Raw genomic sequence first — 230,686 nt, forward strand, 5'->3', positions numbered from 1 at the left:
GTAAGCGATCAATCATCCACGTCCCTTGCGGCATAAATTGATTTATGCCGGTGCCTGGTTCTTCAGCTGCAGATTCCAGGGCAACAGCGCTTCGTAGTCATCGACAGTATTGGCATAAGGCAGTGCCGTGAACATTTCGGTGAGATATTGGTAAGCGTCAATATTTCCCGCCTTGCACGTTTCAATCAATGAGTACAGATTGGCACTGGCTTTTGCGCCACCAACGGTATCGGCAAATAGCCAATTCTTGCGCCCGATCACGAACGGCCGAATCGCGTTCTCGGCCACATTATTATCGATCGGCCAGGTGCCGTTCTCGACATAGCGCGTGAGTTTGGGCCATTGCCCTGCCAGATACTGCAAGGCTTTGCCCAGCAATCCGCTCGGCGCAGTCGTTGCCAGATGATGGTCGAGCAAGACTTTGATCGCTGCCAACACCGCTTTGCTGTATTTCATGCGCAAACGTTGTCGTTGCAGCGCCGTCAATGTGCTGGCACGAGATTCTGCCGCGTACAGTTTACCGATCAGAGTAATGAATTGCGTGGCTGGCTGCTGCGCACTGCGCGCTTCCCTGGGCAGTACGGCTTCGGCTTCAATAAAATACCTTCTCACATGCGCCCAGCACGCTAAATGGACAAGTCCATTGACGGCCGATATCGCGTTATACGGCGCATAGCCGTCGGTCATTAACGCAGCGCCCGTGCGCACGCCGGCCCAGAGATCGGCCCCATGTTGGGTACTGCGTCCTGGCGCATAGCCGAATAGCCGTACCGGCGGACCGACGCCGCCGTTCATCTGAATCCACATATAACTCCTGGTTTGGGCTGCGCGCCCGGGCTCCTTGAGTACCTGCACCACCGTTTCATCGCCAAATACGACCTCACTGTCGAGCAAATGATCGCGCAGTAAATTAATCAGCGGTTGAACAGCAATCCCGATGCGCACCACACTGGCGGCCAGGGTATTGCGCGAGATATCGCCGCCAAAGCGTTTGATTAACGCCGCAATCCGGTACAGCGGCAAGCCGTCGATGAATTTGGCGGTAATGAACCAGGCCAGCGCGGCTTCGGTGAACAATCCCTTGGGAATAATGCGCAAGCGAGTCGGGGTAACTTTGATGCTTTGATCGCAGCAGGGACAGGCATATTTCACCCGCTCATGCCGGATCACGCGTACTTGCTGCGGAATAATATCGAGTTGTTCGCTGACTTCCACGCCGATTTTCACCAGTATCGCGCCATCATGCGCGCAGATACGGGCCGATTTTGGCAACGTGGTGCGAATGACTTCACGTGGCAATGCCGGGTCCAGTGGCTTGCGGCCCGGTTTCTTGCGCTGATGACCTGAAACGGGAATGTCTACTTCGCTCTCTTGCGATGGCAGGGCAGCGTGTGCGGCGAGCGCCTCCGCCTCATTGAGAAACAGGTCGCGTTGATCGGCGCTGCGCGCTTCGCTCTTTGCGCCGAATAATCGGCGCTGAAAGGCTTTGAGCTGTTCCTTGAGCAGATCGCGCTCGACTTGCATGACACGCAATTCACCGCGCACGATATCCCGTTCGCCCAGCACAGCATCGCGTTGCGCCAACGCAGCGTCGCGCTCGGCGATGAGCGTCTGAAATGCATCAGCGGTAAGCGAGGAGTGGAGCTGTGTAGGTGCCATGACTGACAACATACCGGAATGTCGCGCTAAATAGGTTTACGTCATTTCAACATAAGGGCGTTACCCGTTGTTTACCGACAACAATCGAATGAAACTGCACTATTTGTCTTAGCTCGCCCGCGCATAGCTGCGCAGCGGATGTTTGTGCATGGCGCTGAGGTCAATGCCATCGAGCAGCCAGTGTAATTGTTCGACGCTCAGTTCCAGCAGCGCGGCTTCACGCGGCCAGGCGAAGCGGTCTGCCTCAAGCCGCTTGAACATTAACCAGAATCCGTTGCGATCCCAGAGCAAGAGTTTGATACGGTCGCGCCGCCGGTTACAAAAGACATACACGGCCCGGGCAAACGGATCGAGTCCTAGCGCCTGCTCGACGATGGCCGCCAGTCCGTTAATGCTCTTGCGACCATCGACCGCATCCCGGTGCACATGCACCTTCAGTCCCGGGTCAAGGCGGAACATGGCAACTGGCAAAGCATCTCAAGGAGCGACAATATCTCGTCGCGGGTCGTGCAATTGGCATCGATATCAATGCCGTTGGGCAATCTCGCACGCAGCGTGGGCATCGTCACGGGCGTTGCAGTGTTAACTGTCACCACAGGAATAAATGCAGAAAGCAGTGCCGGGACACGCGTCACCTTCATCGGGGCCGCACCGCTTTTGCGTTGATATTGGACAATCCACTTACGTAACAAATTGGCATTGAGCGTATGCTGGTACGCCAGTTTGGCCACCGATACCCCAGGCTGAAAACTGGCTTCCACTAATTCGCGTTTGGCCCGTGGGTCATACTGACAACGACCATTCCGTAAGCGCTTGACAATCAAAGTACACGATAAGCCGAAGTGATTCTCTTCCATAGCTGTCCCCTTATTGTGGACACCATCATCACGATTCTCGGTACGATTTACCAGACGTACTCAAATGATCGCTTACGATACTACAGATTGCGAGAGCAACTCTGTTGTACTATAATTTTCCGCTTTGGTCGAGCGCCAGCGCTGACGACGGCAGGTGAATTTTTCGGATGGCAAGCGTCCAGCGTAGACTATAGAAAAAGAGGGCTCTGCCCTCCCAGTGAGGCAGGCGTCCAGCCTGACCACGCGAGGTGAATTGGCGTCCTGCCCTGCGTTCAGCAGAGCAACAAGCCAAGAGGATGGCTTCCTCTAAGCAAACGCGCCCTAGCGCGATTGCTTGCCAATGACGCAGTCATAGATAACGGAGTTGGGTAAGTATGATCGGAAAGCTTCATTTCTGATCATACTTATCCAACGCAGTGATCGTTTCATTTAGCATTGTATGGCCAGTTTTCCAAAGCGAAGACTGGAAATCTGGCCAGATGTCGATCTGTGATCGGTACTCGCTCTCCTGCTACTGGCACGGACTTAATCAATCCAAATATACGTGACAAACGCGGCGCGAATTCTGGATGCGGGCAAACGTAGTGCACCATCGCATAGTCGCCTCGCTTAATCGATTGCAAGTAAATCGCCATGATTACTTCATAACGTTTCAGAGTTTTGATGGAACGTTCGACCTCGATTGCAATGGTGCGGCCTTGAGGATCGGTTGCCACGGCGTCCGGGCGTTTCTTGATATTCATCGGCAAACAATGACCTGGTATCCAATTTGACCATCCAGCGCGTTCGGCTGCCAGCCGTGCACGTTGGACATCCAGATAGTGGTGGATGGTCATGATCGATACCTTACTGGGCTCAAAATATTGGCGCACTTCCATCGCCTCCGCCTCATCCCAGGAGAATGCCAAGCCTTGAGACGTGATCCCCCATAGGCTTAATCGTAGTTCTGGCACCTTATGCCGAAAGATCATTTGATCCCGCTCCATCTGCTGAAGTGTCTTGAAGGTGGCGGGTTCGGATAATTTGGTGATCGACGTAAGGTTTGCAAAATTGCTCCATGTTTCATCACGCAGAAAATGCAAAATCGCTGATCGCTTGACCTGAGAGCGGGTGCGCCGCTCCTCGAATGAATTAATCAACATCGAGCATCGACTGGGCAAGTGTTTGTGTGTTTCGGGGCAAAAGCTTAGATGCCTCAACTCCCCCACCCAATTTATTTGACATAAATTGGATCGGCTGGGTTGCTAATACACTTTTAACAACGGGGATAGGAGAGGTAAAGAAAAATTGTGCCAATCCGGCACCAAACAAGACAGCGCAACGATCAGGCAATGCTTGCAACATGTTGGTATCTACCAAATTGCGCTCAGCCTGCCGGAGAGACCGCCCATTTTCGCGCACCTCAGTTAGCCCGGTATTCGTTTTAACCTGGCGGATTTCATCGTCAACCAAGATACTGCCACTCATCCTTGCCAGCCAATCCGCTGTATCGGGATCTTTGACTGCGTAAGAAATTTTAATTGCACAGTTTTCATTGATCGACGATACCACCGACTCAGGGTCAAGGTCGGCAGGGCAATCACGCAAGTCTCCAAGCGATTGGTGCGCGATAATGACGTGCGCACCTTTGTCACGGATAGCACCTAGCGCTTCCAACGAGGGACGTGAAATCAAATATTTAAATTCGTCCATGAAAATGCACACATGCCTTGCTTTCTCACGGGCTCTAGACTCTATATGCTGCATGACCGACAAAACAAAAATACGTTGTAACTTCAAAATTCTTGGATTGCGCATAGAACCGCGCACATAGATCACAGCCCCTTTTTGAATCAGTCCAGCAAGATCAACCCCTATTTCTATATTAGTGGCTTGGATTAAACTGATCTCTTCTAAGTCGGCAACAAATTTCTTACCGGCCTCCGCTATTACCGATTGCGTTTCCAATAGTTTTAGATACGCTTGCGTTAAGGTAGCGCAATTTGATTGTGTAAGGCCGGCGGTTATTCGTGCAGCACGCCGATCATCCAACCGATAAAAATCGGCATCGGTACCTTTTTCGCCCAATGAGAAACCTGCGGTAAACAGCTCCTCAATTTCATGAGAGGTTTTGTTATGTAGTGGGTTCCATTGAGGAACGTTCGCCATTAGATCAATGTAGACGTATGGGACGCGTGCGTCTTGCGCTGCATTCAGCATGACATGCGGAAGAAATTCGTCGTTCTTTGGGTCCAGGATAACAATCGATTCTCCCGCGTAAAGCGCTTGAGTCAGTAAAACTGCCGCTGCTACACCTTTACCGCTACCGGTGGTTCCCACCACATCGAGGTGTGATTTTCTCCACTTCTCCAACGGAATATACACGGGGCGCTTCTGTTCATCTAACCCAAAGAAAATTCCCTTCTTAATGTTGAAATAATCGCGAGGAACATACTTCTTTTGTGCATTAGGCAGATGCACCGCAATTTGCCGGATATCTGTCTTCCGATTTCGTTCCAGGCTACTGGTCTTAGTCAGCCGATTTGAAATCCGTTCAAATTTTGGTGAGCTATATCTGATTAAAAGAACGATTGCAGCAACCCCGATTACAGCGCCAGAACAAAAGGCCAACAGATGATAATTATCTAGGCGCACTTCTTGACCACTCAGTTGGATACTCAGATAGGGCAATGCAAAATAAAAACCTGGTTGAAAGATGAATAGCAAAAATGCTATTCCGCCAAAAAACCCAGCAACGGAATTTTTACGAAATAACCAAGTGAGTATCAAACAAATGCCAAAAGCGACGCCAACCACAAGCCATAATTTTTCGACATAATCAATCCAAACATTGACGAACCTGATCATTAAAATATTTATTCGCAACATGTTAAATCCTTTGATAAGTAAAACGTTTTTTTAATAATTTTATGCAAGCTTCTCACCTCGTAAAAAATTATTTTTCAAAGATTTTCATTAAACTGAATTCTTATCGATAAATTTTTCTTGCAATGCCGCTCTTTTTTCTTTTAGGTGATCAACAAAACTGGCAGGAAAATGACAAAAATTTTGATCAAATTGGACGCTATCCATATTTGCCAGCTCTTTTTCAACCTTGTGATTCATTTCCTTTTCATGATTGAGCGCATTTAAACTATGTTGTAAATTAATGGACTTAGCTACCCGGTCGGTTTTTACAGAAACACCATCTGCGATTACAAACCGTTCAATGTTTTCAACAAAATGTCGGCATAACGGTACGACACCATTTTTCAATTTTCCTTTCCTTCTTTTACCTTCAATTTCGTCTAAAACATCCTGTCTTTGAAGTTCGGAAATTCTTTCTATGAGTTTTTTAATTTCTGATATTTCATTTTCAGATAATTTTGGATAGTCGAGTTCAGCCAATACGACGGTAGTGTTTGTTGTATCGATAAAGTTATTTGTATTGTTATCGTTACCGGCTCCTCTATCCCTAGCGTATGGATAGGGTATCGATACGGTATCTAAATAATCCATGATTTCAAAAGAAATGGATTGTCTTAAACTATCTTTTGCAGGAATACGTACCAAGAAATCGTCTATAAAATCAGTTCTCCAAATAATAGGAATTTGTTCAATCTGTTCAAAAGTCCGTTGGCGTAATGTGGTGGCGATTGCCATCTTTGCCGAATTATGATCCCACCAAATTTTTACCCATATAAACCCGCTTTCCTCCTCAAATTTAATAACATTTGCATTGTTTAGACGTGTCAATACGGGGACAAGTTGATCGGCAGTCCAGCCCATTTCAGCGGCGGCAATTTTTAAGACCACTTTATAAACACCTACGATGTTTGAAAATGGGGAGGTTAAAAGGTAAAAAAGCGTGGCTTTATCTTCCTGTGTTTTATCCGCAATTTTGGTTGAGCGCCAAAATTCAGCATCATTAATCGTTCGTTGTCTTCCCATGATTTCCTCATGAATTTATCTTTGTAAATAGATTTTCAGGTTGCGAATTTAATCTAAAAATGTGGTTTTACTTTTTTTATTTTGATTATGCTTTTAGACCGATAGAACCTCAGTACTGCGAGGTCGACCTCTTCTGTGCACATCTGTTTGCGCATTTTTCACACCATTCACTCGTCGCTTGTTTGCAATCTCGCTAAGCCATTGTCTAATATCTTCAACAAACCAACATGCACGTCGTTTTCCCGGAAAGGCTGTTGATGGGAGCTCGCCGCGATATGCCATTTGAGATATGGCACCTTCGGATGTACTTAGAAGTGCCGCAAGCTCTGAGCGTGAAATGATTGCCTCAGGTGCCATTTTTCCGAATGCTTCCCTGAAGTCGGTTGAAATTTTTACCATTTGAGATCACCATTGATTTACAGTTATAGTGTTATTAAGATAGGATCATTTAGAAGTTTAAAAAAGGGCCAGTTTTTGCTGATGAGGGTTTCTACGTGAATAAAAAAGGACAGAAAAACATGGGGAGGCGCTTAAAGCCAGCGTTGAACCGCTTTTCTTCAATGCTCATCGAAGAAGCACTCGAATTGAGTTCACTGACAATCGAACAATTGGATGAGGTTTTGGACTTTACACCTGGCATAGCAGGAAGCTATTTGCACCAAAAAAAAGATAGAGGTCCGCAAGCCGGTTCAATACAAGAATTGGAAAATCGTGTCGCTAAGTTAGTTAAACGAACTGCACACACCATAGTCGTAGAAAATACCTATAAAGTTATTTTCGAAAATTATCGATTTCCGGATAGCATTGAGGGGAAGCCCGCTGACAATCTTAATCTACGAAAGTACGCACCCTTTTGTTATGAACTTCGTTATGAGGACAACTGGCCTACGTTTAACGACTTGAAGCATAAAAATGGAAATTTCCCCATTTTTATTACCCCTGATAGGTCGATCCGTAGCATATTAAAATATGGCGCATACGATGAGTTGCCAATAGATTTTTGTCATTTTTCGTTTCAATGGGGCGTGCTTTGGGATACAGGAATTCCATGGCTAAAACGCGAATCGTTTGGCATTAGTCCCAATGCCCATATCGACTCATTCCTGCCAAAGCTGACGGAAAAAAGAATAAGGTACAAAAAATCTGAGTGTTTTCTATCCCGTACGATAGAAGGACGTGAATTATTATCTGAATTGAAAAAAACGACGGAAATGGGTTGTGATAGTTCGAAAATTAAATCAATTTATGAGAGGATTTTAACTGCTGGAGAAATCGCAGAAAAATCCTATATAAAATTGTCAAGCCCCACCCAAGACGATGAAAGTACTGAATATGTTGTCAGTAAGCAGTTTCTCATAAGGTAATGTCCAACTTAGGCAAGTCTGCCGGAAATTTGCCGGAGTGACGCAGTAGTGGTCAGCAATTTCAAGTCATCAGGAATGATGAAATCTCTTGTTATATGGAGAGAGCACTGGTAATCTTACCGTAGCTTGGTTTGACTGTTAATCCGCAGGTCCCTGGTTCGAGTCCAGGTCGGGGAGCCAGAATACATAAGGGCCTGCAAGCAATTGCAGGCCCTTTTCGTTTGTCCTTTTAGACTGTTTGTTAGACAGTGTCTAATACTCCTTCCAAATACAGCCCCTCAAACTTGTTCCGCAATACCCATTTTGCGTTCATAGAAACATCTGTAGATGAAACTAATAATGGCTTTACTCGCAAAGCGGATTATTAAACATCATGCCGTGGATGGGGTGGACGAATCGAGTTCCAGACTATCACGCTCAAAGTTGAGAGTTGGTGGTAACTGGGTCAGTAAATCTTGTGACCGCTCCAGTTGCAAACAACAGCGCTGTTAATTTGCTCCAGCGCTACTGGCTGCCGCTGCTCAAGCGCCCTACCAAGATCACAATTATCCACAACGAACTGAGTTCTGGCCAAGTCAAGTTCACGCGGGAACCCAATGAGGGCACGATGAGCAATTTGTCCCTCAATGTGCTCACGCAGCACCTCATAGACCTCAGACACCATTGACCATACATTACGATTGATTTGCTGGTGTAGTGGAAAGGAAAGTACTAATAAGCCTTCAGTCATAGTGGCACGAACATCAACTTCATCCGCTGGCAATATTTTATTATTCCTCTTATCAAAAACATCAAGCACCCAGCGACGAAACTCTGCCGCTATAGCGTAACGTCGAAAAGCTAAAAATATTTTTTGGAAAAATGGCGCCGCTGGGAATAGAGCCAAAACATATTGCGCAGTACCTTGATCTTGGTGCCGAAAATGATCGTCCAGTTCACGCCAATAGAGAAAAGGCATGCGTGTTTTACGTGGTTAATTCGCACGGGCGAAGGCGGTGTTAAATTAAATCCCTGTTCTGGTGTGCGTCGAAACAAAGAAACGCCACGAGAGCGCTATGTGGAGCACGGCGAATTTCAAGCGGCACGCAAATTAGCAGTTCGTCAAATTCGTGGTTTGATGGACCTCATATGATCAATCTTAATCGCAACCGTAGGTTAACAAATCATTTTTAATAACATATATGTTATAATGCAGAACATGAGTTACACGATCACCTACTATAGTCAAGAAGTTGAACTCAACATCCTGGAACTACCCGAAACCCTGTTAGCTCGGTATTTTAGTCTGACTGATCGTATGGAGACCTATGGCTCTAACTTAGGTGAACCCCATACTAAAGCCTTCGGTGATGGTCTCTTTGAGTTGCGCTTGAAAGGCGCTGAAGGTATCGCTCGCGTCTTCTACTGTACTGTAATTGGCCGCGAAATTGTTATGTTGCATAGCTTCGTAAAAAAGACACAAAAAACACCCCTGAAAGAAAAACGTATTGCAGAAAATCGCATGAAGGAGTTTAAAAATGGCATCTAATCATTCACTATCACCTATGACTCACGCACAACTCAAAGCCAAAGCCCTTGAGAACCCTGCCGTTCGTGCGGAATACGAACGGCTGAATCGAGAAGAATTCGCTATCTTGGATGAGATTCTCGCTGCCCGCAAAGCGGCAGGACTGACCCAAGCACAGATCGCTGAGCGCATGGGAACCAAAGCACCCGCGGTCGCCAGATTAGAAAGTGCACTGGCGTCAGGAAAACACTCCCCGAGCCTCAGTACCTTACGTAAATACGCCACGGCGCTAGGCAAACGTCTGGAAGTACATCTCGTGTAAAACTCATCGCAATACACAAAACATAAAGCATAAATCCGACTATAACGTCGGATTTATGTTGTGCGAACTGCTAGCTCAAAATTGATTAACATAATTTATAAGGCGAAATATATTTCGAGTCGTCCAATGAGCAACCGAAATCGACCATACATAGCCATCGAAAGTGATATAACGATTAAAACTTGCTTTAGACGTTTACCTCCCCTACCAGATTGTCATATGGACAACGGCTACTACAAGAGGTATCGTTCACTTGCCATGGTGATACGCCATCATGTAACGCCGTTTAGAAGGATGTAAAGTGCACATCGAAGACATGGTGAGCCCTTATCAAAGCGAGGTATTTCCAGAACGGATCACAGGCACCTCGTTCACTGAGAATTCCCTGTCGCCCTTCCTCGATCCTTGCTGCTGCGGCTTGTAAATGCTCAGTTGCCAGTTTCGCGTTCCGATCCACCATCACACGCGATTTCCGGCTTCCCAAATACTCCAGTTCCTCACAAGACGTTACCGGCTGACGATGCCATGATGCCCATGTATTCCGGGGATCATGAAACCTGAAATCTTCTATCTCTACTCTCTTTAGCGCGTTATGCCATGCGGTGTTGGTCACATCCCGTCGGATAGGTTTGCCACGATACGTAAAGCAGGACTGCGGATACTGACCAATTTGTTTCTGTAACACGGCCACTGCATCGTGATTCAGTGGCACCCCTTGCGACGTGCCATTTTTTGTGAGATTCAACTACGCGGTATGCCGAATCAAACCCACGTACAACACACTGGCAGAAGACGCGGGCACGCGGGTGCTGTAATGCGCTGAGGTTGCATTCGATTGCTTCCTTCGTACAAACGTTGGCGTTGGCGTTAGTGAAGTGCATGCAGGTGGAAATTTCATCCTAATCTTCACCAAATAGGCTGACGAGTGTCCTACCGTCCTCACGCAAGCGCTGGCTAAACTTGTCCATCAAATGGGCAATGCATTCAATATCGATCAGGGCTTCTTTTTGCGCGTATTTTGGCTTCCATTTTTCGACCGGATAGGTTGCATCGAAACGGATGGCACTTTCCAGCATGTCGGTTTTAAACTGCGCGTACATACCTTTTGATAATGACCACGCATGGCGATTGATACGGCTTCTTAATTCGACATTCGAAGGCGCGAGTGGATGAGGGGGCGATGCCAGCCCCGCCTCCATGCGATTGAATGCGTCGATGTAGGCCCGTTTACATTGCAGCGCTTTTTTGCCGGTGAAGCCCATCGTCAATAAAGTAAAGCCGTCTCTGGCGATCTGAAATGCACGCTCTTTGCGAGTGGCACCATGACCGATTGCGACCTCAATTAACCTCTCCTCAAAGTTGAGGTCATGCCAATCTTGGGGGCAATCTTCTTTTAAAAACGCAATGGCGCTGAGTACCTTGTCGTGACGTTGACGAAAATGTTTCGCAACTTGCGTACTAGTTGCGGTGACTTTGCCGCGGATGACCGTTAAGTTGGGGACGAACGGAATGGCGGCGAAATTAGCCATGAAGTGCTCCTCTTTGAGACTTATGAAAGTCCAGCAATTCTTTTCTAAGAGAATTGGTGGGCGCGAGTGTTAGAAACTTGTAAAGAGCCAAGCGAGCAGTATTCCCCTTGCGGGTCTTGTATTTCTGCTCCACCGCGCCCATAGAAGCTATAGACGTAAAAAATGCCACTGACTGACGGGGTGACATTCCGCTCTTTATTCGTGTTTCTACGCACTTAACTGAAATATACGCCGGGTCTTTGCTGCTTGTCAAATGCAGTTCACATTTGGTGATGGAAATGGATTCACCTTCCTGAAAGCTGTGATCATTCAAAAATGACGATGGCTGCTGCGCGAGAAATGCCTGTGATCCTGCAACGCTTATTAGCAGCGAAATGCACCAGGTTAGTCGTTGTATCTACCGCCTAGCGCACGGATGCCATTCTCCCGCATGAGCCTCTCTATCCGCTCTTTACCAGCAGTGAAACCGCGCGGCCGCAATTCCTCAGAAGCTATTTAACAAACAAGGGAAATTAATAGTGAAAGTTGTTAGCTTTGATATTTCTGATCGTCAAAACAATGCGTTGGAACGCTTGGAAGCTTTGAAGTTTTGACTGGTATCCCAGTATTGGGTTTATAACCCCATGACCGTAATGTGATTTTTATCCTTCCAATAGCTGCGCCACCAAACAAGCATTCCGCGTCAGTTAAGTTGGCTTTCGGGAGACGCGCACGCAAGGACAATAAACTCACCATTACGGGCACCACATTCGCACTGCAACAGTGCGACTGCAGTATTTTCGCGTCATCTTGGGGTGACCAGCATCACCCTGTACCCATCGCGTTGAGACTCGATTGCATCATGCAACGCAGAATAAATTTATTATGAATCAATGACTTACGAGCTGTAGTGATCAATTGGGCGGCTAGTCACAGGACGATGGCATGATGATTGCTAGCATAAGCTGTTATAACAAGTTATGTCAGTTATCGGGTTTCCCTTTATATTCACTGAAAGGAACATATATCGTGCGTATTTTTCTATTCATTCTGGCCTTCCTCACAATGCTCTCCTCGTCAGCATCGGCACAGCAAAATCAATTACGCGTCGGCTATCAAACAGGCGAAGTAAATGTGCTCTTGACCTATGCAGCCAAAGCCGGGCTGTTCGAGAAGCAGAAGCTTGACGTCAAATTGATCCCCTTCCCGGCAGGCCCCGCGATGCTACCCGCGTTGGCGTCCAAGGAAATCGATCTGGCATGGATGGGCGAATTCCCGAGCGTCACGGGATATTCCAATGGCATGCCAATCGAGATTTTGTCGATGGAACGGCTCGACTATACAAATATACGCGTGGTCGGCAATCCGGCTGCCGGTATCAAGAGCGTCGCTGATCTCAAAGGGAAAAAAGTTGGCGTCTCAGTCGGTTCTTCGAGCCACTATCATTTGGTGCAGGCACTTACCCAAGCGGGCCTGAAGCAGTCAGATGTCACGATAGTCAACCTTTCTCCAGCAAACATGCCGCCTGCCTACATCGCGGGGCAAATAGATGCGGCAGTCACTTGGGAGCCGAGCGTCGGCGTCATGGAAAAAGCCGGCGCGCATACAATTGCCACGACACGCTCACTGGGCATGATCACCGGCGGTGTCTGGGTCGGGCAAAAGGACCTGAGCCGCAAGAATGCTGAAGTATTGCAGGCCTTCCTCCGCGCATGGCGGCAAGCGCAACGTGATTATGTCGCCAACCCCAAGGCAGTGCGCCAATACGAAGCCAAGCGGATCGGACAAACTCCCGAAGAATTTGACGCCCTCATTGCGCGACAGTCGGTTAGCAATCCAAGTTTCGAAGAACTTCTCACAGCTGACTTCATGGGAGCGCCGGGTAAGGAACTCGATTCAAGATTGATGAAGCACTTGCAGGGCATCGGTGCATTCCTGGTATCGGAACATCGTATCAAGGAAGAGCCAAAAGACTGGGCATCGCTGTTCAACACCGCACCGATCCAGAAAATCATCGCATCGGAAAAAGCCAAGTAACACTGCGTCCGATTCGCAAAATAATCCTGGCCACAATCGCTTTACTTACAGCAATCAACCTGACGAGCATCCAATATGAATGACATGACCAATATTAAACAGCTCACCATGAGCGACCTTGAACAAAAGATCGTCAATGCCATTCACTACGAAGACTGGCTAGCGTTGACGTCGGATCTGGTGACGACCGGGCAACCGGATTCCGAAAATCCACTGGATCCTGACCTGCCATCCGGCTCGGAGGAAAAAATCGCCCTATGCGTGGCGGCCAAACTGCGCGCCCTGGGCCTGGATGTCGAACTGCATGAGAAAGTGCCGGGCCGCCCCAATGTAATCGGCACCTGGGTCGGCAAGGGCGACGGCCCGACCTTGATCCTCAATGACCACCTCGACGTCTATCCGGCGGGTGACCCAAGCGCATGGCATATGACGAACGGCAATCCGTATAACCCAACCGTATCGGGCGACAAATTGTACTCAAGAGGCACGTCCGATACCCGGGGAAACCTAGCCTGCACGCTGCTGGCAGTCAAGGCGCTGCGTGACAGTGGGGCACAGTTCAAGGGCACGTTGAAGTGCATCTATACCGTCGACGAAGAGAAGCACGGCCCGAATGGAGCGATGTATCTGCTCGATGAATTGGGCATTCGGGCGGATTACGAGATTACGGCGGAACCGTCCGGCTGGACGCGCGGCCCCAACGACTGGGGCATCGGCATTGCAGTCGCGCACTCGGGTAACTGCATCCTGGAAATTAAGACGGAGGGTACGAAATCGCATCTCTGGCGTCCGGACACCGGCATCAATGCGATCACCAAGATGAGCAAGCTTCTCGCTGCCCTTGAATCGATCCAATTTAAACACCAGGCACCCACCTACTACGGTGGCACCATGCCGATGATTTGCCCAACCAGAATCGCTGCCGGCGTGCCGCGCGAGATGCAATTTACGCCGGCGGAATGCAAAGCCGTCATCGCCGTCGTCGGCATCGTTCCCGGTATGACGCTGGATTCGGTCATGGTGGATATTCAATCCGTTATCGATCGGCTGGCAAAGGAAGACCCATCATTTACTGCGTCGGTCCGCCAGTTCCCCAATTCGCTGTTTGTGCCCGCCACGGAAGAAGTGCCGGAAAAGTCCGAACCTGTCGCCGCACTCACGGATGCCTATCAAAAAATCCTGGGAGAGGCACCGGTCTACTATCGAAAAAATGCGTATTGCGACACGATCCGTTTTTCTCATGCAGGCATTCCCTCGGTGACCTTCGGTCCCGGTGAGGATGGATGGCCACCGGTCAACGAATATATCCACACGCCCAAGGCGGTCCCAGCCACGCAGATTCTTGCAATCGCGATGCTGCGCATCCTCGGCGAAGCTGAATAACCAAAGCAGATAGGTCACAAATGGACATGTCCAGTTCCCTTGCGCTCTCTCCACAATCGCTTTCGCAAAAGGCAGCAGATGTTGCACGATCTGCCAAGCCGATTCTGCGGTTCGATCAGGTCGGACTTGAGTATGACGGTCGCGACGTATTAAAAGATTTGAGCTTTTCCGTCAATCGCGGAGAAGTCATTACCATATTGGGGCCATCCGGATGCGGGAAGACGACGATGCTCAATATCGTCGCTGGCTTCCTGCAGCCAAGCAGCGGTCTCGCACTGGTGAACGACCGTGAAATTGCCGGACCAGGTCCTGACCGAGGCGTGGTCTTCCAGTCTTATGCATTGTTTGACTGGATGAGCGTAGAAGATAACATCGCATTCAGCCTGCGGTGCGGGGGCAAGAGCAAGCAGGAACAATTAGCGGTGGCCACGGAAATGGCGGCGCTTGTCGGCCTGCAGGGATTTGAAAAAAGCTTCCCGTATCAACTGTCCGGCGGCATGCGCCAGCGTTGTGGACTGGCCAGGGTATTGGCCGCCCACCCCAGCGTGATGCTCATGGACGAGCCATTTGCTGCGGTCGACGTGCAAACCCGCGAAACGCTGCAGGAAGAGATCCTGCGCATCAAGACGGAAACCAAATGCACGATCATCTTCATCACGCACAGTATCGATGAAGCGGTCTTCTTGGCGGATCGCGTATTCCTGATGCGCAAAGGGCGACTGGGCGCATTCGACGAATTTGTGGTCGATCTGCCGGAACCGCGCGGTTCCGCGGACAACAGGCTGCATCCGGAATTCCTGTCGATCCGTGAAAAAATTTATCGCACAATGCGTGCGGATGCATCCTGAAGCCTGCTAGGAGAATATGTTGAAAGCCAAGGAAAGTTTCAAATCAAAACGGCAATACTGGATGCTCGTGATCGCTTCGCCGTTGTTGATCTTCATATTGTGGTTGGTAGTATCGAAAGCCGGATGGGTGCGTCCGATCCTGTTGCCTACACCTGCTGAAGTTGCAACCAGCTTTTATGACATGGTGGTGAATGGTTATTCCGGCGTGAGCCTTTTCATTCATTTGATGGCAAGCCTGACTAGAGTGGGAACAGCATTCTTGCTCGGATCGGTATCGGGCATTGCCATCGGCATGCTGCGCGGACGAATCAATAACGTCGACGCGGTATTTCTGGTACCGAGCGAGATGCTGCGGCCCATACCGCCGCTCGGCTTGATTCCCTTGTTCATCCTGTGGTTCGGTATCGGTGAACTGTCGAAAGTGCTGCTCATTTTAATCTCCGTATTCCTGATCATGATGGTCAGCGCGCAAGCCGGGACAAGAAGCTGCCAGGCGGATGCCATTCGGGCCGCGCAAACCTGCGGCGCCAGCCGCTATCAAGTCTTTCGGTTCGTCGTGTTTCCGTCGGCGCTACCGCAGATCATGACCGGATTGCGGGTCGCGTTGGGAACGGCATTGTCGATTCTAGTCGCGTCGGAATTGTTGGGGGGTGATCGCGGTCTCGGCTTCATCGTGCTGGATGCCGCGAACTTTTTCCGTACCACTTATGTTTTTGCCGGAATTATCGTGATCGGAATTGTCGGGTTTATATTCGATCGCATCCTGGCGTATGCCGGTCGTCGCGTTGTCCATTGGGAAGGTCGTCGATGAAAACTATTCGAAACGGGAGTCGTCATGCCGTCGCATCTTAAAAAACTTGAAACCAAAAAATTGATTGATCTGAAGACCTCGCCGATTCCGTTTTATGCACAGGTGCGGGATGCGCTGCGACAGAAAATTCTGGACGGCGCACTGAAGCCGCATCAGAAAATGGCGTCGGAAAGCCAGATGATTGAAACCTTCGGCGTGAGCCGCATCACTATTCGCCGGGCGCTGCATGAACTCGAAAATGAGGGCTTGATATTTGGCGTGAGTGGAAAGGGGACGTTCGTTTCAAAGCCCAAGGCATTTCAGAACCTCACGCACCTGCAAAGCTTTGGCGAGGCGATGCAGGCCCATGGATACGAGACATTTTCCAAGGTCATCAGTCTGAAAGAATTGCGTGCTAGCGATCATGTCGCAGAAAAGCTAAAGGTGGCAAAGAACGCGAAGGTGAGTGAGATCAAGCGAGTACGCTATTTGAACCGCGACCCGGTTTCTATCGAGACAAGCTACTTTCCGGAGGCAATCGGGCGCCGTTTGATCAAGGAAGACCTGACCTCAAAAGACATTTTTCTGATTCTTGAAAATGATTACGGCATTGTCCTTGGGGACGCCGAGCTGGTGGTCGGCGCGTACTTGGCGGATGACTTGCAAGCCCGCCTGCTGGGCATGGAAAGCGGGTTCCCGATGTTGCACATCGAGCGATTGACCTCTGCGGCAAATGGTCAACCAGTTAGCTATGAGCATCTTTACCATCACGGGGATTCCTTTAAATACAAGGTCAGGGTCGAACGTAGCCCAAGCAAAGTCAAAAAATAATCTCCTGTCTCGCGCTGTTCTTGTTGTTCTCGTTGTAAATAGCGCTGTTTGAATGAATGATGAATGAATTAAGGCACATCAAAGTGGACATGAAGCGTATTGATCTTGGATTTTCGTCGTTGCAAAACGGTTATAAGGAGCACTTGTTCACGCCTATGGACGTGGTGCGCGAAGTATTTCGCCGCATTCGCGAACGCGGCAACGACCATGTATGGACCGAGCTTGTCAGTGAGCAGGCAGCGATCAGCGAAGCAGAACGCATGTTTGCCGACGTGCGTTTCGGCAAAGCGCCACCGCTATTCGGCATTCCATTTTCTGTAAAGGACAATCTGGATGTGGCTGGCATGCGCACCACTTGCGGTTGTGACGGATTTGATCGTTTTCCTGAGATAACGGCAACCAGCGTCTCGAAGGCAATAGCAGCAGGCGCCATCCTGATCGGCAAGAATACGCTTGATCAGTTTGCCACCGGATTGAACGGCACGCGGACGATGGGCGGCTACTGTCGCAACGTATTTGACGAGCGCTATATTCCGGGCGGTTCGAGTTCAGGTTCCGGTGTCGCGGTTGCGGCGGCCTTGGTGTCGTTTTCACTCGGGTCCGATACCGGTGGTTCAGGGAGGGTGCCTGCCGCGATGAATAATATTGTCGGCGTCAAGCCGACTTTGGGCTTGGTCAGTAGTACAGGGCTAGTCTATAACAATCGCTTCTTCGATTGTGTGCCGGTGTTTGCCCGCACGGTTGAGGATGGATACGCAGTTTTGGAAACGATCCGCGGTTTCGATGAAACAGATGACTTCAGCCGCAGCGATGCCGATGCCTTTTCGCTGAAAGTCGAATTGTCCGACAACTTCAACTTTGCGATACCCGATGCGAAGCAGCTGGAATTTTTCGGAGATTCTCACGCTGAGGCAGCGTTTGCAATGGCGATTGAAACAATGAAGATGATCGGTGGTCGGCCGGTCGAGATTGATTTCTCGCTATTCATCGAGGCTGCACACTTGCCCTTTGACAGCGGATTGTTGGCTGAACGTGCGGTAAGTTATGGAGACGTCGTGGCTGCAAGACCGGAAACGGTACATCCGGCAGTCGCCGCGATGATACGCACGGGTCTGGCGTACTCCGGTACCGAGACCGTGCGGGCCATCTACAAGATGAACAGCTTGCGCGGCAAGGCCAGAAAATTGTTCCAGGAATTCGATGTGCTGATGACGCCTACGGTTGGCCGCGCATACACTTGCATAGAGCTTGAGGCTGATCCGATCGGGCTCAACAATAACATCGGCTATTACACCTACTCAGTCAGCCCGCTAGATCTTTGTGCGCTTGCGCTGCCAGCCAGCATACGGGATGACGGCATTCCGTTTGGTATTTCACTGTTGGCAACGGCGGGCAGAGATGGGGTCTTGCGCACCCTTGGCGAGCGGTTTCAAAGGCAGGTGGGTCTGAAGCCCGGCGTCGACCAGAAGAGCTGGCCGGTTGTCGGGATGGACAGGCAGGCCCGATGAATGCGTTTTTCTTTGTGGCAAACCTGGGACAATTTTCTTACTGTTTGGTAGTTCTGGCGATCGCAGGCTTCGCCCAGGGTACGTTCGGTCTTGGATTTGCCATGATTGCGACACCGTTGCTGGCGCTGACGCTTGATTATCGCGGTGCGGTTTTTCTGGCAGCGGTTCCGCTGTTGTTCGTTGCGGTTTCATATCTGATCGTGCAGTGGCGGCAGGTCATATCAGAGCCGCTTACAAGAGGCATTACCCCGGGCCTGATATGTGGAAGTGTTCTAGGGGTATGGGTTCAAACCTCGCTTCCCCAGTACGCTGCCCTCGCATTGCTGGCGATATTGCTGGCAGGAAGTGCTGCGCTTCCGACCATTTTGCAACGTTCGCTGGCGCTGCGGCGAAAGAGCGCCAACACGTCACCAATGCTGTTCGGTGCCTTCGCAGGTTTGACCGATACGGCACTGAACGTAGGCGCTCCCTTTATTGTTCTCTATGGCGGGTTGAATAAGCTCAATCGCTTGCAGCAACTGCTGGCATTGAATTTGTGTTTCGCAATTGGAAAAACAATCCAGGTGACGTTGACCACTGCCGCAACGCCGATGCCGATCACAATCGCGTACCTGAGTTGGGGGATATTGGCTTCACTTGTCGCCTATCTTGCGGGCGCACGGATGGCGGGGCGATTTTCTGAAGCCGGATTCAGATGCGCCCTTAATTTGTTTCTGTACGTGATGGCATGTGTCATTGGATATAGAGCGATAGCACAAGCGATCATCCACTAATTGATGTCGAGGATAGCCAATAAGCCGTCGGCAAAATTATTCACAATAAATAATTATCAGCTATTCAAAAGTCGCCATTTTCACTACTCATCACCCAAGACGGATTTGATGGCCGTCACAAAAAGACGGCGGAAACAATTTATTTCGAGCTCATTTTTGATACTGCCGTCCGTATTGATACGAAGCCCTTTTTGCGCAAGCCAGGTGCTGTCAATGCCCTTCTTGAGCGCTCGAAGCAGCCGAGGTGACAATGCCCTGCCGACGTCGATCGGGATGACGGCTGACGTCTGGTGAGTAGCGACTGGCGGCGAAGTAGTTCGCCCGCCCAGTGAAGCCCCAACTTGGATGTTCTTAAATGCTGCGTGCAAGTTGTCATTTACCACCTTGAGCCACTTACCTTCCTCCAGCGCCATGCGCAATGTCGCCCGAATACCCGGATCGGTAATCATATCCAGAGCTTGCTCCACATTGGACTTTGTTTTTGCCACATAACGCGTCGAGCCACTTGCTGCATTGGCATATGCCGTGATGATTTCCCGAAAGTGGACGCCCTGAGCATTGCGGAGACTTTGCGTCTTTGGGCCGCCAATCACTTCAAGGCGCCGCTCAACCTCTGCCATAAGACGCGGGTACGTAGCTGCTGTAATGCGCTGAGGTTTGATCCTGCGCATATTGACTCACTCCACTGGCTTTGGTGACCTAGGCAGAACAACTCCAACTTTCCAACTCCACGGACAATGCAAAATCCACGAACAGATCGATTCTGCTGACCTTGGGCGGACTGACGTCACCACCATTACGATTGATCTCACGGCTAATAGTCGACGGTGCTCTCCCAAGAGAACGTGTCATCGAGCGGCGCGTTTCTCCTGCTACTAATGCTCGTGATATTTCTTCGCGTTCAGCCAGACTCAGCGCCAGCCTGGATCGACTGCGTATTGCCGGACTTCTTCCGCCCGTCGGTGCCAGTACATTAATTACGGACGAATGGTTTCGTTTAAATAGCTCACCAATACTCTGGAGTAGTGTAACCTTCCAGACAGCGCTTCCACATCAATTCTTTTTGACTTTCTGAATAACAGATTCGCGGTCTTTGCTTCATTTGCAACTTCTAAAGTGTTGTATCGACCGGTTGAATCCGCCGCCAAAAGCGGACATCTACCCCACGTCAAGGTTGCTGTTCGAAATCCACGATTTCGACATCGTGATCTGGAACAAGTGGTTTCCCGAATGCTTAGCGCCAAAGTTAGCCTGCAACACCTGCTGTCAGCGACGCGAGGGAGATTGCCATCTTTAATGAAGTGACAAGTTCTGGTTGTCCGACGAACGCAAGGTTCGTAAGGAAGACAGGCATCGTAAATCCAATCCCACCGAGCAGACCCGCTCCGAAAATATGATGCCAACTCCCATCTAGCGGCAATTTTCAAATACCCAGAGCAAAGGCTGTGAAGCACATCAAGGTAATGCCTTATCACTTGACTATTAATAGTCCCGCAGCGATGCCGATGCTATTTATCGGAGCAAGCTCTGACCCGCCTGCCGATGCTAACCAATAGCCGCATCGGGGAATTGCTGCCGCACCACTGGATATCGGCCGACTATTCTTTGCCATCATGGCCAGGTCAAGTCCAAACCAAGCATCCTGCTAAGGACGAAGGTGACGAAGCCCAGGCCAAGGAGCGATAGCACGAAGACTGCGGCTACCTTGCCGCCCGCACGTAGCACTGCGGGTATGTCCCTCTCCTTCGTCCCTTGATCGTAATGCCACTTGATGGCGAAGAACATGCCCGCGCCCAACACGAGAACCTTGAACGCAACTAAGACTATAGGGATCCAATCCATGATTTTCAGTATTTCCAGGCTATTACTTGACACTATCTATCGTGAGGAGTACTACCTCAAAACGCTGCTTCCGCAGCTTCATTTTTGGGCAAAGGGAAAGTCATGACGAACGAGGTCAAAACCAAGTCCCGTTATGTGTATGGCGTAGGTGCAGACGCGCTTTATCAGACCAATATCGTCGAGTGCCATCACGCGTTCCAGATCAGCCGGTAGGGCAAAGCTCCCAAGCATCCTGTTTGAATCTTTCATACCATCTACCTTTCAAATAACAATGGCATCCAGCGGGGTGATTTGCCGAATGCAGATGAGTGAGGAGAAAACGTCAGCGACTGCCATGCAAGGATGGTCTTACTACCATTCTAAGGTATTCTACTTGAAAGTAATTTCCATACATTGAGACAAAATGTCCCAGTTGATAACCATGCAAGATGAAAATTTGCCAATCTTGTTGCCGCGATTGGCCGTGCGGCGTTCACATTTTTTGCACATTGCGGATGCGTTGAAGGCTGCGGTGGTAAACAGATCGCTGAAACCGGGCGACCGTCCAGCTCCGCAGCGCTTGTTGGCAGCACAGCTGGACATCTACCTGACGACGATTACGCCCGCATACGAAGCCAGATGCCGCAACTTGTTGAAGGGCCGCGGCGCTCGAGGCACTTATGTCGCCGCGCCGAAAGTCGAATTGACCTCGAACCTCGACCTGAGCATGAATAGCCGTGTAGCACAACGTCGGCTATCGGTCGTTTCTGGACGAAGTTTCATAAATAGAATGACAGGTTCAAGTCGTAACTACCTTATATAAACATCACTATTTCCAGAAGATATTTTTAAAAAAATTGTCTAAGTAAAGGTCGAACTCCCATTGATTACGGGGCTAATAATAAAATCAAAAATGCATTTTTATTGGACAGCGATCACCCGTTAATCCGCAGGTCCCCGATGCGAGTACAGGTCGGGGAGCCAGAACATTAGTAGCAGAAAAAAAGAGTTACCAGCTTAGGCTGGTAACTCTTTTTTTCGTGCGTACTCCGCAATTAGCGCATTGCACGACAATGCCTACGGTGCCATCCCGCATAAGTTCGTGCGACAAAATAATGGTTCTGGAAGCGGGAATATCTTTAGAGCGTGCGCTGTTCCCGCTACTGGTTTTGGTGGACCGACTCGGCGTCATCGGCGTCGTTGATCTGCCCGCTCGTATGGGACGCAACTACACCACGGTCAGCCGAAAGGTTGCGAAGCGGGAAAGTCTCGATAAGTTAAGTTGCTGAATGCGTAGTAAGGAACCGTTGTAAAGCCGTATTAAAAGGGGCACCGGTCCTTTGTGGCATGTGCCCTCCTCCCGAGATAATAAGACGCTCCCCGCCCAATCTCTGAGCGAGACGATCGGTAATGGCTTCGTACGCGGCACTGTGACCACCGGAAATATGAAGCATTGGAAACAGGGCTTTTTTCAAAAGAAGCTCAGGGACGATAGCCTCGGCAGGAAAGCGAAAATTCTTTAAGTGACTGGCAAATACTTTTAGCGGCGGCGGCAAGGGATCGGGTAATAGTTGATTTGGTTGAATGATGCGAAAAAGAGACCGCAGCGCGTTCTCATCGTCATCAGGCAGATGGGCTGCGAGACCTAAAACCGCATAATGGAAAGCCGTTACATCAGGATGATCGATGGCGATGCTACTAGTGCCGGACTCAATGATGGTCAAAGAGGCGATCTTTGCAGGATGTTTAACCACTGCTAACATGGCAACTGCGGCACCATATGAGTGCGCCACAATATGATCACCCTCCTCAATAAGTTCTGCGATATAAATGCTGTCACGCTCGAAATCCTCGCTGCCGAGCCAGGGACTTCCACCATACCCAGGACGCGCTGGCATAACCAGACGCCAGTTGTCTGACATAGGCCATTGCGCCTCCCAAGCCATTGCTCCACCGGCTCCACCGCCGTGAACAAAAATGATGCGGGGACCTTTGCCGCGCTCTTCTACGATCATTCCTCCTGGACCCACATATCGCATTTCATCCATTCTATATTCCTCTTATTCACCAATTATGTTTTACATAAGCGTTGGAAAACGCCATCGATATAAGCGATTTAAATTACCTGTAATACTTAACCCGGAACCACCTCGCACCACATGTGAGCGTATTTTAAGTCTATGTAAAACGCATTGTAGTGAATATCCAGCCACTCGCTTGCGCACCTTTATATCGCCCGTAAACGTGGAAACAATGCCAAGGCATTTTTACGGGCGATGGCTTCATGCTCTACATTTTTTAAGCTGCTGAGAGTACGAAACGCTTCGACATTGGCATTAATGCCCTCCTCCGGCGTGAAAGGATAATCGCTGCCGAAAAGTATATGCGTGAGCGACGTCAGGTGGCGCAGACCGTCGATCATGCTGTCTCTGGCCGATCCTGCAAGATCGTAATAAAGTGAAGCAAGTACCTTACGCACCTCTGCGGCACCACCAGCAGGTCGCTGCGCCAGAAACGGTAACGAAGAGAATGACGCTATTCTGTCTGCTACTGCAGTTAATGCGCCACCTGCATGTGGAATGATCATGCGAATATCCGGGTAACGCGTAAGCGTGCCAGCAAATATCAGATCGGTAACGGTGCGCGCCGTATCCATCGGAAATTCCAAAATCGGTGCTGGCCTTCCTAATCCCACTGCCTCAAAGCACGCTGGCGAGGTGGGATGCAAGAATAACGTTGCCTTGCGCCGATTGAGTTCAGAGAAAATAGGATCAAGGCGCTGGTCGCCGAGATAAATCCCATGGACATTGGTTTCCATGACAACGCCGTCGAGGCGCAAATGGTCAAGTGCATAAGCAATTTCTGCAAGAGATGACTGAATATCAGGAAGAGGTAATGTCCCAAAGACGCCAAAACGTTGTGGATTACGTTGTGTCAGATCCGCCGCAAATACGTTCACCTCGCGCGCCAGCCTTTGCCGCGCTGGCGCATCGTTAAGAAACCCCACACTTGGCGATGATATCGATAATATTGACGTGTCAATATTATGTTTATCCATATGCGCAATCGCCCCCGCTTCGGACCAGGATGGCACCGGAAATCCGCCATCAAGTGTGATAAGACCGGCATCACTTAATGCATGCGCGTAACATGGAGGTAAGTAATGAGAGTGCACATCGATTAACCCACACTCGCACCGCTCTGCACACCCCGATGCAAGACGCATGATCGCACCCTCGTTGGGCTTATCATTCGACCCTGCCGGCCCGTTTTTGTGAATATCAAGACCACTCTCCATGCTCTTCATATTTTTTCCTTTATGCGGCTGCGTTCAGCTATGCCTAAATGGTAAGCCTCCATCCAATATAAATATATATAATTAAGTTCATACTAATCATGAATATGGCGCATACATGAACGTCCCTGATTTAAATTTCTTGTACGTTGTACAAGCGTTATTCGAAGAAAAGACAGTGTCTCGGGCTGCGGAGCGCTTGGGGTTAACCCAGCCCGCAGTCAGTCACGCCCTTGCGCGACTGCGAACTCTATTTCAGGATGATCTATTTGTGCGAGCAGGATCGGTCATGGCACCGACACCAACTGGCGAACGCGTGGCTATGGGCGCCATACGGGTGCTCACACTAATCAAGCAAGACATCTGGGACGCACGCGCATTTGATCCGCTTACCACGACCCGAACCTTCTCTGTCTGCCTGAGTGATATGGGGATGATCGTCTTATTGCCACGTCTGCTCGGGGCACTCCGGCAACATGCACCCGAGGCAACCTTAAAACCGATTCAAGTACCCTCTCTGGAATTGGCTTCGGTGCTGCAAGACGGTGCTATCGACTTAGCCATCGGCTATCTAGGGAAGATGGGAGACACTCTTTATCAACAAGCGTTATTTCGTCGGTCGTTAGTAGGTATTATCCGTAACCGCAGAAGAAGAAAAAAGGCAATTACCTTAGAACAATTTATTAATAGCAAACATGTTTTAGCAGGAACGCTGGCGCTCACCAATCAACTACTCGCGGAAGAATTACGTCAGCATGGTGCCCGTCTGCTGATTGCGGTCGAAGTACCTTATTTACTCACCGTCCCCAGTATTGTTGCCACGTCCGATTTCATCGCGTGCGTGCCTAGTGAACTGGCCGAATTGTTTTCTCACATTGCCGATATCGAAGTGTTTGAGCTGCCAGTCGAATTACCGGATTTAACCGTGAAGCAGTTTTGGCACGCGCGCTTTCACGACGATATAGCGCACAAATGGTTTCGTAATCTGGTGGCCGATACCCTAGGCAACGAATAGTCAAACAGGATCAATATTTACCCGAAGCACTGGCTTGCCCTGTTAAAAAAATAGCAAATTGATCTATTGATCTATAAGATATCCCTACTCCGTGGGTTTTATTATAAAAAAAGGAAAAGAGATGAATGGCTTGATGATGTCCGGAAAATTGCTCATTTCCTCGTTAATTGTGCATGCTGACCGCCACCATGGCGATACTGAAATTGTGTCACGTCGGGTCGAAGGAGATATTCATCGCTACACCTATCGAGACTGTCACCGCCGTGCGCGGCAACTGGCCAACGTACTCACCGAACTAGGTGTCAAAGACGGAGAACGCGTGGCGACGCTGGCGTGGAACGGGTATCGGCATCTGGAGCTTTACTATGCGATTTCCGGCATGGGCGCGGTCATGCACACCATCAATCCGCGCCTGCATCCCGAGCAGGTGGCCTATATTGCCAATCACGCCGAAGATCAGTATCTCTTCTTCGACCTCACATTCTTGCCGACAATTAAATTGATGGCGGCCCACTGTAACACCACCAAGGCCTTCATCGCCATGACCGACCGCGCGCACATGCCGCAAGACACGGGTATTGATAACCTGTTGTGTTATGAAGATTTGATGGATGCCGCTTCTGATGACTATTCATGGCCCACTTTTGATGAGGAAACTGCATCTGCCTTGTGTTATACCTCGGGTACGACAGGCAATCCAAAGGGCGTCCTCTACAGTCATCGCTCAACGCTCCTGCACACATATGCAGCTGCCCTGCCCGACACGTTAAACTGCTCCGCACGCGACGTCATTTTGCCGGTTGTGCCAATGTTTCACGTGAACGCGTGGGGACTTCCCTACGTTGCCTGCATGGTCGGCGCCAAGCTCGTTTTTCCCGGAGCGGGAATGGATGGCAAATCAATCCATGAACTACTCGAAACGGAACAGGTCACGCTCGCCGCAGGCGTGCCGACAATCTGGCAAGGTTTACTAAACTACATGGAAACCAACGACTTAAAATTTTCGACGATGACGCGCACGGTGATCGGTGGATCTGCCTGTCCGCCCGCCATGTTGCGCAAGTTCCAGGAAGTATTCGGCGTGCATGTTTTACACGCCTGGGGCATGACCGAACTGAGTCCGCTCGGCACCGTATGTGCATTTAAATCCAAACTATTAAAAAACAGTCCGGAGGAACGCTACGCAGTACAGGCGAAACAGGGGCGCGCCGTGTTTGGCGTGGACATGAAGATTGTCGACGAGGATGGCCACGAACTGCCTTGGGATGGCAAATCCTCCGGGAAATTAATGGTGCGCGGCCCTTGGGTCGTCAGTCATTATTACAGGAGTGAAAACGAGGCTGAACTTGAAATGGACGCCGATGGCCATGGTTGGTTTCCGACTGGTGATATTGCTAATATTGATGCCGATGGCTATCTGCAAATTACCGACCGCGACAAAGATGTCATCAAGTCCGGTGGCGAATGGATCGGCTCAATCGATCTCGAAAACATCGCGATGGCACATCCCGCTGTTTTCATGGCGGCATGCATCGCCGTCAAGCATCCCAAATGGGACGAGCGTCCGCTGTTGGTGGTCGTCAAGAAGCCCGATACTGACCTGGATCGCGATGCATTGCTCACCTTTTACGAAGGTAAGATCGCCAAGTGGTGGACGCCGGACGATGTGGTATTCGTCGACGCGCTTCCGATGGGCGCAACTGGAAAGATCCTCAAAAAGAAATTGCGCGAAGAATTTGCAGATTACGTACTACCGACGATATAAGAATCGATTAAAGACGCGCTCTATTTTTTTAAAAATAAGGGTGAAGAATCCGTTCAAAGGATGAGCTTAGCGCTTAATCACTTCCAAAGATAAGTTGAATGTTGCGTTCGTTAATACATACGCGACCGAAAATCATACTCGGTTCGATTCAAATCATCGAATTCAACCATCAAAAGCCTTACCACAATGTAAGGCTTTTTCTATTCAGCCCTTACCGCGTCTGCATCCCTGCTCAGACCGAGAGAGTCCCACGCAAAACAATAGATGACATAACGGCAATTTTCATGCAATCTCAAAAAATTATTGAATTTATTACATTCACCCACATTGGGTCTTCATCTGCCAGCCAATAAGGGTTTGTTGTTCAAGCTAATAGCTTGAGTTCTCCGCATTCATAGGATCTAAGTGAAGAATCCACACAAGCGTCGGTTGCAAATCGCCCGTTTGGAACTTCTCAGTTAACCCGCCTACATCAAGCAATCTAATGAACACCGATCAGCATAAAGAGCAAAAAAAAGAACAAAAACCGTCGATCCAGACGCAAAGAGTTTAGCAACTATTTGCCCATTAGTAGTCGATTTCGATGGAACATTGACGCCAACCGATACGCTCGTTGAAGTGCTCATCCAACTGATAAAACGATCGCCGCTGACTTTACTGCCCTTGCCGCTTTGGCTTCTGAAAGGGCGCGCCGTTTTTAAGTACAGGATCGCCTTACAAACAACCATCTCCGCAGCGCAGTTATGGTACGCCAGACAGATCCCACGTCAGCTTGGCTGGACGCTTGCCACAGCGGCAAGTGCTTCACTGTTCCTGTGTACATCATCGGTAAACCAATTGCATTGACGCCGAAATAAACTTGTAAATGATTGATAATTGGAATCTCAATTTTTTACGGTGTCATTCCTATTTGATCAATGTTGCGCTTCGTTCGTATTTATATAAAAATAAGTCATTGGCCGAGTCTCACAATAAAAGCAAAAAAGCCCGCATAAGGCGGGCTAAAATTAAGCGTAAAAAACGTTTATGCGTTGTTATTAGCTGATTTGCGACGTGCTGAAGCAAAACCGAGAAGTCCGAAGCCGAGTAGCGCGATAGTTGCTGGTTCTGGGACTGCCGTTGTGGTGAAGTTTGCTGCTTCAAAAGAACGATAAGCCTGAGAGTCGAACGTCAGCGACGTAATAGCCGATCCGGTATCCACAAAGTTGACGTAGGTTTCGCCGTTAATGCCTAAATTTGCAGTCGTGAAATTGGTTGTCGCTCCATTTGCCTCTTTGACTATCAGCGTGTTATACCCGTCAGGTGTTCCCCATTCAAAGCTCACATCAGATACGCCGATGCCAAATGAAACGATCGCAGAGCCCAAATATTGATTTGGTTCACCTGCCAACCATTGCCCAATGGTATTGGACGGTCTAGAAGCATCTGCCGAGAGACCAGCTGTCAATAGACCGCCAGTGACGTTGCCGCTTGTTAGCACAAAAGCGCTGCCGCCCTGATTGCTACCTAAAGTGCCAATGACAGATGCATGTGCAACAACGCTCGACAATGCCGCAACGGTAACAGCAGCCAAAGCCAATGATTTAATAATGCTCATTCTTTCCCCTAAAAAATGGAATCAAATTAATAAAAAATAATTAATTATTCAACCTAGAGAGAAGCAATTTATATGCCATTAATTTTATGTCTTTTGTAAACAAACACTTAACGAAAACGTAAAAAATTTTGGTTGTGATATGTAAAATAATGCGACAGTGCCATTGTGAAATAATGGTCACATGAGCAATTGATTGCCAGATTAATCAAAGGCTCATGAACAGTTGATTTTTCATCAGATCGTCTTGAAAGTCACTATTGAAGGACTAAGTGACCGTGACAACGAACGACTTGAGTAACGACGTCTCCACAGCTGAAAATATAGCTTGTCGTATCGATGGTCGCTATCACAATAACTGAAAAAATCTACGCACCGTAGAAGCGCAATTAAAAAATTTTTCCCTTTTTAAGTTTGACTTTTTAGGTTACTTATCAGCTAATTCATCACCATCATTCCCGACAATGTCATACATGCCTGAGACTAGCTTGGAAAGCTCAGTATCGACACCACCAGCCCGTATATTTCAATAAAGTAACTCCCTTAAATTGCCATTGACTTGTGTCGGAACGCGCACTAAAACTCAATACGCAACGCCCTGCACTTCAAAGAAGTGTTGTCCGTAAGCAGTGCGTTGTTTACTTAAAGGAGATCACAATGAGCAGCCAGGAAAACAAGCAATTAGTGATGCGAGGCTATCAGTTATTCAAAAATAATGACATCAACGGATTACTCGAACTGTATACCGATGACATAGAATGGAAAGGAGCCGATTCTGAATATGTTCCGTTCTTTGGCACTTATAAGGGTAAGAATCAGGTAGCACAATTTTTCACTAAAATGGATCAGGCACAGGAAGCCATTCAGTTTGAACCACAAGCTTTTATCGCTGAAAATGACAAAGTCATCGTGACAGGCCAATCCATATGGTTAGTAAAATCAACTGGTCAACGATATGAAAATCCTTGGGTCCATATCTTTACACTTCGGGATGGAAAAGTGGCCAAATTCCAGCAATATAATGATACGGCCGCGGTAGAGGCCGCTTATAGACCGTCACAGACTTCTACGCAGCAAAAGAAAACACAAAACATCACTAAACACAATTAGTGTGACTTAAAAAACACCGGTCAACAATGTCATAAAGATTGGTATGCGCCAAGACGCAATCGGCATGACGGTAATATCAATCGAGGCACCCAAGCCGCGGCTTTGTGACTGGGCCAGTCTTCCGGCTTAGGTGTAGCGTTAATATTTTGCTGCTTGATGATAACTACCGACTTATCGGCGTGGTCCGAAGATTTAGACCGCGCCACTCAAAGCTACGGCGTCAGCGCCAGCCGCAATCCGAATCGGACACGATGGATCATTAGCCGCACGCCACACCGCTTCAGCTACATCAGAAGCTAGAGTAACCTCAGTGGATTGCTGCCATCCGGCGAAGACACTTTGCGCCAAATCTGCATAAGCCTCAGGGATGCCATACTGTATCCGAGGCTGTGCATTTTGACCGAAGCGGGTCTCGGGTGCGCGTCCCGGCAAGACCAGATTGACTCGCACATTAAATTGCTGAAGTTCCAGCGCAAGAGATTCGGTGTACGCGTTGATCGCGGCTTTGCTCGCGGTGTACACGGAGAGCAAAGGGAGCGCCCTCAATGTCACACTTGAAGTGACGTTCACGATGACGCCAGCCTTGTTTTGCCTAAACTGGGGCATCACAGCTTGGGTCATTGCTATTGTGCCAAGCGTATTGGTTTCGAAGATCTCGCGGGCTGTTTCCATCGAGGTACCTTCAGCAGCGCCCAGCATGCCGATCCCGGCGTTGTTGACCAGAACATCGATCGGCCCCGCGGCCTCTACTGCCTGACGGACGCTTTCGGGATCAGTGATATCGAGGCCAATTACCCGAAGATGCTCAGAACGCGGCAAAACGTCCGCGCGCGGCGTGCGCATGGTGGCGATGACCTTCCAATCGCGATCCAGAAAGTATTGGGCGGTGGCGAGGCCGAAACCGGATGAACATCCGGTAATGAGGACGGTTTTCATAAGAACTCCTGTAATGGGTTAGCAGAGACTAGACTATATCGCTCCGAAACAAGACTTCCTATAATCGATAGTCCACATTTCATTTGCAAGAGTCCAATCATGACCGATCCACTCACGGAAGTTGTCACACTACTACAACCGCAAGCGGCATTCTCAAAAGTCGTCAGCGGCGCAGGCCCTTGGCGTGTGCGCCGCTCGGAAGACGGTCAACCCTTCTACAGCGTGATCCTCAACGGTTCATGCCACCTCGCAGTCGACGGACACGCGATGATTAACCTTGAGGAAGGTGACTTTGTTCTGATTCCAGCGGCGTACGGCTTCACTATGTCCAGCCTCGATCCGACGACAACGGACGACCTCAATACCGTGCCTGTCGCGCTGCTCCATGGCGAGTTCAGACTTGGCGCTCAAAGCGGGCCGCCCGACGTTTTATTGCTGGTGGGTCACTGCGCGTTTGGCTCGCCGGACGCGGCCTTGCTGGTGTCGCTCCTCCCACAACTCGTGCACGTTCGCGGCGAGAAGAGGCTGGCCACTATCGTGCAGCTTGTCAGTGACGAATCGCGCGCGCAACGTCCCGGGCGCGATGTCATCCTTACCCGCCTTTTGGAGGTTCTTCTCATCGAAGCCCTTCGATCCACGGCTGGGACTGCAGCGTCACCGGGCCTCTTGCGCGGGCTTGCCGACGAGCGCCTCGCTATCGCAATACGACGAATGCACGAAAACATGACGCAGTCCTGGACGGTCGGACAATTGGCGAAAGAGGCCGCCCTCTCCCGCTCGGCATTCTTCGAGCGGTTCAGCCGCGCAATGGGCGTCGCCCCGATGGAGTATCTGCTCCGTTGGCGCATGGCTATGGCGAAGAAGCTGCTGCGGCAAAAAGAGACCGGCGTCGCCGAAGTTGCCGAACGCGTCGGCTACGGTTCCGCAAGCGCGTTCAGCGTTGCATTCACCCGCCATGTCGGCTTGCCGCCTACCCGTTACGCGCGCGAGAAAATGGCAGCGTAACAAGCATAACGCGGGCGTTTTTTCTTTTTCTAAGACGTCACCAGATTGCGCAGTTCATCCATTCTCAAGCAACGATGAACAACGCAGAATACTAAAGCCCCGCAGCCAACTCCCGCGTAAGATCGGCGGCCGATATTTCCTTGCAACCACTGGCATTCTGCCCAGACCATAAGGGTGAAAAATCACTGCTTCCCTGACTTTCAGCCTTAGCACGCAAAGGAGCGATTGCAGCAGTGGCAAGCGGGAACGCAGGCGGTGCGGTGCTGATGGGGCCGAGCTCCGTCATGAGCCGGTTAATGATGCCGCGTGCAGGTCGCCCGCTAAAAAGATTGGTGAGCGCGGTATGACGCGCAGCCACGCTTTTGAGTGCAGCCCGATGTAACGCGCTGGTAGTGGCTTCGGGACATAGCATGTACGCTGTACCAATTTGCACCCCCGCAGCGCCAAGTGCCATCGCAGCGGCAACACCTTTGGCATCCACAATACCACCGGCCGCAATGACGGGAACCTTCACTGCACGCACGATTTGCGGCAACAAAGCGAACGTACCGATCTGTGTATTGAGGTCATCCGATAAAAACATCCCGCGATGACCACCCGCTTCAAGACCTTGTGCAATGATGGCATCGGCTCCGTGCGCCTCAAGCCAAAGCGCCTCCTCAACAGTCGTCGCCGAAGACAGTATTCTGCCGCCCCAGGACCGCACCCGTGCCAGCAATTCGGCCGAGGGCAAACCAAAATGAAAGCTCACAACAGCGGGCTTGAATTCGCTCAATACGTCGGCAGCTTCGGCACTGAAGGGCAACCGTCCCGGGCCGGCCTGAATAGCATTCGGGTCAAGTCCAAGCTCTTGGTAATAAGAAGAAAGCGTCGCCCTCCACAGCGCCTCTCTCTCCGCAATCGGCGCGGTGGGCGTATGGCAAAAGAAGTTTACATTGTATGGCTTGGTGGTTTGCGCCCGGATCTCTGTCAGTTCCTTGCGTAGCGCGTCGGGGCTTAACATGGCGCACGGGAGCGAACCCAAACCGCCTGCATTGGATACGGCAATCGTTAGTTTGTGATCTTGCACTCCCGCCATTGGCGCCTGGATTATTGGTAGCGTGACCCCCAATAGCGTTTGTAAGGTTCCCATCTTCTCTCCGATATTGTTCTAATGCGTTTGTTAGCGTGCGCTGTACACGATGTTTGATATTAGTTTAGCGTAAAGCAATGCCACCTCAATCCAGCGCGTTCATGACTTTAATGACCACAATTTTCATGTTGGATCATGCCTTGATCCAAAACGTATTGCAACATCGACATATCGCGATTTAACATCCCTGATGCAATCGACTCCGCTCCTAATTCTTAGCTAATTATTTTTCGTTAAGCTGCTTCTCTAATAAGTTAAGGAAAGCAAGGTATTCACGATGATGCTAGGCCGCGCCAAGAAAAAAATCCATTCAAACTTGATTTTATTGCTAGTAATAGCACCCATTGTGTTCAATTTGGGAGGCTGTGCCAGTTATCAAGCATTGCCGTTAAACGATCAGTCCAGTTTACTCACGCATCTCCCTGCGCTGAACATTGACGCTAAACAGCTGTCCTTGCCGGAATTGGCCACGCACTCTTTTGCGTCAGCGCCTGACGGCCTGGATATGACCGACGTTGCGATATTAGCTGTACTTAACAACCCCGATCTTAAGTTAGCACGCAATGATGCCCATATTGCGCACGCCCAGGCCTTTTCCGCTTCCTTATTACCTAACCCTCAGCTAGCGATGTCGGGTGATTTTATGCGCAATCCTATATCGGGCTCGACGCCGGCTTACGGTATCGGGCCTACCTATGATTTCGGCGCGCTTTTGACCCATTCGGCATTGCGCAAAGCGGCCGATGCCGACGCGAGTAAAACGGATTTGAGTCTGCTATGGCAAGAGTGGCAAGTGATTGCACAAGCCCGCATGCTGTTTATTAAGCTGACACAGGGTCAGAAGTTGATGCATATATTACAACAGCAACGGGATGATTTTGCGCAACGTTCACAACGGTATCAGCTGGCCTTGCAGCGTGGTTTGATCACTATCGAGACGGCGACCATCGCATTGACCTCGCTGCAGGATGTCCAGCGTCAAATCAACGAGGGACAACGCCAACAGAACCAAGCCAGACACGATTTAAATGCGTTGCTGGGATTGGCTCCCGATGTGCCGGTGCCATTGCAGGGCTCCGCGCAGCTACCGCCTCTGGACCGTGCTCAGATAGCTGCCACCTTGCCCCATCTGGCGCAACGCCGCCCTGATCTGATCGCGCTGAAGTATGGATACGCTGCGCAGGACCAACGTTATCGGGCAGCGATTATCGCGCAGTTTCCATCGCTGGTAATCGGGTTGACGCGATCACGCGACAACAGCAACGTCTCATCGCAAGGTTTCAATATTTCTGTATCACTCCCCATTTTCAATCAAAACCAGGGAAATATCGCGATCGAACAGTCGACCCGGCAAAAGCTGCATGATGAATATCAACAGCGCATCAATGTTGCTAACAGCGATATCGACCGAATTTTGACCGAGCAGACGATCAATACGCAACAAATGCGCGAAATAAACAGCACTCTGCAACAACTGTCGGCGCAACGAAAAAAGGTTCAGGGGGCATTGGCAGCGGGTAACGTCGATGCGTTGGTGCTCTCCAATATTGATACTGCGTGGCTGGCCAAACAAACCGAGCAAGTCACTTTAGAGCAAGCCATGCTGGAGCAACGCGTCGCTTTGCAAACGCTGATTGGTGGCGAATTGCCTACCCGGTTGCCGCCCGAACTCCAAGAAAGTCGTAAACCATGAAAAAGAAAATAATCTACGCGTCGGTCGCGAGCACGCTCTTTTTGATAGCAGGATTGACCTACGTTATCTATAGCAGCCGCTCGCCAGCTAATGCAGCGGATGCAGAAACACCCATCTCGGCGCAGGTGGTGACGCAGCCACTTAAGCAAGGCATGTTGACTAGTATGCTAAGCGCCTACGGCGACGTTACACCGGAACATACGGTTGCTGTCAGTAGCGCTTATCCAGTTCAAATTACGAAATTATTTGTCGTGCAGGGACAAAGTGTCAGCAAAGGTACGCCATTGGCGGTAGTGCAGAGTGATCCGTCAGCTGTCTTGAGCTATCAACAAGCGCAGAGCGCCAACATTCTGGCGCAGGCCGAATTAAAGCGCACCAAAGAACTACTGGGATTGCAAATGGCAACGCAATCACAACTGGATACGGCGCAAAAAAATTGGCAAGATGCGCAAGCAACTTTGATGGCCCAACAAAAACTTGGAGGCGGCAATCCCAGCAACACGTTGTTGGCGCCCAGCAGTGGTGTGGTGTTGACGTTAACCGCAGCACAGGGTGATCGTCTGGCGGCAGGTGCATCGATGATGCAATTTGGCAATACTGATAGTCTGAAAGTATTGCTAGGGATTGATCCTTCCCATCGCGCAACAATCCATAAAGGTAGCCGTGTAACGCTGGCACCGTTATCGAATCCAGCCCAAACCGAACAGGCCAGCGTGAGCGAGATACAAAATCTGCTCGATCCTAAGACCCAACTGATTAACGTTGTGGTGACGTTGAGCGATACCGCTGCTAAACGATTTATTCCAGGTATGCGTGTTCATGCCGAGATTGCTACGGGACAGCAACAGGTGTATGAAGTGCCGCGTCAGGCGGTGCTCAGCGACGATCAGGGTAGCTATTTGTTTCAGGTCAAACAAGGTAAAGCGGTGCGAGTTGAGGTCCGTAATTTGATCGATAACGGCGCAACGCTGGGCGTAAGCGGAAACCTCGACCCTGCTGCACCGTTAGTGGTGTTGGGAAACTATGAATTAAAAAATCAGATGCTGGTGCGGGAGACCAAGCCATGATCGGTCTCTGGACACAAAATCATCGTCGATCGATCTTATTTTTACTTGCTATTCTGGCGTTGGGTGGAATGCTGGCTGCATTCAAGCTGCCGATTTCACTATTCCCTACTGTCGATTTTCCGCGCGTCGTGATTTCACTTGATGCGGGCGATCAGCCACCTGAACAAATGGAGATGTTGGTGACACGGCCCGTCGAAGAAGCCGTGCGGCGGGTGCCAGGTGTGCGCACCGTACGCTCTACGACGGCGCGTGGCACGGCGGAAGTATCCATCAATTTTGATTGGGGTTTAGACATGGCGTCGGCGACATTACAAGTCAACGCTGCCACTGCACAAATCATGTCGCAACTACCGGCTGGAACGGTCATGCAAACGCGGCGCATGGATCCGACGGTATTTCCTATCATTGCTTACAGCCTGACCTCCAAAACAATCTCACCTACGCAATTGCGTGACCTGGCCGAATATCAGTTAAGACCTTTGCTCACTGGTGTAAATGGCGTGGCGCAGGTGCAAGCCACCGGCGGTGCAATGGAGGAATACCATGTCAATATTGACCCGCAAAAATTACTTGCGCGCGGTCTGTCACAGGATGATGTATCACGCGCCCTGGCCTCGAACAATGTCATCAATGTCGTCGGTCGGCTAGAAGATCACTATAAATTATTTCTGGTGATGGCTGATTCCAGACTTGTCAACATAGAGCAAATAGGTCAAACGATTGTTTCCAGCGGCAGCAACGGTGTCGTGAGAGTTGCTGATGTCGCGGACATCCGTCATGCAGCCGTTCCCCAATGGATACGGGTAACTGCAGACGGCAAGGATGCAGTATTGTTGTCGGTGTATCAGCAGCCCGGCAGCAACAGCGTGCAAATTGCCAACGATATCAAGAGCAAGCTGGCAGACTATAAATTGCCAGCGGGCGTCCACCTGGCTAATTGGTATGACCAAAGTGAATTGGTTACCGCTTCCGCCACCAGCGTACGAGATGCCATCCTGATTGGCATCGGGCTGGCGGCAATGGTGTTGTTTATCTTCCTGCGTAACGTCAAGATTACGCTTATCGCCATTATCGTCGTGCCAGCCGTATTAGCCACCACTGTCGTCCTGTTATGGCTATTAGACATGAGCTTTAACATCATGACGCTCGGTGGCATGGCGGCGGCGGTTGGCCTGATCATTGATGATGCGATCGTCATGATCGAGCATATCGTGCGTCGCTTGCATGCGAAGGCCAACCTTCCCGATAGTATAGAAAAAACGGTCACGGACGCAGCGCTAGAGTTTTTCAGGCCTTTGTTAGGTTCCAGTGCATCCACACTGGTCATTTTTATACCGCTGGCATTTTTAAGCGGCGTCACTGGTGCTTTTTTTAAAGCCTTATCATTGACCATGGCTGCGGGATTATTTATTTCGTTTCTCATTACATGGTTGGCGGTGCCAATATTAGCAGCCCATTTTCTAAGCGAAAAAGATATCAATCAGGAGCACGACGGCCGCCTTACTTTATGGATACATAAAAAATACGAACGCCTGATGATGCGGTTACTCAACCGACCAGCGTTAATATTGCTGCTGATACTGCCTTTAATCGGAATCGGTTTTCTCGGCTACCAGCATGTTGGCTCAGGCTTTATGCCAGCCATGGATGAAGGCGGCTTTGTGCTCGATTATTATAGCGAACCGGGCACCGCCGTGACGGAGACGGACCGACTTGTCCGTCAAGTCGAAACCATCATCCAGGCCAATCCAAATGTACTCACCTATTCTCGTCGCACCGGAACTGGTTTAGGCGGTGGCTTGGGTGAACCTAATCATGGTGATTTTTTTGTAAAATTGAAGAGTGGTCAGCGACAGCCAGTTGACCTGGTAATGGATCAGGTACGAACCCACGTAGAACATGAAGTACCGGGTCTACATATAGAAATGGCGCAGTTGATGGAGGACTTGATCGGCGACTTAACCGCAGTTCCGCAACCGGTAGAAATTAAAATATTTTCCGCCAATCCCAAAAATTTAAGTGACATTGCAAAAAAAATAGCTGCACGTATCAGCAAGATCAATGGGTTAGTGGACGTCAAAAATGGCATCAATCCATCTGGTGATGCGCTACGCGTTCACGTCGATCCAGCAAAGGCGATCCAGGAAGGTCTTGATCCCGCAGCCGTCTCCAAGATGTTATCCGATAGCCTGAGCGGCAACGTCGCTACGCAGATGTTATCCGGTGTGAAAGCCGTCGGGGTAAGGGTCTGGCTGCCGCAAAGTCTACGCAATAACGACAAGGATTTGCGCTTACTCACAGTCCGTGCGCCGGATGGTCATCTGGTACCGTTAGAAAAAATTGCCACCATCACGCCATTGACCGGACAAGCAGAAATCAGCCGTGAAAACCTGAAGCCGATGATCGCCGTGACCGGACGTATTAGCGGACGTGACCTGGGCTCGGTGATCGCTGATGTCAAGCTTGCGCTGGCGAAACCCGGCCTGTTTCCGCAAGGTGCTTATTTTGAATTGGGCGGTTTATACGAGCAGCAGCGAATTGCATTTCAAGGGTTGATGACTGTATTTGCTGCTGCATCGGTGTTGGTATTTTTGCTGCTGCTCTTTATGTACGAAAGTTTTCGACTTGCCGGGGTAATTCTCTTTACGTCGCTGACATCGGTTTCTGCCGTGTTTGTCGGTTTATCGTTAACTGGCATTGACCTGAATATCTCTGCAATGATGGGTATGACAATGATCATCGGGATTGTCACGGAGGTAGCAATTTTCTACTTTTCTGAACAGCAAGAGTTGCTTGATGCGGAACCGCCATTGACCTGGCACAGCGCATTAATACAAGCTGGTAAAAATCGCATGCGCCCCATCGTGATGACCACCATAACGGCCATTCTAACCTTGTTGCCGCTGGCCTTCGCATTAGGAAAAGGATCTGAAATGCAACAGCCGTTAGCCATCGCCATTATTTCAGGATTAATCGTGCAATTGCCGCTGGTGCTCTTGGTGATGCCGGTTTTATATAGCGTCATTGGCCGTAAAAAATGACGCCGCATGCTGCACCCCGCCATCAAACTACACGTGAGGGCTAGCGCGCCTGAGCCATCGGCGATAAAGAAAAAAATGGCGCACCGAAATGCGCCATAAACCTTAAGCAACACCAATTTAGAAAGCTGCAGGGCGCCATTTAAGCAAGCGCTTTTCCACACGAAGCAAAAGATAATCTGCCGCCAGTGCAACCACTGCCAATACGATCATCGCAGCAAATACGCCACTGGCATTGAATGCGCCCTGAGCGGTGGAGATTAACAAACCAATTCCCTGCTTGGAGCCAAGGAACTCGCCCACCACAGCCCCGACCAACGCAAAACCAAAACTGACATGCAGACTCGCCAGAATCCAGCTAAGTGCAGATGGGATCACAACCGACATCGTCACCTGACGGGACGAGGCACCTAAAATCTGTGCATTAGCAATCATATAACGGTCCGCTTCCCTCACACCCTGGAAGGCATTTGCAAATACGACGAAGAACACCATGACGACCGCCAACGCCACCTTGGAAGCCATACCCAAACCTAAAGAAATCACAAAAATTGATCCCAGTACTACCCGGGGAATTGAATTTGCAATTTGAATATAGATGCTAAACACATCGGACAATAGTTTGTTACGTCCCAACAGAATGCCGCAAATTACGCCAGCTACTGCACCAATCAAAAAACCCAATACTGTTTCTTCCAAGGTCACCAACACCTGCACCCATAAAGGACCCTGTGATGTTCCTTCCACTATCCAGTCATAAATCTGGATGACGATCAATGACGGTTGCGAGAAGAAAAACGGGTCTATCCAATGTAACGTTGCGCCCAACTCCCAGCCACCGAGCACAATGACTAGTATGGCGATCCGTAAAGAAATTACCAACCAATAGCGCATCTTTATTTTTCGCTTGGCCGCTTGTTCGACAATCGCCAGGCTGGCCACGCTTAGCTGATCGAGTGAATGTGCTTGAGTCATTTCAATACCTTGTAAATAATTGCTACTTGTAACGATCAATGACCGCCAAAGAAAAAGGGAAATGCTGATGGCTGCTCCTCTTTATGGCTCTTGACTATCGGTTCGGATATAAGATTTAAAAATGACAATCAGTATTCCGGCCATAAGGCGCAGCATTGACATAAAATCAGGCGAAAATCAGATCAGAAGTTCGCATCAGCTAATATTTACTTCTTCCCTTAAATCGGACCATATCTTGCGTGAAATATCGATAAAGCGCTGTTCATAGCGGACCTCTGACATCACGCGAGGACGTGGCAAATCGATTGCGTAGACACTCTTCAATGTTGCTGGACGCGCAGTCAACACGTAGACCTTATCGGCCAGGGCAATTGCCTCTTCCAGATCATGCGTAACAAAAACAACCGACCCAGACTGAGAGGACCAAAGTTGCAGCAACTCATCCTGCATTAAGGTTCTGGTCTGCATGTCCAGCGCGCTAAAAGGCTCGTCCATTAATAGAATTTCCGGGCTATTAATAAACGTTTGTGCCAGCGCAACGCGCTTTCGCATACCGCCGGAAAGTTGGTGCGGATAATGATTACTGAACTTATTGAGTCCAACTCTCCGTATCCATTCTTCGGCCAGCGCGTAAGCTGCTTCTTTTGGCTTACCGCGGAACAACGGCCCGGCGGCCACATTATGTAGCACGCTGCGCCATGGGAACACCGCGTCGCTCTGGAATACAAAACCGATGCGAGGATCGATACCCGTCACGCGTTCGCCCATGATCCTCACCTCGCCAACCGTCGGTTTCAGAAGCCCCGTGATTAAGCTCAGCGTCGTGGACTTGCCGCAACCCGTAGGACCGACGATCGCACAAAACTCGCCACGGGCAACACTCATGCTAAAGTCGCGCAACGCCACCGTCGCCTTGCCATCCGGCGAAATAAAGCGGCAAGAGACATTTCGGATGTCAATCGCCGGGGTGTCGCGCGTCAACGTCTCTGCCGCTTGCACCAGTACCGGAGCAGGTGCATTTGAGGATAAATTCATTTCCATTTCTTTCGTTTAAGGCAGGTTGTGTGCACGTGAAAAAGGTGACGGCCCTCACCCTCTGCCACCGTGACCTATTTTTCTACGCTCGGCTTCACCAGCATTGACAGGCTCGCAGGTAATAAAAAGCGCGGACAAAAATGGTAATCTGATCTTCAACCAGAAAACATCACGATCATGGCGTGCTTGCGAGTAAGCTGGATGCATCCGAGATGCTCCCCATTGGCGTGATGCTCCCGGTGACTATTTATTTGCTTGGTGGGATAAATTCATTGGTATAGGTCTTAGATAAATCGATGTGTTTACCTTTGACGTTCGGATTAAATCCCGAGAGCACTTGCAGCACGGTTTCGGGGCCGCCAACAGGCATCCGACCATCCGCTGAAAACATCGGCAGCGAATTTTGCATGGCTTGCAAATAGACTGCCTTATCCTTGCCTTGATAATCCTTCGGCATCTTGCTGGCGATCTCCGCAGCATCATGTGTTTTGATGTATTTAAGCGTTTTACTAAACGCGCGGGCTAATTTGGTTGCTTCTGCTTTATGCGTATTCAGCCATGAGCGCTGGACGTATAAACTTGAAGCTGGGTAAAGACCGCCAAGCGCTTTTACGGTTCCCTCCACCGTACGCATATCCACCAGTACAGATGCTTCGCCGGTTTTCAGCAACTGAGAAATCGTTGGTTCAGTGGTCATGCCGGCATCAATCCTGCCCTGCTTGATAGCAGCAATAAAAGTATTGTCAGCACCAACCGGCAGCACAGAATATTGATTAGAGCTAATGCCCTGTTTTGCGGCCAGATATTGGGTAAGGAAGTTGGTTGACGAGCCCAATCCAGTGACGCCCAGTGTTTTGCCCTTCACGTCGGCCATGCTCTTAATGGTTCCTGCTGATTTGGTCGCAACCATTTCAGCTTCGCCCGGCACCTGACCAAACACGACGATGGCGGTTACTTCTTTCCCCTTGCTTTGCAGGTCGATTGAGTGATCATAAAATCCCACAACAGCCTGCACTGCGCCTGCCAATAGCTCGTTTTCTGCATCGACCCCGGCTGGTTGCGATTGCAATTCAACATCCAGTCCCTCGTCCTTAAAATAACCTAACTGCTCGGTCAGTTTTGCGGGCAAATAGATCATCTTGGTAATGCCGCCAACCATGATAATTATTTTGGACGACTCGGCCGCCATCACCGTAGTCGGCAGCGCCAGTGTCACACTTGCCGACATCAGCACTACTGCTGTTGAAATTTTTGTCAAATACATCGCGCCGCTAACAAACTTACGCATTATTATGTCTCCATTATTTTTGGGATTAGATCTACCGCAAATTATATAATCGCTGTGAGCTTCCTTTATTAGACTTCTTTCAGAAGCAAACGTATTCTAGGTGTCCTAAACTTTCATCCAGCTTACCAATTCCACGTTTTTTATTTTGCAGTGCAGCAAAAAAAATTAAAATAGGACACAGTTCCATGAAACTCCTGCTAATCGAAGATAACCCGCCTTTAGCGCTATGGCTAACCAAAATACTCAGAGAAGAAAAATTCACCATTGACGTAGCCGTCGACGGCGTCGAGGCAGATCAGGTGCTGCAAAATGAAAACTATGATGCTGTGCTACTCGATCTGATGCTACCTAAAATGACGGGAAAAAACGTACTACGTCGATTACGCGAACGCCATAACAACGTGCCGGTGATGATTTTGACAGCAAGCGGTTCAATCGACGAGAAGGTCGATTGTCTTGGTATCGGTGCCGATGATTATCTAGTTAAGCCATTTGAAATACGCGAACTGGTGGCGCGGATTAAGGCGCTTATTCGACGGCAAAGCCCGGACAAATCAACGGAAATACACTGTGGTAATTTGATATACAACAGCAACACGCGTCAATTTTCAATTAACGATAAAAATCTTCTACTACCGGCGCGCGAGCATGATGTGCTGGAAATTTTAATGCTCAAACAAGGGAAAACAGTGTCTAAGAATGCGCTGGTCAATGGCATTTTTTCTCTAGCAGACGATCCTAGCCCAGATGCAATAGAAATCTATGTGCATCGATTACGCAAAAAGTTGGAAAATTCTCAGGCCAGCATCATGACGTTGCGGGGATTAGGTTACTTACTTAAAAAGAATGATGATAATTAGTCTACGTTTTCGTCTATTGCTGTGGCTACTTATTCCACTGGCGATATTCATCATCCTGAGTGCAAGTTTGTCTTACCGCAGTGCTCAGCAGACGGCCGACCTGATCCAGGACCGAGCATTGCTGACGTCGGCCCAGGTGATCGCCAGCGATATTGTTTGGCTCGATGGGATACCCCAAGTGAGCGTCGACCCGGCAGCCCTTGAGTTATTTTCTTCACCCCAACAGGATCATGTCTACTATCAGGTTATTACCAATCAAGGTTTGCTCATGGCAGGCCATCCGGATTTACCAGGGCCGGTCGATTTTAACGGCACCGGTCCGCAATTTAGCACGCAGCAATATGACCAGCAAACCATTCGCGTTGCCACGCAAATTCGCCCATTGTATGACGCTGGCACCCAACTAAATGTTGCGGTTCGGGTTGCTCAAACGATGCAAGGCCACGACCTGATGGTAGCCGACTTGTGGCGGCCGTCTTTGCATCGTCAGATCACGATGTTAATTCTGGCTATCGCACTAGTGGTAGTCGGCCTGACCATTGAACTGCGCCCGATTATGCGGTTGAAAGACGACCTCGCGGGCCGTGACCCCATGTCTTTGTCACCGATCAAAGTCGGACAACTCCAAGGAGAGTTGCGTCCCATTGCCACCGCCTTTAACCAGTACATCCAACGCCATAATACTCAGGTTGCCGCCCAAAGACGTTTTATTGCAGATGCCGCGCATCAACTTCGTACACCATTGACATTGATCGATTCTCAAATCCAGTTCGCTCGCAAGATAACCGATCCGGCCCGTCGTAGCGAAGTGCTGGAAGCGATGCAGGAAAGCAGTCGCAGCATGGGGGCTCTTACGGATAAACTACTTTTGTTATCGCAAGCAGAAAGCGCCGCTAGCCACGCTGTGCTGCGACAACCGGTTGATTTGGTAAAACTCATCACCGCAGTGCTGGAAGATATCGTACCGTTAGCGCAACGGAAAAATATTGATCTTGGCATGGAAAGTCAATGTGCGGAAGTACATGTGGTCGGCAACGAAGCGCTGTTCTCCGCGATGATCATGAATTTGGTGGATAACGCCATCCGCTATACACCGCAGAATGGTAAGGTCACCGTCACCGTCGGCGTCAGCCCCCCCACAACGACGCATACGGCAATAAAAATACCAATGGCACAATTGGTCGTGGCGGATAACGGCCCCGGCATTCCTGCCGAAATACGCGACCGCGTATTTGAACGATTTTATCGCAATGCAGCGCCCGGACAACAAGGTACAGGACTTGGGCTAGCCATCGTTAAAGAGATTGTGCTGGCAGCGCACGGCGCAGTCACGCTTGAGACAGGACTAATGAATAAAGGGTTGGCAGTACTGGTGCAATTGCCACTTGGAACGCCTCAAACACTGCGTTGAGATCCGTTTTGCAAAAGAGTTATCTTCAGGAAAAAAATACTTTTCACACATACCACGCCCCTCTTCCAGAATGTCTGCCAGACAGATAGTCCGCCATTGCCGAATACCACACAACACGGCGCCGTTTATAAAAAGAGAATCACCGATACGTGTTGCAATCGCGCACAAACCACCATAAAACGCAGGTTTCGAAAGCTAGAAGAAAGCTTGGCGCTTTTATACTCGGCATCGCGGTGTATTGATATTGAGCGACTCAAGAGACCTACTTGAGAGATCAATTTAAATCATCTGCAAAACAAGCAAAAAAAACTTTAGCCATCAGGAGACAATTTTGAAAAAAACAGTATTTGCACTAGCTGCCCTAGCCGCACTAGGATGTTCTGGCACTGTACTTGCACAGTCCAATGTCACTATTTATGGTTTGATTGACGCCACCATCAGCACCACCAATAACGCCGATAGCAAAGGCGATCGCCTGACGCAAATTCCCGTCGCATGGTTCAGTGGGAACCGTATCGGATTTAGAGGTCAGGAAGACTTGGGCAGTGGCCTCAAAGCACTATTTAAATTAGAGGCAGAATATGTTGTCGGTACCGGTGCAATGGATACCCCTGGTGTCTTGTTCAACCGCGACGCTTGGGTCGGTATGCAAAGTGACGCCTTGGGCCGCATAACGCTCGGTCGTCAAAATACACTTGCACGTGATTTTGCTCAAGTTTATGGCGACGCATACGGCTCCGACAAACTTGGCCTGGAAGAAGGGGGCTTCACCAATAATAATAACTTCAAGCAAATGATTTTTTATGCAGGTAGCGCAACCGGAACGCGCTACGATAATGGCCTCGTGTGGAAAAAGGTATTCGACAATGGACTCGTCGCAGGCTTAGGCTATCAATTTGGCGAAGTGGCGGGATCATTCGCGAACAACAGCACAAAATCTGTCGCACTCGGATACAACGGCAGCAATTTTGTATTGTCCAGTTTTTACAATGAAGCCACTGTCGGCAACTCACTTGACCGCTCAACGGAACAACACAAATCGTATTCCCTCGGTGGCAGTTATTTCGTGAATAGCCTAATTCGCTTGAATACCGGTTACTTCCATTACACGGCAGAACAAGGCGCACTGGGAAAGCGTAAGGATGATGCTTACACCGTATCTGCCAAGTTGACACCACAAGGCCCGTTCGACTATGAAGTCGGCTACCAGTCAATGAAGGCTCACAACGCTGCCTATAATGTGTCAGGGACAGGTACCTTAAACGCCTATTCCAACGCAAGCTTTTCTACTACGGCAGGAAGCGGGAAAAAATCTACCGTCTTCGGCTCCGCTTTCTATCATTTGTCCAAGCGCACTGAATTGTACTTAGCTGCGGATTACATGAAGCTCACAGATGGCTATCGGGTAGCCTCTGCAAATGGGTTCAAAAATCAAACTGAACTCGCTGTCGGTATGCGTACCCGTTTCTAATTCATACAACGATGTAGTCAACATTATCGATGTCTGATATGCCTGTTCGATGCGGCAAAACCCTGCCGCATCGAACCTGGTTAAGCGTCTAAAACCCGGCAAGTTGACGTGCACAGACTAAAAGTGCGTTCCGATAATAATCTTTAATACCCATCGATCTGCAATCTGCATCAGACCGCGCCCTCCTCCCGCGTTGATATCTATACCACCCATCTCTTGATCCAACATTGCATAGTATGTTTTGCAATTTTTGCTGAGCGCCTGAGGGTCTGTCACCGATTCCACTTCATTGTATATCTCATTCAACTTGCGCCAGTTCTTGTTCTTCTGATTTTTTTCGATTCGCTGTGCGATCAACAGGATCGACTTCTTCCTTAAGAAAAAAGCCGCGATGTCCTGTTGATAACCTATTTACTTGCGTTGACGCGTACGCAAAGTTAATCCCATCAGTACCAAACCGGTCAGCAATAGCGGATAGGTTTCTGGTTCCGGCACAGCAGTTGGCGTCACTGAAACATTATCTAGCGTAGCGTCAATGGAATTGCCGTTCGCAATATTTGCATCAGCGAAATTGATAACCGTTTCGTTTGAGATTGCTGTGAAGTCAAATGCGTACGCGGTCATTAACTGCGCGAGGCTTCCAGTACCATATGCGGTGTATTGCGAAGCGAAGATCGATGGTCCCGATATATCATTTACGCTTACGTTCAAATTTTGAGGTCTCCCACCTCCAGTGATTGCTCCATAATCAAAACTTAGCGCATACGTTTGTCCAGCTACCGTAATGAGATCTTGTTTGATCGACCCGCCAGCCATATCGCCGGCACCAAATAAAGCGACGTTTCCGTTAGGATAGTTAGCATCGGTCCAGCCATACTGCGCATAAACATTCCCAGAGGTTACCTTTACATTTCCATTGAAATTCCAACCAGATTGCCCATTTTCGAAACCGCCGTTAGTAACCAGTTGTGCCGTAGCGTTCGCACTTCCTGCTGCTGCAAGTAGCACCAGCGCAGAAATTTTTATCAAAAGACCCGTTTTCATCGCATTCCTCTAAAAAATATAAATCGTCATGTAATTGCTCATGGTGCTTCGACGGCTATTAGGCATTTTTCGTGCCAAGAACTTTTAGCTATAAAAAACAATGTGTTACAAGGCAAACTAATTTTTTATAAACATAACTGTAAAAAAAGTCGACAAATAGCGAGAGACTATTGACGAACGGCTTCTTGATCCCAACGACCAATGAATCTTTAACGGCAGCTTTCGTCCGTCGGCTTTACCTATCGATCCGATTGAAAATATTACGTATGTAAATTGGGATCAACGGTCTACACTCCCTCAGGTACCAAACTGCTAATAAACTCAGGAGAAAACCTTGTCAACTGAACCACAATGCCCTTTCACGAGCGGTCCCAGCAAATCCCCAATGGCTGGCGCTAGAACAAACGCTGACTGGTGGCCAAATCAACTGAACCTCAAGACTCTGCATCACAATTCGCCCGTCTCCGACCCGATGGGCAAGGCGTTCAATTACGCTGAGGAATTCAAAAGTCTCGACCTGAAGGCGGTGGTCAACGACCTGCATGCGTTGATGACAGACTCACAAGACTGGTGGCCTGCGGATTACGGTCACTACGGACCGCTCTTTGTCCGTATGGCGTGGCACAGCGCAGGCACATACCGCATCGCCGATGGTCGTGGCGGCTCTGGCTTTGGCACGCAGCGATTTGCGCCCCTCAATAGTTGGCCGGATAACGCCAGCCTCGACAAAGCACGACGTTTGCTGTGGCCGATCAAGCAAAAGTATGGCAAAAAAATCTCATGGGCCGACCTGATAGTTCTCACGGGAAATGTCGCCATGGAGTCGATGGGATTCAAGACCTTCGGTTTCGCCGGTGGGCGCGAGGACGTATGGGAACCACAAGAAGACATTAATTGGGGTTCTGAAGATACGTGGCTTGGCGACAAACGTTATAGCGGCGACCGCGAACTCGAACAGCCTCTTGGTGCGGTGCAGATGGGCCTGATTTACGTCAACCCGCAAGGGCCAAATGGCAACCCCGACCCACTCTTGGCCGCACGCGATATCCGCGAAACATTCGCCCGCATGGCCATGAATGACGAAGAAACAGTCGCGCTCTGCGCGGGCGGTCACACCTTCGGCAAATGCCATGGCGCAGCGTCAGAGGACCACGTCGGCCGCGAACCCGAAGGCGCCGAAATCGAAGAGCAAGGCTTAGGCTGGAAAAATTCCTTCGGTAGCGGCAAAGGCGTCGACACGTTCACCAGCGGTCTCGAAGGCGCATGGACTGCCACACCAACTACGTGGGACAACAGCTACTTTGACACTCTGTTCGGTTATGAATGGGAGCTGACCAAGAGCCCCGCCGGTGCCCACCAGTGGACTCCCAAGAATGGTGCGGGAGCCGGGACTGTACCGGATGCCCACGATTCAACGAAGCGGAATGCGCCATTTATGTTGACCACCGACCTCTCGTTGCGGATCGACCCTGCCTATGAAAAGATTTCTCGCCGCTTTCACCAGAATCCACAAGAATTCGCAGAAGTGTTTGCCAAGGCCTGGTACAAGCTGACCCATCGCGACATGGGCCCGGTCGCGCGTTACCTTGGTGCGCTTGTTCCGAAGGGACAGTTGCTGTGGCAAGACCCGCTTCCGTCAGTCGATCATGAATTGGTCGGTGAGCAGGACATTGCGGCACTGAAAGCTGCGGTCCTCGCATCAGGACTGTCCATCTCTCAACTGGTCACGACTGCCTGGGCGTCGGCGGCAACGTTCCGCGGAAGTGACAAGCGCGGCGGTGCCAACGGTGCGCGCATTCGCCTTGCGCCGCAGAAGGACTGGGAGGTGAATCAACCGGTTGAATTGGCCAAGGTGCTTCAGGCCCTGGAAGTAATCCAGAAGAATTTCAATGGCGCGCAATCGGGCGGCAAAAAGATTTCTCTCGCGGATTTAATCGTTCTGGGCGGCAGCGCTGCCGTTGAGGCAGCGGCAAAAAAGGGCGGCCACGACATCACGGTTCCCTTCTCGCCAGGGCGCACAGATGCTTCACAAGAGCAGACCGATGCGCACTCATTCGCGCCACTGGAACCAGTAGCAGATGGGTTTCGCAACTACCTCCGCAAGGGACTTGAAGGATCAGCGGCTGAACTACTGGTGGATCGGGCTAACTTGATGACGCTCAGTGCTCCCGAGATGACAGTACTGATCGGTGGCATGCGCGCGTTGAATACAAACTTCGGACAAACCAAGCACGGGGTGTTGACCAAACAGTCCGAAACATTGACCAATGATTTCTTCGTGAACTTGCTCGACATGAGCACGAAGTGGCAGAAGTCAACTACGTCTGAAGGCGTATTGGAAGGGCTTGATCGGGCAACAGGCGAACCCAAATGGACAGGTACGGTGGCTGATCTCGTGTTCGGCTCCAACTCCCAACTGCGCGCTATCGCCGAAGTGTATGCCAGCAGCGACGCGCAGCAAGCAATGGTGCATGACTTTGTTGCAGCCTGGACTAAGGTGATGAACCTGGATCGTTACGATCTTGCTTGATTGCAGATAAAAGTCCTGCGATTTCACTGACTAATCGCGCGATAGTTGGCTATGCAGCTATGATTAAAAAGCCCCGAAATTCGGGGCTTTTTTTGTGCGGTGGGAACAGAAAATTATACCGACTGTCGCTGAAAGAAGAGTAAAAGGACTCAACCGGTTGTGCTGAATCCTTTCATCTAAATTGCAAATTGCAAATTGCAATCGACTATACTTTACGACGACGGACAAATACTAAACCTGCTAACGCAACACCAAAAAGTGCGATCGAGCCTGGCTCGGGAACAGCGGTTCTTTCAGTGCCAAGCCACGAAACTATATTGTTAGCGAACGCTGCATCGTCTGCGCCGCTAGTACCGTCTGCACCAATAGAACCATTCTGCCAGTTAGTATCACCAATGAACAGAAGCTGTCCAAGGCCAACGTTATAAACGGCCGCCATACCATTTGCCGTTAGCAACGTCGGGCTCGCTTTCGTTGGATCGACAGCTGACCAGGTATTGAACTTTATATTTGTGACACCGGCCACCAATGCGTTGCTCCCTATAGTTGCATAAGTTCCGTTATCACCGCCGGTATGGATATCTGCAGCGCCAAATAATCCCAGAATGGAGGCTGTCGACACTGACCACGGCCCAGAATCAGAACGATCAGTCACATACACGGCACGCCCACCAGAGTTCAAAAAACTGAGCAGGTTGCTTTGTTCCGTGCCATTTAAAACATTTGTACCGCCATTCATCCATAGCCCAGTCGCAGAACTCACAGCGCTTGCACTGTTGAAATCTGTTAAAGCAACCGTGTCACCAGCTGCTGCAAAAAGGGCGTCAAAGCCCGAACCACCACCGAGGCCACCAAAACCACCAACACCCGAGCGATATCCAATAACGGATGCGCTGGCAGTGCCAACTAGCAGGACACTCATTAACGCCGCAGCTCCGAGTACTTCAAGCGTTCTTTTCAAAAAAATTTTCACTTTTCATTCCCTCAAAATATAAACTCAACTCCGAATAAATCCACGTCTTATCTTATTCAACGAGGATATTGGCTTCACATGCCGATATTCAGAAAAATAGCAAGAACTGTGCCAAAACTCTGAGTACGGAGCGTTTTTTGGGTGATTCTCTTTAAGAATCATCTACTTATCTATAACCTCTACATCAGCGCGATTGAGATGTCTGGACAAGCCTGACGCCGAATGTAAAAAATTCCGACACGTTGTTCGTAGCGCCCTGCACGCCCTTCCCCGCTAAGTGATTGATCAATATATCAATGTCTTTAATCACCAGAACTGTCGATGACGCGCAACTAAGACGAATCCAAATACAACACGTCGTCATTTTTGCGAGATAAACACAGGATTGATTAAAGTCATGCCATCAAAATATAAGACATCGCAGCCAAAGCTTTACCGAAATTGTCAGGCCTTATAAAGACGCCATTGGATAAATAAGTCGATCAACGTACCGCCCTGCCGCCAAACAATCAAATCTTCGCAAAATCACACCAATGCTCTATACTGTTTTCGTCCTTACAAAAAAGGGAACGGGTTTAGCAGCCTGACTTATCCAAAGTGCACAAAAAAACGGCGCACTGCCGTTTTTTTGTGCACTCACCTTTGTTGCGCCTTTTTGGGGGGCAATGGTGGGGAGGCTTCGGCCTGCCGGTTGCTTTGGATACTGGTCTGCTAACCCTGCCATTTGCCGCCCACCCCGTTTAGCAGCGGGGCGCGGTTTCATCCTATCCAAGGAGTCCGCAATGTCTCGCACCACCACGTCTAACCTCGCCCACCCGCAATTCGTCACGGCGGCACAATCATGAGCAAGCCGCCAATCACGCCATCCGACGAAGCGGAATTTCCGGAGGCTCATCACAAGCCATTTTCATGGCTGCCTTCTCACCATCAAACAAATCCGCACGCGCAGTTTTTTGCCATGACGGTGGACGTCTGCGAAGGTATCTCGACCTGTATTGATTTGGCGCATTCAAGCAATTCGGATAGAGATACCGATACGGCACCGACGCTCGATATCATTGCCACGGAGCGCTTGTTGCGGCTCGCGTTGATGTCATCGCAGATGCTGGCCGAGATGGCTGCGCGTCGGATTGATGGAATGAGCGATCGTGCTATCGTGCCAGCGGCATCACGCTCTCCCTTAGCTTCTTGATTTGACGCTCCGATCATAGTTGTGATCGGGGCGTTTTATTTACTGGCCATCACGCGATGGCGCTGACGTTTAGGCCGTGGGGTGCCTGCGCGTCCAGCACAGCCAGATCAAGTTAGTCTGAGCTTCAGAAATCATTCTGTACACAAACAAAAGGTCAGCAATGTCGCCGACCTTTTGCGCAGCCATCAAACAATTCTGCGGTGACCTCGTGGGTTAAACCCAAGGGATATATCTCAGAATATTAAACTTGTTGTTTAGGGTGTGGTATCGCTACTAGTTTCAAACAATTCACGTACCAGAAGTTTTGTGACTCGAGCATTCATATCGTCAGGTGAAGCGTCGCGCTTATGTCTCAATTCTGCTTGTTCAGCACCTGTTTTGGGTAAAGCTTTTGACATATGCTGAAGCCATGCGACAAATAGATCTGGCATCATAAATGCTTTAATTTTTTCATCAGCCGGCCCTTCGAACACTTTTTTTATAAAGCCCCTAAAGCGCTCATGACTAATATGCGTATTGACACCCTCAGGTAAATACTGACTGAAGCTGGATGGCAATACTTTCTGGAAATGCCTCAGAAAACTCCTTTTTGCGTGAGATAGTCCTTTCACATATCTCAGAAATGCGGCCGGCGAACTGAGTAACACGTCTGCTTGCCGACGTAGCCCGTTTTCTGAGCAGTACCCATATTTTGATCTGTCGCCAGTTAGATAAATTTCCTGTTTACCGTCGGGTATTGCTAAATGTGATATCTCATGTTGTAAGGTTTCCTGTAAGGCAGTGGGGTGATTGATTGGTGATAAAAATGTTGTAGTCGTTAGATAAAGCTCACCCCGTTTCAGGCCATTTTCGTGCGTGTAGGCTAAAACCTCGTCGGCAAAGAGTGCCGTTTCTTGAGGAATGCCTTCTATGTGTTTTTGCATGTTATATCGATACCGTATCCCCTCTGGGCTGACCAACGGCGAGATAATGCGTAATTTATCGATACGCACTGGGGCAGCGTAACCCTTAAATTTTGAGAGTATTCGTATGATTTCATCTTTGTACCCTGACGTTATCTTTTCCGGGGCAACGTGAAAATACGCAGCAACTTGCTCCCAAAATGATTCAGGCGCAATCTCTGACCAGTCCAGCAACTGTCCCGTAAGTTCATGGCTGTTGGCATATGCGGCGCTAATATCATCGGCAAAGTATGGTCCAAAAGTATGACGTATTTCGGACAAACCTTTCGCGCGTATCTCGAATGTCCAGCCCGCAGCCCTGGTAACCTCTGAGGTTAAAGGAGGACCAAATACCCTTTTCCATAAGCGCGTTGTGATTCTTTGTTGCGGTTTGACATAATTGATTTCGTATTCGTCACTTAACTGATTCAACGTGTTTACTTTTGTGTTGTAAATATCTTTCAGTTCACTAAAGGTCCGCTGGTTATTGCAAAGTCTTAGGCTCGACTCACAGATATCTTGCAACACCGCGGCCTGCCCTCCAAAATCATCATTGGGCTCACGTGCGAGCCGTAACTTCATTTCGCCCCAAAAATTCGTTAGGCTTAGTAACCGATCTTTTGGTATGCCGTCACCTCCCCATTTAAACGTCTTCATTTCGTTGATTACCCTCGGCGACATTAATTTTTCCCCTTTATTCATTCTCGTGGTTAAAATGAAAAAAAGTTGTGTAATGTGCGGATTATTGTGAAACAATTTTCGAATTTTTTCAACGTCGCGACTCATTTCCAGTCGCAGTAACGGACGCTCATAATAAGGACGCGTTTCAACATCCATTGCAACAAGCTGGTTTATTGCCTTTGTACGCGCGGACTCTCGCGGTAGGGGGGCGATCTTAAAGTTTAGCGCACTGCAACTTGCTTTGGGACCTTCGGGTGGCGCTCGCCTCGCCCTGCATTGTTTTTCTTCAAATTCACCAGCAGAAAGTTCTTCGAATGCATTTTTTCTGTCTGGGCCATAACGATATTGGGTCTTACCGCTCTTATCCTGAAAGCTGAGGACAAATTGATCAGGGTTAGAGTTATCAATGTACATCGTCGATGTTGACCAACCTTCTGGTAAGTTGAATCCTTGTTCCAAGGCTTCGTTAAAAGAGACAATAGTCTCAGGAAGACTGGTGACAGGGGTAATCAAATGATTATTTGTTACGTGCCAGTTAACGCCGTCATATTTCATATCAAGGCGTAAGTCTTTTGGAATACCTTCTCCCATAATACGACGCTCCCCGTCGGCTTTGATTTCCTTCTCCAGCAAATAGAATTCGCCTTTAAGCTGTATATACTCGCGGTCTCCTATGCTGTAGACACCGCGCTCTACCTGCTCCGGCGTATGATCAAAAAAACTCTGATACTCAACTTTGCGTACCCCGTTGAGACGTTTGTTGTCATACAGCATCTCAGCTATGCCTGCCGAAGATACGCGTTTTGGAAAGTTTTTTATGAACATCCACAAAATTTGTGGATCTTCATCGATCAAATGTCCATATCCCTGAAGCCATTGCTCAGTCTGCAATTCCAATTTTTCTTCCGATTCATTCCAGAGGTAACTCACTCTTTTTCCTGAATGATCTAACGCCATAACCAGATATATCGGCCCACCATCAGACTTCTGGATGAGCCCTTTGGGAGATAAGTTGTGCGGCACATTGAGGGTATTTCCCTGAACTGAAATTTTGTTCGGGAGCGCCTCGACTATGACGGGCGCGGTATCGAAAAATTCGGAAATACCAGTTCTAAAGTGTAAATCTTCAGGCTTTGTAGCGACGTGCGCGCGCTCCCCCGGTTTGATTTTTTCATCCGCCAGATCGGCCATTGGGCCTGTTTTTGGCATTTGCTCTGATAAATGCTTTTCGACCTGAGATGTCGCAAATTCGTCTGCACTTCCGTAGTTAAAAGCAGCTCGAACAGACGGTATAAGGTACTGCGCCTCGTTTATTTTAATCAATCCGGTGAAACAAAATAGTGCATCTGTTCCTATCGCCATTCCTTGTTCCGCTCGTCCCTCATCGGTTTTTGCGGGCAGTGCGATCATTTCAGCTGTATCAAGGATGGCGATCACGCAATTACCCTCTGGAATCAATCCAATAATGAATTTTCCAAGCGCATAAATATTAGAATGAAAGATTTCTTCAGTCCAGGTCTGAGGATGCGGTTGCGAGGGCGACGTCTGTGGAATTCTTTTATGAATTGCTGCAGGAAATATCTGTAATTCACTCACCACGAAGGCGATTTCGTCTAGATTTGTTGCAAAACCAAAGATCGAGGGAGCCTCGAAGGTGGTGTGATCGGACGGAGGGAACCGAATGCCGCTTGTGAAGCTGGCATGATGCTTGTTCACATACTCCGTGACCCCACCAGCTTGCTGTATTTGCTCCGTAATTTTGGAAACAACGGGTGCCCCCCATGAGCGCTCTTCGGAAAACAAATAATAGTCGGAAGATACCGCGTCGTTTATCGATCCGGTTCGTATGATCAAGCCAGATGTTGCAGTAAATGCAGCTTTATAAGAGATATCAGCGTGTTGCGCGTCATATAAAATTACTCTTGGTAAAAACACTTCCAAATGAGCAACCTTACCTGAACGAATTAAATTATTACGATCGGTTATTGGCAATTGCGCCAAGCCAAAATTATATAAATTATATTTACTGAGTAAAAGTTCTTCTAACGCATTCTTCGATTGCTGTTTGTGAAGCACATTTTCAGTACTCCGATCATTAATAATCCACGAGAAATGCTCCCCCTTTTCCTGGACTGCCTGCATGAGCCGGATCTTTGGAAGTAAGGGTGTCATCAGAGAAGCTAGTCCGGATTTCATCCGCTCAACATGACTTCCAAGACGTTCATTTGGCGTATTTTTTGTAAGCGAATTACAGAAACGTATCAGTGCAGGCGCTGTTGTCAAAGGCCATGCCGCAGGAGACAAATCGATCAAACTATGCAGTCCCGCTTCACGCAGAGCGGCGGGAGTAAGAGCTGACCTGAATTTTGGTGGGAATTGATTAATAAAACCCGCGCCTATGCTCATTAATGTGCCATCGTAACTTAAGTAGGTCGTGTCACGAAAGTCCGGGTCATCAATATTAAGTTGCGCGCTGAGCAAAGGATCAATCGCACGCAATGCCGCCTCGACAAACCACTTTGAGAGCGTGTTCAACCAGTGACGATCGGCGGTATTGAGTAAGGGTACGTGCAGCTCTAGCCGCTTACGAATCGCTGCTTCGGTACGCACAGTAAGCTTGGACAATGTATCCAGCGTTGGGTTAGTTGCCAGTTCGGTGGTCACGCTACTGTGTATGAAATTTTCTAAGGCCTGATCGCCTGATGGCCCATTTATCTGCGCTAAAGCATTGAAGAATAACTGCGCAACCTCGTTCCGCAATTCTGCTTGCGGTCTGGCCGCCTGGGGTTCCGCGGGATCATACGCAGAAACATGATTATCATCCTTGGGATGCTGGGCTTGCATCGCGTATTGCAACACCGTGTACTCGTATTGGTCCACAATTGCATCGCCCCCCCATGTGCGTGATATTAATGGTGCGAACGCGTCCAGGAGTTGATAAATATCTGATTTGTAATTCTGGCGTTCAAGTGCCAGTCCCTTCAATCGTTCGTCCTGCGGAATATTCGCAGGCCAGCGGTGGTAAGCGTTTATCCCGCTCACGATTGCTCCCGTGTCGATCAAAAAATAAGCATCACTTATGTTAAAAGAAGGTTTTGCAGTGTTGGTGATAACGGAACCAGAGGAAGATTCGACAGTTATGTTGGATAGTGCGGTAGAAGTACTTTCATTCCCATAAGGAAGCTCTATTTTGTGCTTTTCGTTACTGGGCCTCCAATAGGCTTCATTAAAATCGTCAAGTCTAGCGCAATCAACACCCGTCATCCGAGGCTTCGGCCACGTCGGCAGGCTGTCGTATACATACTTTCCATACGTTAGCAGGCCGTTTCCGATTTCTCCCAATGAGGGGAGATGTGAGGTCGCGACCGCAGCCGTACCATTGTTCGGGCCTTTAACAGGCGTAGGCAGATTAGGGTCTATAGTGGTATTCGGAAAGCCAGAAAAACGCGTTCCCGTCTGCGCACAATACACTTTTAATAATTGCGCTGGTTTACATGCATTTATCGCTAATAGGACTGCAAACGCGAATCCTGTTTTGTTGATCGGTTCTGTGGTGGCCCGTGCTTCAACACCAGAAACCAATTCAGGAACATCATAAAACTCAGAGTAACCAGCTCGCAATGCATTCATTTCAATTTCTATCTTTTTTTTATTTATTTCTTCGCTTTTAATTTCCATATCAATGCGTTGCCTGCGCGTTTGCCTTGGCGCTTTTGCATAATGGGATGCCTTCACTTTATGCGGTGATGCGTCAAAACCGTTACACCTTGTGACGCGAGCGCTAAATTCGGAAGCAGTACCGTGACGTGTCGTGGAACTCCCGAGAGAAGTTGAAGGCGTTCGGGTAGGAGTGATACGAAACATGAGCATCCTTTGATGAATTTAATGACAGTTAACGACAAACAACTTAGAGGCTGTGAACACTGACTTTTCTACACCTATTACGGCAAATTAATGGTGCATTTTGTGAAGCCATGTCGGTAAAAACTGTTTGGTAATAGCTGAACGAAGATATAAAAATGAAGCTGATGCAGGCTGCTTGTCTCTCGCAAGGAAAAAACCGCAACTACATCCTGCTAGACACAAACGACAACAGCTCAAAGCTACGGTAGGGTAATCATTTAATGCGTTTGCTTCTCTAAATTATCACCGCGCCCTTTATCTGTCGCTAGGACAAGAACGAAAGTTTGATTTGTCATATCCTAGAGCGTTCTGACACACAAAAAACTGCAAGCCTTTCCTAAAAAAATAAGACAATAAGAGAAACAAAAAGGATTTCGCCACAGATAGGTGCAGGCCATCCCGTTGCGTTGGTCGCTTCCGTGAGCCAAGTCCGCTTCCAAACCATTTAAATCCTTCGGTCATTGCATTGCCAGAACTCAATTGAGTGCGGGTGTGCACAAGTGCACCTCAACGTGAATACAATCTGCGTGTTTGTTGAGCCATTTGGCGACATGCCGATAAAGCGCGAAAGCATTATCAATTTAAACATAACTGTTTTACGATAAAGAAACTTGGCTGAGAGCGAGTCGGGACGATGGTATCTTTAACGTGTGGACTATAAAAAATTCTTCGAGATTGAGAGACAGCACATGAAATTACGAAGTAGCCAATCTTTTGCACGACTATTAACGTTAGCTGCGATGACAAGTCTGGGCGTCGCAGGATGCGCTGGAGGTCATATTGACCGCCCTTCCTCACCCGCTAAGGTTACCTTGGCCTGCGCACAGTTAAACGGCATGAACATTCCCGCTACGTCAATCGGCTTGCCAACCACGGGCGCGCTGGTTACCAGCAGCGTAACCGTTCCCGCATCTGGAGCCGGGCCTGCCGCAGTCGGAGAGTATTGCAAAGTGCTTGGCGCTATCCATCCTTTGGACGCGCACGCGCCCAACATTCAGTTTCAGATTAACCTCCCGACCAACTGGAACAGCAAAGCAATGATGTTTGGAGGCGGGGGATATAACGGTACCATCGCGCAAGGAACCGGCAACGTTCCGGCAGGCCCTGTAGACCAACAAATACCACTTGGACGCGGCTACGCAACCTTTGGCAGCGATTCGGGGCATCAGGCGAATGCGAATGGCAGCCGCGATGGGACTTTTGGCATGAACGATGAGGCGCTGAAAAACTTTTCCAGTGATGCATTGAAGAAAACCCATGACACAGCGATCGCCATCATTAAAGCCCGCTATGCAACCCCTATTCAAAAGACTTATTTTGCGGGTGGATCAACCGGCGGACGTGAGGCCTTGATCGCAGTGCAAAACTGGCCAGCGGACTTTGATGGCGCGATCGTTCTTTATCCCGCATGGAACGCTGCCAGTCTGGATCTGCAATTCGGACGGATCACCCGGCAACTCTCTCAACCGGGCGCTTATCCTAACCGCGCCAAGCGCAAAGTTTTGTACGACGCCGCTATCGCTGCATGCGACATGCTCGACGGCGTCAGCGACGGTCTGATCAGTAACGAGCGAGCCTGCAACGCCATTTTTAATCCATCGACAGCGACGCTAAACGGCACGCCGATAAGGTGCGAAGGCGGTGCCGATACAGGCGATACCTGTCTTTCCGATGCGCAGATTACCTCTTTCAATGTGATCAATACGCCACTTGATCTGCACTACACGTTGGCCAGCGGAGAAACAACGTATCCCGGTTTTAATACATGGGGTACGGATTTTGGGATTCCGGGCACGGCAGGCACTAAGGCGCTTCAGCCCACGGTGCTCACCCTTTCCCTTGGCATCGAACAACCAGCGAACCCGATGCCGCCGATCACGGCGACTTCCAGTCCTCCTTACAACGGCACTTTTTGGGATCAATGGGTCAAATATTTTGTGACGCGTGATCCTCAATTCAATTCACTAACGCTTGATCCCCAGAACCCCGGAGCATTACAGGCGCGCATTGTGGAACTGACCGAAATTCAGGATCTGAATAAAACTGATCTGTCTGCGTTCCAAAGCAAGGGCGGGAAAATTTTGATGGCGCACGGATTACATGATGCGTTGGTGAGCACAAGGGCCACCGAACAATACTTTTCCCGCGTGCGCAAGACGATGGGTGCAGTGAAGGTCGATAGTTTTATGCGGTTTTACGAAATTCCGGGCTATGGTCATGCAGCAAGCAGCGTGTTTAATGCGGCGTGGGATTCGCTCACAACGCTTGAAAACTGGGTAGAAAAAGGCACCGTCCCAACCATGCAGATGGTCGCCGATACCGCTGGTGTACCAGGCCGCACCAGGCCTTTGTGTGAATATCCCGAGTGGCCAAAATATAAAGGCGCCGGCGATGTTAACACCGCGCAAAGCTTTGTCTGCGCTTCTCAATAGCAAAAATAACGGTGCGATGCGGTCGCAATTTTAGTGCGACCGCATCCGATTGGATTCCGGCGCATTGATCGTTTAACGATATAGCTGCGCAAACGCTTTCACTGACGTTGAACCGATACTGACTTTACTTAGTATTTGTAGCAACCAGTGCGTTGACGACCTCGCACTCCAAGATGCATGGTAAGTTCTGAAATCACTACTGCCATGACACAACAAAGAAACTAAAAATTCGGCTTTAAAAACCCACACAACAGAGTCAGTAATCGATATAGCGCAAATGGGTCAGCTACCATGTCGACAATGTCCGGTCGGCCATCAGGCAATACTCTACCTAACGGCATACTACGGCAGTAAAAAGACAGCGAATATATCGATAAATTTTACACTTTTGCAGTGCACAAAATTTATTTTTCTTTAAGCTCATGATTTATAAAGTAATTTTATCAGGCATAAAAAATGCTTATTCCTATATTAGATACAGATCTATTGAACCTCATTTAGGAATAACATGAAAAAAATTTTTGGATTTATCGCTGCCATATTGTTGGCATCGCCATTGGTACACGCAAGCCAGATCAGCGGTGTTGATGGATTTGGAAATCCTGTTGTTCCAGGTGCTACATCAACGATTACATTTGATGATCAATCGGATGCCACTTTCTCGTCCCTATCCACGGGTGGCGTAACCTTTTCAGGGGTGGGCGGGTCACTTCGCACTAATAACGACTACCACAGCAACTATAACGGAAGGGGTACCCGTTATCTGGATAACAACGCTGGTGCAACATCCAGCATCAAATTTGCATTTGCCGCACCCGTAAGTGCGTTTGCATTTAACTGGGGTGCATCCGATGATGTATGGACCCTTACTGCGTTTAATTCACTCAATGCGGCAATTGAATCTTTCGTCCTTCCGATTACCCACGGCTCGAATGCTGGAGACTATGTGGGATTGGCTGACGCCGACATCTCATATGCAACCTTAATCACGTCAACATCCTATGACTTCATATTCATAGACAACTTTACCGTTGCCGCCGGCGCTACAAATGTGCCAGAACCAACGTCGATCGCCCTGCTGGGACTTGGCCTGATGGGCTTCGCTGCAGCACGCCGCAAATCAGCAAAAAAATAATTTAATAGACCTTACTACATCATCAAAGCCCGCATCGAGCGGGCTTTTTTCATGATAAGCGGACCCGATAGTCAAGACAGTTTTTCAACGAATTCAAGCTGCGCCCGCTTCTTCCTCTGATGCAGAAAGCTGCTGCGTATTTATCCTCCCGAAGTAGTTGAACAATCAGTACAGAACAAACAAGCGGATGTACGAATTGTCACGTCGATCACACAAGATGTTGATTCTATTGAACGCTGGAAACTTTCAGCGAGGCCGGTAACTTTCAGACATAGAAAAGCAAAAACGCAACATCTGATAGCGGATTAAGAGATACAATTTGCGCCGCTATGTTAGAGAAGTAATCAGCTTCATCGAGAACAACTACAGCCTCTCAAACCTTCTTCCTCGTTTTCACTTTTTCACGGATTTTCATGAACGCCTCCCATTGGTTGCCTAGTATGGCGCATGCGTTAATGTTGCCTCCGTTCAGCTTATTTCTTCTGATGGCAACTGGGCTTCTAATAGCACGATGGCAACCGCGCTTTGGGCGCTGGATTACCGCAGGAGCGGTCATAGCGTTGTTCTTTTTATGTACCGAAATCGGTGCAAATTTTTTGGTACTTCCACTGGAAAAGTTGACGACCCCGCTCGTATCGACTCAAACCAAAGCGCAAGCAATTGTAGTGCTCGCAGCTGGACGGCTTGAGCACGCAGAGGAATACGGACGCGCTGATATTCCCGACTATATTACACTCGCCCGATTACGCTATGCAGCCAGATTGCAGCATCAGACCAACTTGCCGATTCTGGTATCGGGGGGCAACGTGACCGCTTATAGTTCAGGAAAAGCAGATGCTATGGCAATCGCCTTGCGCGAAGATTTTCGCACTCCGGTTAAATGGATCGAGGGAATATCCAATACGACTGCCGAAAACGCGCTGTTTTCGGCCAAAATTCTGCGCCAGGATGGTGTTCAGCGAATATTGCTAGTGACCGATGCAATGCACATGCCGCGGGCGAAAATGATGTTTGAGCAAGCTGGTCTGGTAGTTGTCGCCGCACCCACTATGTTTTTCGGCCGAAGTAAATTTGACCGACTGTCTCTGCCCTCTTTGCTGCCCAGCGCCGAAGGCCTACGTCGTTCGTACTACGCAACTTACGAATGGCTTGGGCTGGTCTGGTATCTCAACTCGATGTGAACTAAATGATGACACTGCGCTGGAACTCGAAATGGTCGAAACGATTTTGTTGGGCGTTGGTGTACGCGACCCTGACAACGGCCATCGTAGTGATATTTTTCCTTGAAAAATTAAACGTCCCACCCCGAGAATTGTCTCCTTACATCACACATCGGGCATCCGGTCACAATCCCTTGATTACAAATGTGGGAAATTGGTTGGCCCAAACGTTGCTCGCAGCGGATCGAGGCAATCCCTTGCCGCCAATTCCAATCATGTGGCGAATTGGTGCGCAACATCGTGCACTACAACCTCTACCCTCGTCAGATTCAAACGCCGATAAGCTGGTCTCCACGCCAGCAGAATTTGTCGAAGCTCTCAAGCAGGCGCATGCCGGAGAGGTGATAACCCTGCTGCCGGGGCGATACCACTTCGACCATACGATCGCAATTAACCAGGTCGGTTCATCGACGGCACGAATCACAGTGCGCGCCGTGCGTCCGGATACGGTCTTTCTAGATTTTAAGATGGTTGAAGGCTTTAAGGTATCCGAACCATATTGGACATTTGAAAATCTGAATATTCGCGGTGTCTGCACACCCCAGACAGACTGTGAACATGCCTTCCATATCGTTGGGAATGCCACCTATTTTATTGCGCGTAACAATACGATTGTGGATTTCAACGCGCATTTTAAAATCAACGGCGAGGACCACCACTTTCCGGACAACGGACTCATTGACGGTAATACGCTAACGAATACAAGCGTGCGTCAGACCGATAATCCCGTGACACTGGTCGATCTGGTTGCCGCTAGTCATTGGCGCATTTCACACAACCTGATCACCGATTTCATGAAGGCTGACGGCAATCAGGTTAGCTATGGCGCTTTCGTTAAGGGCGGCGGCTCGGATAATCGTATCGAGCAAAATATTATAGTGTGCGAATATCTGCTACCCAGCTCGCCTGGTCAACGTGTCGGACTCTCTCTCGGTGGCGGCGGTACCGGACCACAATATTGCCGTGACGAGAGGTGTATTACGGAGCAGGATGGCAGCATTATTCAATCAAATCTGATTGCTTCATGTTCAGACGATGGTATCTATTTGAACCGTGCCGCAACGAGCAAAATACTTCACAACACCCTGATCGATACCGGTGGCATTTCGGTACATTTTGCTGAGAGCACCGCCGATATTCAAGGCAATCTGGTCGATGGTCTGATACGGACGCGAGATGGCGGGTTAATGCGCGCCACCGAAAATCTCACAACCAGTGCGACCAGTTTGTATCTTGGAAAACATCCTGCGCGCGATTTATTTTTGAATCCCATGGCCATGAATTTTTTATGGAAGGAAGAACTACCGGCGCGCCTGGTCTCTGATAAGACGATCAATGACCTGTGCGATGCACCCCAAACGGGTGGCCAGCGCTACGGCGCTTTTGAAAATTTTTCAGCATGTTTAACGCAATAAATATGGTTCACCAAAGCTTCATTATTTCTTGAGTTACACCAATGTGCCCAATTTTGTAGAATAAAAAATATGGCATAAAAATAAATAGAAACATGCTAAATTGATCCTCAGAAAGAAAATTTTCTCTCACCCGAATTAAACAAACAATAAGACGGTCGATTACTTTGAAAAACCTGTTTATCTGTGTTTCACAGGCAATTTTCGAGCGCAATAATGCTGCAACATTTCCCTCTGGAAAAATGATTTCCTGCATGACAGCAGATAGTTCAAATAAATTTTAATGTGGAGTTGGCTATGAGCGTAGTTGCAGTGGTTGGTCTGGGATATGTGGGACTACCATTGGCGGTAGAATTCGGTAAAAAACGGAAGACCATCGGATTTGATCTCTCCAGCCGCAAGATCACAAGTTATGCACGTTGCATTGATCCAACCGGTGAAGTCTCGACGGAGGAATTACGCGCAGCGAGACACTTAAGTGTGACAGTCGATTCATCTCAATTGTCGGAAGCAGATTTCATTATTATTTCAGTACCGACACCAGTTGATATTGCGCATAATCCCGACTTCACGCCGCTCAAAGCCGCTAGTCAAACAGTTGGGCGCCACATGAAGCGTGGTGTGATCGTTGTCTATGAATCCACCGTCTATCCCGGTGCCACAGAGGAGGTCTGTGTTCCCATTCTGGAAAAGTATTCGGGGCTGAAATGGAAGCAAGACTTTCACGTCGGTTTTTCACCGGAACGAATTAACCCCGGCGACAAAGAACATACGCTGACCACCATTTTAAAAGTGGTATCGGGGGATGATCTCGATACGCTGGAACAGGTTGCAGAACTTTACGAATCAATCATCACCGCAGGGGTCCATCGCGCCTCTAGTATCAAAGTCGCCGAAGCGGCAAAGGTGATCGAAAATACCCAGCGCGATCTGAATATTGCACTGATGAATGAACTTGCCATCATATTTGACAAAATCGGCATCGACACGCTGGAAGTACTGGAGGCGGCAGGAACAAAATGGAATTTCTTACCCTTCCGACCAGGCCTTGTCGGTGGGCATTGCATCGGCGTCGATCCCTATTATCTGACACACAAGGCAGAGATGATTGGTTATCACCCTCAAGTAATATTAGCGGGTCGGCGGATCAATGATGGGATGGCAAAATTCGTTGCAGAGAAAACGGTGAAATCGATGATTGCGGCCGGCTTCCATATCAAGGGCTCAAAGGTCAACGTATTAGGACTGACGTTTAAAGAAAACTGCCCGGACATTCGTAACTCCAAGGTGGTTGATATCATTTTGGAGTTGCAGTCGTACGGGGTGGAAGTGCATGTTCACGATCCTGCTGCGTTAGCCGAAGATGCGCAACACGAATACGGCATCACATTGGAAACCTGGGAAAACCTACCGCCTGCCGATGCGATTGTAGCCGCTGTGTCACACAGGGAACTTTTATCCAAGTCGCTTACCGACATTCAATCCAAACTGAATGACAAAGGCTGTTTTATTGATGTGAAATCGCACTTCGATCACGTCGGATTGCGAGAGGCTGGCTTTACTGTCTGGCGATTGTAATAATTACCACTAAAAAAATGAAAAAATTTCAGGAAGTTAAGCAACATCTGGCAGCCCATCAATACCACTGGTTAATTACAGGCGTCGCAGGGTTTATCGGCTCCAATCTGCTGGAGGCATTGCTACGACTTAATCAGAAGGTCACTGGACTAGACAATTTTTCGACCGGTCATCAACATAATCTGGACCAGGTACGAGAGGCGGTCGGCGCAGATAAATGGCAGAATTTTGCATTCATGGAAGGGGACATACGCAAATTAGAGGACTGTGCGATTGCTTGCAAGGAGGTCGATTATGTTCTCCATCACGCCGCATTGGGTTCTGTCTCGCGCTCGATCGAAGACCCCATTTTGACTAACGCCAACAACGTCACCGGCTTCCTCAATATATTGGTTGCCTCTCGCGATGCATTGGTGAAACGCTTTGTCTATGCTGCGTCAAGCTCCACCTATGGTGATCACGCTGCTTTACCGAAGGTAGAGTCAGTCATCGGCAATCCTCTTTCGCCTTACGCTGCCACCAAATATGTCAATGAGTTGTACGCTAATGTCTTTGCCCGCTGCTATGGCATCGAAACAATCGGGTTACGCTACTTCAACATCTTTGGTCCAAGACAAGATCCGAACGGCGCTTATGCAGCCGTGATCCCACAGTGGATCGCTGCACTTATTAACAATCAGCCCCTGTATATCAACGGCGATGGCGAAACCAGTCGAGACTTCTGCTTTATCGAGAATGTGATTCAAGCCAATCTGCTTGCTGCGACAGCAGATAAGGACGCGGCCAATCAGGTGTACAACGTCGCCCTAAATGACCGTACCAGTCTGAATCAACTTCACGAAATGATGCGTTTACTACTACTGGAGAAATTTCCGCATCTGCACGAACATCGGCCTCAGTATGTCGGTTTTCGAGCAGGCGACATCAGAAACTCTCAGGCGGACATCACCAAGGCGAGAACGTTGCTCGGCTTTGAGCCAACACATCGCATAGGTGAAGGTCTCAAACAGGCAATGGCGTGGTACGTCCGTCACCTTGCGCCGACTATATAGCGTGACCGATATCGCCTCAACAGACAGGTGCACTTTGACAACGCATGCGCGCTTTGAAGATATGCCTTTGCCTTATCGAGATTTATTTGCCAAGGTACAGAGTGGCGTCGACGGCATTGACTTCTTCTCGACGTTGCCCTGGTTTGAGCATCTTGCGGAGACGGCGTTAAGTCATCGGCATCGCCTGCGACTTTATTGCATCGAGTCAGGCGTAGAACGTCTGCTGCTTCCGATGTGTCACAAGGTGAATCGAAATAGGTTTTTTGGCACGCGTCGACTGACCGCATTGGCCAATTACTATACCCCGCTATTTGGACCCGTGGGCATGCCATCTGACACGCAAACTGCCGAAATGCTAACCGCCCTCCTTCGCGCAGCGGCAAACGACAAGCCGCAGTGGGATACCATCGATCTGCATCCTCTCGATGTTGATGGCAAGACATTCGCCTGCCTTCTAGCCGGATTTCAGGCTGCAAGCATGCCAATACAGCGCTATTTTTGTTTTGGCAATTGGTATCTGGACGTTAATGGACGTGACTATCAGGCATATTTCAATGGCTTGTCATCCAAACTGCGCAACACCATAACGCGCAGATCAAGACGACTGGTGGATGCGAAGCGCTTGCGTATCGAAATTGTTTGCGACGACAAAGACATCGAAAAGAGCATCACTGATTATGAAGAAATTTACCGCTCCAGTTGGAAAGAGAATGAAGTTTTTCCTACATTTATTCCCGGTCTGATACGTTCATGCGCCAAACAAGGCGCGTTACGATTGGGGATCGCTTATGTCGACGATCAGCCAGCGGCAGCACAAATCTGGATCGTTCATCATCGCGTCGCATCAATTTATAAACTCGCCTATAACGAACGTTTTACCAAATTATCCATCGGCACAATATTGACAAGCAGGCTGATGCAACAGGTGATCGACATTGATAAGGTGCGGGAAGTAGACTATCTGACCGGAGATGATGCCTATAAGAAAGACTGGATGTCGCATCGACGAGAACGGTGGGGCATCATTGCTTTTAATCTACGGACTTTGCGAGGTGCCATGTCGGCCGCAGATCATTTTGGCCGGCGACGCATCAAGCAACTTTATAACGGAATAATTCACTGAATATCTACATGACGGCATGCGACCTTTTTCTTCCCCACTTCAAATACGCGTTTTCAGTTCAGCCTGATCAACGAAGAAGCGGGTGCAAAGTCGCTATTGAAGCGCGACCATTATGGAAAACCACAATTTGAAATAAACATACATCGCGCTAGCAGTGATATCTGCATTAATTCATCAGAATTTAATTCCCTCGATTATAAAAAATCCATATTTAACATAAACTCAGACTACAATATTCACACATTACTCTCCTCGAAAAACTGTGTTTCTCAAGTTCAATTATTTTCAACTATTACTTTTTCGATTCAGGACAAACATTGAGGACGAGTCTCATCAAACATCGAAGGCTGGATGACTATCTGACGCTTCAAATGCCCTGTATTCCTCCACTCGACAATCTCCGTTACTACGGGAAGTGTTTATTTGCGATTCCGGTCGTGCTGTCGATCCAGCAAACGAATACGTTCTCGGACTTATCTTCGGTGGTATTGAGGTTAACGAATTTCGTTAAGTACGTTTTTATGACGATGGTTTGCTTCGGGCTCTCGGATCTTCCGTTTCTCATAAAATGAAATCTCTTCGTAAAACAATCGCCATTCAGTTTTTTGCGTCAAACGGGGCGAATGTCATTAATTTTTTTCTAATCATCGTCCTGGCACGCGTCCTCACGCCGGCAGAAATCGGAATATTTTCAATGACATCAGTCGTTGTTAACTTCTCGCACGTTTTTCGCGATTTTGGCGTCACATCCTACATACGGCGAGCAAAGGTACTGACTCCCGAGATAATACGTTCTGCCACCGGCGTCTTAGTGACCTCATCATGGATGATTGCTACTTTGCTATATTTTGTCAGCAACTATGTCGCAGAATTTTTCAAACAACCTGGCGTCGGCGAGGTCATGCGGGTTCTCGCCATCGGATTTTACTTTATCCCCTTGGGGGCAATACCGCAAGCTGTTCTGGGACGCGAGTTCCAAGCTGAAAAATCAGCCCTTGTCTCATTGATCAGCACCCCTGTATACGTGTCGACCTCTCTGATTCTGGCCTATCACGGATTCAGCTACATGACTATGGCCTGGGCAAATCTGGCGAATATCATTGTCACCGGTTTGGTTTTCACCGTATTGCGTCCGAAAGGATTGCCATGGCTACCATCCTTTCGTGGCTGGCGTGCTGTTGCGCATTTTGGCATGGGAGCGATGCTTAGCTCCACGATCAGAGCCATAGACAATGCCGTTCCCGATATCGTGCTGGGAAGAATGAGCGGCCCCAAAAATGTTGGACTATTTAGCCGATCAAACTCAGTCGTCAACATCTTCAACACTATTGCCGGTCCGACGATTAATTACATGGCCCTGCCATATCTGGCCAAGACCCATCATGAGGGCCGCGACCTGGCGGTCGAGGTTGCCCGTGCGATAACCTTGCTAACCGGCCTCATATGGTCGGCGCTCGCGATAACTGCCTCACTGGCACCAGACCTCATTGCATTTTTGTACGGACCGGCCTGGGTGGAATGCGCACCGATCGTACCAATGCTCTGCATCGCGTGTGCTGTGCAGGCTACATTCGCTTTCATGCAACCGGCGCTAACAGGTATAGGGCGTCCTTACTGGAGCGCTTTTCCGATGGCAAGCAGTCTGATTGTCAAAATCATCTTGGTTCTGCTGATTTTTAAGAATGATCTGATTTCTTTTTCCTGGATCATCGTTGTTGCTGAGTTTTTTTCGATTCCCGGCTACCTTTATCTGGCCCGTCGCTACATCAACCTTTCCCCATCCGTCATCCTCAAATCAACTCGCGGCAGTTTGGCGATCTCCATCATCATGGTTCTGTGCGCAACATTAGCGGTACGATTGCTGAATGGTTATCAAACACCATTCGTTCGTCTGGTCATTACTTTGGCTTTCCTTACGCCTGCGTGGATCGGGGCAGTATTCTTTTTTAGGCATCCTTTGTCGGGTGAAATAAAAACGGCATATCACACCTTTTTCACCAAAATTAAAACGGTGCAAATTCGATAGAGTCAAATGAACTGCGTAGCTTCAAAGCACTTCGCCTATAAAAGCCACTCTTTGACAATCCCACTAGTCAATTCCCAGGCCGACAGTGGAGGCCGATCTACTAATATAAACGTGAGGTGCAGGTATCGATCTTGCCTCTCTTGGAGCTACTAAAAATGCAGCCGCTGATTCCTTCTTTTCAACTGCCGTCGGTGTCAGTTATTATTCCTGTTCGAAATGGCAAAGACTATATTCAGGAAGCGATCGATAGCGTGACCTGCCAAGTTTGGGGCGATGTCGAAATTCTGGTGATTGACGATGGCTCGGACGATTTCGCTTATGAAACGCTATGCGATCAGGATCCCCGCATTCGTGTCATTCGTCTGGATGGTCAAGGGGTGTCGAGTGCGCGGAATGCCGGGATGAAACTTGCAAAAGGAAAGTATTTTGCATTTCTCGATGCTGACGATATTTGGTTTCCTGGCAAGTTGGCAGCACAAATCAACCACTTCGAGCGTCACCCCGAAGTCGGTGTTGTCTTTGGCGAATTCATCCGCTGGCAGTGTGATCAAAGCGGCGTATTTACTCCAGCAGAAACACTTTCTTCAAATTGTTCAACGTTGAGGGGCATCGACCCGGTACGGTCAGGCTGGCTGTATACCCGACTATTAGGCGGCTTGCTTGTGGGAATGAATACAGCGGTAATTCGCCAAGATATTTACCGCCAGATTGGTGGCTTTAACGAGACCATGCGCATCGGAGAAGATTATGAATTCTGGCTGCGTGCTTCTCAAGTTGCCGAGATGCATTCTCTTGCCGGACCGGTGGCCTTGTACCGCATACATTCTGCAAGCGCCATGGGTCGGCTTGTCCCAGACAACCATTTGGCTAGCCTTTTGGAAACGGCGCGCGCACGTTGGGGCCTGTCCAATCCTGACGGCTCGCAACTATCCAAGCGGGAATTTAATCTGCGAGTCGCCATGACGCATTTTAGCCACGGCTATTCCCATTATTGGCGTGGCGACCCGGACATCGCTCGCACATCGTTCCTGAAAGCGTTTACCGGTGGTGCGCACAGGACCAAATCTCTCGTGTATTGCGCGCTTGCTGGCTTCAAATCCATAAAGAGCGGGAACGCTGACAAACAGCGTCCAGCGCCCCTACAACAGTCCAGTCTCTCGGGGATAGAAGCAAGTCCAATCAAAAGTATTTCCACCAAATCAGCGGCCAAAGCCAAGGCTCAAACTGAAAAGCCCGATAACCGCAACGGCGAGATGCCAATAGCGATGGGGACGCCTCTTTGGGCACGCATGGTATCTACCATAATATGCGGTGGACTAACCGGAAGCCCTGATCACGCCTTAACGATTTTCACCTTCCACAAGGTACCAGGCGAATCCGATACCGGATACCAGGGTGAATTTTCACTGCGTGACTTTCAAAGCCTGATCGCTATTCTGTTAGAAAATTTCAACATACTGCCCTTGGCCGAGGGCATCGAACGTCTCCAGCGCAAAGATCTCCCGCGCTTTGCTGCAGCAATCACCTTCGATGACGGTTATCCAAACTGGCTATCCGGCGTGGTCCCTGTTTTAGAAAAAAGCGCCATTCCGGCGACCTTCTTTATATCGACTTGCCAACTAGAGGGTCGGGCGCTCTGGTTCGAGCGGCTTTATAGTATTTTGAGATTAACCGAAACAGATCGCACCCCATTAATTGCACCTTTAATGGCACACGGCTTATATTTGGATCATAAAATGATCCAGGACGCCGATAATATCCTTAAGGCAATCAAATACCTACCAACTATCCAACGCGATAACGTCATTTCCTCCTGCGAGGCCGCGCTAAACCTCAAGCCAAATTATCCGCTGTTTACTACTCATGATTTGAAAGCACTGCAATCAAAGGGATTTGCCATCGGCGCCCACACCGTCAACCATCCCATTCTTGCATGTTGCACCGATGCAGACGCCCGCATCGAAATCGTACGCTCAAAGGAGATGCTGGAGGACGTCCTACGAGAACCGGTCAATCTTTTCTCATATCCGAATGGCGTTCCCGGTCGTGATATCAAGCCGAGCCATGTGCGCTTAGTGCAAGCGGCGAGATTTAAAGGTGCGGTGACGACGGCCTTAGGTGCAGCTTCGAATCACACCCCCATATTCCAGCTACCAAGATTTGACCCTTGGGCCAGAACGCCGCGTCGATTACTTATTCAGTATTTGATGACGTTGAATAGGCCATTCCCAATCATTGAGGAGACTCAGGATGCGCTGATGGTCGAATAAATAATCCCGCTCAGGATGGTTAAATGAAGTAGCCGTCGAAATATCGCAATACATCCGTTAGCAGTAAAAACAATTTTACCAAGTGAGATTTGTGATTACCAACAAGCAGTACGAAGTAACCGGTTTTCACAATAAAAGAGTGTCGATTCCAGGAGGACCTGTGGCGGTTAGCAATATTAAAAAATTACAAATCCATTTGCATGTAGCAATACCTACTAGCAAGGAAAACATGGATTTTCCGATTACCGCCCAAAGAAAAATAAAACGTGTGATTCGTAAAGCCTTTGACTGGACTGTATGGGCGGTCAGCAAAAAATTTCTATTCAAAGGTTATAACTATGCATCCCGAATCTATTGCAATCGGGGAGATATCGCGATCAAGCTCGCAATCAAAGAATTGTTGCAAGCACGTTTCCATGATTTTCAACTTGAGTTTGTAGAAAGCGAATGGGGACAACTCAGCGACGATGCGATCGAGAGAATCAATAGTTGTGCCTCTCTTTTTGTAATAGCAGGTGGCGGTTATTGGGTATTCAATAAAGAGAAGAAGTTAAGCCCTTCGTTCCTATCGGACGTTGATTATTTTCAAAAAATAACATGCCCGTTAGTTGTCTTCGGATCGGGGGTGAATTTCAATAACCCATCAGAACAATTTGATTTCGATATTAACAATACGCTCAGAGATGCTTTCACCAAGCTAGATGATCGGGTGGATTTGCTTGCAGTAAGATGTGAATTAACCTTCAATTTTCTACGCTCACTTGGCTTGAAAAAACCACGATTATTATGTGATCCTGCAGTTTTTTTGAAGGCTAACGATTCTCCATACCGGACTACGTCTGAGCATATTTCGATAGGTGTTAATCTCGCTTTTCATGGCCCCTTCGTGGAGGCGATTCTTAAAAAAAATCTACACATATATGTAGCGCTCCTTCAGTCTATTCAAAACAAATTCAAAGTGAAATTTTATTACCTTATTCATTCTGATGAAGAATTTTTGATCGTGAAATTACTCAAATTTTCAGGTATTAAAATTGACGTTATCGATGAGCATGGTGGCGACCTCGTGGACGCGTATGGAAATTTAGACGTTGTTTTATGTCAAATGATGCACTCTAATATTCTCAGTTTTAATGCTGGAGTGCCGACTCTGAATATCGCCTACGATTCTAAAAATTTTGGATTTAATAAATTAATTGGCATGGAGAGTTTTTGCGTAAGTGTTTACGATCTAAGTGAAGAAATTCTTTTTGAAAAAATGACAGATATCATTACCAATCGCGATGCCATTAAACTCAAGCTTGCCGCCAAAAAGAAAGAACTAGCACTTTCAATGGATTTATTTTTGAGCGATGTAAGAAATATGACGATTTCATATCGCAAGTTATGCTTGACGGAGAATGCTCAAAACGAGATTGTAGTTTGAATGGTTCAACGTACTTCACGCAAAAGCGTGTTTCTTTGGGCACGATACTGAAAATAATCCTGCGCTCTCAACATTACGCATTGGGGCGTATTGCGTCTAAAGCTTCCCACGCCAAGTCGGTAAGTTTTATTCGCAAAATCAGATTTGTGGCGTTGCGTCCCCATACCATTATCGATACAACGAATGCCGAGTGGACCCGCGTTCTTGGCCAATAAATAGAGCAGCAATCTCCCTGGCGAATACGATGAATAAGTCGGATCGTACACAGGAAACCAATAATGCAAAACGCCATTCGACATTAGTCCAAAGTGCGAACTAATAAAATGATTGCCCGCATATACTTTCGACAAGACACCTCGAAATTCCGTCCCCTGCGTTGCCTGCAAAAGACTCAAACATCTTTTTGTCCACGCATTTTCCAGACTGTTTGGGACGCCGGTTGAGAGATATTGAAGCCTTTTCATTTCGATTAAATAGTCTAGATCATTCACATCCGTTGAATGAAATTGTAAACTGAGCTCGCCTTTTTCTTTCGAAATTTTTTGTACACATCGCAACGTATCTTTAGCAAATTTCGGTACGATTTTTTCTCTTTCTTCCCAATATGCATCAAATCCATCAGGTAAAGAAATCGTTGTTCCCTCTCGAATGAAGGCAGTATCCAGACCCAAAGCAGACTGGGAAGCATGTAAATGATCGAATGAATACTGATGAATTCCTGAAACTTGCAACATCCTCGCAAGCTCGCCAGGTATTAATGCTTCTGATGTGATGATCCCATTATGATCGGATAAATGTAGCCCTATTCTTTCTGCCCTACCTAACAAAATATGTGTAAATTGAAATGGGAAAAATCCTACAGCGGAATCACGTCGCATTTTTACCGTGACAAAACATTTCCCACTTACTGCTTCAGCAACTGCCTGTGCAAAATAGGGAGAGAAAAACGGACTATGAAAAGCGCTGTTTTCTTGGGTAATCTTAAGCCATGCATTAAAGAGATGTTGAGGCAAATCCAGTATTGGAAATCGTCTAAAATAAATTCCTTTCAAACCATTTTCTCCTATTTTTTCGGAAGTCATAAAAGACCTATATGTTTGACGTCAACGTCGCCTGGCAATATACATATACCGACTAATATGATTAACAATCGTTACCAACAATCGGACGGAAGAAAAGAAAGGTAGCAAGTTGCGGAAACGAAATATGTCCACCGTTGCAGGTCCATTCGTTTTCGGGAAGGTGAATGCGCCCAAGGACGCGCGGCAACAACTGCGCGCGACGCGTGTCGGTAAGCCAGGGATCGCTCGAAAAAAGGGTGGAAAAGCCAATATCCTCAGCTATGTCGACCAGCGCTTTATTGTATGTGCCATGGGGAAAAGAAAGGCTGGCAGTTCCACCCTGCTCGAGAATCATGTCATGTGCCCTCTGCAAGTCGGCTTTGGGATCAAAAATTGCCGTTAGCGGTGCGTGAGTATGTCCGTGTGCCGCTAACGCCAATATGGCACGATCAAGATCGATGAGATCAGTGCGACGCATCATTTGTTGACCAAGGCCAAGGTCTTGGGAGTAACGGAAGAGTATGTCTAACCTGTTAGCAAGTGGACGCTGGGCAAGAGTAGCAGCCATGGCATGATTTCGCTGGGATCCTGCTTGTTCAGATAAGCGTAAATCAAGACCAAGTTCACGCGCCAAATCCAACGCGGACTGTGGTTCTGCGAACACCCGTACCAATGCATCTTGCCACCATTGCTCGCTTGATGACCCAAGGACCTCTGATGCAATAAAAACCACGCCTGAGAGGCCTCTGCGTTTAAGTTCTGGATAGGCATATTTGATAGTATCAAGCCAGCCATCATCAAAGGTGATCAGAGCCGCTCGGTCAGGTAGAAAGCGTCCAGTCTGCTTTGCCTCCTCCACATCGCGCAGACTAATGATTTGATAGTGTCGTTGAATAAAGTCCAGACATGCGGAAAACCCTTCAACAGAAAAGGTAAATTCTTTCTCCGCATGACGATAAGCGTCCGAGTCTCGCGGCAGCACGCGATGAAACATGAAGGTAGTCAGTGTCCGGGAGTTGCGAAAACGATGGAGCAATCCGAGTAATCCCAGATCATAGAGTGCCTTGCGTAGCACAAGCTTGACTAGACGTTTCACAGAAAATCGATTCATGATAAAGTTTTCAACACGGCAAAAGGGTCACACATTTTTTTCATCTGCCAACACCTCGCCATTTCGTCCGATGTCGGTTGCCACAATCGGCAAACCTTTATTTTTGGCCTCTTGCCTTGTTGGTAAAAGCAGCAATTTTTCAAGTCCGACTAATAAAGCGACCACAAAATAATACAAATCGTAATAAGCCAAGGCCAGAAATCCACCACCAACCGCAAATCCGACCATGCTGACCTGGCACATTGCAGCAAGATCAGATGCCCATTTCAGCCCTTCTTTCCCTTTGCAAAATGCAAGGATGCGAGTACCCGTGCGCCAGGAAAAGATCAACAGCAAAATAAAAAATATGAGTCCAATATATCCATGTTCGCCAAGCACCTGGAAATAAATACTATGGGCAGCATGATGGTTACGCGGATCAGGCGCGTAGATGAAAAACATTTTGGGTGTAAATATGCTAAAACCGCCACCCATAAAATTTTGTTTTGCAACATTTAATGCAAAATACCAGGCGTTGATACGGCCTAAAGAAGAGTCATCCGTTTTGTAGTCATCGATGGTCTGCATTCTTGCAAACCACTCCCCGGGCATCACCATAAATACGATGGTCGCGACCAAAACAAGGGCAATACCAGTTTTAAATTTCTGCTTACTCTTGATCCACAAGAAAAAAAACATTGCCGCCGCCGCAACCAGCGCCCCTCGAGAGTAGGACCCTGCTGCCGAAATAGCGGTCAATATGGCTACGCCGCCCATGCCCAACCGCATCCATCCCTTGGTAGCTTGAAGTTGCAGAAACCGCACAATCGGGAGAATAGCAATGAACGCCAAGGCTAAGGCGTTGTTATCGGCAATATAGCTGCCGTCTGGTCCATAGACGTGATAATTACCTCCGGAGACTAGCGTAAAAATTCCACCTTTCAGGCCGTAAAAGGCTACGGAGAGTCCCACTACCCAAGCCAATGCAATGATGTCCTTTTTGGATTTGATCACGATGATCGTAATCAAGGTCATGAAAAGGGTCTTCATAACACGGTTCCATTCAGTCCATACCAGATCAGGTTCCAAAGCAACAAAACTTGTCGCCGTCATCCAGACCATGAATAGAATTAATGTGACCGTCACCGGTGTCATTGATAATCGCCACTTGTCCTTTGAAAACACGAGAGCGATCAACGTAACCACTACGACAATTGCCGCAAACGGGAAGTCATAGGCTGCGCCATATGTTAGCCGGTGCGGGTTCATCAGGCTCAACCAGGTGAAGGTCAAAACGCCAATCATCGGGCTTTGAAACGTCCGCCACAGCAATATGAACACAACACCGAATAGGAGGTAGTCACGCATAAACCAGCATACTTTTAAATAACTTTGCTACGCGTACCGCGTTGGCATTCCATGTCAAGCCTTGGTCTGCAATCGTTCTACGCGCATTTCCTCCAACTTCGTGACGTAGTCCGATGTCGGCGCATAGACGTTCGATAGCGACAGGAAGTCCATCCGTATGGTCCGGGTCAAACAAAACAGCGTTATAGCCGTCAGTAAGTATCTCCGTTATATTTGGTTGATCCGGTCCAACAATAGCCTTGCCCAATGCCAGATATTCGAACAGTTTCAAGGGCGACGCATAAGCCACTACCGCAGGTTGTAATGCGATATCAAAGGCGGCAACATAGCGCGCAACCTGGTCACGATTGACAACGCCGGTAAAGGTGATGCGGTCGCTGATGTTCAGCATGGCCGCCTGATGCTCGAGCTGGGCGCGGGCCGGGCCGTCGCCGACGACTAACAAATGCCTGTTAGATGTTAAGGTGTCTTCTGCTCCTTCCCCACCAAGAGCGAGCATGGCAATTACTTTATCCAGCCCATGCCAGTCCCGTACGAATCCGGTGAAACCCAGCACCATTTTGTCCTGTAATCCGAGCGCTGTTTTAGCCACTTGCGGATCCATCGTCTGGTCGAATCGGTCGACGTTGATGCCGTTCGGTATCACGAGTATGCGACTGCGGTCCACGCCATATGATGCAACGATATCGGCCAGTACGCCAGTGACTGGCAATACATAATCTGCCCCGCGCCATACATAGGTTTGCGACCAGCGTGCCAGCCATTTTAGTGAAAGTCCATCATAATGTGCGCGCTCTTCAAAAATCGGCGCATTAATTTCGAGCAGCATGGGTAATCGATATTTGCGCTTGATCCAGATTCCAGACAGGAGTAGCAGGTTGTAGCGCTCATATAAACAATCAGGTTTATGCAGCCGTATAGCCTGCGCCAATTGGCGATACGCTACCAGTGAATACGCCAGTTCCATCAGTTCGTAGACAAACTTCGGTAGGTGACGCTTGAACCAGCTCATTAGTCCGCTATCAGCACCGAATGCATCCATTTTCGCGCTGAGCGGTGCGACGATAATCACCTCGTGCCCTAGCGCACGTAACGCACCGATCATTTCTTCGATGTGCACATTTTGGCCATCCATTGAGCGAGTTCGATGGTGATAGAGGATCTTCATATTTCGCCATTTCTGAGTATGTTGCGAAACAGTTTAAGTTGTCCTGCAGTGGTCTGATCCCAACTAAACTGCTCAGCATAACGGCGCGTAGCAGCACGGTTCGGATAGCCAGCTTGCAGTGCTCGCACTGCTGTTGCAACACCGGCCGCGGTACGATCACGCATTAACACACCAGCATCCGGGGAGGCGACGACTTCTGGTGTTCCCCACACATTGCTGGCAACTACGGGTGTGCCGCATGCCATCGATTCCAACAATACGTTAGCCCACCCTTCCCTGCTTGATGCTAAAACCAGGGCATCAGCAGCGCCATAGTAAGTTCGTAATTCAGCCTGTGGCAAAGGACCAAGAAACGTGACCCGCTCGGTAACCCCAAGATCTGCGGCAAGCGCTTGTAACCGCTGTAGTTCCGGACCCCGGCCGGCGATCATCAATCGGGCCTCTTTTAGCAATGGCAAAGACGCTATGACCAAGTCATGTCCTTTGACCGGTAACAAATTACCCACTGATAGTAATGTGAATTGATTCAGGCCAAGTACTTTGCGCGTCGCTTCACGATCTATCGGCTGAAACAGATTGAGATCCACCCCATTGCGTAAAGCCACGATACGATCTGCTTTCACACCGAGCGTCGTTATTTCTGCTTTTAACGCTTCGCATACTGTAATAACACCAGCAGCTTGATTTGCCGCCCACTGGATCATTTTGCGGGGTATTTGATGATGCGGAATCAGCGTAATGTCTGAACCGCGCGCCGTGATAACAACCGGCTTATTGAAATAACGGCCAAGCATCGCCGCAGCAACACCATCAGGATAAAAGTAATGCGCGTCTATCACATCAAAATCATACCCATCATCGATGATACGGGACAGTACAGGCTTCATCGCTTGGGCCATAAGATAAGGACCTACTGTCATACCTATCTTTGGTACTAGCAAATAGCGCGGGTGCGAGACATCAATACCAAACAATGTTTCCTGGTGAGGTACTTTGGCAAAATGGGCGTAGTTTCCGAAGCGTGGGTGCGAAAATGGAAACCACGGCACAGGGGCCACAACGCGCGCTACTACTTCACCACTGGCGACCAGATGGCGCAGACGAGTTTGCACAAATATACCGTGTTGCGGCCGTTCAGCATTCGGGAACAGCGTACTAAACGTCAGTAGTTTTATCACTTAATACCCATAATTACTTAACACCTTTATAGACCGCCGGACATCTCGGAGATTGTGAAATCACATGATCGACAATATGGTTAGTTCGCATGGTTTCTTTGTAGATAAGTGCAAAGATCAGGCAAGTTCCGAAGACAGAATCGCCACATCACTACTACTTTCTTTCAACACATTGCGCAGAAAGGAGGCAAACATCAGCAACGCCCACAGCGGAGTACTGTAGTCACGCCGTCCGGCAAGGTGTTGCTCAACCATCTTATTCAAAAATTGCATATCAAAAATTCCGGTATCAGCTAGAAGTGGTCCGAGTAAAGTCTCGCTTATAACCTCCCGAAGCGGGCCGCGAAACCAAGTTGCCAATGGGATAGAAAAACCCATTTTTTTTCGATATAAAATATCATCGGTAAGCGTTGCCTCCAGCGATTTCTTAAAAATATATTTACCCTCGTTGCCATTTAATTTCAGCGACGATGGCAGACTGGATACCCATTCCACAAAGGTATGATCAAGCAACGGCACGCGCACTTCGAGCGCATGCGCCATGCTGGCACGATCTACTTTAGTCAGAATATCCCCGGGCAAATAAGTCTTCAAATCCAGATACTGGAGCAACGATAACGGATCCTCGGTCGGTGCTTGCGCTGCATGACCACGCATGACTTCGATGGCTTGATAACCTTGAAGATCCTGACGGAATGGTTTGCTAAAGAGCTGCTTGCGAACTTGATCCGGCAGAATCGAGACCCCATGGAAGTAACCTTCCACCGCATCCTGCGCCAGTGCCTCAAAGGTGGTCTTGGCGCGCAGTACGCGCGGTGCCCAATCAGCCTTAGGATAGTGTTTTCCAAGAAAGCCAAAAACTGGTTTGCGCAGGCCCGTTGGCAGTAATGAACGCACACGCTGTTCGGCCATAGCATATTTATAACGTCGGTATCCGGCAAAATTTTCATCACCACCATCGCCCGACAGGGCTACCTTGACGCGCTGTCTGGCTAATTGGCAAACACGGTAGGTAGGAATCGCGGAACTATCGGCATAAGGTTCGTCGTAAAGATTGGCGAGTGTGTCGATAAGTCCGTAGTCATCTTTATTGACTGTCTCGGTAGTGTGTTGCGTTTGGAACTGCGCAGCAACTTGCGCCGCATAGTGCGATTCGTCATAGGCCAAATCGCTAAATCCAATCGAACAAGTAGTAACTGGCGTGTTAGTCAACTGCGCCATCATGGCGACTATCGCACTGGAATCAACACCACCCGATAGAAATCCACCAAGCGCCACGTCCGTGACCAAATGGACACTCACGGTTTCGCGCAGGCGTTCAATTAATTCTGCTTCCATCTCGGCTTGAGGCTGCGGTGCTGCCAATCTGAACGGGACGTCCCAATACTTACGCTGGTGCGGTATTGCATCGCCAGGTGACAACGTGATCGTGTGGCCTGGCTGAAGCTTGTGTACCGCCTTGAAAATCGTACGTGGCTCTGGTATATAACCGTAAGCAAAATAATCTTCTACCGCGCAGGGATCAATAGCGCGTGGTAACGAAGAAACCGCAAGCAAGGATTTCAATTCCGATCCAAATACAAACTGACCATCCGGTAACAATCCATAGAACAACGGTTTGATACCAAGCCGGTCACGGGCCACAAATAAAGTTTGTCGGTTTCTGTCCCATAACCCGAAAGCAAACATGCCGCGGAAATGTGTAACACAGGCTGCACCCCATTGCTCCCAGGCGTGCACAATAACCTCGGTATCGCAACGTGTGCGGAACACATGACCGAACGAGGTTAGTTCTGTCATCAGCTCTTTGAAGTTATAGATCATGCCGTTGAACGTCACGACCACGCTGCCATCTTCATTAAACAAAGGTTGCTGACCACTGGAAGGATCGACGATAGCCAAGCGACGGTGGCCAAGGCCGATCCCTGCTTCAACGTGATAGCCGCCCGCGTCCGGTCCGCGATGATGTTGTGTCTCGTTCATCCGCACGAGCAATGCACGGTCAATAATTCGTTTACCTGACGTATCAAAAATTCCCACTATTCCGCACATGATTTATCCACGTCCCAAAGTGATTTTTTTTGCGGTAGACATGTCGTCATACATGTTGGTGTAAGACGCCAGCATTGCTGCCATGCCATATTGTTTTTCGACACGCGCTTTACCGGCAACCCCATGTTGAATAACAAGATCGGGATGATTGACATACCACGCCATGGCGTTGGCCAACGCTACTGGATCGGATGCGGACACCAGCGTGCCGGTGATATTTTCGACCACTACTTCAGGCACGCCACCGACCCGGGTAGAGAGAACCGGCAAGCCCGTCGCCATCGCCTCCAGGATGGTGATGGGCGTTCCTTCCGCAATTGAGGACAGGACAAAGAGAGAAAATGTCCGCATGATTTCCGCAACGTCGGTGCGCGCGCCAGATAACCATATCTGATCAGCGAGACCTGCCGCGGTAATTTTTTCCTTAAGTAAAGGTAGGAGTGGTCCATCGCCGACAATCGCTAGTCGTAATTGTGATTTTTTTTCGGGTATCAGAGTGAGCAAGAGAATGAAGGCATCAATCAATCCTGCATGATTTTTGACATCCTGCAACCGGCCCACGGTGCCGATTACAAAGCTGCCCGCGGGCAGTTTTTCAGAAAGCATACTTTGCGCCCCCGAGGGTGGGTGGAACGTATTTGTATCAATACCGTTTGCAAGTAAGAGATTTTTTTTATCCGGCACGCCGATGGTCGTTGTGAGCCAATTGCACAAATCCGTCGAGACCGCGTAATAGCAGTCGTAAAAAGGCAGCAACCAGCGCCGCAATCGGTTATGTCTTTGATTGGTCCCGTCTGGATCGCTGGCATCGCGGCCATGCTCACCATGGACGCGAACGGGTACGTTTGCCATCGCAGCAGTCACCCCATATTCAAGCGCAGACAAATTATAGGTATGCAAAATCGTCGGCCTTAATTGACGTAGCAGACGCCACAACTTCAGATGTGCGCTTAGGCCCAGACCAGCCGGTTTATGCAGGGAAAAGATACGCACATTCGGTTTAGTAATCTTCTCAGAAAACGCGGTGTAATCCGTGAGGCAAACAACGGCATGGCGATATTTATCCGCAGGCATGCGATTGATGCAGTCAACCATCAATGTTTCAAGACCGCCGAAATCCAGCCGGTAAAGCAGGTGCACCACGAGGGGAATGTTAGTCGTCACGATCACAGGCTCTATTCCGGCTCTAATGTTTTTTATTATTGGCAAGTGTGGTTTCCAATGGCGTCAAATTTTCACTCAGGAAATCATGCAAAGCCTGACGCGCGATCTCAGGTTTATCCGAATACGGGGCGAACACAATCAAGGCCGCGCCATCGTCGCCTTGCATGAGTAGCTTGCCCTGAGCCTGAAGCAATTTCCCCTTGTAGTCGTTCGCAGTAAGATGCCCATTTATCCAGTACCAGCGCCACATCAGCACAGAGCCAGATGCGCTCTGAATCATCTCTTCCCGAACCGAAATTTCACGTCCCAGTATGGATTCCGTACGATTCGACGCGTTTAGTTGCGTCCAAACTTCATCTTTTTCGGGCAGCACGCGATTTGCGGAACTAATGAGTGTCGCCCCTGGATGCTGGTTGCGGTAATAGTGAATCGATACTCCCACCGTCTGCGTACCACTCCGAAAGAAACGATAAAGTTCTGCATTGGATGGATTGACAGCCGGTTTCCAGGTTGTGAACGCAGGCGCATCCTGCCAGCTCACATGCACGTTACTCAGATCGGCCTGTAGCGGAGTGTTCCTCGTTTGCCCCATAATATGCGCAAACAATGGCCATATCCCGAGGCAGACCAGAATGCATGCATTGGAAACTATTAACTTTCCGATATGGACGGGACCAGGACTACTGCTCTGCGCAGGAATGGCGTTATTTGATTTTATTTTTGCCGATACTTTTTGTGGTCCCTCATGCCAAAAACTACCGATCTGGAACATCAGGAACATGACAAGACCGAAGAATAACCAACCATAAATCAAATGATCCACGCCAACCGCAAGCTTCATGCCGCTCAGGTGCCCAATCATCACAATCATGTAAGCGCGCAAACCATTTGCAATAATGGGAACCAGAATTGAAATGAGAATAAATATGGCACGTCGCACAGGTGACCGATAAGTCTGATACGCATAGAGGCAACCTAGCGTGGCAGAGGCAATCAGGTAACGAATGCCACTGCATGCTTCGATTACCGACCAGCGACCAGATGGAATGGAAAAGCTATTTCCCTCGCGCAATACAGGAATACCGGTTACACGTAACGCTGCGACGGTGAAATTTGCCGTAAACTCGATTAAGGGTGCGATAAAAATCTCACCGAACGGAACCGCTAGCAAGAGAAAACACAACGGGAAGGCAATCGAGGCGGAAATACGGCGCCCCAACACGGAGACGACAGCAAGGATGATCATCACCACAAAGGCAAATTGCCGGACCACTTGAACATCGGCCAGATTACCCAAAAGCCAGACAAATCCGCAGAATGCCAAAAGGAGCATTGTTGGGTAATATGGTTCCGGCTTCATCTGCGCCAAGACTTCTCGACGCTGCCAGATCAGCCAAAGACTAATCGGCAAAATACTGTACTGATGGGTGAAAGTTTCCGAACTATTCCAAATCATCACAATCGATCGCGCCGTATCGAAATAAATCAAAAATGGCAAAAGGAATGTGAAAACAATCAGGATTGCTTTTAGGATAAATGATCGATCGGTGTATACCAAAGTCTGAGAGTACATATAGTGGCGATCAATTATATAAATGTAGGTGGCATATTTATGTCGAGCAGACCATCGACAATGCTAAGTTTGTTCGCCCAGCCGTAAGTCGCTTTAACTTTTTCCCTTGCGCGCGCGCCCAGATTGTCGTGTTCGACATTACATCGCTGAAGTAAGTCTGTCGCCATTGTGACGAACTGCTCAGCGCTCTCTGCCAGCATAAGCTCCCGATTGGGCATGGCATCAATCCCCTCGAATGCTTGCGAAGAAACCAGCACGGGCTTCGCCATAGCCATTGCTTCCAACACCTTATTCTGAATACCGCGCGCAATACGCAACGGTGCCACAGCTAAATGTGCATGCGCCAAATAAGGACGTACATCAGGCACGGAGCCGGTCACCTGTATCCCGGGAAAATTCGCCAGTTCTTGCACCTGCGGCGACGGTCTGGCCCCAACAATATAGAAAAGTGCGGTTGGATTCTCGACACGTATCGCTGGCAGGATGTGATACGCAAACCATCGCACTGCATCGATATTCGGCCAATAATCCATTGCCCCGGTAAACACCATAACTAGCTGGTTTGGCTGATATGGATTCGGAAATAGATGTTCTGGTGAAAAATAATCTGTATCTACACCGTTATTGAAGAACCCAATTTTGTGCGCACTATCGGGTGCAAGTTGGCGGAATAAATCAGCCTCGGGTGCCGACACAAATAAGGATGTATCGAAATTGCGAGAAACTTGTTGCTCGTAAGATAGAAGTTGGCGGGCTTCACGTCGATATAGCCACCGCATAAACCATGATTTTTTTTCCGAATATTGGCGCCACTTATCCGAGTCGACATCGACAAAATCAATAACCCGTCGAGTCAATTGCGCGCTCCCTGCATATTGGGCCATCGCGGACGAAAATACGAGGACCCGACTAATCGGATTATTCGCCAATACCCTCTTCACCCATGCATGTAAACCGGGATCGCGATAGTAATCGAGACTGAGTGCACGATTCCCACCGAGCGCACCAAGGCTGCGCAGCCGCGCGATACGCGAGTTCAACGCGGCAAAATGCGTATCGTCGCAAAGTTGTTTTACCTTATCAACGTATTGCCAATCGTCAGGATCATCGACGAAAGTGCCGAGATGCACGTGATAGCGCTGCGCCAGATGCTTTAACAAATGATAGGAACGAATTTTGTCACCCTTGTTAGGGGGATAGGGAATACGATGAACTAAAAAGAGGAGATGTTCCACGCTTTATCCCAGATTCTTCACAATATGCGGGCCGATCACGTTGGCAACGCACAAGGGCAAACGTTGCCACACCTTGATCATTAACTGGTATTTTGGATTCAACGGATTAGTATCAGGGATCGACTGAGCGCGGCGCAACTGGTACTCGTAGTGCAACGGTTGCGGTTCGAATCCCCAGTTTTTCTTAAAATCGAAAGCTCCCGTGCCCTGCTTGCTACGGCCAAAATCGAAAACGCGAATACCTTTTTTTACAGCGTATCGCATTAACTCCCAATACATGAAATCATTCCCTGCAACGTCCCGGGCTTCGGCGGTGCCGCCGCCATAGTAAGGTAGTACCTCATCACGGAAGTAAAAACTCATGACGCTGCTGATGGTCCGCCCCTCCTTGGTTATTGTCAGGATTTCGCAATTTTCGGTAAAAGTCTCTTTTAACAGTCGGAAATATTTCTTCGAAAATACAGGTGTTCCGAGGCGATGCACACTGGCGGAATAAGCCGCAAAAAAACGATTCACACTTCGATCAATGCTACTTTGTAAATTGGCCTTGATACCCTTACGAACCATTGCGCGCTGTTTGCGGGGAATGGCCAACATATTTTTTTCGTCATCCGCATAGATATCCTTACGAAAGGTCACGTAAAGACTTTTTGTAGGCCACTCTGGATGTTGAGGGTGATGATGGCGATATTCGAGGTAATCGACATTTAATTTTTCGGCAAGCTTTTGTGCCGCACGATCTAATGCGTCAGCCGCCGCAGGTGAGCTTGCCGCAATTCCACCGTAAACACAAAATGGCAGGGAACTCAATGAATGCCCAAAAAGAAGACTCTTGATTTGTGCCAGCGGCAGTACGCCTTGAATGCGACCCTCGCATTCAACATATAGAAAATATGTTCGATGACCAAATGCACGTTCGATAACATGCTTCCAACCAGCGCGGTGGAAGAAACTTGTGTGAGGACATGCCAACACAAATTTATCCCACTTTTCGACGTCCGCATGCTGCATCATACGGACTGTAAAAACAGGCGCTGATGGAACCAAATGCGCCGCTGTCGGCCGCACAGCTTCTGCGATCAGGTTCATTTGTTATCCAGAAAAATACGGTCCATCCGATCCCATTGAAAATCACGCGCCAAAGCATTAATTCGCGCCTCCGTGCGATGCAGATTCACGTAGTGCCGAAAATGGGTTTTCAAGCCGATGTCCCTCTGGCGCGGTTGTGCAGGGTCAAGCTCCCAAGGATGAAAATAAAATATCGCCGACTGCTGATCCTGGCTATTGACCTGTCGCAAGAGCCAGCGCGACATAGCATAAGGAAAGAAACGAAAAAATCCGCCGCCACCAGCAGGGAAATTTCTGTTGAACGCGCGCACGGTGCTAATGGGTAATTCGAGCAATCCATCTTTGCCATTAGGATAAAAGGCAAAACGCGGGGCATCCGGCATGCCGTAATGATCATGCTTGACCGGATAAATACTGGAACTATAGCGATAACCTGCATCGTGTAACAGATCTAACGCCCAAAGATTGCCGTTAGCAATCGAAAAACTTGGCGCCCGATATCCTAAAACAGGCTGTCCACCGATATCCTCCAGCACCTTTTTGCTACGCGTAATATCAGACAGAAAAGCGCCAGCGTCCTGGTCGCTCGCTCTGCGATGGCCATATCCATGACTCGCTAATTCATGGCCACTGTCAACTAGACGCTTCACCATCGCTGGATAGCGTTCCGCAATCCAGCCCAGAGTAAAAAAGGTGGCCTTGATGTTGTGGTCGTTAAGAATTGTCAGTATCAGGTCAATATTTCGCTCAACCCGGCAAGATATCGACGGCCAGCTATCTCTGGGAATAGTCGACGCAAAAGCCGATACCTGGAAATAATCTTCCACGTCGATGGTCATTGCATTGCGGATCAATGCTTTATTGGATGCCTGATTCATATCATTTCCCTGTGAAGGACGGGTCCACCATACGTATATCTACCGCACCCCAAAAAAAATTCTGAGCCGATGAAATAGATTTCATTGATTATTTTCGACTGGAATATTTTCAATCGGTGATGGGAAATTAATACTGTTAAGCGCCGTTAAGAGAGTGAGCATGGTCTGCTCCAATTTGTATAATTTTTCATACATATCTTGCAGACCATCAGTAGGATTTACGCTCTCCGTCGCCACAAGCGTGGTACCTGCTTCGATATCGCTAGCCTCAACAGGAAGACTAAATTCCTGTTCAATATCCCGAATCACTTCCTTGACTTCGGACGTGCCAAATGCTTGAAGCTCTTCGAGATAGCCCATCAGAAAAAGACGGTCACACAAGGTATTGATCTTTCGAGGAATTCCTCCCGAATAAGCGAAAATCTCAAAGAATGCCTCTTTGCTAAAGGACGGTTCGCCCTGCCAGCCTACGGTACGTAACCGATGCTCTATATAGGCCTGGGTTTCTTCGACATCCATTGGGCCCAAATGATAGGTGGCGATCACGCGTTGGCGCAATTGCTCCATGCCCTGGCTATGAAGCGTTTTACGGAATTCTGGTTGTCCGAGCAAAAATGTTTGAAGTAACGATTTGTCGCCAACCTGAAAATTAGACAGCATCCTTAGTTCTTCGAGCGTCTTCGGCGTAAGGTTTTGAGCTTCATCAACTACCAGCAATGCCTGCAGCCCATTTAGATGGGATTGCTGTAGGAATTTTTCGAGCTCCATCAACAAAGTCGCTTTACTGCCGCCTTCACATGACATCCCGAATGCGCCCGCTACCACTTTCAAGATATTATCTGGATCAAGATGGGTATTAGCCAGATGCGCTGCGACGATTTTTGTTGATTCAAATTTCTTGAAAAGATTACGTACAAGCGTCGTTTTCCCTGCTCCGACTTCACCTGTAATAACGATGAAGCCTTCACCTTGCGATATCCCGTATTCGAGATAACTCAAGGCGCGCTTGTGTCCTTTGCTAGCAAAGAAGAAAGCTGGATCAGGGACGAGACGAAAGGGTTTATCTCGCAAGCCGTAATATGTTTCATACATTGGTTGCTAAACTCCGGTTATAACTGGACATTAAAAAATCCCGCAATCGTATTTGCCCGATATCCAATACCAGCCTGATTTGATTCGCCCTGACTTCTACTGAGTTCGACAGTGCCTTTGAGCTTGGCAGAAAACTGTTTCACGATGTCCAGACGCAGCGTTTGCGTGTGATCAACCCGTCCGCTTGTGAGTGACTCGACCCGAGAGGCGAGTAAGCTAATATTTGCGTTTATTTGCGAAGTAAGCCGTCTACCTAACACGACACTTCCACCCACTTGATTGGTCTTGTCATTGCTCAAAGAAATACCGTTATTTTGCGCAGTTGACAGGGGCTCGCGCTGGACGTCGAAAAGACTGACCACTAGCGTAGTTTTGGGGCTGATGATCGCGACGGATGCCTGTAACTGTTTTTGGAGAAATACGGCATTGGTAAAGTAGTTGGTTGAATTGTTCAGAGAGCCGGGCAGACCAGCATTCTGAATAATGTTGTTAACCGCCTGCTGTCGCTGCACCGGGTCGGCTAGCGTCCCCGACAATAAACGATTCAAATAGGCGGACGTATCAATCGCGGCAGGCAGTCCAAACTGAGACTGTGTCGTCGTGACTGTATCGTTGTAGCTGATATCCCAGATCGCGGTGCGACTGCGCGTAGTCGCGGCAAGCGAAAATGTATCGCCATAATATCGCCGGCCGACCGTTGCCACCAGACTGGTCCGCTGATTCACGGCCAATGCAAAACCCGTCGTCCAGGAAAAGCCATTGGTTAATTTACCTATGCTTGGGTAGTCGTCACGATCGTAACCGACGGTGGCAGTCAACTTCAACACTGGGAGAAGCAAATAGCTGAGGTTACCCGATGTGCTTGCCAACTTGACGCTGCTCAACGTCGGGTAATGCGTGATGCGGTCGCTATATTGCCAACCCCACCCAAGTAGTCGGAATGCAGGTCCGCTGTTCACATGGAACGACGTTGTATCTGAGTGACTGCTTGCTAAGGCACCGCTGCTGGCAGCCACCGAATCAACGGCATATCGTAATTCTGCAGCAGCAAACGTATCGAATGTATGCGCTAAGTAAGGACTAAAATTAAACGTTCGCACATTAGTACGATTGTTGGTTGCGTAGATGTTATTCGTCGGCTGTGCACCGAACGCAGAAATATTTTGCTGACTCTCTGAGGCCGCGCTATCGACAAAAAAGAGTTCGTCAATCAGCTCAGCTTTGACTGTTGCATGCAGCTGATTGGTAAATTTTGAACCGGTGCTTTTGTCTGAATAAATAACTTCCTGGACGATATCTTCCACATTCACTCTTAAATATCGACCAGTCTTAACCAAGACAATTGAAGGCGAAATTTCAGTAATATAATCGCTTTTTGCGAACGATTTTGGAGCAAGATTAACGTTATCCGTATAAGTCTCATTGACGCCCAGGCTGGGTATGATGGACCACTCCGCGGCGAAGGTGACTGAAGACAGAACCAGTGCAACTGCGGTTGACATGATTTTCAGTGGGAACATAGGATGAAAATAAGTCCTGCTGAAAGGCCGGTTACTAATAGTATTCCCCATATCCATAGCTCTCCTGGCCAGGAAACACCCTACTTTTGTTGTACACCAAATTGACGTTCGAACATCCCTCAAGTTGTTTGAGAGATGCCTGCACAGCATGCTGACTTGTCGTTTCTGCTTCCACCACAACCACGATTTGCCCCATCTGACTGGCTAATGCATGAGCGGAGCTGGTCAGCAGTAATGGCGGAGAATCAAAAATCACGATCCGATCTGAATACCTGCTGGCAATTTCTTTTAGCAACAAACTCATGGCGTGACTTGCCAGCAACTCCGTAGCATGCTGTTTACTTTTTCCAGAAGGCAATATCGTCAGCGTATCGACGTTGGATTTCAATAGCACATCTGCGACATTAAGATTCTGTTCAAGCAGTATGTCCAGGAGGCCACTATCTGCTTCTATGCCGAGGGTTTTCAATACCGACGGGTGCGCGATATCTGCGTCAACAAGCAAAACGGTATGATCCATCTCCATCGCAATGCTCATCGCCAGATTAATAGCGCAAAACGTTTTCCCTTCGCCAGGTAAAGCGCTGGTAACCATGATTAGATTGCCGGGATTAGTGGCGCTACTTTTTGGATTAAATGCTCTTTTAATGAGCGGACGTTTAATGACTCTAAACTGTTCCGCTACCAGCGAACTGGCACCTCCCGCTGTAATAAAACCCAATTTACTTAATCTTGCGAGATCAATTTCTATCACCTTACCCGCAGGTAATTGAGGGGGCCGCGTGATAGGCTCATCGTTCGGCTCAATAACTTGCAGCGTCGGACTTCTTGATACTTTACTGGGCGAAGGTTCCATCCCTTTTTTTGCGTCGAGCCGGGCCGCCGCTCTCTCAATAATGCTCATCCAAACTCCCAATCTTGTTCAATTACGCTAGGCCGTACGCCTGGCCTGATAAGCTAGACCGTTTTATGGCAGCAGATGGTGTCTGCTTAGCCATGTGCTTTGAATAACAACACCAACATCACGCCGAAATAAAGAATGATGAATCCCGCAAAGGATGCACTAAATCCGATGGCACTTTTTTTGCGCCGGGCACTTTCATCAACAGTCCAATTCATGGTCACTGCGCCTAATACCGGAATACCGGTAGCTTCCAGAAGTTCACTCTGACTTAGGAAGGTGGGTCGAATTTGACTTATAAGTAACGTCAATCCGACGCCAGCTGCCAAGGCAGCGACGAATAAAATCGAAAATAGTTTAAGTCGGTTCGGACCAACAGGTAAGATTGGAACGGTAGGAGGATCGATAACGCGAAATGTCAGCAAGTCCGTTGCCGAACTAAGATCCCCAGATAACTTGGCGGCGTCGCGGCGTCCAACAAGTTTTTCATAATTTTCTTTATTAATCTGATAATCACGATTGAGTTGGGCAAACTGGGCGTCTATATCGGGCGCAGCCCCGTTTTGCGCCTTCAGTCGCGCATAGCGAGCGGCATACTCGCCTGTCCGCGCTCTCATGCTGGCAACTTTTGCCTCTGCCGCAGATAATGCGACGCTCAATTGCTGCAACATAGGGCTGTAATTCGCACCGGGGTCAATCCCACGCTTGCCTGTTCTGGCCTCTTCAGCTCTACGCGTTTCAAGCTCGGCAATCAGGCGCTTAGTAGCGATAACATCTGGATATTGTTCCGTAAATTGCATACGCAAATCATCCAGGCGCTTGGTTAGTAACTGGATACGCGCATCCATCTGCGGATTTAATACAATTGCAGGATCATTCTCTTGATTGCCGCCCGGCGCTTCGCCGGAGACCTGACGTTTAATCGCATTGCGCGCTTGCTCTGCCTCTTTCAAATCGAGCTGGGCCAAACTTAATGCATCAGCGGATAGTTGCAACTGCGTCTCGTAATCGCTACCTTGACGAGGCAGCAAACCAGCATTTTTTTGTTTGAATTCTTTTACTGCATTTTCAGCTGCATTTAACTTATCTTCGTAGCCTTTGATCTGCTCTTCAATAAAACGTACTGCCTTGTCCGAGTCTTGCTTTTTGTCGCCGACACTACCTTCTACAAAAATAGTCAACAAGGACTGAACAACATCTTTGCCAAGTTTAGGATTTTGATTGTTATAAGTGATGGTGTAAATGTCATCGCGCCCTGTTTGCGTTATTTTAATTTGTGTCGCCAGTTCATCAGTCAACTTCTCTTTGTCGTCAATATTTTTGGCCTTGATATCCAAGTCTGTCATACGCATGACACGCTCAAGATTGGGTCGACTCAACAGCGTGTGGCTCATGATTGAAACTTGCTGTTCAACGTTCGGGACGCTAGTCATTCCCGATAACAAAGGCTTCAGGATACTTTGGGTGTCGACGTACACGCGAGCAGACGCCTGAAAATCATTAGGTAGTCCATAAATCACACCACCACCAACCAAAAAAACTAGCCATGCAATGGAGGTCGCATACCACTTGTATTTCCATATTACGACTGAAAAAGATAAAAGCCGAGGTATTAAATCCAACATAAGCTAACGTTCTCCATACATACTTAATTCGGCCAAAAAATCCGTGGCCAATGCATGAATACGCACAGGACAACCTTAGGCTACTTATCTCAATAGCAATATCGAATTGGGTACGATCCGTTAAACATTCCAGATAAGTCGCCGAAAATTTGCGACATTCAAAATGTTTCAGCACCCTTAAGTTCTGACAATATTGCACCTTTACATTTTTTGATAATATCATCACGTGAAGATAATATTAGTGGTTATTTGCACATTTTCTTAATGGTCTATTTTATGTCTCTTTATGGCCCGTCATATATTATTAAAAATATTTCCCGTATAACATTTTTACAATCTATCGATAAGAATAATATTTCCTAAAAAAAATTTTTTAAAGAAAATATAAGAAATTATTTCCCGCGTTACATTTATACGTGCAAATTTTAAATAATATTTCCTGAAGATAATTTTTATACGTGGAAAATTTAAATTTACTGGCACAGATATCTAAATAATATTTTAAAGTTATTTATTGACAATAGATGAGAGTAGTTCCTAAAAATAATCAATTTATCGATCAAGATAATATTTAGATACTAAGAGGTGTAGTAGTTGTTATAGTCGTTGGTTTTAGTACAAAGCAAATGATGATGAAAAATCTCGCTGTTTCATCAGCGCTCTGCATGGCGACGTAAATTAAATTTTATCAAAACGATAATTATTTGGCCCTCCATGCAATAGTTGTATTTTCCAAACCTCCGGCTCGACATGAAGTAACAAGGACGCGAAATGCTCAGTAAAGAAAACAGTTTTGTGATGAAAGCAACCCTCTTGTCGGCTGCGTTTCTATTTGCCTATGGCCTTGCTGCATGTAGCAGGACGCAGTCTGCAGACGCATTGATAAGCGAAGCAAGGAACTATCAGCAAAAAGGCGACGACGCGTCTGCACAAATTCAATTGAAAAATGTCCTGCAAAAAAATCCCGATAATGTGGAGGCCCGATATTTGCTGGGAATGATTGCCATAGAAACCGGCGATCCACAGTCAGCTGAGAAAGAACTGCGGAGGGCATTAAGCCTAGGGAAAAGCGCCGAGATGGTGTTGCCTGCCTTAGGGAAATCGCTGCTCATGCAAAATCAGTTTCAGAATGTGCTGGATCAAACAGAAAAAGTTTCTACGCAAGGCGACGTCCTGGCTATGAGAGGGAACGCCTATCTCGGACTGAGGAGAAATAAGGAGGCTAAAGAAGCCTTTGAATCTAGCCTCAAAAGTGACCCCGATTTTCCTGCTGCTCTCATTGGATTAGCCAAGAACGCGTTGATAGAGAATGATGTTGCGGCTGCCACCAGTTTTGCGGAACACGCAGTTAATAAAAACCCAAAGAATATCGAAGTACTGCTATTTAAGGCCAATTTGCTGAGTGGGCAACACGCTACTGAACCAGCTTTAGCGGCTTTTAATACTGTACTAGCACTGAAACCTGACAATGTCGACGCGCTGTTGAATAAAGCCTCTTTAGAAATAGGCGCGAAAAAATTTGCTGAAGCCAAGATCGATATCGATGCCGCGCAAAAAAGTGCTCCCAAGAATCTAATCGTTCTTTATATGCAGGGATTACTGGATTTTAGTCAGGGAAAAAACGCGGAGGCATTAGAAGGTATACAAAAAGTATTAAGTGCCATGCCGGACTATATGCCGGGGGTACTGATCGCCGGCGCACTTCAATACAATTTGGGATCAATGCCACAAGCGAAACAATATTTGACCAAATATCTCGCTAAGAATCCAAATAACCTCTATGCGCGCAAATTACTGGTCTCGACTTTTTTGAATAGCGGCGACATCGCTAACGCAAGTCTCGCTTTAGAGCCTGCATTGAAAGACCCTTCACAAGACGTCGAACTGTTAATGCTTGCCGGCCAGACTAATATGCAAAGCAAAAACTTTATCAAGGCGGCAGAATATTTCGAAAAAGCGAGTGCGTTGGTACCGCAAACTGCGAAGCCGCATACAGCATTAGGGTTGAGTAAGTTAGCCATGGGAGAAAATGTAGGAGGAGTCGCTGAACTGGAAATGGCGACGACTCTGGATACAAAATCGCCGCAATCGGGCATTTTGTTAATCATGGCGCACATACGTCTTCAGGAATTTGATAAAGCGCTCACGGCAGCAAACGCACTTGAGAAAGAACAGCCTAAAAATGTTCTCGTTCAAAGTCTAAAAGGTGATATTTATTACCAGCAAAATAACCTCGTTAGCGCACGCGCAAGTTTTGAAAAAGCTCTTTCGCTACAAGCGGCTTATTTTCCTGCAATTATCAACCTGGTTCAATTGGACTTAAGGGAAAAAAAACCTGATGTAGCAAGAAAGCGTCTCGAGGCTTTACTAGCAGTAGACAAAAAGAATATTCAGGCAATAAACGCCATGGCAAGTCTTGCGCTTTTTCAAAAACATCAAGAAGAAGCAACAGCTTGGCTAGAACGTGCGACACAGGAAGATCCAGAATCATTACCTGCCGCGATGCGCCTGACATCACGTTATTTGCAAATTAACGAAAAGTTAAAAGCGCTGACGCTGGCGCGTAAGTTGCAAGCCACCCATCCAACCGATCCCGACATGTTGAACCTGCTGGCTCAAACACAGTTTGCCAACAACGACAAATTAGCTGCGTTGGAAAGCTTTCAGAGACTAGTCGCTTTACTGCCAAATTCGCCTGTGACGCAGTTTAAAATTGCATCGGTTCAGATCGCTCTGGACAATCCTACCGCTGCGTCGGAAGCAATTAAGAAGGCGCTTGCGATACAGCCTGATTATTTGGATGCCGAGATTTTGCAAACGTCCTTATATATGCGCAGTGGCAATCAGGCGCAAGCAATTGAGTTTGCCAGGAAGATCCAGAAACAAGCCGGACAGTCAGCCATAGGTTATGAAATAGAAGGCAATATCCTGCTATCCCAGAAAAAACCTGACTTAGCGGCGAAAGCCTATGAGCAAGCTTTTCTTGTGAATAACAAAAATGTAACACTGCTGATGAAGCTGCATGAATCGCTGAATTTAGCTGGCAAAACGAAAGAGGCAGATGCCCGGGTCAACCAATGGTTCGAGCAGCACCCAACGGAGGTTGCCCTACATATTTATCTAGCGGAAACCTATCTCGCGCAGAAGCAAACCAAAGCCGCAATCGTGCAATATCTATTGGTCTTACGTCAGGAACCTCGCAATATCGGTGTGCTCAACAATCTGGCCCTTGCGTATCAGCAAGAAAAAGATCCTCACGCATTGGAAACAGCAGAAAAAGCCCATCAATTGGCAATCGACAACCCTCAGGTAATGGATACGTTGGGCTGGTTGTTAATCGAACAGGGTGATACAACGCGCGGCCTTCCTCTTGTGCAAAAAGCCAGTAACGCTGCACCAGATGCGTTGGATATCCGGTATCACCTGGCGCTTGGATTGCTGAAGTCTGGCGACAAGGTCAAAGCAAGAATCGAACTGGATATATTAATAGCAACAGGGAAAAACTTCGCAAATATGGAGGAAGCTAAGGCTTTGGCAAAGACAATATAATTGCTGTCGGCTGGCTTTAGCTAGAAGTAATCAGGCAAAGCCAGCATCCTTGTCGGGTTGCATTCGCTCACCCATTATTTACCATTCACCATTTATTTTTACTGCACCTGAATTGCATATGCACTCTATTGAACAGGTCAAGCTCCTCTTGGCGGATACCCTCAATCTTGGTGAGCGGGCAAGCACCTTGCACGCAGATTCCGGCTTGCTGGGAAGTATCCCAGAATTGGATTCAATGGCCGTTATCCACATCATTACCGCACTCGAAGAGCGCTTCGGCATTGTCATTGATGACGATGAAATCAGTGCTAGTATTTTTTACACGGTAGGCAGTCTTGCCACTTTTATCGAGCAGAAACTAGCGCAATGAAAACGCATCCCGATCGCTTTCCTGCGGAATCTTTTTTTCTGACGGCCGCGCCTGGGAAGCGCTTTTGCATCTATCACGCACCACCGCCAGATCGCGTCTGTCGTGGGGCGTTTATTTACGTTCATCCATTTGCGGAAGAAATGAATCGGTCACGTCGAGTCGTCACATTGCAGGCCCGCCAATTTGCCGAGAACGGTTATGCCGTGCTGATAATTGATCTGTTCGGTTGCGGTGATAGCACTGGCGAATTTGCCGACGCAACGTGGGAAATTTGGAAGGCAGATCTGGGCATTGCAGAAAAATGGCTCATTCAGCGTTTGCACACCCAAATAGGTTTATGGGGGCTACGGTTGGGCGCATTACTCGCGATGGATTTCGCACGGCATGCGCAAAATCGGATAACCTCCATCATTCTTTGGCAGCCTGTGATCAACGGAAAATCCTTTATGACGCAGTTTCTCAGGCTACGCGCTGCAAGTAGCATTTTAGCCGACGGCCAGAAGCCCATCGGAACCTCAGTGACGACAAATGCAATGCGGAGTGCAATGCTTGACGGAGAAACGTTCGAAATAGCTGGCTATGACATTTCCCCCGCCCTTACTTCCGCCATTGATGCCCTCGATGCCAAGACGCTATGGGTGAATACTGCTCCGATATATTGGTTCGATATAAGTGGCCCTGGCCTCAATACAATACCGTCATTAACAACCGAAGTAGTCAACGAATGGCGGCGTCAGAATGCTGACTTACACCAGCATGCAGTGTTGGGACAGCCTTTTTGGGCATTACAAGATATATCGGACGCACCTGCATTGCTAACCGTCACTACATCCCTTCTTGATGAAGGTTCGGTGATGTCAAAATGAATGCTGAAGACCATGCTGTACGCTTCCTTTGTCACAATGATTGGCTGTATGGTGTCTTAAGTATGCCTGAGCAGGCCGGTAACAGAGGTGTCGTGATGCTGGTCGGTGGCCCGCAATATCGCGCGGGAAGTCATCGCCAATTTACGCTGCTGTCGCGCTATCTCGCTTCATCCGGCATAGCAACAATGCGGTTCGACTATCGAGGGATGGGTGACAGCGAAGGCGATACGCGAAATTTCGAGGATATTAATGATGACATCCGCTGTGCAATAGACCATTTTATTCAATCCGTTCCCGGCATGACTGAAGTGGTCATTTGGGGCCTCTGTGATGCAGCATCAGCAGCACTCTTTTATGCCTGGCGGGATAGCAGGGTTACCGGACTTGTTCTGCTTAATCCGTGGGTACGAACTGAAAGTGGCTTAGCAAAAGCCCATCTCAAACATTACTACTTCTCACGTCTGTCTGACAATGCCTTGTGGAAGAAGATTTTGACGGGGAAAGTGGATTATATTGCCGCGGCCCGCTCGTTAATCAATGACGTCAGCATGGCGTGTTTTAAGCGCGCCCAACCAAGAGCATCAGCGTCATTACCGGATCGCATGTTTGATGGATACAGTCGTTTTAAGGGAAAAGTATTATTAATATTAAGCGGCGACGATCTGACCGCTAGTGAATTCAGCGATCTCGTTGCTTCAAACGAAAAATGGCGCGTACTTCTGGAAAATCAGCAAACTCAAACTCACACGTTACCCGGTGCAAATCATACTTTTTCAACGAGAGTATGGCGCGACAAAGTCGGGCGCTGGACCAAGGACTGGCTTCAGTCATGGTAGAAAATCCAAATTGATGGTGGATTTTAGCTACCATCAATTTGTATGTATTTGCACATAAATTTGCACAGTTATTTACAGATTTATTTATGCATCTATCGCAGCGGCGCGAACATCAAAAGAAGCTTTCCGGTATGACCAGTATGTCCCCGGGGCGCATCCATATATTGGCGGAAATATCACCGTCCTTAATCAAGTCATTCAGACGAACAGACAGTTTCCGTTGCTTGCCATCGATGGTCCGAATAATACTGGCTTTATTGCCGGATGCAAATTCAGTCATCCCCCCAACAGCAATCAGTACATCCAACAGAGACATTTCCTGACGATAGGAGAGTGCCTGCGGTTTGGCGGCCTGTCCGATGACGCGAATTTGCTCGCTGTACGATCCGACAAATCCAGTGACCATCACGGTAACTACTGGCTGCTGAATAAATTTGGTCAGAGAATTTTCTATATCTCTAGCCAGTTGCGTTGCGGTTTTACCACTAGCCGGCAGATCTTCCACCAAAGGCGTTGAAATTTTTCCGTCAGGGCGCACTGGAACACTGAGAGATACTTCGGGGTTATGCCAGACGATAATATTGAGATTATCTCCTGGACCAATCAGATAATCATGCCGCTGAACCTGGCTATCGTCCACCTGGGGTTGATGGCTGGTGCTAGCGCATCCCCCGAGCATCAACATCGAAACAGCTAAAACGGCTAACCATCTCATGAAGTCGCTATACATAATTTTTTTCCTTTTTGATCATTGAAGTTGAGACGAGAGTACAAAAAAAATACGGTGATTATTTTCATCTTGTTGATAAGCCTATCTGCGGGCAATCAGGTCACGCACAAAGTTGACCGGAATCGCATACGTAATGCCACTGGGATTAGTAATCGCAGCTTCCTTCGTTGAATTAATCACTTTGTTAATAACACCATATACAACGCCCGTTTCTGGATCGTATAACGGACTTCCGCTACCGCCGGGGTAAGCGGTTCCATCCAGTTGGAATACTGGATATGCGTTCCGTTGCATTTGTATGATGGCTTTTACGTCCAGATATTTGGCATTAGGCGCCTGCGTGGCAACCGGCGTAATCGCCGCAATCATGCCGCGATGGGTCACATGATGAAATCCTAGAATGCCGGTAAGAGGAAACCCTGTAAAAACCATCGATTGACCTTCTCGGACAGCAGTAGAGTCGCCCAGCTTCATAGGCGGAAGCGGCAGTCCGCTGATTTTTAACAAAGCCAGATCATGCAACTTATCCATGGCGATCAATACTGCATCCCGATACTCAATGCCCTCACCTTTTCCTACCGTAATACGTAAAGTTTCCTTGTGCTCACCATCAATCAACTCAGGGATAACGTGCGCATTAGTAATGACGCTAAGACCATCGCCCACAACAAATCCAGTACCCACAAAACTAGTCGCTGGGCTACGGAGCTGCAAGAAAGTGCCAATCCCAACAATGGATGGCTTAACGCTTTCAATCGTCTGCATCAACTCGCTGGCACTGATAGGTTCCAGCAAACAATACCCAATTAAAAAAATAAGGGACTTTCTAACCAACGATAATGTATTTTTCACATAGTCTCCCATTGGGGATATATTGAAGTCGAACATAAAAAATCTAAAAAAAATGGTTGCGATTTTTTACTCGTAATAGTGTTATCACAAGTCATAAGTCACCATTCATACCAGCACTTCGCCAGCCGCAGCCTGGCTAAGAAAAGCCGTAGGGCTAGCAGTCAAACCGTAGGCACCGGATTGAAACAAAACAATCAAGTCCCCAACCTCTGCCTTAGCCAATTCCATATCTTCTGCAAGTATGTCGAGCGGTGTACATAATGGCCCCACCACGGACACTACTTCGCGCGCGGTCTCCAACATTTTATTGCCCACCGTGACCGGATAATTTTTGCGAATCACCTGACCAAAGTTGCCGGAGGCGGCCAAATGGTGATGCAACCCACCGTCAACAACTAAAAAAATCTTCCCACGTGAGGTCTTACGATCCAGAATCCGAGAAACATAGACGCCTGCTTCGCCCACCAGATAGCGTCCCAACTCGATGACTATCTCAGTATTCCCCAACGCAGCCCGCACACGCGGTAGCCACTGCCCTAGATGCTCACCGATCGGACGCACATCTAAAGGCTTATCTCCGGGAAAGTAAGGGATACCGAATCCCCCGCCAATATTAAGAAAACGCATGGGCTGTGGTGCGTACCCGGCAAGCCGAAAAGCCAAATCAAATGTACGCGATTGTGCATCCATAATTGCAGCGGGGTTTAGGCTCTGGGAGCCGCTAAAAATTTGTAATCCGTGAAAATCGACATCTAACCATGCAAGGCGTTTGAGCAGCTGCGGCACCAATTCGGCATCGATACCAAATGGTTTGGGACCGCCACCCATTTTCATACCCGATGTTTTCATTTCGAAATCCGGATTTACCCGCACAACCACCCGAGGCGCAATTCCAAGTAGTTGCCCAATATCAACAACTGCTTCAAGCTCGTGCTCCGACTCCAGATGAATGACCACACCGGCGGCGATCGCTTGGGTTAACTCTGCGGCTGTTTTTCCTGGTCCGGCGAAACTGATACAGTCTGGCCTCATAGGCGTATCGAGCGCCACTTTAAGTTCGCCGCCAGACGCAATATCAAATCCATCGACCAGATTGGCCATACACTGAACGACAGCAGGCATCGGATTTGCCTTGATCGAATAATGCAGCGCGATCTCTTTTGGCAAAGAACTGCGAAGGTACTGCGCCCGCGCTACCAGCAGGCCGCGATCATACGCATAAAACGGCGTCTTTCCGACACGCTGAGCCAGTTGTGTCAACGGTATGCCGCCAATCTGAAGGCAATTGCCGACGGTCGGAAACTTCTGCTGCGGCGCATGAACTGGTTTCGGCAGCATCGTCATTTCACCTGATCAGTAAAAAATGAAGCTAAGCTCAGTTGCAAAAACTTGCGATCAATTTTCCCGTTTGGGGTACGCGGCAACATATCTGCCCATTCCTCGACGTGCGCTGGAACCATATACGATGGCAAACGACTCTGACATCCCTTAAGCAAAGCCTGAGCCGATGACATGCCGTCAGCGCGTGGGACCACAACAATAATAGCTTGGCCCAACTGTGGGTGCGGCACACCAATTGCGGCTGCCTCCGCCACCAATCCTGTTGCGTAGACCACCTCTTCTACTTCATACGGGCTAACCCGATAACCTGATACTTTGATCATGTCGTCATCGCGTCCAATGAAATAGAGAAATCCCTCTTCGTCCAAGCGCACGGTGTCGCCCGACCACACTGCAATCTCGGCGAACGGAAGCGCCTTGTCCTGTCCTGGCGCAGGCTTAAAGTGCCGCGCAGTTTTTTCTGGATTATTCCAATAGCCCATAGCGACCAATGCACCACGATGCACTAATTCCCCCGGCTCATTCGGCTCGCAAAGGGTTCCGTCGGGACGAACCACAATCACTTCAGCATTTGGAATGGCACGTCCAATCGAATTGGGGCGCGTAGCGATTTCAGAAGGTGGCAGAAAAGTGGAACGGAATGCCTCCGTTAGCCCGTACATCAAATAAATCTGCGTTGCAGGTAATGCCGCACGCATTTTATCCAATGTCGGACGCTGTAACGCGCCTCCAGAATTGGTAATGTAGCGCAAACTACTTGCATCACCCCAATCTTGTTGCGCCAATTGATGCCACAGCGGCGGAACAGCAGCAAGACCGGTAATGCGCTCAGTCTTTACGGCCCTGACGATATCCGGTGGAAATAAATAGTTCATCAAAACGACTGAAGCACCGGCATAAAACGCAGTCGTCAACTGGCTCAATCCATAGTCGAAACTCAACGGTAACGCAGCAAGAATGCGATCTTGAGCGGTATTACCCAGATAACCTGCCACACTGACTGCACCTGCAACCATATTACGATGAGATAGGACCACCCCTTTCGCGCGGCCCGTACTGCCGGAGGTATAAAGAATGGCGGCCATGTCGCTATCAATACGACGGTGGCGTGCCAAGGACCTGAGTTTATGACAAACCTCGTCCCAATAGACAAAGTCTATGCCCTGCAATAAAGAGGAATTTGGCAATGCCGCCCCTGAGCCGACGATAATAACCGTATGCAAATCCCTGCTCTGCTGCATTACATCCGCAAGAGCCGCCAACCGGTCGGTCGTCGTTATCAGGATCTTGACGTTGCAATCAGCAAGAATATGCGCGACCTGAGCAGATTTGAGCAGTGGATTGACGGGCACAAATACGGCTCCGGCCGCTGCCGCACCAAACATTCCCACCACCGCTTCGAAACGTTTCTCCAGATATATCGCAACCCGTTCACCGGCATTGATCCGAAGCTCGAGCAAAAGCTGCGCCATTGCATCGACTTGTGTCGCCAGTCCAGCATACCCGAGACGATGTCCTTGATACACCAAGGCTTCTGCATCTGGCGACGCAGAGGCTGCGTGAAAAATAAACTCGTGAACAAGATTAGTCATTGCGGCAAAAAATCAAAAAAGGTAGACGGCTTACAGGGCCAGATAAATGTAACTTTCAATCAAAAGACTGTGCTTACTCAACTTACTTAATCCCATGTCGTCCGATTAAGTCATACAACGTTGGCCGACTAACGCCAAGTAATTCAGCGGCCTTAAGAATATTGCCGTCCGCTCGACCCAATGCCTTCACCACAGCTTTGTATTCCGCGTCGTCTCGTATCTGCCGTAAGTTAATCGGCTCCTCCGTCGATGGATTCACAGCCAGACCGAGATCATCCGCGGTTATCTGGGGACCATCCGCCATGATGACAGCACGCATCACGCAATTTTCCATCTCACGTACATTGCCGGGCCATGCATAACCTTCGATCGCAGTCAAAGCCTCCTGGCTAAAGCGCAGCACAGAACGTCCCTCTTTGGCGCTGATCTTATTGACAAAGTGATGGGCCAGTAATGTCGCATCACCGGCTCGCTCCCTCAAGGTAGGAATCTTGATCACGATCTCGCTCAAGCGGAAATATAAATCCTCCCGAAAGCGTCCGGTAACAGTCAACTCTTTTAAATTTTGGTGGGTCGCGCAAACGACACGCACATCAACTGGAATTTCAGTGTGACCACCAACGCGCTCAATGACACGCTCCTGCAAGAACCGTAGAAGTTTTGCTTGTAAAGACATCGGCAAATCGCCCACTTCATCCAGAAAAAACGTGCCACCATGGGCCAGCTCTACCTTGCCTAACGTTTGCTTGGCAGCGCCGGTGAACGCACCTTTTTCATAGCCAAATAACTCGCTCTCCAGAAGATTCTCGGGTATGGCGGCGCAATTAATTGCCATGAAGCGATGCCCATGACGCGCGCTAAGCTGATGCAATGCCCGCGCCAGGATTTCCTTTCCTGTACCGCTGTCACCCAACAGCATGACCGAAGCAGAAGACGGAGCAACCTTCTCTATATTGCGGCAGACCTTCAACATGCCAGCATCACGGCTAATCAGGCCAGTCATCGGCGAGTCGCTTTGTGCCAATTGCATGCGGCGATTTTCGCGCTGCAGTGCATGCAAATAAAAAGCACGTTCAACGACCAGACGTAATATTTCATCGTCACACGGCTTTTGATGGAAATCATACGCGCCCATACCGATCGCACTGACCGCATGGGCGTGGTCCTGATTGCCGGTTAAAACGATTAACTTGGTATCAGGAGCAAGCGCCAGTAATTGCTGTAACGTGGCCAATCCCTCGGTCGCACCGTCTGGATCGGGTGGCAAGCCAAGGTCCATCGTCACGACCGCAGGTTCGTGCCGCCGCATCATTGCCAGCGCGCTTTCACGGTCACCTGCAATCAGGACTTCATAAGCGTCGAAACTCCAGCGCAATTGCTTTTGGAGGCCAGGATCGTCTTCGATGATCAACAGCTTTGGTTTATTTTGACTCACTGGCTTCCTCTTGCAATAGCGCGATAGGTTTCGTCGTATCCTTATGAAATGGCAGCATCATCAGAAAGTTTGTGCCGATTGACTCTTGACTGATGACGGTAAGTTGGCCTCCCAACTCATTGATATACTCGTGACTTTCAAACACACCAATACCCATTCCTGCCGATTTCGTACTTTCAAAAGGCTTAAACAATCGGTCACGAATGAACTCCTTGCTCATCCCTCGTCCTGTATCGTTGATCGATATCGCCACACGTTCATCAACCTTTGCAACACTAACGACCACTTTGCCGGCTTTGGATGTTGCTTCAATCGCGTTCTGAATGATGTGACCAATCACCCGTTCCAGCCTTTCCCAATCGGCCATCACCACTAAGCCGGGATCACCGATCTCAAGCGTAGGTCGGGGTTCTGCACGCGACTTGGACTGAATGATTTGCTGTAAGAGCGCATCAATGTTCAACGGAATATAGGTCTCAATAGCGTCTTTACGGCTCAACTTCTGCAACAACAATTTCATCTTTTGCACTGAGTGATTAATCGTCGCGAGCATGTCTTTTTGAAATTCTGGATTGTGCTTATGCTTTTCTGCATTCGACATCAATAGCGATAGCTGTGAAATCAAATTTTTCAAATCATGTACAACAAACGTCGACATACGATTAAAGGATTCAAATTGTCGCGCAACCATCAAGGCATGCGCAGATTCCTGCTGCGCCAAATAACTAGCGGCCTGACTGCCCGCAATTTTAAGCAAGTCTATGACCTCCCAATTTAAATTCAACGCACTTCTGGGTTGGGCCAGCACAACAAACCCCAACAATTTTCCATGCAAGCTAAGTGGTATTACTAACCAGGCTTTGGAAAAATTGCACAACCACTCAGGCAGTGCGACATTGGTATAACGCGTCGGATTGTCTGCATACTCTTTAAGATCAATCACCCATTGTTTCTGCTCAAGAAAACGACATAAGGAAAGATTCGCGGGGTCGGACTGGCTCATGAGAGACATATTCCAATTTGCGAGGCGTTCACAGTGTCCTGATTGTCCTGATTCGCGGGTGACAAAAAGCGCCCCTCCCGGACTTTCGACCAACTTGGCTAATGCCTGAACAACGCGCACTCCTAAATCAGGTCCATCTTCGGACAAAATCCGCGTAAATCGTAACCACTCTTCACGATAGTCATAGGTGTAATTAAAAAAATGCTTGCTGATCACCACTCGTAACCATGAACGAAATACGCCAGAAAACAATATACAACCCAGCAAAATCAACGCGCCAAACAAAAATGCTACCTGAATGACTGTGCCCCAACGGCCACCAAAATAGCGCAGGTAATAACCGGCAGATGCCATCGCCAATAAGTAAATTGCTGCGCCAAAAAGTGACACGGAATGAAACGCAATGCGACGAGAAACGGTGAAACCCAGTGACCATTTGGGATTACGGGATGCCGACATAGCAATCAACGGCACTGTCAGCGCGTTGACGACACCGCGAGCCGACCATATCTCGATATTGACGTGCCGAAACAGCATAGCGTCGCTATACATATAAAAATCATAGGCAAATAGACCACCCATGCCCATGCAAGCAAATTTAATTCCCCAGCGTTCTTCGACAGGTGTATTGCGATAAAGCTGCTCCACCAACAGAAGTCCAAGTACAGCGGATGCTAATCGGCCAACGGTACTAGCCATCACAACGATCTCTGCAACGACAAAATGCTGTTCCGTATTTCTGGCAAGGGTAGCCAATAAAATGACCAGATAAAATATCCCGATCGCAACGACTACCGAATTTAATCTTGGCCCAGACAGACTTTTCGGTTTCTGAAAAAAACCCATCAGCAATAGCAGGAAACCAGTCCACCCGGCATTCCTGAGCACTTCGGTTACATCGCTGATTACTGAAAAATGCGTGGCCCAACCGGACTGCCAGGCCAGCGTCGCACTCCATCCTATCGTCAGCAGACAGGAAAATATCAGCGCCTTAGCGTTAAGTTGCTTCCTCCAACTGGTCAGCAGCAGCACAATGAGAGAAAAAAATGCGAGCATTGCCAACGAGTAGCCCAGTACCGCGATGTTCATCGACATTTGAAAGGCTACCGCCATCTTATCTGCCGGCCCCAAAAAGCACGACTCTGAGCGTATCTATCAATATAAGAATGTCCAAAAATAAGCTGTTGTTTTTGACATAGTACAAATCATATTGCAGCTTCTGAATCGCATCCTCCACCGAAGAACCGTATTGATAACGGACCTGCGCCCACCCGGTTATTCCCGGCTTTACGCTATGCCTGACGTTATAGAACAGAATTTCTTTGCTGAGTTGCCTGACAAAATATGGCCGTTCCGGTCGAGGGCCGACAAAACTCATTTCCCCCTTCAGGACGTTAAGAATTTGCGGCAGTTCATCAATACGCAATTTGCGAATGATCGAGCCGACCCTGGTTATACGGGGATCATTCGACGAGGCCCACTGCGGTTTTCCTGACTGCTCCGCATCGTTTCGCATGCTACGAAATTTGATCACCATGAAGCAGTCACCATCTTTTCCGACGCGCTCCTGCTGATAAAAAATCGGCGCCCGATCCTCGATGAAAATACACAAAGCAGCAAGCAGCATGATCGGTGCTGTAAAAATCAGAAGGATCACACTAGTTAATATGTCGAAAAATCTTTTGAAGAAAACACGCAGCGTCGTCTGGTCAAATCCAGTACCAAAGACTAGCCAACTCGGCAGCAAAGAATCGACTCTGATCTGGCACACTTCTCTTTCAAAAAATGCCGCTGACTCGATGACGCGGATACCGCTTAGCTTGCATTCCAGCAACTCATTGATACGTCCACTCGCACCACGCCGATTTTGTAGTGCGACCACAATCTCATTAACATCATGCCTTCTGGCAATCGTTAGCAACGACTCATCAGCGCAAAAAATGTTGCCCTGTGGCACGCAATTAGTTTCGCTCCCGACGGAAACATAACCGACGATATGATATTTATTGTCACTGATACCGCTGGCCACTACGCTACATTCACGCGCCAGTTCGCCAATACCTAAAAAAATAATCCTTGAAGCCAGAAATTCAGATTTAGAAAATTTAAAAAATATGGCGCGTGCCAGCAGAATGCCTACGCCTGCAAAAAAAAATGCTAATAGCAAGATACCGCGACCCAGATAGAGTTCGGGAGCCACATAAAAAACGACGATCAAGATCCCAAGTCCCATTGCGAACGAAGGCATAATGCGAAGAAATGTCGTGCGCAGCCCTCCATTTAGGTTACGTTGATACATTCCGAGCGCACTCATCCCGAACACGATTGAAACAACAAACGCACAATTTGAAGGCAAAAATTCGGCGAAGTTTGTCGCCCAATGGCTACCTCCAACGAATCGAATATTGACGCCCAGGTACGCAGCGCTCAGCAAAATCAGAATTTCCACGCCAAGCAGAATAGATACTATTTTTGATACATAGTGATTTGAAATTTTTAACACGCTTAGCTCCGCACCCTTGTTGCTCCACGAAATCCACTACACAGCATGGAACAATGATTACTCATTACGGCGAATATCACTTTTGTCGTTCTTACACGGTCAAAAAAGTTATTACTCGGGCAGAGACGTATTCAGACTTGGCAATTGCGTTGTCGCTTATGCCGGAAAAAAACTGGTAATGACCCACTAGAAAAACTTTCATAGAGCAAAAATTTATACGAAAAAAATCCTTGGTGTTCTTTGATAAATTTTTCCCCGATGACATGAACAATCACTTTGTCAATACTGCAACTTTAGTTAAAATGTTCTATTTATAGTCACATAACTATAGCGTTGGAAATTGTCAAGATTCCTACGAAAACTGACATTTCCTATCATTTATTTTTCTCGTAAAAATAATAGAGTTCACAAAAATATGAGTAACTACTCAAGAGATTTGATGCCGCCAGACCTCGCGAATGAGAGATGGAGATAAGCGAATGCGCAAAAAAAATCGCGGCTTTAGTACACATTCCTCGCTGTATCGGACTCTCAATAAAGTTTGCACTTAGGGAAATCTCCGTTATGGTTTGGCTGTCCTCGAGAAAAAGGGGATCGGGCTTGAGAACCTGCCATCCATAGCGCACAAACGGCGCAAAGCCGTTTTTTTACGTGCGTCTGCCTTTGTTGCGCCTTCATTGGGCGGCATCGGTGGGAGCCTTCGGGCTGCCGGTGGCTATGGATGCCGGTTTCTCAACCTGCCTTTGCTGCCCACCCGCTTGAGAACGGGTCGCAGTGTAATCGACACCTTTAGAAATCACACTATGCCAATTACCACGACGCCTATTCACACCAACTTATACAACATTAGTCGCTTTTACAGCCAAACCAGCACGGTGGACCACTCATGAACACACCACCACCATCACCATCCAACCAACCAGAATTTCCAGGAGCATTCCATCAATCATTTTCGTGGCTACTTTTGGAACACAAACATAATGAGCGCGAGCAGTTTTATGCCATGACGGTAGATGGCTGCGAAGGCATCAAAACATGCCTCGATATAGTCCATTTGAGTAATTCGGATAGAAATACCGATACCGCCCCAACACTGGATATTGTTGCGACGGAGCGCTTGCTGCGTCTGGCACTGATGTCATCTCAACTGCTGGCGGACATGGCTGCGCGTCGTATTGATCGGCTTGATGACAGAACCAGCAGGTAACCTGAAAAAGGTGCGTCTGGGCGGATGGCGACGATGCAAGCGCCTCACCCTGCCCTTAGCATCATCAGACCGCGGCGGCGCAACGCCGCGCTGCTAAGATAGAGTTATCCCACCATCCATCGTATTTGGAGATTTGCAGATGACGACCAAGAAACAGACTTTTTCATTTCCTCAGAGCAAAGGCGTTCCGGCCCAAGTGGGTCCGTTTGCACATGCCACTCAATGGGGCGATATGGTGTTTATTACCGGACAAATGCCGACCGATCCCGTTACCGGCGGGGTGGTCGGCGACGATATCGTGACGCAAGCCACGCAAGTACGCAAAAACCTGGAGGCCGTGCTGATCCAGTTTGGCCTGACATTTGATGACGCGTTAATGGTGCGGATTTACCTCACCTCTTTTGACGATTACGACGCGTTTAATACTGCGTATGCGAGCTGGTTCAAAGGTCCGCTGCCCAGCCGCACCTGCGTCGGTATCACCGGACTGGCAGTTGGGGCGATTGTTGAGATTGACTTGATTGCGGGAATACCAAAGAAGCAATGAGAGACGCAATGCGTTGAGGCCTACCGAGGCGTGCATCCACACAAGATGCACGCCGAGCCGCAATTACACGCCAGCGCAAACGCCATCTGCACGGGGATCGGTAGCACCTTCGATCATGCCATTGGGATGCACGGCGACCACACCCGCATGGCCCATCATATCGGTGTAATCGTCAACGACTTCGACTTCATGCCCTGCACGACGTAAGGCTAAGATAGTCTCCGGATCGATGCGCCCTTCCACCTTGAGATTAGTCGAAACATCGCCCCACGTGCGGCCCAGTAGCCAGCGCGGAGCGCTCACTGCGCGTTGCATATTTTGTCCAAATAAGACGTGACGCGTGAACACCGCCGCTTGCGTCTGAGGCTGGCCCTCTCCGCCCATGGTGCCGTAGGCAATCGTGCGGCCATCGTTGAGTTTGGCTAATGATGGATTGAGGGTGTGAAAAGGTAGTTTGCCCGGCAAAAGTTGATTAACTCCGTCGTCAAGAGAAAAACTGGCACCACGGTTTTGCCAGACTACGCCAGTATCCGGTACGACGACACCGCTGCCGAACTCCCAAAAAATACTTTGAATGTAGCTGACGACTCTACCTTGCGCATCAGCGGCACCCATCCAGATGGTGTCACCAGGTTTGGCAGGATGCGGCCAAGGCGCAGCCATGTCGGATCGAATGTAGGCGGCCTCGCTATCAAGTAGCGCTTCTTTGAGCCAGTCGCCAGCATTAACGCTCATGTGGGCGGGGTCACTGACGTGCGCGTTGCGCAGGATGAACGCACGTTTGGTCGCTTCGACCAGACCGTGAATATGCGCGAAGCCATCGGCTTCCGTCACGCCCAAGCGGTCAAACAGGCCGATGATCATCAAGGCCGATACGCCTTGCGTGGGTGGCGGCAAATTGTAGACACTACCTGACCGCAACTGCACCTTTAAGGGCGCAACTATTTGCGCACGGTAGGCGGCAAGATCGGCGGCGCGAAGCGGACTGCCTAGCCGTTCGAGACCGCTGGTCAAGGTTTGTGCCAGATCGCCACGATAAAAGTCGTCTAGACCTGCGTGCGCCATTCTCTCCAGCGTGGACGCCAGTGCTGGTTGTTTGAGGATGTCGCCTTCGCTCGGCACGCCACCGTGCGCATACGTATCGACAAAGCCCGGCTGATCAGATAGTTGAGACCATTTATCACGTGTCAGTTGCACTTGTGAACGGGTAATGGGCACACCAGCTTTGGCATAACCGATCGCATCCGACAACAGCCTTGCAACCGGCAATGCTTTCCCCCAGCGACTGGCATGCTCCAACGCCACGGACCAACCGGAGACCGCACCAGCTACCGTCAATGCTGCACGTGCACCACGGGTCGGGATACTTTGTTCACCAGCGTAGAACTGGCGATCCGCCAAACCCGCAGAAGGACCGCATGCCTGAATTGCGACCGGCTCACGACCGGGTTCGCTGATGATCCAAAAACCGTCTCCACCAATGCCGTTCATGTGCGGATAAACAACGGCAATGGCGGCTGCGGCGGCAACCATTGCCTCGACTGCGTTTCCACCTTCGCGCAATACGGCAGCACCGGCTTGCGCTGCGAGATGGTGCGGTGCGGTAACCATACCGCCGACACACGTTTTGCTATGCAACATACTTGCTCCTATTGGTTTTGATTTAATGTCGTTCCGCACAGTGCCCGTAAAAGCAGCGTGCGTAATTATGTGCTTTCACCTGGTTCTAAATCTGTGTTTTATCAGTCAAGCTAAATAGTAGTATTAACGATTTCTGAATAATTGGTTAGATTATTTTAATTGTAAAATTGAGGTCTCTTTCGTATCGTATATTCTTTTGTTAGCCAGAATTCGCTGCACGAAGAACGATAAACTTCAATCGATAAACTGCGCGTTTATCGAAGCGACTTATTCCCGTTAAAACAAAAAAATCAAAAATGACGGAGACTAAAAAATGTTTAAAAATATTTGTGTCGCATTAATTATCTTTTTGCCCTTCTTTCAATCCACAAGCGCCTCTGCGCAACAGCCCATAAAACTAAAAATGGCGCATCAATGGTCAGACGATAAAGCCAATTATGTCGTTGTGGCTGGTAAAAAGTTCGCCGAAGAAGTGGCGAAAGCATCGAATAACCAAATAATAATTGATATTTTCCCCGCGGACTCTTTAGTCAAAGCGCTCAATACCCACACAGCATTAAAAAATGGCGCAATCGATCTGGCTATTTATCCCTATATTTACTCCGCTGGAGCGATCCCGGAGATGAATCTGGTCCTATTGCCGGGGCTGTGGAAAACGCCTGAAGATGTGTTCCGATTCCGCAACAGTGAAGCGTTTGCAAAACTCGAGCAAAAAGCGGAAGCGTATGGATTCAAAACGTTAAGCTGGATTCAAATATCCGGCGGCGTTGCGTCCACCAACAAGCCGATAAAAATACCTGCTGACATCTCCGGCGTGAAGGCAAGAGCTGCGGGCAGAATGATGGAATTTGCATTGCAAAAGGCTGGCGCAAGCACGGTATCGCTAGCGTCATCGGAGACCTACAATGCGATGCAACTTGGTCTGCTGAATGCCGTATGGACATCATCTGGCACGTTTGGCTCATTTAGGTTGTATGAGGTGGCCAAATACTATATCTCGCCAGAAGACTACAGCATTTATTACACCATTGATCCGATTGCGATCAGCATGAAAACCTGGAATAAGCTGACACCGGCGCAGCAGAAAATATTAGTCGATGTTGGCAAAAGTCTGGAACAGGAATCTTTTGAAGCGGCAAAGAAAGACGATCAAAGAGTGGCAAAACTGTTTGCGGATAACGGTGCCAAAGTAAGCAAAATGACGCTCGTCGAATGGACGCAATGGCAGAAATTATTCCAGGAATACAGTTTTGAAAAATTCCGCAAAGAGGTTCCTAATGGCGCTCAGTTGCTTGATCAGAGTGTCGTTTTCAAGAAATAGACCCAGACCATATTATGGAAAATATTTCTACGGCTGCTTCTGCTTCGAATACTGCTTCTAATACTGCTTCTAATTCTGCTTTCACTACCACTGCTTTTGAACGCATGATCGACCGATTCTGCAATGGCCTCGGTATGTCGGTCGGGCTGGTTGTGCTGCTTGCGATGACGTTGATTTCATGCGGGGTGATCGCACGCGAATTATTCGGCTTTTCCGATAATTGGATTACCGAAGTCACCTCTTATTTGATGGGCTATGTCACCTTTGTTGGCGCGGGCTTTCTGCTCTGGAGTGGACGCCATGTTCGCGTAGAAATACTGGAATCTCATCTGGGAAAGAATGGCAAGACTGCGCTATTTCTCATCACCAACGTGGTCGTTGGCATGGTCGGCATTTTACTCGTCTATCTCAGCTTCAATTTTTGGCTTGAAGCATGGCAGAGCGGCGAAAAATCGTGGGGCACATTTTCCATTCCTTTGTGGATGCCCTATTCGATCATGCTTGCCGGGACCGTCATTTTTTTGTTTCTGCATGGTGCGAGAGCCTTCATAGATTGGCAAAAATTGCACAGCCGACAATGTAAGAACAACTATATCCCCGCAGGCATCCCGCATAAAAATTGATTTAGAGAGACGACAAAATGGAAATGCTTATTGGCCTCGGGATGTTCGTTAGTCTCCTGGTGGTGTTGACCTTGGGCGTTCCGATCGCTTATTCGTTATTGTTTGTCGGGATTGGCACATTGCTGGTGGTGAGCGGCGATATCAGTTCTCTCGGTATTGTGGCCAATACCTATTGGAGTTCGGTCACCAACGTTACGCTGACCTCATTGCCTTTATTCATGTTAATGGGGGCGATTATCTCGGCCTCAGGAATGGGCGCGCGTCTCTATAATTCGCTGGCAACCATTTTGCATGGCATACCGGGCGGTCTTGGTGTGGCGACGACAATCGCGTGCACGATCATGGCAACGGTTTCAGGCTCCAGCGTGGCGACTGCCGCAGCGCTCGGCGGCTTTGCCATTTCGGAAATGCGGCGTCATGGTTATCCGGATGCGGAAGCATGTGGCGCGGTGGCGGCTGGCGGAACCCTTGGCATTTTGGTCCCCCCAAGTATTCCCTTGATCGTCTACAGCGTCATCTCCGAACAATCCATCGGCAAGCTGTTTATGGCATCCATCGTGCCGGGCCTCATCATGGCCATGTCCTTTGCGGTTTATCAGGTGGCGATGTCACTTCGGAGAGGTAAACCAGCCGTTGTGGGTACTGAGCAGAAAAGAACCGTGACGGCAATGGAGCGCCTGGCAGCGGTAAAAACAATCGGTCCTTTCGTGGTCTTGATTTCCATCATTCTTGGATCGCTATATTTGGGACTGGCTACGCCGCCCGAAGCGGCTGCACTCGGAACGGTCGTTAGTTTATTACTTTCCGGGATTATTTATCGCGACATGACGTGGGATAAATTTCGCACCATTCTTCTCGGAACCGCTCAAGGCAGTGTAATGATTCTGGTGGTCATCGCCGGCGCTATCGTGTTTGGCTATGTGATGACGACTACGCAAGTGGCAACGGCACTTTCATCCTCGGTTGCGCATGCCCACTTCTCTCCATGGGTGGTCTTTATTTTCATTAATTTATTGCTGCTTTTTCTCGGATGTTTCATGGAGACCATCGCCATTATCGTGATTACGATGCCGATACTTATTCCCATTGTGACCGCTTTTCATTGGGATCTTATCTGGTTTGGCGTCATCGTCGTAATCAATATGGAAATGGCATTGATCCACCCACCGGTCGGTCTCAATTTGTTTGTGGTGCAGAATGTGGCGCGCGATGTCCCCTATCGTCGCATCGTGATCGGAACGCTGCCTTATGTCGGCATTATGATGGCGGTGCTTGCGCTGATTGCGTTCTTCCCTGCATTGACCACTCTTTTGCGATGAGGTCTGTAACGCTGCATTCAGAAATAAATAATCAGCAATAAGCAATAAGCAATAACAAAATGCCGGGTCAAATGATTTGACCCATCATTTTTATTCACTGTCGCTAAACCTGATTCACGCACTTGCCAATGTAGCCTCAACCGCTAATCCGATTTCCAAAATCTTGCGATCATTGCCACCAACAGCGGCCAGCATCAATCCCACCGGCGCATCACCTGCCGCATGGCAAGGCAACGAAAGCGCGCAACCATCGAGAAAATTGATCACCGACGGATTCCGCAAAATCAAGCCGTTGGCCTTGTTATACGCCTCGTCGCTGGCCTCCAGAGCGGCGATAGTCGGTGCCACAATCGGGATAGTCGGCATCAACAATGCGTCGTACCCCGCAATCCTGCGCTCTACCGCTACGATCCATTGCTTGCGTGCCGCAAACAAGTCAATCAAGTCAGCTGCGCTCATCTCCTTGCCACGCAGTATGCGCGAGATCACGCGTGGATCGTACGACGCGGCGCGGTCGGCGATCAGCGTCCGATGCCAGGCGTAGGCTTCGGCTCCGGTGAAACCGCTTTTTGCATTGATGGCAGCCAGTTCGGCAAACTCGGGGATGTCGATTTCTTCAATTAATACACCCGCCTTTTCCAGACGCTGGCGTGCCTTGGCAAACGCTGTTGCAACCTGGCTATCCATACCATCCAGCACCAGAGTGGTTGGTAGCGCCAGACGCAAGCCACGTAGCGAATAAGGCATTAGCGGAAGGATCGGTTCACCGGCGATAATGGCATCAATCGTTGCGCAACAGGTGACGCTATTGGTGATCGACCCTATCGAATCCAGTTGCGCCGATAGCGGCAAAACACCTTGCAGCGATACTCGGCTAGCGGTCGGCTTGAAGCCAGTCAGTCCACACAGTGCAGCGGGAATCCGAATTGAACCGCCAGTATCAGAACCAATTCCGGCAACCGCCATGCCATCGCTGACCGACACAGCCGCGCCGGACGACGAACCGCCGGGAATGCGCCCGTTGGCCCGATCCCATGGATTGCGCGGCGTGCCGTAATGTGGATTGATACCAAGACCGGAATAAGCAAATTCGGTCATATTGGTACGCCCAATGATGACTGCACCGGCGGCGGCCAGTCGCTGCACCACTACCGCACTTACCTGCGCTGGCGGCGCATCGTTGAGCGCCACCGACCCAGCCCGCGTAATGCTACCGGCGACATCAAACAGATCCTTGACTGAGATCGGTAAGCCTTCTATCGGTGAGCGAGTCTGGCCGCTGACGCGCAAGATATCCGACGCTTGCGCAGCCGCCCTTGCTGTGACTTGGTAGATTTCGGTGAATACCCGGCTGCCTTCGCCGGACTGCGCCAATGCGCGTTGCAGCGCGGTCTCGGTCAGCGCTGCGGAGCTGGTGGCATTCTGTTGCAGTGCTGCGGACAAAACCTGCAGGGTTGGTAGCGTGTTAGTCATAAGGTCTCGAAAAGGGTGTGATAGCTAATATTTGCTTTTTATGCCACCTCTGGCAATATATCGACTTCGTAATGGTGTCGCAAACTGCGTTGACGGCGCGGATCGAACAACTCCATTGTAAATGACTGTGCCGGACGAATGCCACCAATTGCACCAACAGTTCCGCAAGTCATTCCGCTGCCTGCGGGCAACATTGTGGCGCCGTTAGTATAGCCAGCGATCAGATCCTGCGGCGTGCGCAGTGACGCTAACGGACCTTCCTGATACAGAACTTGTTCGCCGTTTTCTTCGATGTAGGAGCGGATCACCAGTTCGTCCCAATAGTCTGCAACTTCGGCCAGACGCCACGCTGTGTTAGCGACCGGTTTTACGCATAGCTGTTTCGACAGCGCTACGCTATGCGCCTCCAGTTTGCGGTCAGTATGGTCGGAGGCAATGCTGACATAGAGTTCGCCTTCGGCGGCGAAGACAAAGGTTTCGACCTCTCCCGACGAATCTGGGCCAACTACCTGGACTTGTCGCGACTGCGTTAGCTGATTGCTCGCAATCCGGTAATACAAAGGAACGGCGCTTGGACGAGAGATGCCGATTGCCGCCAGTTCCTCTATGTGATGTTCAATGGCGGCGTGGTCGCGCCCGGCCCAACCGGCCACGATTAGGGTGTCGATATCAGTGTCGAGTTGGCGTGAACCTTGTTCGGTGTCGATTTGAAAGGAGATATGCATGATGATTCCAACGTTAAAGAAGACGGCACTGCAACGTGCAAAGCCGTGATGGTGGTGAAATTAGCGGACTTTTTTAATGAACACCAGGACCAGAAACGTTGCGGCTAATTCCAGCCCCGCCACGAAGTAAAGTCCAGAAGCCACGCTACCGGTGGAGGTTTTGAGCGAGCCGATAAGATACGGTGCGACGAAACCAGCCAAATTGCCAATCGAGTTGATGAGTGCGATGCCACCGGCGGCGGCGGTACCGGTAAGGAATGCCGCGGGAATCGACCAGAACACCGGGAAAGCAGCGAGAATACCTGCGGCAGCCAGCGTCAGGGCACACAGCGCCAGCACCGCATTGCCAATAAAGAATCCGGTCAATATCAAGCCAATGCTCGCTACCAAAGTTGCCAATGCACAGTGCAGACGCCGTTCGCCGCTGCGATCAGAATGGATGCCATTCCATATCATGGCGACGGTACCAGCGAGGAAAGGAACTGCCGAAATCAAGCCGATCTGCAAATTACCGACGATGCCGATTTCCTTGATGATGGACGGTGACCAAAAGGCAATCGTGGCGTTGCCGCTAACGACGCAAAAATACACAGCAGCGCATAGCCAAACCCGATAATTACGGCATGCGTCACGTAGTGAGGAATGTTTGCTGTCATGGTTTTCCGATGCCAACGCTTTGCTTACAGCCTGTTGCTCTGTCGTACTCAGCCATTTTGCATTGACTGGCTTCTCCGGCAGATAAAGCAATACCAAAATACCGGCGATTACGGAGGGAATCCCTTCCAGCAAAAACAGCCATTGCCAGTTAGCGAAATGACCAACGCCATCCATGCGACTCATGATAAGACCGGCAATCGGGCCACCCACGACGCCAGCAATCGCGAAGGAGGTCATGAACAGGCCATTAACACGCGCCCGCAGAGCTGCCGGAAACCAGTAAGTGAGGTACAGCACTACACCCGGGAAAAAACCGGCTTCGAACACGCCCAGAAAGAATCGAATGACATAAAAGCTGGCGGGTGTCTTGACATACACCATGGCCATTGAGGTCAAACCCCACAGGATCGTGATCCGGGCGAGCGTTTTTCTGGCGCCGATTTTTTCCAGCAACAAATTACTAGGGACTTCAAACAGGAAGTAGCCGATAAAAAAGATACCAGCGCCAAGTCCATAAACGGCCTCACTAAATTGCAAATCCTGCAACATTTGTAATTTGGCAAAGCCGACATTGACCCGATCTATCCATGCCAGTACGAACAGAAATACCAGAAACGGAATCAGCCGCCAGGCAATTTTCTTGTAGGTATCTTCCAACGCATTGTTCGCTAGTTTGATGTTGTTGCTCATGTGATGTCACCTGAAAAGGAAGTTGCTTCGCAGCCGTTAGCGAAGGATTGCGCGGTGTTTCTATGATCACCGTCACCGGTAGTACAGATCTGTCTATCGGATGAATTGAGTATGCGTAACGACCAGACGCCTGTCCAACAAGAAATTGTCAGCGCAGGCGATTGAAAAAGCTTATGAGCAAAAGTGGGGAGGTTTATGGAAGTTTAAGAGGATCTGTTCCTCTTATGGTGCGGGGCCTGATCAGGCAAGCGGGAAAGGCAGTTCCAGCGGTTCGGACGGTAATCTGGCGATTTCCGGTCCCCAATTCAGTGCGAATTCGGACGCGGTTTCCTGCGCGATGCTGGCAATGGTCTCGGTCAGAGCATTTTCTGGATCGTTGCGAAACGAGGCCATCAGCAGCAAAGCGGGAAACTCAGCATCCACCCGCAGCAGTTGCAAACTGCCATCATTGAGCTCACGCTGGATGATGGCAGGCGGCACTACGGCAACGCCGAACCCATCGCTGACCAGTCGTATCATGGTGGCCACGGAGGTAATGCAATTGATATGCAGCGAGCCACGTTCGCTGTTGGAAAACAGTTGTTTGATGATACTGTGCGGTCCCGAATTGCGGGCAAAACTGACCAGCGGAAAGGCAGCCAGATCGGACAAGGTCAGGGTTTCGTTGCCGATCTCCAACTTGCTGCTGCCAACCCAGCGCATCGGCAATTCGCACAGCTTGAAATTGCGTACATTGAGCGCGATCACTGGCTCTGCCAGCAGAACCAAATCCAGGTCACCCTTGCTGAACTGCTCGCTAAGATGAATAGTGGTATCGCTGGCGATTTCAATTTCCAGTTGAGGAAACAGTTTGTGAATACGTCCAATCAGGTCCGGAAACCAGCTATGTACGATGGATTCGATCACGCCAATCCTGATTACGCCAGAATAGTTATCACGGGCCGACATGTCGTCCTTCATTTCGCGCATCAGCTTGACGATACGTTCTGCATACACCAACGCCTTGCTACCGTCAGTAGTCAGGGCAACCTCACGTGCGCCACGATCAAACAGGCGCAGACCGAAATCCTGCTCCAGCGTGGCAATGCGGCTTGATACCGCAGCTTGCGTGGTGTGCAATTTTTCCGCTGTCAGCCGAAAATTTTTCAATTTCGCCAGCCAGACGAAGGTTTCGAGGAAACGGGTGTTCATCTGTCTATCGGTAATCTGTTATAGGTAAGGCATTAGTTTAGCTTAACAGGAAAGCATGAGGGGTGAAGAATGACGACCTAGCTGCGCTCGATTCTGATTTAATGCTGCTTAAGCGCTGAAGGAATTTATCGATCATGTCCATGTGATTCTGTAAAATTGTAGGTACTGGCAGCCTGTAGCTGCCAGCTTCCTTGCTACAAGTCTTAAAGCAAATTCATCTTTCTCGCCGCCTCACGCAACTCACCCCGAAAATCGGGATGGGCAATGCCGATCAGTTCCTCGGCGCGCTGTCGGGCCGATTTTCCGCGTAATTGCGCTACGCCGTATTCGCTCACCACATAATTCACATCATTCTTGCTGGTACTGACATGCGTGCCTGCGGTCAGTGTGGGGACAATCCGGGAGATGGTTTGATCCTTCGCGGTGGCAGGCAGGACGATAAAAGACTTTCCGCCGTTTGACCGATTTGCCGCACGTACGAAATCTGTTTGACCACCGGTACCGGAGACTGGACAGAACCCCAATGTTTCCGAACCACACTGGCCGATCAGGTCTACTTGCATCGTCGCATTGATGGTGACAAGATTGTCGTTCTGGCCAGCGAGATATGGATCGTTCGTGAAATCGGCAGGATGCATCTCCAGCACCGGATTGCGATGCATGAACTGATAGAGTTTTTTGGAGCCGAGCGCAAACGTGGCGAGCATCTTGCCCGGATGCATATTTTTCCGCTTATTGGTGACAGCGCCTGATTCAACTAGCGTCATCAGACCATCACCGAGCATTTCGGTATGAATGCCAAGGTCACGCTTGTGGGTTAATTGCATCACCACTGCATCGGGGATGCCACCGTAACCAATTTGCAGCGTGTCGCCATCATTGATCATATCCGCGACGTATTTGCCGATTGCTTCCTGTACCGGGCCAATTTTAGGTAAACCGACTTCTGGCAGCAGCTCCTCACTTTCAACAATGGCCGCGACCTGCGAAATATGGACGCGACAATTACCGTAGGAATACGGCACATTCGGATTGACTTCAAGAACGATCGCACGGGCCTTTTCAATCGCAGCCATGGTGTAGTCCGCGGCTAGACCGAGTGAGAAATAACCTTCCTCATCCATCGGTGAAGCCATACTAAAGACAACATCAGCGGGCGAGAGTCCTTGCCGAAGCAAACTGGGTAACTCGGCAAAATAGGCGGGTATATAGTCGGTCCAGCCAGCCTGACCTCCGGCGCGTGACGCCGGGCCAAAGAAATACGCAACGTGGCGCACATGATCCGTCGTCTCATGGTCGTAATAGCCGTACTTTCGCAATGGAAGAATCTGAGATATGCGCACGTCCAGAAAATCCCGACGCTGCTCGGAGAGTGCCGTCAGCAGCTTTGGTGGCTCAGCAGAACCGGTCGGTACGACAATGGTGTCGCCATTATGAACAAGACGAATGGCGTCGTCGGCACTTAGACGTTTTTCCTGATATTTTTGATCGAACGACATGTGGATCTCCTCATTATTTTGTTATATTTATATTGTCTTATGATGTCTTATTTTTCGGTATTACTGGTGCGGCAATAGCCAGAGACTATTTTGAGGCGTGGTGGTCGGCAAGCGCCCTGCTTTCACGCCGCGATTTTAGTTCCGTCAGGTCGCTTGCTTATACGCCCTGACTTCAGTCAAAACATGCATCAGAACGTATCGCCAGGCAAGCGTACCCATCCCTCCATCAACACCCGTGCGCTGCGGCTCATGATCGCTTTGGTCACCGTCCATTCATCGTTGTTCTGGACAGCTTCTGCACCCACCCGCAAGGTACCTGAAGGATGTCCGAAACGCACTGCACTTAACGCGCCACCGCCAGCGGCGAGGTTCACCAGCGTGCCGGGTATCGCTGCGGCGGTCCCGATGGCAACCGCTGCCGTACCCATCATGGCGTGATGGAGTTTGCCCATCGACATCGCCCGAACCAGCAAATCGATGTCGCCAGTCTCAACCGGTTTACCACTGGAGGAAACGTAGGCAGCGGGTTTGGCGATGAAGGCAACCTTTGGTGTATGTTGACGATTAGCCGCTTCGTCAATGTGCTTGATGAGTCCCATGCGTACCGCGCCATGCGCACGAATGGTTTCAAACAGGGCCAATGCCTTGTCATCGCTATTGATCGCATCTTGTAGTTCAATGCCGGTGTAGCCGATCGCTTCTGCGTTGACGAAAATGGTCGGTATACCCGCATTGATCATCGTCACTTTGAGCGTGCCGACGCCCGGCACTTCGAGGTCGTCGGTGAGGTTGCCGGTCGGGAACATTGATCCACCCGCGCCCTCTTCGTCGGCTGCTGGTGAGATGAATTCCAGCTGGACTTCGGCGGCGGGAAAGGTCACACCGTCAAGCTCAAAGTCACCAGTTTCTTGCACGCTGCCGTTGGTGATCGGTACATGCGCGATGATGGTCTTGGCGATGTTCGCCTGCCAAATACGTACCGTTGCCATGCCGTTTTGTGGAATGCGACTGGCGTCCACCAAGCCGTTACTGATCGCAAACGAACCAACTGCGGCAGACAGATTGCCACAGTTTCCGCTCCAGTCAACGAATGCTTTATCGATGGCTACCTGACCGAACAAGTAATCGACATCGTGATCGGGCTTGCTGCTTTTGGACAGAATAACCGTCTTGCTGGTACTTGAGGTCGCTGCACCCATGCCGTCAATCTGTTTGCCGTAAGGATCCGGGCTGCCAATGACGCGCAGCAATAACGCGTCGCGTGCAGCGCCCGGCACTTGCGCTGCTTCTGGTAGGTCTTGCAGGCGGAAGAACACGCCTTTGCTGGTACCGCCGCGCATGTAGGTGGCGGCAATTTTGATTTGGGGCACGTGGGTCATGGTGATGTTTCCTGAGTTGTCTTGAGTGGTCATGCGCGGCACATTTTTGCGCCGCGCAAGATGTCAAACCGTCTATCGGGATAGTGCTGCCTGGCTAGCTTTTTAGCTAACTTATTAGGCAGATTGTTGGCCAGACTGTTTGCAACTTATTATGCAGTTGCCGACGACTCCAGAAAGTCCTGAGCGAAACGTTGTAGCACGCCGCCCGCTTCGTAGATCGACACTTCTTCCGCGGTATCGAGGCGGCAAGTGACCGGTACTTCCACGCGTTCGCCGTTCTGTCGGTTGATAACCAGCGTCAGCGTCGTACGTGGTGTACGCTCGCCAATCACGTCAAAGGTTTCAGTGCCGTCGATGTTCAAGGTGAGGCGATTGACGCCCGGCTTGAACTCCAGCGGCATCACGCCCATACCGACCAGATTGGTACGGTGAATACGTTCGAAGCCTTCTGCAGCAATCGCTTCTACACCCGCCAGACGCACGCCTTTAGCAGCCCAGTCACGTGAGGAACCTTGACCGTAGTCGGCACCGGCGATAATGATCAATGGCTGTTTGCGTTCCATGTAAACTTCAATGGCCTCCCACATGCGCGTGATCTTACCTTCCGGCTCAACGCGGGTCAGCGAGCCTGCTTTGACTTTGCCGTTTTCCAGCACCATTTCGTTTTTCAGTGTTGGATTAGCGAACGTCGCACGCTGCGCCGTGAGATGATCACCGCGATGGGTAGCGTAGGAGTTAAAGTCCTCTTCAGGTAAACCCATCTTAGCCAAATATTCACCGGCTGCGCTATTGAGCATAATGGCGTTCGACGGCGATAAATGATCAGTAGTGATGTTGTCACCCAAGACCGCCAACGGACGCATACCTTTCATCGTACGCTCGCCAGCCAGTGCGCCTTCCCAATACGGCGGACGACGAATGTAGGTCGTCTCTGGACGCCAGTCATACAACGGACTGACTTTCTCACCGTTATCGGCAACCACGGCGAACATGGGCTCGTAGACTTTGCGGAACTGTTCCGGCTTCACGCTGGAAGCGACGATGGCATCGATTTCTTCGTCAGACGGCCAGATATCTTTCAGCGTCACAGCGTTGCCAGCGGCGTCGATACCCAGGACATCTTTTTCAATATCGAAACGGATCGTGCCAGCAATCGCGTAAGCCACCACCAATGGTGGGGACGCCAGAAACGCTTGCTTGGCATACGGATGAATACGACCATCGAAGTTGCGGTTGCCCGAAAGAACAGCGGTAGCGTAAAGATCGCGATCCAATACTTCCTTCTGGATGACTGGATCAAGCGCGCCACTCATACCGTTGCAAGTGGTACAGGCAAAGGCGACAACGCCGAAGCCGAGTGTTTCCAACTCCGACAATAGCGCGGCTTCTTCCAGATACAGTTTGACCGTTTTGGATCCCGGAGCCAGCGAGCTTTTTACCCATGGCTTGCGCGTCAGACCGCGGGCATTGGCATTGCGCGCTAACAAGCCTGCGGCAATCATGTTGCGCGGGTTGTTAGTGTTGGTGCAACTGGTGATGGCAGCGATGATTACGGCACCGTCTGGCATCAGACCGGGCTCGTTTTCTACCTTGCCGCTGATACCACGCGCAGCCAGTTCGGAGGTTGGCACGCGGCTGTGTGGATTGGATGGCCCCGCGATATTACGTACTACCGAAGACAGATCGAAATGGATGACGCGTTCGTACTCGGCATGCTTCAGGCTGTCAGCCCACAGGCCAGTGGCTTTGGCGTAGAGTTCGACCAGTTTGACCAACTCATCATCACGACCGGTCAGTTTGAGGTATTTAATGGTTTGCTCGTCGATGTAAAACATCGCAGCGGTCGAACCAAACTCGGGTGCCATGTTGGCGATGGTGGCACGGTCGCCCAGCGTCAGATGGGATGCGCCTTCACCATAAAATTCGAGGTAAGACGATACAACCTTTTGCGCACGCAAAAACTCGGTCAGCGCCAGCACGATGTCTGTGGCAGTAATACCCGGCTGCGGTTTGCCGCTCAGTTGGACACCAATGATGTCGGGCAGACGCATCCAGGATGCGCGACCCAGCATGACGCTTTCAGCTTCCAGACCACCAACACCGATGGCGAGCACGCCCAACGCATCGACCATCGGCGTGTGACTATCGGTACCGATCAGCGTGTCAGGGAAAGCGACGCCATCTTTTACCTGCACCACCGGCGACATGCGCTCAAGATTGATCTGGTGCAGAATACCATTGCCCGGAGGAATCACGTCGACGTTTTTGAACGCCTTTTTGGTCCAGTTGATGAAATCAAACCGGTCTTCGTTACGACGGTCTTCGATGGCGCGGTTTTTATCGAACGCGTCCTTATCGAAGCCACCGCGCTCAACGGCTAACGAGTGATCCACCACCAATTGGGTTGGGACGACGGGGTTGACCAGCGATGGGTCACCGCCTTGGGCGGCAATCGCGTCGCGCAGTCCTGCAAGGTCGACCAGTGCGGTCTGACCGAGGATGTCATGACACACGACACGCGCTGGAAACCATGGAAAATCCAGGTCGCGCTTACGCTCGATGAATTGCTGCAGGGATGCAGTCAGCGTCGCAGGGTCGCAACGACGCAAGAGGTTCTCGGCCAGCACGCGTGACGTGTACGGCAGTTTATCGTAAGCACCGGGCGAGATGGCATCGACCGCGGCCCGCGTATCGAAGAAATCTAGCTTGGTACCGGGAAGGGGTTTGCGATTTTCTGTATTCATGGCTCAGTCGGGAAAGAGGAGAATGCTCAGGTTTTAGGCGTTACTTACTGTCCTTGGTCGACCCGAGCGGCAAAGCGTCCGGGTCGATGTTCCTGCTTTTTATTAGTACGCGTATTGCTGAAAAATTGCTAAAAAAACGATTAGCGTTTGTCGATCGGTACGAATGCCAAATCGTCTGGTCCGACATAATTGGCAGATGGACGAATAATCTTGTTATCGATACGCTGCTCGATCACGTGTGCGGCCCAACCGGAGGTACGGGAAATCACAAACAGCGGCGTGAACATCGCTGTCGGCACACCCATCATATGGTAAGAAACGGCTGAAAACCAGTCCAGATTCGGGAACATTTTCTTGACTTCCCACATCACGGTTTCCAGACGTTCAGCAATGTCAAACATAGCTGTCGAACCAGCTTCCGCTGATAAATTGCGTGCAACTTCTTTAATTACTTTGTTGCGTGGATCGGATACGGTATAGACCGGATGACCAAACCCAATCACGACTTCCTTGTTCTCTACCCGGCTTCTGATATCCGTTTCTGCTTCGTCCGGATTATCGTAACGTTTCTGAATTTCAAAAGCTGCTTCATTCGCACCACCGTGCTTTGGACCGCGCAAAGCGCCGATTCCACCAGCGATCGCGGAGTAAAAATCTGAGCCTGTACCGGCGATAACACGGCTAGTGAAGGTGGAGGCATTGAATTCATGCTCTGCGTATAGGATCAGCGAAACATGCATCGCTTTTTCCCATTCGGCGGATGGCTTTACACCATGCAACAGATGCAGGAAATGGCCGCCGATAGACTCATCATCGGTTTCAACTTCGATGCGCTTGCCGTTGGTGCTGAAGTGATACCAATACAGCAGCATCGAGCCGAATGATGCCATCAAGCGGTCCGCGATGTCGCGTGCGCCCGGCGCATTGTGGTCATCTTTTTCTGGCAATGTGCAGCCAAGCACCGAGACACCGGTGCGCATCACGTCCATCGGGTGCGAGGCGGCGGGCAGCGCTTCCAGCGCGGCCTTGACGCTAGCTGGCAAGCCGCGTAGAGATTTCAGTTTCGCCTTGTAGCCTTTCAGTTCTGCGGCAGTCGGCAACTTGCCGTGCACTAACAGATACGCGATTTCCTCGAATTCGCAGGTATTGGCGATATCCAGAATGTCATAACCACGATAGTGCAGATCGTTGCCGGTTTTGCCGACGGAACACAGCGCAGTGTTACCTGCAGTGACGCCGGACAGCGCGACAGATTTTTTTGGCTTGAAAGGGGTTACTTGAGCTTCACTCATTTTTTGATTCCTGATAGAAAAGAATTGGTGTAATCGGTAAATTGTAGTCAGTGCTACGCTTTATTTCCCAGCAACAAATTTCTCAACCGTCCGCCGCAAACATCACGAAGGTTCGGGTCACCTGGATGGGAATGAGAGATAACGCTGCCGGGTCGGCTTTGCGCCTATCCTTTTATTTTTTCTGGGCGGCAAATAAGGCATCCAGATGCTGCTCGAAATCGTGATAGTTGATCCGGTCATACAATTCCATGCGCGTTTGCATGGTATCGATTACGTTCTTTTGCGTGCCATCGCGGCGGATGGCGGTGTAGACGTTTTCGGCGGCCTTGTTCATGGCACGGAAGGCAGACAGCGGATACAGCACCAAACCAACATCAGCTGATTTCAGCTCATCGACCGTGAACAAAGGCGTGGAACCGAATTCAGTAATGTTTGCCAACACCGGCACTTTGACAGCGGCGGCAAATTGCTTATACATTGCCAGCTCAGTGATCGCTTCAGGAAAGATCATGTCGGCACCCGCTTCGACACAGGCCATCGCCCGATCCAGCGCGGATTCCAGTCCCTCAACCGCGAGCGCATCGGTACGCGCCATGATGACGAAATTGTCGTCGGTACGTGCATCAACTGCAGCTTTGATACGGTCAACCATTTCCTGCTTGCTGACGATTTCTTTATTCGGACGGTGACCGCAGCGCTTGGCACCGACCTGGTCTTCAATATGGATCGCTGCTGCTCCAAATTTGATCATCGATTTGACGGTACGTGCGACGTTGAAAGCACTTGAACCAAAACCAGTATCGACATCCACCAACAATGGGAGATCGCACACGTCAGTGATACGGCGCACGTCGGTCAGTACATCATCCAAATTGGAGATACCGAGGTCTGGCAAGCCGAGCGAACCGGCTGCGACACCGCCACCGGAAAGATAAATCGCCTTGAAACCGGCGCGCTTGGCCAGCAATGCGTGATTAGCGTTGATCGCGCCCACAACTTGTAACGGGGACTCTTCTTGCATCGCCTTGCGGAAGGCTGCACCTGCGGAATAACTCATGTTTTCTCCTTATGGATCGCAAACTTGTTTCATGCAGATATCTGCAATTCTAATACCGCTAAACTCTGCAACAACCATGCCAACTAAATAGCTCGTTTTAGAAAACCCGGATGAATGTTGAATAAGTCATTAAAATCAACATCTTGGAATGAAGTACCAAGGGCGATTCGTTGTAATTTAATGATTTATTTAACAATAAATGTTTCAATTTTTGTTTCAAATAATGTTTCATTAAAATGATGAAACATTATTTGAAACAAAATGGAACATCGCGCTCACACATGAAAATGCCATTGAACAACATTCGTGCCGCTCAGCGCCACTCAGTGCCACTCAGCGCCATTCAGCGCTATCAATAGCAATGACTGCCGATGATTGCCATTGAACATCACTGAGCTGGATCAACCGCCTTACCGGACATTATTTATTACGCCAAGGTAACATCAACAATACTGATTGGCATAAGTTGGCATAAAAATGAAGAAAGAAGAAAGAGCAATGACAACGATTGAACTACCTTTTCGAGCGACAACAGCGCAGGCATGCCACTGGCTTGCGCAGCAAACCGGGACACCGTGGACATTGGCACGCATGATAGAGAGCGGCTTGACGCCTTACGTCTGGCTGGACTATGACACCGAGTATCCAGCGCTGTTTGGTGATGCCAACGGCGGTTATCCGGCACCGATTTTTTTCGAAGGTGATACGCAGCGACTTGCCGCCGGTAGCGAAGATGTACTCATCACGATTACTAAAGATGTCTATCGGATAGTGGCGCAACTCAAACCTCCAGGTTTTAGGAGGGCTTTGCACGAGTTACGTTTTCTGAAAAAAGATCTGGAGCGCCTGACAAGCAAACTCAAACGTGAGGAAGACGCCAAGACCAAGGCCGACGCAAAAGCCAAGTCCGAACCAATCAGCGCCGACGGCGCAAAGGAATCACAAAGTGGCATCAACAAAGATCAAGCATTGATCGCATTTGCCAGCCTGGTAAAAATTGATCTACAGAAGGCGCTTGACGCTGGCGGTGGCATATTTGGCGATGATGGAGCAAGAGTTAAAGCGAGTACTAAAAAAGCAAAAAACAAAGCTGTGTGGAATCCGATTACGTTGGCGCTGGGATTGAACGACGTGTATCGAGTGCCAATGCCACATCTAAAACGTGCATTTAATACACATGATTTTTTAGCCGAATGGTCTAACGAATGGAACCAGGCTCTCGTGCTATTGGGCAAATAAAACGCCAACCGTGATGGTGGCGACAAAACGCCTGAAACACCATCCTTTCATCCGAAGAAGTCTCGCAATGTGAATTTTGAAATTTTCATGAACAACTGTTCGACTTCCGGCGACCACTCACGCCATTGCAATGGCGTCACAATATGCCTTTTTACCCCGCAGAATGTGGCAGAAACTGCGCATCCGCAAATATTCAGAAACGCGCAGTTTCGCAAATCATAAATTACACGTAAAGTGGAACCTAATGCTAAGTAAATACCACAAATCGTTGATTGTTTATCCACGCCATGGAAATTACCCTCGTCTATATGTACTCACTCAAAATAGAAGTTGGTCGACGACTAAAGCAAGCAAGAGAAGCTACCGGAAAAACGCTGGTCGAAACCTGCGCAGAAGTCCCGGGACTTTCACCTACGAGACTGTCAAACTGGGAAAATGGGACGCGAACAGCTGACCTCCAAATTGTCAAAAAACTAGCAAAAATATATCTGACCGGCGCTAGTTACCTGATGACTCTGGAGGATGAGCCACCAGATCCAAGATCAACCTTATTGATCACGCTATACAGGGCAACTGATATTCGCGGGCAAGAAGCAATTTTGCGCGTTGCTGAAATGGAATCGAAATATACGGTGATCCTTCAACTGCCCCCACCTGCAGACGAGAACAAACCTCCAGAACAACCTCAAAATCCTGACAGTTGATAAACCAGCATAAAAATTAACGAGACGAACCCACCGACAAGGTGGGTTTTTTTTAACAAAAATATAGTAGGTGTGGATATTTCTATTTACTTAATCCACATTAGGTGTAATATGAAGCTTAGCAGATTTTGAGGCAATCAACAGTTTGATGAAACTTTATCCACCACACTCAATACATTGTTGCCTTAATCAGGGGATCGCAGCGATATGACGAATAGTAATTTGATACTGGAGATGTGAAACGAAACGAAAAGTAACGACAGTACGGCTTGAGCTTTTTTGAATACATTTAAGTTAATGATTTGCTGCTAGGTATTTTTGTAACCGAAGACAGAATCTACGCCCAATACAGAAATGGCTGCCTCGTATACTCTTTCGTTCGCACACATCAACATCAATGAAGAGCGATGAGGCGCATGGCGGAATACTTCCCGCACACGCTTTACCGCTACAAGAGTGCCGGTTAGCTCTACAACGACGAACGGCGCATCCTGTGCATGATTGCGTTGATGATAGTCAATAACGCGATTAACAACTTCCATGGCAAGTGAATTAACTTGCGCCTCGTCCTTGGACGGTCCCGTCAGTGTGCCAATGGCAATGCCAACTACCAAACTTTTATTGTCTATGCGTGCTTCAAATGCAGTCAACGATGCTAACCCTCCTAATTCCTCCCCATCTGCAGGAGGCAAAAAAGTACTATTAATTTTCATTTCGTATCTCCAAAAAAAACGTTCATGACGTACCCGCGGATGCCATTTTTTGTCAATCGCAACACACTAGGGCCACTTTTTAAAGAGTCTTAAAAACGGTGACGCATTTAAATAAAATGATTAGCGATGAAGAAGTTTGTCGGTAACAGCTGCGTAATACCTAGTATCGATTTGACGTGCTTTTAGTATCAATAATAAGCGGCACAAGTTCTAGATAGTGCGTTATGCGGCCAGGTCTTTCAGTGGCATGCTATTTATGTTCTGGTAGTACATTCAACACGTGGGCAAAGATCGCTGACACGTTTTTAATGAAGCCATTGTATGAGTGCTTTGAAACGTGCATCACACGCGTTTAACAAATTTAAGTAATTTCCTATAGCCTCCTTCCGCGATAACTGGCCCTATTTAAGCACAACGATATTTAAAATATCTCAACACAAATGTGGCCACGATCACTGCCTACAAAAAACGTTCTTGAATGGATGTTTGAGATAACCACCTCTGCAACAGCGCCACGATCCACACCGATGGATAAGATCACGACATTTGTAAGGACCCGCGTTGGTTGTACAAAGGGCGCGTCGACTCTGTGGATGTGGGCAAGTCAAGCCGGATATTTAATCATTCAGCATTTGAGATTGACATCGACGACCTGACGGGTCGCGTCGAAATAGCAACTCTATCCAACACTCCCCCTTCTACATTTCCATACAGCAACGTTACGGATTGCCACTAAGCAATGTATAGAAATACCTCTGACCACTCTCCATCGTTGCGGCATCAACATTTTCGATGCTTGTAAGTTTACGTAAGTTTATAACAAGATTTGTGTAAGGTTACGGCCCCACACTCCACACGCGCAGGCTCGCACAACAAGCGCGCATTACAAGCACGCATAACAAGCACGCATGAAGACTATTTGGTATTTAGCCCGTCTAAAAATTGCAATCTGGGAAAAACCCGACTGGCATCAAGGTCGCTAAATAACAGCACAGCAGATTGCAGAGTTAGATTTAACAATTTTAATAATGAAGGAGACAGGCATGGCGATCAGCATTGCAGCAGGAAAAGTGGCCTCACGCAGCATCACTGCGGACGAGAGAAAAGTCATTTTTGCGTCATCACTTGGCACAGTATTCGAATGGTATGATTTTTATTTATACGGCGCGCTGGCGGCGATTATCGCTAAACAGTTTTTTGCTGGCACGGACTCCAACACAGCATTTATTTTTGCGTTGCTGGCATTTGCTGCGGGATTTATCGTGCGCCCATTTGGCGCTTTGGTATTCGGCCGTCTGGGCGACATGATCGGTCGGAAATATACATTTCTGGTAACGATCCTGATCATGGGACTGTCGACCTTTGTGGTCGGCATTTTGCCTAACTACAACTCTATTGGCATTGCCGCACCAATCATTTTGGTCGCTTTGCGTATCTTGCAAGGTCTTGCGGTCGGTGGAGAATATGGCGGAGCCGCCACGTATGTCGCCGAGCATGCGCCCGATGACAAGCGTGGTTCGTTTACTGCATGGATCCAAACAACAGCGACACTGGGATTATTTTTGTCTCTATTAGTCATCCTTGGTACACGTACGGCGATGGGTGAAGAAGCATTCGCTGACTGGGGCTGGCGCATTCCGTTCCTTTTGTCGATCGTTTTACTCGGCGTTTCGGTCTGGATTCGCTTATCCATGAGCGAGTCCCCTGCCTTTGTGAAAATGAAAGCGGAAGGTAAAGTCTCCAAAGCACCGTTGACCGAAGCATTCGGCCAATGGAAAAATATGAAGCTGGTCATTTTAGCTTTGTTTGGTTTGACCGCAGGTCAAGCCGTGGTCTGGTACACAGGTCAGTTTTACTCGCTATTCTTCCTGACGCAAACGCTTAAAGTTGACGGTCCAACTGCCAACATTCTGATTGCAATGTCTTTATTACTTGGCACGCCCTTTTTCTTGATTTTTGGCTCGTTGTCGGACAAGATTGGTCGCAAGCCAATTATTATGGCGGGTTGCCTGATAGCGGCACTGACGTACTTCCCAATCTTTTCGGGCTTGACGCACTATGCCAATCCAGCACTCGAAGCAGCTCTGAAAAGCGCACCGGTCACCGTCACAGCAGATCCAGCGACTTGTCAGTTCCAGTTCAATCCAACTGGTACCAAGAAGTTCACTTCTTCCTGCGACATCGCCAAAGCCAAGCTGTCTGCCATGTCGGTTAATTATGAAAACGTCGCAGGCGCGCCGGGTTCAGTAGCAACCGTCAAGATCGGCGATAAAACGCTCACTTCGTACGACGCAAATGGTTTATCGAAAGCAGATGCTACGGCTCAGGACAAAACGTTCTCCGCTGCGTTGTCCAGCAACGTCAAAGAGGCAGGTTATCCGATCAAAGCAGATCCAGCAGAAATCAACAAACCGATGGTCTTGTTATTACTGTTCATCCTGGTGGTCTACTGCACGATGGTGTATGGTCCAATTGCGGCGATGCTGGTCGAGATGTTCCCTACTCGCATCCGCTACACATCAATGTCATTGCCATATCACATCGGTAACGGCTGGTTCGGCGGTCTATTGCCAACTACGGCGTTTGCTCTGGTTGCTTTCAAAGGCGATATTTATTATGGACTGTGGTATCCAATTGTGATCGCTATCGGTACTTTCCTGATCGGCATGCTGTTCGTAAAAGAAACTGTGAATAACGATATCTACGCGGAAGAGCGCTAGTCCGATAAGAGACCGCAAAGTTAATCAAAAAAAGTAATCGATGTCCTGCTCCACATCATCAAATAGCAACACGATCATGTGGAGCAAGTCATCTTCAATTCAGTTATTTTTAAACGCCTCTGCGACACAATGATCAAGAGTGGGTTGCATCAGTGAGAATACATAGGCAATAGCTGAGCGTCCACGATTACTTGCTCACTTCTGGCGTGCGATCGATGAATGGCGTGCTCTTCTTTATATCCGGAGTGGGTGCAAGCACTGCAATATAACTTCCAAAAAAAACGCATCAAGCAAGAACTAACCTGCTTAATGCGCTTAAAGAAACACCTTCAACTCCGCTGATTATTTATCCCGCTTTACTTGTCCCGCATTACTTATCTATAAACTGCTCATTACCGACAATGCCAATTTTGGTGACACCAAGCCGTTGCGCCGATGCCATCACGGCGGCAACCGATTTGTACTCCACCAGTTTGTTCGGCCGCAAATGCACTTCATCCACATTTCCCATCGCTGCTACCGCCTGCAATTTACTTTCCAGCTCGGCCTTGCTTGCCATTAGGGCTCCGTTCCACAGCACATTTCCCGTTGGATCAATATCCACGGTATCAACAATCGGCGGTGCTGATTGTACTGGTGGATTACCAGTCGGCATGTTCAACTTTATTGCATGATTCTGCATTGGAATCGTGATAATCAACATGATGATGAGGACCAGCATGACGTCAATCAATGGCGTCATATTCATTTCCATCATCGGTTCCGGATCGTTACCGTTTCCACCAGATGAACCAATATTCATACCCATACTTTGCTCCCTGTTATTGGCGCGGTGGCGGTTCGGTGATGAAACCAATCTTGGCGATCCCGGCCCGCTGCGCGGTCAAGATCACTTTGCCGATATATTCATATTTGGTTTGCTGATCGCCGCGAATGTGCAACTCTGGCTGTGGCACGATGACCGCCACCAGCTTCAGCTTCGCCAACAGTTGCGCGGTGTTCGGCACTAGTTGCTCGTTCCAGAACATGTCGCCATGCTTGTTCACCGCCAGATTGATATTCTCCGGTTTGGTGACATAAGGTTGATCAGTTTCGCTCGGAAGCTTGACCGGAATCGTGTGCGTGACGACCGGAATCGTTATCAGAAAAATGATCAGCAACACCAACATAACGTCTACCAGCGGCGTCGTGTTAATCGTGCCGATCACTTCGTCTTCGTCCCCATCGGAAGAGCCGAGTGACATACCCATGATTAGCCAACCTTTTTCTTGATGCTAGCAATTTGACCCGCAGAACTCGTCGACATCACACCGCTCAACAAGACCGAGTGCAGATCGGCGCTAAACGAACGAATCTCTTCCATCGCGCTTTTGTTACGACGTACCAACCAGTTGTAACCCAGCACAGCAGGAACGGCGACTGCCAAACCGATGGCGGTCATGATCAGCGCTTCACCGACCGGTCCAGCAACTTTATCAATCGATGCCTGACCAGCGATACCGATGGCGGTCAACGCATGGTAAATCCCCCATACCGTACCAAACAGACCAACGAACGGTGCTGTTGAACCAACTGTCGCCAGAAAAGCCAGACCATCTTGCAAACGGCTTTGCACCTTTTCGACTGAACGCTGGATCGACATTGTGATCCAGGTATTGAGATCAATTTGCTCTAGCAATGCACCATCGTGGTGTTCGGTCGAGGTACTGCCGGTCTGGGCAATAAAATGATAGGCGCTGGCTGGCTTGAGACCTGCAATCGCCACTTCGACGCTAGGTGCTTTCCAGAAATTGTTCTTCGCATCTTTAGCCTGACCCATCAATTTCACTTGCTCGATCAACTTGGTGATGATGATATACCAACTGCCCATCGACATCAGGACCAGAATAATCAGCGTACCGCGTGCCACAAAATCGCCGCCCTTCCATAAGGCATCAAGTCCGTATGGATTACTGACCGTTTCCGTCGTGGCCGGAAGCGGCGGTGGCATTGGGTTGGCGCTGATGCCCGATGCCGCTACCTCCGCGGTATTAGTAGTTACTGTGGAAGTGGAATCTGCTGCCGATGTAATGGCTGAAGTTCCAGCCGATGCCGATGTCTGCGCCACAGCCAGCGGAGCGGAGAGTGTCGCAGCAGTGATCATGACAACGGCAACAAATGCGGATAGGCGATTACGAGGTGTAGACATACGAGTACTCCAAATTGTATAAATGAGATTGCTGAAAAGACGAACAAAGGTGTACTACTTCAGACTGCTTATTCCAGCTTCCAGACATACTGCATTCTTGTCGTAGACGCGATTGCCTGTCCATCGGCCATCGCGGGGACAAAGTGACAAAGGCTCCACGCTTTCATGGTCGCCCGGTCCAGATCTCTGAAGCCGCTGCTTTTTTCTACTACAGCATCAAGAACATTGCCATCAGCACCGATAGACAGTTTGACGTTAACCACGCCCTCTTCTTCATTTTGCAATGACGCTCTTGGGTAAGCTGGTTTTTCGCAATTTCCCGCTACTTTTGCGCTGGTATGGGATGGCGTTGCAGGACCTGTCGCTGCGGCAGATGGTTGCGCGGTTGACGTCGGCAAGTCCGGCGTGGATGGTTTGACATTGGTGACCGCTGCAATCACGTTCACCTGTGGTTGGGGCTGCACTTTCACCTCAGGCGGCGGTACAAACGGTGGTGGTGGCGAGACTGTTTTTGGTGGTGGCGGTACTGGTTTAGCTGGTGGTGGCGGTGCTGGTGGCTTGATCTCTTCCACGATCTTGGTTTCGACCGGTTGTTGAATCACTTCAACAACCTTACGTGCAAGGCCCGTAAGAAGTGCATACACAAGGGCCACATGCAAAATAACCACCACACTGATGCCGACTACATTCCTGGAAGGTTTTTTTCCATCCTGCGTGAAATCCATACCTCTTTCCTCCGTTACATCGTTGTTCAATTGCTGAAAAATTCTGCAACCAATTCTGCACATTAGTACGCCAGCAAGTAACCAATTGCCCGCTCCACAACGACAAGACCAAATGGGGTCATCTCGTTATGGAACGGGCGCAAGCCAATCACTAATGACTCATTAAGAAATCCTCGAAAAAACGATTGAGGATTCCAAACAATCGGCTACTTAAATGCATAGTTCGCGCGCACAAAGAAAGCCCGACCGATTGCGTCGCCATAACGTGCGTCGTAACCGTACTGGAAGTTATCGGTCACGTTGGAGGCGGGTGGGTCGGTATTGAACAGATTTTTGATACCGGCAGTCAATGTCAGGTTTTTAAACCCGGCGTAGGTTCCAGACAGGTTGTAGCGGGTGTACGAACCAACGTGATGATTGAAACCTTCCGCGACGGAGCTGCCGTTTTGATCCCGATAGCCAGTCGCAAAAGATTGCTGCACCACTGCGCCCCAAGGACCTTTGCTCCAGGTGAGTGTCGCAGTATGGCGCCAGCGGAATATCACGCCACCGGCCGTACCAACACCGCCGCCATAGACGCCCAGATTGCTTTTATACGCGCCACCTTTTTCGGACTGATAGTCGTATTGGTTGACGTAAGTACCGTCCAGCGCCATTCCAAAATTGCCCCAATCAGATTTCGGCAGACGCCATGAAAGACCCAGATCAATACCTTGCGTTTTGACGTTGCCAAGATTGACGTTGGTATCGATGATGTAATTGAGTGAACCATCAGGATTACGCACATAATCTGCGGCATATTTGACTGGATCGCCAAAAATATCACCCTCTGGCACTACCGATATCTGGTTCTTGATTTTGATATTCCAATAATCAATCGAGAGCGTCACATCTTTCAACGGTTCCATCACAGTACCCAACGTAAATGAGTTGGATTTTTCTGGTTGCAATTGTTTGTTACCGCCACCTTGTCTGAAGAACTGCTGACCGCAATCACGCGCGCTGATACCGCCCGACACTGCTGTTCCGTTAGGGCATAACGACGGATCATCATAGACGCTGCTGGTATAAGTTTTGGAGTTTGGATCATTCAGTTCATACAGACTAGGCGCACGAAAACCTGTGCTATACGAAGTACGGAACATCAAGCGCTTAGCCGGTTGCCAGCGTAGCGCTACCTTAGGATTCAACGTATTGCCGACGTCGCTGTATTTGTCGTAACGCAAGGCCAGCTGTGCTTCCAGCGACTTTACGATAGGGACATTGAATTCGGTAAACACCGCGCTGACATTACGACTACCTGAAGAAGACTGGGCATCTTGCGAACCAGTGCTTTCGGATAAATCTGCTAGCGCATGATTTACGTTGAACTGTGCGCTTTCATGGCGGAACTCACCACCAATCGCAAAACCTAACGGTCCTGCAGGCAACTGGAACAGTTCACGGCTGGCCGTAAAGTCGATCGACGCAGTTTGCGTTTTCGCACTTTCATAAGCGCCGAGCACTTGCGCGCTGTTCAGATAAGCGGTTCCCGCTGCACTTTGCGCGCCAAACGGATTGATAATTCCGCTTAACAGTCCGGACTTCACCAAATCATTGTTTAAATAACCGCCGTTCAGCTCGTCGCGTGCTTTACTCATCGAATAAGACAAACCGGTCTTGTAATCCCATCCAAATTTTGTGCCTTCCATACTCAACAACAAACGGTCAGTGCTGTTAATGGAATCATTGATACGCTGTCCAGCATCTGCAGAACGCCAATTGAGCGAGAGCGGACCGCCGCTTAAGCCTGCGACTCCGGGAGTTACGCCGTTCCCAGGGTAATACGGGCTGGAGCTTGGAATCAGATAGTCGCTGCTGGTACCGCTACCGTCACCGGCAAAAACATCACCTGCGACGCGTGTTCTTACCTTGCTTTCGGCATGCAGGTATTCAATCGAAGCGGTATTATCTGCATCGAGCTTGAAGGTGCCTTTACCAAGGAAAGAGACCTCTTCTGTTTGCGGAATAATACCGATATTGGCTTGACTGTTATAGCGACAAGTACCGGCGGCGGAAGGATTGGCGAAAGGTGGACGGCAACCAGAACCGTAATACGGATTGCCACTCAAACCAGAAGGTTTGCCCGAGGTTGGATCAATCGGACCGGCACCGGGGTCGTAAAAGTTGGCTGGACTGGAATTACCACTGCTGGCATTCAATCCAATACCAGGATTGCGACCACCCAATTGTGAAAAACTGCGGTCGCTTGCTTTGACGCCGTTCTGCGAGTGATAGTCAATGACGCCAAAGAAATTGAAGCCATCCTTATCCAGATCGCCCATACCACCGGACAAATTGAAACGTTTTTCGGCGCCGCCAGCCTGCTCGGGCACGATGCCTTCGACACTCAGATTAACGCCGGTGTAAGAGCGCTTGGTAATGAAGTTAATCACACCGCCAATGGCGTCTGTACCATAAATGGCTGAAGCGCCATCCCGCAGAATTTCTACGCGATCAAGTGCTGCAAGTGGAATCACATTCAAATCGACTGCCGCGCCGTCAAATGCGCTGTTGGCCAAACGACGACCATTGAGCAATACCAGCGTTTTGTTTGAGCCAAGACCGCGTAAATCTGCGGCTGCGCCAACTGTTTTGCTAGTGCCGACATTCGACGATGAATTAAATTGTGTTTGATTGCCGGAGACGGTTGCCAATACTTCGGCAGCGGTGGTTGCACCCACTTTGGTAAAATCATCCGCCTTGATAATTGTGATCGGCGATGCACCTTGCGCCGCCACGCGCTTAATGGATGAACCTGTAATTTCGACCCGTTGCAATTGCGGTTCACTAGAAGGATCCTCCTGCGCAAACGCAGAATGTGCTATCAGGCCGAAGCCGACAGCCATGCCCCCCGAAAAGACCCTACGTAGTGATCTCGACAAACCCTTTTCCGTCATCATAAACAAACTCCCCAGGGGATAATAGTTAGAGTTGAAATTAAATCTTTGTAAATTTCGATATATTTATTAATCGCCTTGTGAGCGATTTGAAGAAAAATTATTCTCTTTTATAGAATAAATAAAAATAATTTCCGCAATATTCAGAATTACCAAAAAATAACAAAACACGACAAAAAACAAAATACACGACGATTTATTGGAAAATGGCATTAATTTAAACGATCAATAACATTCCACAATGCAACATTAAGCAAATTTTGTGCCATGCAAAATTACCCCACAAATCTGGTGTATGCTTTCACAATGGCAACAATACAAATGTGCTTTTGAGTGCGTTTTTAAGCACCTTACAAACGCTCTTTAAGATATTGTTTACATAGCGTTTTTTAACGCCACGGCACCATAAAACAAGCTTTATAAAAGGCCCAAAAAGGGAAATAAAGATGCGGATTTCTAAACGACTAGGCCATTTACTGCTCGCACCTGTTTGCATGTTGATAGTTGCAAATGCAGCAGGTACTGCATCAAATCCAGCAGACCTGTCTAAAGTCGTACATGTTGCGTTTGAAGCAGCCGACGATGGATTCGATATGGTCCGCACAAACAACAGTCTTTATTCAACATGGGTTGGTGAAGCGATCTATGAGAGTTTGCTGACCTACGACTATTTGGCGAGACCGGCTAAATTAATTCCAAAGACGGTTGAGGCCATGCCGGAAATCAGCAAGGATGGGCGAACTTATGTCTTCCATATAAAGAAGGGCATATTTTTCACCCCGGACCCAGCTTTTAACGGGGCACGACGAGAATTGACGGCACAAGATTATGCGTACTCCATCAAGCGCGTCCTTGATCCAAAAAATCGCTCGCCGCAGGCTAGTTCATTTGAAGGAAAAATTGTCGGCCTCGATGCAATCGTCGAGGAAGCAAAAAAATTAGGACAGTTCAATTACGATGCGCCGGTTGCGGGGCTTGAAACACTGGATCGTTATACGTTGCGGATCCAGCTCAATGCGCTCGATCAGACATTCCTCTATCTGTTGGCACACTCGACAACGGGTGCGGTAGCACGTGAAGTGATTGAAAAATATGGTGCGGACTCGGGCCGGCATCCGGTCGGGACCGGAGCCTATTTTCTAAAAGAATACGTCCCGCGTAGCAAGATTGTGCTGGAAGCAAACCCTGACTATCGGGGTTATATCTGGAATTTCAAATCTTCCGGGGATGCGTGGGATAAACAAGTCATCAAGGATATGCAGGGCAAACATATGCCACAAGTCGGCAGAGTTGAAATCAGCATCATTGAAGAAGAACAGCCACGCTGGCTGGCCTTTGATAGCGGGCAACTGGATATCGGTGAACTAGCCGGTAGCTCAGTTGAAAAAGCATTAAATAAAGACGTGCTTAAACCGCAGTACACATCCCAAGGCGTCTCTCTATATCGCTTTGTCGGGGCAGAAATTACGCATACTATCTTCAACTTTAAAGACCCTATCGTTGGCGGTTATACAAAAGAGAAAATCGCACTGCGTCGCGCCATTGCCATGGCCTATAACCTTGATGATGAAATTAGACTGGTGCGATTTGGTCAGGCCACCAAAGCGCAATCGGAAGTGCCGCCCGGTGTCGCTGGCTATGATCCGAAATATCGTAGCAGTATTGCTTACGATCCTAATCTGGCAAATAAGCTGCTGGACTATTTCAAGTACGGCAAAGGTTCGGATGGCTATCGCAATATGCCGGATGGCAAACCCTTCACAATCAAAATTTTTTCGACCGCCTCATCCGCAGATCAAGCTCGGATGGAAATTTGGAAACGCTCTCTGGATGAAATCGGCCTACGCACTGATTTTCCAGTCAGTAATTTCGCCGACAATCTCAAAGCCGCATCTGAATGCAAGTTGATGATGTGGGGTCTCGGTGGAACCGCCAGCATCCCGGATGGCTCCGATTTTCTAGAAAGTTTTTATGGGCCGAATGCTGGGCAAGGCAATCTCGGCTGCTATGCGTCCCCCGCATTTGACGATGCTTATCGTAAAGCGAGGGTATTACCCGATGGCCCCGAGCGGCAAGTATTTTACAATTTGATGGAGCGCCAAATCGAAGCGGATACCGCACAAGTATTGCATCTCTCACGCTTTCGCAACTGGGTAATCCGTCCATGGGTGAAGGGCTTTAAAAAGCATCCTATTTTGCATGCGGACTGGGAATATCTAGACATCCAAAAACACTAACTTTGAGGGCTTACCCCAAATCGCCCCAGCGGCGTTGTGCTTTCCTCGCCGCACTATTGGGACTTACGGAAAATCGCCCCAGCGGCGTTGTGCTTTCCTTGCCGCACTCTCGTGCTGTCTTCGTCGGCACGCCTTGCTGGGACGGTTTTCCGTAAGTCCCAAAGGTAGGTTGCCCGAAAAAGTCGCGTACTTAAATGGCCGATACAGTTTTATTAGCAAAAGACAACATCGTTGCAATATGGAGATTTTAAAAATAATGCATTCATCATCGTACCGTAGACCGCTTTCACTTCACCGATCTGCCGAATCAGGTGGTCGCTTTGGTCGCCTTTGCGCCAATCTGGGCGGTGGCTTGAGCGTCGTCAGCTTGTGTATCGCGGTGATCTTCGCCTTACCGCTGCACACGGCTAGTGCGGCACCTACGTCACCAGCCGATCCGGGCAAGGTGTTGCGCTATGTCATTCCAGCGGCGGAAACCGGTTTTGATCCGGCGATGACGCGTGATCTGTATTCGCAGGTGGTGAATCAATCGGTATTCGAACCGCTCTTTACTTACGATTATCTGGCAAGGCCTGCCAAGCTGGTGCCACTCACAGCGGAGGCGCTGCCCGAGGTATCCGCGGATGGTAAGACTTATACCATTCGCTTAAAAAAGGGGATCTATTTTTCTGCCGATCCCGCCTTCAACGGCAAGAGGCGCGAGCTGACGATGGCTGACTATGTGTATTCCTACAAGCGTCTGCTTGATCCCATACTCAGCTCTCCGCAAGCCTGGCTGCTTGAAGGAAAAGTCATCGGACTGGATGAACTGGCGACCGATGCCAGAAAAACCAATCGCTTCAATTATGACTCCAACATTCACGGTCTTGAATTGCTTGATCGTTACACCCTGCGCATCAATCTGAAACAGCCTGATTTTAACCTCGGCATGATACTAGCTCACCAACCGACCGGTGCTATGGCACGCGAAGTGGTGGAGAAATATCGTGACGCGCAAGGTCAGGTGATGGCAAATCCGGTAGGAACCGGGGCTTATTTGTTGACGCAATGGGTGCGTGGATCACGTATCTTGCTGTCGGCCAATCCTGACTATCGCGGTTATATCTGGGATTTCAAGGCAGGTAGTGATCCCGACGATCAACGTATCGTCGCGCAAATGCAAGGCAAGCACATGCCGCAAATCGGTCGGATCGAAATCAGCGTGATGGTAGAAGACCAATCGCGTTGGCTGGCTTTTCAGAAAGATGAAATTGACCTCTTTCAGCTAGAGGGACCGCTCGCCCCACAAGCGCTATTGGATGGCAAGCTGAAACCGGAGTTGATCAAAAAAGGTATCCAGCTATCGCGCATCGTCGATCCAGAGATCAGCTATACCTATTGGAATATGCGTGATCCTGTTTTGGGTGGAATGAGCAAAGAGAAAATCGCTCTGCGCCGTGCGATTGCGATGGCCCACAATGTCCGTGAAGAAATCAAGATCGTCTGGAATGACGAAGCAATTCCACTCGAATACCCGATCCCGCCCGGTGTCATTGGCTACGACCCGAACTACAAAAGCAGCATCCAATTCGAACCCGATGCGGCTAACGCCCTACTCGATAAGTTCGGCTACAAAGTTGGTAAAGATGGCTGGCGCACTCTGCCAGATGGCAAGCCCTTACAGATACGCTACACCGCCCGCGCCGACTCGCTGGGACAACAACAGTCCGAGATGTGGAAGAAGACCTACGATCTGATTCATATTCATATGCTTGGCGATTTGAAGCCGTTTCCGGATATTTTGAAGGCGGAAAAACAATGTCAGTTGCAAACTCGTACCGCACCATGGATAGCTGACTATCCGGATGGCGACAACTTCATGCAATTGTTCTATGGCCCGAATATCTATCAGAACAATAACGGCTGCTCGAAGATTCCTGAGTACGACACGTTATATGCCGAATCGCAAAAAATGCCAGCCAGTCCTGAGCGTGACGTGCTGTATCACAAAATGGCGCGCATTTTAGAGGTCTATGCACCGATTCGTCCTGGCTATGCCCGCTATCGCAACATGCTGGCGCAACCACGCGTTATCGGCTTTAAAAAGCATCCGATATTGCCGATCGAGTGGATGTATTTTGATATTGAAAAGCGCAAATAGTGTGCTTTAGTTTTGCTGAAGTTCTCTCAAATTTTTTGAAAGAAATGCATGAAATCATCATCATTTTTCTGGACAGCTTCTAAAACGTTATCCACGTTGGCATTGGCTGGAATGGCACTAAATCCAGCGGTCGCACATCCAACTGCGGCGCCGAAGAGCATGCAATCGCCAACCCTGCGACCTTTGATTCCGTTACTGGAGGCAGAAGAAATCACACCGGTGTGCACAAGAACATTAACTGCACTGCGGCAGCGCGTGTCAACCATCGAGCAGCAACCCGCAGCCCATGCCAACGATACCAAAAGCGTCCTGGCCGACTGGAACGCCCTGCAAATCACTATCGAAGATTTGCAAGGTCCGGTTGATATTCTCAATAATGTATCGCCCGACCCAAAGGTGCGTAGCGCAACTGAAGCCTGTTTGATCGAACTGAATAAATTCTCAACTGAACTGCTGCAAAACGAGAACCAATACGCCCGCTTCAAAGCCATACGACCGGACGATCCAGTCGCGCAAAAATTACGTCAGGATATTCTGTATAGTTTTGAGGATGCCGGCGTCTCATTGCCTTCAGTCAAGCGTGCGCGGCTAAAGGCTATCCTCGAAAAACTGGAAACATTAAGTCAGGAATTTGCCCGCAACATTCGCGATAATACCCAAAAGGTGACATTCACGCCAGCCGAGATGCAAGGCCTGCCGGTTGCTTATATGGCACGCGTCAAACCAGATGATCAGGGCAACTATCAGTTAGGCTTCGACTATCCGGATTACAAGCCATTCATGGAATCGGCAGATAATAGTGACGCGCGACGACGCTATCAAATGGCATTTGAGAATCATGGTACGCCAGCAAATCTCGACGTGCTAAAGCAAGCAATGGATCTGCGCCATGAGATGGCCGGCCTGTTCGATCTTCCTAGCTATGCTGATTTGGTGTTACGCCGCCGTATGGCTAAGTCGCCACAGGCAGTCTATGCATTTCTGGATGAAGTAAAGGGCGCGGTCACCCAGTTGGAACGCAAGGAAATCGCAGAACTGCGTGCGTACAAAGCGGAGACCCTAAAAACCCCGCTCGCAGAGACGACGTTATCGCGTTGGGACCTCGACTACTGGCAACAAAAACTCAAACAGGCGCGCTATAACCTCGATCAGGAAGCGCTTCGCCAATATTTTCCGACTGATGCGGCTGTGCCCTGGATTCTGGGTGTATCAAGCACGTTGTACGGGGTGGAGTTTATACGGACCGAAGTACCGGTCTGGGACCCGGAAGTACACTATTACGATGTTGTCGATATCAAAACAAAAATGCGTATTGCCGGCATTTATCTGGACTTGTATCCACGTGCGGGCAAATACGGTCATGCCGCCGCGTGGGGCACGCGCGGTGTCAGCACCCTCGTTCATCGCACACCGATTTCAGTGTTGGTCACCAACTTTGATCGTCATGGCTTGAACAGCGACGAATTGGAAACCTTGGTCCATGAATTCGGTCACGTGTTGCATGGCGTGCTGTCGCGTGCCAAATACGTTAGTCAGGCAGGAACTAACGTAGAGCTGGATTTTGTTGAAGCGCCGTCACAAATGTACGAAGAATGGGCACGCCGTAAGGAGTCCTTGGTATTATTGTCAAGTTATTGCAAAACCCCATGCCCGACAGTCGACGATGCCCTAGTGCAGAGAATGACTGCGGCCCATAATTATGGGCGCGGCATACGTTATGCCCGCCAACTTCTTTACGCCAGTTACGACATGCGCATTCACAACGATCAAGCGGCAACTGAAAAGCCCTTAGCGATTTGGCAACAAATGGAAGGTTCGACGCCGCTCGGCTATGTTCCGGGAACTGAGTTTCCAGGACAGTTCGGACATCTGATGGGTGGCTACGCCGCCGGATACTACGGTTATATGTGGTCAGAAGTATTGGCACTGGACATGCTGTCGCGCTATAACGGTAAGCTTATGAATCCAGAGGTTGGCCAGTTTTATCGCCACACCATCTTGTCACGCGGCGGCGAAACATCAGGCAATGAAATGGTCCGCACTTTCCTTGGGCGCGCGCCCAACAGCAAAGCATTCTTTGCTGAAATTTCCGGCCAGCGCCTGCAATAAGGACGTCCATGACCGCTTATATTCTGCGCCGCTTATGGCAAATGGTACCGACGATGCTGGGCGTCATCGTATTGGTATTCTTCTTGTTCAACTGGGTTGGAGGAGATCCTGCGTATATTTTGGCTGGCAAGATGTCAAATCCTGCACAGATCGCCAACATCCGTGCTCAACTTGGGATCGATCAGCCTTATATCGTCCAGTTGTGGATTTTCATCAAACAGATCGTCACCTTTGATTTTGGCGCTAGCTGGAGCACGGGCGAATCTGTCTCTCACGTGATCCTGACGCGCCTTGGTCCATCATTGACCGTCCTGATTCCACTGACTATTCTGGAAACGTTTATCGCAGTCGCGTTAGCGCTGGCGGTCGCATTTGTACGCGGTTCGATCACGGATCGGATGGTGATGATTGCTTGCACCATAGGGATGTCGATCAGTATTCTCGTGTACATCATTCTGTTCCAGTACTGGTTTGCCTACAAACTTGGCATGTTTCCGGTACAAGGATGGGGTAGTAGCTTCACCGAGAATCTGTTCCACTATTCCGCACTGCCAATTCTCATTGGGCTGGCGGTCAGTATCGCGCCTAGTTTGCGTTTATATCGGACTTTCGTACTGGATGAAATCAATCAGGATTACGTACGTACAGCGCGGGCCAAAGGCTTGACCGAAAAACGCATTATGTGGGTCCACGTTTTGCGCAATGCGGCGATTCCTATCATTACCAATGTGATGTCCAATTTGCCAGCATTGCTGATTGGCGCGTTCTTGATCGAACGCTTCTTTTCGATTCCAGGCATTGGGCGAGAGGTGATTTTGGCGGTCGAGCGCAGCGATTTTCCTGTGATTAAGGCAATCACAGTGTACGTAGCCGCTGCCACCATGCTGTTCAATCTGTTGACCGATCTGATGTATCAGGCGGTTGATCCACGCGTTCAGCTGAAGTAAGAAAGCACTATCGCTATGTCTATTATCGTGGATTTTAAAAAGAGAAAAAGTGAGGCAGCAAAGGCGGCGGCAAAGGTTCCGCCTGACGCTGTTACCACTATTGCCGCTGCTAACGCTTCTGCCAACGCCTCTGCCAACGCCACCGCTGCATCACCGATTCTGCTGACATCGGAGCCATCGCCGGGTTTATGGGCGTTGGCGTGGCGTCGCTTGCGTGCCGACTGGGTCGCCATGGTCTCGCTGAGTGTCGTCGGATTATATTTTTTGGTACTCATACTCTCCAGCACCGGTTTGATAGCCAGCGACTGGAGTGATGAGGTGGCCGTTAATTATGCGCCGCCATCCTTCATGGGTGCGCAAGCGATAGCGGACAATGGCGGCAATCCCAACGCCATCGTCGCAGAGCCGCTACCCGATAACCCACTCGATCCGTTGGCCGACGTTCTTCGCACATTACGCGCTAGCAAAACCGTCGCGCCTACTACCCCGGTGGTTGCCAATGATTATGGCATCACCGATCCGCTGCAATCCGAGCTGACCACCATTCGCAGCAAACTGGCACAGGATGGCACCAAAGCGACGGTCGCCCGCAGAACTACTTTGCTGTTTGGTGCTGATAAATGGGGCCGCGACATTATCAAGAAAACGATTAAGGGCGCTGAAACTTCTATCGTAGTCGGGTTGGTTGCCGCGCTGCTGGCGACTGTGCTTGGGACCGTTTTTGCGGCGATATCGGGTTACTTCGGCGGCTGGGTGGATGATGTCTTCAACTGGTTCTATAGCATCTTCACCTCTGTACCTTATTTGCTGCTGATTTTGGCGGTGGCGGCGGTGCTACAACAAAAAGGTGTGCTGACGATTGTGCTGATTTTGGGCCTGACCGGCTGGACCGGCACGTTCCGCCTGATCCGGGCCGAATACATGAAACATAAAACGCGCGAATACGTGATGGCGGCAGATGCCATCGGTGCTTCGCACTGGCGAAAAATGTTTTCACATATTTTCCCCAATATCAGTCACGTGGCGTTGGTGCAACTGTCGATCCTTGTAGTCGGCTTCATCAAGTCGGAGGTGATTCTGAGCTTCCTCGGTTTTGGTGTACCGGTCGGCGTGGTGTCTTGGGGCAGCATGTTAAACGAAGCACAAAACGAATTAATTCTTGGCAAGTGGTGGCAACTCGCCGCCGCAAGTATCGCGATGGCAATTCTGGTTACAGCATTTTCGCTGTTCACCGATGCGTTGCGTGATGCACTAGATCCGAAATTAAAATAGGAATCGCCATGAATATGCTGCATCCGAATAGTTTGAACGTTGCACCAGAACTGCCAACAACAGTGCTGGAAGCGCCATTGCTGCAAATACGCGATTTGCGCGTGAGCTTTCGTACCGACAAAAAGAACACGGTCGAAGCAGTCAAAGGGATTTCTTTCGATATTGCGCGCAACACGACGGTCGCCTTAGTCGGTGAATCCGGCAGTGGTAAGTCGGTCAGTTCGCTGGCGGTGATGGGATTGTTGTCACCGGATAGCGCCAGCATTGGCCCGTCCAGCAGCGTCTTGTTTGAAGGCCGCGACTTATTAACGCTGTCCCCGACTGAACGACGTCAATTATGCGGCAAAGATATCTCGATGATATTTCAAGAGCCAATGACCTCGCTCAATCCGGTGTTCACCGTCGGCTTTCAGATTGGCGAGGTATTGCAGCAACATATGGGTATGAACGCCAAAGCGGCACGTATCCGCGCGATCGCGTTGTTAAAAGAGGTCGGGATTCCTGAGCCAGAAACCCGAATAGATGCTTTTCCCAATCAATTGTCCGGCGGTCAGCAGCAACGCGTCATGATCGCCATCGCCATTGCGTGCGAACCAAAATTGCTGATCGCCGACGAGCCGACCACTGCGCTCGATGTCACGATCCAAAAGCAGATTATCGATTTGATCGAAGCGCTGCGCAAACGCCACAAGATGTCAGTCCTGTTCATCACCCATGACCTGGCGTTGGTGGGCGAAATTGCAGATGAAGTGATCGTCATGCGCAACGGCGAAGTCCGCGAAAAAGGGACTACCCGGCAAATTTTTGAAGCACCGCAAGATGCCTATACCAAGGCGCTTCTATTATGCCGACCGTCGCTGGATAGCCGCCCGTGGCGCTTGCCCGTGATCAGCGACTATATGAATGGCAATCCAGAAATTGATCATCCGGAGCTGACTGCCAAGCAACGAAGTCGTGGCCTGACCGGCAAAGAAGAAATTCTGCTGGACGTGCGCAATCTTGGCAAAAGTTTTTACTCCCGCCAGGGACTATTCGGACGCAAAGAATTTAAAGCTGTTCAGGATGTTTCTTTCACACTGGCACGCGGAAAAACCCTCGGTGTCGTGGGCGAATCCGGCTCGGGGAAAACCACCGTCGGCCTGACCTTATTACGCCTGCATCAAGCCACTAGCGGACAAGCCTTGTTCCAGGGAAAAGATATATTGGCGATGTCGAATAAAGAATTCATGTCCTATAAACGACGGATTCAGATTATTTTTCAAAACCCGTATGCGTCACTCAATCCGCGCTTTACCGTCGGACAAATTTTGCTGGAACCGATGCGGATTCATCAGATTGGTCGCGACGATAAAGAGCGCGTCGACATGGCGCTGCAACTATTGAAAAAAGTCGGCATGCCAGCCGCTGCATTCCACCGCTATCCGCATGAATTCTCTGGTGGTCAGCGACAACGTATTGCCATCGCCCGTTGTCTCACACTCAAACCCGAAGTGTTAGTGTGTGATGAGTCGGTGTCGGCGCTGGATGTCTCGGTCCAAGCGCAGGTTTTGAACTTATTACAGGATCTACAAGAAGAGTTCGGCATGAGTTACATCTTTATTTCTCATGATCTGGCAGTCGTGAAATACATCGCCGATCAGGTCATGGTGATGCATCAGGGCGTGGTAGTCGAACTGGCAAACTCGGATGAGCTATATCGCAATCCGACCAATGCTTATACGCGCTCTTTACTGAGTGCCATTCCGCGTGGGTTACAGCACTAGATTTACATCACTGAAGATTGATTGCAGGAATTTTTTTGTATTGCAATCGACGGCAACCGACACAATCGGTTACTCTTTTTGTACACACTCATGAGGTGATTCTTGTACGATAATATTCGCGCCCTTTTCAAGCGGCTTGCGCCCGCTGTAGATTTTTGTTCGTTGCGTCTGGTGGATGAAACCAGCGAACACATCATGGTCCGCCAGGACATTTTGCAACCCATCAGTCACCGCTCGGATCGTGGCGCGATGCTTACGGTCATACATCGCGGCGGTTATGGTTACGCTGCCACCAGCGACCTTAGTGAGAACGGGCTGAAAGAGGCTTTGCGACGCGCCAAAGATTGGGCTGAGGCCAGCGCGGGACGTTCAGTAGTCGACTATTCGCACATCCTCATGCCACGTCCGGTTGGCCACTATGCTGGACCGGGAGCCGGCGAACAAAATCGCGCCACCCTCGCCAGCACATGGTCACGCAAGGACGTCATTGCGTTGCTGTTACGCGAGTCCACGGCTTGCCGAATCGATAGCCGTATTGTCGACTGGTATGCGGCGTTTGGCACAATAACAACCGACCAGCTTTATATCAGCGCCGACGGTGCCGACGTTCTCCAGCAATTTCATTACGTTATGCCCAATCTGGCAGCAACCGCCAATCAAGGTGGCGACACACAAACCCGCAGTTTGGGCGGCCAATATAATGGTTACTGTCGGCAAGGCGATATGGAAGTGCTGAGCGCGGCTGGTTTTGATGGCTCGGGCCAACGTATCGCTGAACAGGCGTTGGCGTTATTGGCTGCGCCAAACTGCCCGACCGGGATCATGGACTTACTCTTGATGCCGGAACAAATGATGTTGCAAATTCACGAATCGATTGGCCATCCGCTTGAACTGGATCGTATTCTGGGTGATGAGCGCAACTTCGCGGGAACCAGCTTTGTGACGTTAGATATGTTCGGCGCTTTTCAGTACGGTTCAGAATTACTTAATGTGACCTACGATCCAAACCGTGTCGACCAATTCGCCAGCTATCAATGGGACGATGACGGCAGTCCGGCGGAACGGAGCTTCGTGATCCAAAACGGCATTCTTAAAAAGCCACTCGGTGGATCGATTTCTCAAGCCCGCGCCGGTATTGACGGCGTCGCCAACTCCCGCGCTTGTAGCTGGAACCGGCCACCAATAGATCGTATGGCGAATCTAAATATAGAACCCGGTAGCAGTTCATTGCAAGATCTGATCGGATCGGTCGAGCGCGGTGTATTGATGGATACCAACGTCTCCTGGTCGATTGATGATTCACGCAACAAGTTTCAATTTGGCTGCGAAACTGGTCGCCTGATAGAAAATGGCGAACTCAAAGGCGTGGTCAAAAACCCTAATTATCGCGGCATTTCGGAAAGTTTCTGGCGCTCGTTAAAAGGAGTTGGCGACCAATCTACATTCAATGTAATGGGCACGCCGTTCTGCGGTAAAGGCGAACCATCACAAGTGATTCGGGTCGGCCACGCATCGCCCGCCTGTCTATTCAGCAATATTGCCGTGTTTGGAGGGGATGCAGCATGACCAACATCATAGAACCGATTCAATCTCCGGCAGACCCGCTCACCAACCACATGCAGCAATATTTTTATGATTTGGCAGCACTCGTCCAAAGCCGTATGCATGGTTCAGAACAATTCACTTGCTGGTTTTCTGCGGAAGCGACCGACTTCGTGCGCTTTAATCAGAGTTTGATCCGTCAACCGGGTCACGTCCATCAGATGCGTTTATCATTGCGTCTGATCAACGGTAAACGCCATGCCGAAAGCAGTGCCACGCTCGGCGGCGATCTCCCGACTGACAATGCGCAATGCATCCGTATGCTTGGTCAATTGCGGGCGCAACTGGATGATCTGCCGGATGATCCATATCTGTTATTTTCGCAAGAGATTCGCAACACCGAACACATTGTTCCCTCATCATTGCCGAGCAGCGCCGCCATTGTCGATCAGGTATTGAACGCCGCAGTCGGTACCGATCTGGTCGGAATTCTCGCTGCCGGTCCCGTGTATCGCGGTTTTGCCAATTCCTTCGGTCAGCGTAACTGGCATCAAACCGCCACCTTTAATCTCGACTGGAGTCTGTACCAAAACCGCGATAAGGCCGTGAAAACCTCCTATGCCGGTTTGCAATGGGACGCTCAGACATTTCAGGCCAAATTAGCCAGCGCCAAAGCGCAACTCGCGCTGCTGCAGCGCCCGGCGATGACTGTTAAACCCGGCGCCTATCGCGTTTATCTGACGCCGACTGCGCTCAACGAATTGTTCAGCATGCTGAACTGGTCGGGCCTATCAGAGAAATCTCTCCGGACCAAGCAAAGTGCATTACAACGCATGCGTGATGAGGGTCTGGAATTGAATCCGTCAGTGATGCTGATCGAAGATACCCTCAACGGTGTTGCTCCCGGCTTTCAGCAAGATGGCTTTATCAAGCCTGATCAACTGAAGTTACTTGAACACGGCAAGCTGACCGGCAGCATGATCTCACCACGCACCGCACTAGAATATGACATCGCCAATAACGGCGCCAATGCTGAAGAAATGACTTCGTCACTTGATCTTGCTGCGGGTAATTTAGCGTTAGCGAATGTGTTGGCGGAGCTCGGTACTGGCATTTTTATCAGTAATTTGTGGTACCTGAATTTTTCAGACCGCGCCAATTGCCGTATCACGGGTATGACGCGCTTTGCCACATTCTGGGTAGAGAATGGGAAAATTAAAGCACCGTTAAATGTGATGAGATTCGATGATTCGTTATTTCGGCTGTTGGGAAATAAATTGCTTGGCTTGACGCAAGAGCGGGAATTGTTGATCGATGGCGAGTCTTATGGTGAGCGACGAGTTGGAAGTACGCGGTTACCTGGGGCGTTGATTAGTGATGTGAATTTTGTTTTGTAGAGAAGTTGTATTTCAAAATTGAGCTATGTAGACCCGATCCGTTCAAGTCACTTATGGAATCAGCGCTGCAAAACGGTCTGCTAACGTGAGACGTGATCTTGCTGGCCAGATGGCACTGAGTTCAAATTGTGGCAATAATTGACCGTGCTCAACTTCACAAAATTGTACGCCGTGAAATCGCATGGAACGTACCGTCCCAGGAAGCAAGGAGAATCCGCAGCCTGCTACTACGCAGGAATCACCGTTAAGGTCCGATTTACGTCCTGCACAATCTGAAGTTCGATACCAGCTTGCCGAAAGGTGCTGAGAATACCAGCACGTAGTTGCGGCAATTGTTTCTCGGAAAACCAGACAAGTCCTTCTTTGGCCAACTCTTAAAGTGATATTTTATGATTGATGCCGACGGAAATTACTGTCGGCAGGACAGCAACCAAAGGGTCGCGACGGATCAGCTTCTCATTCATTTTTCCGACTAAAGTCACTGGTGTATGCAGTAGTCCAAGATCAATTTCTCCGGTTTCGAGCGCCCTTGCCTACTCCTCGATACTCATCTCACGCAGTACGAGATCCACGCCAGGCAACGCAACACGTAGCGCAGCGAGAGCACGCGGCAAAGTATCGAACAGGACCGCTGATACAAAGTCAATCGATAACGACCAGCGCGATGGGTCCCAATGTCCCGCGCCCTGATGGCGGCTGAGTCGATTCTCGCCATACTCAGGCAGATATCATCGATCATTGACGCTCCCGCGTCGGTCAGCACAGCGCCGCGACCACTCAAACAACTTTACTCCCAATTTTTTTCATTCGACCTAACGCCTGGCTTTGCGCGGGCTGTGCCACGTCCAGCTTAATACCGATGCCTACGCCATGTATGGCATCGAAGCGGCAATTGAACGTGCGCATCGATTCGTCGAAGCTGACACTGATAACCAGAGGTTACGAGCGCTATTCGAGACGCCGGATTTAATTAACATTGTCATCGGCGGTAAGACACCAACTTTGGTTGGTCGTGTATTTATTGATGCCGAAAACCCATCCCATTGGAAAGCGTAGTGTGAGACAGAGCATTCATAGCGTTTTTGAATTTGACAGGGCATTTTAATAATCGCGGTCCCCCGTTATAAATCTGCACTCTGAGCATCCACACTAAATAGACCTGTCTACGATGGTGAAACCATAAAAAGGCCTCGGTATAAATATGCTGAATCTGGATTAGTTTTTTTAAGGAGCAGATACGATGATTTCAAGACGATTATTTAATATCGTATTGATTGGTGTACTAGGTATGACCGTCAGCGACTGTTCGAGCGTCGACAAAGCCGGATCAGTATGTCCCCTACGGTAGGCTACCTGATCCATCGCTTCCACAACCAATGGTCTAGAGACCAACTCCCGCCGCCGCGGCATATCAACACCAGCAGCATGGCAGCCCACTGAATGTGCGTGGGCCACGCCTGAGGATAGACAAATACTTCAATGACGGCGGTCATCCCCAGTAATACGAAAGCCACGGGCCGCGTCGCCAGTCCCAGCAGCAGCAATACGGGCGCAGTCAATTCGATGGACGCCGCCATATAGGCTGCGAGTTCCGGTGGCAAGAAAGGCAGCCGGTATTCTTCCCGGAACAGTTCGATCGCAGTATTCCAATTGGCGAGCTTGGTCATCGCAGAGTTCCAGAACACCGTGGCAATGGCGATGCGCAGTGGAATGGCCAGGAGAGTGTGGGGAACACGGTCTAACCATTGGCGCGGACCGCTCTCATGGAGCGTGGAAGGGGGGGTAGATTGTGGTAAGGATGTCATCGGTTTCTTCTTGAATTAAGGTGCGAACGCTGATAGACGGACGTCGGTAAAGCATCCACGTATCAGGTGGGCGGCTAGCAGCGCATGCGTATCGGCACAAGGTGCGATCGTCAGAACTGCGTGCAATGGCTGCCCGGAAAACAGTGCGGTCGTGCAACGCCATTCATCCTCGCTCAAGCGCACCACATGGATGCTGCTCTCTGTGCGGTGCACCAGTAGCCAGACCGGACCATCTGCGAGATTGATCGCTGTCATGGCGTTGTCATCGCGCTCCAGAACGGCGTACCAGATTGTGTCTGCCGGAAATGTGCAGTGCAGCAATGTGACTGCCGGGTGCCTTACAAAACACATCTGCAACAGCTCGGCTTCATTCAACTGGGCGAGGCGCGCGATTTCTAGCGGGATTGCATCCTGTGCATGTAGCACATTACTAACCTGCCATTCAAGGCGGGCGACATCCGGCAGGTAGGGTAACGATGCGGCCTGCGGAAGTTTTGCGAGGAATTCAGGGAAATTTGCGCCATATTCGTCCAGCAGCGCGCTGTCTGGCGCAGCCTGATCGGAGAACAGGCGCGTGGCCCCCTCAAAGAATTCGGCTCCAACCAGATGCGCGATAATCGGATAGGATAAACGTAGTGCCGTTGCGAGTGCGCTCACAGTCGTGTTGCGGTGAATGTTGAGTCGCTCCTCAACTGACCATCCATCGGCGCGTATATAGGCCGACAGACCGTTATCTGCTGGCTTACGCAGACTGTTGTGCATCGCATGTTGCAGTTCGCGCAGCGTTGGATTATGCGCATTCATGTCGTTGCTTCTCCAGTGCCATCTCAGCGGTAGCGGCTTCTTCCATCAATATGTGCATTGGTGGTACCTCAGTATCCCATTCGATCAACGTGGGAACTGGGCCGAAACGCCGGAGTGCTTCCCGATACAGTGCCCAGACCGCCGGCGCGACGGGCGAACCGTGGTCGTCGACGCGCAAAATACGGCCGTGGTCGAGTTGACGCACGCTATGTCCAGCCAAATGAATTTCGCCGATCGCTGCTGGCGGTAAAGCAGAAAGATAGGTCATCGGGTCCCAATTGTGATTGCTGGCGCTGACAAAGATGTTATTTACGTCACAGAGAATGCCGCACCCAGTTCGTTGCGCCACATGCGCGAGGAATTCCCACTCTGGAATCGTCGAATGCCGGAAACGCAGATAAGTCGATGGATTTTCGAGCAGGATGCGCCGGTTCAGGTAAGCCTGTACCTGCTCTACATGGCGGCAAACGATATCGAGCGCTTCTTCGGTCATCGGCAGCGGTAACAGGTCAGGCAAATAAGTACCACCACTGACACTCCAAGATAAATGTTCAGAGATCAGTCCCGGCTCAACCCGATCGACAACACTGCGCACCCTTGCCAGATGGTCACGGTCCAGCCCCTCGGCACTGCCGATCGAAAGACCGACTCCATGCAAAGAGATCGGATAGTCACGACGAATGGTATCCAAGTCGCGTGGCGCAACGCCTCCACCCATATAGTTCTCGGTGTGTACTTCGAACCAAGCGACCTCCGGACGTTCGTCGATGACCGCCTGGTGATGGCGGAAACGCAACCCTATACCTGCTTTGGCCGGGATCGGGTTGAGCGCACTCTGTGCGCTGACGGAGGAAACGTGCATACGCTGGCGAGACCTTAGCTAGCCTGCAGTTGACCGCCCTGGATTTTGGAGCAATCCCCAGCCGGGAGCAACACGAACGATTTCACATCACGCGCCTGAGTAGCCTGACCGGCACAAGAATGGGCGCCCTGGGCACAATCGTTCTTTGCGACTGCATTGACGCCATAACACTTCTCAAGTTTGTTTTTTGTCATCTTCATCATATTGTCTTTGACAACCTGTGGCATGGTCCCCATATCTTTCATTCCTTGCGCTTGCGCCGGTAATGCTTGCATGGTCAGTGCCAACGTAACTGCGGCCGTCAGAGACGAAACGGTTGATAGTTGTTTGCTCATTTTGTATTCTCCTGAAGTTGGGTCACAAAAGCGTGATCTTATGAGTAAATTCGCTGACAGACGACGAAAGGTTACGTGGCAAACAAAATTTATTTTTCGCGACAGAATCTTCTTCAAGGTGCAAAATTCGCGAATGTCATCCAAAATCCAGCGTGCCAAACCCGCTTTGAGTCTTGTACAGAAGCCTCAGGGCCGGGCCACGCCCGATCACCCGGAGCGCTCACCAGATAGCCGGCCGGATGGCACGCTCGACTGGTCCGTTTATATGGCCAGAACACAAGGAGGAGATGGTGATGCTTATTGTCTTCTGCTAGAGCAGGTCACTCCTTATTTACGGGTACTCGCATCTCGTCAGATCGAAAATGGGAGCGATGTCGAAGATGTGGTGCAAGATATTTTGCTGACCGTCCACACTGTGCGTCATACGTACGATCCGGCTCGACCGTTCGGTCCTTGGCTGGTGACTATCGCCAACCGTCGCATCATCGATAAGCTTCGACGACAGGGCCGTTGTAGTGTGCACGAGGAACCGCTTGCCCCGGAACATGAAACCTTTTCGACCAGGAACCTCCATGAGGAGGCGGTCGATGCCAGTATGCTCCGCGACGCTGTAGGGCGTCTACCAGCTCGACAACGGGATGCAATCCAAATGCTGAAATTAGAAGAAATGTCATTAGCGGAAGCGGCGAGCGCGAGTGGCATATCGGTTAGCGCACTCAAAGTCGCGACGCACCGAGCCTTAAAAAACTTGCGCAAGCTGATCGACAAACGAGGGGGTTCAAGATGAAATCAACCTCCAGTCTGATAGCATCGTTGGTCGTCAACGTAAAACCGGTGCGGCGTTTGCGTTCACCTGCCGTGAGGACTTTGTGCTGGCTATTATTTGCGGCGTTGATGCTGGCATTGGTCGCCGTCGGACATGGTGTTCGACCTGATCTGATGCAGAAACTGCATCAGCCAGTTTACGCCATTGGGGTTGCGGCGGCCTTGATGACAAGTGTTCTCGCTACGACAGCGGTGTTTATTGGGAGTATTCCCGGGCGCTCGAAACGCTGGCTCCTTTTGCCCATGCCGGCGTTTGCGATATGGATTTCTACGATAGGCTACGGATGCCTGACGGCCTGGGTCAGTTTCGGTCCCGACGGCATGTCTCCGGGTGAAACCGCGCGCTGTTTTGCGACACTGGCAATAACCAGCATCCCGCTATCGCTGTCGCTGCTCATTATGTTGCGATACGTCGCGCGGTTGTATCCAGTCCCGATTGCAATGACGGCTAGTCTTGCGGTCGCTGCGACGACCGCCGTCGCTCTGTCGCTGTTCCACCAGATCGATGCAACGCTGATGATTCTGATGCTGAACTTCGGCGTTGCAGCATTATTCTTGGGTTTGAGTCGCCTATACGGCCAACGATTGTTTGAATGGGTCACACCGATGGAATAGGCGGATCCACAAAAACGGTTACTAAATGGTAGCTTACCTCGTATGGCTCGGCATCAAATTGCGCCGCTCTATCCCGGTTCAACGATCAGCTTCATCTAACGAAACACTGTTCGACGCAGAGCTTCCACGAGAGAAGCTACGTCGACTTGCACTGCAAAAATTTAATGCCCGTGATACAGGTCGCTAAAATTAGTGGACGATTGCATATGGTTCATTCCTGTCTGTCTTTTTGCCATGGCGTCATGGGTCATGCCATCAGCAGCAAATACGCCGAATGATGCAACGCTGAGGATAGCCGCGAAAGTGCAGATAATAAGCTTATTCATTTGAAACTCCTTTGTGTTTATGAATGACGTTCAATATGAACGTCAGGTATTTACCAATATTTACCAATTCCATGCACTATCGAGATGGTGCATGTACCTGATGATGATTAGTCTTGATGCCGCCTACTTCATTACAAAAATAAACTGAAAATTTATTTATTTACTTGTCCCTGAGTTCTACCTGAGTCTTACATCTCATACGGAGATTGTTTACTTCGCTGGATGCAGCGACGTTATTTTTAATTTGTCTTGTGTCAACGAGACGCAAACAACCCGATCATCCCTCTTCGATTCATTGACCGTCATCGTTAGCCCACCGCCGTTGAACCGGACGATATCGCCCACTCAAAAGATACGCATTTTTCTCACTAGTCCTTTGCTACACTTAAATATACGTACACGAACGCCAACCAGATGTGGCTAATTAATGAATACGGGAAATTATTTTTAATCGCCCCCCGCTTTATGAGGGCGTGTTGACATTTAGCTATGCGAGCGTTCAGTTAAGGCGGAAAGCGGCAGGTCACTACTTTCGATTTAACTGACCCGTTTCGGCGGCAGAGGTGGTTATTTGCACAGCTCGGTTTCCTATTGTGTGGCGCGTACTTGCATGCAAAAATATGTGAACACTTCATCCATTGAGGAAGGGCTAAATGAACAGCGTTATCGATTTCGTTGCCGCAGTCCTGTGCTGGCTTCTCTAGACATTCAGCGCTCTGTCAATTTCTTCGTTTCCAAGCTAGGTTTCGACGCCCACTATATGTCTCAGGAGCATATGGCATCGTGATTTATCCGAGCACTGCGCCGGTATTGGCCGGGCCCGACACCAAAACAACGCTTAAATACACGATTGAACGCCGCTTCCGACTGATACCCGACCGCTTCTCCAATGTCGCCGACCGAGCGCTTGCCTTGCGCCAGCCATAACGCAGCCTGTGCCATGCGCGTCTGCATCAGCATCGTTGCAGGTGTGGTGCCTGCAACGCTACGGAATAGGCGGGCGAAGGTGGCGCGCGACATGTGACAGGCCGCCGCCATGTCCTGCAGCGACCAGGGTTTCTCTGGCGCGGCCAACATGGCTTGCAGTGCCGCCTGCAAGCGCCTCTCGGCCAGTACCGCGAACAGGCCCGGCATAGTGCCGGCCTGTTCCAGCCAAGCCCGGATCACCAAGGCAAACAGTGCAGATGACAACTGCGCTATCACCGCGTTCGCGCCCGGCCGCATTGCTTCCGTTTCGACCCGCAACATTGTCATCAATGCTTGCAGCCCGGCAAAGTCGGACCGCCCAGCCGTGCGTACCATGATGACCTCGGGCAGAGCGTCCAGCAGCGCGTTTGACGCGCCAGGATCGAACTCAAACTGGCCGCTTTTTCAAGCGCCTCAGGAGAAATGTAGAGCATACGATAATCCCACCCCCCATCCGTCGCTTGCCATCCCTCATGAACCTCGCCGGTATTAACTATGCAGACCGTGCCCTGAGGCATGACGGAACGCCGCCCATTGCCTTGTGAAAACGCTCGCGCACCGCGTTCGATCACCCCGATCGCGTATTCCTTGTGCGCATGCGCGGGAAATCTGTGCGTTGGATAGCTCGACTGCAGCATCTCTGCATTGGCGAGTAGCGGCTCTCGCCAGAAAACAACGTTGTTCTTCGCTGGAGGCGATTTGGATCATCAGACTCTCCGCAATACGATTTCCAGAGCAGGAAATTTCTGTCTCGGGACCAGCGCAAACAAATTCCAAAACTTTCCAAGAAGAGATATCGCTTCGTCATAAAAATTGATGCGCCAAGCACTCATCTTCAATAAGAGTAGCAGATACAAGCGTTTACGTACCCCATGAAAATATCAATTCCAGACGGTATCGAATCACACACTTGATTGATGCATTTTCAGTAATTTTTTGGATCGCGATATGACAAACTGGGGTGACCCCTGGTTAAATGAACGTTTGTAGTGACGCTCGGTGGGTGCGATGCCATTTTGAGGGATCAACCCGGCCGCCTCCTTGGTTGCTGCTCCTTAACCTCGTAGGCCAAGAAGCCTGTGCGTTATCACTGATACAGCCGAAGCTTAAATATTCATAATTGTTGCTGCAGATTATTGGTGATGACATGAAGTTAAAGGCCATACCATCACCCTCGCCTTATTTAGCTGTCGGCATCGAGAAATCCGCACCCTTGCTTATGTGCTGCGGCCAGCGTTGCATAATAGATTTTTGTTTTGTGTAGAATCGAACACCCTCCTCACCGTAGGCATGGGTATCGCCGAACATGCTTTGCTTCCACCCACCAAATCCATGCCATGCCATAGGCACAGGAATTGGGACATTAATGCCAACCATACCAACTTGGATTCGGCGGCCAAATTCTCGCGCAACTCCACCATCCCTTGTAAAAAAAGCGACGCCGTTACCAAATTTGTGACCGTTTACCAAATTGATCGCATCCTCAAAACTGTCAACTCGAACGCAACCGAGGACAGGGCCAAAAATCTCATCCTGATAAATGCGCATTTCAGGCGTCACATGGTCAAACAAAGTCCCTCCGGTAAAAAAGCCTTTTTCAAATCCCGGGACAGAGTAGCCGCGCCCGTCGGTAACTAGCGTGGCTCCTTCTTCGACGCCGGACGCAATGTAACCTTCAATCCGGTCAAGCGCCTGACGCGTGATCACTGGCCCCATTTCAGCCGTGGGATTCATCCCATCTGATATTTTCAAGGCACGTGCTCTTTCCGCGAGCATCGGGACGATGCGGTCTGCGACATCGCCAACCAGAACAGCGATGGAGGTTGCCATGCAACGCTCGCCAGCGGAGCCATATGCGGCACCAATCAGTGCGTCGACTGCCTGCTCCACATCGGCGTCCGGCATGACAACAAGATGATTCTTGGCACCTCCCAGCGCCTGAAAGCGCTTTCCAAAGTGAGCGGCACGCTCGCCTATATAGCGCGCAATCGGTGTCGATCCGACAAAACTTATCGCTTTAACATCTGGGTGTTGAAGCAAAGTGTCTACCGCCAATTTGTCTCCTTGCAATACGTTAAATACACCGGGTGGCAGACCTGCCTCGGTGAACAACTTTGCCATTAGAATGCTTGCGCTAGGGTCTCGCTCGCTTGGCTTGAGAATGAAGGTATTCCCTGCTGCAATGGCAATTGGAAACATCCAGCATGGGACCATGCAAGGAAAATTGAATGGCGTAATACCGGCCACTACGCCTAGAGGTTGGCGTAGCGTCCAATTGTCCATTCCTGTACTGACTTGATCCGAGTAATCTCCCTTAAGCAATTGCGGAATACCGCAAGCGAATTCGATAATGTCGATGCCGCGTGCGACTTCACCTAACGCATCCGAGAACACCTTGCCATGTTCTGCAGTAATCATTGCAGCAAGTTCCTCCTGATGTTCATTCATCAACTGCAGAAATTTATTGACGATTCTGGCTCTACGAATTGGCGGTGTGTCAGCCCAGGCTGGAAATGCCGCCGCCGCGGATGCGACCGAGGCATTTACTTCCTCTTCGGAAGCCAATGCAACATCACGCGCCACGGCGCCGGTAGCGGGATTAAAGACTGGCTGCGTACGATCACTTTTTCCTGATACCAGGGTTCCGTTGATATAGTGGCCTATTGCATTTGTGTCTGTATATGGAGAATAAGAAGTCATTTCATGTCCTTAGTCGGTGGAAGTGAAATCAGTGTAGTTCTCCTGTTTAAGCAGTTCAATGCCGTTCTACTTGATTCATTGTTCAATAAAGTGAACAATGACAGTATGGATACTTTAAAAAATGTCCCTTTATGGGGCCACATATATTCTTTGATTGTTCTCGAAAATGCAGGCAGCTATACGGCGGCGGCAACCCGACTTGGCGTAAGCAAGGGCGCTATGAGTCAACGCATTGCCGAGCTCGAAAGGAATGCCGGTGTCGCACTGGTTCAGCGGACGACAAGAAGTGTCCGGCTGACCGAGGCCGGACAGCGCCTCGTGGACTTAAGTCGAAATGCATTTGAGGTAATTCAGCAAAATTTTCTGGAAATCAGAGATTCCGTAAGCGAACCGCGCGGCCTCATACGCGTTACCGCAGCGGTGGCACTTGGTCGCCAGCAGATTGCCCCCATACTTGCTGCGTTCTTGAAATCGTATCCAGGAATACGCATTGAGCTTGAGTTATCGGATCAATTCACTTCGTTAGCGCAAGAAGGTTTCGATCTTGCGATCAGACATGCAAGCTCTGCTCCCGATACACATATCGCTTGGACACTGTGCGAAACGCGCACGATTCTGGTTGCCAGCAACGCTTATCTACGTAAACGCGGCACTCCCAAAGTGCCAAATGATCTACTGAATCATGACTGCTTGCACTATTTCCGACGTGGAGAATTGCCGACCTGGAGTTTTGTTTCCCGCGCAAAGAAAAGTTTGCGTCAAAACGTATTACTAAACGGTCCATTTGCTGCAAACAACAGTGAAGCGTTACGTGAAGCGGCATTAACTGGTTTAGGCATCGCTTTACTGCCAGATTTTTCTGCGCAAGCGGACATCGCTGGCGGAAAGCTGAAACGGGTGTTGGAAAATTGGGAATCGGTTGGCGCATTTGGCGAAAAACTATATGCCATCCGGCCGTATAGCCCTTACCTGCCGCGGGCGGTGCGTGTTTTCGTAGACTACCTGCGAGATAGTTTAAAGGAAGGATTTTCTTCAGAAGAGCATCCTGTAAAACGTCACTCTCGGGATGCGATGGTCAAGTAATTTCACCAGTTGAAGCTACACGAATGCCGACGCATTGTTTAAACCGCGGTAACAGGTTTGCCGGGTAAAAAATTATTCGTGCTCGGGAAATAGCTGTTTTTATCTGCAGTTACGATGCCGATGCCCGCATCATCGTGCCGTTGAAAGCAGCCGGAAGAATCGCGGCCCTTATGGGCCGAAGCCATATGTTTTTAGTGCGACTGTCTTTGCCACACGCGATGATCCACCGTCGTTACGGAAAATAAGAAGCGGCGTCTTAAATCGCTGGTCACGAAGTAAATTTTCCGCACTGTAAGGAAAGCGTTCCATTGCTGGATGCAAAAAAGAATTGAAGATCGCTGTCCAGGTTTTCCTGATATTGTCAGAGCCCTCCACAAGTTCGTGAGAACAGAGCAACGGACTGCGCCCAGCTTATGCCGGTGGAATTTTTTAAGAAAAACGTGATAAGCGACTCAAAAACCGGTGCGCGGTTGCACAGAACCTCAAACGGAAAGACCCCACAAAATCGAGCGAACCTGCGCAGTTTTGGGCGGCGTACGGTAACCTACCTTCGTCTATCAAAGAAGATCGACGGGGATAACTCAGGCTGCAACTCTCGAGCTTTTTTTGGAGACTAAATTATTTGGACGAGATGAAAGTTAAATGCTGAGTGAGTTCGTCATGGAGTAGCGCCGACGCGATGTGTCTTGGTCCTCCTAATTGCGTCAACAAATCTCTGGCATTCGATTCACTCAACTTGATATTAAACGACACACGAGCATTTTTTAGTAAGGCAAAAATTTCATGGCCATTTTCTGCATTAAGACTTACACGCAGATTCAGTAGGGACTCACCTCCCCTCGACTCCATATCCATTAGCTGATCAAAATCAATATCTTCAGACCGTATGACCGTCGAATTTTGATTGTGCGCTTTCTAGGCATCAATTTGAGCATTGGCTTTTTCAAAGAAGTCTTCATCCTCAGGATCAAGTCGTTCCGAAAGAACTGCCCGTGTCGGCGTTACCGACAGCGCCGATGCAGCAGTTGCCGCACGTGAAATCGACTTGAAAATAATGCTGAAAAATCTGATTGAAATTCCATTCGCTATACGCCGGAAGGCGGCGTGGTCAACTTGTCGGTCAGGAAGGAAGGCGCTTTTGCTGTGCTGATGGTCGAAGACACCGGTCCCGGTATTGCCGTCAGTGAAGGGCCCAGAGTTTTCGATCCTTTTTATCGTATCCTCGGTAGCGATGCCGAAGGCTCCGGGTTTGGATTGTCGATCGTCCGGGCCATTGCCGACAGCATTGAGGCGATTATTACGCTTGGAGACCGTTGTAATGCCGACAGTGCGCCAGGTTTACGGTTAATGGTCCGGTTTTCGCCAGCAACCACCTCACCTGCTGGAAATACCTTCGCATTCCGGCCCACATAGATAAGCACTAAGGTGAAATTGCAAAAATCCAAAGCCAGCCGCGTAGATCATTTCAAAAAATGAAATAAACCTTTGCTCTTTCCGCTATTTTTATTGCGAGGAGAAACAAATAAACTATAGCTTATGTTGAATTAAAAGTAGTTGAAGCAGGTACCACTTTGGGTACTGCACTTTTATTTCCTCTTAAAGAGACACATCATGAACATTAAAAATATTTTAGCAGGGCTGGTATTGTCTGCATTCGCCGGTGCCGCATTGGCAGGCACGCCGTATCCCGTCGAAAGCACATTCGCGCCGGCAACTAATGGTGGCTGCGCAATTTCTGCGGCGCAGTCTGGCCATGAAGAGGGCTACACCCAGGCAAGCGATGAATACCCGGTTGACGTGGTATCCAAATCGACGTTAACGCGCCAGCAAGTCCAGGCCGAATTGAAATTATCAGACGGACAGTCGCTAAAAAGCGTCAGCTATGCCGAACTGGTCTTTTTACGATAATTGCGTTTGTGAGCTGGGATGAACCGTCAGTGACTGACGGTTCGGTAAAGAGACGTGTTCGTGGGTTCGATTCAGGCAGTTTGTCCTGAGGCAGAATAAACCACAACAACGATGAACACGTTTAAAGCAGGCCAGCTTGGGCATACGCCCAAGGCTGCTTAAAACGTATGGCGAATACCAGTCATGACACCGACCTGATTCAACCCTGTACCGACGGTACCACCGGCATCCAGTGCAACCGCAGCGGAACCGGCATTTTCGATATGCCCAAGCGACGTATATAACGCTGTGCGTTTGGACAGGTTGTACGTTACGCGTGCAACCGCTAACGTAGAGACCTTGGGGGTGCCCATGATTTTCAAACGCGATACCTGTGCGTCAAGCACCCAGTAGCTGGCAAACGGGAAGCTGGCACCGACGTAATACAAATCGGAATGGGTGTCTGTGGCATCTTTAATCTTGCGGTCCACCAGACCTGCGCCAATTTTGGTCAGGCCCAGCATGAAGTAACCGTTCAGGGAAACACGTTGATCGTGGTAATTGCTGCTGGTCAATCCACCAGCGGCACCAGGGCCACCGTATAAAATATCGTAGGCGCTGGCGACACCGAACGATGCAGCGTCATAGGCCAGTAAGGCGGTCATCTGACGACAGGCTTTGGCGTTACCGGCGATTTCTCCTGCACAATTGGTACCGGCAGGGCCGCCCGCAGCGGAGGTATCCCGTCCTAAGCTATAGGTGGCACCCAGCGTCACACCTGCAAAAGTGCCGAGGTAACCTATTGCGTTATCGCTACGCGCATTAGGTAGATACGAGTCTAGACTACTGATCGAAAAAATATTCGGTCCCATGACGTCGGCCTTGAGCGACGCGATATACGTCATGTTGACTTGACGTCCAATCATGATCGTGCCATACGTATTCTTTAAACCGACATACGCCTGACGTCCGAACAAGCGGCCACCCTGCCCCATGGTACCGGTATCCGGTGTGAAGCCGCTCTCCAGTACGAACAATGCCTGCAGTCCGTCACCCAGATCTTCCGTGCCTTTGAAACCGATACGGGATGGCAAGGTGCCAGTCAGCGAAGGAATTTTGACGACCGAATTACCGGCCGCATTGGCATGTGTGACATACTCCACGCCGGTATCGATGATGCCATACATTGTCACCTGGGATTGGGCCAGCACTGCCGATGCGGAAACCGCCATCGATAGTGTCACGATTGCATTCGCTACTAATTTATTCACGTGCTGTCTCCTGATTTTTTTAAAAAAACTTATATTATTTTTGCCGTCTCGCAAGGAGTATGGCGACCTGCTTGTCTACAGCAGCGTAGCCGGACAGACGCAGCACTGCTCAGTCGCATTCATCAATGCGAGATGAGGTTCGTGACGATGAATCCGATAGTTAGCTGTAAGCGTGCGTTGAAGCGGTGGAGGATGGCGTAACTGCGTGTTGCGCCGATGCTGAGCGATGGTGTTTGATGAGTAATACGGCGATCATCGCAATCACTGCCGGAATAGCGATCGCGATGAAGTTCATCTTCAACGGCAATGCCATGCCCACCAGCGTGCCAATGACGATGGGTGCCAGGATTGCACCACTGCGCCCTACGCCCGAGGCCCAGCCGATGCCAGTGGAGCGTATTGCCATCGGATAGAACTGGCCAGCATACGCATACGTAACGATTTGGGTACCGATGGTGGATGCACCGGCCAGACCGACTAGTATGAACAGCACTTCGGTCGGAACTTTTAATCCCAGCAGGGAGATGGAGATGGCAGCGAGCGCATACATGCCGACCAGCACATATTTAATGTGAAAGCGGTCTGCCAGCCAGCCACCACCGACCGCACCAATGACCGCGCCAAAGTTGAGTACCAGCACAAAGGTAAGCGCAGACCCAAGGCTATAACCAGCAGTTGCCATCAGCTTGGTCAGCCATGAACTGAGTGCATACACCATGAACAGGCACATAAAAAAAGCGACCCAGAACATCAACGTACTCCATCCACGACCATCCTGAAACAGTTTGGCAATCTGTGCACCTTCGGCTTTGTCTTCTGTCGGCAACACGAAACTGTCATCTGCAATAGGCCGGTAGCTTGGATCGATGCGGCTGACCGTCGCTGCGAGTTCTTCTAATCGGTTATTTCTGATCAGGTAGGGCATTGATTCGGGTAACCACTTCAGAATCATCGGCACCAGAATAATCGGGAACCCTGCTGCCAGAAATACCGACGACCAGCCATAACTGACGATCAAACCTTTCCCCAGCAGCGCTGCCAGCATCCCGCCGACGGCGTAGCCACTGAACATCAGTGTCACCATCGTTGAGCGGATGCGCTTTGGTGCATACTCAGTCATCTGTGCGACTACGTTAGGCATGACACCACCAATCCCCAGCCCTGCCAGAAAGCGCATGGCACTGAAGGTATAGGGATCGTGCGTAAGGCCGGAGGCGGCGGTGAAGATGCTGAAGAGGCCAATGCAAATGGCGATGGCTTTGCGGCGTCCGATTTTGTCGGCAATGGTGCCCAGAAATATGGCGCCGAACATCATGCCAAACAAGGCGGCACTCACCATGAAACCGGCATTTTGAGCCGTTACCCCCATGTCTTTCATGATCGAAGGAACGGCGATTCCGGCGACTGCAAGATCATATCCATCGAAAATGATGATTAGGGCACACCATAACAGTACCCGAATGTGAAAACCATTCAAGCGTGCCTGGTCGGCAAGTTTATGAACGTCAATAGTGCGCATGTCTCTGTCTCCATTTTATGAACATCGTCCGTATAGTTCGGCGATGTATTATTTATGTTTTTTTTAAATCATTTCGAGAGGGCTTGGCGCACCTCTTCGAAGGTGTGTTGAGAATATATAGCTGTGATAACCCCGTCCAACACCGATTAAGTATCTGTTTAATACTTCACAGGTATAGTATTTCTGACGGGACTTTAATCTTCCGGCTGCTTACTCTCCATTTACACGATGGTTAGTTGTGCCACGAGGTTTAATCAAACAATCAGGGTGTTAAAAAATCGGATATGGCACGCGTAAATAATGGTTCCGCTTCAATATTCGAGATATGTGATGCGGGCAATGTGACGACTCTCCCGTTCTTTATTTTTTGCTGCATCAGCGCGGCATCCGCTGCCGTGGTGACGGGATCGTAGTCGCCGACGATGATTAAGGCGGGATGGGGAATGGCGTGAATGTCTTCACGTAAATCCGCTGTTGCCAGTGCTTCACAGCAACTTGCATAACCTTCGGTATTTTCAGCGCGCAGATGAGCGATCAGTTCGGCGATGATCGGGTTCTGACTCTCTATAAAAGCAGGACTGAACCAGCGTGAGGCTGCGCTATCGGCGATGGCACCGAGGCCGTCAGCTCTGACTGCGGCAGCGCGCGTGAGCCAGCCGTCGGTGGTACCGACTTTGGCCGCAGTATTGGCAACGACCAACTTTATCAAGCGCTCAGAGGCATGGATGCCCAGCCATTGTCCGATCACGCCCCCCATCGACAAGCCACAAAAATGGGTTTTAGCGATACCAAGATGATCGAGCAGTCCGGTCACATCCTGTCCCAGTTGCTGCAATTGATACGGTCCTTTGGGACGGGCAGACTGGCCATGACCACGTGTGTCATAGCGAATCACATAAAAATCATGGCTCAGTGCATCGGCCTGCGTCTGCCACATGCGGTGATCGGTTCCCAGCGAATTCGAAAACAGCAATGCGGGATGCGCAGGGTTGCCTTCGGCAACATAAAAAATATCGGTGTGATGAATGTGGGCGACAGGCATGATGCTCCCTGAATGATCGATTTGAATGCATGGAGATTCAGATTAGCCCTGCCCTGCTGATGAAAGGCAATGGTGTCTGAATATAGTTTAACCAGGTACCGGCAATATCAGAATGAGGCGATCAAGCTGAAACAATCAGCTTGAAACAAGCGAATAAAACTTAACCCAAATCGCCGCCACCAACAGGCAGCACGGTGCCCGTGATATACGACGATTCATCCGACGCCAGGAACAAGATCGCGTTGACTTGTTCGGTGATGGTGCCGTAGCGATGCATCAGACTGCTGGCGACGGTCTGATCGATAATGTCCTGATACCAGGCCTCCTCATCTTTGCTCAGCGGATTGGCATTGCGCGGAATGTTGCGCGGCGGGGCTTCAGTACCCCCGGTAGCTATGGCATTAACCCGGATGCCATCCCCGGCATGTTCAAATGCCAGACTGGCCGTCAAGGCATTGACGCCGCCTTTTGCAGCAGCATAAGGAACCCGGTTAATACTGCGGGTGGCAATCGACGATACGTTGACGATCACGCCCTGTTTCTGCGCGATCATCACTGGCAAGGTGGCGCGGCAGGACCAAAGGGTCGGAAATAATGAGCGGCGAATTTCTGCTTCGATTTGCGCTTCTTCATATTCCTGGTAGGGTTTGGCCCAGATCGTGCCACCGACGTTGTTGATCAGAATATCGACGCGTCCGAATGCTTCCATGCCAGCGTCGACCATCTGGCGCGCACCTGCATAGGTTTCCAGATCGACATTCACAACGATGGCGTGGGCTTTTAATTCGCTGATTTCTGCTGCCATATCATTGATCAACGCTGAGCGATCAGCCAGCACCAGTTGCCCACCTTCACGTGCAATTGCTAATGCAACACCGCGCCCTATGCCTTGGGCAGCGCCGGTCACAATCACGACTTTATTCTTGAAACGCTGAATCTGCGTCATGCTCACACTCCGCTGCTGGCTGAGAATTTTTCAAAATGAAAACTGGCTGGCTTTATACCGATCTGGTCTAACCAGGTTCTGACGGCATCCACCATCGCGACCGGTCCGCACAGGTAGATATCGACGTCGCCATCATTGAGCCATTCAGCCGCGACATGCCCGGTGACGTAGCCTTTGCGCGCATGCTGGCTTTCTGCTACGGCGACGCAAGTGCGGTATTCAAATTGCGGGTGCTTGGCAGCTATCCGATCAAGTTGTTCGAGTGCAACCAGATCGGTATCGTTGGTAACACCAAACACCATCCGTACCGGTTGCTTAAAGCCGTCAGCGGCGAGTACCTCCAACATCGACAGAAATGGAGCGATGCCGGTGCCGCCAGCAAGAAACAATACTGGCCGGGCTACTGCACGCAAATAAAAACTGCCGTAGGGACCAGAAAAAGCGATCGGCTGACCCGGTTGTGCTTCTTTCGCCAGAAATTCGCTCATTTTTCCATTCGGCACGTTGCGTACGACGAATTCGGCTTGTGCTGCGCCAGGCGGCGAACTGAACGAATACGAGCGTGTCAGGCTGGTGCCTGGAATCTCCAGATTCACATATTGACCCGGCAGAAAATCGAGGCCAGTCTGATTTTCCAGATTGATCGAAAATTGTATCGTCGAATCAGAAAAATGCTGTACTGAACCGACGCTACCAGCGTGGCGCGAAACGGCAGTCTTGCAGGCCACGGAGGTGGCTGGGATCTGGATCACGCAATCGGAGGTCGGGCGCATCTGGCACGCCAGGATAAAGCCTGCTGCCGCATCCTTGGCATCAAGTGCATCTTCGATATAACTCGACTCCGGCATCGCATATTTTCCTGACTCACAAAAGCCGCGGCAGGTACCGCAAGCGCCATCGCGGCAGTCGAGTGGGATATTGATTTTCTGACGATAAGCGGCATCCGACAGCTTTTCGCTTTCGTTACAAGCAATAAAGCGGGTGATGCCGTCTTCGAATTGCAGCGCAATGTTGTAGCTCATCGCCTTGTCTCCTAAGTATGCTGTTTTAAATGTGGTAAACGTCAATCACCTGATTGATGTAATCGTTTTTCAATACCACGTATTTGTTGACTATGATCGGATGCTCGCCTGAGAAATCAATCATATAGCGCGACATGCCGAAATAGCTGTAATTGGTTTTGTAACGGTGGCTCAGCGTTTGCCAGTTGAAGCGCACGGTACACACATCACCGTCGCGGCTTTCGAGCTCAACGTTAGCGATGTTATGGCAGGTGCGCGTATCTGGCATGGTGGCGCTGGAGCGCTCGGTCTTGATCCGAAATACCCGATCTTCCAGACCTTGCCGGTTGGGATAAAAGATTAGGGAAATTTCGCGCTGCGGATCGGTCACCAGCTTATCGTCGTCATCCCATGACGGCATCCAGAATTGCGCATCGAGGTGGTAGCAATCGAGCCACTCGTCCCATTGTTCATCATCGAGCAACCGGCTTTCATAGTATAAAAAGCTGCTGATGTCAGTCATGCCAATGGTTTTCATGCATGAGCTCCTTCTTCCAGCAAGGCTTTCTTCATGACGTCTAGCCAATAGCGATGCTGTATCGTGTACAAGCCTTCATCTTCGGTTTTGACACCGCTCATCAATGGCTTCAAACCGAGTTCTTTAGCGGCTTCATCGGCGCCTTCCACCCAGTGTTGCGAGCCACGACACATATCGTTCCATGGCGCGGCAATCCCTGCGTAGCCTTGCTGGCAAGCGCGGAATTCTTCCAGGTCGTCTGGTGTGGCCATGCCGCTGACATTAAAGAAATCTTCGTATTGACGAATCCGATGGGCGCGGGCCTCGTCGGATTCTCCTTTGGGAGCGATGCAATAAATCGTGACTTCGGTTTTATTCACTGAAATCGGACGTAACACCCGAATTTGCGAGCCGAACTGATCCATCAGGTAGACGTTCGGATACAGGCACAGGTTGCGCGAGCGTTCTATCATCCAGTCTGCTGTGGCAGGCCCGAAGTTTTTGGCAAATTCGTCGCGGCGCGGGTAGTTGGGACGGTCTTGCGGATTAGCCCATTTCGACCACAGAACCAGATGCCCATGTTCAAACGCATAAAACCCACCGCCCTGCTTGCCCCATTTGCCAGCATCCATGGCGCGCACATTATCGGTACGCGTGGCATCTGCTTCCTTGCGGCGATTTGTCGTCGCAGCATAGTTCCAGTGCACGGCCGAAACGTGATAACCATCGGCACCATTTTCTGCCTGCAGCTTCCAGTTGCCGTCGAAGGTATAGGTGGAAGCACCGCGCAATACTTCGAGGCCATCTGTAGACTGATTGACGATCATGTCGATGATCTTGCCAGCTTCACCCAGAAACTCAGTCAGCGGCAGTATGTTTTCATTGACGCTGCCAAACAGAAAGCCTTTATAGTTTTCAAAGCGTGCGACTTTCTTCAAGTCGTGCGAGCCTTCCTTGTTGAAGCATTCCGGATAACCGGCTTCTTCAGGGTCTTTTACTTTGAGCAACTTGCCGCTGTTATTGAAGGTCCAGCCATGAAACGGGCAGGTATAGGTCGCTTTGTTACCGCGCTTGTGGCGGCACAATTGCGCCCCCCGGTGGCTGCAAGCATTAATGAACGCATTCAATTCGCCCTGACGATTCCGCGCAATAAAGATCGGTTGCCGACCAATATGGGTGGTGTAGTAGTCATTATTGTTTTGAACCTGGCTCTCGTGGGCCAGGTAAATCCAGTTACCTTCAAAAATATGCTTCATTTCAAGTTCAAATAAAGCATCGTCGGTAAAGGCGCTACGGTGCAAGCGATAGTCGCCCTTCTCCTGATCTTCAATCAGATAGTGGTCGAGGTTTTTGAGCTTGGGCGTGTTGTCAGGATAAATGGGGATCATGATGGGTTCCTTCTGTTTAAGAAAGGGGCAGTGGAAAAGGATATCCACACTGCCCGTTTTTTTATTACGCAGCAGCCCGGATGCGATCGACTTCAGTAGTCGGCGCAGCAGGCGTTTCTGAGTACAGATGAAAATCGAAATCAATCGACGAGAACGGATGGCTTAATTCTTTGGCAGCCAGTTCTTTTTCGTCAGTAATTTTGTGGATGGCAGGTACCAGCCCTTCGCGACTGGCGAAGGCAAAGTCATCCCACAGGTATTCATCACCATCGATATTGATTTGCGTGGTCAGCTTGCGATGCCCTGCGCCCGTGATGAAGAAATGAATATGCGCAGGACGACGACCGTGACGACCGAGCAGATCAAGTAATTGCTGGGTCGAACCACTTGGTGGACAGCCATAACCGACCGGGATGATGCTGCGGAACTGATAACGCCCGTTGGCGTCGGCAATGATGGTGCGACGCAGATTGAAGGCCGACTGGCTAGGATCAAAGAACGAATAATTCCCCATCAGATTGGCATGCCAGACCTCAACCTTGGCACCTGGCATCGGTTTGCCATGCGCATCAAATACCGTGCCCTGCATAAACAGGACTTCTGCTTCGTCGCTTGCCGCATCTTCATCAAGACGGGAAAATCCGCTATATTCCGGCGCACCTGCGACGTACAAAGGACCTTCGATCGTGCGTGGTGTGCCGCCAGTGAGCCCGGCTTTGGCTTCGGCTGCATCAGCACGGATATCAAAAAATCGTTCCAGGCCCAGGCCCGGTGCAATCAAACCGAGTTCATTATTGGCGCCTGCGACAGTCAGATACTCAAGGCCTTTCCAGAATTCACTCGCTTGTATATCCAGATCTTCAATCGTCTTGCACAAATCACCGACTACGCGCAATACGATTTGCTGCACACGCGGATTGGCTGGACGGATAGCAGAATCGATGATCCAGCTTTTTACCAGTGTGTCGATTTCGGTATGTGTCATGTTTGTCTCCTAAAATGTATTTTTACGGGAAGGGGTGAAACAAAATGGGTAGTGCAGGTGCGCGAACCGGGCATGCCTTATTCATGCGTCGTTGTCCCGGATAGAGGAAGGATGACGGCACATCGGCATGATCTGGATCTGCATGTAAGGAAATAATGGCAAAGTAGAAATCAGAGTATGCAGTTCATCAACGCTGCTGACATCGAATACGCTGATGTTGGCGTATTGACCCGCTATCCTCCACAGATGCCGCCACTTGCCACTTTCCTGCAATACCTCTGACATTTCTTTTTCGGTTTTTTTTAATGCGGTTGCCTGGTTCTCGGGCATAGCCTGAGGCAAGTTAACGTCCATACGTACGTGAAACAACATGGTGTTCTCCTGGTTTTTATAATGAAGTCAGCAGCGCTATGAGCGCTATTATTTACGACGCATGAACTGTAATTTTTCACGGTCGATTTCAACGCCCAGACCTAGCTTGTCAGGGACCTGCAGCATGAAGTCCTTGTAGATCAGTGGTTCGCACAACACTTCTTCGGTCAAGAGCAGTGGCCCGAACAGCTCGGTACCGTAAGACAGATTGCTAAACGTCGAAAACACATGCGCTGAGGCTGCGGTGCCGATACCCCCTTCGAGCATGGTGCCACCGTACAAACCGATTCCGGCCAGTTGCGCGACGGTAGCGACCTGAATCGCCGGGATCAATCCACCGGATTGCGTGATCTTGACAGCGAACACATCGGCCCCGGCGTTCGTAGCCAGATCAAAAGCGTCTAACGGACCATGCAATGCCTCATCGGCCATCACTGCTACGGAAAAGCGGTTGGCCAGACGCGCCAGACCTGCTTTATTTTCTGCACGGATCGGCTGTTCGATTAAATCGATACCACCGGCCTCAAGCGCAGCGATACCATTGACGGCCTCCAGTTCGCTCCAGGCCTGATTCACATCGACCCGCACGCTGACATCAGCACCCAGGGCCTTTTTGATGGTCAGCACATGCGCCACATCGTCTGCCACTGAGCGCGAACCAATTTTCAGTTTAAAAATTCGATGTCGGCGCAGCGCCAGCATTTTTTCTGCTTCGGCAATGTCTTTGGTGGTATCGCCGCTGGCCAGCGTCCATGCCACAGGTAACGCATCGCGTACCCGGCCGCCCAATAATTCACTCAACGGAATACCCAGACGGCGCGCCTGCGCATCGAGCAACGCCGTTTCGATGGCACATTTGGCAAACCGGTTGCCTTGAATAATTTTACGTATTTTTGCCATCGCCTTGCCCACCTGGCTGGCATCCATGCCGATCAGCAACGGCGCGATATGGGTATCGATATTCGTCTTGATACTCTCAGGACTTTCTTCGCCGTAACTCAAGCCACCGATAGTGGTGGCCTCACCCCAACCTTCGAATCCATCCGCACATACCACCCGCACCAGCACCAGCGTTTGCGCGTGCATGGTCGCTACCGATAATTGATGAGGACGTATGGTCGGAACATCGACCAGAATAGTTTCTATAGTTTTGATCATATTTTATTTGTATAATTAAACGAATAACAGGAGGTTAGACGAGCAAAACGGGGGCGTCCAACACCGATTAGCTATCATTTCAATACTTTTTGGGTATAAAGATGGAATTGCGTCACTTACGCTACTTCGTGGCCGTTGCGGAGGAGAAAAACTTCACACGAGCAGCCAAGCGGCTATTTATTGCCCAACCGCCGTTGAGTCGCCAGATACAGCAACTGGAAGAAGAGTTAGAAGTTTGTTTGTTTGAAAGAGGGTCGCGACCGCTCCAACTGACTGAGGCTGGCCGATTTTTTTACGCGCATGCGCAGCAATTGCTGGGCAAGGCAGCAGATTTGAAATCTATGACCCAGCGTGTGGGGAAAATTGAAAGGACGCTGTCGATCGGATTTGTTGCCTCCACACTGTACGGATTGTTGCCAAAAATCATCCGTCGCTTCCGTTCGGAGTACAGTGCGGTCGAGATTAACCTGCATGAAATGACCACCATGCAACAAATCAAGGCCCTCAAGGATGGCAGTATTGACGTCGGGTTCGGGCGTATCCGCTCGGAAGATCCGGATGTGCGCCGCATCGTGTTACGAGAGGAGCGATTAATCGTAGCATTGCCTACAGGCCACTCCCTTGCCGCGCCGGGGACAGCGCTAAGGCTCAAAGAGTTAATCGCTGAAACTTTGATTATATTTCCGAAAGCACCCCGTCCCAGTTTTGCTGACCAGGTACTATCAGCTTTCAGCGACCGCGCGATCAAGCTCGAAAAGATCATCGAGGTCAGGGAGCTGCAGATTGCAATCGGTCTGGTCGCAGCCGGGCAAGGCATCGCTATCGTCCCAGCCAGCTTGCAAGGAATGAAGCGAGAAGATATCAGTTACAGGGAACTGGAGGAAAAGAACACCACGTCTCCCATTATCTTCAGTGTACGGAGGGCGGATCAGTCAGAAGAACTGGGTCAATTGTTGCGCCTCATCTACGATATCTATGAGGCAGAAAATATTCCACACGTGAAGGAAACGCTGTAAATCTCAGGCGCTTGCATGTTGTGCGTTCATCTTGCATTAACGCCGACGCTAGGGGTCTTGGTCGTCCTAACTGCTTCAACACATCTCTCGCATGCGATTCACTCCTATTTATATTGAGCGACACACGCGTATTTTTCATGCACTCGAAGAGTTGATGGCCCTTATCGGCGTTCAGGCTCACACACAAACGCCGGTCTGAGTGTCGTATCCAGATATTCGCAAGGCCCAACAGCAATGAGATCAATTAACCGTAGCAAATGACCAAGGCGAATGTTTGAAACCACTAGGGTAAATCGAATCCAACACGTAAAAATGCTCCGCAAATTCAATCGCCATTACGGTATATATAGCTCTTAGCGATGTTATTTATGGCGAATTGCGGAGTAAAAATCCGCAGGTCCCTGGTTCGATTTCAGGTCGGGGAGCCAGAACAACAACCCATGGGAGGGATAGGATGGATGACGACCGGCAGTAAATCGGTGAGCAAAACCGGGACGCGCTAATAGCGAAACGTCCTATATTTGTGTCTATAATATTTTTGTGGGCACAATTAATTTACGCCTTCTCATTCAATCATGCTGACATAGGGGTGCTAGAAGAACGTTTACGATCAATGGGCGTTTGCGGTTCCTAGATCGTGGTGCCAACGGGGATGGGGCGCGTCCTAAAATGGTGACCGACAGTTGATGCTACATTTCAGCCGCGACTAAGCAGTTTTAGTTCTTTTGAACTTATGTTTATTAGAAATTTTGTAAGTTCGTCTTGCAGTAGCGCCGATGCTATATATCTTGGGCCTCCTCACTGCATCAACAAATCTCTCGCATTAGATTCACATTGTTCCCATTTCAGATTTTAGCACCTATATTAAACTCTAAGCACTGGATTTTAAATGGAAATTTTGGTGGAAAGTGCAAGTTTCGAACTTGCGACCCTCGCAGTGTGAGTGCGATGCTCTACCCCTGAGCTAACCTTCCATTTGGCGATCTGTCGATCGGTGTCATTGGATCAACATTGCATTGACTGACCACCGATAATATAAATTATCGCACACATTATGTGCTGACGAAAGTGCCGTATCGAACCGGAAAGCGAAGCGTTATTGGCGCTTCGCTTCTAGTACGCCTTTTACTTCGCGAATCACCATTAACGCTTTTTGCAATTGCGCCGTTGAGGCAATTTCAGCAGTGAATGCCATTCTCGCATGGGCTTTGGCACTTTGGGTACTGACGCCGATTACATTGATTTTCTCGCGCAAGAAAATTTCCGAAATATCACGCAACAGACCTTGGCGATCACTGGCCAGCACAAAAATATCGACCGGATACACCGTCTCAACAGCTGGCGCGCCCCACGTAGTTTGAATGACGCGCTCTGGTGCTTTTGCACGCATTTCAGAAAAATTCTTGCAGTTTTCCCGATGGATGGAAACACCTTTTCCACGCGTGACAAAGCCGACGATAGGATCTGGCGGGGCTGGTTTGCAGCATTTGGCCAACTGCGTCATTAAGCCGTCTGTTCCCACCACCAACACACCGGTCTTGCCGCCATGATCGACACTTGAGGCGCGACTTTTGCGTGTAATCGCGGCTTCTTCCTGCTGAATATCAGCAGTCGCAGGCTTGATGCTTTCCTCTTCGCGCAATCCTTGCTCGACGTGACGCAAACTAAACTCGTCCTTAGCGAGCGCCAGTACCAATTCTTCCAGTTTGGAAAAGCCTAACTTACGTGCTAATTCTTCCAGATTGACAGCTGTTTTGCCTTCCCTTTGCAATGTTTTATCAAGCAATGCCCGACCGGTAGATAGCGTCTCTTGTTGTTCAATCGCATTGAACCACGCACGCACCTTGGAACGGGTCCGGGAGCTGGTCGCATAACCTGGGGTGAGCCAATCACGCGATGGGCCGGCGTTGCCAGCCCCACTTTTGGCGGTAATGATTTCAACGGTTTGCCCATTTTTGAGCACCGTGTTTAATGGCACCATCACACCATCGACGCGTGCACCACGACAATGATGACCAACATCGGTATGCAGGTGATAAGCAAAGTCGATCGGCGTCGCGCCGTTGGGCAATTCAATCACGCGTGCTTGCGGTGTGAGTATATAAATATGCTCATCTAACGTAGCGGATTTTAATTTTTCCAGCCATTCGCGACGGCTGTCTTCGTGCTCAACAACGGCATCAGCGACTTCGCTTTTCCAAGCTAGCAATTGTCGCAGCCAGGCAATTTTTTCATCGTATTTCTGTGCTGAAAAATTCGAGCCGCCTGCTTCTTTGTAGCGCCAGTGCGCCGCAACGCCATATTCGGCAAAGTGATGCATATCGTTGGTACGAATCTGCACTTCCAATGCGCGCTCGTCCTCAGCCATCACGACGGTGTGCAGCGATTGATAACCGTTTTGCTTGGGACGAGAAATATAATCGTCGAACTCTTTAGAAATTGGTACCCATATATTGTGAACGATACCCAGGACGGTGTAACAGGTCTTGACGTCTTCGACAATCACCCGAAACGCACGGACGTCGTAAAGCTCGGAAAAGTCGAGCTCCTTGCCGCGCATTTTGTGCCAGATACTAAAAATATGTTTAGGTCGCCCGGATACTTCTGCTTTAATGCCAGCGTCCGCCAGCTCACTTCGCAAACGCGCAATAGCGACTTCAACGAAGCCTTCCCGCTCGATCCGCCGCTCTTCCAACATCTTGGCGATACGTTTATAGGTTGTCGGATCAATGAAGCGAAATGAGAGGTCTTCCAGTTCCCATTTTAATTGCCAGATACCAAGCCGATTCGCCAGCGGGGCGTACAAATCAAGCGTTTCACGCGCATATTGACTGGTGAGCGCATTCTCTAATTTTTGCTCGGCAAAAAAACGTAATCCCACCAGCCTAGACGCCAACCGCACTAACACAACGCGCATGTCACTCGCCATTGCCAATAACATTTTGCGCAATGTCTCTACTTGCGTAGCAGCTTGCTGCGCAGCGTTTTTCCCTCGCATTACTTCTTGCGGCAATGCAAAAGTAAAACCGTGCAGACGCATTAATTGTCGAACGCCGACGACCAACTCGCTAATTTCTTTACCGAATTGCGGCTCAATCATCGCCAAATTGGCAGGATCAATTAAGGGCAGTTCGAATAGCAGCCCGGCGATACGCGTTTCAACATCGGTGTTGAGCAATGCCAATACATTGGCCACGCCTAGCGAAAATTCGAGCGCAGTTTGCCCGGTCGCGACTGTCTTACCCTTATACCATGGCTCGACGAACGCTAACGCGTCTAGTACGCGTACGCTATCGTCCGCACTTAAACCAGTGCAAAGTTGCACTTGATCGGCATCTTGGGTTGAAGTTAAGGCGACCATCGGCTATCTACTTTTGTGCGGCAACAATAACGATTTCGACCAGGATTTCTGGTCGTGCCAGTTTGGCTTCAACGGTAGCACGGGGTGGTGAATTTCCCGCTGCGACCCATGCGTCCCATGCCGAATTCATGCCAGCGAAATCTTTAATGTCTGCGAGATAAATCTGGCAAGAAAGAATGTGCTCTTTATCGCTGCCAGCCTCAGCGAGCAAACGGTCAATGTGACCTAACGTTTCCCGTGTTTGTGCTTCGATATTCTGACTTACATCCTCGGCCAACTGACCAGCAAGATAAATGGTGCCGTTGTGGATCGCAACTTCTGACAATCTTTTTCCTACATGCAAACGCGTGATACTCATAGTGTCTCCTTCATACTAGAAATAATTCTATTTTAACTACTTATCAAGACCATCAAAGCCATCCAAAAGCAATTTTCCCGGCAATGCGAAGCAACGCACCGGTGATAACCGACAATCGAAAACCAATCGTGATGTTATTTTTTTGGCTGCTCACTATCTTGGCAAGCCCATTAATATCTCGCCGCTGGCGAGTACTATGCCTCTTGTCCGAACAGAAAGTCGCTTATAACCGCAATTTGATCTGCATGCAGCAACGTTGGCGCGTGTCCTACACCAGCAAATTCGACTAGTTTCGCCTTAGGGCCACGCTGGGTCATCGACAATGCGACTTCATGCGATAGCAAATCTGACTGGTCGCCACGTATTAATAATGTTGGACATTGAATGGCATCATACGCAGCCCACAACATCACTTCGGCGGCCTTGTAGTTATCAGCTGTGGAGGTCGCAAACGGGACGGCTAATCCCAAATCGTAATGGCGGACCCATTCTCCAGCAGCGTTTTGACGTAAAACATCGGCAGCCAACTTGTGCCACTCGACGTCAGTGTGTTCTCCAAAAGGGAGAGAAATCGACTTAATATAAGCCGCTCCAGCGTCAAAAGTGGGAAACCGCATATCGGCTCCGATATACGCTGCGATCCGGGTAAGCGCGTCGGGATTCAGATGGGGACCAACATCGTTAAGAACTAGCTTGCGAATAGGATTATCTGGCAAAGATGCCAGACCCAAACCAATCAGGCCACCCATTGACGTGCCGACCAGATCGACCGTGTCAGCATTTAGTCTGGCTAATAAAGTCACCATATCGCTGACATATTGTGGCACGACATAATATTGGGGATTACGCAAACGACCAGAGCGACCGCGACCTACGACGTCCGGGCATACGACGCGATAGGTGTCGCACATATTACGTGCCAACTGATCAAAGTCATCAGATACCCGTGTCACACCATGCAAACATAGCAATACGTTAGGGTTATGTGGATCGCCCCATTCCTGATACGCCATTGCGTGCAAACCTGCAGGGGAAATACATTGGACAGTCTTGTGCAAAGCTGAAGTCATAAACGGCATCCGGTTGAGCAGACAAGTGAAAGCCCCTCTATTCTACCGTCGCTTCCACTAAAAAAGCTGCGTTAATGGATAATCATGACCGATGCTATCGATAAACTCACCCGGCGCACTTCAACCTAAACCCGTTTATTTGCCGCTCTACCGATGATATTTCAGGCAAAAGAACAAAAAAAAGCGCCGACACAATGTGTCGGCGCTTTTTTTCGTTGAAACCGATTTAATGCAAGTTGCTGAAATCCAGCAGAGCGCCTGTCTTTTCTATCAACTCTTCTCTTGTCACACCGGTGGCTAATTCAACCACTTTTAAGCCCTGCGGCGTCACGTCAAGTACGGCCAAATCGGTAATGATACGATTTACCACTGCGATACCAGTCAACGGCAAATTACATTCATCAAGGATTTTGTGGGATGTTGAACCGTCTTTAGCCTTAGCCACGTGCTCCATCAGGACCACGACGCGCTTGACACCAGCGACCAGGTCCATAGCGCCGCCCATGCCTTTGACCATTTTTCCTGGAATCATCCAGTTCGCCAAATCGCCGCTTTTCGATACTTGCATAGCCCCTAAAACAGCAAGGTTCACTTTTCCGCCACGAATCATGGCAAACGAGTCTGCTGAACTAAAGAAAGAAGATCCCGGTAAAGAAGTTACAGTTTGCTTACCCGCGTTGATCAAATCCGCATCGACCTTGTCATCGGTAGGAAAAGGGCCAATACCCAAGAGACCATTTTCTGACTGTAACCAGACTTCCATATTTTGCGGTACGTGGTTTGCGACCAAAGTCGGCAAGCCGATACCCAGATTTACGTAAAAGCCATCCTGCAATTCCTGCCCCGCACGCGCGGCCATTTCATCACGAGTCCATGCCATATTTATTCTCCGATCTTATATTGTTTTTTACTCGCCTTCAGTACGACTGCCGTTTTGCAGGCACCTAAGACGAGACGTCGAGACTTATTTGCTTACGGTGCGTTGTTCTATCCGCTTTTCCGGGGACGCATTGACCACGATCCGATGGACAAAAATTCCTGGGGTATGCACTTCATCCGGATCAATTTCACCAACTTCGACCAAATGTTCAACTTCTACGACAGTGATTTTTCCAGCCATCGCGACGTTTGGATTAAAATTACGCGCCGTTTTGTTATAAACCAGATTACCGCTACGATCCGCCTTGTAAGCCTTGACGAGAGAGATGTCAGCGACTAACGAACGTTCCATGATGTATTTTTCACCGTCGAATTCGCGTACTTCCTTGCCTTCGGCGATCAGCGTACCCACACCGGTTTTGGTGAAGAATGCAGGGATACCCGAGCCGCCGGCACGCAACTTCTCCGCTAACGTTCCTTGTGGAGTGAATTCCAACTCAAGTTCACCAGCCAAATACTGCCGCTCGAACTCTTTATTCTCGCCCACGTACGATGCAATCATTTTCTTAATTTGACGGGTTGTCAACAGTTGACCGAGGCCAAAACCGTCTACACCCGCGTTATTCGAAATTGCAGTCAGATTTTGAACGCCAGAATCACGCAATGCTGCAATGAGGGCCTCAGGAATACCGCACAAACCAAAACCACCAACCGCGACCGTTTGGCCGTCACTCACAATACCCGCCAACGCGCTGATCGCGTCAGGATAAACTTTATTCATACCGCTATCTCCTTATGAGTTAACTCAGACTATTTTTGCTTTTAATTCGCCTGATAGCATATGATGATCTGTCGGTTCCGACAATACCGTAAAAATACGCAATGCGCCTTTCCTTCGGACACTTTGCAATTTTCGGATCATTGAATAAATATGACAGCAACGCCTACAAACTATCACATAAAACGCTCCCTTCGTTCGCGATCACACAGGTGTAATATAGCGCCGCTTGTACTCATATAATTGCCAATGAATGACTCCCCAGAAATTGATTATCAAGTCATTTTTGACCATGCTCCAATTGGCATGTGCGTTTCCAGGCATCGTGTCATGCAAGTATGCAATGCCGCGTTAACCAGCATGTTCGGCTACGAAAGTGGTCAATTGAATGGCCAATCCTTCCAAATTCTTTATCCTTCACCGGATGAATTTGAACGCACTGGAGCACGTATCGTACCAATAATGAATGCAAAAGGGGCATATTCTGATGAGCGCATCATGCGTCGAGCAGACGGCGAACTTTTTTGGTGCCACGTCATTGGTCACACCTTGGTGCCAACTAACACACACGCAGCCGGAATCTGGACTTTTGAAGATTTAAGCAGTAAACGCAAGGCGTCAGCAGAGCTTTCACCGCGTGAGCGAGAAATTGCGGCATTGTTGGTGGAGGGAAAGACTAGTAAATTAATCGGCAAACAAATCGGTTTGAGTCCGCGTACCGTAGAAATGCATCGCGCAAATCTGATGAAAAAATTTGCCGCAGCGACTTCAAGTGAGTTAGTGCATAGACTACTGGGGATGTCTCAGGAACTCTGACACTGCCGGCTTCTTTCATTGGCGCGCTAATCAGTGCCACAGGTAGTGCTTTATCGTAAAGTACTTCTAAAAGAAATATCGTCTTGTAAATGCCAAATGGTGACTTGGTTTTTATCTGCAATCGCCTGAGTTAGACAAGAAAATGCCTTCCGTAAGAGTGCACAACATACAACTTAAGCCGCTATGAAAATCGCATATACCGAATATTCGACAGGCACAATCTCCACAGCGAGATAAGCTTCTCAGGTCAACATTTCACGCACGGCGTCAGGCAACGGCACAGATTTCTCAAGCTTGAAATCAATCCATACTAACTTAGAAGATCCCTCTGCAACGATAACGTCAGGCGAATCAACCCGGCGGATTTCGTACGTCATCTCAACGCTTGAACGACCAACTGTTCCCATGCGGCAATAGACCTCAATGTCGCCAGGATATCTGAGCTGACGCAAAAAACTGCACTGCGCATTCACCAGAACCGGTCCCTGAAAGTGATCAATAGGCCTTCCCAAGGTTTCCAACCACTCTATCCGAGCCTGCTCTAAGTATCTGAAGTACACCGTATTATTCACATGTCCGAATGCATCCATATCGCCCCAGCGAATTGCCATTCGACTACGGTGAACTAATTTATCACTATCCATTACGTTCTTTCAAAAAAACAGATCCATACGATGGCACTACCGAATGCGAACCGTGGCATTACGACTGATGCGGGAATGCAACATTAGCACGTGCAAGCCATACTGCACGCAGCATGCACATGGCAAAGTCTAGTATTCTGCCGCAATATCCGTGACAATTAGCACAAACGTTAGAAAATTAAATATAGGTGAAGAGACAATGACCGAGAACCAACCGCAGAGCTTACTTGAACAATACGGCCCAAGAGAGGCAATGGAATATGACGTCGTCGTCGTGGGAGGCGGTCCTGCTGGGTTAGCCGCTGCCATTCGGCTAAAGCAGTTAGCGAATGAAAAAGGCAAAGAAGTTTCGGTCTGCGTACTTGAAAAAGGAAGCGAAATCGGCGCCCATATCTTGTCTGGTGCAGTGATGGACCCGCAAGCACTAACTGAGTTAATCCCCAACTGGAAAGAACTCGGTGCGCCACTGAACACGGAAGTCAGCGAAGACAGATTCCTCTTTTTGACGGCCACAAAAGCTTTCAAGACCCCTAACTGGATGTTACCGTCCTGTTTTCAGAATCACGGAAATTACGTCATTTCACTCGCCAACGTCGTGCGTTGGATGGGTCAGCAGGCAGAAACACTCGGCGTAGACATATTTCCTGGTTTCCCAGCCGCTGAAGTCCTTTATAACGATGATGGCTCAGTTAAAGGCGTAGCGACGGGCAATATGGGCATTGGCCGCGATGGTAAACCGACCGAGGCGTTTCAGCTGGGCATGGAACTACACGCCAAATACACGCTGTTCGCCGAAGGTGCACGCGGCAGTCTTGGCAAACAAATCATCGCCAAGTACGATTTAAACAAAGGTAAGGATCCGCAAACTTATGGTTTGGGGATTAAAGAACTGTGGGAAATCGATCCAAAGCTGCACAAGCCAGGCTTGGTGATCCATACTGCCGGGTGGCCGCTCGATACCAAGACTTACGGCGGTTCTTTCCTCTATCACTTGGAAAACAATCAGGTCGCAGTCGGTTATGTCGTCGGCCTGTCCTATGAAAACCCGTACATGTCGCCGTACGAAGAGTTCCAGCGCTACAAAACACACCCTGAAATTAGCAAATTTTTCGTCGGTGGTAAACGTCTGTCGTACGGAGCTCGCGCAATCACTGCTGGTGGTTTGCAATCCCTGCCGAAGCTGACGTTTAACGGCGGTGCATTAATTGGCTGTGAAGCGGGATTCCTTAACGCTAGCCGCATTAAAGGCAGCCACGCAGCGATCAAAACCGGCATGCTGGCAGCTGATGCAGCCTTCGAAGCGATTGTCACTGAGCGCCAACATGATGAACTAGTCGATTACGCCAGTGCATTCGAAAAATCGTGGCTCCATGCTGAATTGCATAAGGCACGTAATTTCAAGCCTTGGATGAGTAAAGGTCTGTACTTTGGCAGCGTAATGGTGGGGATCGACCAAATCGTATTCGGCGGCAAAGCGCCATGGACTTTACATCACACTCATGCCGACCATGAATGTCTGAAACCGGCGGCAAACTATGCGCCGATCAAATATCCCAAACCGGATGGAAAGCTGACATTTGACCGTCTGTCGTCGGTATTTATTTCGAATACAAACCATGCCGAAGAACAGCCGGCACATCTGACGTTGAAAGACGCATCGGTGCCGGTAAATGTCAATCTAGCACTATATGCGGGGCCGGAAGCGCGCTATTGCCCGGCTGGTGTGTACGAGTTTGTCACCAACCCGGATAAGACTGAACGGCTACAAATCAACGCGCAGAATTGTGTCCATTGTAAAACCTGTGACATCAAAGATCCTACGCAAAATATCGTTTGGGTGACACCAGAAGGCGGTGGTGGGCCGAATTACGCCAATATGTAGGTGGTATTCTATAGGCGACATTCGCTCCCCCTGAAAAAATCGAAAGGAGCGGATGTCGTGGCACTTGGCATTAAAATCGGTTCACAGTTTCTTGACGGCATGCGGCGCTTAACCGCATGTCCCAGTCACATTCACTCGACTTTTTAAGAGTGAGCTTGAAGTTGATTAATGGAAAAATGTCTGATTTTCCCCCTATACGATCTTATCGCGCGCATCTTAAAGAATTCAATTTCTGCACCTCCGCAAGACACTTCATTTCAATCCGCAATATGCCTCGCGGCAGAACACCTCGCCATACCGCAACAAGCGAGGAATATACCCAGCGATTTACAATGCGGTATCGACAACGCCCACAATTGTATGTCAGCTTCCATCGCGGCACTAGCTTAGGTGAGCAATAACGTCCGGTCCCACCCGAGCAAGCTTCAAATTACCCGCTAAACGCACCTAATCCTCCAAAACACGCATAAACTGCGATGCATTGCATGAAGGCCCGACACTGCAGTCGGCAAAAATGCGCATTATCCACAAAATGTCAGCAAATATCGATATTCGTCGACTTACTGACGGGTTTTTATTGTGACAATAAATAAATTATAGTGTTTATAAAACAATATAAATATTGAAGTAATGTATCAAAAATTTGTGGGGATAATCAATTCCACAAAAATCATCGAGGAGCCTTTAGTACACATTGACAGCTCTTTCCAGAAATTCACAAAGAGCTTTTATATGAAAACTGTTCGTCGATTGCGCATTCTTTGATTTTTGTTATGTAGCTTTAAAGATCAATCTGCTCTTGCGAGTGCGATAGTGACTTCTGAGGCTCAAGTAAATTTGGTGTGTATAAAATGCCCCCCCCGATTTAAAGGCGTTAGTAAAAAATATCCGCTTACCGATTGTCGCAGAAACTGTTCATCTTGAAGCCAATACCGCTGCCATTGGCGGATGCGTTACTACCGACTCGCTAGGGCATCGACCCAAGCAAATAAAATAGGTTTTTGGTTGTGATTCAACGGTGCCTGACATTAGTTTTGTTTACGGATTTAGCTAACGTTACGCAATCTTTTAAAACATATAACCCAAGGAACCAAATGAACATGATGAAATTGGCACTGCCGCTGTTAATCACACTTGTTTACGCTCCCGCTCATGCTGGTGTAAGTCCATTGTTTGATTTAAACGCAGATAAATTAACCGTCTTTGCAAATACCTACGCAACTAGCGGCGCGAATTCCATTATCTACGGCAACGTCCTATCTGGTGATGTATCGACCATTGGTGCTGCCGCAACCGTCTACGGCAATGAGGTTTCTGTTGGTGCAAACACTGCTGGCGGCGCGGCCTCAAAGGTCACCGGCAATATCTGGTCAGGTGATGTGTTAACCACTGGTCAGAGTTCCATTACTGGCGGCAGTCTTAAGTCTAGCGGCGCAGGGACAATGGGCGACAGCGCAAAAGTCGCGGGCAATATGACATCGGGTGGCGTCACCACAGTTGGCGCCAATGCTGTTCTTAGCGGAAACTTGCTGTCGGGGGGCACCGCCACTGTTAGTGCATCAGGTTCAGTCGGTGGGACTATAGGAGCCACCGGCGTAATTACTGCTGCGGGTTATGTAACAACGCCGAATTTAACTTCGTCTCCCATCAATCCGACAGCTTTTACACAGTCGATACAAAATACGGTCACATCGACCGCTAATCAAGTAACGGCAGCACAAACCGCTTTGGATAAAATGGGCTCGGGGACAGTTCTGGCGGCCACCATGGTGACTAGTAGAACACTTCTCCCTGGCGTGTATAGCGCGCCTAGCCTGTCAACGACTGCCGGTACTACCCTAACTCTGGATGGCCAAGGTAAAGCCAATCAATTTTGGGTCTTTAATATCGCTGACATTCTGGCTTTCGGCGGTACGACAAACATTGTATTGGCAAATCCTGGTGTCGGCGATAGCGTGATCTGGAACGTCACAAACGGGTATGCTTCCCTCGGCGACACCGCGCATGTAATCGGCACCATTCTGGCGAAGACTTACATCAGCGTCGGTGCCAACGCGATCGTCGCTGGCGTAAATGCTTCCTCTTGTGGTGGCGTATTTTCGGCAACTTCTTACGTCCAGGCTGGTGACACCGCCAAAATCGGCGGTACTGGTTGCCTGGGTACAGGAAACGGCTTTGGGATTGGGACAAATGGCACAGCAGTGCACATTAATGTCACGTCACCGGTGCCGGAACCAGAAACGTACGGCATGATCTTAGCTGGCCTTGGTTTGTTAGGCTTTATGGCGCGTCGTAAGAATCAAGCTTAAGTATTTAACACGTGCGTCTGATATTGGGTCAGCGCACGCTCGAATTTGCATTTTCTTATTTTTTTGATCCTGTTGAAGCAGATTCTCGTTGTGCAGACAGTACAGAGATGCATCTTCATCGTGACAAACTGCTTCAAATATTAGAAATCGAACAGGATGAAATCTACAGGACACATGGCGTTATACAGTCCACTGTCCCGCCACGATTTTCTCTAGCCAAAATGCGCCAATAATCGTTTTAACATCGGTAATTTTCCCCTCGCGAACCCACAGTAACACCTCATCTAGCGGTGCTTTAAATACATCCAGAAATTCGCCATCATCCAGACGACGTTCACCAGCGGTCAGACCGCGGGCAAGAAAAATTTCCAAATGTTCATCAGCGTAGGCAATCGCATTATGAATCGTGCAAACGTAATGCCACTCAGTTGCTGTATAACCAGTTTCCTCTTGTAGCTCGCGCTTCGCACATTCCAGATGGTCTTCATTTGCATCAATTTTACCGGCCGGAAATTCAATAAATACGCGGTCCAACGGATACCGAAATTGCCGCTCCAGCAAAACAGTTCCATCCTCAAACAAAGGCAACACGACAACCGCACCGGGATGCTTTATGTACTCACGTATGGTTTTCTGTCCATCCGGCAATGCAACGACATCGCGTTGTACTTTAAGAAAACTGCCATCGTAAGCCAATGCGCTATCAATCCTGGTTTCTTTCAGGTGTTGGTCCATATAAAGGCTCCGGTAGGAAAAGGGAAAAGAACGCTGATAGGAAATAAGGAGGATACGGTTGGCGCCCGACATTCGCTGCCATTCAATAACAGCATATTTACTCAACGCGAATGATTGCCATACTGACACTTACCCTGAGAAGAAACTCCTCGATAGGCTTATCTAATTTGCAGTGTGATCGATTATGCGTTACTGGCGCGTCCCGTCATGGTCAATTGCACTTCGTCCTGCTGATTGATTTTAAATTGAAATCAGATCAGGACCCAGACATGCCTTGCGGAACAAAATCAAGTCGACTTATGACCGCGACTTGACGTTACCGCCTAAAGTGATCAATTCGTCAGCTGCGTTTTTTACGCAGATATCGGTGTACATAACCCGGAAAAGCGAACACCAAAAACAAGCATCCCGTGACTGCAAAGAATTCCCAGTCCTGTGTGAACCGATTGCCAATGCGCGACTCAAGCAAATAAGCAATTCCACCAACAATGAAGTACCACACAAACAATTCAATCAATCGCGCCCAAGCAGGTTTGATAACACCTGGCTTGAGCGGAATAAGCGCCAACAAACGTTCGTTGACGAATGGAAGGTTGGCTGCCAACAACGCCAAGAAAATGACTATCCAGCTGGATGAAGATACGTTCACGCTATTACGACGTCAGGCGGCCAACAAAACTGGCCAGAGAGCGAACGATTGCAGCTTGACTGATATCCATCAAAAATCCGGGCCAAATTCCGAGTACTAATACTGCAAGGCCATTCAGACTCAACAACACACGCACGTCTCCGTGAGCTTCGATTTTAGACGTATCCTGCGCATCATCGAAATACATCACTTTGATCACACGCAAATAATAATAAGCACCGATCAATGAGAACAACACAGCCACGATTGACAGCCAGACTTGGCCAGTACCAAGTACCGCACGCAAGATCGATAATTTACCGAAGAAACCTAACAAAGGTGGAACGCCTGCGAGGGACAACATCAACAACAGCATGATCGCAGCAAACCACGGACTCCGTTGATTAAGACCCTTGAAGTCATCGATATTTTCAGCTTCAAATCCAGAGCGTGCCATCAACATGATGACGCCAAAAGTGCCGAGCGTAGTCAGTACGTAGGTGATTGCGTAAAACAATGCAGCGCTGTAAGCACTGGTAGCAGAATACATATTGCCGTCAACCACACCCGACAATAAGCCGAGTAACAAAAAGCCCATGTGCGAAATCGTTGAGTACGCCAGCATCCGCTTAATATTGGTTTGCGCAATTGCGGTAATGTTACCAATCGCCATCGACAATATCGCAAGGACCATCAGCATTTGTTGCCAGTCAACCGCCAACAATAACAAACCTTCTACCAGCAAACGGAAACAAATGGCAAATGCGGCCAATTTTGGTGCGCCACCTAACAGTAGCGTCACAGCAGTCGGTGCACCTTGGTAGACATCCGGAACCCACATATGGAATGGCACAGCACCCAGCTTAAATGCAAGGCCAGCGACCAGAAACACCACGCCGAACACCAATGTGTTGTGTTGGGTTTCAGTACCGCCACCAGCGATGGCACGAGTAACTTCAATCAGATCCAGTGAACCGGTCGCGCCATACAACATCGACATACCGTACAAAAGAAATCCCGAGGCCATCGCGCCAAGTACAAAGTATTTCATCGCTGCCTCAGTCGCACTGGCATTATCACGGCGTAATGCCACCAACGCATACAAAGACAACGACATCAGTTCTAAACCGAGGTAAATAATCAGGAAATTATTCCCTGATATCATGACCATCTGCCCCAATAAAGCGAATAACGCTAATGGATAAAATTCGCCACCAAGATGATTATTGACCATCTCGCGGTCGCCGATGTATTGGCGCGAATAGACTAGCGTAACGAACACGGCGATATAAGAACAAAGCTTCAGTAGATGCGCTAAAGGATCACTCACAAACATATTGTGAAAGGTATAAGCCGTCGCACCCCCATTGAAATCAACCAGTGTCAGTCCAAAGCAGACCACTAACACCAGCAAGGTCAAATAATAAGTGATGTGACGTTTGGCATCCGAGATAAACATATCAATCAGCAAGATTGCGGAGGTCGCAATCAGCAGAAATATTTCTGGATAAACAGGGATCAGATTTATATTATTCATTTATTTGCCGCTTATTTTTTTCACTGTTACTAATCGCGCACGAATCGCGTTTTTATTTCTGCTTAAGGACATGATGTCATCAGTTCAGTTTGGTCATGGCAACATGCTTTAACAGGTCAGCCACCGAGACTTGCATCGCATCAGCAAACGGCGCTGGATATAACCCCATCGCAATAACAGCAATCGCCAATAACCCGAGCATAAAGAACTCACGTTTATTAAGGTCGCTCATTTCATTGACGTGTGGATTGGTAATAACACCAAATACCACACGCTTGACCAACCACAACGAATACGCAGCACCTAGAATTAATGCAGTTGCCGCCAGAAGACCAATCCAGAAATTGGCCTTTACAGCACCCAGGATCACCATAAATTCACCAACAAAACCGGAAGTGCCTGGCAAGCCACTATTGGCTAGTGAGAACAAGACAAATAATGCGGCAAAACGCGGCATCATGTTGACCAAGCCGCCGTACTGAGAAATCTCACGCGTATGCAAACGGTCATACATCACACCGATACAAAGGAACATTGCACCAGAGACGAAACCATGGGAAATCATCTGTACGATACCGCCCTGCACTGCCATATCATTAAACAAGAAGAAACCAAGAGTGACGAAACCCATGTGGGCGATAGACGAATATGCCACTAACTTCTTCATATCATTTTGAACCAATGCCACTAATCCGATGTAGATCACAGCAATTAGCGACAGCGTGATCATAAAGCCAGAAAGATAGTGACTTGCATCGGGTGCGATTGGTAGCGAGAAACGCAGGAAGCCGTAACCGCCCAGCTTCAGCATGATGGCGGCCAACACGACAGAACCACCGGTAGGCGCTTCGACGTGTGCATCTGGCAACCACGTGTGCACTGGCCACATCGGTACTTTAACTGCAAACGCCATCAGGAAAGCCAGGAAAATATAGATCTGCGCGGACATCGATAACGGCACTTGATGCCACGTCAAAATATCGAAACTGCCACCGGAGACGAAGTATAAATAAAGCAAAGCGATCAGCATCAACAGCGATCCGAAGAACGTGTACAGGAAGAACTTGATCGCCGCATAAACGCGATTAGCACCGCCCCATATACCGATGATAATGAACATCGGCACTAACGTTGCTTCAAAGAATACGTAGAACAACATACCGTCAAGCGCACAAAATACGCCGATCATGACACCCGACAATATGAGAAACGCTCCCATATATTGTGCGACCCGCTTTTGAATCACTTCCCAGGCAGAAATAATCACCATTACGTTAATGAAGGCAGTCAAAGGTATAAACCACAGCGACAGGCCATCAATTCCGACAAAGTAGTTAATGTTGAACCGTGTAATCCAGGCAGCTTTCTCGACAAACTGCATGCCGTGGAAGCTGTTATCGAAATGTGTTATCAATGGCACCGTGACGGCCAAACTGACCAGCGCGCCGAATAGCGATAGCCATCGAACCATTTGCGGATTATCGTCGCGACCAATTGCCAGGACGAGCACACCAAACGCGATCGGGCACCAGATCGCGAGGCTAAGAAGAGGGAAAGTTGACTGAATCATGGTTATTATTTACTTTACTTCGCCAACTTATTTGGCAAACGGAGAAGGCATGAACCAAACCAGGAAGCCCAGCACACCAATAATCATCACAAACGCATAGTGATAGATGTAACCGGACTGCCAAAGGCGGGTAATTTTCGAGAACCAGTTGACGGCCTTGGCGCTACCATTCACAACCAAGCCATCAATCAGGCTGCGGTCGCCAACGTTCCACAAACCACGGCCAATTAAACGTGCACCGCCAGCAAAGACAACATCGTTGAATTTATCCAGGTAGTACTTATTGTCCAATAACACGAAAATCGGATGCAGCTTCTGCTTGATCATCGCAGGCACACGCGGATTGATCATATAAAAATAGTAGGCGACCAACACGCCAGCAATCGCCAACCATAGAGGTGCTGAAGTCACGCTATGCACGACCGTGCTAACAGGGCCGTGGAAATCGTTACGTAGCTCTTCCATCGCGTGATGCGCCTGATCGACTACGATTACGCCTTTGAAGAAGTTGCCGTACAACATAGGTTCGATCGTGAAGAAACCGATAACCGCCGAAGGAATCGCCAGCAAAATCAGCGGGACCGTCACTACCCATGGAGACTCATGTGGTTTTTGCCCCGGTGCCAGGCCGTGATGCGCATGATCGTCCGCCACTTCTGCGTTTTTTTCATCGTGATGATCAACGTGATGATCGTCATGATGGTGGGCCTTACCGAAACGCTCTTCACCATGGAACACCATGAAATACATACGGAAAGAATAGAATGCGGTCACAAAGACACTCGCCAGCACTGCGAATTTCGCGAAACCGGCGCCATATAAATGCGTTGCTTCTACAGCTTCGATAATGCTGTCTTTCGAGTAGAAACCTGAGAAAAATGGCGTTCCAATCAATGCCAGCGAGCCGATCAACGACGTGATCCAGGTAATTGGCATGTATTTGCGCAAGCCACCCATGTTGCGCATATCCTGATCATGATGTAATCCAATAATCACGGAACCTGCCCCCAGGAATAATAGGGCTTTGAAGAATGCGTGTGTCATCAAGTGAAAAACTGCAACAGAGTAGGCAGATGCGCCTAATGCGACCGTCATGTAACCCAACTGCGAAAGCGTTGAATAGGCTACCACGCGCTTGATATCGGTTTGGATCATCCCAAGGAAACCCATAAACAACGCAGTGATCGAGCCGATGATCAGAATGAACGACAATGCCGTGTCTGACAACTCAAACAACGGTGACATACGTGTCACCATAAAAATACCCGCTGTCACCATCGTCGCCGCATGAATCAATGCAGAGATTGGCGTCGGACCTTCCATCGAATCTGGCAGCCAGACGTGTAGTGGGAACTGCGCAGACTTACCCATTGCACCAATAAATAAACAGATACAGGCGACAGTCAGTAACATCCAGTTGCTGCCCGGCAGTGTCAGTTGTGCCAAGGCGCCTTTTTGCGCGAATACTTCGGTGTAGTTCATCGAACCCGAATACGCCAGCAACAAGCCAATACCAAGAATAAAACCAAAGTCACCAACGCGATTGACCAAAAATGCCTTCATATTCGCCACGATAGCGGTCGGCTTGGTGTACCAGAAACCAATCAGCAGATACGACACCAGTCCCACAGCTTCCCATCCAAAAAACAACTGAAGGAAGTTGTTGCTCATGACTAGCATCAGCATCGAGAAAGTGAATAGCGAAATATAAGAGAAGAAGCGGTTGTAGCCCGCATCATCCTTCATGTATCCGACGGTATAAATATGCACCATTAACGACACAAAAGTCACAACGCACATCATCATTGCCGTCAGACTATCGATCAAAAATCCGACTTCCAGCTTGACGCCGCCAACGGTCATCCATGTGTAGAGTGTGCCATTGAATGAGGCACCATCTATCACTGCAAATAATGTCTGGATTGAAATAATGAACGCGATCAGTACGCCCAGAATCGTCACTGTGTGCGAAGTCTTGCGTCCGATTACATTGCCAAAAAATCGCGTTCCGAACAAGCCTGCGATTGCTGCACCTACAAGAGGTGCCAACGGTACAGCCAGAAGTAATTGTGGGTTAAGTTGCCCCGCCATGATGAACCTTATCTTTATTCGTTGTTCGCTTTGGTCGCGATATGCACGCCGCACAATCCGCCGTACTGTGCGCTGTTACTTGTTTTACTTATGAACGGCCACTTTTGCCTGAACGACGACTCCAGAACTTTACCCTCCGAACGCTTATTTCAGAACATCTTCTGTTCAAAACCAATTGCTCCATGCCACGGGTTAACATTCTTATTCAAGCCGTTCCGGCCAATACGTCAACCCTTCAAACTATCGAGATCTTCTACGTTGATGGTGTCAAGATTACGGAATAACACAACCAGAATTGCCAAACCAATCGCCGCTTCTGCTGCCGCCACGGTCATGATGAAGAAAACGAAAATTTGTCCAGCTGCATCGCCCAGATAATACGAAAAGGCGATGAAGTTAATATTCACCGACAACAACATTAATTCAATTGCCATCAGCAAGACAATAATGTTTTTTCGGTTCAAAAAAATACCCACGATCGCGATAGCAAAAAGAATCGCGCCGAGGATCAAATAATGTGACAGTGATAAAGTCATGCTGCGTTCCTCTTATTTTTTCTCTGGCGACGGTGGCGCATCGAATGGCCGCTGCTCGGACTTCATCTTGACCAGACGAATCCGATCACCACTGCGCGCTTTGACCGCCTCATGCGGAGCCATGCTTTTGGTGTCTTTACGACGGCGCAATGTTAATGCAACCGCAGCCACAATTGCCACCAATAAGACTACCGCTGCAATTTCAAACGCATAAACATATTGGGTATAAATCAGTAAGCCGAGCGCTTTAGTATTGCCTATGTTGGCGGAAATGGCGGGCACTTCACTTTCCGGTGCCCAGAACCCGCGCAGTAACACCGCGGCCATTTCCAGGACAATAATCACACCCACCGTTGCTGCTAGTGGAAAGTAACCCCAAAATCCCTCTCGTAATTTATCAAGATTAATATCCAGCATCATTACGACAAACAAGAACAGCACCATTACCGCGCCGACGTACACCAGGACCAGCACAATCGCCAGAAACTCGGCCTTGAGCAACATCCAGATACCAGCTGCGGAGAAGAACGCCAACACCAGAAATAAAGCTGAATGCACTGGATTGCGCGCTGTGATAACACGTAAAGCGGCCATCACCAACACCACTGAAAACGCGTAGAACAAGAATGTCTTAAATTCCATAATCGACCAAAAAAGTCAGCTAAATAAGCTTTAAATTCAGGCTTGAGGATAAATCGTCCTCAAAACCGGGAGCAATACCAATTAACGGTATGCAGCATCCGCAGCACGGGCAGCGGCGATCTCGGGTTCATAACGATCACCAACTGCGAGTAACATTTCTTTGGTGTAGTACAGATCACCGCGTTTTTCGCCGTGATATTCGAGAATATGTGTTTCAACGATAGAGTCGACTGGGCAAGACTCTTCGCAGAAACCACAAAAAATACATTTGGTCAGATCGATATCGTAACGCGTAGTACGGCGCGATCCATCATCACGTTGCTCTGACTCAATCGTAATCGCCATCGCAGGGCACACTGCTTCGCACAATTTGCACGCGATACAACGCTCTTCGCCATTGGGGTAACGACGTAACGCATGCAGACCACGAAATCGGGGTGACTGCGGTGTCTTCTCTTCAGGGAATAACACTGTAATTTTGCGCGCGAACAGATAACGGCCGGTTAGCCGTAATCCCTTGAGCAGCTCCAATAGCATCAAGCTACCGAAAAAATCCTTGATCGCTTCCATTTGCTATAAACCTTCCATTACTTCCAGATATTCCACGGACTTTGAATCCAGGCTGCGACTATCACCAGATAAGCGAGCGTCAAAGGGATAAATACTTTCCAGCCGAGGCGCATGATCTGGTCATAACGATAGCGCGGGAAAGACGCACGGACCCAAATAAACATCGACACAACCAGGAACGTTTTCGCACCGAGCCAAATCCATCCAGGGATGAAATCCAGAAACTGCACCGGAGATGCCCAACCACCCAGGAATAACAATGTTGTGAGAATCGATATCAAGATCATGTTGGCGTATTCCGCCAGGAAAAACATCGCGAACGACATTCCCGAGTACTCAATCATGTGACCGGCAACGATTTCTGACTCACCTTCAACCACGTCGAACGGATGACGGTTTGTTTCGGCAATTCCAGAAATAAAATAAATCACGAATACAGGCAACAAAGACAACCAGTTCCACGACAGGAAGCCAATACCTTTATCGTAGAAATAACCTTTGCTTTGTCCCATAACGATATCTGTCAGATTTAAGCTGCCGGACACCATCAACACGATCACCAGCGCAAAACCCATTGCAATCTCATACGACACCATCTGTGCCGAAGCACGCATCGCGCCGAGGAAAGCGTATTTAGAGTTTGACGCCCAGCCCGCAATAATCACACCGTAGACTTCCATCGATGTAATCGCCATCACGAATAGCAAACCGGCATTGACGTTAGCCAGCACTGTTTCGGGACCAAATGGAATCACAGCCCACGCTGCCAACGCTGGCATGATGGTCATGATCGGCGCAATAAAAAAGAGGTATTTGTTTGCACGCGATGGCAAGGTTACTTCTTTAAGCAGCAACTTCAGCGCATCGGCAATCGGTTGTAACAAACCGAAAGGACCAACGCGATTTGGGCCGAGGCGAATATGCATCCAGCCGATCAGTTTGCGTTCCCAATAGGTCAAATAAGCCACGCATAACAATAGTGGCACAACGATGACAACGATCTTGACGATGCTCCAGATAAGTGGCCAGACCATACCTAAATTGTCGGTACCTGCCGCATTGATGGCCGCGATAAAATGATCCATCACGCTTTCTCCACGCTGATAGAACCAAACATCGCACCCAATGCGTTTGTAGATGAATGTCCTGCGGCTATGCGCACCACGTTCTCGGGCAAGCCCACATCTATTGCCGCCATCAACGATGCAGCGCCCTGCCCTTGCTTCACCTTAATCAGGTCACCCGTTGCGATACCCATTTTCTGGGCTAGCGTCGCAGATAACCAGGCTTGCGGCACCTGTGCATCGGTAGTTGTTTGCAACGATGAGGCGCGACGGACAACCGCATCAGAGAAATAGATAGGTACATCTGCAACACGCTCAATAGCATCGCTGACTGCGATGACTGCCGACACTGGCTGCAATGCAACATCAGAGATGTTATTTAGACGACTTTGCAGATTTGCTTCTGCAAGATTATCGGTGCCAAGTACTTCTACACGAATCGCTTCGGAAGTATCGTAGTCAAAACCGGGCAAACTGAGCAAGTTTCCTAACACGCGTAAAACTTTCCAAGCTGGTCTTGCATCCGCCAATGGTCGCACCGTGCCATTGAAGCTTTGGGCGCGTCCCTCGCAATTGATGAAGGTGCCGGAAGTTTCGGTAAATGGGGCAATGGGCAACAAGACGTCGGCATAATCTGTAGCGTGCTTATACGCCGATAAAACCACAACCATTTCAGCCTGATTGAGTGCAGCACGCGCGACTTGCGGATTAAAACTATCCAACTCAGGCTCAACATTTAATAAAACATAGGCCTTGCGTGGTGAAGCAAACATCTCTTGGGCATTGGCACCTTTGCCAACCGCAGGGATGGCCTGCGCCAGATAACCACCAACTGTGTTCCCTGCCTCGGTCATATAACCAAACCTGGCGTCAGTTTGTTGCGCGATCCACTGAGCGGCCGCATGCAATTGTGACGCTTGTGGATGCTGCGCAGCCGCGTTACCGAGTAACACTGCTTTCGAAGTACCTGACAATAAACTTGTGGCAGTTTGTTTTGCACTCGCCGATGGCGCAATATTCTCAAAACCCGAAGGTATGGCAATACTTTTTGCTTGTGCAACCGCTACCACAACCTCACCAAGCATAGCCAGCCATGCGGACGGTGCGGCGATGATCTTATTAGCGACGGGCATCAGCAAATCATCATCAGTGGCGTGCAGAATGCTCAACTTGCCGCCGCGCTTCACACTCAAACGTAGCCGTGCCGATAATAACGGATGATCTTTCCGCAGGAACGAGCCAATCACGAACGCCCGATCAAGGTCAGCGAATTCGTTGATCGACATACCCAACCAAGGTGAGACCTTGCCATCCAGAGCGAAGTCTGACTGACGGGTACGGAAATCGATATTTTCTGAACCAAGTCCACGCACAACTTTCTGCAGCAGAGAGAGTTCTTCCAACGTTGAATACGGCGTGCCCAACGCGGCAATCGCATTAGCACCGTGTTCATGGCGGACATTACGCAAACCATGCGCCACGTATTCCAAGGCCGTTTGCCATTCAACTTCCTGCCACTTGCCGTCTTGCTTCAACATCGGCTTGGTCAAGCGCTCGGCGCTGTTCAACCCTTCATAAGCGAAGCGGTCTTTGTCGGACAACCAGCACTCATTGACATCATTGTTTTCTAAAGGCAGCACGCGCATCACTTTGCCCGACTTAACCTGGACGATCAGATTGGCACCAAGGCCATCATGCGGGCTAATTGATTTCCGACGCGACAGTTCCCAGGTACGAGCGCTGTAACGGAATGGCTTGGAAGTCAACGCGCCAACCGGGCAAAGATCGATCATATTGCCGGACAGTTCAGAGTTAACAGTCTTACCAACAAAGGTCGTGATTTCGGAATGTTCCCCGCGACCCACCATGCCGAACTCCATGACGCCAGCAATTTCCTGGCCGAAACGTACGCAGCGGGTGCATTGGATGCAACGTGTCATTTCCTGCATGGAGATCAGTGGACCAGCATCTTTGGGAGACACTACCCGTTTTTCTTCTTCGTAGCGGGAGGAAGATTTGCCGTATCCAACCGCCAAATCCTGCAATTGGCATTCGCCACCCTGATCGCAAATTGGGCAATCAAGCGGGTGGTTAATGAGCAGGAATTCCATCACGCTCTTTTGCGCTGTGACTGCTTTGTCGCTTGCAGTGCGCACGATCATGCCGGCGCTTACTGGTGTAGCGCAAGCAGGCAAGGCCTTCGGTGCTTTTTCTACCTCGACCAGACACATGCGGCAGTTAGCCGCAATGGAGAGTTTTTTGTGATAACAAAAATGGGGAATGTAAGTACCAATTTTATTGGCAGCATCCATTACCATGCTGCCTTCTTGGACTTCCACTTTTTTGCCGTCTATTTCGATTTCGACCATGGCTTTTGCTTTTCTTGCCTAAGTATTTTGCTTACTGTTTTGAATTACGCCATCACAAACACACATAATTTCACTCAATCAATAGTGTCATATGGTCGCGCAGTAAATTTTTAGCGCCGCCCTTTAAACATACGCTGGCACCAGGCAATGCTTATGCTCAATGTGATACTCGAATTCTTCACGGTAATGCTTCAGAAAACCGCGTACCGGCATCGCTGCTGCATCACCAAGCGCGCAAATCGTGCGGCCCATGATATTGCCCGCGACAGTATCGAGCAGATCGATATCCTCTGGACGACCCTCGCCATTTTCAATCCGATGAACCAGTCGATATAGCCAACCGGTACCTTCGCGGCATGGCGTACATTGCCCGCACGACTCCTCAAAATAGAAGTATGACAATCGTTGTAAAGCCTTGACCATGCAACGTGTATCGTCCATCACGATCACTGCGCCAGAACCGAGCATTGACCCCGCTTTTGCAATGGCGTCATAATCAAGATCGGTATCCATCATGACGCTACCAGGTATCACAGGAGCAGACGAACCGCCGGGAATCACCGCTTTGATTTTTTTACCGCCACGCATACCACCAGCGAGTTCTAACAACTTGGCAAATGGCGTGCCCAAAGGCACTTCATAGTTGCCCGGCAATTCAACATCGCCCGAAATCGAGAAAATCTTGGTACCGCCGTTATTTGGCCTACCTAGTCCGGCATATGCTGCGCCGCCCATATTGAGCAAAAAAGGGACTGCCGCAAATGTTTCAGTGTTATTAATGGTCGTCGGTTTGCCGTACATACCAAAGCTGGCTGGAAACGGTGGCTTAAAGCGCGGTTGCCCTTTTTTACCTTCCAACGACTCGAGCAATGCGGTTTCTTCACCGCAAATGTAAGCGCCATAACCATGGAACGCATGCAACTGGAAGCTGAAAGCGCTTCCGAATATTTTGTCACCCAGTGCGCCCGCAGCGCGTGCTTCATCCAGCGCCTCTTCGAAACGCGCATAGCCAGCCCAAATTTCACCGTGTATATAGTTGTAGCCGACGGTGATACCCATCGCAAACGCACCAATCGCCATACCTTCAATCAATGCGTGCGGATTGTAGCGAATAATGTCGCGATCTTTAAACGTGCCAGGCTCGCCCTCGTCCGAGTTACAGACCAGGTATTTTTGACCGGGGAACTGACGTGGCATAAAACTCCACTTCAAACCTGTCGGAAAACCAGCGCCGCCACGACCACGCAACGATCCCGCTTTTAGTTCTGCAATAATTTGTTCCGGCGTGATACCGTCATTCAGAATGCGCTTCAACGCAGAGTAACCACCGCGTTTAACATAATCTTCGTAATGCCAGTTGTCACCGTCGAGATCTGCAAGGATCAATGGATTGATATGTCGATTATGCAGACTGGTCATTTTGGGCTCGATTCGGTCAATTCCGCTAGCAAGCCATCGATCTTATCGTTCGACATCCAGCTGCACATGCGCTTGTTGTTAACCAATAGCACCGGCGCATCACCACAAGCGCCCATGCATTCACCTTCCATCAGCGTGAACTGGCCGTCTGCGGTGGTTTCGCGATAGTCGATACCTAATTTGTGCTTAAGATGTGCCGCTGCTTTTTCGCCGCCGGACAACTGACAAGGCAAATTGGTGCAAATCGTGATCTTATGTTTACCGATCGGCTTGGTGTTGTACATGTTATAAAAGGTCGCGACTTCCTGCACCGCGATAGCCGGCATCTCGAGATAATCGGCGATGTCATGCATCAGTTCTGGCGACAGCCAGCCTTTTTCATCCTGCGCAATCGCCAATGCAGCCATTACTGCCGACTGTTTTTGGTCGGTAGGAAACTTCGCTACCTCGCGATCAATTTTTTTGTATGTATCTTGACTTAACAACATGTTGTTGGCCATTCGTACGCGGTGATCTGCGCTGGTTATTGGTAAATTCACGGCGAGTGCTGTAAAGCGCACCACACTCACGAAAACATGTACTCGCTATTGGAAACTTCTAAAAATCTGCCAAACAAACCGAATTCGCTTTTGTGATGCTCACAGCACTTCCGTACTTCTGCGGGCTGCCAACATCTTCAAACAAAACCAAGTTCATTCGTACTGTTTTTTAGGTATCCAAAAGTCAATCCTTAGCGGTCAATTTCTCCAAACACAATATCTTGCGTTCCGATAATAGTGACGGCATCCGCAATCATGTGGCCCTTAGCCATCTCATTCAAACCTTGCAAATGCGGGAAGCCGGGTGCACGAATTTTCAGACGATATGGCTTATTGGCCCCATCGGAAACAATGTACACACCAAACTCACCTTTTGGATGTTCAACGGCAGCGTAGGCTTCACCCGGCGGCACGTGGAATCCCTCAGAGAAGAGTTTGAAGTGATGAATCAACTCTTCCATGTTCGATTTCATGTCAACGCGAGAAGATGGTGCCACTTTGTGATTAGTCGTCATCACCGGACCATCATTGTTTCGCAACCATTCTACGCACTGCTTGATAATATGGTTTGACTGACGCATTTCTGCGACGCGTACAAGGTAGCGATCGTAACAATCGCCGTTCTTACCGACTGGAATATCAAAATCCAGTAGATCATAAACTTCGTAGGGTTGCTTCTTGCGCAAATCCCATTCGATACCAGATCCGCGCAACATTGGACCCGTGAAACCCATGGCTTTGGCGCGCTCTGGTGAGACAACACCGACGCCAACCAGCCGCTGTTTCCAAATACGATTATCCGTCAGCAAGGTTTCGTATTCGTCAACGTATGTAGGAAAACGGGCTGTGAAATCCTCAATGAAATCCAGCATTGAACCCTGGCGGTTTTCATTCAAGGCCTTGATGGCTTTTGCGTTACGAACAATCGATGCTTTATGCTGCGGCATTTGGTCAGGCAGATCGCGATACACACCGCCGGGACGATAGTAAGCGGCATGCATCCGTGCGCCGGAAACTGCTTCATAACAGTCCATCAAATCTTCACGTTCGCGGAATGCATACAACAATACTGCCATTGCGCCGACGTCCAATGCATGCGCGCCGATCCACATCAAGTGATTCAACAAACGGGTTATTTCATCGAACATGACGCGGATGTATTGCGCACGCAAAGGCACTTCGAGGCCTAGTAAGCGCTCGATAGCCATCACGTATCCGTGCTCATTACACATCATCGACACGTAGTCGAGACGATCCATGTAAGGAACCGATTGCAAATAGGTTTTTTGCTCTGCCAGTTTTTCAGTTCCGCGGTGCAACAAACCAATATGCGGATCGGCACGCTGAATAACCTCGCCATCCAACTCCAGCACGAGGCGCAAAACACCATGCGCAGCAGGATGTTGCGGACCGAAGTTCAGCGTGTAATTCTTGATTTCTGCCATTATTTGATCCCGTAATTTTCTTCGCGAATCACGCGCGGCGTGATTTCACGCGGATCTATCGTAACAGGCTGATAAATTACGCGCTTTTGCTCTGGGTCATAACGCATCTCAACGTAGCCAGAAACAGGGAAATCTTTGCGGAACGGATGACCGATAAATCCGTAGTCGGTCAAAATACGACGTAAATCGTTATGACCTTCGAACAGGATTCCGAAGAAATCGAATGCTTCGCGTTCGTACCAGTCAGCAGCAGACCAAATACCTGTCAAAGATGACAGAATAGGCAACTCATCATCGGGCGCAAATACACGCACGCGCAAGCGCCAGTTATGTTCGAGGGACAGCAAATGCGAAACGGCAGCAAAACGTGCACCGTCCCACACCCCATCACCGTACGTTGAGTAATCAACGCCGCATAAATCGATCAACTCTTCAAAGCGCGTATCGGCATGATCACGTAGTACGCGCATGACCGACAAATAATTCGACGCCTTGACGATAATGGTGACCTCGCCGAAGGCAACAGTCAGACTTTGAAGATCGTCGCCTAGCGCATTACGCACAGCTGCTTCAAGGGTTTCTAATTTCGTCGTCATTCGGTTCTCTTAGCGCGCAATCGTATTGGTGCGGCGAATCTTGTTTTGCAGCTGAATGATGCCGTACAGCAGGGCTTCAGCAGTCGGAGGGCAGCCGGGAACGTAGATATCAACAGGTACAATACGATCACAACCACGCACTACTGAATAGGAGTAATGATAGTAACCACCACCGTTTGCACACGAACCCATTGAAATAACCCAACGAGGCTCCGGCATTTGGTCGTAAACCTTACGTAACGCAGGTGCCATCTTATTACAGAGCGTTCCTGCGACGATCATGACATCCGACTGGCGCGGCGATGGGCGAAAAATAACGCCGAAACGATCCATGTCGTAGCGCGAGGCTCCGGCGTGCATCATCTCGACTGCACAACAAGCCAAACCAAACGTCATCGGCCACAAGGAACCGGTACGCGTCCAGTTAATGAGTTTATCAGCCGTAGTGGTGACAAATCCTTCGTTCAATACACCTTCAATTGACATGATTTACTCCCAATCCAGCGCGCCCTTCTTCCATATGTACCAGAAGCCGACAACAAATTCAGCGATGAATACCATCATCGTGATGAAGCCAGCCCAGCCGAGATCTCGCATAGCGACACCCCAAGGGAAGAAAAAGGCAGTTTCCAGATCGAACAAAATGAACAAAATGGCGACAAGGTAATACCGCACATCAAACTTCATGCGCGCGTCTTCGAATGCTTCAAAACCGCATTCGTATGGAGAATTTTTTTGAGCATCGGGCCGATGTGGCCCAAGAATACGACCCAGCAATTGCGGCATAACACCAACCGCAATACCGATCAATATAAATAATAAGACGGGGAAATAATTTTCGAGGTTCACGATTTTTCGCCAATAATTTGAACGGTTAGCAAAGTGATGTGAGGTTAAGTTTTATACCGATTAATTCGATCCGTATAAGACTTAACCGCTTGAATCTACCATCACTAGTTCCTCGATAACAAACCAGCGTAGGAACAACTTTGCTGACTTTAAAAGCTTGGTGCCGACGGCGAGACTCGAACTCGCACAGCTTTCGCCACTACCCCCTCAAGATAGCGTGTCTACCAATTTCACCACGTCGGCATAAGGGCATATTTTAACCTGTTTTCGCATTTTTGTTCAATGCACAATTTGATTAAAACCCAGTAATTACGTTCTAAACTAAAACTATTTAGGGATTTGATTCGAAGGGTCGGTACTATGCCCTGCCGCAGCTGGATTTGTCGCTGCCGCTGGCGCACTTGCGGCCGGTGTCGCTGGCGCGCTACCCGCTGTATTTGGCACAGGAACCGTAGTCGATGGAATCGATGCCGCCGGTGCGGATGCCGCTGGCAAACTGTCCATTACACCGCCAGTTGCTGCAGTGCGATGACTACCCAAATAAACCAAAGCTAATGTTGCACAGAAAAAAATCAGCGCGGCCAAACCCGTCGACTTTGACAAAAAATTCGATGAGCCAGTCGCTCCAAACAAACTACCTGAAGCGCCCGAGCCAAAAGCTGCGCCCATATCGGCACCTTTACCATGCTGCAATAGGACAAGTCCGATAATCGTTAACGCCGACAAAACTTGAACGACAACGATAATAGTAAGTACTGAGTTCATTTAATGATTTTCCAATGGAGAGATACTTCTGTTTTTTACGATCTAATTCTTTTAGCGCTTTTCACTACTATATTTCCGCCGCACCCGCATGAATAGCTTATTAATCAGCTGTTCAATAGCTGGTGGACCTACCGCCTTATTGACACCGGCAAGTCACATCGATATTACGAGCGAATCGATGTCTCACCGGTGCGAAGCTCAAGCCGCAGCAATAATAGAAAGAAAATCTGCTGCCTTCAATGCTGCACCACCGATCAGGCCACCGTCAATATCCGGCATTGCCATGAGTTCGGCTGCGTTATCGGGCTTCATGCTCCCGCCGTACAAAATCTTTACAACCGATGCAGATTCGCTGTCCCTAAGCGACACTTTACTCCGCAAAGCTGCATGGACATCCTGCGCCATTTGCGGCGTGGCTGTTTTACCCGTCCCAATCGCCCATACCGGCTCATAGGCAATCACAATCTTCTTGATCGCAGAGACCTCAAGCAGTGCCAGTACGGCATCTAACTGCTCACCGACTACAGCATCGGTTTGTCCTGCTTCACGTTGTGCCAAGGTTTCACCCACGCAAACAATCGGGGTTAAACCCGCCTGCAGCGCACTCAACGTTTTTTGCGCCACCATTTGGCTGGACTCACCATGATACGCGCGCCGCTCGGAATGGCCGACAATCACATACTTACAGTCAAAATCAATCAACATAGAGGCCGCCACCTCACCCGTATAGGCACCGGAAGCATGAACAGATACATCCTGCGCGCCCCAAGCCAATGCTGTTCCGGCAAGCGCGGCCTGGCACTGGGCCAGATACGGAGATGGCACACATACTGCTATATCGCAATTAGTCGCCCCAAGGCCAGCCTTCAGTTCCGCCAGCAATGACGTGTTGGCAGCTAAGCTGCCATTCATTTTCCAATTTCCAGCTACGAGATTGCGACGCATTATCGGCAAAGCCCACTATTTTAATAACCCGACATTCTAACGCGGGAGGACCGAGGCGGTCAAACCACAGGATTATTACCCATTATTTTCACTGATCGATATCCATAAAAACAGGAGAAACGTGCTTATTTACAACCTTTATAGAAGGGAAGCGCCTATAAACACCATGGGTTAAGCAGCGAGGCGGCGTCGAAATACCCAACGCGCCGCATCAGAATCTTTTGCGGCAAATTGATAACCCTCTACATCAAAGTCTTTCAATTGCTCTGGATCTGTCACTTTATTCACGGTCGCGTAGCGTGCCATCAACCCCCGCGCGCGCTTCGCATAGAAGGAGATAATCTTATATTTACCGTTTTTCCAGTCTTCAAAAACCGGTGCGACGATACTCGCCTCCAAGACTTTGGGTCGAACCACTTTAAAATACTCATCCGATGCCAGATTGACCAAGACATCGGCTTTAAGTTTGGCTAACTCCTGATTTAGCCCAAGTGTTACGGTGTCATGCCAAAATGCATATAAATTCTTGCCGCCAGGATTCGCCAGTTTTGTCCCCATTTCCAGTCGGTAAGGCTGCATCAGATCGAGTGGCCGCAGCATGCCATACAACCCGGATAAAATACGGACGCGACTTTGTGCATAAGACAATTGTTTCGCGTTCAACGAGTTGGCATCAAATCCTGCGTAGACGTCACCATTGAATGCCAAAATTGCTTGTTTGGCATTAATGCTGCTGAAATTTGTTGACCAGGAGGAAAACCGCGTGGCATTCAGATGCGCAAGAGCATCGGAAATATGCATCAGTCCGCCCACTTCTGCGGGTGACATTTTTTTTAACACGTCAACCAATTCAGCCGAGCGCGAAATAAAATCTGGCAATGTATGTAGATCAGTAGTCGGTGGCGTGGTGTAATCGAGCGACTTGGCAGGCGATAGAACAATTAACATAGATAATATCCGTACTCATGTATTCAAAAAATAAACATACCGAAAAGAATTGTTCCCAATGATACCGAAGCGCATCGTAATCGACACGAATGTCTGTTTAGATTTATTTGTTTTCCGTGACCCACGCTGGTCAGCATTGATGGCAGCGCTTCAATCAGGCGAGGTTGAAGCCGTAACGCGTGCCGACTGCCGCATGGAATGGCAACTGGTTTTGCATTACTCGCACCTGCCCATTAACGACGAGACGCGTCCGGGATTCAACCTGGCGTTCGAAACATATATAAAATATGTTGAGCCGGAGGCGCTATCTCCCCGCACCGATATCCGATTACCGATTTGCTCCGACCCGGATGACCAGAAATTTCTGGAATTGGCACTAGATACGCACGCCACAACGCTCATTACCAAGGACAAAGCGCTCCTGAAGCTAGCTCGCAAGACCGCTAAATTAGGACTTTTTTCGATCATTCCCCCTCAGAGTTGGCAACTGCCGCAACAGTAATTACGCTTCTTATATGAGTTCGGCCACAAACCGCTAAAATAAGCATGTAATTATAGAAACCTGTTGCCGAGCAAAATATTTAAAAAAATTTCATGTGTTTGTCAAAATTTCCCGATGAAACTAGTACAAGTGCGGACCGGCATCGCACTGCTGGATGGCTCTCGGAAAATTAACCACAGCCGCATCTGTTATCGTCGATACCTCATCATAAAAACTCATGACCAAGCTGCCCAATGTTGCCGCATTTACGGCACCTCTTACCTCCCTAAACGCCACCGTTCCGACGTTGCGGTCAAAACTACCTAACGTTGGCACCACCATTTTCACAACCATGTCAGCGCTTGCGATTGAAAAAAATGCGGTCAACTTAGGCCAGGGTTTCCCCGATTTTAATTGTGATCCTGCGCTGGTCGGCGCCGTTAGCGAGGCCATGAAGAATGGCCTGAACCAATACCCTCCAATGGTGGGTATACCTTCACTGCGATCAGCCATCGCTGAGAAGATCAAAAAACTGCACGGGCATAGTTATGATCCGGCCACTGAAATCACCGTCACTGCGGGCGCCACCCAAGGTTTGCTGACGGCCATTATGTGTGCGGTCCACACCGGCGATGAAGTGATTGTCATCGAGCCGGCTTATGACAGCTACGTGCCAGCCATTGAATTGGCTGGCGGCAAACCGGTCTTTGTACAAATGACACTCGGCGCAAACGGATACGCTGTGCCATGGGATAACGTCGCGGCAGCGGTGAGTCCACGCACCCGGCTCATTATGATCAACTCTCCGCACAATCCCACCGGCAGCGTGCTGAGCGCCACTGATATAGCAGCATTGGCAGACATCGTACGCGACACCGACATTCTGATCTTATCGGATGAAGTCTATGAACACATGGTGTATGACGGCTTGACGCACGAATCGATCAGCCGTCATCCTGAGCTGGCCGCGCGCGCTTTTATTGTGTCGAGCTTCGGCAAAACCTATCACGTTACGGGCTGGAAAATTGGTTTCGTTGCAGCACCCGTTGCCCTCTCTGCGGAATTTCGCAAAGTGCATCAATTCAACGTTTTCACGGTCAATACGCCTGTCCAGTATGGGATTGCACAGTATATGCAGAATCCAGCGCCCTATCTGGAACTGTCCGCCTTCTATCAGCGCAAGCGTGATTTATTTCGGACTGGCTTACAAGATTCTCGCTTCAAATTATTACCTTCTGATGGCACGTATTTTCAGTGCGTGGATTACTCCGCAATTTCCTCCACAAGTGAGGTGGAATTTGCGAGCTGGTTAACTAGTGAAATTGGCGTTGCTGCGATTCCTGTGTCCGCTTTTTACTCGACGCCACGTCAATCCGGCATCGTGCGCTTTTGTTTTGCGAAACAAGATGAAACCCTGCATAAGGCGCTGCAACGACTAAAAACCATTTAAAGTTTGACAGTTAACACTTACGCATTGCTCACACCGATTGATCACCCCGCAAAGGAAATATTGATGATAGACGTCTATAGCTGGCCAACACCTAACGGTCATAAAATACATATTATGCTGGAAGAATGTGGATTGCCTTATCGCGTACACGCTATCGATATTGGCGCTGGCGACCAGTTCACTCCAGACTTTTTATCGATTTCTCCTAATAATAAAATTCCTGCCCTCGTTGATGAGGAAGGTCCCGATGGCGAACCGATTTCGATATTTGAATCTGGCGCTATTTTGCTTTATCTTGCCAGCAAGACAGGCCAATTCCTCGGTAATACTGATCGGGAACGATTTAAGACATTGGAATGGCTTATGTTTCAGGTCGGCGGCGTGGGTCCCATGTTAGGACAGGCGCATCACTTCCGCATGTACGCACCGGACCAAATCGCATACGCCGTTGATCGGTATACCAACGAAGCCAAACGCCTGTACGGTGTCATCGATAAACAACTGGCTACCAACGCCTATCTGGCCGGGAGCGAATATACCATCGCCGATATGGCGACTTTCCCGTGGCTGCGTTCATGGAAAAATCAAGGCGTCGAATTGAGTGATTTTCCACATGTGGAAAAATGGTTCAACACCATCAGTCAACGCCCTGCCGTTATCCGCGGCGTGGAAGTGCTGGCTGACTTACGTAAGCCGTTGACGGGCGACAAAGAGCGTAGCATTTTATTCGGCAATCAACAGTACGAAAAAAGATAACTGCCGACAGTAAATCTGCTGAACTGTGGCATTCCCCTTACTTTCAAGTACGGGTAATGCCACACCGCCAGTGATTGAGAATTTATTGATTATTTCAAGGCGAAACGGTCACTAAGGTCAACGTATCAGGAATAAACCGTGGTCGTGACGTTGCTTTTTTCCGTGGAGTTTTACCCGCAAATTCTATTTTTGCGGCTACCACATATATATTGTGAGAAACCGGATCAATCGCCATGGTTCTTGCTCCCTGTATGGTGTTGACCGTTTGCATGCGTTGATAGTGGGTAGAGTCACGAGCGCCAATGATATCAAGTGTGCCATCGCCATTCGAACTGAATGCCAATTTGGTCGTCGCATCAAAAGCAGTTGCATCGCTGCCTCTACCGATAGTCACAGAATCCAGTATCTCGCCCGAACTAGCGTCGACAATAGCCATCTTTTGATTATGGCAACCAACAAATAACCGCTGCGTCACCAGATCAATCGAAAGCCCGGCTGGCTCGTCACAACTTGCAGATAAATCGACCCGCTGAATCACTTGCAACTTCTGTGTATCGACGATAACCAGTTGATTTTTATCCTCTAAATTCACGAATAAACGCCCTTTTCCGTCGACCGCCACAAACTCCGGCTTACCACCCAATGCTATCGCAGCAAGTGACTTCCCCGCCAGTGCATCAATCGGCGTGAGACTGTCCGACCCGCCATTGCCCGCGAATACACGTTTGCTGAGCGGGTCGTACACAATCCCGTCGGGCTTCTTTTCGGTAGCGGTAGTGCTAATAATGTTAAGAGTGGACAGCGCAAAGATGGTTACTGAATTGCCTTTCCCGTTACTGGTGAATCCTCGATCCAAATCAGAGGCAATCGCAACGCCATGCACCCCAGGGGTATTCGGAATTGCGCCGACTAGTTTCTTTTTATCGACATCGAATACCTCAACCCGATCGCCGTGTGCTATGAATAAATGACGGTGCTCAGCATCCATCGTCATGTAGTCCCATTTCACATCGCCTTCCAAATGAAATTTATCCATGACGTGATAGTGCGGTTGATGGCTGACCTCAACTCCCTTCTCATTGGCAAGAGAATCAACTGAACTTAACATGCCCACTATCGCCAGAGAAGTAATGGCGAGGGATAATGCAACTTGCGTGTTGCGCAGCGAAACAAGAAACATGCTGGCATTCCTTTCAAAGGATAAAAATGTATTTGGCTAAATGATGATGCAATAAAGATTCATAACATTTCGTGCAGAAAATCTTATGCAACCTTTTTTACAAAAATCTCTTATAAAATTCTTATAAAAGCGTCGGCCTACAATCTTGGTTAGCTTATTAGAACTAATTTTTTTGCTCTGATTACTTATTGTCTTTAGATAAATCCTCGGCTAAACCCAGTTGATTACGCAACTCAATTTTAGCCGAGGCAAAGCCAGTCTTAAAATCATCACGCATCATGAGATTTGCGGCGATCAATGTCCCGACAATACGACCGGCTTCAATGTCTGAGGGATAATGTACACCACCGACAATACGATTATTCGCATACTCGCGCGCGCGCGCCATAATTTCGGCACGCTTTTCGGGCACCATGTTTGCCAAAACTATCCCCATCAATGTGCCGCCCGTTGCGTGGCCGGAAGGATAAGATCCAGATGCCGTCAGTTTAACCACTGGCTTGACCAGATCACTATATTGATAGGGGCGCGGACGCTGCCAAAAATTCTTGGATGGGTCCACCACTGCTCCCTCCGAACTCACGACACGCGAGAAAAAATCCGAAAATTTCGGCAAATTTTCAGGCTTAAAATTTGGCCCCAGCACATCTGCAAATCGCCAGATATTTTCCACAGCGTCGGCTTTAGCCCGCGCTACCATTTCCGGCGTACGCGTGACCTGCACGGTCAATATCTCTCCCAACTCGGCCTTGGTCTGAGCCGAGTCGTTAGGGGGCGGCGGCGGTAATAACTTCACCAAATCAATATCTCTTGCTGAAATAAATGGCTCAGCGCCTTTTGCGATCGCAGGTGAACCGATAAAAGAGGATGCTGCAAAGAGACAGAACGCTAAAGATGTATATAAATTGCGCATAACAATAACCTTAGAAATGATTTAAGTTTTAAATGCTTAACTTGTTCAAAGTGCTCGAAGTGCTCAAAGTACTCAGCGTGTAAATTCAACCCAAACTTGATACAACTTATCGACGCCACGCATATCCGTTGGTGGCTCGGGATAGTGCGCGTTCTGCACCGACTGCAACGCGGCCCGATCAATCATGCCGATGGCGCTCGATATGATCACGCTGGCTTGCGATGGAATGGCATCTCGCAAATGGAACTCCACTCGCACACGACCTGAAAAATGCAATGCGGCCGCCGCTGGTGGATAGGCAACCGCAGCCTGCACCGCAGCGCGCACTTTGGCCGCATACGCAAGACTTGCATCGGCCTTACCGCTAGTAGCCGGAGGTGGCGTAGGCGGTGATGGCGGTGCAGGCATCGAAGTCGGTTCGGCAAATGCGGTTGGTGTCTGTGCGAGTGGCAGCGGAATGGTTGGCGGTGTAACTGGTTTCTGCGGAACGGTCTGCGCTTGCGGTTTGGTCGGGATCACCTTTGTTTTTGGAGTCGGCTGCGGTTTTGGCCGCGCTGGCTCAGGTGGTTTGGGCGTCGGAAGCGCCTCTGGCGGCTTCTCTTCACTCAATAGAGTAATCGGTACCGGCGCCGATAAGGCAGGCTTCGAAGGCGTTGCAACCAAAATAATACCGACGACGGTCACCAACGCAATCTCTACCAGAACCGCTAGGCCAAACGCTCCCACAGGAAAGCGATGAATGGGAATAGTTGCAGACATAGCCGCCCTTATTTGGTGTTGGCATTGCGCGTAGCGAGACCAATTTCGGTCGCGCCACCGTTACGAATAGCATCAATCACTTCCATCACCTGCTGCAATGATGCAGTCTGATTTCCCGCGATGGTGACAGATGTTTTTCCACTGTCGCGCTTGCGCAGCAACGCGGTCAGTTGCGTCGCCGTCAGCGTGTGATTTTCGACAAGCAACGCGCCATCCGGTGCAATTTCGACCAACAATTTAGGAGGTGGCATTGTGACGGCAGTTGAACTGGTTGGCAATTTGGTGACATGGCCCGAAGTAGGAATCATGCGTAACGTCAACATCGCAAAAAAAACCAGTAAAAACAACATGATATCGATCATCGGAATAATTTCGATACGGGCTTTCCGTGTTTCCAGATAACGCATCTCAGGCTCTCGCTGGCAATGTGATCGACTTGACGTGTGACGTCGCTGGAACCAATGTCGACACGTGCGATGCAGCGCGCAAAGCCGAGTGTGAAGCCAGAAGATCGTGACGATTGACCAGCATAATCTTGATCGTCTCAAGCTGATGCAAAACAATTCGCACGCGAGTATGCAAGGCATTAAAAAATACCAGACCGATCATTGCAATCAAAAGACCTGAAGCAGTCGCAATCAGGGCTTCAGCAATCCCACCTGTGATCTGCGCAGCGCCATTCTGGGCGTCGCCCAGCACATGAAATGCGTTGAACATGCCAATGATGGTGCCGAATAAACCAAGCAAAGGCGCCAACGTGATTACCGTGTCAAGCACCCACAATGAGCGATCAAGAATTGGTACTTCATGCATGATGGCCTCCTCCAGATGACCGCCAAAAGTATCCCGGTCGGCGCTGGCGGGTTCTTTTTGCAAGACGTCAAATAAGCGGACATGCGGCAATTTTGACAGTTTTTCTGGTACAGACCACGTACTGAGCTGGACGTTGTCTTTTTTTAGCAAAGCAATTAACTGTTCGCCACCTTGCTGCATGTTAGACAAATGACGGGTGCGCTCGATGATAACGGTCAATGCTACAAGCAACAAAACCATCATCAAATACAGTGTGCCACCGGAGTCATTGGCCAGTTCAAATAAATGTGAAATATTCATAATTTTAGATAGGCGATCAAAGGTCAGAAATCAATCATCAGAAAATGGGGAAAGCAATGCTTCCCCGCTAAATCAGATGACAGAATTAGAAATCAAGGGTGAGCGTCAAAGAAGTGCTACGCGCTGGAAGCAAAGTCAGTTGGTCACCCGGAGCCGGGACTGAGGTTTTTGTCGAGGCCGGTGTCACGCCAACGATACTGTGATTATCAAAGAGATTATTGACACCGAACTGAACCTTCGCCTGCTTAGCCCAACTCACTGGATTCTTCCATGTATAGTTGACGAACAGATTCGATAGAAGGAACGGATCAATTGACACAGCTTGATGGATACCACCGTTGTCGTTATACATCTTGCCTACGCGCTTGGTGAACCAGCCTGTATTCCAGGCACCTTGCTCGTAACTCAGACCCAGCGTTTCAGTATCGCTCGGCGCACTGGCAACCCATTGACCGTTGGAATATTTGGAGCTTCCATAAGTGCCATTGATATACAGACTGAAACCGCCGCCCAGAATGATATTGCTTTCCGCTTCGACACCTTGCGTCACTGACGTTCCGTTGGCATAAAATGTGGTATTACCACTAGTATCAGTCGACGATGAATAGGCGTTATCAAACTTGATATGGTAAGCATCGACGTCTAACGTAAATCGCTCCGACTTCCACACAGTACCAATCTGAAAAGTCTTGGTCTTAACCATTGCAGGTAACACAGTGACATTCGCATTTTTGACGTCAAAAACGTTGGTCGGCGGGATCTCGCTACCGGTCGCAAACTGGGCGTAAGCAGACCAGTTCTGTTGCAGTTTGTAATGCACATCCAACGACGGAAGCGTCGAGTTATAGGTCGTTGCATGCGAAATACTTGGCGCGCCACCGAGACTACCGACCGTCTTGCCGTTGTCAGCAAACTGCGTAAAATCCTGACGGTAAGACGCATACTTCACGCCTGGAGTGATTTTAAGATCATTCGTGACATTAAACTCGTACTCAACAAACGGTTGCAGTGTCGTCGTTTTAAATTTCTCATGAAAATTTGGTAGTACAGCATCAATCCAGGTACGGGGATCGGACGGAATCTGGTAGCGATTGGTATCTGCATATTCAGACCACAGACCGGTGCGTAAAGTCCCCATGCCTGATTCTTGACTAAGACGTAGCAAATTGCCGTAAGTCCGATACGCATTGAGCTTGTCAGTGCCGCTAGTCGTCGTGATCGTGGTGCCGTTGTAATTTTGCTGGTTGTGATAAGCGTAGGTGTACAACTTGTCGTCCAGCTTCCAGCCGTTGCCCAGATTCGAGGTCAAACCAAGATATTCGAAATCTGATGTGACATGATAAAAATTATAGCCGTAATAGTTGGCCTGTTTTGGGTCGCCGCTCATAAGGTAATTGTCGCCATACTGCGCAACTTGCGCGCGGGTCGGGCCCTTGGTGTTCGGCGTATTTGTGTGCAAATCGATTGACGATGCGAACACAGTCAGTGCAGTGTTGTCGGTGATTGCAAACTGGTACTTAAGTGAAATGGCATCACGCTTTTGCTTGTTATAGGTTTCGTACCCGTCCGATTTCATCTCATGCACATTGAACAAAAGGTTTGAGGAACCGTCGGACCCAAACTGTCCAGTTTCATGTTCGAGACCAATCAAAGACGTGTTCCAGGTCCCGTATGATCCGGTCACGCTGGTGCGTTGCTGCGGATCAAGATTACGTGATAATAAATTAATTGAGCCACCGAAATTGGCGGGACCAATTGTCGCCGCAGAGCCAGGGCTGCGATCAACCACCGCACCGCCGATAAACTGTGCAGGGAAAAAGGCCCAGGTATGGTGAGTCGGGCTATTGGTGTCCTGAAATGGAATACCATCAAAGGTCACCGAATAGTCACCATCCTGAAAACCGCGAAAGTAAGTCTTGGTATCACCAAGACCAGGGCCATTTGGGCTATAGCTATACACACCCGGTGTCATTTGGATCACTTGGCTAAAGTCAGCAATCGGCGAAGTATAGTTACGAATGAAAGCTTCGCTCACTTCGGATTGGGCTGACCGTGCCTCCAATGACCCTTGGGACGGTGCGCTTTTGGCGGCAGCAGGAATACGCGATGTCTGGGTTGCAGAACCCGAACCGTCAGCCGCACTGACCGCACCCAGATCGGTGGCTTGCTGGGCATATCCAACGACCGGTGTGACGATGCACAGCATGGCGATGGCTCGCAGAATGTGGGTATTACAGGTTTTAAGATGTGGCGTGGAGTGCTGCTTAAGACTTGGCTGGACACCGGACGTTGGTGTTGGCTTGACGCTACGAACTTTCATGATGTCTCCTGTAGAAAAGGAGGCATGCTAGTGAATCAATATTTCGTCCTCATGACGTTGTCGAAAAACAACACCCATTTATAACTTTGTAACCTATTTTTCGCCAAAGTATCAATTTTGTGATCCATTTAAGATAGTCTGCCGTCGTCGAAATAACCACCAACGCGGATCACATGCGCAATCGTTTTCACCTCAGGAAGATGCGGGATATTCGACATCCAGTATTTCTAACTCATCCAATCCGGCAGGTGTCATCAAGGTGACGAACTCGCCTTCATGCGCTTTGGTCAGCGCACGTGCAACCGGTGAAATCCAGCTAATTTTTCCATGTAACGGATCAAGCTCGTCGATCCCAACGATAGTCACCGTGTGCTCTTCGCCGGCATGATTTTGGTAGCGCACTGTTGCCCCAAAAAAAATCTGATCGCGACCATGATGCACGCTCGGATCGACTATCTCAGCCTGATCCAGGCGCTTGGTCAAAAATCGAATCCGTCGGTCAATTTCACGTAATCGCCGCTTGCCGTAAATATAATCGCCATTTTCAGAGCGATCTCCGTTTGAGGCCGCCCACGAGACAATGCGGACAACTTCAGGCCTCGCGTTATCGATCAAATCGAGCAACTCAGCTTTCATGCGCGCATGCCCGGCAGGCGTCATATAATTTTTGGTGCCCGCAGGAATTGGCGGCAATCCAAACTCCAGATCGTCGTCATCGCCATCGGATTCTTTGACAAAGGCTTTATTCATACTTAGTATTGTAGTGCGATTTCGCCATCACCCGCAAATTTGCCAAAAGCAATTGTGACGGCATCGGGTATGCAAGTATTCAAACTGGCTAACCTGCGATCATTGAGCAGAATGGGACGTTCCTGCTTAGTTACTGCTTAGTTGCAGCCCAGTTACTGCTAAATAAGAGCGTACTAAATAACAGCAACGGAGATAAGAATCTATGAGCGATTCACTCCGTTACTGTTTGCAGTACCATTTTTCATTTCTTCCCTTTGGGACATAACGCCATATGCCAGTCATTTCCGCCAGTGATCGTCGCCCCTACCGCATCGGCTTGGCCTCAAGCCGCACGCATCAAGACGCCCCGCACTCACCGCTTGCGCAGTTAATAAATGGTAGTCGTGCAGCAATTGAACAGCATTTACAGCCGAATTTAATCGTCGTCGGCCGCACGTTGGATGCAATCAACCAGCTTGGCTTGCTTGACGGCTATCCACACGTGGAGCGCTTTCCCTACGGACGACAAGGCGGTTTGATGAAACTGGTCTCGCGCGTAGTCGATAGTGATCCAACGCGTACGCTCGATGCAGTGATTTATTTGATGGATCCAGTGGATCCGTCGTCAACCTTCCCGGAAGCCGTGGCGCTGAAACGTCAGTGCGTGATTCACGGTAAGCCTTTTTTATCGACGTTAGCAGGTGCGCGGGAATGGCTGGAACTGGAGTCCGTCGCGCTCGGCGCAGTGACGAATCCAGAGCTTGACCTGTCCTTTGATCTTGCGAATGAAGGCATCGCGCTGATTGCGCACGACGCCATGAAAGAACGCATGCTGGCCATTGCCGAACGCCATTTTTCTCTGCTCGATCAATTTGCGTTTCGCTGCGCGACCGGTACTACCGGTAGTCTGCTCAACAAATTGGCGCAAAAAATCAAAGGCGAAGAAGCCGGACGTCATTGGGTGAAACCCTTTTTGAGTGGCCCAATGGGTGGCGACGCACAAATTGCAGAACTGATATTGGATCGTCAGCAATGTCGGCGCGTGCTGTTCCTTGAAGATCCGCACGTCGCTCGCCAACATGAAGCAGACATTCAGTTGCTTGAGCGTGCTGCGCGCACGGTGACTGACTATGCGTTGTGTATCAATGATGCGGGATGTGGCGAACGCTGGTTAACGTTATTGGAAAAGCGCGTTTCACTGAAAAGTAACTAACAAAACTGACCATTCGTTAACTGTATTCGCATTCGGAATGTTCTTGCAATACAACGAAAAAGGCAGCGTTCCCATAGCGGAAACGCTGCCAATGTTATTGCTGCGGATTCGGCGATTACCAGTTACACGCGACGCGTGCCCGTATTCACCGCTGCAGTCGCACCAGATTCCAGCGTAAAGCCAGCGCCTGAATCCGTGCCCAGTGTTTTCACCAGATACGGCATCAATTCTTTTAACAGCGGCTCAAGCGTCCATGGCGGGTTGAGGACAAACATACCGCTACTGTGCAACCCGAAACCATCCGGCGACGGTGTCTTGACAGTCAACGTGACGTTGAGCCAGCCATTTGCTTTCAGACGCTTTAATTTATCCGGCATTTGACGCGATTCCATGCGATTTAGCACTGGATACCACACCGCATAAGTTCCGGTTGAAAAGCGCAACAGCGCATCTTCAAGCGTATTCTTTACCAAACGATAATCGTCCTTAACTTCATAAGGCGGATCAATCAAGACCAAACCACGGCGCGACGGCGGCGGCAATAATGCCTTCAAACCCAAAAAGCCATCACCCTGCGTAATCATGACGCGTTTACCACGACTGTTACTATGACTACGCTGCGCATCCAGTTTGCGGAAATTGTCAGTCAATATCTTGCTGTCGCTTGGATGCAGTTCAAACAAACGCAAACGGTCTTGTTCACGCATGGTGATATCCGCACAATACGGCGAGCCAGGATAGAAACGCAGTTTGCCGTCCGGGTTGAGTTTGCGCACTACATTGACATACTCGGCGAGCGCTGGCGGCAAATCCTTACGGCTCCAAAGACGGCTAATACCGGTTTCAAACTCAGCATTTTTTGACGCATAACCGCCATCCAGCGCATACACGCCCGCGCCTGCGTGGGTGTCAATGACGGTATAAGCGGTATCCTTCTGGCCGAGGTAATCAAGCAGTTGGATGGTCACGAGATGCTTCAGCACGTCAGCGTGATTGCCTGCATGGAAAGCGTGGCGATAACTCAGCATAAAAATATCTATCTTGGTAAAGGGTGATTCCAACTGCATATCGGCAGCGCGGCAGCGTTTTTGTCGATGTGGTTAGCAACAAAAAAAAGATCCGCCTCGCACGATGATTGTCGTATGCGGTACGTTGCAATTCGTGGCTAGCGCAAGCTTTCTGGATTGAACTATAAATAGTCCAAATAACTGCTTTGCAATGGAGAAGAGGCGTATTTTAACAATTTCAGCGACTCGATGGCAGATATCACACTTTTAGCCCTGTTTTAGGCGACTAAGTGTGCATTCTGCACGCATTTTCGCCCTAACATCCTCACAATTCGGTCAAGATTTTGCGAAACGGTTCTTCCACCGCTAGTGGTTAATCCGGCAAAGATTGCATTTTAGATAATTCTTTGGCAACTTTAACGCAAGCATCAATATGGCGATTGCCCACCGAGCGAAAAGCGGAATAACCAATCGCAGCAGAGACCATCTGCCCAGCTATCGGAACCAATCTGACGGCATTTTTGCTGACCAGCTTGACACCGCTGCGCATTAATATTTTGAGCAATAATTCACGCGTCACGATACGGCCAACCAAGGTACTGCCAGCGCCCACAATGACGCTGTAAATGGCGACTTTACGGGTTGGATGCAGAACTTCAATCTGCTCTGGTGACAGACCAAACTCTGCATTGATATCTTGGATTAGACCTGACAACAAATGAATATCGATGGCGATATCCACCCCAAACACCGGCAACGCCGAGGCCCCGGCCGACCACATCGCACGACGGGCGACCAATGCCTGACAACGACGTCGCACAATATCCATGGCGACGTCAGAAGCCGGAATAGGTGTCTCAAATGTAATTTTTGGTTCAGTACGAGCGTGTAACCATTTGGGAATCAACATTGCACCTTGCCTTTCTTTCCCTCTTTTAAAGGGACGCTGGAAAGTCTTTTAACTGACACTGCCGCAGAGATTAGTAAGAGTGCACCTACTAAGATTAATTCAAAATCGTAAGGACTAACGACAAACGGCTAACGCGAACGTATAGCTGGTTGCTGGCTTGGGCAGCGTGTTGCATCGCGCCAAAAATGTAAGCCACAAAAACTGGCCTACCCCGCATAGCCTTTTACGTTGTCCAGACGGAAATAAGCCTCCAGCAATGCGCTCTTGAAAATAGCTCCCAACAACACCGGTTCAGCCTGACTGCGCACAATAGGCAAACGCTCGCCTTGGTGATCCAGAAATAACTGTAACGCATTACCTAATGACATATCGGGAGTGATGATATGCAAAAATTCCCGACGTAAAAAATCAGCCGCTACACGACCTGAAGTATCACTTTTATCTAATAAAACCGACGTAATATCCTGTAGCGCCACCACACCACAATAGTGCTGAGCTTCATCAACGATATAGATATACTTCACCGGATATTTCAAGAACAGGCTACTCATTTCATCGAACGATGCGTCCATTGAAAGAACCGTATCTGCGGGACGAATCAGATCACTCATATGTATTCCACGCAGCCGCAATCGCTCCTGCGTATCGCGATTGCGCTTCAGCGTGATGTCGTACATCGATGCGCCATCCAGACTGCGGGCGATGAAATAAGCAACCACGCATGACAACATGAGCGGCAACATCACCGAGTAGCTCAGCGTCATTTCGAAAATCATCAAGATCGCCATCAAAGGGGCACTAGTCGCCGCAGCCAAAAACGCCCCCATTCCAACAATAGCGTACGCAAATGGAGGAGAACTGACATTGGGTAATAGTGCATGTACCGCCAGGCCGAACAAAAACCCAATCGCTGCACCGACAAACAAGGTCGGCGTAAAAATACCACCAACTGCACCCGAACCTGCCGTAACCGCAGTTGCCACAACTTTGGCCACCACTATAAGCACAACACTCCACCATAGCCATGAGGTATGCAACAACGAATTCACTACGCTATAGCCGTTACCCCAGACTTCAGGAACCCACACCGATATGACGCCGACAATCAAACCGCCCAAACCCAACCTTAAAGGAAGCGGCAATTTAGTCTTTTGAAATTGTTTTTTAGACGTTTGTAATAAACGCAGGAACTGCGGGGCTGCGAAACCGGCCAAAATACCGAGCATGACGAAGAGTACTATTTCGGCCCCGGCAATCGTTGGAAAGGCGGGCATTTCATAGGCCGGTTTATAACCCGGCAACGCTCGCATAGTCATATTAGCAACAACCGCGGCAACTACTACCGGACCAAAACTCTCCATCACAATCGCGCCAAGAACGATTTCAGTCACAAAAAAAGCTCCGGCAATCGGCGCGTTATAAGCGGATGTAATACCTGCCGCCGCACCGCATGCCACCAAAAGTCGCAAACGACCAGGTTCAAAATGCGTAAAACGCCCCACCAGAGAAGCCGCCAGCGCGGATAACTGCACCATTGATCCTTCGCGCCCGATTGATCCTCCCGATGCAATGGTGGCTAACGAAGACAAACTGCGCAAAAGACTATGGCGAACTGGAATATTGCCATCACCAATCGCGACTGCCTCCATGTAATCCGAGGTAGCCGCGGATGGCACCCGTTTTGCCAGTATAAGAATCAAACCGGCCACAACGCCGCCGCCGGTCGGCAATATTACCCGCCAGTGCCATGGCAAGCCCTTTGCGATGCTCACAAAACTGCCACTTTCCCCTGTCAACAACAATTGCAAGCCAACGATACATTCACGAAACAGAACCGTTGCCAGCGCGCCCAACACGCCAACGATTACCGCCCATAACAGCATCGAATGGCTGGGAGAAAAATGAAATAGGCGCTGGATGCGGATTCGATATTCAAGAAGAGTGGTCCGCATAAATAATGGCGTGATCCTGAGTTATACGATTGATTAAATTACAAGAAACACATTTTTTATAACGTTATTGATCGGCATTACAGGCCGGCATGCAGATCGGAATACGGGTCCCGACCGGTACAGCATAGTCAATTCTTGCACGTCAGGGCTGAAAACTGCACCGATGTCACTAAGCATCGTCATCATCACATTGACGCGAAAACCTCTATTCGCCAGGAGAAACGTCGACTGTTGACGCCATCAGGGACTCAAAATACGCCATATCCTGCGCTACCGCGACTTCTGCTTTCGCGGTCATGTGTTCATATCGCCTCAGCATTGTTTGGGCCAATTCAGTGATGCGCGCCCCACCACCGTTTGCACCACCAGTTGCAGTTGCCACCAATGGCTCCTGAAAACTGGTATTCATTTCCTCTACCAGTAACCACGCACGCCGATAGGACATCCCCAGCGCGCGCGCTGCGGCGGAAATCGATCCATATTGGGCGATAGCTAGCAACAACGCCGCCTTACCGGGCCCAAATGCAATAACTCCACCCCGCATTACTCGCAGCCGTATCGATTTAGTATGTGTCATGCACTGATTGTAGCAAGTCGAAGATGGTCGCCGCCAGACACTTATGACTATTCGGAACGATTACTGCAAAACTATAAGTATTGACGCTCGTTATATCCTGCCATATATTTCGCTATCGTTTTTGCTCTATCCGGGTTACTTTCATTAGTTGCCTACTATCATCTTACCTTCGGAGAACTCTGATGACACCACGCATGCTACCAACACTCAAACGCTTTGCCGTCGTTGTTGTCGCCGCATTGCCACTCATGCTGTCGAGCGCATCCGCACACGCTGCAGATCTGATCGTTTCAGCCGCATCCAGCCTGACCAATGCTTTTAAAGAAGTGGCGCAAGACTTTGAAGCCCAACATCCCGATACCAAGGTCATCCTGAATTTCGCTGCCTCCGACGTTTTATTGCAACAAATCGTCAAAGGCGCACCGGCAGACGTGTTTGCCTCCGCCGATCAGGATGCGATGAACAAGGCTGAAACAGGAAAAGCGGTGCAATCCGTAAGCCGCAAAAACTTCGCGAGCAACCAAATCGTCTTGATCGTTCCGGCAGATAGCAAGCTGGCAATCACCCAGCTTAAAGATTTGCTGTCGCCCGCCGTCAAACGTGTCGCTTACGGCAATCCTGCATCAGTTCCAGTTGGTCGCTATACTAAAGCCGCTCTGGAGCGTGATAATTTATGGACCGCCGTCGAAGCAAAGGGAATTCCTGCGCAAAACGTTCGACAAAGTCTGGATTACGTGGCACGTGATGAAGTCGATGCCGGTTTTGTATTTTCGACCGATGCCGCTATCATGCCGGAAAAAGTGAAAGTCGCCGTTCGCGTCCCGTCCACCACGCCGGTGACGTATCCGATTGCCATGACGACCAACACCAAACAGCCAGCAGTTGCCGCACAATTTATTAGCTACGTATTATCGGCCAAAGGTCAGGCAACGCTGGCCCGCTATGGTTTTTTGAAACCTTAACGACTAACGCTACTGACTAAAGCCAAAAATGATAAAGCATATCGATGATTGATACCCGATGAATGCGGTCTGGATTCCACTTGCTCTTTCGCTCAAAGTCGCAGGCTGGGCGACGCTATTAAATTTGGTTTTTGGCGTCGCCATCGCCTACGGATTGGCGCGCTGGCGCTCATCGGCCCGTGATTTGGTCGACTCGATCCTGACGTTGCCATTGGTGCTACCGCCGACCGTGCTCGGCTACTATTTATTAGTCGTTCTGGGTCGCCGGGGCGTGGTCGGTGAATGGCTTGAAAAATGGGGCATTGAGCTGGTCTTCACATGGCAAGGGGCGGTTATCGCATCCACCATCGTCGCATTTCCACTAGTATTAAAATCTGCGCGCGCCGCGTTCGAAAACGTTGATCCACAATTGGAGAATGCGGCACGTGTTCTCGGCATTTCAGAAGTTGCTGTGTTTTTCCGCGTCACACTACCGCTTGCATCCAAAGGCATCAGCGCGGGTGTTTTACTGGCATTCGCCCGCGCACTTGGCGAGTTTGGTGCGACTTTGATGATTGCAGGTAATCTGCCAGGCCGCACGCAAACACTATCAGTCGCTATTTATGCAGCTGTGCAAGCGGGTGACGACAATACGGCCAATTTATTGGTATTGATTACATCCGTGACCTGCGTCTTACTACTGCTGATCGCGGGACGTTTGGTACCAAAAAATCCGCGCCGGGCCTATTGAACAAACCATGACCATTAAAGTTCAAATCCGCAAACAATTACAAGCCGATGATCGCCGTTTTCAACTCGATATCGACTTCATCTCCGATAGCAAGCGGATTGTCCTATTTGGACCTTCCGGTGCAGGTAAAAGCCTGACGTTACTTTCCATTGCGGGGCTACTGACGCCGGACCAAGGTCTCATCCGCATCAATGAACGACAACTATTTAATCAAGCCAGCAACATTAATCTGCAACCGCAACAGCGCAAGGTTGCTTATCTATTTCAGGATTACGCGCTGTTTCCACATTTAACCGTGGCACAAAATATTGCCTTCGGTCTGCGATCTGGTTGGTTCAATCCACGCAAAGCAAACAACTTTCCGGCGGTCAAAAAATGGCTGACATTATTCGAGCTTAATACCACCGCCAATAGCTATCCGCATCAACTGTCCGGCGGTCAACGTCAGCGCGTGGCGTTGGCCCGCGCGTTAGTTCTCGAACCAGATATTTTACTGCTCGACGAACCATTTTCAGCCCTCGATCCAGCATTACGTGATCGTATGCGAAGTGAACTAAGCGCACTCCAACAGCAACTCGATGTGCCAATGCTGGTGATCACTCACGATCCCGCTGATGTCGCCCTGTTGGGGGATGCCGTATTCGAAATACGGGATGGAAGGATTGCCGCGGATAAGATAACGTCTCCGGGTTCGAGTTGAGTTCTGCCGAAAGCGCCTTGCTAAATGATAAAAAGCCGCGATCTTCTGGAGCGCGGCTTTTAAAATATCAATGCGTTGTTTTTTAGTATAAGCCAGAAAAGCGGTGATTTTGCCGTCAAACACAGCTTAATCAAGGATTGACGCAAAAACGTCTCAGCAAGGCAGACCGAAGAAGACATTACGAAACTAAGGCCAGGAGGGATAACGCCGCTGAGGCGATTTTTCGTCTATCCGCTAAAAAGATTTAGTCATCGCCACATACATGCCCCTACGCTGACCAAATTGCGGGGCGCCCACTCCAATCCCTGAACCATCGCGAATTTGATAGACCCGATCAAACACGTTAATAACACTTAGACGCGTCGTCAGTTTTCCTACCGGAGAGTCTTTAAAAATATGGCTTACACCAAGATTGACTTCTGTATATGAAGGTAAATGTTCAGTATTGGCAAAGCCACTACGCAAGCCACTCCCGTACAGCGCATCTGCGCTATATGTCGTGCCCCGCCAAAGATACGAAACGCCAGCCGATGCGGTCATACTTTGATCGTGATCCAAATGGACCCAATGATTGGATACATAGTCCAATTCACTTTGCTCAAAGTTGTACTGGCTTGAGGTAATATTTTTTCCTAATGCGGACGAGCGCGCCACATTTAAATACGCTCCAAGATTATCGTTACGGTAGTTGAGGGTTAACTCCAGACCGATCACTTTCCCTTGCGCATAATTAAACGGGGTGAACAGTAAAGCGGAGCCGAACTGGCCTTCGTCCAGCATATTTTTCACTTTTTTGTAGTATCCATCCAATCCAATCGTTAAATGCGGCGTCAATTGATGCACAACGCCAAGATCGAAATAATCGGCACTTTCGGCCTGCACCGCATCGTTCTGATTATTCGCTGCAGCGTTAGTCGTGCCATTGAAGCTGGCGACTGTCGTTGCAGCGATCAACTCACTCGTTGGTGGCGTAAAGTATTTTGCATAGCCTGCGTGAAACGTCGTACGCGGCGTCATCTGATAGACCACACCGATACGCGGACTAAACTGACTGGCCGACACATAAGCATTTAACCAATCCATCCGTGCACCGGTGTTGATGGTGAACTTGTCGTTTAGTTTCCATTCGTCTTGCAAATAGACGCCGGTCTGATTGGTTGTCTTCTGACCTTGGTCATTGATCGAAAATGGTTGCGTTCCCATCTGATTGCCGTTGTCATCAGCAGCAAATGTCAGTGAATCATTGCTATTTTTGAGGCTCTCGCGAGTATAAGAAATACCGGCACGCAATGTGTGACTGTCATTTAGGCGAACACTTCCGTCTGCCTGCAAACCATTTGCCAATCCGGTACGCAGAACGCGCGAGGCGACACCCGTATAAAGCAAATCGCCAACCGGATCGGGCTCAAATAACACTTTGGAATAGCGACTAAATGCAGCGACTTGATAGTCAATGTCGTTACCGATCACGCCTTGCAAGGCAAGAATGCCATAGCGATTAGTCTCTCGCTGTCGCTCATTCACGTTCGCCGAAGGATAACTATTGACGCCATTGAGCTGAAAGCTCGGTGTTTCTCCAGCGGTATTGGGAATCTGAAAGCGGCCGTCCGAAGTACCAAGGATCAAACTAACCCGCGTATCGGGATTCAACAAATAAGAAAAGTAACCGAATCCCTTATTTTGCAATGTCCGATCATGAAGAGCGGTCGATGCGCCGGTCGGATTTTCAATACCGAGATTGTTTGCATCAAAAGATCCATTGAGGTAATACCTAAATGCATCATGGGAGCCACTGACGTCCCCACTAATTTGTCGGGTATTGTTGCTTCCGAACATAACACCGATATTACCGCCGTTTTCAACTTGCCCAGTCTTGGTATGTATGTCGACAACACCCGCAGTACGATAACCATATTGGGCTGGCAATGCACCTGTCAATAAATTCACGCTATCGACAAAACGCGTATCAAGCGTCTGCCCGAATCCCGAAATACTCTCCGGCAAAAGTATGCCATTGAGGCGGTACTGCAAATTGGCATGATCCCCACGCACGTGTAGTTGACCATAGGAATCCTGTGCCACACCAGGCGCCCGCAACAGTACTTGATTAAACGGCGTGTCTTCGCCCTGTGGCAGTGCGGCAATATCCTTGCGCCCAATCCGATAGATACTGCTGCCGGTTTCTACAGAAATGCCATTTCTGGCGCGATCAAGCCGCTCACTCGTCACGACGATCTGATCCAGAGTCTCGGCGCTGATTAACGTCAAAGAAATGGTCGGGCTGGACACATTTTTGGCCACCCTGATCAATTTCTTCTCGGGAGAAAAAGTTGGCTTATCTACGTTCAGGGCATAGTTGCCGGGTGCGATGTCAGAAAATATAAAACTTCCCCGATTATCGCTAATGGTGGTGGCAACGACGTGACCTGCCGCGTCGTTCAAATCAACCTTTGCATCCGGTAAGGGATGACCGAGTGCATCATGAATTAAACCGCTGATTTTCTGGGTCGAAATCTGCGCTGATTGTGCTGTTTGTGCATAAGTAAAAGGCGTGGAAATACCGGTGGAAAGCGCAATCAAGGCGCTTAGCCGCAACAAACGTGTTTTCATTCTCAAACTCCGAAATGGCAAAATGCAACCGCGCTCCATCCAGGCTATAAACAAGTTATAACCAGGCTGTCGTCGCCTGACTGCATCAAAATAGTGTGGAAGTTAACTGCGAGAATAAAACTGCGGCGGCGCATGTGAGTGCGGCGTGAGATAACCTCTTAGCGGTAGCGCGAAGAAATGCGCCTTGTCGGGGGCGAGGTGATACACAAAAACCAGCATCGGTACCAACGCCATGAGCGGCAGCAACGAAGGCGGTGCCGGCACATGGACGGCAAGATTGCAGCTAACACATTCTCTCGACTCCTCAAGCAAACTATGGCGATGAAAAGCCATGCCAATCAGCTGCGCCACCAAAATAGCCACCGCACACCACAAAGCGATTTGATAGAAGCGCGTCCTGAGCATTCGCCGACGCGGGAAACTATTTAAAACGATCAATTGCATGGTTCGCCCGAAGACCGACTATTTCTACCCTCAAGGTTCCGCCCTAACAAAGCCAGATCGCTTTTCAGATCGCTCTTTGCAGCGTGATTAATCGACAAAGGCAGTAGTGTCAGCAGAAAAAATGGCGTGTCGTTCATGTAAATAACAGGGCGGTCAAAGATCATAAATAGATCGGCAAAAGGGGATGATGGCCAAAGTAAACTGACTGCACCCCATTAGCACCGCAATACTGCCTAGTTTAAATGCCAACCAAGATTTCATCAACAAAAATGCAACTGAGTTGCAACAAAAATGCAACTTAGTTGCAAAATTGAGACGACCTCCACAATTTATCGCATTTTTAGGACGTACCTAATTCACGCAGTGGATTTTCCAAACGCCCTCTCAACACCAATAACTACATCAAGGCATAATCATGCTGAATAAATTGTGATGATCATCATTATTTTTTTAAGTGAGTTGCGCAAAATTATCCCAGCAACTGGCTTGCCAACCCTACCGACGCAGACAGTATGTTAGTTTCGGGCCGCGCAGGTCGGGTCCGTAGGCGGCAAGGAAAGCACAACGCCGCTGGGGCGGCTTTGCGTAAGTTCTATTTTTATCGTCGGACGAAATAACGGTCTACTCTCATCGATTTTTTGTAATATTAAGACCAAGGATACAAATGAACAGCCGCGAAGAAATATTAACCCTTTGGCAGGCGCAAGAAGCAGACGTAAGATCGCGACTCGCCCCGCCAGGAGTGGCGACTCTGGCACAACTGAAAGAGCTTAGCGGCATAGAATTTCTCCAACATATCTGGGAAGGCAAATTGCCGTCTTTGCATATTGGAGAGACGATGGAATTTATTCCACTCGAAGGTGAGCCAGGCCGTGTCGTGTTTCAGGGTACGCCCGGCCGAAAGCATTACAACTCGCTTGGCAGCGTTCATGGCGGCTATTTCTGCACACTACTCGACTCCGCACTCGGGTGCGCAGTGCACACAATGCTTCCCAAGGGGATCGGGTACACCACACTGGAACTGAAAGTAAATCTGCTCCGTGCATTAACTGAAAAAACAGGTCCGGTCAGAGCCATCGGAAAAGTGATCCAGGTCGGAAAACAAGTCGGCGTAGCCGAAGCAAACATCGTTGATGTTGATGGCAAAATATACCCGCACGCGACTACCACCTGCTTGATTTTTCCACTGCCTTAATTTTTTTTCGTGATTTTTCCAGACAGGTAGCTCGCTATCGCTCGAATCACTCTGGCCAGTGAGACGAGCGAGAACACCTTTGACTGAGTATTTTATTTTACTGTTGTCATTACGCATAACTATTGGTTATGTCACCACCAGCACACCGGTCATATCCTCATGACCAGAACCACAAAATAAATCACAGTGAAAAATAAACTCTCCGACCTTATCCGGCGTAAAACGTATCCGTGATTCTTTTCCAGGCAAAATATCTGTGCGAATACCAAAGTCGGGCGCATTAAATCCCATTGGCATGTCAAGCGTCGAGAACGCCAATACCACCGGGAGTCCTCGCTTCAACATAATGCGATTAGGCGCGTACGTAAATCTACTCGCCACCACCTTTATTACTTCATTGGGTGTCTCTGCCAACGCACCGCTTGGGATCGTCACTGCGAAAATGGCACTAGCCCCGGCACTTGCGATACCCATCAAAAACTGGCGGCGTTCTGTATTCACATTCATGATTACCCCTTCGCAATCGGCAATTCGGTTAGATTGAGCTCAGGATTTTTTTGGATTGCGGCAATCTCTCGAAAACCTAAACCGCGATACGGTTGTGCGCTATCCCAGACCAGTGGCGTGCGCTTTGGCTGTGATCCAGGCGCGGGCAACGCGAAAATGAGAGACTTTGCGGAATGGTGCGCAATATGACCGGTCATGTGGTGATTTTCTTGATGAATATGCCCGTAGAACACTGTGACGTTAGCGTGTGGCATCAATAGCGCGATCGCTTTTGCACCATCCCGCGTAGCCCAATCCCATTGCGGGTAAAGATCAAATAATGGACGATGCGTAAACACGACGATTCTTGCGTCTGGCGCTAATTTATCCAAGTCAGCTGCGAGCCAATTCAGTTGCTCTTCGCCAATACTTGCACCCGGATCTGAAACATTATCGAGCACGATGAAATGCACTCCTTTATGATCGAAGGTGTAATGCGTTTTGCCAAAAAATTCCTGATAAGCTGCGCCCTGATCTAGTCCGGCATCATGCTCACCGGGCATAAAATAAACCTGCTTTACCTTTAACTCTGAGACTATTTTTTTAAATTCTGTCAGGCGCTTCCGGCGTTCCTGCGGATCGTCTGTGGTATGTGTCAAATCGCCAGTAAATACGATGAAGTCCGGCAATTGCTCCAGTGCATTAACAGCCGCGATAGCTTTTGGCAAAGTGCCACGTGCATCTGGATTAGGTGCGCCCTCGAAGCCCCAATGCGTGTCAGACAATTGCACAAAAAAGAAGTTTTCTAAAGTATTACCTGAACTATTCGCCGCGCTTGCCCAACCACTCAAACCTGAAGCAAATACTGCACCACCCAGACCGGCAAGTCGGATAAAACTGCGTCTGTTTAGTTGATTACTCATGTGAATCTCCTCGGTTTTCCCATAGTCGCCGATCATTTGAACGGTAAAGCGAATACCAGCATTAAGGAATATTTATTCCCAAACACCTCAAAAAAAAGGACAGAACTATTTTTCGTCATTTGGGGAATAAAATTTAACCTCGAGCGGTATGATAGAGAGAACACGGGAAATCTACGCATGACGAAGTTATCCAAAGAAATGCGCTTTCAAGCCATTGTGATGCCCCATTTAAACTCGGCATTTAACTTGGCTCGATGGCTCACGCGCAATGGAACGGATGCTGAGGATATCGTGCAGGAGGCTTATCTGCGGGCGTTTACTTTTTTTGATAGTTTTTATGGCGAAGATGGTCGTGCATGGCTCCTAACTATTGTCCGAAATACTTTCTATACATGGCATCAGAAAAATCCGACGCAAAATACCGAGTTCGATGAACAAAGTCACAGTATCGATGGCGAAAATATTGGTATCTCCCACCAGGTTGATAACAATCCGGAAAATATACTTTTGCAAAAAGATAGTCAGGCGCAACTATTGCGTGCCTTGCAAGCGTTGCCGTTGGCATTTAGGGAGGTGATGGTGCTACGCGAACTGGAAGAGCTTTCTTATAAGCAAATTTCAGTGATCATCGGCATTCCGGTTGGCACGGTGATGTCACGCTTGGGACGAGGTCGTGGTTTATTGCAAAGCACATTGCGAGAAAATCTATTGCCAACCAATTCGGCAAAAAAAAATAAGATTAACGAGGCTAACCCCGTTCCTAGCCAAGCACCGCTAGTTCAACCGGCACCAATTACATCGGCGGTAAAGCAAGCATCATCCGACCTACCGATAACATCAATGCAGCGGGGGATTTGATGGAACATGACGAAGTACTTGAACTCTTACCCGCCTACGTCGATCAAGAACTCGGGGTATCAGAGACGATACAGATCGAGCGTCACTTGAATAACTGTTTCGAATGTCAACAAGATTTTGCGCAACAAAGTCAACTTAGTGCCGAGTTAAAATCCGCTGCATTTCACTTTGAAGCACCCGCCGGTCTCGCGCAAAGAATCAGCGAAGCATTACCAAAAGAGCGATCAACCTTTGTTGCGCCCACCGCCAAACGTTGGCAACCTGGCGAGAGATTCGGCTGGCATTTGGACCGCTTCAACGTGGGCGCATTCCTAGCAACTCTGGCTGCTGCGCTCTGGAGTGTCAGCATGTTTCTCTCGCTTCCATCAGCACAAGATCAATTGACGGAAGAGATTGTAGCTAGCCACGTCCGCTCGTTACAAGTAGACCATCTGTCCGACGTCATTTCCACCGACCGTCACACGGTCAAACCGTGGTTCAACGGTAAGCTGAATTTTTCTCCCCCTGTATTCGATCTTGCCCCACAAGGGTATCCACTGACAGGCGGAAGACTCGACTATATCAATGGTCGCCCGGTAGCTGCATTGATTTACCATCACCAGCTACATCCCATCAATTTGTATATTTGGCCAACTAGCGGTCACGACGCCGTACCACGCACCGAAACCCGGCAAGGCTATCATCTCGCGCACTGGACAATCAGTGGAATGACCTATTGGGCAGTATCCGATGTAGCGGTAGTAAATTTAACGACCTTTGGAACGCTGCTAACGTCACAGATTAAGCAAGCTGGATAGTCGCTACTCCGATTAAGCGGTTTTGTTCTGATTGTAG

191 protein-coding genes, 2 tRNA genes and 7 pseudogenes are annotated in these 230,686 nt (G+C 49.3%); 75 read left to right on the plus strand and 125 right to left on the minus strand.

Annotated elements, in window-relative coordinates:
- Positions 1–42: 42 nt before the first annotated feature.
- From tnpC to RGU75_RS00030, 6 genes are all read right to left on the minus strand, one after another.
- Complete coding sequence (gene tnpC / locus RGU75_RS00005) at positions 43–1,659, minus strand: IS66 family transposase (RefSeq protein ID WP_322232225.1); 1,617 nt, start codon at positions 1,657–1,659, stop codon at positions 43–45.
- A 108-nt stretch (positions 1,660–1,767) separates the two neighbouring features.
- Positions 1,768–2,118 carry an IS66 family insertion sequence element accessory protein TnpB gene (tnpB, locus tag RGU75_RS00010; RefSeq protein WP_322232226.1) on the minus strand — a complete coding sequence of 117 codons (351 nt, stop codon included), beginning with the start codon at positions 2,116–2,118 and terminating at the stop codon, positions 1,768–1,770.
- Positions 2,094–2,516 (minus strand): transposase, encoded by a 423-nt coding sequence (locus RGU75_RS00015; RefSeq protein WP_322232227.1) that lies wholly within the window; start codon positions 2,514–2,516, stop codon positions 2,094–2,096. The genes tnpB and RGU75_RS00015 overlap by 25 nt, the downstream gene beginning before the upstream one ends.
- 425 nt (positions 2,517–2,941) lie before the next feature.
- Entirely contained in the window at positions 2,942–3,658 is a 717-nt protein-coding gene (gene mobC / locus RGU75_RS00020) for a MobC family replication-relaxation protein (protein ID WP_322232228.1), read from the minus strand.
- Entirely contained in the window at positions 3,648–5,384 is a 1,737-nt protein-coding gene (locus tag RGU75_RS00025; protein ID WP_322232229.1) for a type IV secretory system conjugative DNA transfer family protein, read from the minus strand. Before RGU75_RS00025 ends, mobC begins: the two co-directional genes overlap by 11 nt.
- A gap of 87 nt (positions 5,385–5,471) precedes the next feature.
- A complete protein-coding gene (locus RGU75_RS00030) occupies positions 5,472–6,446 on the minus strand; it encodes a hypothetical protein (protein ID WP_322232230.1) in 975 nt (324 codons plus the stop codon).
- Between the two features lie 494 nt (positions 6,447–6,940).
- Here RGU75_RS00030 and RGU75_RS00035 point away from each other — a divergent pair, with 494 nt between their 5' ends.
- Positions 6,941–7,810, plus strand: coding sequence for a hypothetical protein (locus tag RGU75_RS00035; RefSeq protein ID WP_322232231.1), 870 nt, complete (start codon positions 6,941–6,943; stop codon positions 7,808–7,810).
- 445 nt (positions 7,811–8,255) lie between these two features.
- Here RGU75_RS00035 and RGU75_RS00040 read toward each other — a convergent pair whose 3' ends face one another.
- The gene (locus RGU75_RS00040; protein ID WP_322232232.1) at positions 8,256–8,768 is read right to left on the minus strand and encodes a hypothetical protein; all 513 of its coding nucleotides are present in this window, start codon (positions 8,766–8,768) and stop codon (positions 8,256–8,258) included.
- Positions 8,769–9,008: 240 nt separating this feature from the next.
- Here RGU75_RS00040 and RGU75_RS00045 point away from each other — a divergent pair, with 240 nt between their 5' ends.
- Entirely contained in the window at positions 9,009–9,338 is a 330-nt protein-coding gene (locus RGU75_RS00045) for a type II toxin-antitoxin system RelE/ParE family toxin (RefSeq protein ID WP_322232233.1), read from the plus strand.
- On the plus strand, positions 9,328–9,639 hold the full coding sequence (locus RGU75_RS00050) for a helix-turn-helix domain-containing protein (RefSeq protein ID WP_416186766.1): 312 nt from the start codon (positions 9,328–9,330) through the stop codon (positions 9,637–9,639). The genes RGU75_RS00045 and RGU75_RS00050 overlap by 11 nt, the downstream gene beginning before the upstream one ends.
- Before the next feature lie 286 nt (positions 9,640–9,925).
- On the opposite strand, the gene RGU75_RS00055 is transcribed toward RGU75_RS00050, so the two are convergent.
- From RGU75_RS00055 to RGU75_RS00065, 3 genes are read right to left on the minus strand one after another with little or no spacing between them, the layout of a single operon-like run.
- Positions 9,926–10,384 (minus strand): tyrosine-type recombinase/integrase, encoded by a 459-nt coding sequence (locus RGU75_RS00055; protein ID WP_322232234.1) that lies wholly within the window; start codon positions 10,382–10,384, stop codon positions 9,926–9,928.
- Positions 10,385–10,537 (minus strand): hypothetical protein, encoded by a 153-nt coding sequence (locus RGU75_RS00060; protein ID WP_322232235.1) that lies wholly within the window; start codon positions 10,535–10,537, stop codon positions 10,385–10,387. It lies immediately after the preceding gene.
- A gap of 1 nt (position 10,538) precedes the next feature.
- Positions 10,539–11,168 (minus strand): Rha family transcriptional regulator, encoded by a 630-nt coding sequence (locus tag RGU75_RS00065; RefSeq protein ID WP_322232236.1) that lies wholly within the window; start codon positions 11,166–11,168, stop codon positions 10,539–10,541.
- A gap of 1,008 nt (positions 11,169–12,176) precedes the next feature.
- Here RGU75_RS00065 and RGU75_RS00070 point away from each other — a divergent pair.
- The 7 genes from RGU75_RS00070 to RGU75_RS00100 all read left to right on the plus strand — a co-directional run bounded on the left by RGU75_RS00070 (position 12,177) and on the right by RGU75_RS00100 (position 19,317).
- Positions 12,177–13,184 carry an NrtA/SsuA/CpmA family ABC transporter substrate-binding protein gene (locus RGU75_RS00070; protein WP_322232237.1) on the plus strand — a complete coding sequence of 336 codons (1,008 nt, stop codon included), beginning with the start codon at positions 12,177–12,179 and terminating at the stop codon, positions 13,182–13,184.
- Between the two features lie 75 nt (positions 13,185–13,259).
- Positions 13,260–14,567 (plus strand): M20 family metallopeptidase, encoded by a 1,308-nt coding sequence (locus RGU75_RS00075; protein WP_322232238.1) that lies wholly within the window; start codon positions 13,260–13,262, stop codon positions 14,565–14,567.
- A 26-nt stretch (positions 14,568–14,593) separates the two neighbouring features.
- A complete protein-coding gene (locus RGU75_RS00080; RefSeq protein WP_322232239.1) occupies positions 14,594–15,415 on the plus strand; it encodes an ABC transporter ATP-binding protein in 822 nt (273 codons plus the stop codon).
- A gap of 16 nt (positions 15,416–15,431) precedes the next feature.
- Positions 15,432–16,226 (plus strand): ABC transporter permease, encoded by a 795-nt coding sequence (locus RGU75_RS00085; protein ID WP_322232240.1) that lies wholly within the window; start codon positions 15,432–15,434, stop codon positions 16,224–16,226.
- Positions 16,227–16,250: 24 nt separating this feature from the next.
- Positions 16,251–17,036 (plus strand): GntR family transcriptional regulator, encoded by a 786-nt coding sequence (locus RGU75_RS00090; protein WP_322232241.1) that lies wholly within the window; start codon positions 16,251–16,253, stop codon positions 17,034–17,036.
- 89 nt (positions 17,037–17,125) lie between these two features.
- Complete coding sequence (locus RGU75_RS00095) at positions 17,126–18,544, plus strand: allophanate hydrolase (RefSeq protein ID WP_322232242.1); 1,419 nt, start codon at positions 17,126–17,128, stop codon at positions 18,542–18,544.
- The gene (locus tag RGU75_RS00100) at positions 18,541–19,317 is read left to right on the plus strand and encodes a sulfite exporter TauE/SafE family protein (RefSeq protein ID WP_322232243.1); all 777 of its coding nucleotides are present in this window, start codon (positions 18,541–18,543) and stop codon (positions 19,315–19,317) included. Before RGU75_RS00095 ends, RGU75_RS00100 begins: the two co-directional genes overlap by 4 nt.
- A gap of 83 nt (positions 19,318–19,400) precedes the next feature.
- Here the strand turns inward: RGU75_RS00100 and gmtX are convergent, their stop codons facing one another.
- The 5 genes and pseudogenes from gmtX to RGU75_RS00120 form a co-directional block, all read right to left on the minus strand.
- A complete protein-coding gene (gene gmtX / locus RGU75_RS00105; RefSeq protein ID WP_322232244.1) occupies positions 19,401–19,988 on the minus strand; it encodes a gamma-mobile-trio protein GmtX in 588 nt (195 codons plus the stop codon).
- A gap of 118 nt (positions 19,989–20,106) precedes the next feature.
- Positions 20,107–20,419: pseudogene (locus tag RGU75_RS00110) on the minus strand (helix-turn-helix domain-containing protein); the annotation flags it as partial.
- 144 nt (positions 20,420–20,563) lie between these two features.
- A complete protein-coding gene (locus tag RGU75_RS23870; RefSeq protein ID WP_416186767.1) occupies positions 20,564–20,737 on the minus strand; it encodes a Na+/H+ antiporter NhaA in 174 nt (57 codons plus the stop codon).
- 191 nt (positions 20,738–20,928) lie between these two features.
- Positions 20,929–21,159, minus strand: coding sequence for a hypothetical protein (locus tag RGU75_RS00115; RefSeq protein ID WP_322232245.1), 231 nt, complete (start codon positions 21,157–21,159; stop codon positions 20,929–20,931).
- Between the two features lie 78 nt (positions 21,160–21,237).
- On the minus strand, positions 21,238–21,408 hold the full coding sequence (locus RGU75_RS00120; RefSeq protein ID WP_322232246.1) for a hypothetical protein: 171 nt from the start codon (positions 21,406–21,408) through the stop codon (positions 21,238–21,240).
- A gap of 172 nt (positions 21,409–21,580) precedes the next feature.
- Here RGU75_RS00120 and RGU75_RS00125 point away from each other — a divergent pair.
- Positions 21,581–21,874: pseudogene (locus RGU75_RS00125) on the plus strand (PLP-dependent aminotransferase family protein); the annotation flags it as partial.
- Between the two features lie 379 nt (positions 21,875–22,253).
- Positions 22,254–22,427, plus strand: coding sequence for a hypothetical protein (locus RGU75_RS00130; protein WP_322232247.1), 174 nt, complete (start codon positions 22,254–22,256; stop codon positions 22,425–22,427).
- On the opposite strand, the gene RGU75_RS00135 is transcribed toward RGU75_RS00130, so the two are convergent.
- Both RGU75_RS00135 and RGU75_RS00140 read right to left on the minus strand, forming a co-directional pair.
- The gene (locus tag RGU75_RS00135) at positions 22,416–23,186 is read right to left on the minus strand and encodes an alpha/beta hydrolase (protein ID WP_322232248.1); all 771 of its coding nucleotides are present in this window, start codon (positions 23,184–23,186) and stop codon (positions 22,416–22,418) included. The two genes, RGU75_RS00130 and RGU75_RS00135, sit on opposite strands and share 12 nt — an antisense overlap.
- Positions 23,187–23,365: 179 nt before the next feature.
- The gene (locus RGU75_RS00140; protein WP_322232249.1) at positions 23,366–24,445 is read right to left on the minus strand and encodes an amidohydrolase family protein; all 1,080 of its coding nucleotides are present in this window, start codon (positions 24,443–24,445) and stop codon (positions 23,366–23,368) included.
- A 106-nt stretch (positions 24,446–24,551) separates the two neighbouring features.
- On the opposite strand from RGU75_RS00140, the gene RGU75_RS00145 reads away from it, so the two are divergent.
- Together RGU75_RS00145 and RGU75_RS00150 are read left to right on the plus strand one after the other, a co-directional pair.
- Positions 24,552–25,448 (plus strand): LysR family transcriptional regulator, encoded by an 897-nt coding sequence (locus tag RGU75_RS00145; protein ID WP_322232250.1) that lies wholly within the window; start codon positions 24,552–24,554, stop codon positions 25,446–25,448.
- A 121-nt stretch (positions 25,449–25,569) separates the two neighbouring features.
- Entirely contained in the window at positions 25,570–27,213 is a 1,644-nt protein-coding gene (locus RGU75_RS00150; RefSeq protein WP_322232251.1) for a 3-(methylthio)propionyl-CoA ligase, read from the plus strand.
- Between the two features lie 1,024 nt (positions 27,214–28,237).
- Here the strand turns inward: RGU75_RS00150 and RGU75_RS00155 are convergent.
- Positions 28,238–28,810 (minus strand): PEP-CTERM sorting domain-containing protein, encoded by a 573-nt coding sequence (locus tag RGU75_RS00155; RefSeq protein WP_322232252.1) that lies wholly within the window; start codon positions 28,808–28,810, stop codon positions 28,238–28,240.
- Between the two features lie 654 nt (positions 28,811–29,464).
- On the opposite strand from RGU75_RS00155, the gene RGU75_RS00160 reads away from it, so the two are divergent.
- Positions 29,465–29,917, plus strand: coding sequence for a nuclear transport factor 2 family protein (locus RGU75_RS00160; RefSeq protein WP_322232253.1), 453 nt, complete (start codon positions 29,465–29,467; stop codon positions 29,915–29,917).
- Between the two features lie 192 nt (positions 29,918–30,109).
- Here RGU75_RS00160 and RGU75_RS00165 read toward each other — a convergent pair whose 3' ends face one another.
- A complete protein-coding gene (locus RGU75_RS00165; RefSeq protein ID WP_322232254.1) occupies positions 30,110–30,853 on the minus strand; it encodes an SDR family oxidoreductase in 744 nt (247 codons plus the stop codon).
- Positions 30,854–30,952: 99 nt separating this feature from the next.
- On the opposite strand from RGU75_RS00165, the gene RGU75_RS00170 reads away from it, so the two are divergent.
- Positions 30,953–31,858 (plus strand): AraC family transcriptional regulator, encoded by a 906-nt coding sequence (locus RGU75_RS00170; RefSeq protein ID WP_322232255.1) that lies wholly within the window; start codon positions 30,953–30,955, stop codon positions 31,856–31,858.
- A gap of 91 nt (positions 31,859–31,949) precedes the next feature.
- Here the strand turns inward: RGU75_RS00170 and RGU75_RS00175 are convergent, their stop codons facing one another.
- Positions 31,950–32,990, minus strand: coding sequence for a nitronate monooxygenase (locus RGU75_RS00175; RefSeq protein ID WP_322232256.1), 1,041 nt, complete (start codon positions 32,988–32,990; stop codon positions 31,950–31,952).
- Between the two features lie 277 nt (positions 32,991–33,267).
- Here RGU75_RS00175 and RGU75_RS00180 point away from each other — a divergent pair, with 277 nt between their 5' ends.
- Genes RGU75_RS00180 through RGU75_RS00190 form a run of 3 tightly spaced genes read left to right on the plus strand, consistent with a single transcriptional unit; the run spans position 33,268 to position 38,791 of the window.
- A complete protein-coding gene (locus RGU75_RS00180) occupies positions 33,268–34,683 on the plus strand; it encodes a TolC family protein (RefSeq protein WP_322232257.1) in 1,416 nt (471 codons plus the stop codon).
- Positions 34,680–35,750 (plus strand): efflux RND transporter periplasmic adaptor subunit, encoded by a 1,071-nt coding sequence (locus RGU75_RS00185; protein WP_322232258.1) that lies wholly within the window; start codon positions 34,680–34,682, stop codon positions 35,748–35,750. Before RGU75_RS00180 ends, RGU75_RS00185 begins: the two co-directional genes overlap by 4 nt.
- Complete coding sequence (locus RGU75_RS00190) at positions 35,747–38,791, plus strand: efflux RND transporter permease subunit (RefSeq protein ID WP_322232259.1); 3,045 nt, start codon at positions 35,747–35,749, stop codon at positions 38,789–38,791. The genes RGU75_RS00185 and RGU75_RS00190 overlap by 4 nt, the downstream gene beginning before the upstream one ends.
- A gap of 117 nt (positions 38,792–38,908) precedes the next feature.
- Here RGU75_RS00190 and RGU75_RS00195 read toward each other — a convergent pair whose 3' ends face one another.
- The 3 genes from RGU75_RS00195 to RGU75_RS00205 form a co-directional block, all read right to left on the minus strand.
- Complete coding sequence (locus RGU75_RS00195; RefSeq protein ID WP_322232260.1) at positions 38,909–39,763, minus strand: ABC transporter permease; 855 nt, start codon at positions 39,761–39,763, stop codon at positions 38,909–38,911.
- Positions 39,764–39,958: 195 nt separating this feature from the next.
- Complete coding sequence (locus RGU75_RS00200; RefSeq protein ID WP_416186768.1) at positions 39,959–40,798, minus strand: ABC transporter ATP-binding protein; 840 nt, start codon at positions 40,796–40,798, stop codon at positions 39,959–39,961.
- A 247-nt stretch (positions 40,799–41,045) separates the two neighbouring features.
- Positions 41,046–42,026: an ABC transporter substrate-binding protein gene (locus RGU75_RS00205; RefSeq protein ID WP_322240126.1), complete on the minus strand. Its 981-nt coding sequence runs from the start codon at positions 42,024–42,026 to the stop codon at positions 41,046–41,048.
- A 245-nt stretch (positions 42,027–42,271) separates the two neighbouring features.
- Here RGU75_RS00205 and RGU75_RS00210 point away from each other — a divergent pair, with 245 nt between their 5' ends.
- The 3 genes from RGU75_RS00210 to RGU75_RS00220 all read left to right on the plus strand — a co-directional run bounded on the left by RGU75_RS00210 (position 42,272) and on the right by RGU75_RS00220 (position 45,828).
- Entirely contained in the window at positions 42,272–42,946 is a 675-nt protein-coding gene (locus tag RGU75_RS00210; RefSeq protein ID WP_322232262.1) for a response regulator, read from the plus strand.
- Entirely contained in the window at positions 42,933–44,357 is a 1,425-nt protein-coding gene (locus tag RGU75_RS00215) for a sensor histidine kinase (protein WP_322232263.1), read from the plus strand. The genes RGU75_RS00210 and RGU75_RS00215 overlap by 14 nt, the downstream gene beginning before the upstream one ends.
- Positions 44,358–44,688: 331 nt before the next feature.
- Positions 44,689–45,828: a porin gene (locus tag RGU75_RS00220; RefSeq protein WP_322232264.1), complete on the plus strand. Its 1,140-nt coding sequence runs from the start codon at positions 44,689–44,691 to the stop codon at positions 45,826–45,828.
- A gap of 411 nt (positions 45,829–46,239) precedes the next feature.
- On the opposite strand, the gene RGU75_RS00225 is transcribed toward RGU75_RS00220, so the two are convergent.
- Complete coding sequence (locus RGU75_RS00225) at positions 46,240–46,872, minus strand: DUF642 domain-containing protein (protein ID WP_322232265.1); 633 nt, start codon at positions 46,870–46,872, stop codon at positions 46,240–46,242.
- Positions 46,873–47,206: 334 nt separating this feature from the next.
- Here RGU75_RS00225 and katG point away from each other — a divergent pair, with 334 nt between their 5' ends.
- On the plus strand, positions 47,207–49,402 hold the full coding sequence (gene katG / locus RGU75_RS00230; RefSeq protein ID WP_322232266.1) for a catalase/peroxidase HPI: 2,196 nt from the start codon (positions 47,207–47,209) through the stop codon (positions 49,400–49,402).
- Between the two features lie 205 nt (positions 49,403–49,607).
- On the opposite strand, the gene RGU75_RS00235 is transcribed toward katG, so the two are convergent.
- Positions 49,608–50,375, minus strand: coding sequence for a PEP-CTERM sorting domain-containing protein (locus RGU75_RS00235; RefSeq protein ID WP_322232267.1), 768 nt, complete (start codon positions 50,373–50,375; stop codon positions 49,608–49,610).
- Positions 50,376–51,216: 841 nt separating this feature from the next.
- On the opposite strand from RGU75_RS00235, the gene RGU75_RS00240 reads away from it, so the two are divergent.
- Positions 51,217–51,567, plus strand: coding sequence for a hypothetical protein (locus tag RGU75_RS00240; protein ID WP_322232268.1), 351 nt, complete (start codon positions 51,217–51,219; stop codon positions 51,565–51,567).
- Positions 51,568–51,821: 254 nt separating this feature from the next.
- Here RGU75_RS00240 and RGU75_RS00245 read toward each other — a convergent pair whose 3' ends face one another.
- Positions 51,822–56,867: a hypothetical protein gene (locus RGU75_RS00245; protein ID WP_322232269.1), complete on the minus strand. Its 5,046-nt coding sequence runs from the start codon at positions 56,865–56,867 to the stop codon at positions 51,822–51,824.
- A 914-nt stretch (positions 56,868–57,781) separates the two neighbouring features.
- Between RGU75_RS00245 and RGU75_RS00250 the strand changes: the two genes are divergently transcribed.
- The 10 genes from RGU75_RS00250 (at position 57,782) to RGU75_RS00295 (ending at position 72,766) form a co-directional block, all read left to right on the plus strand.
- A complete protein-coding gene (locus RGU75_RS00250; RefSeq protein WP_322232270.1) occupies positions 57,782–59,524 on the plus strand; it encodes a tannase/feruloyl esterase family alpha/beta hydrolase in 1,743 nt (580 codons plus the stop codon).
- A 508-nt stretch (positions 59,525–60,032) separates the two neighbouring features.
- Positions 60,033–60,659: a PEP-CTERM sorting domain-containing protein gene (locus RGU75_RS00255; protein WP_322232271.1), complete on the plus strand. Its 627-nt coding sequence runs from the start codon at positions 60,033–60,035 to the stop codon at positions 60,657–60,659.
- Positions 60,660–61,072: 413 nt separating this feature from the next.
- On the plus strand, positions 61,073–61,840 hold the full coding sequence (locus tag RGU75_RS00260) for a YdcF family protein (RefSeq protein WP_322232272.1): 768 nt from the start codon (positions 61,073–61,075) through the stop codon (positions 61,838–61,840).
- Between the two features lie 5 nt (positions 61,841–61,845).
- Positions 61,846–63,294, plus strand: a complete 1,449-nt coding sequence (locus tag RGU75_RS00265; protein WP_322232273.1) for a right-handed parallel beta-helix repeat-containing protein — start codon at positions 61,846–61,848, stop codon at positions 63,292–63,294.
- 294 nt (positions 63,295–63,588) lie between these two features.
- Complete coding sequence (locus tag RGU75_RS00270; RefSeq protein ID WP_322232274.1) at positions 63,589–64,869, plus strand: nucleotide sugar dehydrogenase; 1,281 nt, start codon at positions 63,589–63,591, stop codon at positions 64,867–64,869.
- A gap of 17 nt (positions 64,870–64,886) precedes the next feature.
- The gene (locus RGU75_RS00275) at positions 64,887–65,921 is read left to right on the plus strand and encodes an SDR family oxidoreductase (RefSeq protein ID WP_322232275.1); all 1,035 of its coding nucleotides are present in this window, start codon (positions 64,887–64,889) and stop codon (positions 65,919–65,921) included.
- Positions 65,922–65,955: 34 nt separating this feature from the next.
- Positions 65,956–67,044 (plus strand): GNAT family N-acetyltransferase, encoded by a 1,089-nt coding sequence (locus tag RGU75_RS00280; RefSeq protein WP_322232276.1) that lies wholly within the window; start codon positions 65,956–65,958, stop codon positions 67,042–67,044.
- A gap of 568 nt (positions 67,045–67,612) precedes the next feature.
- Positions 67,613–69,070, plus strand: a complete 1,458-nt coding sequence (locus RGU75_RS00285) for an oligosaccharide flippase family protein (protein ID WP_322232277.1) — start codon at positions 67,613–67,615, stop codon at positions 69,068–69,070.
- Between the two features lie 155 nt (positions 69,071–69,225).
- Positions 69,226–71,340, plus strand: a complete 2,115-nt coding sequence (locus tag RGU75_RS00290; RefSeq protein WP_322232278.1) for a glycosyltransferase — start codon at positions 69,226–69,228, stop codon at positions 71,338–71,340.
- Between the two features lie 91 nt (positions 71,341–71,431).
- The gene (locus RGU75_RS00295; RefSeq protein WP_322232279.1) at positions 71,432–72,766 is read left to right on the plus strand and encodes a polysaccharide pyruvyl transferase family protein; all 1,335 of its coding nucleotides are present in this window, start codon (positions 71,432–71,434) and stop codon (positions 72,764–72,766) included.
- A 5-nt stretch (positions 72,767–72,771) separates the two neighbouring features.
- Here the strand turns inward: RGU75_RS00295 and RGU75_RS00300 are convergent, their stop codons facing one another.
- From RGU75_RS00300 to RGU75_RS00370, 15 genes are all read right to left on the minus strand, one after another.
- On the minus strand, positions 72,772–73,848 hold the full coding sequence (locus tag RGU75_RS00300; protein WP_322232280.1) for a GNAT family N-acetyltransferase: 1,077 nt from the start codon (positions 73,846–73,848) through the stop codon (positions 72,772–72,774).
- Positions 73,849–73,909: 61 nt separating this feature from the next.
- Entirely contained in the window at positions 73,910–74,938 is a 1,029-nt protein-coding gene (locus tag RGU75_RS00305) for a polysaccharide deacetylase family protein (RefSeq protein WP_322232281.1), read from the minus strand.
- A gap of 27 nt (positions 74,939–74,965) precedes the next feature.
- Positions 74,966–76,285: a putative O-glycosylation ligase, exosortase A system-associated gene (locus RGU75_RS00310; protein ID WP_322232282.1), complete on the minus strand. Its 1,320-nt coding sequence runs from the start codon at positions 76,283–76,285 to the stop codon at positions 74,966–74,968.
- Positions 76,278–77,453, minus strand: coding sequence for a glycosyltransferase family 4 protein (locus tag RGU75_RS00315; RefSeq protein WP_322232283.1), 1,176 nt, complete (start codon positions 77,451–77,453; stop codon positions 76,278–76,280). The genes RGU75_RS00310 and RGU75_RS00315 overlap by 8 nt, the downstream gene beginning before the upstream one ends.
- Complete coding sequence (locus tag RGU75_RS00320) at positions 77,450–78,628, minus strand: glycosyltransferase family 4 protein (protein WP_322240128.1); 1,179 nt, start codon at positions 78,626–78,628, stop codon at positions 77,450–77,452. Before RGU75_RS00320 ends, RGU75_RS00315 begins: the two co-directional genes overlap by 4 nt.
- Positions 78,629–78,748: 120 nt before the next feature.
- Entirely contained in the window at positions 78,749–80,683 is a 1,935-nt protein-coding gene (locus tag RGU75_RS00325; RefSeq protein ID WP_322232284.1) for an XrtA/PEP-CTERM system amidotransferase, read from the minus strand.
- Positions 80,684–80,686: 3 nt separating this feature from the next.
- Entirely contained in the window at positions 80,687–81,892 is a 1,206-nt protein-coding gene (locus RGU75_RS00330) for a TIGR03088 family PEP-CTERM/XrtA system glycosyltransferase (RefSeq protein ID WP_322232285.1), read from the minus strand.
- Positions 81,870–83,420: an exosortase A gene (gene xrtA, locus RGU75_RS00335; RefSeq protein WP_322232286.1), complete on the minus strand. Its 1,551-nt coding sequence runs from the start codon at positions 83,418–83,420 to the stop codon at positions 81,870–81,872. Before xrtA ends, RGU75_RS00330 begins: the two co-directional genes overlap by 23 nt.
- Positions 83,421–83,434: 14 nt before the next feature.
- Entirely contained in the window at positions 83,435–84,655 is a 1,221-nt protein-coding gene (locus tag RGU75_RS00340) for a TIGR03087 family PEP-CTERM/XrtA system glycosyltransferase (RefSeq protein ID WP_322232287.1), read from the minus strand.
- Between the two features lie 3 nt (positions 84,656–84,658).
- The gene (locus RGU75_RS00345) at positions 84,659–85,744 is read right to left on the minus strand and encodes a FemAB family XrtA/PEP-CTERM system-associated protein (protein ID WP_322232288.1); all 1,086 of its coding nucleotides are present in this window, start codon (positions 85,742–85,744) and stop codon (positions 84,659–84,661) included.
- Positions 85,741–86,601, minus strand: a complete 861-nt coding sequence (locus tag RGU75_RS00350; RefSeq protein WP_322232289.1) for an XrtA system polysaccharide deacetylase — start codon at positions 86,599–86,601, stop codon at positions 85,741–85,743. The genes RGU75_RS00345 and RGU75_RS00350 overlap by 4 nt, the downstream gene beginning before the upstream one ends.
- A gap of 81 nt (positions 86,602–86,682) precedes the next feature.
- Positions 86,683–87,693 (minus strand): XrtA/PEP-CTERM system-associated ATPase, encoded by a 1,011-nt coding sequence (locus RGU75_RS00355; protein WP_322232290.1) that lies wholly within the window; start codon positions 87,691–87,693, stop codon positions 86,683–86,685.
- Between the two features lie 17 nt (positions 87,694–87,710).
- A complete protein-coding gene (locus RGU75_RS00360) occupies positions 87,711–89,195 on the minus strand; it encodes a TIGR03016 family PEP-CTERM system-associated outer membrane protein (RefSeq protein WP_322232291.1) in 1,485 nt (494 codons plus the stop codon).
- 52 nt (positions 89,196–89,247) lie between these two features.
- On the minus strand, positions 89,248–90,117 hold the full coding sequence (locus RGU75_RS00365; RefSeq protein WP_322232292.1) for an XrtA-associated tyrosine autokinase: 870 nt from the start codon (positions 90,115–90,117) through the stop codon (positions 89,248–89,250).
- Between the two features lie 86 nt (positions 90,118–90,203).
- The gene (locus RGU75_RS00370) at positions 90,204–91,739 is read right to left on the minus strand and encodes an XrtA system polysaccharide chain length determinant (RefSeq protein WP_322232293.1); all 1,536 of its coding nucleotides are present in this window, start codon (positions 91,737–91,739) and stop codon (positions 90,204–90,206) included.
- A gap of 798 nt (positions 91,740–92,537) precedes the next feature.
- On the opposite strand from RGU75_RS00370, the gene prsT reads away from it, so the two are divergent.
- The 4 genes from prsT to RGU75_RS00390 all read left to right on the plus strand — a co-directional run bounded on the left by prsT (position 92,538) and on the right by RGU75_RS00390 (position 97,360).
- Positions 92,538–95,288: an XrtA/PEP-CTERM system TPR-repeat protein PrsT gene (gene prsT, locus RGU75_RS00375; protein ID WP_322240130.1), complete on the plus strand. Its 2,751-nt coding sequence runs from the start codon at positions 92,538–92,540 to the stop codon at positions 95,286–95,288.
- 118 nt (positions 95,289–95,406) lie between these two features.
- Positions 95,407–95,658 (plus strand): acyl carrier protein, encoded by a 252-nt coding sequence (locus RGU75_RS00380; RefSeq protein ID WP_322232294.1) that lies wholly within the window; start codon positions 95,407–95,409, stop codon positions 95,656–95,658.
- On the plus strand, positions 95,655–96,524 hold the full coding sequence (locus RGU75_RS00385) for a hydrolase 2, exosortase A system-associated (protein WP_322232295.1): 870 nt from the start codon (positions 95,655–95,657) through the stop codon (positions 96,522–96,524). Before RGU75_RS00380 ends, RGU75_RS00385 begins: the two co-directional genes overlap by 4 nt.
- Positions 96,521–97,360, plus strand: a complete 840-nt coding sequence (locus RGU75_RS00390) for a hydrolase 1, exosortase A system-associated (protein WP_322232296.1) — start codon at positions 96,521–96,523, stop codon at positions 97,358–97,360. The genes RGU75_RS00385 and RGU75_RS00390 overlap by 4 nt, the downstream gene beginning before the upstream one ends.
- Before the next feature lie 112 nt (positions 97,361–97,472).
- Here RGU75_RS00390 and RGU75_RS00395 read toward each other — a convergent pair whose 3' ends face one another.
- The 7 genes from RGU75_RS00395 to RGU75_RS00425 all read right to left on the minus strand — a co-directional run bounded on the left by RGU75_RS00395 (position 97,473) and on the right by RGU75_RS00425 (position 106,816).
- Positions 97,473–98,090, minus strand: coding sequence for an XrtA/PEP-CTERM system exopolysaccharide export protein (locus tag RGU75_RS00395; protein ID WP_322232297.1), 618 nt, complete (start codon positions 98,088–98,090; stop codon positions 97,473–97,475).
- An 81-nt stretch (positions 98,091–98,171) separates the two neighbouring features.
- A complete protein-coding gene (locus RGU75_RS00400; RefSeq protein WP_322232298.1) occupies positions 98,172–98,885 on the minus strand; it encodes a serine protease in 714 nt (237 codons plus the stop codon).
- A gap of 162 nt (positions 98,886–99,047) precedes the next feature.
- Positions 99,048–100,286, minus strand: coding sequence for a pyridoxal-dependent decarboxylase, exosortase A system-associated (locus RGU75_RS00405; RefSeq protein ID WP_322232299.1), 1,239 nt, complete (start codon positions 100,284–100,286; stop codon positions 99,048–99,050).
- Entirely contained in the window at positions 100,283–101,875 is a 1,593-nt protein-coding gene (locus tag RGU75_RS00410; protein ID WP_322232300.1) for an acyl-CoA ligase (AMP-forming), exosortase A system-associated, read from the minus strand. Before RGU75_RS00410 ends, RGU75_RS00405 begins: the two co-directional genes overlap by 4 nt.
- Positions 101,876–101,957: 82 nt before the next feature.
- Positions 101,958–103,310, minus strand: coding sequence for a PEP-CTERM-box response regulator transcription factor (gene prsR / locus RGU75_RS00415; RefSeq protein WP_322232301.1), 1,353 nt, complete (start codon positions 103,308–103,310; stop codon positions 101,958–101,960).
- Positions 103,297–105,426 carry an XrtA/PEP-CTERM system histidine kinase PrsK gene (gene prsK / locus RGU75_RS00420; RefSeq protein ID WP_322232302.1) on the minus strand — a complete coding sequence of 710 codons (2,130 nt, stop codon included), beginning with the start codon at positions 105,424–105,426 and terminating at the stop codon, positions 103,297–103,299. Before prsK ends, prsR begins: the two co-directional genes overlap by 14 nt.
- Before the next feature lies 1 nt (position 105,427).
- Positions 105,428–106,816: a TIGR03013 family XrtA/PEP-CTERM system glycosyltransferase gene (locus RGU75_RS00425; RefSeq protein WP_322232303.1), complete on the minus strand. Its 1,389-nt coding sequence runs from the start codon at positions 106,814–106,816 to the stop codon at positions 105,428–105,430.
- 886 nt (positions 106,817–107,702) lie between these two features.
- Here RGU75_RS00425 and RGU75_RS00430 point away from each other — a divergent pair.
- Positions 107,703–108,023, plus strand: coding sequence for a hypothetical protein (locus RGU75_RS00430; protein WP_322232304.1), 321 nt, complete (start codon positions 107,703–107,705; stop codon positions 108,021–108,023).
- A gap of 139 nt (positions 108,024–108,162) precedes the next feature.
- Entirely contained in the window at positions 108,163–108,570 is a 408-nt protein-coding gene (locus RGU75_RS00435) for a RidA family protein (protein WP_322232305.1), read from the plus strand.
- A 63-nt stretch (positions 108,571–108,633) separates the two neighbouring features.
- On the opposite strand, the gene RGU75_RS00440 is transcribed toward RGU75_RS00435, so the two are convergent.
- Complete coding sequence (locus RGU75_RS00440; protein WP_322232306.1) at positions 108,634–110,211, minus strand: gamma-glutamyltransferase family protein; 1,578 nt, start codon at positions 110,209–110,211, stop codon at positions 108,634–108,636.
- A 313-nt stretch (positions 110,212–110,524) separates the two neighbouring features.
- Here RGU75_RS00440 and dctP point away from each other — a divergent pair, with 313 nt between their 5' ends.
- From dctP to RGU75_RS00455, 3 genes are read left to right on the plus strand one after another with little or no spacing between them, the layout of a single operon-like run.
- Positions 110,525–111,532, plus strand: a complete 1,008-nt coding sequence (gene dctP, locus RGU75_RS00445) for a TRAP transporter substrate-binding protein DctP (protein WP_322232307.1) — start codon at positions 110,525–110,527, stop codon at positions 111,530–111,532.
- Positions 111,533–111,546: 14 nt separating this feature from the next.
- Positions 111,547–112,155: a TRAP transporter small permease gene (locus RGU75_RS00450; protein WP_322232308.1), complete on the plus strand. Its 609-nt coding sequence runs from the start codon at positions 111,547–111,549 to the stop codon at positions 112,153–112,155.
- Positions 112,156–112,172: 17 nt separating this feature from the next.
- Positions 112,173–113,474: a TRAP transporter large permease subunit gene (locus tag RGU75_RS00455; protein ID WP_322232309.1), complete on the plus strand. Its 1,302-nt coding sequence runs from the start codon at positions 112,173–112,175 to the stop codon at positions 113,472–113,474.
- Between the two features lie 114 nt (positions 113,475–113,588).
- Here RGU75_RS00455 and RGU75_RS00460 read toward each other — a convergent pair whose 3' ends face one another.
- The 9 genes from RGU75_RS00460 to prpB all read right to left on the minus strand — a co-directional run bounded on the left by RGU75_RS00460 (position 113,589) and on the right by prpB (position 126,181).
- Positions 113,589–114,947: an amidase gene (locus RGU75_RS00460; protein WP_322232310.1), complete on the minus strand. Its 1,359-nt coding sequence runs from the start codon at positions 114,945–114,947 to the stop codon at positions 113,589–113,591.
- A 38-nt stretch (positions 114,948–114,985) separates the two neighbouring features.
- Positions 114,986–115,672: a DUF2848 domain-containing protein gene (locus tag RGU75_RS00465; RefSeq protein WP_322232311.1), complete on the minus strand. Its 687-nt coding sequence runs from the start codon at positions 115,670–115,672 to the stop codon at positions 114,986–114,988.
- Positions 115,673–115,732: 60 nt separating this feature from the next.
- Entirely contained in the window at positions 115,733–117,019 is a 1,287-nt protein-coding gene (locus tag RGU75_RS00470) for an MFS transporter (RefSeq protein WP_322232312.1), read from the minus strand.
- Positions 117,020–117,259: 240 nt separating this feature from the next.
- Positions 117,260–118,210 carry a LysR family transcriptional regulator gene (locus tag RGU75_RS00475; protein ID WP_322232313.1) on the minus strand — a complete coding sequence of 317 codons (951 nt, stop codon included), beginning with the start codon at positions 118,208–118,210 and terminating at the stop codon, positions 117,260–117,262.
- Between the two features lie 203 nt (positions 118,211–118,413).
- Positions 118,414–119,709, minus strand: coding sequence for an acetyl-CoA hydrolase/transferase family protein (locus RGU75_RS00480; protein WP_322232314.1), 1,296 nt, complete (start codon positions 119,707–119,709; stop codon positions 118,414–118,416).
- A 188-nt stretch (positions 119,710–119,897) separates the two neighbouring features.
- Positions 119,898–121,088, minus strand: coding sequence for a 2-methylaconitate cis-trans isomerase PrpF (prpF, locus tag RGU75_RS00485; protein WP_322232315.1), 1,191 nt, complete (start codon positions 121,086–121,088; stop codon positions 119,898–119,900).
- 149 nt (positions 121,089–121,237) lie between these two features.
- Positions 121,238–123,832, minus strand: a complete 2,595-nt coding sequence (gene acnD, locus RGU75_RS00490) for a Fe/S-dependent 2-methylisocitrate dehydratase AcnD (RefSeq protein ID WP_322232316.1) — start codon at positions 123,830–123,832, stop codon at positions 121,238–121,240.
- Positions 123,833–123,972: 140 nt separating this feature from the next.
- Positions 123,973–125,124, minus strand: coding sequence for a 2-methylcitrate synthase (gene prpC / locus RGU75_RS00495; RefSeq protein ID WP_322232317.1), 1,152 nt, complete (start codon positions 125,122–125,124; stop codon positions 123,973–123,975).
- 172 nt (positions 125,125–125,296) lie between these two features.
- A complete protein-coding gene (gene prpB / locus RGU75_RS00500; RefSeq protein ID WP_322232318.1) occupies positions 125,297–126,181 on the minus strand; it encodes a methylisocitrate lyase in 885 nt (294 codons plus the stop codon).
- A 498-nt stretch (positions 126,182–126,679) separates the two neighbouring features.
- On the opposite strand from prpB, the gene RGU75_RS00505 reads away from it, so the two are divergent.
- Both RGU75_RS00505 and RGU75_RS00510 read left to right on the plus strand, forming a co-directional pair.
- Positions 126,680–127,420: a hypothetical protein gene (locus tag RGU75_RS00505; protein ID WP_322232319.1), complete on the plus strand. Its 741-nt coding sequence runs from the start codon at positions 126,680–126,682 to the stop codon at positions 127,418–127,420.
- Between the two features lie 287 nt (positions 127,421–127,707).
- A complete protein-coding gene (locus RGU75_RS00510) occupies positions 127,708–128,124 on the plus strand; it encodes a helix-turn-helix transcriptional regulator (RefSeq protein ID WP_322232320.1) in 417 nt (138 codons plus the stop codon).
- 308 nt (positions 128,125–128,432) lie between these two features.
- On the opposite strand, the gene RGU75_RS00515 is transcribed toward RGU75_RS00510, so the two are convergent.
- On the minus strand, positions 128,433–128,837 hold the full coding sequence (locus RGU75_RS00515) for a hypothetical protein (RefSeq protein ID WP_322232321.1): 405 nt from the start codon (positions 128,835–128,837) through the stop codon (positions 128,433–128,435).
- A 1,043-nt stretch (positions 128,838–129,880) separates the two neighbouring features.
- On the opposite strand from RGU75_RS00515, the gene RGU75_RS00520 reads away from it, so the two are divergent.
- Positions 129,881–131,557, plus strand: coding sequence for an MFS transporter (locus tag RGU75_RS00520; protein WP_322232322.1), 1,677 nt, complete (start codon positions 129,881–129,883; stop codon positions 131,555–131,557).
- Positions 131,558–131,927: 370 nt separating this feature from the next.
- On the opposite strand, the gene RGU75_RS00525 is transcribed toward RGU75_RS00520, so the two are convergent.
- From RGU75_RS00525 to RGU75_RS00545, 5 genes are all read right to left on the minus strand, one after another.
- Complete coding sequence (locus RGU75_RS00525) at positions 131,928–132,365, minus strand: biopolymer transporter ExbD (protein WP_322232323.1); 438 nt, start codon at positions 132,363–132,365, stop codon at positions 131,928–131,930.
- 13 nt (positions 132,366–132,378) lie between these two features.
- Positions 132,379–132,807 carry a biopolymer transporter ExbD gene (locus tag RGU75_RS00530; RefSeq protein ID WP_322232324.1) on the minus strand — a complete coding sequence of 143 codons (429 nt, stop codon included), beginning with the start codon at positions 132,805–132,807 and terminating at the stop codon, positions 132,379–132,381.
- A gap of 2 nt (positions 132,808–132,809) precedes the next feature.
- On the minus strand, positions 132,810–133,745 hold the full coding sequence (locus RGU75_RS00535) for a MotA/TolQ/ExbB proton channel family protein (protein ID WP_322232325.1): 936 nt from the start codon (positions 133,743–133,745) through the stop codon (positions 132,810–132,812).
- A 68-nt stretch (positions 133,746–133,813) separates the two neighbouring features.
- Positions 133,814–134,470, minus strand: a complete 657-nt coding sequence (locus tag RGU75_RS00540) for a TonB family protein (RefSeq protein ID WP_322232326.1) — start codon at positions 134,468–134,470, stop codon at positions 133,814–133,816.
- Between the two features lie 206 nt (positions 134,471–134,676).
- Positions 134,677–137,412 (minus strand): TonB-dependent receptor, encoded by a 2,736-nt coding sequence (locus RGU75_RS00545; RefSeq protein ID WP_322232327.1) that lies wholly within the window; start codon positions 137,410–137,412, stop codon positions 134,677–134,679.
- A 443-nt stretch (positions 137,413–137,855) separates the two neighbouring features.
- On the opposite strand from RGU75_RS00545, the gene RGU75_RS00550 reads away from it, so the two are divergent.
- The 8 genes from RGU75_RS00550 (at position 137,856) to RGU75_RS00585 (ending at position 150,816) form a co-directional block, all read left to right on the plus strand.
- A complete protein-coding gene (locus RGU75_RS00550; protein ID WP_322232328.1) occupies positions 137,856–139,646 on the plus strand; it encodes an ABC transporter substrate-binding protein in 1,791 nt (596 codons plus the stop codon).
- Between the two features lie 256 nt (positions 139,647–139,902).
- Complete coding sequence (locus tag RGU75_RS00555; RefSeq protein WP_322232329.1) at positions 139,903–141,786, plus strand: ABC transporter substrate-binding protein; 1,884 nt, start codon at positions 139,903–139,905, stop codon at positions 141,784–141,786.
- A gap of 48 nt (positions 141,787–141,834) precedes the next feature.
- Complete coding sequence (locus RGU75_RS00560) at positions 141,835–143,895, plus strand: M3 family metallopeptidase (RefSeq protein ID WP_322232330.1); 2,061 nt, start codon at positions 141,835–141,837, stop codon at positions 143,893–143,895.
- Between the two features lie 8 nt (positions 143,896–143,903).
- Entirely contained in the window at positions 143,904–144,842 is a 939-nt protein-coding gene (locus RGU75_RS00565; protein ID WP_322232331.1) for an ABC transporter permease, read from the plus strand.
- Positions 144,843–144,857: 15 nt separating this feature from the next.
- On the plus strand, positions 144,858–146,114 hold the full coding sequence (locus RGU75_RS00570) for an ABC transporter permease (RefSeq protein WP_322232332.1): 1,257 nt from the start codon (positions 144,858–144,860) through the stop codon (positions 146,112–146,114).
- A 14-nt stretch (positions 146,115–146,128) separates the two neighbouring features.
- On the plus strand, positions 146,129–147,877 hold the full coding sequence (locus RGU75_RS00575; RefSeq protein WP_322240132.1) for an ABC transporter ATP-binding protein: 1,749 nt from the start codon (positions 146,129–146,131) through the stop codon (positions 147,875–147,877).
- A gap of 102 nt (positions 147,878–147,979) precedes the next feature.
- Positions 147,980–149,443: a TldD/PmbA family protein gene (locus RGU75_RS00580; RefSeq protein WP_322232333.1), complete on the plus strand. Its 1,464-nt coding sequence runs from the start codon at positions 147,980–147,982 to the stop codon at positions 149,441–149,443.
- The gene (locus RGU75_RS00585) at positions 149,440–150,816 is read left to right on the plus strand and encodes a TldD/PmbA family protein (RefSeq protein ID WP_322232334.1); all 1,377 of its coding nucleotides are present in this window, start codon (positions 149,440–149,442) and stop codon (positions 150,814–150,816) included. Before RGU75_RS00580 ends, RGU75_RS00585 begins: the two co-directional genes overlap by 4 nt.
- Positions 150,817–150,867: 51 nt before the next feature.
- On the opposite strand, the pseudogene RGU75_RS23875 reads toward RGU75_RS00585, so the two are convergent.
- A pseudogene (locus tag RGU75_RS23875) lies at positions 150,868–151,722 on the minus strand (LysR family transcriptional regulator).
- On the opposite strand from RGU75_RS23875, the pseudogene RGU75_RS00590 reads away from it, so the two are divergent.
- Positions 151,672–151,818: pseudogene (locus tag RGU75_RS00590) on the plus strand (carboxyvinyl-carboxyphosphonate phosphorylmutase); the annotation flags it as partial. The pseudogenes RGU75_RS23875 and RGU75_RS00590 sit on opposite strands and share 51 nt — an antisense overlap.
- Before the next feature lie 347 nt (positions 151,819–152,165).
- Here the strand turns inward: RGU75_RS00590 and RGU75_RS00595 are convergent.
- From RGU75_RS00595 to RGU75_RS00610, 4 genes are read right to left on the minus strand one after another with little or no spacing between them, the layout of a single operon-like run.
- Positions 152,166–152,621 (minus strand): DoxX family protein, encoded by a 456-nt coding sequence (locus RGU75_RS00595; RefSeq protein ID WP_322232335.1) that lies wholly within the window; start codon positions 152,619–152,621, stop codon positions 152,166–152,168.
- A gap of 15 nt (positions 152,622–152,636) precedes the next feature.
- Entirely contained in the window at positions 152,637–153,425 is a 789-nt protein-coding gene (locus tag RGU75_RS00600; RefSeq protein ID WP_322232336.1) for a DNA-binding domain-containing protein, read from the minus strand.
- Complete coding sequence (locus tag RGU75_RS00605) at positions 153,412–154,287, minus strand: DUF692 domain-containing protein (protein ID WP_322232337.1); 876 nt, start codon at positions 154,285–154,287, stop codon at positions 153,412–153,414. Before RGU75_RS00605 ends, RGU75_RS00600 begins: the two co-directional genes overlap by 14 nt.
- Before the next feature lie 14 nt (positions 154,288–154,301).
- Positions 154,302–154,622, minus strand: a complete 321-nt coding sequence (locus tag RGU75_RS00610; protein ID WP_322232338.1) for a DUF2282 domain-containing protein — start codon at positions 154,620–154,622, stop codon at positions 154,302–154,304.
- A gap of 133 nt (positions 154,623–154,755) precedes the next feature.
- On the opposite strand from RGU75_RS00610, the gene RGU75_RS00615 reads away from it, so the two are divergent.
- Together RGU75_RS00615 and RGU75_RS00620 are read left to right on the plus strand one after the other, a co-directional pair.
- Entirely contained in the window at positions 154,756–155,409 is a 654-nt protein-coding gene (locus RGU75_RS00615; RefSeq protein WP_322232339.1) for a sigma-70 family RNA polymerase sigma factor, read from the plus strand.
- Complete coding sequence (locus RGU75_RS00620) at positions 155,406–156,062, plus strand: DUF1109 domain-containing protein (RefSeq protein WP_322232340.1); 657 nt, start codon at positions 155,406–155,408, stop codon at positions 156,060–156,062. The genes RGU75_RS00615 and RGU75_RS00620 overlap by 4 nt, the downstream gene beginning before the upstream one ends.
- A 161-nt stretch (positions 156,063–156,223) precedes the next feature.
- Here RGU75_RS00620 and RGU75_RS00625 read toward each other — a convergent pair whose 3' ends face one another.
- The 4 genes and pseudogenes from RGU75_RS00625 to RGU75_RS00640 form a co-directional block, all read right to left on the minus strand.
- Positions 156,224–156,388 (minus strand): hypothetical protein, encoded by a 165-nt coding sequence (locus tag RGU75_RS00625; RefSeq protein WP_322232341.1) that lies wholly within the window; start codon positions 156,386–156,388, stop codon positions 156,224–156,226.
- 765 nt (positions 156,389–157,153) lie between these two features.
- Positions 157,154–157,744, minus strand: a pseudogene (locus tag RGU75_RS23880) (AraC family transcriptional regulator); the annotation flags it as partial.
- Positions 157,642–157,992 carry an AraC family ligand binding domain-containing protein gene (locus tag RGU75_RS23885; protein WP_323509598.1) on the minus strand — a complete coding sequence of 117 codons (351 nt, stop codon included), beginning with the start codon at positions 157,990–157,992 and terminating at the stop codon, positions 157,642–157,644. The gene RGU75_RS23885 and the pseudogene RGU75_RS23880, both read right to left, overlap by 103 nt.
- Positions 157,993–158,533: 541 nt before the next feature.
- Positions 158,534–160,054, minus strand: coding sequence for a CoA-acylating methylmalonate-semialdehyde dehydrogenase (locus tag RGU75_RS00640; protein ID WP_322232342.1), 1,521 nt, complete (start codon positions 160,052–160,054; stop codon positions 158,534–158,536).
- 105 nt (positions 160,055–160,159) lie between these two features.
- On the opposite strand from RGU75_RS00640, the gene RGU75_RS00645 reads away from it, so the two are divergent.
- The 3 genes from RGU75_RS00645 (at position 160,160) to RGU75_RS00655 (ending at position 163,045) form a co-directional block, all read left to right on the plus strand.
- Positions 160,160–161,137: a LysR family transcriptional regulator gene (locus tag RGU75_RS00645; RefSeq protein ID WP_322240136.1), complete on the plus strand. Its 978-nt coding sequence runs from the start codon at positions 160,160–160,162 to the stop codon at positions 161,135–161,137.
- 1,080 nt (positions 161,138–162,217) lie between these two features.
- A complete protein-coding gene (locus tag RGU75_RS00650) occupies positions 162,218–162,550 on the plus strand; it encodes a sensor histidine kinase (RefSeq protein ID WP_322240138.1) in 333 nt (110 codons plus the stop codon).
- Between the two features lie 198 nt (positions 162,551–162,748).
- A complete protein-coding gene (locus RGU75_RS00655; RefSeq protein WP_322232343.1) occupies positions 162,749–163,045 on the plus strand; it encodes a DUF4148 domain-containing protein in 297 nt (98 codons plus the stop codon).
- 158 nt (positions 163,046–163,203) lie between these two features.
- Here the strand turns inward: RGU75_RS00655 and RGU75_RS00660 are convergent, their stop codons facing one another.
- The 10 genes from RGU75_RS00660 to RGU75_RS00705 form a co-directional block, all read right to left on the minus strand.
- On the minus strand, positions 163,204–164,295 hold the full coding sequence (locus RGU75_RS00660; protein WP_416186769.1) for a porin: 1,092 nt from the start codon (positions 164,293–164,295) through the stop codon (positions 163,204–163,206).
- Between the two features lie 160 nt (positions 164,296–164,455).
- A complete protein-coding gene (locus RGU75_RS00665) occupies positions 164,456–165,814 on the minus strand; it encodes an MFS transporter (protein ID WP_322232344.1) in 1,359 nt (452 codons plus the stop codon).
- 262 nt (positions 165,815–166,076) lie between these two features.
- On the minus strand, positions 166,077–166,856 hold the full coding sequence (gene pcaD / locus RGU75_RS00670) for a 3-oxoadipate enol-lactonase (RefSeq protein ID WP_322232345.1): 780 nt from the start codon (positions 166,854–166,856) through the stop codon (positions 166,077–166,079).
- Between the two features lie 160 nt (positions 166,857–167,016).
- Complete coding sequence (locus RGU75_RS00675; RefSeq protein WP_322232346.1) at positions 167,017–167,802, minus strand: 1,6-dihydroxycyclohexa-2,4-diene-1-carboxylate dehydrogenase; 786 nt, start codon at positions 167,800–167,802, stop codon at positions 167,017–167,019.
- A 2-nt stretch (positions 167,803–167,804) separates the two neighbouring features.
- Entirely contained in the window at positions 167,805–168,824 is a 1,020-nt protein-coding gene (gene benC / locus RGU75_RS00680; RefSeq protein ID WP_322232347.1) for a benzoate 1,2-dioxygenase electron transfer component BenC, read from the minus strand.
- A 25-nt stretch (positions 168,825–168,849) separates the two neighbouring features.
- Positions 168,850–169,341 (minus strand): benzoate 1,2-dioxygenase small subunit, encoded by a 492-nt coding sequence (gene benB, locus RGU75_RS00685; RefSeq protein WP_322232348.1) that lies wholly within the window; start codon positions 169,339–169,341, stop codon positions 168,850–168,852.
- Positions 169,338–170,708: a benzoate 1,2-dioxygenase large subunit gene (gene benA, locus RGU75_RS00690; RefSeq protein ID WP_322232349.1), complete on the minus strand. Its 1,371-nt coding sequence runs from the start codon at positions 170,706–170,708 to the stop codon at positions 169,338–169,340. Before benA ends, benB begins: the two co-directional genes overlap by 4 nt.
- A 64-nt stretch (positions 170,709–170,772) precedes the next feature.
- On the minus strand, positions 170,773–171,693 hold the full coding sequence (gene catA / locus RGU75_RS00695; protein WP_322232350.1) for a catechol 1,2-dioxygenase: 921 nt from the start codon (positions 171,691–171,693) through the stop codon (positions 170,773–170,775).
- An 81-nt stretch (positions 171,694–171,774) separates the two neighbouring features.
- Complete coding sequence (gene catC / locus RGU75_RS00700) at positions 171,775–172,065, minus strand: muconolactone Delta-isomerase (RefSeq protein WP_322232351.1); 291 nt, start codon at positions 172,063–172,065, stop codon at positions 171,775–171,777.
- Between the two features lie 48 nt (positions 172,066–172,113).
- Positions 172,114–173,223, minus strand: coding sequence for a muconate/chloromuconate family cycloisomerase (locus RGU75_RS00705; RefSeq protein WP_322232352.1), 1,110 nt, complete (start codon positions 173,221–173,223; stop codon positions 172,114–172,116).
- A gap of 101 nt (positions 173,224–173,324) precedes the next feature.
- On the opposite strand from RGU75_RS00705, the gene RGU75_RS00710 reads away from it, so the two are divergent.
- Complete coding sequence (locus RGU75_RS00710) at positions 173,325–174,239, plus strand: LysR family transcriptional regulator (RefSeq protein ID WP_322232353.1); 915 nt, start codon at positions 173,325–173,327, stop codon at positions 174,237–174,239.
- An 899-nt stretch (positions 174,240–175,138) separates the two neighbouring features.
- On the opposite strand, the gene RGU75_RS00715 is transcribed toward RGU75_RS00710, so the two are convergent.
- From RGU75_RS00715 to RGU75_RS00740, 6 genes are all read right to left on the minus strand, one after another.
- Positions 175,139–175,213, minus strand: a tRNA-Val gene (locus tag RGU75_RS00715).
- Positions 175,214–175,335: 122 nt separating this feature from the next.
- Positions 175,336–177,600 (minus strand): bifunctional (p)ppGpp synthetase/guanosine-3',5'-bis(diphosphate) 3'-pyrophosphohydrolase, encoded by a 2,265-nt coding sequence (locus tag RGU75_RS00720; protein ID WP_322232354.1) that lies wholly within the window; start codon positions 177,598–177,600, stop codon positions 175,336–175,338.
- A 7-nt stretch (positions 177,601–177,607) separates the two neighbouring features.
- Positions 177,608–177,958, minus strand: a complete 351-nt coding sequence (locus RGU75_RS00725; RefSeq protein WP_322232355.1) for a RidA family protein — start codon at positions 177,956–177,958, stop codon at positions 177,608–177,610.
- Between the two features lie 194 nt (positions 177,959–178,152).
- On the minus strand, positions 178,153–179,028 hold the full coding sequence (locus RGU75_RS00730; RefSeq protein ID WP_322232356.1) for an alpha/beta hydrolase: 876 nt from the start codon (positions 179,026–179,028) through the stop codon (positions 178,153–178,155).
- A gap of 226 nt (positions 179,029–179,254) precedes the next feature.
- On the minus strand, positions 179,255–179,908 hold the full coding sequence (locus RGU75_RS00735; protein WP_322232357.1) for a 3-oxoacid CoA-transferase subunit B: 654 nt from the start codon (positions 179,906–179,908) through the stop codon (positions 179,255–179,257).
- A gap of 84 nt (positions 179,909–179,992) precedes the next feature.
- Positions 179,993–180,688 carry a CoA transferase subunit A gene (locus RGU75_RS00740; RefSeq protein WP_322232358.1) on the minus strand — a complete coding sequence of 232 codons (696 nt, stop codon included), beginning with the start codon at positions 180,686–180,688 and terminating at the stop codon, positions 179,993–179,995.
- 246 nt (positions 180,689–180,934) lie between these two features.
- On the opposite strand from RGU75_RS00740, the gene RGU75_RS00745 reads away from it, so the two are divergent.
- A complete protein-coding gene (locus tag RGU75_RS00745; RefSeq protein ID WP_322232359.1) occupies positions 180,935–181,501 on the plus strand; it encodes a PAS and helix-turn-helix domain-containing protein in 567 nt (188 codons plus the stop codon).
- A gap of 242 nt (positions 181,502–181,743) precedes the next feature.
- Here RGU75_RS00745 and RGU75_RS00750 read toward each other — a convergent pair whose 3' ends face one another.
- Positions 181,744–182,145, minus strand: coding sequence for a thioesterase family protein (locus RGU75_RS00750; RefSeq protein ID WP_322232360.1), 402 nt, complete (start codon positions 182,143–182,145; stop codon positions 181,744–181,746).
- Positions 182,146–182,344: 199 nt separating this feature from the next.
- Between RGU75_RS00750 and RGU75_RS00755 the strand changes: the two genes are divergently transcribed.
- The 3 genes and pseudogenes from RGU75_RS00755 to RGU75_RS23895 form a co-directional block, all read left to right on the plus strand.
- Positions 182,345–184,027, plus strand: a complete 1,683-nt coding sequence (locus RGU75_RS00755; protein WP_322232361.1) for an electron transfer flavoprotein-ubiquinone oxidoreductase — start codon at positions 182,345–182,347, stop codon at positions 184,025–184,027.
- A gap of 1,472 nt (positions 184,028–185,499) precedes the next feature.
- A pseudogene (locus RGU75_RS23890) lies at positions 185,500–186,087 on the plus strand (ice-binding family protein); the annotation flags it as partial.
- Positions 186,088–186,240: 153 nt separating this feature from the next.
- Positions 186,241–186,336: pseudogene (locus RGU75_RS23895) on the plus strand (FxDxF family PEP-CTERM protein); the annotation flags it as partial.
- 180 nt (positions 186,337–186,516) lie between these two features.
- On the opposite strand, the gene RGU75_RS00765 reads toward RGU75_RS23895, so the two are convergent.
- The 20 genes from RGU75_RS00765 to yaaA all read right to left on the minus strand — a co-directional run bounded on the left by RGU75_RS00765 (position 186,517) and on the right by yaaA (position 205,584).
- Positions 186,517–187,071 carry an NUDIX hydrolase gene (locus tag RGU75_RS00765; RefSeq protein ID WP_322232363.1) on the minus strand — a complete coding sequence of 185 codons (555 nt, stop codon included), beginning with the start codon at positions 187,069–187,071 and terminating at the stop codon, positions 186,517–186,519.
- 340 nt (positions 187,072–187,411) lie between these two features.
- On the minus strand, positions 187,412–187,720 hold the full coding sequence (locus RGU75_RS00770) for a DUF2818 family protein (protein ID WP_322232364.1): 309 nt from the start codon (positions 187,718–187,720) through the stop codon (positions 187,412–187,414).
- Between the two features lie 4 nt (positions 187,721–187,724).
- Positions 187,725–189,236 carry an NADH-quinone oxidoreductase subunit NuoN gene (gene nuoN, locus RGU75_RS00775; protein ID WP_322232365.1) on the minus strand — a complete coding sequence of 504 codons (1,512 nt, stop codon included), beginning with the start codon at positions 189,234–189,236 and terminating at the stop codon, positions 187,725–187,727.
- A 79-nt stretch (positions 189,237–189,315) separates the two neighbouring features.
- Positions 189,316–190,806 carry an NADH-quinone oxidoreductase subunit M gene (locus RGU75_RS00780; protein WP_322232366.1) on the minus strand — a complete coding sequence of 497 codons (1,491 nt, stop codon included), beginning with the start codon at positions 190,804–190,806 and terminating at the stop codon, positions 189,316–189,318.
- A gap of 27 nt (positions 190,807–190,833) precedes the next feature.
- Positions 190,834–192,897 (minus strand): NADH-quinone oxidoreductase subunit L, encoded by a 2,064-nt coding sequence (nuoL, locus tag RGU75_RS00785; RefSeq protein ID WP_322232367.1) that lies wholly within the window; start codon positions 192,895–192,897, stop codon positions 190,834–190,836.
- 227 nt (positions 192,898–193,124) lie between these two features.
- The gene (gene nuoK / locus RGU75_RS00790) at positions 193,125–193,433 is read right to left on the minus strand and encodes an NADH-quinone oxidoreductase subunit NuoK (RefSeq protein ID WP_168055397.1); all 309 of its coding nucleotides are present in this window, start codon (positions 193,431–193,433) and stop codon (positions 193,125–193,127) included.
- Positions 193,434–193,445: 12 nt separating this feature from the next.
- Positions 193,446–194,075 carry an NADH-quinone oxidoreductase subunit J gene (locus RGU75_RS00795; protein ID WP_322232368.1) on the minus strand — a complete coding sequence of 210 codons (630 nt, stop codon included), beginning with the start codon at positions 194,073–194,075 and terminating at the stop codon, positions 193,446–193,448.
- A gap of 81 nt (positions 194,076–194,156) precedes the next feature.
- Positions 194,157–194,645: an NADH-quinone oxidoreductase subunit NuoI gene (gene nuoI / locus RGU75_RS00800; protein ID WP_205321414.1), complete on the minus strand. Its 489-nt coding sequence runs from the start codon at positions 194,643–194,645 to the stop codon at positions 194,157–194,159.
- Between the two features lie 17 nt (positions 194,646–194,662).
- Positions 194,663–195,730 (minus strand): NADH-quinone oxidoreductase subunit NuoH, encoded by a 1,068-nt coding sequence (gene nuoH, locus RGU75_RS00805; protein ID WP_322232369.1) that lies wholly within the window; start codon positions 195,728–195,730, stop codon positions 194,663–194,665.
- Positions 195,730–198,078, minus strand: coding sequence for an NADH-quinone oxidoreductase subunit NuoG (gene nuoG, locus RGU75_RS00810; RefSeq protein WP_322232370.1), 2,349 nt, complete (start codon positions 198,076–198,078; stop codon positions 195,730–195,732). Before nuoG ends, nuoH begins: the two co-directional genes overlap by 1 nt.
- A gap of 123 nt (positions 198,079–198,201) precedes the next feature.
- Positions 198,202–199,497, minus strand: coding sequence for an NADH-quinone oxidoreductase subunit NuoF (gene nuoF / locus RGU75_RS00815; RefSeq protein WP_322232371.1), 1,296 nt, complete (start codon positions 199,495–199,497; stop codon positions 198,202–198,204).
- Positions 199,494–199,997 (minus strand): NADH-quinone oxidoreductase subunit NuoE, encoded by a 504-nt coding sequence (gene nuoE / locus RGU75_RS00820; protein WP_322240141.1) that lies wholly within the window; start codon positions 199,995–199,997, stop codon positions 199,494–199,496. The genes nuoF and nuoE overlap by 4 nt, the downstream gene beginning before the upstream one ends.
- Positions 199,998–200,227: 230 nt before the next feature.
- Positions 200,228–201,481, minus strand: coding sequence for an NADH-quinone oxidoreductase subunit D (locus tag RGU75_RS00825; RefSeq protein WP_322232372.1), 1,254 nt, complete (start codon positions 201,479–201,481; stop codon positions 200,228–200,230).
- A complete protein-coding gene (locus RGU75_RS00830) occupies positions 201,481–202,077 on the minus strand; it encodes an NADH-quinone oxidoreductase subunit C (protein ID WP_322232373.1) in 597 nt (198 codons plus the stop codon). Before RGU75_RS00830 ends, RGU75_RS00825 begins: the two co-directional genes overlap by 1 nt.
- A gap of 9 nt (positions 202,078–202,086) precedes the next feature.
- The gene (locus tag RGU75_RS00835; protein ID WP_014005578.1) at positions 202,087–202,563 is read right to left on the minus strand and encodes a NuoB/complex I 20 kDa subunit family protein; all 477 of its coding nucleotides are present in this window, start codon (positions 202,561–202,563) and stop codon (positions 202,087–202,089) included.
- A 3-nt stretch (positions 202,564–202,566) separates the two neighbouring features.
- Positions 202,567–202,926 carry an NADH-quinone oxidoreductase subunit A gene (locus RGU75_RS00840; RefSeq protein ID WP_108439673.1) on the minus strand — a complete coding sequence of 120 codons (360 nt, stop codon included), beginning with the start codon at positions 202,924–202,926 and terminating at the stop codon, positions 202,567–202,569.
- Positions 202,927–203,084: 158 nt separating this feature from the next.
- Positions 203,085–203,169, minus strand: a tRNA-Leu gene (locus RGU75_RS00845).
- A gap of 84 nt (positions 203,170–203,253) precedes the next feature.
- Positions 203,254–203,691, minus strand: coding sequence for a preprotein translocase subunit SecG (gene secG / locus RGU75_RS00850; protein WP_322232374.1), 438 nt, complete (start codon positions 203,689–203,691; stop codon positions 203,254–203,256).
- A gap of 198 nt (positions 203,692–203,889) precedes the next feature.
- The gene (gene tpiA / locus RGU75_RS00855; RefSeq protein ID WP_322232375.1) at positions 203,890–204,636 is read right to left on the minus strand and encodes a triose-phosphate isomerase; all 747 of its coding nucleotides are present in this window, start codon (positions 204,634–204,636) and stop codon (positions 203,890–203,892) included.
- Between the two features lie 171 nt (positions 204,637–204,807).
- On the minus strand, positions 204,808–205,584 hold the full coding sequence (yaaA, locus tag RGU75_RS00860) for a peroxide stress protein YaaA (RefSeq protein ID WP_322232376.1): 777 nt from the start codon (positions 205,582–205,584) through the stop codon (positions 204,808–204,810).
- Positions 205,585–205,642: 58 nt separating this feature from the next.
- Between yaaA and RGU75_RS00865 the strand changes: the two genes are divergently transcribed.
- The 3 genes from RGU75_RS00865 to RGU75_RS00875 all read left to right on the plus strand — a co-directional run bounded on the left by RGU75_RS00865 (position 205,643) and on the right by RGU75_RS00875 (position 208,271).
- A complete protein-coding gene (locus RGU75_RS00865; protein WP_322232377.1) occupies positions 205,643–206,086 on the plus strand; it encodes a putative toxin-antitoxin system toxin component, PIN family in 444 nt (147 codons plus the stop codon).
- 217 nt (positions 206,087–206,303) lie between these two features.
- The gene (locus RGU75_RS00870; protein WP_322232378.1) at positions 206,304–207,515 is read left to right on the plus strand and encodes a pyridoxal phosphate-dependent aminotransferase; all 1,212 of its coding nucleotides are present in this window, start codon (positions 206,304–206,306) and stop codon (positions 207,513–207,515) included.
- Between the two features lie 63 nt (positions 207,516–207,578).
- A complete protein-coding gene (locus RGU75_RS00875) occupies positions 207,579–208,271 on the plus strand; it encodes a glutathione binding-like protein (RefSeq protein ID WP_322232379.1) in 693 nt (230 codons plus the stop codon).
- 94 nt (positions 208,272–208,365) lie between these two features.
- Here the strand turns inward: RGU75_RS00875 and RGU75_RS00880 are convergent, their stop codons facing one another.
- The 7 genes from RGU75_RS00880 to greB form a co-directional block, all read right to left on the minus strand.
- A complete protein-coding gene (locus RGU75_RS00880) occupies positions 208,366–209,451 on the minus strand; it encodes a hypothetical protein (protein ID WP_322232380.1) in 1,086 nt (361 codons plus the stop codon).
- 181 nt (positions 209,452–209,632) lie between these two features.
- Positions 209,633–210,364 carry a phosphatase PAP2 family protein gene (locus RGU75_RS00885; RefSeq protein WP_322232381.1) on the minus strand — a complete coding sequence of 244 codons (732 nt, stop codon included), beginning with the start codon at positions 210,362–210,364 and terminating at the stop codon, positions 209,633–209,635.
- Between the two features lie 72 nt (positions 210,365–210,436).
- Positions 210,437–211,123 (minus strand): TonB family protein, encoded by a 687-nt coding sequence (locus RGU75_RS00890; protein WP_322232382.1) that lies wholly within the window; start codon positions 211,121–211,123, stop codon positions 210,437–210,439.
- Between the two features lie 8 nt (positions 211,124–211,131).
- Positions 211,132–211,530: a biopolymer transporter ExbD gene (locus tag RGU75_RS00895; RefSeq protein ID WP_322232383.1), complete on the minus strand. Its 399-nt coding sequence runs from the start codon at positions 211,528–211,530 to the stop codon at positions 211,132–211,134.
- A gap of 1 nt (position 211,531) precedes the next feature.
- Positions 211,532–212,236 (minus strand): MotA/TolQ/ExbB proton channel family protein, encoded by a 705-nt coding sequence (locus RGU75_RS00900; protein ID WP_322232384.1) that lies wholly within the window; start codon positions 212,234–212,236, stop codon positions 211,532–211,534.
- 85 nt (positions 212,237–212,321) lie between these two features.
- Complete coding sequence (locus tag RGU75_RS00905) at positions 212,322–214,556, minus strand: TonB-dependent receptor (protein WP_322232385.1); 2,235 nt, start codon at positions 214,554–214,556, stop codon at positions 212,322–212,324.
- A 192-nt stretch (positions 214,557–214,748) separates the two neighbouring features.
- Positions 214,749–215,306, minus strand: a complete 558-nt coding sequence (gene greB / locus RGU75_RS00910; RefSeq protein ID WP_322232386.1) for a transcription elongation factor GreB — start codon at positions 215,304–215,306, stop codon at positions 214,749–214,751.
- A 271-nt stretch (positions 215,307–215,577) separates the two neighbouring features.
- Here greB and RGU75_RS00915 point away from each other — a divergent pair, with 271 nt between their 5' ends.
- Positions 215,578–216,498 (plus strand): methylglyoxal synthase, encoded by a 921-nt coding sequence (locus RGU75_RS00915; RefSeq protein WP_322232387.1) that lies wholly within the window; start codon positions 215,578–215,580, stop codon positions 216,496–216,498.
- A 122-nt stretch (positions 216,499–216,620) separates the two neighbouring features.
- Here the strand turns inward: RGU75_RS00915 and RGU75_RS00920 are convergent, their stop codons facing one another.
- From RGU75_RS00920 to RGU75_RS00935, 4 genes are all read right to left on the minus strand, one after another.
- Complete coding sequence (locus RGU75_RS00920) at positions 216,621–217,526, minus strand: 23S rRNA (adenine(2030)-N(6))-methyltransferase RlmJ (protein ID WP_322232388.1); 906 nt, start codon at positions 217,524–217,526, stop codon at positions 216,621–216,623.
- A gap of 352 nt (positions 217,527–217,878) precedes the next feature.
- Complete coding sequence (locus tag RGU75_RS00925) at positions 217,879–218,415, minus strand: hypothetical protein (protein WP_322232389.1); 537 nt, start codon at positions 218,413–218,415, stop codon at positions 217,879–217,881.
- 206 nt (positions 218,416–218,621) lie between these two features.
- Positions 218,622–220,367: a ClcB-like voltage-gated chloride channel protein gene (locus RGU75_RS00930; RefSeq protein ID WP_322232390.1), complete on the minus strand. Its 1,746-nt coding sequence runs from the start codon at positions 220,365–220,367 to the stop codon at positions 218,622–218,624.
- Between the two features lie 205 nt (positions 220,368–220,572).
- Entirely contained in the window at positions 220,573–220,944 is a 372-nt protein-coding gene (locus tag RGU75_RS00935) for a winged helix-turn-helix domain-containing protein (protein WP_322232391.1), read from the minus strand.
- A 182-nt stretch (positions 220,945–221,126) separates the two neighbouring features.
- Between RGU75_RS00935 and modA the strand changes: the two genes are divergently transcribed.
- Genes modA through RGU75_RS00950 form a run of 3 tightly spaced genes read left to right on the plus strand, consistent with a single transcriptional unit; the run spans position 221,127 to position 223,336 of the window.
- Positions 221,127–221,906 carry a molybdate ABC transporter substrate-binding protein gene (gene modA / locus RGU75_RS00940; RefSeq protein WP_322232392.1) on the plus strand — a complete coding sequence of 260 codons (780 nt, stop codon included), beginning with the start codon at positions 221,127–221,129 and terminating at the stop codon, positions 221,904–221,906.
- Between the two features lie 58 nt (positions 221,907–221,964).
- Positions 221,965–222,636: a molybdate ABC transporter permease subunit gene (gene modB / locus RGU75_RS00945; protein WP_322232393.1), complete on the plus strand. Its 672-nt coding sequence runs from the start codon at positions 221,965–221,967 to the stop codon at positions 222,634–222,636.
- A 7-nt stretch (positions 222,637–222,643) separates the two neighbouring features.
- On the plus strand, positions 222,644–223,336 hold the full coding sequence (locus tag RGU75_RS00950; RefSeq protein WP_322232394.1) for a sulfate/molybdate ABC transporter ATP-binding protein: 693 nt from the start codon (positions 222,644–222,646) through the stop codon (positions 223,334–223,336).
- A gap of 234 nt (positions 223,337–223,570) precedes the next feature.
- On the opposite strand, the gene RGU75_RS00955 is transcribed toward RGU75_RS00950, so the two are convergent.
- Together RGU75_RS00955 and RGU75_RS00960 are read right to left on the minus strand one after the other, a co-directional pair.
- The gene (locus RGU75_RS00955) at positions 223,571–225,946 is read right to left on the minus strand and encodes a TonB-dependent receptor (RefSeq protein WP_322232395.1); all 2,376 of its coding nucleotides are present in this window, start codon (positions 225,944–225,946) and stop codon (positions 223,571–223,573) included.
- 102 nt (positions 225,947–226,048) lie between these two features.
- Positions 226,049–226,390 carry a hypothetical protein gene (locus RGU75_RS00960; protein ID WP_322232396.1) on the minus strand — a complete coding sequence of 114 codons (342 nt, stop codon included), beginning with the start codon at positions 226,388–226,390 and terminating at the stop codon, positions 226,049–226,051.
- A 664-nt stretch (positions 226,391–227,054) separates the two neighbouring features.
- On the opposite strand from RGU75_RS00960, the gene RGU75_RS00965 reads away from it, so the two are divergent.
- Positions 227,055–227,585 carry a PaaI family thioesterase gene (locus tag RGU75_RS00965; RefSeq protein WP_322232397.1) on the plus strand — a complete coding sequence of 177 codons (531 nt, stop codon included), beginning with the start codon at positions 227,055–227,057 and terminating at the stop codon, positions 227,583–227,585.
- A 126-nt stretch (positions 227,586–227,711) separates the two neighbouring features.
- On the opposite strand, the gene RGU75_RS00970 is transcribed toward RGU75_RS00965, so the two are convergent.
- Positions 227,712–228,092 (minus strand): cupredoxin domain-containing protein, encoded by a 381-nt coding sequence (locus RGU75_RS00970; protein WP_322232398.1) that lies wholly within the window; start codon positions 228,090–228,092, stop codon positions 227,712–227,714.
- Positions 228,093–228,094: 2 nt separating this feature from the next.
- Positions 228,095–228,994: a metallophosphoesterase family protein gene (locus RGU75_RS00975; RefSeq protein ID WP_322232399.1), complete on the minus strand. Its 900-nt coding sequence runs from the start codon at positions 228,992–228,994 to the stop codon at positions 228,095–228,097.
- Positions 228,995–229,171: 177 nt separating this feature from the next.
- Here RGU75_RS00975 and RGU75_RS00980 point away from each other — a divergent pair, with 177 nt between their 5' ends.
- Positions 229,172–229,852 (plus strand): sigma-70 family RNA polymerase sigma factor, encoded by a 681-nt coding sequence (locus RGU75_RS00980; protein ID WP_322232400.1) that lies wholly within the window; start codon positions 229,172–229,174, stop codon positions 229,850–229,852.
- Positions 229,852–230,649 carry an anti-sigma factor gene (locus RGU75_RS00985; protein ID WP_322232401.1) on the plus strand — a complete coding sequence of 266 codons (798 nt, stop codon included), beginning with the start codon at positions 229,852–229,854 and terminating at the stop codon, positions 230,647–230,649. Before RGU75_RS00980 ends, RGU75_RS00985 begins: the two co-directional genes overlap by 1 nt.
- Positions 230,650–230,686 lie beyond the last annotated feature (37 nt).

This window comes from Glaciimonas sp. CA11.2, from assembly GCF_034314045.1.
In the GTDB taxonomy this organism is placed as follows: Bacteria; Pseudomonadota; Gammaproteobacteria; order Burkholderiales; family Burkholderiaceae_D; genus Glaciimonas.

What these genes read in the sequence shown, in the direction of transcription:
- RGU75_RS00210 (WP_322232262.1), top strand. Translation starts at nt 42,272, where the DNA reads ATGAAACTCCTGCTAATCGAAGATAACCCGCCTTTAGCGCTATGGCTA.
- RGU75_RS00745 (WP_322232359.1), top strand. Translation starts at nt 180,935, where the DNA reads ATGAATGACTCCCCAGAAATTGATTATCAAGTCATTTTTGACCATGCT.
- RGU75_RS00470 (WP_322232312.1), bottom strand. Translation starts at nt 117,019, where the DNA reads ATGAGCAACAACATCAAACTAGCGAACAATGCGTTGGAAGATACCTAC.
- RGU75_RS00455 (WP_322232309.1), top strand. Translation starts at nt 112,173, where the DNA reads ATGGAAATGCTTATTGGCCTCGGGATGTTCGTTAGTCTCCTGGTGGTG.
- RGU75_RS00675 (WP_322232346.1), bottom strand. Translation starts at nt 167,802, where the DNA reads ATGACGCAGATTCAGCGTTTCAAGAATAAAGTCGTGATTGTGACCGGC.
- RGU75_RS00610 (WP_322232338.1), bottom strand. Translation starts at nt 154,622, where the DNA reads ATGAGCAAACAACTATCAACCGTTTCGTCTCTGACGGCCGCAGTTACG.
- catC (WP_322232351.1), bottom strand. Translation starts at nt 172,065, where the DNA reads ATGTTGTTTCACGTACGTATGGACGTTAACTTGCCTCAGGCTATGCCC.
- RGU75_RS00265 (WP_322232273.1), top strand. Translation starts at nt 61,846, where the DNA reads ATGATGACACTGCGCTGGAACTCGAAATGGTCGAAACGATTTTGTTGG.
- RGU75_RS00440 (WP_322232306.1), bottom strand. Translation starts at nt 110,211, where the DNA reads ATGTTGCATAGCAAAACGTGTGTCGGCGGTATGGTTACCGCACCGCAC.
- prsK (WP_322232302.1), bottom strand. Translation starts at nt 105,426, where the DNA reads ATGGCGGTAGCCTTTCAAATGTCGATGAACATCGCGGTACTGGGCTAC.
- RGU75_RS00310 (WP_322232282.1), bottom strand. Translation starts at nt 76,285, where the DNA reads ATGCGTGACTACCTCCTATTCGGTGTTGTGTTCATATTGCTGTGGCGG.
- RGU75_RS00565 (WP_322232331.1), top strand. Translation starts at nt 143,904, where the DNA reads ATGACCGCTTATATTCTGCGCCGCTTATGGCAAATGGTACCGACGATG.
- nuoK (WP_168055397.1), bottom strand. Translation starts at nt 193,433, where the DNA reads ATGACTTTATCACTGTCACATTATTTGATCCTCGGCGCGATTCTTTTT.
- RGU75_RS00935 (WP_322232391.1), bottom strand. Translation starts at nt 220,944, where the DNA reads ATGACACATACTAAATCGATACGGCTGCGAGTAATGCGGGGTGGAGTT.
- RGU75_RS00205 (WP_322240126.1), bottom strand. Translation starts at nt 42,026, where the DNA reads ATGTCGGCAAGTGTGACACTGGCGCTGCCGACTACGGTGATGGCGGCC.
- RGU75_RS00300 (WP_322232280.1), bottom strand. Translation starts at nt 73,848, where the DNA reads ATGACTTCCGAAAAAATAGGAGAAAATGGTTTGAAAGGAATTTATTTT.
- prpF (WP_322232315.1), bottom strand. Translation starts at nt 121,088, where the DNA reads ATGACCCACGTGCCCCAAATCAAAATTGCCGCCACCTACATGCGCGGC.
- tnpB (WP_322232226.1), bottom strand. Translation starts at nt 2,118, where the DNA reads ATGTTCCGCCTTGACCCGGGACTGAAGGTGCATGTGCACCGGGATGCG.
- RGU75_RS00710 (WP_322232353.1), top strand. Translation starts at nt 173,325, where the DNA reads ATGGAATTGCGTCACTTACGCTACTTCGTGGCCGTTGCGGAGGAGAAA.
- RGU75_RS00525 (WP_322232323.1), bottom strand. Translation starts at nt 132,365, where the DNA reads ATGGGTATGAATATTGGTTCATCTGGTGGAAACGGTAACGATCCGGAA.
- RGU75_RS00290 (WP_322232278.1), top strand. Translation starts at nt 69,226, where the DNA reads ATGCAGCCGCTGATTCCTTCTTTTCAACTGCCGTCGGTGTCAGTTATT.
- RGU75_RS00165 (WP_322232254.1), bottom strand. Translation starts at nt 30,853, where the DNA reads ATGAAAACCGTCCTCATTACCGGATGTTCATCCGGTTTCGGCCTCGCC.
- RGU75_RS00395 (WP_322232297.1), bottom strand. Translation starts at nt 98,090, where the DNA reads ATGTATAGCGACTTCATGAGATGGTTAGCCGTTTTAGCTGTTTCGATG.
- RGU75_RS00150 (WP_322232251.1), top strand. Translation starts at nt 25,570, where the DNA reads ATGAATGGCTTGATGATGTCCGGAAAATTGCTCATTTCCTCGTTAATT.
- RGU75_RS00465 (WP_322232311.1), bottom strand. Translation starts at nt 115,672, where the DNA reads ATGCATATCTCCTTTCAAATCGACACCGAACAAGGTTCACGCCAACTC.
- RGU75_RS00795 (WP_322232368.1), bottom strand. Translation starts at nt 194,075, where the DNA reads ATGGAATTTAAGACATTCTTGTTCTACGCGTTTTCAGTGGTGTTGGTG.
- modB (WP_322232393.1), top strand. Translation starts at nt 221,965, where the DNA reads ATGAATGCGGTCTGGATTCCACTTGCTCTTTCGCTCAAAGTCGCAGGC.
- RGU75_RS00040 (WP_322232232.1), bottom strand. Translation starts at nt 8,768, where the DNA reads ATGCCTTTTCTCTATTGGCGTGAACTGGACGATCATTTTCGGCACCAA.
- RGU75_RS00915 (WP_322232387.1), top strand. Translation starts at nt 215,578, where the DNA reads ATGCCAGTCATTTCCGCCAGTGATCGTCGCCCCTACCGCATCGGCTTG.
- RGU75_RS00950 (WP_322232394.1), top strand. Translation starts at nt 222,644, where the DNA reads ATGACCATTAAAGTTCAAATCCGCAAACAATTACAAGCCGATGATCGC.
- mobC (WP_322232228.1), bottom strand. Translation starts at nt 3,658, where the DNA reads ATGTTGATTAATTCATTCGAGGAGCGGCGCACCCGCTCTCAGGTCAAG.
- RGU75_RS00255 (WP_322232271.1), top strand. Translation starts at nt 60,033, where the DNA reads ATGAAAAAAATTTTTGGATTTATCGCTGCCATATTGTTGGCATCGCCA.
- RGU75_RS00075 (WP_322232238.1), top strand. Translation starts at nt 13,260, where the DNA reads ATGAATGACATGACCAATATTAAACAGCTCACCATGAGCGACCTTGAA.
- nuoF (WP_322232371.1), bottom strand. Translation starts at nt 199,497, where the DNA reads ATGACCAGTCTGCATAATCGACATATCAATCCATTGATCCTTGCAGAT.
- benC (WP_322232347.1), bottom strand. Translation starts at nt 168,824, where the DNA reads ATGAGCTACAACATTGCGCTGCAATTCGAAGACGGCATCACCCGCTTT.
- prpB (WP_322232318.1), bottom strand. Translation starts at nt 126,181, where the DNA reads ATGAGTTATTCCGCAGGTGCAGCCTTCCGCAAGGCGATGCAAGAAGAG.
- prsT (WP_322240130.1), top strand. Translation starts at nt 92,538, where the DNA reads ATGAAAGCAACCCTCTTGTCGGCTGCGTTTCTATTTGCCTATGGCCTT.
- RGU75_RS00180 (WP_322232257.1), top strand. Translation starts at nt 33,268, where the DNA reads ATGATGCTAGGCCGCGCCAAGAAAAAAATCCATTCAAACTTGATTTTA.
- RGU75_RS00585 (WP_322232334.1), top strand. Translation starts at nt 149,440, where the DNA reads ATGACCAACATCATAGAACCGATTCAATCTCCGGCAGACCCGCTCACC.
- dctP (WP_322232307.1), top strand. Translation starts at nt 110,525, where the DNA reads ATGTTTAAAAATATTTGTGTCGCATTAATTATCTTTTTGCCCTTCTTT.
- RGU75_RS00515 (WP_322232321.1), bottom strand. Translation starts at nt 128,837, where the DNA reads ATGAAAATTAATAGTACTTTTTTGCCTCCTGCAGATGGGGAGGAATTA.
- RGU75_RS00625 (WP_322232341.1), bottom strand. Translation starts at nt 156,388, where the DNA reads ATGAATAAGCTTATTATCTGCACTTTCGCGGCTATCCTCAGCGTTGCA.
- secG (WP_322232374.1), bottom strand. Translation starts at nt 203,691, where the DNA reads ATGAACTCAGTACTTACTATTATCGTTGTCGTTCAAGTTTTGTCGGCG.
- RGU75_RS00080 (WP_322232239.1), top strand. Translation starts at nt 14,594, where the DNA reads ATGTCCAGTTCCCTTGCGCTCTCTCCACAATCGCTTTCGCAAAAGGCA.
- RGU75_RS00390 (WP_322232296.1), top strand. Translation starts at nt 96,521, where the DNA reads ATGAATGCTGAAGACCATGCTGTACGCTTCCTTTGTCACAATGATTGG.
- RGU75_RS00185 (WP_322232258.1), top strand. Translation starts at nt 34,680, where the DNA reads ATGAAAAAGAAAATAATCTACGCGTCGGTCGCGAGCACGCTCTTTTTG.
- RGU75_RS00605 (WP_322232337.1), bottom strand. Translation starts at nt 154,287, where the DNA reads ATGCACGTTTCCTCCGTCAGCGCACAGAGTGCGCTCAACCCGATCCCG.
- yaaA (WP_322232376.1), bottom strand. Translation starts at nt 205,584, where the DNA reads ATGTTAATTGTTCTATCGCCTGCCAAGTCGCTCGATTACACCACGCCA.
- RGU75_RS00170 (WP_322232255.1), top strand. Translation starts at nt 30,953, where the DNA reads ATGACCGATCCACTCACGGAAGTTGTCACACTACTACAACCGCAAGCG.
- RGU75_RS00120 (WP_322232246.1), bottom strand. Translation starts at nt 21,408, where the DNA reads ATGAAAGATTCAAACAGGATGCTTGGGAGCTTTGCCCTACCGGCTGAT.
- acnD (WP_322232316.1), bottom strand. Translation starts at nt 123,832, where the DNA reads ATGAATACAGAAAATCGCAAACCCCTTCCCGGTACCAAGCTAGATTTC.
- RGU75_RS00315 (WP_322232283.1), bottom strand. Translation starts at nt 77,453, where the DNA reads ATGAAGATCCTCTATCACCATCGAACTCGCTCAATGGATGGCCAAAAT.
- RGU75_RS00520 (WP_322232322.1), top strand. Translation starts at nt 129,881, where the DNA reads ATGGCGATCAGCATTGCAGCAGGAAAAGTGGCCTCACGCAGCATCACT.
- RGU75_RS00190 (WP_322232259.1), top strand. Translation starts at nt 35,747, where the DNA reads ATGATCGGTCTCTGGACACAAAATCATCGTCGATCGATCTTATTTTTA.
- RGU75_RS00160 (WP_322232253.1), top strand. Translation starts at nt 29,465, where the DNA reads ATGAGCAGCCAGGAAAACAAGCAATTAGTGATGCGAGGCTATCAGTTA.
- RGU75_RS00450 (WP_322232308.1), top strand. Translation starts at nt 111,547, where the DNA reads ATGGAAAATATTTCTACGGCTGCTTCTGCTTCGAATACTGCTTCTAAT.
- nuoN (WP_322232365.1), bottom strand. Translation starts at nt 189,236, where the DNA reads ATGAATAATATAAATCTGATCCCTGTTTATCCAGAAATATTTCTGCTG.
- RGU75_RS00140 (WP_322232249.1), bottom strand. Translation starts at nt 24,445, where the DNA reads ATGAAGAGCATGGAGAGTGGTCTTGATATTCACAAAAACGGGCCGGCA.
- RGU75_RS00270 (WP_322232274.1), top strand. Translation starts at nt 63,589, where the DNA reads ATGAGCGTAGTTGCAGTGGTTGGTCTGGGATATGTGGGACTACCATTG.
- RGU75_RS00115 (WP_322232245.1), bottom strand. Translation starts at nt 21,159, where the DNA reads ATGGATTGGATCCCTATAGTCTTAGTTGCGTTCAAGGTTCTCGTGTTG.
- RGU75_RS00570 (WP_322232332.1), top strand. Translation starts at nt 144,858, where the DNA reads ATGTCTATTATCGTGGATTTTAAAAAGAGAAAAAGTGAGGCAGCAAAG.
- gmtX (WP_322232244.1), bottom strand. Translation starts at nt 19,988, where the DNA reads ATGCGCAGGATCAAACCTCAGCGCATTACAGCAGCTACGTACCCGCGT.
- RGU75_RS00665 (WP_322232344.1), bottom strand. Translation starts at nt 165,814, where the DNA reads ATGCGCACTATTGACGTTCATAAACTTGCCGACCAGGCACGCTTGAAT.
- RGU75_RS00325 (WP_322232284.1), bottom strand. Translation starts at nt 80,683, where the DNA reads ATGTGCGGAATAGTGGGAATTTTTGATACGTCAGGTAAACGAATTATT.
- benB (WP_322232348.1), bottom strand. Translation starts at nt 169,341, where the DNA reads ATGAAAACCATTGGCATGACTGACATCAGCAGCTTTTTATACTATGAA.
- RGU75_RS00900 (WP_322232384.1), bottom strand. Translation starts at nt 212,236, where the DNA reads ATGAATATTTCACATTTATTTGAACTGGCCAATGACTCCGGTGGCACA.
- RGU75_RS00930 (WP_322232390.1), bottom strand. Translation starts at nt 220,367, where the DNA reads ATGCGGACCACTCTTCTTGAATATCGAATCCGCATCCAGCGCCTATTT.
- xrtA (WP_322232286.1), bottom strand. Translation starts at nt 83,420, where the DNA reads ATGTACTCTCAGACTTTGGTATACACCGATCGATCATTTATCCTAAAA.
- RGU75_RS00535 (WP_322232325.1), bottom strand. Translation starts at nt 133,745, where the DNA reads ATGTCTACACCTCGTAATCGCCTATCCGCATTTGTTGCCGTTGTCATG.
- RGU75_RS00360 (WP_322232291.1), bottom strand. Translation starts at nt 89,195, where the DNA reads ATGTCAACCGCAGTTGCACTGGTTCTGTCTTCAGTCACCTTCGCCGCG.
- RGU75_RS00030 (WP_322232230.1), bottom strand. Translation starts at nt 6,446, where the DNA reads ATGGGAAGACAACGAACGATTAATGATGCTGAATTTTGGCGCTCAACC.
- RGU75_RS00865 (WP_322232377.1), top strand. Translation starts at nt 205,643, where the DNA reads ATGATACCGAAGCGCATCGTAATCGACACGAATGTCTGTTTAGATTTA.
- pcaD (WP_322232345.1), bottom strand. Translation starts at nt 166,856, where the DNA reads ATGCCTGTCGCCCACATTCATCACACCGATATTTTTTATGTTGCCGAA.
- RGU75_RS23885 (WP_323509598.1), bottom strand. Translation starts at nt 157,992, where the DNA reads ATGCTGCAGTCGAGCTATCCAACGCACAGATTTCCCGCGCATGCGCAC.
- RGU75_RS00970 (WP_322232398.1), bottom strand. Translation starts at nt 228,092, where the DNA reads ATGAATGTGAATACAGAACGCCGCCAGTTTTTGATGGGTATCGCAAGT.
- RGU75_RS00410 (WP_322232300.1), bottom strand. Translation starts at nt 101,875, where the DNA reads ATGACTAATCTTGTTCACGAGTTTATTTTTCACGCAGCCTCTGCGTCG.
- RGU75_RS00215 (WP_322232263.1), top strand. Translation starts at nt 42,933, where the DNA reads ATGATGATAATTAGTCTACGTTTTCGTCTATTGCTGTGGCTACTTATT.
- RGU75_RS00600 (WP_322232336.1), bottom strand. Translation starts at nt 153,425, where the DNA reads ATGAATGCGCATAATCCAACGCTGCGCGAACTGCAACATGCGATGCAC.
- RGU75_RS00555 (WP_322232329.1), top strand. Translation starts at nt 139,903, where the DNA reads ATGCATTCATCATCGTACCGTAGACCGCTTTCACTTCACCGATCTGCC.
- nuoI (WP_205321414.1), bottom strand. Translation starts at nt 194,645, where the DNA reads ATGGAAGCGATCAAGGATTTTTTCGGTAGCTTGATGCTATTGGAGCTG.
- nuoH (WP_322232369.1), bottom strand. Translation starts at nt 195,730, where the DNA reads ATGGATCATTTTATCGCGGCCATCAATGCGGCAGGTACCGACAATTTA.
- RGU75_RS00895 (WP_322232383.1), bottom strand. Translation starts at nt 211,530, where the DNA reads ATGCGTTATCTGGAAACACGGAAAGCCCGTATCGAAATTATTCCGATG.
- RGU75_RS00655 (WP_322232343.1), top strand. Translation starts at nt 162,749, where the DNA reads ATGAACATTAAAAATATTTTAGCAGGGCTGGTATTGTCTGCATTCGCC.
- nuoE (WP_322240141.1), bottom strand. Translation starts at nt 199,997, where the DNA reads ATGGCCAACAACATGTTGTTAAGTCAAGATACATACAAAAAAATTGAT.
- RGU75_RS00370 (WP_322232293.1), bottom strand. Translation starts at nt 91,739, where the DNA reads ATGTTGGATTTAATACCTCGGCTTTTATCTTTTTCAGTCGTAATATGG.
- RGU75_RS00720 (WP_322232354.1), bottom strand. Translation starts at nt 177,600, where the DNA reads ATGGTCGCCTTAACTTCAACCCAAGATGCCGATCAAGTGCAACTTTGC.
- RGU75_RS00195 (WP_322232260.1), bottom strand. Translation starts at nt 39,763, where the DNA reads ATGACTCAAGCACATTCACTCGATCAGCTAAGCGTGGCCAGCCTGGCG.
- RGU75_RS00530 (WP_322232324.1), bottom strand. Translation starts at nt 132,807, where the DNA reads ATGGGTATGTCACTCGGCTCTTCCGATGGGGACGAAGACGAAGTGATC.
- nuoL (WP_322232367.1), bottom strand. Translation starts at nt 192,897, where the DNA reads ATGGCGGGGCAACTTAACCCACAATTACTTCTGGCTGTACCGTTGGCA.
- RGU75_RS00825 (WP_322232372.1), bottom strand. Translation starts at nt 201,481, where the DNA reads ATGGCAGAAATCAAGAATTACACGCTGAACTTCGGTCCGCAACATCCT.
- RGU75_RS00645 (WP_322240136.1), top strand. Translation starts at nt 160,160, where the DNA reads ATGGATACTTTAAAAAATGTCCCTTTATGGGGCCACATATATTCTTTG.
- RGU75_RS00175 (WP_322232256.1), bottom strand. Translation starts at nt 32,990, where the DNA reads ATGGGAACCTTACAAACGCTATTGGGGGTCACGCTACCAATAATCCAG.
- RGU75_RS00725 (WP_322232355.1), bottom strand. Translation starts at nt 177,958, where the DNA reads ATGAGTATCACGCGTTTGCATGTAGGAAAAAGATTGTCAGAAGTTGCG.
- RGU75_RS00250 (WP_322232270.1), top strand. Translation starts at nt 57,782, where the DNA reads ATGAAATTACGAAGTAGCCAATCTTTTGCACGACTATTAACGTTAGCT.
- RGU75_RS00905 (WP_322232385.1), bottom strand. Translation starts at nt 214,556, where the DNA reads ATGAAAGTTCGTAGCGTCAAGCCAACACCAACGTCCGGTGTCCAGCCA.
- RGU75_RS00765 (WP_322232363.1), bottom strand. Translation starts at nt 187,071, where the DNA reads ATGGACCAACACCTGAAAGAAACCAGGATTGATAGCGCATTGGCTTAC.
- RGU75_RS00510 (WP_322232320.1), top strand. Translation starts at nt 127,708, where the DNA reads ATGGAAATTACCCTCGTCTATATGTACTCACTCAAAATAGAAGTTGGT.
- RGU75_RS00575 (WP_322240132.1), top strand. Translation starts at nt 146,129, where the DNA reads ATGCTGCATCCGAATAGTTTGAACGTTGCACCAGAACTGCCAACAACA.
- RGU75_RS00560 (WP_322232330.1), top strand. Translation starts at nt 141,835, where the DNA reads ATGAAATCATCATCATTTTTCTGGACAGCTTCTAAAACGTTATCCACG.
- RGU75_RS00460 (WP_322232310.1), bottom strand. Translation starts at nt 114,947, where the DNA reads ATGACTAACACGCTACCAACCCTGCAGGTTTTGTCCGCAGCACTGCAA.
- RGU75_RS00780 (WP_322232366.1), bottom strand. Translation starts at nt 190,806, where the DNA reads ATGATTCAGTCAACTTTCCCTCTTCTTAGCCTCGCGATCTGGTGCCCG.
- RGU75_RS00050 (WP_416186766.1), top strand. Translation starts at nt 9,328, where the DNA reads ATGGCATCTAATCATTCACTATCACCTATGACTCACGCACAACTCAAA.
- RGU75_RS00475 (WP_322232313.1), bottom strand. Translation starts at nt 118,210, where the DNA reads ATGAACACCCGTTTCCTCGAAACCTTCGTCTGGCTGGCGAAATTGAAA.
- modA (WP_322232392.1), top strand. Translation starts at nt 221,127, where the DNA reads ATGACACCACGCATGCTACCAACACTCAAACGCTTTGCCGTCGTTGTT.
- RGU75_RS00750 (WP_322232360.1), bottom strand. Translation starts at nt 182,145, where the DNA reads ATGGATAGTGATAAATTAGTTCACCGTAGTCGAATGGCAATTCGCTGG.
- RGU75_RS00740 (WP_322232358.1), bottom strand. Translation starts at nt 180,688, where the DNA reads ATGAATAAAGTTTATCCTGACGCGATCAGCGCGTTGGCGGGTATTGTG.
- RGU75_RS00615 (WP_322232339.1), top strand. Translation starts at nt 154,756, where the DNA reads ATGTCATCCAAAATCCAGCGTGCCAAACCCGCTTTGAGTCTTGTACAG.
- RGU75_RS00965 (WP_322232397.1), top strand. Translation starts at nt 227,055, where the DNA reads ATGAACAGCCGCGAAGAAATATTAACCCTTTGGCAGGCGCAAGAAGCA.
- RGU75_RS00100 (WP_322232243.1), top strand. Translation starts at nt 18,541, where the DNA reads ATGAATGCGTTTTTCTTTGTGGCAAACCTGGGACAATTTTCTTACTGT.
- RGU75_RS00755 (WP_322232361.1), top strand. Translation starts at nt 182,345, where the DNA reads ATGACCGAGAACCAACCGCAGAGCTTACTTGAACAATACGGCCCAAGA.
- RGU75_RS00480 (WP_322232314.1), bottom strand. Translation starts at nt 119,709, where the DNA reads ATGTCGTTCGATCAAAAATATCAGGAAAAACGTCTAAGTGCCGACGAC.
- tnpC (WP_322232225.1), bottom strand. Translation starts at nt 1,659, where the DNA reads ATGGCACCTACACAGCTCCACTCCTCGCTTACCGCTGATGCATTTCAG.
- RGU75_RS00345 (WP_322232288.1), bottom strand. Translation starts at nt 85,744, where the DNA reads ATGAACCTGATCGCAGAAGCTGTGCGGCCGACAGCGGCGCATTTGGTT.
- RGU75_RS00350 (WP_322232289.1), bottom strand. Translation starts at nt 86,601, where the DNA reads ATGAATCAGGCATCCAATAAAGCATTGATCCGCAATGCAATGACCATC.
- RGU75_RS00920 (WP_322232388.1), bottom strand. Translation starts at nt 217,526, where the DNA reads ATGCTGAGTTATCGCCACGCTTTCCATGCAGGCAATCACGCTGACGTG.
- RGU75_RS00595 (WP_322232335.1), bottom strand. Translation starts at nt 152,621, where the DNA reads ATGACATCCTTACCACAATCTACCCCCCCTTCCACGCTCCATGAGAGC.
- nuoG (WP_322232370.1), bottom strand. Translation starts at nt 198,078, where the DNA reads ATGGTCGAAATCGAAATAGACGGCAAAAAAGTGGAAGTCCAAGAAGGC.
- RGU75_RS00980 (WP_322232400.1), top strand. Translation starts at nt 229,172, where the DNA reads ATGACGAAGTTATCCAAAGAAATGCGCTTTCAAGCCATTGTGATGCCC.
- RGU75_RS00065 (WP_322232236.1), bottom strand. Translation starts at nt 11,168, where the DNA reads ATGGCTAATTTCGCCGCCATTCCGTTCGTCCCCAACTTAACGGTCATC.
- RGU75_RS00835 (WP_014005578.1), bottom strand. Translation starts at nt 202,563, where the DNA reads ATGTCAATTGAAGGTGTATTGAACGAAGGATTTGTCACCACTACGGCT.
- RGU75_RS00545 (WP_322232327.1), bottom strand. Translation starts at nt 137,412, where the DNA reads ATGATGACGGAAAAGGGTTTGTCGAGATCACTACGTAGGGTCTTTTCG.
- RGU75_RS00285 (WP_322232277.1), top strand. Translation starts at nt 67,613, where the DNA reads ATGAAATCTCTTCGTAAAACAATCGCCATTCAGTTTTTTGCGTCAAAC.
- RGU75_RS00365 (WP_322232292.1), bottom strand. Translation starts at nt 90,117, where the DNA reads ATGAGCATTATTGAGAGAGCGGCGGCCCGGCTCGACGCAAAAAAAGGG.
- RGU75_RS00060 (WP_322232235.1), bottom strand. Translation starts at nt 10,537, where the DNA reads ATGAAATTTCCACCTGCATGCACTTCACTAACGCCAACGCCAACGTTT.
- RGU75_RS00240 (WP_322232268.1), top strand. Translation starts at nt 51,217, where the DNA reads ATGAGCAAGCCGCCAATCACGCCATCCGACGAAGCGGAATTTCCGGAG.
- RGU75_RS00305 (WP_322232281.1), bottom strand. Translation starts at nt 74,938, where the DNA reads ATGAATCGATTTTCTGTGAAACGTCTAGTCAAGCTTGTGCTACGCAAG.
- RGU75_RS00550 (WP_322232328.1), top strand. Translation starts at nt 137,856, where the DNA reads ATGCGGATTTCTAAACGACTAGGCCATTTACTGCTCGCACCTGTTTGC.
- RGU75_RS00505 (WP_322232319.1), top strand. Translation starts at nt 126,680, where the DNA reads ATGACAACGATTGAACTACCTTTTCGAGCGACAACAGCGCAGGCATGC.
- RGU75_RS00355 (WP_322232290.1), bottom strand. Translation starts at nt 87,693, where the DNA reads ATGTATGAAACATATTACGGCTTGCGAGATAAACCCTTTCGTCTCGTC.
- RGU75_RS00380 (WP_322232294.1), top strand. Translation starts at nt 95,407, where the DNA reads ATGCACTCTATTGAACAGGTCAAGCTCCTCTTGGCGGATACCCTCAAT.
- RGU75_RS00025 (WP_322232229.1), bottom strand. Translation starts at nt 5,384, where the DNA reads ATGTTGCGAATAAATATTTTAATGATCAGGTTCGTCAATGTTTGGATT.
- prpC (WP_322232317.1), bottom strand. Translation starts at nt 125,124, where the DNA reads ATGAGTGAAGCTCAAGTAACCCCTTTCAAGCCAAAAAAATCTGTCGCG.
- RGU75_RS00435 (WP_322232305.1), top strand. Translation starts at nt 108,163, where the DNA reads ATGACGACCAAGAAACAGACTTTTTCATTTCCTCAGAGCAAAGGCGTT.
- RGU75_RS00275 (WP_322232275.1), top strand. Translation starts at nt 64,887, where the DNA reads ATGAAAAAATTTCAGGAAGTTAAGCAACATCTGGCAGCCCATCAATAC.
- benA (WP_322232349.1), bottom strand. Translation starts at nt 170,708, where the DNA reads ATGATCCCCATTTATCCTGACAACACGCCCAAGCTCAAAAACCTCGAC.
- RGU75_RS00880 (WP_322232380.1), bottom strand. Translation starts at nt 209,451, where the DNA reads ATGTTTCTTGTTTCGCTGCGCAACACGCAAGTTGCATTATCCCTCGCC.
- RGU75_RS00145 (WP_322232250.1), top strand. Translation starts at nt 24,552, where the DNA reads ATGAACGTCCCTGATTTAAATTTCTTGTACGTTGTACAAGCGTTATTC.
- RGU75_RS00015 (WP_322232227.1), bottom strand. Translation starts at nt 2,516, where the DNA reads ATGGAAGAGAATCACTTCGGCTTATCGTGTACTTTGATTGTCAAGCGC.
- RGU75_RS00985 (WP_322232401.1), top strand. Translation starts at nt 229,852, where the DNA reads ATGGAACATGACGAAGTACTTGAACTCTTACCCGCCTACGTCGATCAA.
- RGU75_RS00955 (WP_322232395.1), bottom strand. Translation starts at nt 225,946, where the DNA reads ATGAAAACACGTTTGTTGCGGCTAAGCGCCTTGATTGCGCTTTCCACC.
- RGU75_RS00090 (WP_322232241.1), top strand. Translation starts at nt 16,251, where the DNA reads ATGCCGTCGCATCTTAAAAAACTTGAAACCAAAAAATTGATTGATCTG.
- RGU75_RS00405 (WP_322232299.1), bottom strand. Translation starts at nt 100,286, where the DNA reads ATGACGATGCTGCCGAAACCAGTTCATGCGCCGCAGCAGAAGTTTCCG.
- RGU75_RS00875 (WP_322232379.1), top strand. Translation starts at nt 207,579, where the DNA reads ATGATAGACGTCTATAGCTGGCCAACACCTAACGGTCATAAAATACAT.
- RGU75_RS00870 (WP_322232378.1), top strand. Translation starts at nt 206,304, where the DNA reads ATGACCAAGCTGCCCAATGTTGCCGCATTTACGGCACCTCTTACCTCC.
- tpiA (WP_322232375.1), bottom strand. Translation starts at nt 204,636, where the DNA reads ATGCGTCGCAATCTCGTAGCTGGAAATTGGAAAATGAATGGCAGCTTA.
- RGU75_RS00540 (WP_322232326.1), bottom strand. Translation starts at nt 134,470, where the DNA reads ATGGATTTCACGCAGGATGGAAAAAAACCTTCCAGGAATGTAGTCGGC.
- catA (WP_322232350.1), bottom strand. Translation starts at nt 171,693, where the DNA reads ATGACACATACCGAAATCGACACACTGGTAAAAAGCTGGATCATCGAT.
- RGU75_RS00385 (WP_322232295.1), top strand. Translation starts at nt 95,655, where the DNA reads ATGAAAACGCATCCCGATCGCTTTCCTGCGGAATCTTTTTTTCTGACG.
- RGU75_RS00155 (WP_322232252.1), bottom strand. Translation starts at nt 28,810, where the DNA reads ATGAGCATTATTAAATCATTGGCTTTGGCTGCTGTTACCGTTGCGGCA.
- RGU75_RS00975 (WP_322232399.1), bottom strand. Translation starts at nt 228,994, where the DNA reads ATGAGTAATCAACTAAACAGACGCAGTTTTATCCGACTTGCCGGTCTG.
- RGU75_RS00095 (WP_322232242.1), top strand. Translation starts at nt 17,126, where the DNA reads ATGAAGCGTATTGATCTTGGATTTTCGTCGTTGCAAAACGGTTATAAG.
- RGU75_RS00640 (WP_322232342.1), bottom strand. Translation starts at nt 160,054, where the DNA reads ATGACTTCTTATTCTCCATATACAGACACAAATGCAATAGGCCACTAT.
- RGU75_RS00885 (WP_322232381.1), bottom strand. Translation starts at nt 210,364, where the DNA reads ATGCGCAATTTATATACATCTTTAGCGTTCTGTCTCTTTGCAGCATCC.
- RGU75_RS00735 (WP_322232357.1), bottom strand. Translation starts at nt 179,908, where the DNA reads ATGGCATGGACTCGTGATGAAATGGCCGCGCGTGCGGGGCAGGAATTG.
- RGU75_RS00200 (WP_416186768.1), bottom strand. Translation starts at nt 40,798, where the DNA reads ATGAATTTATCCTCAAATGCACCTGCTCCGGTACTGGTGCAAGCGGCA.
- RGU75_RS00890 (WP_322232382.1), bottom strand. Translation starts at nt 211,123, where the DNA reads ATGTCTGCAACTATTCCCATTCATCGCTTTCCTGTGGGAGCGTTTGGC.
- RGU75_RS00260 (WP_322232272.1), top strand. Translation starts at nt 61,073, where the DNA reads ATGAACGCCTCCCATTGGTTGCCTAGTATGGCGCATGCGTTAATGTTG.
- RGU75_RS00130 (WP_322232247.1), top strand. Translation starts at nt 22,254, where the DNA reads ATGGTTCTGGAAGCGGGAATATCTTTAGAGCGTGCGCTGTTCCCGCTA.
- RGU75_RS00045 (WP_322232233.1), top strand. Translation starts at nt 9,009, where the DNA reads ATGAGTTACACGATCACCTACTATAGTCAAGAAGTTGAACTCAACATC.
- RGU75_RS00730 (WP_322232356.1), bottom strand. Translation starts at nt 179,028, where the DNA reads ATGACTTCAGCTTTGCACAAGACTGTCCAATGTATTTCCCCTGCAGGT.
- RGU75_RS00085 (WP_322232240.1), top strand. Translation starts at nt 15,432, where the DNA reads ATGTTGAAAGCCAAGGAAAGTTTCAAATCAAAACGGCAATACTGGATG.
- RGU75_RS00430 (WP_322232304.1), top strand. Translation starts at nt 107,703, where the DNA reads ATGAACACACCACCACCATCACCATCCAACCAACCAGAATTTCCAGGA.
- RGU75_RS00225 (WP_322232265.1), bottom strand. Translation starts at nt 46,872, where the DNA reads ATGAAAACGGGTCTTTTGATAAAAATTTCTGCGCTGGTGCTACTTGCA.
- RGU75_RS00705 (WP_322232352.1), bottom strand. Translation starts at nt 173,223, where the DNA reads ATGATCAAAACTATAGAAACTATTCTGGTCGATGTTCCGACCATACGT.
- RGU75_RS00960 (WP_322232396.1), bottom strand. Translation starts at nt 226,390, where the DNA reads ATGCAATTGATCGTTTTAAATAGTTTCCCGCGTCGGCGAATGCTCAGG.
- RGU75_RS00830 (WP_322232373.1), bottom strand. Translation starts at nt 202,077, where the DNA reads ATGACGACGAAATTAGAAACCCTTGAAGCAGCTGTGCGTAATGCGCTA.
- RGU75_RS00135 (WP_322232248.1), bottom strand. Translation starts at nt 23,186, where the DNA reads ATGGATGAAATGCGATATGTGGGTCCAGGAGGAATGATCGTAGAAGAG.
- RGU75_RS00620 (WP_322232340.1), top strand. Translation starts at nt 155,406, where the DNA reads ATGAAATCAACCTCCAGTCTGATAGCATCGTTGGTCGTCAACGTAAAA.
- RGU75_RS00925 (WP_322232389.1), bottom strand. Translation starts at nt 218,415, where the DNA reads ATGTTGATTCCCAAATGGTTACACGCTCGTACTGAACCAAAAATTACA.
- greB (WP_322232386.1), bottom strand. Translation starts at nt 215,306, where the DNA reads ATGAATAAAGCCTTTGTCAAAGAATCCGATGGCGATGACGACGATCTG.
- RGU75_RS00245 (WP_322232269.1), bottom strand. Translation starts at nt 56,867, where the DNA reads ATGGAAATTAAAAGCGAAGAAATAAATAAAAAAAAGATAGAAATTGAA.